The organism is Agromyces sp. NPDC055661 (assembly GCF_053618135.1).
The window spans coordinates 1,235,553-1,463,114 of the sequence record NZ_JBSHHC010000001.1 but is presented as its reverse complement, the minus strand read 5'-3'; the positions used below and the strand labels follow the sequence as shown (position 1 = coordinate 1,463,114).

At 70.8% G+C, this 227,562-nt stretch carries 206 protein-coding genes, 3 tRNA genes and 2 pseudogenes (2 of these 211 running past the window's edge); 114 read left to right on the top strand and 97 right to left on the bottom strand.

The genetic code is table 11. The features are described 5' to 3' along the window. Positions 1–236, top strand: partial view of an alpha/beta fold hydrolase gene (locus ACWGO8_RS06670; RefSeq protein WP_452042306.1) — the final stretch only. The gene continues 613 nt to the left of window position 1, outside the view; the window shows 236 of its 849 coding nt (coding positions 614–849); its start codon lies beyond the left edge, outside the window; the stop codon is at positions 234–236. A 12-nt stretch (positions 237–248) separates the two neighbouring features. Here ACWGO8_RS06670 and ACWGO8_RS06665 read toward each other — a convergent pair whose 3' ends face one another. After that, on the bottom strand, positions 249–890 hold the full coding sequence (locus ACWGO8_RS06665; RefSeq protein WP_452042305.1) for a histidine phosphatase family protein: 642 nt from the start codon (positions 888–890) through the stop codon (positions 249–251). Between the two features lie 100 nt (positions 891–990). Here ACWGO8_RS06665 and ACWGO8_RS06660 point away from each other — a divergent pair, with 100 nt between their 5' ends. Together ACWGO8_RS06660 and ACWGO8_RS06655 are read left to right on the top strand one after the other, a co-directional pair. After that, positions 991–2,040, top strand: coding sequence for a lipoate--protein ligase family protein (locus ACWGO8_RS06660; RefSeq protein ID WP_452042304.1), 1,050 nt, complete (start codon positions 991–993; stop codon positions 2,038–2,040). A gap of 158 nt (positions 2,041–2,198) precedes the next feature. Continuing rightward, the gene (locus ACWGO8_RS06655) at positions 2,199–2,522 is read left to right on the top strand and encodes a hypothetical protein (RefSeq protein WP_376952678.1); all 324 of its coding nucleotides are present in this window, start codon (positions 2,199–2,201) and stop codon (positions 2,520–2,522) included. Positions 2,523–2,655: 133 nt separating this feature from the next. Here ACWGO8_RS06655 and ACWGO8_RS06650 read toward each other — a convergent pair whose 3' ends face one another. From ACWGO8_RS06650 to ACWGO8_RS06635, 4 genes are read right to left on the bottom strand one after another with little or no spacing between them, the layout of a single operon-like run. Continuing rightward, positions 2,656–3,153, bottom strand: a complete 498-nt coding sequence (locus ACWGO8_RS06650; protein ID WP_452042303.1) for a flavodoxin family protein — start codon at positions 3,151–3,153, stop codon at positions 2,656–2,658. 56 nt (positions 3,154–3,209) lie between these two features. Beyond that, positions 3,210–4,619 (bottom strand): amidohydrolase family protein, encoded by a 1,410-nt coding sequence (locus ACWGO8_RS06645; protein WP_452042302.1) that lies wholly within the window; start codon positions 4,617–4,619, stop codon positions 3,210–3,212. Next, complete coding sequence (locus tag ACWGO8_RS06640; protein WP_452042301.1) at positions 4,616–5,923, bottom strand: MFS transporter; 1,308 nt, start codon at positions 5,921–5,923, stop codon at positions 4,616–4,618. Before ACWGO8_RS06640 ends, ACWGO8_RS06645 begins: the two co-directional genes overlap by 4 nt. After that, positions 5,907–6,590: a FadR/GntR family transcriptional regulator gene (locus tag ACWGO8_RS06635; RefSeq protein WP_452042300.1), complete on the bottom strand. Its 684-nt coding sequence runs from the start codon at positions 6,588–6,590 to the stop codon at positions 5,907–5,909. The genes ACWGO8_RS06640 and ACWGO8_RS06635 overlap by 17 nt, the downstream gene beginning before the upstream one ends. Before the next feature lie 101 nt (positions 6,591–6,691). Between ACWGO8_RS06635 and ACWGO8_RS06630 the strand changes: the two genes are divergently transcribed. From ACWGO8_RS06630 to ACWGO8_RS06605, 6 genes are read left to right on the top strand one after another with little or no spacing between them, the layout of a single operon-like run. Further along, a complete protein-coding gene (locus tag ACWGO8_RS06630) occupies positions 6,692–7,765 on the top strand; it encodes an amidohydrolase (protein ID WP_452042299.1) in 1,074 nt (357 codons plus the stop codon). A 45-nt stretch (positions 7,766–7,810) separates the two neighbouring features. Continuing rightward, positions 7,811–9,439: an ABC transporter substrate-binding protein gene (locus tag ACWGO8_RS06625; protein ID WP_452042298.1), complete on the top strand. Its 1,629-nt coding sequence runs from the start codon at positions 7,811–7,813 to the stop codon at positions 9,437–9,439. Then, a complete protein-coding gene (locus tag ACWGO8_RS06620) occupies positions 9,436–10,386 on the top strand; it encodes an ABC transporter permease (RefSeq protein WP_452042297.1) in 951 nt (316 codons plus the stop codon). Before ACWGO8_RS06625 ends, ACWGO8_RS06620 begins: the two co-directional genes overlap by 4 nt. Beyond that, a complete protein-coding gene (locus tag ACWGO8_RS06615; protein ID WP_452042296.1) occupies positions 10,383–11,264 on the top strand; it encodes an ABC transporter permease in 882 nt (293 codons plus the stop codon). The genes ACWGO8_RS06620 and ACWGO8_RS06615 overlap by 4 nt, the downstream gene beginning before the upstream one ends. Continuing rightward, entirely contained in the window at positions 11,261–12,118 is an 858-nt protein-coding gene (locus ACWGO8_RS06610) for an ABC transporter ATP-binding protein (RefSeq protein WP_452042295.1), read from the top strand. Before ACWGO8_RS06615 ends, ACWGO8_RS06610 begins: the two co-directional genes overlap by 4 nt. Continuing rightward, a complete protein-coding gene (locus ACWGO8_RS06605; protein WP_452042294.1) occupies positions 12,115–12,954 on the top strand; it encodes an ABC transporter ATP-binding protein in 840 nt (279 codons plus the stop codon). The genes ACWGO8_RS06610 and ACWGO8_RS06605 overlap by 4 nt, the downstream gene beginning before the upstream one ends. A gap of 19 nt (positions 12,955–12,973) precedes the next feature. Here ACWGO8_RS06605 and ACWGO8_RS06600 read toward each other — a convergent pair whose 3' ends face one another. Next, complete coding sequence (locus ACWGO8_RS06600) at positions 12,974–13,576, bottom strand: TetR/AcrR family transcriptional regulator (protein WP_452042293.1); 603 nt, start codon at positions 13,574–13,576, stop codon at positions 12,974–12,976. 106 nt (positions 13,577–13,682) lie between these two features. Here ACWGO8_RS06600 and ACWGO8_RS06595 point away from each other — a divergent pair, with 106 nt between their 5' ends. The 3 genes from ACWGO8_RS06595 to ACWGO8_RS06585 all read left to right on the top strand — a co-directional run bounded on the left by ACWGO8_RS06595 (position 13,683) and on the right by ACWGO8_RS06585 (position 17,889). Beyond that, positions 13,683–15,164, top strand: coding sequence for an APC family permease (locus tag ACWGO8_RS06595; RefSeq protein WP_452042292.1), 1,482 nt, complete (start codon positions 13,683–13,685; stop codon positions 15,162–15,164). Then, entirely contained in the window at positions 15,161–16,879 is a 1,719-nt protein-coding gene (locus ACWGO8_RS06590; protein WP_452042291.1) for an amidohydrolase, read from the top strand. The genes ACWGO8_RS06595 and ACWGO8_RS06590 overlap by 4 nt, the downstream gene beginning before the upstream one ends. Positions 16,880–16,965: 86 nt before the next feature. Beyond that, positions 16,966–17,889, top strand: a complete 924-nt coding sequence (locus tag ACWGO8_RS06585) for a DNA-methyltransferase (protein WP_452042290.1) — start codon at positions 16,966–16,968, stop codon at positions 17,887–17,889. A 66-nt stretch (positions 17,890–17,955) separates the two neighbouring features. On the opposite strand, the pseudogene ACWGO8_RS06580 reads toward ACWGO8_RS06585, so the two are convergent. The 6 genes and pseudogenes from ACWGO8_RS06580 to ACWGO8_RS06555 form a co-directional block, all read right to left on the bottom strand. Further along, positions 17,956–18,834 (bottom strand): annotated as a pseudogene (locus ACWGO8_RS06580) (acyltransferase family protein); the annotation flags it as partial. A gap of 101 nt (positions 18,835–18,935) precedes the next feature. Continuing rightward, positions 18,936–19,961 carry a LacI family DNA-binding transcriptional regulator gene (locus ACWGO8_RS06575; protein ID WP_452042289.1) on the bottom strand — a complete coding sequence of 342 codons (1,026 nt, stop codon included), beginning with the start codon at positions 19,959–19,961 and terminating at the stop codon, positions 18,936–18,938. Between the two features lie 116 nt (positions 19,962–20,077). Continuing rightward, positions 20,078–21,550 (bottom strand): GH1 family beta-glucosidase, encoded by a 1,473-nt coding sequence (locus ACWGO8_RS06570; RefSeq protein WP_452042288.1) that lies wholly within the window; start codon positions 21,548–21,550, stop codon positions 20,078–20,080. Next, entirely contained in the window at positions 21,547–22,458 is a 912-nt protein-coding gene (locus tag ACWGO8_RS06565) for a carbohydrate ABC transporter permease (RefSeq protein ID WP_376952660.1), read from the bottom strand. Before ACWGO8_RS06565 ends, ACWGO8_RS06570 begins: the two co-directional genes overlap by 4 nt. Beyond that, positions 22,455–23,588 (bottom strand): carbohydrate ABC transporter permease, encoded by a 1,134-nt coding sequence (locus ACWGO8_RS06560; protein WP_376952659.1) that lies wholly within the window; start codon positions 23,586–23,588, stop codon positions 22,455–22,457. Before ACWGO8_RS06560 ends, ACWGO8_RS06565 begins: the two co-directional genes overlap by 4 nt. Positions 23,589–23,672: 84 nt before the next feature. Then, positions 23,673–24,947 (bottom strand): ABC transporter substrate-binding protein, encoded by a 1,275-nt coding sequence (locus tag ACWGO8_RS06555; protein WP_452042287.1) that lies wholly within the window; start codon positions 24,945–24,947, stop codon positions 23,673–23,675. Positions 24,948–25,250: 303 nt separating this feature from the next. On the opposite strand from ACWGO8_RS06555, the gene ACWGO8_RS06550 reads away from it, so the two are divergent. The 3 genes from ACWGO8_RS06550 to ACWGO8_RS06540 all read left to right on the top strand — a co-directional run bounded on the left by ACWGO8_RS06550 (position 25,251) and on the right by ACWGO8_RS06540 (position 29,408). After that, positions 25,251–26,063: a M15 family metallopeptidase gene (locus ACWGO8_RS06550; protein ID WP_452042286.1), complete on the top strand. Its 813-nt coding sequence runs from the start codon at positions 25,251–25,253 to the stop codon at positions 26,061–26,063. Positions 26,064–26,067: 4 nt separating this feature from the next. Continuing rightward, positions 26,068–27,507, top strand: a complete 1,440-nt coding sequence (locus ACWGO8_RS06545; RefSeq protein ID WP_452042285.1) for an MFS transporter — start codon at positions 26,068–26,070, stop codon at positions 27,505–27,507. A gap of 404 nt (positions 27,508–27,911) precedes the next feature. Then, complete coding sequence (locus tag ACWGO8_RS06540; protein ID WP_452042284.1) at positions 27,912–29,408, top strand: amidase domain-containing protein; 1,497 nt, start codon at positions 27,912–27,914, stop codon at positions 29,406–29,408. 184 nt (positions 29,409–29,592) lie between these two features. On the opposite strand, the gene treZ is transcribed toward ACWGO8_RS06540, so the two are convergent. From treZ to ACWGO8_RS06515, 5 genes are all read right to left on the bottom strand, one after another. Next, entirely contained in the window at positions 29,593–31,377 is a 1,785-nt protein-coding gene (gene treZ / locus ACWGO8_RS06535) for a malto-oligosyltrehalose trehalohydrolase (protein ID WP_452042283.1), read from the bottom strand. Beyond that, positions 31,374–33,761, bottom strand: coding sequence for a malto-oligosyltrehalose synthase (treY, locus tag ACWGO8_RS06530; protein WP_452042282.1), 2,388 nt, complete (start codon positions 33,759–33,761; stop codon positions 31,374–31,376). Before treY ends, treZ begins: the two co-directional genes overlap by 4 nt. Positions 33,762–33,789: 28 nt before the next feature. After that, a complete protein-coding gene (glgX, locus tag ACWGO8_RS06525) occupies positions 33,790–36,045 on the bottom strand; it encodes a glycogen debranching protein GlgX (protein WP_452042281.1) in 2,256 nt (751 codons plus the stop codon). Between the two features lie 78 nt (positions 36,046–36,123). After that, positions 36,124–37,749, bottom strand: coding sequence for a phosphoglucomutase (alpha-D-glucose-1,6-bisphosphate-dependent) (pgm, locus tag ACWGO8_RS06520; protein ID WP_452042280.1), 1,626 nt, complete (start codon positions 37,747–37,749; stop codon positions 36,124–36,126). Positions 37,750–37,841: 92 nt separating this feature from the next. After that, positions 37,842–39,143 carry a DUF445 domain-containing protein gene (locus tag ACWGO8_RS06515; RefSeq protein WP_452042279.1) on the bottom strand — a complete coding sequence of 434 codons (1,302 nt, stop codon included), beginning with the start codon at positions 39,141–39,143 and terminating at the stop codon, positions 37,842–37,844. A 191-nt stretch (positions 39,144–39,334) separates the two neighbouring features. On the opposite strand from ACWGO8_RS06515, the gene pheA reads away from it, so the two are divergent. From pheA to ACWGO8_RS06500, 3 genes are all read left to right on the top strand, one after another. Then, positions 39,335–40,288 (top strand): prephenate dehydratase, encoded by a 954-nt coding sequence (gene pheA / locus ACWGO8_RS06510; protein ID WP_452042278.1) that lies wholly within the window; start codon positions 39,335–39,337, stop codon positions 40,286–40,288. Between the two features lie 104 nt (positions 40,289–40,392). Beyond that, complete coding sequence (locus tag ACWGO8_RS06505) at positions 40,393–40,968, top strand: hypothetical protein (protein ID WP_452042277.1); 576 nt, start codon at positions 40,393–40,395, stop codon at positions 40,966–40,968. Further along, complete coding sequence (locus ACWGO8_RS06500; protein ID WP_452042276.1) at positions 40,965–41,276, top strand: hypothetical protein; 312 nt, start codon at positions 40,965–40,967, stop codon at positions 41,274–41,276. The genes ACWGO8_RS06505 and ACWGO8_RS06500 overlap by 4 nt, the downstream gene beginning before the upstream one ends. 7 nt (positions 41,277–41,283) lie before the next feature. Here the strand turns inward: ACWGO8_RS06500 and ACWGO8_RS06495 are convergent, their stop codons facing one another. Then, positions 41,284–42,303: a diacylglycerol/lipid kinase family protein gene (locus tag ACWGO8_RS06495; RefSeq protein WP_452042275.1), complete on the bottom strand. Its 1,020-nt coding sequence runs from the start codon at positions 42,301–42,303 to the stop codon at positions 41,284–41,286. Between the two features lie 148 nt (positions 42,304–42,451). Here ACWGO8_RS06495 and serS point away from each other — a divergent pair, with 148 nt between their 5' ends. The 6 genes from serS to ACWGO8_RS06465 all read left to right on the top strand — a co-directional run bounded on the left by serS (position 42,452) and on the right by ACWGO8_RS06465 (position 47,772). Then, entirely contained in the window at positions 42,452–43,720 is a 1,269-nt protein-coding gene (gene serS / locus ACWGO8_RS06490) for a serine--tRNA ligase (protein ID WP_452042274.1), read from the top strand. Beyond that, the gene (locus ACWGO8_RS06485) at positions 43,717–44,547 is read left to right on the top strand and encodes an HAD family hydrolase (protein ID WP_452042273.1); all 831 of its coding nucleotides are present in this window, start codon (positions 43,717–43,719) and stop codon (positions 44,545–44,547) included. The genes serS and ACWGO8_RS06485 overlap by 4 nt, the downstream gene beginning before the upstream one ends. 118 nt (positions 44,548–44,665) lie before the next feature. Further along, a complete protein-coding gene (locus tag ACWGO8_RS06480; RefSeq protein WP_452042272.1) occupies positions 44,666–45,886 on the top strand; it encodes an LCP family protein in 1,221 nt (406 codons plus the stop codon). Positions 45,887–46,069: 183 nt separating this feature from the next. Then, a tRNA-Ser gene (locus tag ACWGO8_RS06475) sits at positions 46,070–46,154 on the top strand. Positions 46,155–46,191: 37 nt separating this feature from the next. Further along, complete coding sequence (locus tag ACWGO8_RS06470) at positions 46,192–47,484, top strand: LCP family protein (protein ID WP_452042271.1); 1,293 nt, start codon at positions 46,192–46,194, stop codon at positions 47,482–47,484. Positions 47,485–47,683: 199 nt separating this feature from the next. Then, positions 47,684–47,772: transfer RNA gene (locus ACWGO8_RS06465), tRNA-Ser, on the top strand. A gap of 68 nt (positions 47,773–47,840) precedes the next feature. Here the strand turns inward: ACWGO8_RS06465 and ACWGO8_RS06460 are convergent. Continuing rightward, entirely contained in the window at positions 47,841–48,302 is a 462-nt protein-coding gene (locus ACWGO8_RS06460) for a methyltransferase family protein (protein ID WP_452042270.1), read from the bottom strand. Positions 48,303–48,518: 216 nt separating this feature from the next. On the opposite strand from ACWGO8_RS06460, the gene ACWGO8_RS06455 reads away from it, so the two are divergent. Continuing rightward, the gene (locus ACWGO8_RS06455; RefSeq protein WP_452042269.1) at positions 48,519–49,625 is read left to right on the top strand and encodes a ThuA domain-containing protein; all 1,107 of its coding nucleotides are present in this window, start codon (positions 48,519–48,521) and stop codon (positions 49,623–49,625) included. Between the two features lie 120 nt (positions 49,626–49,745). Here ACWGO8_RS06455 and ACWGO8_RS06450 read toward each other — a convergent pair whose 3' ends face one another. Then, positions 49,746–50,765 carry a zinc-dependent alcohol dehydrogenase gene (locus ACWGO8_RS06450; protein ID WP_452042268.1) on the bottom strand — a complete coding sequence of 340 codons (1,020 nt, stop codon included), beginning with the start codon at positions 50,763–50,765 and terminating at the stop codon, positions 49,746–49,748. Between the two features lie 98 nt (positions 50,766–50,863). Between ACWGO8_RS06450 and ACWGO8_RS06445 the strand changes: the two genes are divergently transcribed. Beyond that, complete coding sequence (locus ACWGO8_RS06445; RefSeq protein WP_452042267.1) at positions 50,864–51,907, top strand: LacI family DNA-binding transcriptional regulator; 1,044 nt, start codon at positions 50,864–50,866, stop codon at positions 51,905–51,907. Positions 51,908–52,007: 100 nt separating this feature from the next. On the opposite strand, the gene ACWGO8_RS06440 is transcribed toward ACWGO8_RS06445, so the two are convergent. Next, complete coding sequence (locus ACWGO8_RS06440) at positions 52,008–52,733, bottom strand: TetR/AcrR family transcriptional regulator (RefSeq protein ID WP_452042266.1); 726 nt, start codon at positions 52,731–52,733, stop codon at positions 52,008–52,010. A 191-nt stretch (positions 52,734–52,924) separates the two neighbouring features. Between ACWGO8_RS06440 and ACWGO8_RS06435 the strand changes: the two genes are divergently transcribed. The 5 genes from ACWGO8_RS06435 to ACWGO8_RS06415 are packed head-to-tail and all read left to right on the top strand — an operon-like array spanning position 52,925 to position 59,862. Beyond that, a complete protein-coding gene (locus ACWGO8_RS06435) occupies positions 52,925–54,580 on the top strand; it encodes an amidohydrolase (protein WP_452042265.1) in 1,656 nt (551 codons plus the stop codon). Between the two features lie 15 nt (positions 54,581–54,595). Next, a complete protein-coding gene (locus ACWGO8_RS06430; protein ID WP_452042264.1) occupies positions 54,596–56,248 on the top strand; it encodes an ABC transporter substrate-binding protein in 1,653 nt (550 codons plus the stop codon). Continuing rightward, positions 56,235–57,251, top strand: a complete 1,017-nt coding sequence (locus tag ACWGO8_RS06425) for an ABC transporter permease (protein WP_452042263.1) — start codon at positions 56,235–56,237, stop codon at positions 57,249–57,251. The genes ACWGO8_RS06430 and ACWGO8_RS06425 overlap by 14 nt, the downstream gene beginning before the upstream one ends. Beyond that, a complete protein-coding gene (locus ACWGO8_RS06420) occupies positions 57,248–58,108 on the top strand; it encodes an ABC transporter permease (RefSeq protein WP_452042262.1) in 861 nt (286 codons plus the stop codon). Before ACWGO8_RS06425 ends, ACWGO8_RS06420 begins: the two co-directional genes overlap by 4 nt. Beyond that, entirely contained in the window at positions 58,105–59,862 is a 1,758-nt protein-coding gene (locus ACWGO8_RS06415; RefSeq protein ID WP_452042261.1) for a dipeptide ABC transporter ATP-binding protein, read from the top strand. Before ACWGO8_RS06420 ends, ACWGO8_RS06415 begins: the two co-directional genes overlap by 4 nt. A gap of 3 nt (positions 59,863–59,865) precedes the next feature. Here ACWGO8_RS06415 and ACWGO8_RS06410 read toward each other — a convergent pair whose 3' ends face one another. Continuing rightward, entirely contained in the window at positions 59,866–60,060 is a 195-nt protein-coding gene (locus ACWGO8_RS06410; RefSeq protein WP_452042260.1) for a hypothetical protein, read from the bottom strand. Between the two features lie 143 nt (positions 60,061–60,203). Here ACWGO8_RS06410 and ACWGO8_RS06405 point away from each other — a divergent pair, with 143 nt between their 5' ends. Continuing rightward, on the top strand, positions 60,204–60,635 hold the full coding sequence (locus tag ACWGO8_RS06405; RefSeq protein ID WP_452042259.1) for a hypothetical protein: 432 nt from the start codon (positions 60,204–60,206) through the stop codon (positions 60,633–60,635). A gap of 91 nt (positions 60,636–60,726) precedes the next feature. Here the strand turns inward: ACWGO8_RS06405 and ku are convergent, their stop codons facing one another. Both ku and ACWGO8_RS06395 read right to left on the bottom strand, forming a co-directional pair. Further along, on the bottom strand, positions 60,727–61,674 hold the full coding sequence (gene ku, locus ACWGO8_RS06400; protein ID WP_452042258.1) for a non-homologous end joining protein Ku: 948 nt from the start codon (positions 61,672–61,674) through the stop codon (positions 60,727–60,729). Positions 61,675–61,793: 119 nt separating this feature from the next. Next, the gene (locus ACWGO8_RS06395) at positions 61,794–62,687 is read right to left on the bottom strand and encodes a helix-turn-helix domain-containing protein (protein WP_452042257.1); all 894 of its coding nucleotides are present in this window, start codon (positions 62,685–62,687) and stop codon (positions 61,794–61,796) included. Positions 62,688–62,813: 126 nt separating this feature from the next. On the opposite strand from ACWGO8_RS06395, the gene ACWGO8_RS06390 reads away from it, so the two are divergent. The 4 genes from ACWGO8_RS06390 (at position 62,814) to ACWGO8_RS06375 (ending at position 67,544) form a co-directional block, all read left to right on the top strand. After that, positions 62,814–63,665 carry an SDR family oxidoreductase gene (locus ACWGO8_RS06390; RefSeq protein WP_452042256.1) on the top strand — a complete coding sequence of 284 codons (852 nt, stop codon included), beginning with the start codon at positions 62,814–62,816 and terminating at the stop codon, positions 63,663–63,665. Positions 63,666–63,702: 37 nt separating this feature from the next. Next, positions 63,703–64,467 carry an SDR family NAD(P)-dependent oxidoreductase gene (locus ACWGO8_RS06385; protein WP_452042255.1) on the top strand — a complete coding sequence of 255 codons (765 nt, stop codon included), beginning with the start codon at positions 63,703–63,705 and terminating at the stop codon, positions 64,465–64,467. Positions 64,468–64,561: 94 nt separating this feature from the next. After that, on the top strand, positions 64,562–67,165 hold the full coding sequence (locus ACWGO8_RS06380; protein WP_452042254.1) for an ATP-dependent DNA ligase: 2,604 nt from the start codon (positions 64,562–64,564) through the stop codon (positions 67,163–67,165). Between the two features lie 34 nt (positions 67,166–67,199). Then, positions 67,200–67,544 (top strand): DUF7882 family protein, encoded by a 345-nt coding sequence (locus ACWGO8_RS06375; protein WP_452042253.1) that lies wholly within the window; start codon positions 67,200–67,202, stop codon positions 67,542–67,544. Positions 67,545–67,580: 36 nt separating this feature from the next. Here the strand turns inward: ACWGO8_RS06375 and ACWGO8_RS06370 are convergent, their stop codons facing one another. Genes ACWGO8_RS06370 through ACWGO8_RS06360 form a run of 3 tightly spaced genes read right to left on the bottom strand, consistent with a single transcriptional unit; the run spans position 67,581 to position 69,753 of the window. After that, positions 67,581–68,552, bottom strand: coding sequence for a DNA topoisomerase IB (locus ACWGO8_RS06370; RefSeq protein ID WP_452042252.1), 972 nt, complete (start codon positions 68,550–68,552; stop codon positions 67,581–67,583). Positions 68,553–68,559: 7 nt separating this feature from the next. Then, positions 68,560–68,826, bottom strand: coding sequence for a DUF7218 family protein (locus ACWGO8_RS06365; RefSeq protein WP_452042251.1), 267 nt, complete (start codon positions 68,824–68,826; stop codon positions 68,560–68,562). Between the two features lie 39 nt (positions 68,827–68,865). Next, a complete protein-coding gene (locus tag ACWGO8_RS06360) occupies positions 68,866–69,753 on the bottom strand; it encodes an SDR family oxidoreductase (RefSeq protein ID WP_452042250.1) in 888 nt (295 codons plus the stop codon). Between the two features lie 296 nt (positions 69,754–70,049). On the opposite strand from ACWGO8_RS06360, the gene ACWGO8_RS06355 reads away from it, so the two are divergent. The 3 genes from ACWGO8_RS06355 to ACWGO8_RS06345 all read left to right on the top strand — a co-directional run bounded on the left by ACWGO8_RS06355 (position 70,050) and on the right by ACWGO8_RS06345 (position 71,009). Beyond that, positions 70,050–70,214, top strand: coding sequence for a hypothetical protein (locus ACWGO8_RS06355; RefSeq protein ID WP_187432516.1), 165 nt, complete (start codon positions 70,050–70,052; stop codon positions 70,212–70,214). 146 nt (positions 70,215–70,360) lie between these two features. Beyond that, entirely contained in the window at positions 70,361–70,759 is a 399-nt protein-coding gene (locus ACWGO8_RS06350; protein WP_452042249.1) for a DUF7882 family protein, read from the top strand. A gap of 34 nt (positions 70,760–70,793) precedes the next feature. Beyond that, positions 70,794–71,009, top strand: coding sequence for a hypothetical protein (locus tag ACWGO8_RS06345; protein WP_452042248.1), 216 nt, complete (start codon positions 70,794–70,796; stop codon positions 71,007–71,009). Positions 71,010–71,053: 44 nt separating this feature from the next. Here ACWGO8_RS06345 and ACWGO8_RS06340 read toward each other — a convergent pair whose 3' ends face one another. The 6 genes from ACWGO8_RS06340 to ACWGO8_RS06315 all read right to left on the bottom strand — a co-directional run bounded on the left by ACWGO8_RS06340 (position 71,054) and on the right by ACWGO8_RS06315 (position 74,383). Next, positions 71,054–71,377 (bottom strand): DUF7882 family protein, encoded by a 324-nt coding sequence (locus ACWGO8_RS06340; RefSeq protein ID WP_376952617.1) that lies wholly within the window; start codon positions 71,375–71,377, stop codon positions 71,054–71,056. Positions 71,378–71,517: 140 nt separating this feature from the next. After that, complete coding sequence (locus tag ACWGO8_RS06335) at positions 71,518–71,790, bottom strand: hypothetical protein (protein ID WP_452042247.1); 273 nt, start codon at positions 71,788–71,790, stop codon at positions 71,518–71,520. A gap of 116 nt (positions 71,791–71,906) precedes the next feature. After that, positions 71,907–72,257 (bottom strand): PRC-barrel domain-containing protein, encoded by a 351-nt coding sequence (locus tag ACWGO8_RS06330; RefSeq protein WP_452042246.1) that lies wholly within the window; start codon positions 72,255–72,257, stop codon positions 71,907–71,909. Continuing rightward, positions 72,244–72,660 carry a hypothetical protein gene (locus ACWGO8_RS06325; RefSeq protein ID WP_452042245.1) on the bottom strand — a complete coding sequence of 139 codons (417 nt, stop codon included), beginning with the start codon at positions 72,658–72,660 and terminating at the stop codon, positions 72,244–72,246. Before ACWGO8_RS06325 ends, ACWGO8_RS06330 begins: the two co-directional genes overlap by 14 nt. Continuing rightward, on the bottom strand, positions 72,657–73,886 hold the full coding sequence (locus tag ACWGO8_RS06320) for an NRAMP family divalent metal transporter (protein ID WP_452042244.1): 1,230 nt from the start codon (positions 73,884–73,886) through the stop codon (positions 72,657–72,659). The genes ACWGO8_RS06325 and ACWGO8_RS06320 overlap by 4 nt, the downstream gene beginning before the upstream one ends. Next, on the bottom strand, positions 73,883–74,383 hold the full coding sequence (locus ACWGO8_RS06315) for a hypothetical protein (RefSeq protein ID WP_452042243.1): 501 nt from the start codon (positions 74,381–74,383) through the stop codon (positions 73,883–73,885). Before ACWGO8_RS06315 ends, ACWGO8_RS06320 begins: the two co-directional genes overlap by 4 nt. 101 nt (positions 74,384–74,484) lie before the next feature. Between ACWGO8_RS06315 and ACWGO8_RS06310 the strand changes: the two genes are divergently transcribed. The 9 genes from ACWGO8_RS06310 (at position 74,485) to ACWGO8_RS06270 (ending at position 83,791) form a co-directional block, all read left to right on the top strand. Further along, the gene (locus tag ACWGO8_RS06310) at positions 74,485–75,492 is read left to right on the top strand and encodes a LacI family DNA-binding transcriptional regulator (protein ID WP_452042242.1); all 1,008 of its coding nucleotides are present in this window, start codon (positions 74,485–74,487) and stop codon (positions 75,490–75,492) included. Between the two features lie 380 nt (positions 75,493–75,872). Beyond that, positions 75,873–77,537, top strand: coding sequence for a glycoside hydrolase family 13 protein (locus tag ACWGO8_RS06305; protein WP_452043527.1), 1,665 nt, complete (start codon positions 75,873–75,875; stop codon positions 77,535–77,537). Positions 77,538–77,616: 79 nt separating this feature from the next. Continuing rightward, positions 77,617–78,975, top strand: coding sequence for an ABC transporter substrate-binding protein (locus tag ACWGO8_RS06300; RefSeq protein WP_452042241.1), 1,359 nt, complete (start codon positions 77,617–77,619; stop codon positions 78,973–78,975). Between the two features lie 129 nt (positions 78,976–79,104). After that, positions 79,105–80,085 carry a carbohydrate ABC transporter permease gene (locus tag ACWGO8_RS06295; protein WP_452042240.1) on the top strand — a complete coding sequence of 327 codons (981 nt, stop codon included), beginning with the start codon at positions 79,105–79,107 and terminating at the stop codon, positions 80,083–80,085. Continuing rightward, complete coding sequence (locus tag ACWGO8_RS06290) at positions 80,082–81,095, top strand: carbohydrate ABC transporter permease (protein WP_452042239.1); 1,014 nt, start codon at positions 80,082–80,084, stop codon at positions 81,093–81,095. Before ACWGO8_RS06295 ends, ACWGO8_RS06290 begins: the two co-directional genes overlap by 4 nt. 100 nt (positions 81,096–81,195) lie before the next feature. Beyond that, a complete protein-coding gene (locus ACWGO8_RS06285) occupies positions 81,196–81,594 on the top strand; it encodes an MmcQ/YjbR family DNA-binding protein (protein ID WP_452042238.1) in 399 nt (132 codons plus the stop codon). Positions 81,595–81,707: 113 nt separating this feature from the next. Further along, positions 81,708–81,780: transfer RNA gene (locus ACWGO8_RS06280), tRNA-Arg, on the top strand. A gap of 238 nt (positions 81,781–82,018) precedes the next feature. After that, positions 82,019–83,482 (top strand): DUF998 domain-containing protein, encoded by a 1,464-nt coding sequence (locus ACWGO8_RS06275; RefSeq protein ID WP_452042237.1) that lies wholly within the window; start codon positions 82,019–82,021, stop codon positions 83,480–83,482. A 12-nt stretch (positions 83,483–83,494) separates the two neighbouring features. After that, positions 83,495–83,791 (top strand): GNAT family N-acetyltransferase, encoded by a 297-nt coding sequence (locus ACWGO8_RS06270; RefSeq protein ID WP_452042236.1) that lies wholly within the window; start codon positions 83,495–83,497, stop codon positions 83,789–83,791. Between the two features lie 393 nt (positions 83,792–84,184). Here the strand turns inward: ACWGO8_RS06270 and ACWGO8_RS06265 are convergent, their stop codons facing one another. The 6 genes from ACWGO8_RS06265 to ACWGO8_RS06240 form a co-directional block, all read right to left on the bottom strand. Then, entirely contained in the window at positions 84,185–84,583 is a 399-nt protein-coding gene (locus ACWGO8_RS06265) for a hypothetical protein (protein WP_452042235.1), read from the bottom strand. Between the two features lie 118 nt (positions 84,584–84,701). After that, positions 84,702–85,139: an Hsp20/alpha crystallin family protein gene (locus ACWGO8_RS06260; RefSeq protein WP_452042234.1), complete on the bottom strand. Its 438-nt coding sequence runs from the start codon at positions 85,137–85,139 to the stop codon at positions 84,702–84,704. An 84-nt stretch (positions 85,140–85,223) separates the two neighbouring features. Next, positions 85,224–85,472, bottom strand: a complete 249-nt coding sequence (locus ACWGO8_RS06255) for a hypothetical protein (protein ID WP_452042233.1) — start codon at positions 85,470–85,472, stop codon at positions 85,224–85,226. Positions 85,473–85,614: 142 nt separating this feature from the next. Next, on the bottom strand, positions 85,615–87,114 hold the full coding sequence (locus ACWGO8_RS06250) for an alpha/beta hydrolase (RefSeq protein WP_452042232.1): 1,500 nt from the start codon (positions 87,112–87,114) through the stop codon (positions 85,615–85,617). 311 nt (positions 87,115–87,425) lie between these two features. Further along, entirely contained in the window at positions 87,426–89,225 is a 1,800-nt protein-coding gene (locus tag ACWGO8_RS06245) for a putative Ig domain-containing protein (protein ID WP_452042231.1), read from the bottom strand. Positions 89,226–89,635: 410 nt separating this feature from the next. Further along, positions 89,636–90,700, bottom strand: coding sequence for a LacI family DNA-binding transcriptional regulator (locus tag ACWGO8_RS06240; RefSeq protein ID WP_452042230.1), 1,065 nt, complete (start codon positions 90,698–90,700; stop codon positions 89,636–89,638). Positions 90,701–90,982: 282 nt separating this feature from the next. On the opposite strand from ACWGO8_RS06240, the gene ACWGO8_RS06235 reads away from it, so the two are divergent. The 8 genes and pseudogenes from ACWGO8_RS06235 to ACWGO8_RS06200 all read left to right on the top strand — a co-directional run bounded on the left by ACWGO8_RS06235 (position 90,983) and on the right by ACWGO8_RS06200 (position 99,928). Then, a complete protein-coding gene (locus ACWGO8_RS06235) occupies positions 90,983–92,350 on the top strand; it encodes an ABC transporter substrate-binding protein (protein WP_452042229.1) in 1,368 nt (455 codons plus the stop codon). Between the two features lie 77 nt (positions 92,351–92,427). Next, positions 92,428–93,366, top strand: coding sequence for a carbohydrate ABC transporter permease (locus tag ACWGO8_RS06230; protein ID WP_376952599.1), 939 nt, complete (start codon positions 92,428–92,430; stop codon positions 93,364–93,366). A 5-nt stretch (positions 93,367–93,371) separates the two neighbouring features. Further along, entirely contained in the window at positions 93,372–94,247 is an 876-nt protein-coding gene (locus ACWGO8_RS06225) for a carbohydrate ABC transporter permease (RefSeq protein WP_376952598.1), read from the top strand. Between the two features lie 50 nt (positions 94,248–94,297). Next, positions 94,298–95,809, top strand: a complete 1,512-nt coding sequence (gene arfA, locus ACWGO8_RS06220) for an arabinosylfuranosidase ArfA (protein ID WP_452042228.1) — start codon at positions 94,298–94,300, stop codon at positions 95,807–95,809. Further along, positions 95,806–97,206, top strand: a complete 1,401-nt coding sequence (locus ACWGO8_RS06215) for a glycoside hydrolase family 5 protein (protein ID WP_452042227.1) — start codon at positions 95,806–95,808, stop codon at positions 97,204–97,206. The genes arfA and ACWGO8_RS06215 overlap by 4 nt, the downstream gene beginning before the upstream one ends. 148 nt (positions 97,207–97,354) lie before the next feature. Then, entirely contained in the window at positions 97,355–97,807 is a 453-nt protein-coding gene (panD, locus tag ACWGO8_RS06210; protein WP_452042226.1) for an aspartate 1-decarboxylase, read from the top strand. A gap of 29 nt (positions 97,808–97,836) precedes the next feature. Then, positions 97,837–98,274 (top strand): ArsR/SmtB family transcription factor, encoded by a 438-nt coding sequence (locus tag ACWGO8_RS06205; protein WP_452042225.1) that lies wholly within the window; start codon positions 97,837–97,839, stop codon positions 98,272–98,274. Further along, positions 98,271–99,928: pseudogene (locus ACWGO8_RS06200) on the top strand (SulP family inorganic anion transporter). The gene ACWGO8_RS06205 and the pseudogene ACWGO8_RS06200 overlap by 4 nt, the downstream one beginning before the upstream one ends. Before the next feature lie 35 nt (positions 99,929–99,963). Here the strand turns inward: ACWGO8_RS06200 and tal are convergent. Further along, complete coding sequence (gene tal / locus ACWGO8_RS06195; RefSeq protein WP_452042224.1) at positions 99,964–101,076, bottom strand: transaldolase; 1,113 nt, start codon at positions 101,074–101,076, stop codon at positions 99,964–99,966. A 137-nt stretch (positions 101,077–101,213) separates the two neighbouring features. Here tal and ACWGO8_RS06190 point away from each other — a divergent pair, with 137 nt between their 5' ends. Together ACWGO8_RS06190 and ACWGO8_RS06185 are read left to right on the top strand one after the other, a co-directional pair. Next, positions 101,214–101,588 carry a hypothetical protein gene (locus ACWGO8_RS06190; protein WP_376952591.1) on the top strand — a complete coding sequence of 125 codons (375 nt, stop codon included), beginning with the start codon at positions 101,214–101,216 and terminating at the stop codon, positions 101,586–101,588. A gap of 150 nt (positions 101,589–101,738) precedes the next feature. After that, positions 101,739–102,656, top strand: a complete 918-nt coding sequence (locus ACWGO8_RS06185; RefSeq protein WP_452042223.1) for a lytic transglycosylase domain-containing protein — start codon at positions 101,739–101,741, stop codon at positions 102,654–102,656. A 266-nt stretch (positions 102,657–102,922) separates the two neighbouring features. Here ACWGO8_RS06185 and ACWGO8_RS06180 read toward each other — a convergent pair whose 3' ends face one another. Then, positions 102,923–103,402 carry a MarR family winged helix-turn-helix transcriptional regulator gene (locus ACWGO8_RS06180; protein ID WP_452042222.1) on the bottom strand — a complete coding sequence of 160 codons (480 nt, stop codon included), beginning with the start codon at positions 103,400–103,402 and terminating at the stop codon, positions 102,923–102,925. Positions 103,403–103,724: 322 nt separating this feature from the next. On the opposite strand from ACWGO8_RS06180, the gene ACWGO8_RS06175 reads away from it, so the two are divergent. Continuing rightward, positions 103,725–105,839, top strand: coding sequence for a primary-amine oxidase (locus tag ACWGO8_RS06175; protein ID WP_452042221.1), 2,115 nt, complete (start codon positions 103,725–103,727; stop codon positions 105,837–105,839). 29 nt (positions 105,840–105,868) lie between these two features. Here the strand turns inward: ACWGO8_RS06175 and ACWGO8_RS06170 are convergent, their stop codons facing one another. From ACWGO8_RS06170 to upp, 3 genes are all read right to left on the bottom strand, one after another. Then, the gene (locus ACWGO8_RS06170; RefSeq protein WP_452042220.1) at positions 105,869–107,674 is read right to left on the bottom strand and encodes a phospholipase D-like domain-containing protein; all 1,806 of its coding nucleotides are present in this window, start codon (positions 107,672–107,674) and stop codon (positions 105,869–105,871) included. 129 nt (positions 107,675–107,803) lie between these two features. Next, positions 107,804–108,571 (bottom strand): winged helix-turn-helix domain-containing protein, encoded by a 768-nt coding sequence (locus ACWGO8_RS06165; protein WP_452042219.1) that lies wholly within the window; start codon positions 108,569–108,571, stop codon positions 107,804–107,806. Between the two features lie 536 nt (positions 108,572–109,107). Next, entirely contained in the window at positions 109,108–109,743 is a 636-nt protein-coding gene (upp, locus tag ACWGO8_RS06160; RefSeq protein ID WP_376952585.1) for a uracil phosphoribosyltransferase, read from the bottom strand. 71 nt (positions 109,744–109,814) lie between these two features. On the opposite strand from upp, the gene tadA reads away from it, so the two are divergent. Continuing rightward, entirely contained in the window at positions 109,815–110,261 is a 447-nt protein-coding gene (tadA, locus tag ACWGO8_RS06155; protein WP_452043526.1) for a tRNA adenosine(34) deaminase TadA, read from the top strand. Here tadA and ACWGO8_RS06150 read toward each other — a convergent pair. Both ACWGO8_RS06150 and ACWGO8_RS06145 read right to left on the bottom strand, forming a co-directional pair. After that, positions 110,258–111,127 (bottom strand): glutamine amidotransferase-related protein, encoded by an 870-nt coding sequence (locus ACWGO8_RS06150; protein ID WP_452042218.1) that lies wholly within the window; start codon positions 111,125–111,127, stop codon positions 110,258–110,260. The genes tadA and ACWGO8_RS06150 overlap by 4 nt on opposite strands. Beyond that, positions 111,124–112,086: a cation diffusion facilitator family transporter gene (locus ACWGO8_RS06145; RefSeq protein WP_452042217.1), complete on the bottom strand. Its 963-nt coding sequence runs from the start codon at positions 112,084–112,086 to the stop codon at positions 111,124–111,126. The genes ACWGO8_RS06150 and ACWGO8_RS06145 overlap by 4 nt, the downstream gene beginning before the upstream one ends. A 23-nt stretch (positions 112,087–112,109) precedes the next feature. Between ACWGO8_RS06145 and proC the strand changes: the two genes are divergently transcribed. Next, positions 112,110–112,961, top strand: a complete 852-nt coding sequence (gene proC / locus ACWGO8_RS06140; protein WP_452042216.1) for a pyrroline-5-carboxylate reductase — start codon at positions 112,110–112,112, stop codon at positions 112,959–112,961. Continuing rightward, positions 112,958–114,307, top strand: coding sequence for a beta-N-acetylhexosaminidase (locus ACWGO8_RS06135; protein WP_452042215.1), 1,350 nt, complete (start codon positions 112,958–112,960; stop codon positions 114,305–114,307). The genes proC and ACWGO8_RS06135 overlap by 4 nt, the downstream gene beginning before the upstream one ends. A 151-nt stretch (positions 114,308–114,458) precedes the next feature. Here ACWGO8_RS06135 and rlmC read toward each other — a convergent pair whose 3' ends face one another. From rlmC to ACWGO8_RS06095, 8 genes are all read right to left on the bottom strand, one after another. Beyond that, complete coding sequence (gene rlmC, locus ACWGO8_RS06130) at positions 114,459–115,589, bottom strand: 23S rRNA (uracil(747)-C(5))-methyltransferase RlmC (protein ID WP_452042214.1); 1,131 nt, start codon at positions 115,587–115,589, stop codon at positions 114,459–114,461. Between the two features lie 333 nt (positions 115,590–115,922). Next, a complete protein-coding gene (locus tag ACWGO8_RS06125) occupies positions 115,923–116,660 on the bottom strand; it encodes a response regulator (RefSeq protein ID WP_452042213.1) in 738 nt (245 codons plus the stop codon). After that, entirely contained in the window at positions 116,657–119,140 is a 2,484-nt protein-coding gene (locus ACWGO8_RS06120; RefSeq protein ID WP_452042212.1) for an ATP-binding protein, read from the bottom strand. The genes ACWGO8_RS06125 and ACWGO8_RS06120 overlap by 4 nt, the downstream gene beginning before the upstream one ends. 5 nt (positions 119,141–119,145) lie before the next feature. Then, on the bottom strand, positions 119,146–119,757 hold the full coding sequence (kdpC, locus tag ACWGO8_RS06115; protein WP_452042211.1) for a potassium-transporting ATPase subunit KdpC: 612 nt from the start codon (positions 119,755–119,757) through the stop codon (positions 119,146–119,148). A gap of 128 nt (positions 119,758–119,885) precedes the next feature. Next, complete coding sequence (gene kdpB, locus ACWGO8_RS06110; RefSeq protein WP_452043525.1) at positions 119,886–122,003, bottom strand: potassium-transporting ATPase subunit KdpB; 2,118 nt, start codon at positions 122,001–122,003, stop codon at positions 119,886–119,888. A gap of 51 nt (positions 122,004–122,054) precedes the next feature. Next, positions 122,055–123,728, bottom strand: a complete 1,674-nt coding sequence (gene kdpA, locus ACWGO8_RS06105; RefSeq protein WP_452042210.1) for a potassium-transporting ATPase subunit KdpA — start codon at positions 123,726–123,728, stop codon at positions 122,055–122,057. Then, on the bottom strand, positions 123,728–123,817 hold the full coding sequence (locus ACWGO8_RS06100) for a potassium-transporting ATPase subunit F (RefSeq protein ID WP_376952574.1): 90 nt from the start codon (positions 123,815–123,817) through the stop codon (positions 123,728–123,730). Before ACWGO8_RS06100 ends, kdpA begins: the two co-directional genes overlap by 1 nt. Next, positions 123,814–123,963 (bottom strand): hypothetical protein, encoded by a 150-nt coding sequence (locus ACWGO8_RS06095; RefSeq protein ID WP_452042209.1) that lies wholly within the window; start codon positions 123,961–123,963, stop codon positions 123,814–123,816. Before ACWGO8_RS06095 ends, ACWGO8_RS06100 begins: the two co-directional genes overlap by 4 nt. Positions 123,964–124,122: 159 nt before the next feature. On the opposite strand from ACWGO8_RS06095, the gene ACWGO8_RS06090 reads away from it, so the two are divergent. Then, entirely contained in the window at positions 124,123–124,518 is a 396-nt protein-coding gene (locus ACWGO8_RS06090) for a hypothetical protein (protein ID WP_452042208.1), read from the top strand. Here ACWGO8_RS06090 and ACWGO8_RS06085 read toward each other — a convergent pair whose 3' ends face one another. The 5 genes from ACWGO8_RS06085 to ACWGO8_RS06065 form a co-directional block, all read right to left on the bottom strand. Continuing rightward, complete coding sequence (locus ACWGO8_RS06085; RefSeq protein WP_376955653.1) at positions 124,519–124,986, bottom strand: GbsR/MarR family transcriptional regulator; 468 nt, start codon at positions 124,984–124,986, stop codon at positions 124,519–124,521. It abuts the gene before it with no gap. Positions 124,987–125,013: 27 nt separating this feature from the next. Beyond that, complete coding sequence (locus tag ACWGO8_RS06080) at positions 125,014–126,636, bottom strand: ABC transporter permease (protein WP_452042207.1); 1,623 nt, start codon at positions 126,634–126,636, stop codon at positions 125,014–125,016. After that, a complete protein-coding gene (locus tag ACWGO8_RS06075) occupies positions 126,633–127,565 on the bottom strand; it encodes an ATP-binding cassette domain-containing protein (protein WP_452042206.1) in 933 nt (310 codons plus the stop codon). Before ACWGO8_RS06075 ends, ACWGO8_RS06080 begins: the two co-directional genes overlap by 4 nt. Positions 127,566–127,653: 88 nt before the next feature. Then, positions 127,654–128,322, bottom strand: a complete 669-nt coding sequence (locus tag ACWGO8_RS06070) for a potassium channel family protein (protein ID WP_452042205.1) — start codon at positions 128,320–128,322, stop codon at positions 127,654–127,656. Beyond that, on the bottom strand, positions 128,315–129,760 hold the full coding sequence (locus ACWGO8_RS06065) for a TrkH family potassium uptake protein (RefSeq protein WP_452042204.1): 1,446 nt from the start codon (positions 129,758–129,760) through the stop codon (positions 128,315–128,317). Before ACWGO8_RS06065 ends, ACWGO8_RS06070 begins: the two co-directional genes overlap by 8 nt. 73 nt (positions 129,761–129,833) lie before the next feature. Between ACWGO8_RS06065 and ACWGO8_RS06060 the strand changes: the two genes are divergently transcribed. After that, positions 129,834–130,262, top strand: coding sequence for an ArsR/SmtB family transcription factor (locus tag ACWGO8_RS06060; RefSeq protein WP_452042203.1), 429 nt, complete (start codon positions 129,834–129,836; stop codon positions 130,260–130,262). A 39-nt stretch (positions 130,263–130,301) separates the two neighbouring features. Here ACWGO8_RS06060 and ACWGO8_RS06055 read toward each other — a convergent pair whose 3' ends face one another. Both ACWGO8_RS06055 and ACWGO8_RS06050 read right to left on the bottom strand, forming a co-directional pair. Further along, positions 130,302–130,790 carry an anthrone oxygenase family protein gene (locus ACWGO8_RS06055; RefSeq protein ID WP_452042202.1) on the bottom strand — a complete coding sequence of 163 codons (489 nt, stop codon included), beginning with the start codon at positions 130,788–130,790 and terminating at the stop codon, positions 130,302–130,304. A 46-nt stretch (positions 130,791–130,836) separates the two neighbouring features. Next, positions 130,837–131,346 (bottom strand): GNAT family N-acetyltransferase, encoded by a 510-nt coding sequence (locus tag ACWGO8_RS06050; protein WP_452042201.1) that lies wholly within the window; start codon positions 131,344–131,346, stop codon positions 130,837–130,839. Between the two features lie 116 nt (positions 131,347–131,462). Between ACWGO8_RS06050 and ACWGO8_RS06045 the strand changes: the two genes are divergently transcribed. The 3 genes from ACWGO8_RS06045 (at position 131,463) to ACWGO8_RS06035 (ending at position 133,627) form a co-directional block, all read left to right on the top strand. Further along, positions 131,463–131,561 (top strand): 30S ribosomal protein bS22, encoded by a 99-nt coding sequence (locus tag ACWGO8_RS06045; protein ID WP_003792170.1) that lies wholly within the window; start codon positions 131,463–131,465, stop codon positions 131,559–131,561. Between the two features lie 137 nt (positions 131,562–131,698). Beyond that, positions 131,699–131,968 carry a glutaredoxin family protein gene (locus ACWGO8_RS06040; protein WP_452042200.1) on the top strand — a complete coding sequence of 90 codons (270 nt, stop codon included), beginning with the start codon at positions 131,699–131,701 and terminating at the stop codon, positions 131,966–131,968. An 87-nt stretch (positions 131,969–132,055) separates the two neighbouring features. Then, complete coding sequence (locus tag ACWGO8_RS06035) at positions 132,056–133,627, top strand: FAD-dependent oxidoreductase (protein WP_452042199.1); 1,572 nt, start codon at positions 132,056–132,058, stop codon at positions 133,625–133,627. A gap of 51 nt (positions 133,628–133,678) precedes the next feature. Here ACWGO8_RS06035 and ACWGO8_RS06030 read toward each other — a convergent pair whose 3' ends face one another. Continuing rightward, positions 133,679–134,608: a formylglycine-generating enzyme family protein gene (locus ACWGO8_RS06030; protein WP_452042198.1), complete on the bottom strand. Its 930-nt coding sequence runs from the start codon at positions 134,606–134,608 to the stop codon at positions 133,679–133,681. On the opposite strand from ACWGO8_RS06030, the gene ACWGO8_RS06025 reads away from it, so the two are divergent. Further along, positions 134,595–135,779 (top strand): endonuclease domain-containing protein, encoded by a 1,185-nt coding sequence (locus ACWGO8_RS06025; RefSeq protein WP_452042197.1) that lies wholly within the window; start codon positions 134,595–134,597, stop codon positions 135,777–135,779. The two genes, ACWGO8_RS06030 and ACWGO8_RS06025, sit on opposite strands and share 14 nt — an antisense overlap. Positions 135,780–135,847: 68 nt before the next feature. Here ACWGO8_RS06025 and aspS read toward each other — a convergent pair whose 3' ends face one another. After that, complete coding sequence (aspS, locus tag ACWGO8_RS06020; RefSeq protein WP_452042196.1) at positions 135,848–137,191, bottom strand: aspartate--tRNA(Asn) ligase; 1,344 nt, start codon at positions 137,189–137,191, stop codon at positions 135,848–135,850. A 186-nt stretch (positions 137,192–137,377) separates the two neighbouring features. On the opposite strand from aspS, the gene ACWGO8_RS06015 reads away from it, so the two are divergent. The 8 genes from ACWGO8_RS06015 (at position 137,378) to pulA (ending at position 151,597) form a co-directional block, all read left to right on the top strand. Next, positions 137,378–138,055 carry a histidine phosphatase family protein gene (locus tag ACWGO8_RS06015; RefSeq protein WP_452042195.1) on the top strand — a complete coding sequence of 226 codons (678 nt, stop codon included), beginning with the start codon at positions 137,378–137,380 and terminating at the stop codon, positions 138,053–138,055. Continuing rightward, positions 138,055–138,690, top strand: a complete 636-nt coding sequence (locus ACWGO8_RS06010; protein WP_452042194.1) for a TlpA family protein disulfide reductase — start codon at positions 138,055–138,057, stop codon at positions 138,688–138,690. The genes ACWGO8_RS06015 and ACWGO8_RS06010 overlap by 1 nt, the downstream gene beginning before the upstream one ends. Before the next feature lie 41 nt (positions 138,691–138,731). Next, positions 138,732–139,487, top strand: a complete 756-nt coding sequence (locus tag ACWGO8_RS06005) for a cytochrome c biogenesis CcdA family protein (protein WP_452042193.1) — start codon at positions 138,732–138,734, stop codon at positions 139,485–139,487. Between the two features lie 10 nt (positions 139,488–139,497). Next, a complete protein-coding gene (gene resB / locus ACWGO8_RS06000; RefSeq protein WP_452043524.1) occupies positions 139,498–141,267 on the top strand; it encodes a cytochrome c biogenesis protein ResB in 1,770 nt (589 codons plus the stop codon). A 51-nt stretch (positions 141,268–141,318) separates the two neighbouring features. Continuing rightward, entirely contained in the window at positions 141,319–142,275 is a 957-nt protein-coding gene (gene ccsB / locus ACWGO8_RS05995) for a c-type cytochrome biogenesis protein CcsB (protein ID WP_452043523.1), read from the top strand. A gap of 102 nt (positions 142,276–142,377) precedes the next feature. Then, the gene (locus ACWGO8_RS05990) at positions 142,378–144,945 is read left to right on the top strand and encodes an ATP-binding protein (protein WP_452042192.1); all 2,568 of its coding nucleotides are present in this window, start codon (positions 142,378–142,380) and stop codon (positions 144,943–144,945) included. A gap of 160 nt (positions 144,946–145,105) precedes the next feature. Continuing rightward, positions 145,106–145,336 (top strand): hypothetical protein, encoded by a 231-nt coding sequence (locus ACWGO8_RS05985; RefSeq protein ID WP_452042191.1) that lies wholly within the window; start codon positions 145,106–145,108, stop codon positions 145,334–145,336. 201 nt (positions 145,337–145,537) lie between these two features. Next, positions 145,538–151,597: a pullulanase-type alpha-1,6-glucosidase gene (pulA, locus tag ACWGO8_RS05980; RefSeq protein ID WP_452042190.1), complete on the top strand. Its 6,060-nt coding sequence runs from the start codon at positions 145,538–145,540 to the stop codon at positions 151,595–151,597. A gap of 82 nt (positions 151,598–151,679) precedes the next feature. On the opposite strand, the gene ACWGO8_RS05975 is transcribed toward pulA, so the two are convergent. Together ACWGO8_RS05975 and ACWGO8_RS05970 are read right to left on the bottom strand one after the other, a co-directional pair. Next, positions 151,680–152,096, bottom strand: a complete 417-nt coding sequence (locus ACWGO8_RS05975; protein ID WP_452042189.1) for a hypothetical protein — start codon at positions 152,094–152,096, stop codon at positions 151,680–151,682. A 170-nt stretch (positions 152,097–152,266) separates the two neighbouring features. Next, entirely contained in the window at positions 152,267–153,295 is a 1,029-nt protein-coding gene (locus tag ACWGO8_RS05970) for an o-succinylbenzoate synthase (RefSeq protein ID WP_452042188.1), read from the bottom strand. A 68-nt stretch (positions 153,296–153,363) separates the two neighbouring features. On the opposite strand from ACWGO8_RS05970, the gene ACWGO8_RS05965 reads away from it, so the two are divergent. Genes ACWGO8_RS05965 through ACWGO8_RS05955 form a run of 3 tightly spaced genes read left to right on the top strand, consistent with a single transcriptional unit; the run spans position 153,364 to position 155,879 of the window. Further along, positions 153,364–153,585: a hypothetical protein gene (locus ACWGO8_RS05965; protein WP_452042187.1), complete on the top strand. Its 222-nt coding sequence runs from the start codon at positions 153,364–153,366 to the stop codon at positions 153,583–153,585. 52 nt (positions 153,586–153,637) lie between these two features. Beyond that, the gene (locus ACWGO8_RS05960; protein ID WP_452042186.1) at positions 153,638–154,585 is read left to right on the top strand and encodes a 1,4-dihydroxy-2-naphthoyl-CoA synthase; all 948 of its coding nucleotides are present in this window, start codon (positions 153,638–153,640) and stop codon (positions 154,583–154,585) included. 7 nt (positions 154,586–154,592) lie between these two features. Further along, positions 154,593–155,879, top strand: a complete 1,287-nt coding sequence (locus tag ACWGO8_RS05955) for an AMP-binding protein (protein WP_452042185.1) — start codon at positions 154,593–154,595, stop codon at positions 155,877–155,879. A gap of 1 nt (position 155,880) precedes the next feature. Here ACWGO8_RS05955 and ACWGO8_RS05950 read toward each other — a convergent pair whose 3' ends face one another. Continuing rightward, entirely contained in the window at positions 155,881–157,362 is a 1,482-nt protein-coding gene (locus tag ACWGO8_RS05950; RefSeq protein WP_452042184.1) for an MFS transporter, read from the bottom strand. Between the two features lie 98 nt (positions 157,363–157,460). Between ACWGO8_RS05950 and ACWGO8_RS05945 the strand changes: the two genes are divergently transcribed. Then, entirely contained in the window at positions 157,461–157,907 is a 447-nt protein-coding gene (locus ACWGO8_RS05945) for a MarR family winged helix-turn-helix transcriptional regulator (protein ID WP_452042183.1), read from the top strand. A gap of 83 nt (positions 157,908–157,990) precedes the next feature. Continuing rightward, positions 157,991–158,980 carry a 1,4-dihydroxy-2-naphthoate polyprenyltransferase gene (locus ACWGO8_RS05940; RefSeq protein ID WP_452042182.1) on the top strand — a complete coding sequence of 330 codons (990 nt, stop codon included), beginning with the start codon at positions 157,991–157,993 and terminating at the stop codon, positions 158,978–158,980. A gap of 11 nt (positions 158,981–158,991) precedes the next feature. On the opposite strand, the gene ACWGO8_RS05935 is transcribed toward ACWGO8_RS05940, so the two are convergent. After that, a complete protein-coding gene (locus ACWGO8_RS05935; protein WP_452042181.1) occupies positions 158,992–159,300 on the bottom strand; it encodes a DUF4229 domain-containing protein in 309 nt (102 codons plus the stop codon). Between the two features lie 74 nt (positions 159,301–159,374). Here ACWGO8_RS05935 and ACWGO8_RS05930 point away from each other — a divergent pair, with 74 nt between their 5' ends. The 7 genes from ACWGO8_RS05930 (at position 159,375) to ACWGO8_RS05900 (ending at position 166,895) form a co-directional block, all read left to right on the top strand. Further along, positions 159,375–159,866, top strand: coding sequence for a PLD nuclease N-terminal domain-containing protein (locus ACWGO8_RS05930; RefSeq protein ID WP_452042180.1), 492 nt, complete (start codon positions 159,375–159,377; stop codon positions 159,864–159,866). Continuing rightward, positions 159,859–161,658 carry a 2-succinyl-5-enolpyruvyl-6-hydroxy-3-cyclohexene-1-carboxylic-acid synthase gene (gene menD / locus ACWGO8_RS05925; protein ID WP_452042179.1) on the top strand — a complete coding sequence of 600 codons (1,800 nt, stop codon included), beginning with the start codon at positions 159,859–159,861 and terminating at the stop codon, positions 161,656–161,658. Before ACWGO8_RS05930 ends, menD begins: the two co-directional genes overlap by 8 nt. Positions 161,659–161,818: 160 nt before the next feature. Next, positions 161,819–162,925 (top strand): ABC transporter substrate-binding protein, encoded by a 1,107-nt coding sequence (locus tag ACWGO8_RS05920; RefSeq protein WP_452042178.1) that lies wholly within the window; start codon positions 161,819–161,821, stop codon positions 162,923–162,925. A gap of 11 nt (positions 162,926–162,936) precedes the next feature. Then, positions 162,937–163,743, top strand: a complete 807-nt coding sequence (locus tag ACWGO8_RS05915; protein ID WP_452042177.1) for an ABC transporter ATP-binding protein — start codon at positions 162,937–162,939, stop codon at positions 163,741–163,743. Continuing rightward, positions 163,736–164,593: an ABC transporter permease gene (locus ACWGO8_RS05910; protein ID WP_452042176.1), complete on the top strand. Its 858-nt coding sequence runs from the start codon at positions 163,736–163,738 to the stop codon at positions 164,591–164,593. The genes ACWGO8_RS05915 and ACWGO8_RS05910 overlap by 8 nt, the downstream gene beginning before the upstream one ends. A 45-nt stretch (positions 164,594–164,638) precedes the next feature. Continuing rightward, complete coding sequence (locus ACWGO8_RS05905) at positions 164,639–166,009, top strand: NtaA/DmoA family FMN-dependent monooxygenase (protein ID WP_452042175.1); 1,371 nt, start codon at positions 164,639–164,641, stop codon at positions 166,007–166,009. A 13-nt stretch (positions 166,010–166,022) separates the two neighbouring features. Further along, positions 166,023–166,895: a ribokinase gene (locus tag ACWGO8_RS05900; protein ID WP_452042174.1), complete on the top strand. Its 873-nt coding sequence runs from the start codon at positions 166,023–166,025 to the stop codon at positions 166,893–166,895. A 50-nt stretch (positions 166,896–166,945) separates the two neighbouring features. Here the strand turns inward: ACWGO8_RS05900 and ACWGO8_RS05895 are convergent, their stop codons facing one another. Then, complete coding sequence (locus ACWGO8_RS05895; protein WP_452042173.1) at positions 166,946–167,548, bottom strand: PadR family transcriptional regulator; 603 nt, start codon at positions 167,546–167,548, stop codon at positions 166,946–166,948. A 109-nt stretch (positions 167,549–167,657) separates the two neighbouring features. On the opposite strand from ACWGO8_RS05895, the gene ACWGO8_RS05890 reads away from it, so the two are divergent. The 3 genes from ACWGO8_RS05890 to ACWGO8_RS05880 all read left to right on the top strand — a co-directional run bounded on the left by ACWGO8_RS05890 (position 167,658) and on the right by ACWGO8_RS05880 (position 169,552). After that, on the top strand, positions 167,658–168,164 hold the full coding sequence (locus ACWGO8_RS05890) for a flavin reductase family protein (protein WP_452042172.1): 507 nt from the start codon (positions 167,658–167,660) through the stop codon (positions 168,162–168,164). After that, entirely contained in the window at positions 168,154–168,606 is a 453-nt protein-coding gene (locus ACWGO8_RS05885) for a riboflavin kinase (protein ID WP_452042171.1), read from the top strand. Before ACWGO8_RS05890 ends, ACWGO8_RS05885 begins: the two co-directional genes overlap by 11 nt. A gap of 85 nt (positions 168,607–168,691) precedes the next feature. Beyond that, a complete protein-coding gene (locus tag ACWGO8_RS05880) occupies positions 168,692–169,552 on the top strand; it encodes a polyphosphate kinase 2 family protein (protein ID WP_452042170.1) in 861 nt (286 codons plus the stop codon). 12 nt (positions 169,553–169,564) lie between these two features. Here the strand turns inward: ACWGO8_RS05880 and ACWGO8_RS05875 are convergent, their stop codons facing one another. Further along, complete coding sequence (locus tag ACWGO8_RS05875; protein ID WP_452042169.1) at positions 169,565–170,857, bottom strand: isochorismate synthase; 1,293 nt, start codon at positions 170,855–170,857, stop codon at positions 169,565–169,567. Positions 170,858–170,877: 20 nt separating this feature from the next. Beyond that, positions 170,878–171,162, bottom strand: a complete 285-nt coding sequence (locus tag ACWGO8_RS05870) for a DUF427 domain-containing protein (RefSeq protein WP_376955688.1) — start codon at positions 171,160–171,162, stop codon at positions 170,878–170,880. A 153-nt stretch (positions 171,163–171,315) separates the two neighbouring features. Between ACWGO8_RS05870 and ACWGO8_RS05865 the strand changes: the two genes are divergently transcribed. From ACWGO8_RS05865 to ACWGO8_RS05855, 3 genes are all read left to right on the top strand, one after another. Then, on the top strand, positions 171,316–172,023 hold the full coding sequence (locus tag ACWGO8_RS05865) for a class I SAM-dependent methyltransferase (protein ID WP_452042168.1): 708 nt from the start codon (positions 171,316–171,318) through the stop codon (positions 172,021–172,023). A gap of 96 nt (positions 172,024–172,119) precedes the next feature. Continuing rightward, complete coding sequence (locus ACWGO8_RS05860; RefSeq protein WP_452042167.1) at positions 172,120–173,244, top strand: polyprenyl synthetase family protein; 1,125 nt, start codon at positions 172,120–172,122, stop codon at positions 173,242–173,244. Positions 173,245–173,277: 33 nt separating this feature from the next. After that, complete coding sequence (locus tag ACWGO8_RS05855; protein WP_452042166.1) at positions 173,278–174,663, top strand: FAD-dependent oxidoreductase; 1,386 nt, start codon at positions 173,278–173,280, stop codon at positions 174,661–174,663. Between the two features lie 100 nt (positions 174,664–174,763). On the opposite strand, the gene ACWGO8_RS05850 is transcribed toward ACWGO8_RS05855, so the two are convergent. Continuing rightward, a complete protein-coding gene (locus tag ACWGO8_RS05850; protein ID WP_452042165.1) occupies positions 174,764–175,087 on the bottom strand; it encodes a hypothetical protein in 324 nt (107 codons plus the stop codon). 80 nt (positions 175,088–175,167) lie between these two features. Here ACWGO8_RS05850 and ACWGO8_RS05845 point away from each other — a divergent pair, with 80 nt between their 5' ends. The 12 genes from ACWGO8_RS05845 (at position 175,168) to ACWGO8_RS05790 (ending at position 188,806) form a co-directional block, all read left to right on the top strand. After that, positions 175,168–175,818 (top strand): prepilin peptidase, encoded by a 651-nt coding sequence (locus ACWGO8_RS05845; RefSeq protein WP_452042164.1) that lies wholly within the window; start codon positions 175,168–175,170, stop codon positions 175,816–175,818. Positions 175,819–176,057: 239 nt separating this feature from the next. Beyond that, positions 176,058–176,258 (top strand): Flp family type IVb pilin, encoded by a 201-nt coding sequence (locus tag ACWGO8_RS05840; RefSeq protein ID WP_452042163.1) that lies wholly within the window; start codon positions 176,058–176,060, stop codon positions 176,256–176,258. A gap of 77 nt (positions 176,259–176,335) precedes the next feature. Next, a complete protein-coding gene (locus tag ACWGO8_RS05835; protein WP_452042162.1) occupies positions 176,336–176,731 on the top strand; it encodes a TadE/TadG family type IV pilus assembly protein in 396 nt (131 codons plus the stop codon). Next, entirely contained in the window at positions 176,662–177,756 is a 1,095-nt protein-coding gene (locus tag ACWGO8_RS05830; RefSeq protein ID WP_452042161.1) for a pilus assembly protein TadG-related protein, read from the top strand. The genes ACWGO8_RS05835 and ACWGO8_RS05830 overlap by 70 nt, the downstream gene beginning before the upstream one ends. Before the next feature lie 117 nt (positions 177,757–177,873). Beyond that, on the top strand, positions 177,874–178,581 hold the full coding sequence (gene cpaB, locus ACWGO8_RS05825) for a Flp pilus assembly protein CpaB (RefSeq protein WP_452042160.1): 708 nt from the start codon (positions 177,874–177,876) through the stop codon (positions 178,579–178,581). Next, entirely contained in the window at positions 178,578–179,963 is a 1,386-nt protein-coding gene (locus tag ACWGO8_RS05820; RefSeq protein ID WP_452042159.1) for an AAA family ATPase, read from the top strand. The genes cpaB and ACWGO8_RS05820 overlap by 4 nt, the downstream gene beginning before the upstream one ends. Continuing rightward, complete coding sequence (locus tag ACWGO8_RS05815) at positions 179,950–181,464, top strand: CpaF family protein (RefSeq protein ID WP_452042158.1); 1,515 nt, start codon at positions 179,950–179,952, stop codon at positions 181,462–181,464. The genes ACWGO8_RS05820 and ACWGO8_RS05815 overlap by 14 nt, the downstream gene beginning before the upstream one ends. After that, positions 181,461–182,417, top strand: coding sequence for a type II secretion system F family protein (locus tag ACWGO8_RS05810; RefSeq protein ID WP_452042157.1), 957 nt, complete (start codon positions 181,461–181,463; stop codon positions 182,415–182,417). The genes ACWGO8_RS05815 and ACWGO8_RS05810 overlap by 4 nt, the downstream gene beginning before the upstream one ends. Then, complete coding sequence (locus ACWGO8_RS05805; RefSeq protein WP_452042156.1) at positions 182,417–183,295, top strand: type II secretion system F family protein; 879 nt, start codon at positions 182,417–182,419, stop codon at positions 183,293–183,295. The genes ACWGO8_RS05810 and ACWGO8_RS05805 overlap by 1 nt, the downstream gene beginning before the upstream one ends. A gap of 115 nt (positions 183,296–183,410) precedes the next feature. Then, positions 183,411–184,439 (top strand): alpha/beta hydrolase, encoded by a 1,029-nt coding sequence (locus tag ACWGO8_RS05800; protein ID WP_452043522.1) that lies wholly within the window; start codon positions 183,411–183,413, stop codon positions 184,437–184,439. Between the two features lie 256 nt (positions 184,440–184,695). Beyond that, a complete protein-coding gene (locus tag ACWGO8_RS05795) occupies positions 184,696–185,259 on the top strand; it encodes a DUF4352 domain-containing protein (protein WP_376955704.1) in 564 nt (187 codons plus the stop codon). 64 nt (positions 185,260–185,323) lie between these two features. Further along, the gene (locus ACWGO8_RS05790; RefSeq protein ID WP_452042155.1) at positions 185,324–188,806 is read left to right on the top strand and encodes a PKD domain-containing protein; all 3,483 of its coding nucleotides are present in this window, start codon (positions 185,324–185,326) and stop codon (positions 188,804–188,806) included. Positions 188,807–188,828: 22 nt separating this feature from the next. Here ACWGO8_RS05790 and ACWGO8_RS05785 read toward each other — a convergent pair whose 3' ends face one another. Next, positions 188,829–189,920 (bottom strand): polysaccharide pyruvyl transferase family protein, encoded by a 1,092-nt coding sequence (locus ACWGO8_RS05785; RefSeq protein WP_452042154.1) that lies wholly within the window; start codon positions 189,918–189,920, stop codon positions 188,829–188,831. Between the two features lie 89 nt (positions 189,921–190,009). On the opposite strand from ACWGO8_RS05785, the gene ACWGO8_RS05780 reads away from it, so the two are divergent. From ACWGO8_RS05780 to ACWGO8_RS05770, 3 genes are read left to right on the top strand one after another with little or no spacing between them, the layout of a single operon-like run. Continuing rightward, positions 190,010–191,341, top strand: a complete 1,332-nt coding sequence (locus ACWGO8_RS05780; RefSeq protein ID WP_452042153.1) for a hypothetical protein — start codon at positions 190,010–190,012, stop codon at positions 191,339–191,341. A gap of 5 nt (positions 191,342–191,346) precedes the next feature. Beyond that, a complete protein-coding gene (locus ACWGO8_RS05775; RefSeq protein WP_452042152.1) occupies positions 191,347–192,807 on the top strand; it encodes a polysaccharide biosynthesis tyrosine autokinase in 1,461 nt (486 codons plus the stop codon). Then, the gene (locus ACWGO8_RS05770) at positions 192,794–193,651 is read left to right on the top strand and encodes a hypothetical protein (RefSeq protein WP_452042151.1); all 858 of its coding nucleotides are present in this window, start codon (positions 192,794–192,796) and stop codon (positions 193,649–193,651) included. Before ACWGO8_RS05775 ends, ACWGO8_RS05770 begins: the two co-directional genes overlap by 14 nt. A 33-nt stretch (positions 193,652–193,684) precedes the next feature. Here the strand turns inward: ACWGO8_RS05770 and ACWGO8_RS05765 are convergent, their stop codons facing one another. From ACWGO8_RS05765 to ACWGO8_RS05755, 3 genes are all read right to left on the bottom strand, one after another. Further along, positions 193,685–195,241 (bottom strand): hypothetical protein, encoded by a 1,557-nt coding sequence (locus ACWGO8_RS05765; protein ID WP_452042150.1) that lies wholly within the window; start codon positions 195,239–195,241, stop codon positions 193,685–193,687. A 175-nt stretch (positions 195,242–195,416) separates the two neighbouring features. Beyond that, a complete protein-coding gene (locus ACWGO8_RS05760; RefSeq protein WP_452042149.1) occupies positions 195,417–196,382 on the bottom strand; it encodes a glycosyltransferase family 2 protein in 966 nt (321 codons plus the stop codon). Beyond that, positions 196,379–197,707, bottom strand: a complete 1,329-nt coding sequence (locus tag ACWGO8_RS05755; RefSeq protein WP_452042148.1) for a Coenzyme F420 hydrogenase/dehydrogenase, beta subunit C-terminal domain — start codon at positions 197,705–197,707, stop codon at positions 196,379–196,381. Before ACWGO8_RS05755 ends, ACWGO8_RS05760 begins: the two co-directional genes overlap by 4 nt. Positions 197,708–197,883: 176 nt before the next feature. Here ACWGO8_RS05755 and ACWGO8_RS05750 point away from each other — a divergent pair, with 176 nt between their 5' ends. Next, the gene (locus ACWGO8_RS05750; RefSeq protein ID WP_452042147.1) at positions 197,884–199,374 is read left to right on the top strand and encodes a lipopolysaccharide biosynthesis protein; all 1,491 of its coding nucleotides are present in this window, start codon (positions 197,884–197,886) and stop codon (positions 199,372–199,374) included. 71 nt (positions 199,375–199,445) lie between these two features. On the opposite strand, the gene ACWGO8_RS05745 is transcribed toward ACWGO8_RS05750, so the two are convergent. The 12 genes from ACWGO8_RS05745 to ACWGO8_RS05690 all read right to left on the bottom strand — a co-directional run bounded on the left by ACWGO8_RS05745 (position 199,446) and on the right by ACWGO8_RS05690 (position 212,597). Beyond that, the gene (locus ACWGO8_RS05745) at positions 199,446–200,411 is read right to left on the bottom strand and encodes a DUF6492 family protein (protein ID WP_452042146.1); all 966 of its coding nucleotides are present in this window, start codon (positions 200,409–200,411) and stop codon (positions 199,446–199,448) included. Then, entirely contained in the window at positions 200,404–201,675 is a 1,272-nt protein-coding gene (locus tag ACWGO8_RS05740) for a glycosyltransferase family 4 protein (protein WP_452042145.1), read from the bottom strand. The genes ACWGO8_RS05745 and ACWGO8_RS05740 overlap by 8 nt, the downstream gene beginning before the upstream one ends. Beyond that, on the bottom strand, positions 201,672–202,415 hold the full coding sequence (locus ACWGO8_RS05735) for a CDP-alcohol phosphatidyltransferase family protein (protein WP_452042144.1): 744 nt from the start codon (positions 202,413–202,415) through the stop codon (positions 201,672–201,674). Before ACWGO8_RS05735 ends, ACWGO8_RS05740 begins: the two co-directional genes overlap by 4 nt. Further along, the gene (locus ACWGO8_RS05730) at positions 202,412–202,867 is read right to left on the bottom strand and encodes an adenylyltransferase/cytidyltransferase family protein (protein ID WP_452042143.1); all 456 of its coding nucleotides are present in this window, start codon (positions 202,865–202,867) and stop codon (positions 202,412–202,414) included. The genes ACWGO8_RS05735 and ACWGO8_RS05730 overlap by 4 nt, the downstream gene beginning before the upstream one ends. After that, positions 202,864–204,093 carry a DUF1972 domain-containing protein gene (locus ACWGO8_RS05725; protein ID WP_452042142.1) on the bottom strand — a complete coding sequence of 410 codons (1,230 nt, stop codon included), beginning with the start codon at positions 204,091–204,093 and terminating at the stop codon, positions 202,864–202,866. Before ACWGO8_RS05725 ends, ACWGO8_RS05730 begins: the two co-directional genes overlap by 4 nt. Beyond that, positions 204,093–205,484: a sugar transferase gene (locus ACWGO8_RS05720; RefSeq protein ID WP_452042141.1), complete on the bottom strand. Its 1,392-nt coding sequence runs from the start codon at positions 205,482–205,484 to the stop codon at positions 204,093–204,095. Before ACWGO8_RS05720 ends, ACWGO8_RS05725 begins: the two co-directional genes overlap by 1 nt. A gap of 392 nt (positions 205,485–205,876) precedes the next feature. Continuing rightward, positions 205,877–206,623: an NUDIX domain-containing protein gene (locus tag ACWGO8_RS05715; RefSeq protein ID WP_452042140.1), complete on the bottom strand. Its 747-nt coding sequence runs from the start codon at positions 206,621–206,623 to the stop codon at positions 205,877–205,879. A gap of 11 nt (positions 206,624–206,634) precedes the next feature. Further along, complete coding sequence (locus ACWGO8_RS05710; RefSeq protein ID WP_452042139.1) at positions 206,635–207,123, bottom strand: YajQ family cyclic di-GMP-binding protein; 489 nt, start codon at positions 207,121–207,123, stop codon at positions 206,635–206,637. A 184-nt stretch (positions 207,124–207,307) separates the two neighbouring features. After that, complete coding sequence (locus tag ACWGO8_RS05705) at positions 207,308–208,198, bottom strand: UTP--glucose-1-phosphate uridylyltransferase (protein ID WP_452042138.1); 891 nt, start codon at positions 208,196–208,198, stop codon at positions 207,308–207,310. 97 nt (positions 208,199–208,295) lie between these two features. Then, complete coding sequence (locus ACWGO8_RS05700; RefSeq protein ID WP_452042137.1) at positions 208,296–209,750, bottom strand: aminobutyraldehyde dehydrogenase; 1,455 nt, start codon at positions 209,748–209,750, stop codon at positions 208,296–208,298. Positions 209,751–209,862: 112 nt separating this feature from the next. Beyond that, entirely contained in the window at positions 209,863–211,281 is a 1,419-nt protein-coding gene (locus tag ACWGO8_RS05695) for an NAD(P)/FAD-dependent oxidoreductase (RefSeq protein WP_452042136.1), read from the bottom strand. After that, on the bottom strand, positions 211,278–212,597 hold the full coding sequence (locus ACWGO8_RS05690; protein WP_452042135.1) for a glycosyltransferase: 1,320 nt from the start codon (positions 212,595–212,597) through the stop codon (positions 211,278–211,280). The genes ACWGO8_RS05695 and ACWGO8_RS05690 overlap by 4 nt, the downstream gene beginning before the upstream one ends. Before the next feature lie 135 nt (positions 212,598–212,732). On the opposite strand from ACWGO8_RS05690, the gene ACWGO8_RS05685 reads away from it, so the two are divergent. Then, on the top strand, positions 212,733–213,344 hold the full coding sequence (locus tag ACWGO8_RS05685) for a TetR/AcrR family transcriptional regulator (RefSeq protein ID WP_376955730.1): 612 nt from the start codon (positions 212,733–212,735) through the stop codon (positions 213,342–213,344). Here the strand turns inward: ACWGO8_RS05685 and ACWGO8_RS05680 are convergent. Genes ACWGO8_RS05680 through ACWGO8_RS05665 form a run of 4 tightly spaced genes read right to left on the bottom strand, consistent with a single transcriptional unit; the run spans position 213,323 to position 217,341 of the window. Then, positions 213,323–214,489, bottom strand: coding sequence for an ABC transporter ATP-binding protein (locus tag ACWGO8_RS05680; RefSeq protein ID WP_452042134.1), 1,167 nt, complete (start codon positions 214,487–214,489; stop codon positions 213,323–213,325). The two genes, ACWGO8_RS05685 and ACWGO8_RS05680, sit on opposite strands and share 22 nt — an antisense overlap. Then, positions 214,486–215,331 (bottom strand): ABC transporter permease, encoded by an 846-nt coding sequence (locus ACWGO8_RS05675; protein WP_376955732.1) that lies wholly within the window; start codon positions 215,329–215,331, stop codon positions 214,486–214,488. The genes ACWGO8_RS05680 and ACWGO8_RS05675 overlap by 4 nt, the downstream gene beginning before the upstream one ends. After that, positions 215,324–216,226 (bottom strand): ABC transporter permease, encoded by a 903-nt coding sequence (locus ACWGO8_RS05670; RefSeq protein ID WP_452042133.1) that lies wholly within the window; start codon positions 216,224–216,226, stop codon positions 215,324–215,326. The genes ACWGO8_RS05675 and ACWGO8_RS05670 overlap by 8 nt, the downstream gene beginning before the upstream one ends. Positions 216,227–216,240: 14 nt before the next feature. Beyond that, positions 216,241–217,341, bottom strand: coding sequence for a polyamine ABC transporter substrate-binding protein (locus tag ACWGO8_RS05665; protein ID WP_452042132.1), 1,101 nt, complete (start codon positions 217,339–217,341; stop codon positions 216,241–216,243). Positions 217,342–217,460: 119 nt separating this feature from the next. Here ACWGO8_RS05665 and ACWGO8_RS05660 point away from each other — a divergent pair, with 119 nt between their 5' ends. Together ACWGO8_RS05660 and ACWGO8_RS05655 are read left to right on the top strand one after the other, a co-directional pair. Then, entirely contained in the window at positions 217,461–218,636 is a 1,176-nt protein-coding gene (locus tag ACWGO8_RS05660; protein WP_452042131.1) for a hypothetical protein, read from the top strand. Continuing rightward, positions 218,600–219,565: an SIS domain-containing protein gene (locus ACWGO8_RS05655; protein WP_452042130.1), complete on the top strand. Its 966-nt coding sequence runs from the start codon at positions 218,600–218,602 to the stop codon at positions 219,563–219,565. Before ACWGO8_RS05660 ends, ACWGO8_RS05655 begins: the two co-directional genes overlap by 37 nt. 24 nt (positions 219,566–219,589) lie before the next feature. Here ACWGO8_RS05655 and ACWGO8_RS05650 read toward each other — a convergent pair whose 3' ends face one another. After that, complete coding sequence (locus ACWGO8_RS05650; RefSeq protein WP_452042129.1) at positions 219,590–220,204, bottom strand: helix-turn-helix domain-containing protein; 615 nt, start codon at positions 220,202–220,204, stop codon at positions 219,590–219,592. Between the two features lie 136 nt (positions 220,205–220,340). Here ACWGO8_RS05650 and ACWGO8_RS05645 point away from each other — a divergent pair, with 136 nt between their 5' ends. Next, the gene (locus ACWGO8_RS05645) at positions 220,341–221,957 is read left to right on the top strand and encodes a flavin monoamine oxidase family protein (protein ID WP_452042128.1); all 1,617 of its coding nucleotides are present in this window, start codon (positions 220,341–220,343) and stop codon (positions 221,955–221,957) included. A 181-nt stretch (positions 221,958–222,138) separates the two neighbouring features. Here the strand turns inward: ACWGO8_RS05645 and ACWGO8_RS05640 are convergent, their stop codons facing one another. The 5 genes from ACWGO8_RS05640 to ACWGO8_RS05620 form a co-directional block, all read right to left on the bottom strand. Continuing rightward, a complete protein-coding gene (locus ACWGO8_RS05640) occupies positions 222,139–223,821 on the bottom strand; it encodes a glycoside hydrolase family 13 protein (protein ID WP_452042127.1) in 1,683 nt (560 codons plus the stop codon). A 148-nt stretch (positions 223,822–223,969) separates the two neighbouring features. Then, on the bottom strand, positions 223,970–224,878 hold the full coding sequence (locus ACWGO8_RS05635; protein WP_452042126.1) for a carbohydrate ABC transporter permease: 909 nt from the start codon (positions 224,876–224,878) through the stop codon (positions 223,970–223,972). Further along, positions 224,878–225,816, bottom strand: a complete 939-nt coding sequence (locus ACWGO8_RS05630; protein WP_452042125.1) for a carbohydrate ABC transporter permease — start codon at positions 225,814–225,816, stop codon at positions 224,878–224,880. The genes ACWGO8_RS05635 and ACWGO8_RS05630 overlap by 1 nt, the downstream gene beginning before the upstream one ends. Position 225,817: 1 nt before the next feature. Continuing rightward, positions 225,818–227,137: an ABC transporter substrate-binding protein gene (locus ACWGO8_RS05625; protein ID WP_452042124.1), complete on the bottom strand. Its 1,320-nt coding sequence runs from the start codon at positions 227,135–227,137 to the stop codon at positions 225,818–225,820. Between the two features lie 42 nt (positions 227,138–227,179). Beyond that, a protein-coding gene (locus ACWGO8_RS05620; protein WP_452042123.1) for an alpha-galactosidase crosses the window boundary here: on the bottom strand, positions 227,180–227,562 show its end. Its footprint extends 1,753 nt past the window's final position; the window shows 383 of its 2,136 coding nt (coding positions 1,754–2,136); the start codon falls outside the window, past its right edge; its stop codon occupies positions 227,180–227,182.

Genomic DNA, 227,562 nt, shown 5'->3' with positions numbered 1-227,562 from the left:
CGAAGCAGATCCCGAGCGAGCTGCCGCTGCTCGTCATGGTCGGCTCCGACGATCCGGTGGCCGGGGAGCGCAGCGCGAAGGCGCTCCTGAAGGACTTCGTGCGGCGCGCGCACCTCGTCGACGCGACGCTCATCGTGTACGAGGGCGCACGGCACGAGGTCTTCAACGAGATCAATCGCCAGGAGGTCCGCGAGGACCTCGTCCGCTGGCTCGACGAGCGCTTCGCGGTCGACTGAGGCGAAGGCCGGTCAGTGGGCCTGCGCGGGCGGCACGTCGAACCCGAGCAGCCGGATCCGCGGGTGGTGCATCGCCCGGGACTCGGTCGCCCACGGATAGACGATCGTCGTCAGGTGGCAGTTGCCGAGCACGGGCAGCAGGTCGCGGTAGCCGTCGGGGTCCATGCCCGCGAGCTGGCAGAACAGCAGCCGGATGAGGGTCGCGTGTCCGACGATGAGCACCCGGCCGTCGGGGAACTCGCGGTGGAGGTCGTCGAACACGGGCAGCGCACGCGCGATGCCCGCCAGCCCGCTCTCGCCGCCGGGCAGCGGATTGGTCGCCGGCGCCGTGCGGAACGCCGCCCACTCCTCGGGGTACTGCGCGGCGATCTCGTCGGGCGTGAGGCCCTCGGCGACGCCGAAGTCGATCTCGACGAGCCGCTCGTCGGTGCGCAGCTCGAGGCCGGTCGTCTCGACCGACGGCGCGGCGGATCGCTGCGCCCGGCTGAGCGGCGAGGCGACGATCGCGTCGAGTCGGGCGTCGACCGCCCAGGCGCCGAGCGCGGCGGCCTGCCCGAGCCCGTGCCGAGTCAGCGCGACGTCCGAGTTGCCGGCGTAGCGATGCTCGGCGTGCCACACGGTCTCGCCGTGGCGGGCGAGGAAGAACGTGGTCATGGCGGCACGCTAGCACCGTCGGTCGCGCGCGAGCAGGGCCTGCTCTCGCCGTGGGCGAAACGGGCTCGACGAGCCCCGCGGCATCCGTAGGCTGGAGCCCATGCACGGTGAGTACAAGGTGCCCGGTGGCAAGCTCGTGGTCGTCGACTTCGACGTCGTCGACGGGGTGATCCGCAATCCCCGCGTGGCGGGCGACTTCTTCCTCGAGCCCGACGAGGCGCTCGCCGACATCGACGCGGCGCTGGAGGGGCTGCCCGCGGCATCCGATGCCAAGCAGCTCTCGGCCGCGATCACCGCTGGCCTTCGACCGGGTGCGGTCATGCTCGGCTTCTCGGCCGACGCGATCGCCGTGGCCGTGCGCCGGGCGATGACGGATGCCACGAGCTGGGCGAACTACGAGTGGGAGATCGTGCACGAGCCCGCCGTGTCCCCGCGGCTGCACCTCGCGCTCGACGAGGTGCTCGCGACGCGCGTCGGCGAGGGCCGGCGCAAGCCCACGCTGCGCTTCTGGGAGTGGGACGAGTCGGCCGTGGTGATCGGCAGCTTCCAGTCGGTGAAGAACGAGGTCGATCCCGAGGGCGCCGAGAAGTACGGGTTCGACGTCGTGCGCCGCATCTCGGGCGGCGGCGCGATGATGATGGAGCGCGGCAACGTCGTGACGTACTCGCTCTACGTGCCGTCGGAGCTCGTGCAGGGCATGAGCTTCGCCGACTCGTACGCGTTCCTCGACGACTGGGTGCTGCAGGGCCTGCGCGCGATCGGCATCGAGGCGACGTACCAGCCGCTCAACGACATCGCGAGCCCGCTCGGCAAGATCGGCGGCGCCGCGCAGAAGCGCCTCGGCTCCGGCGGCGTGCTGCACCACGTGACCATGGCGTACGACCTCGACAACGAGAAGATGCTCGAGGTGCTGCGCATCGGGCGCGAGAAGATCAGCGACAAGGGCATCGCGTCGGCGGCCAAGCGCGTCGACCCGCTGCGCTCGCAGACCGGACTCAGCCGTGGCGCGATCATCGAGAGCCTGAAGCAGACGTTCACCGACCTCTACGGCGCGACGCGCGGGCAGATCGACGACGACGAGCGCGCCGAGGCAGAGGCCCTGGTCGAGTCGAAGTTCTCGACGCGGGAGTGGCTCTACCGCGTGCCGTGAGCCGCGGGCACCCCTGCGCCTGCGCCCTGCGCCACGCTCGTTTCTCAGGACCGCGCACGGCGATTCGCCCTCTTCTCAGGACGTTTCGGCACGTCGACGCATCCGTGCCCGAAGAACTCCTGAAAAGTGATGAGGGATCGTCGGGCTAGAATCGCCGGGTGGATTGGTGGATCTGGGTCGGCATCGCCGTGGTCGTCGTGGCCTTCGGCTGGCTCGCCGTGCGGCTCGGCTGGATCGACCTCTCCGACAAGACGCGGCGCGGTGGCGGCGGTGGCGGCGGCGTCATGATGATCGGCGACGAGGTCTTCGCGCCGCGCAAGCACGAGGCCGCGGTCGAGCTCGATCGGCAGAGCCGACTCCCAGCACCCGCGCCCTCGCCGGGCGACGGCGACAAGGGCATCGCATTCGCCGCGGATGCCGCGGACGACGACGATCCCGACCGGTTCCGCGGTCGCATCCGGCTCGACATCGACCACCGCTGACCCCGCCCGAGGGTGAGGAGCGCCCGGCGGAGCCGGACGACTCCGGGGGTTGAGGAGCGCCCGGCGGAGTCGGACGCGTCTCGAAACCCCTAGCGCGGCGAGCCGGTTTCGAGACGCCTGCTGCGCGGGCTCCTCAACCCGCGAACAAGCGTGCGAGCTCGCGCCCCCAGCGCTCGGCGCGCGCGGTCTCGCCGTCGGCGAGCGGACCCGAGTAGCCGTGCACCCCGAAGGTCTCGGGCTTCGCGATGGGCTGCATCCCGCGGCGCACGAGGTGCTTGATCGCCTTCTTCGCGGCCGAGCCGGGAAGCCGCGGCGACACCGTCCGGGTGTCGAACGTCGCGACGCGCGGCGGCTGCGTCGGCGTGGCGAGCCCGTCGAGCCACTCGCGGATGCCGCGAGTCGGGATGTGCTCCGCACCCTGTTCCCTGGCCGACTTGCGGGTCGCCGGAGTCGACATCGCGAACGCGTGGGTGGGGCCGCCGACCACGACCAGGTCGATGTCGTCGGGGATGCGGTCGGGCGCGGCATCCGTGCCGAGCACTTCGACGTCGCCGCCGATGCCGGTCGCGATCGCGCGGCCGATGGCCTCGGTGTTGCCCCAGATGGATTCCACGACGATGAGCGTGCGCATGTCGACCACCCCCGCTCCGCAACCTACGCTCAGCGCGGGCCGATGGGAAGGATCGCTCAGCGTCCGAGCTGGATCCGCTCGGACGCCCGCCGGTGCCGTTCGAGCGACCGCGGGACGTCGACCGTCCGCAGCTGCCCGTCGCGCACGACGAAGCGTCCGCCGACGACCGTGTGCCAGGCCCACGCCGGCCCGCACTGCATGAGCCCGGTGATCGGATCGGCGAGCACGCCCGCGTAGGGGAGCGTGTCGACGCGCCACACCGACACGTCGCCGTTCGCGCCGACGGACAGCTGCCCGATCTCGCCCTCGCGGCCCAGCGCACGGGCGCCGCCGCGCGTCGCCATCCGCAGTGCGTCGCGGGCGCTCATCGCCGTGGCACGACCCTCGCGCTGCCGGCTCAGCAGCATCGCGAGCTTCGTCTCGAGCCACAGCGACTGGTGGTCGGCGGCGGTCGCGCCGTCGCATCCGATGCCCACGTTCACGCCGGCGTCGAGCATCGGCCGGATGGGAGGCGGACCGCCGGGCAGTCCGCCGTCGATCATCGTCATGCTCGGGCAGTGCGCGACGGAGACGCCGGTCGCGGCGAGCATCGCGACCTCCCGCTCGTCGGGGTAGACGACGTGCGCGAGCCAGGTGCGGTCGCTGAGCCAGCCGAGGTCCTCGAAAACCTCGAGCGGTCGCCGGCCGTAGCGCTCTCGGACGAACGCCTCCTCGTCGGGATCGTCGGCGACGTGGCTGTGCAGCCGCACGTCGAGGGCCTCCGCCAGTCGGCGCGACTCGACCATGGCGTCGGCCGAGCTGCTCATCAGCGTGCTGGGCCCGACGCCGACCCGCACGAACGAGCCCGGCGACGGATCGTGGTGCTCGGCGACGAGCCGCGCGGTCTCGTCGAGCACCGCGTCGAGACGCTCGACGAGCCCGGGCGGACAGACGCCGTTCTCGTCGGGTCCGATCGTCATCGATCCGCGCACCGGGCTGAACCGCAGCCCGACCGCCCGGGCCGCCTCGACCTGCGCGTCGATCAAGCCGGGCTCGGGGTGCAGGTAGAGGTGGTCGGCGCTCGTCGTGCACCCGCTGAGGGCGAGTTCGGCGAGCCCGACGGTCGTCGAGATCGCCGCGGCGTCGGCGTCGAGCCGGGCCCACGCGGTGAAGTACGTCCAGAACCAGTCGGTGAGGCTCTCGACCTGCTCGGCGGGTGCGTAGGCGCGGGTGAGGTTCTGGTACAGGTGCTGGTGCGCGTTGACGAGGCCGGGGAGCACGACGCATCCGCGCGCGTCGACGACCTCCCGCGCCGCGGGCGGGGTCGTCGTTCGATCGCCCAGTCCGACGATCAGCCCGTCGTCGATCGCCACCCATCCGCCGGCGAGCTCGGTGCCGGCGTCGTCGAAGCACGCGAGCACGTCGGCGTCGCGGATGACGAGGTCGACGGGTGCGGTCGCCGTAGTGGGCGAGAGTTCGTGCGTCATCGCTCGGATGCCCCGACCGCGTCGGTGTCGGCCGCTGCAACGGATGCCGCGTCATTCGCGAGCTCCGCGTCGGCATCGGATGCCGCGTGGATGGCCGCCCCGTCGGCACGAGCGCCGCGCTCCACCACGTGCCGCCCGGCCGCCCATCCCGCGATCGCCTCGCCGACGACGACCGCCGCGAGCACGCCGACCGCCCCGACCCACGGCACCGCGGCCGCGTGCAGCAGCCCGAGCACCAGCGGACCGAGCGCGGCGAACGCGTAGCCGAACCCCTGCGCGAACGCCGAGAAGGCGGCGACGTCGCCCCGCGCCTTGAGCACGATGAGGGCGACGCCCAGGCCGAAGGCCGCGCCCTGCGCGAGTCCGAGCACCCCGGTGAAGACGGGGGCGAGTTCGACCGGCGCGAGCGCCACTCCGGCGAGGCCGACGAGCGTTCCCGCTGCGGCGATGGCGACGAGGACGTGCTGGCGCGGCATCCGCCCGGCGATCACCGGCACGACGAGCGAGGCGGGCAGTCCGGCGAGGCTGAGCCACGCCAGCAGTGCCGCGGCGTGCTCGGGCGTGGCGCCGCGGTCGACGTAGAGCGTCGGCAGCCAGGCCGCGGTCGCGAAGAACACGAGCGCCTGGCATCCGAAGAACGCCGTCACCTGCCAGAGCAGCCGGCCCGCGTGCACCGGATGCCGCGGCCGCCCCGCCGTGGCGAGCGTCGTCGCCCGTCGACCGGCGCGGCCGACCGCGATCGCCGCGACCGCGACCACGAGGAGCGCCGGCACCGCCCAGGCTGCGAGGGCGAGCGGGAGCGAGCCGAACGCGGCGAGGAGTGGGACCGTGAGGCCGGCGCCGAGTGCCGCGCTCACGCCGAAGCTCGTGGAGAACACGCCCGACCAGAGGCCCGCGCGCGAGCCGAGCCGGTCGTGGATCACGCGCGGCATCAGCACGCTGAGTCCCGAGATGGCCGCGCCCGCCACGATCGTGCCGGCGAAGAGCGCGACCGTGCCCATCGGGCGCAGCGCGACGGCGAGCACGAGCGCCGCGGCGATCACCAGGACCGACCGCTCGGGGCCGAATCGGCGGTCGAGCAGCGGACCGAGCGGCGCGCCGACCGCGAGCAGCAGCACCGGCAGGCTCGAGAGCACCGCGGCGCCGGCGGGGGAGAGTCCGTAGTGCGCGGACACGGCGTCGAGCGTGGCCGAGACGCTCGTGATCGGGTCGCGGAGGTTCAGGCCCGCGGCGACGACCAGTGCGGCCGACGCGACGACGGTGGAGCGGTGGCCGTGCTGGCGCGGGTCAGTCCTGCGACCCATGCCACTGCTGCTCGTGGTCGTCGAGCACGCTGAGCGCGGCGGCGGTCGCGGCCGGGCTGTCGCCCCCGTCGATCGCGGTGAACAGCGCCTCGTGGAACCCGCCCTCGGGGTCGTCGGACACGGCCATGCAGTTCGTGCGGGCCACGGAGTCGCGCAGCGACGGCTCGAAGCTCAGGTAGATGCCGGTGAGCAGCGCGTTCTTCGAGGCGCGGGCGATGCCGATGTGGAAGGCCACGTCGTGGTCGATGAACGCGGCGAGGTCGTCGGCGGCGACCGCGGCGGAGCGCCCGTCGAGGGCCTCGCGCAGCTGTCGCAGGTCGGCGTCGGTGCGCTTCGCCGCCGCCTCGCGCGCCGCGACGACGTCGAGGGCGCGGCGAACGGCGACGACCTCGGCGTCGTCGGCGCCGTCGATCGCGTGCTGCAGTGCGACGGTGGTCTCGTCGTCGGCCACCACGTAGGTGCCGTCGCCCTGGCGGGTCTCGAGGAGGCCGAGCTGCACGAGGGAGCGGACGGCCTCGCGGACGGAGGGCCGGCTCACGCCGAGCGTCTCGACGAGCCGGGCCTCGGTGGGGATCTTGCTGCCGATCGGCCACTCGCCGCTCTTGATCTCGGCACGGAGCCGTTCGACGACCGTGTCGACCAGTGAGACGCGTGCGATCTGCTGCATTGCGGGTTCCCTCTTCCGAAGATGTGTGATAACCATATCATCTGACGAATTCGAACGACAGTCTCGAGTTCGAGCAATCCCTCTCGAGGAAGCAGGTGACCGTGTTCGCGACATCCGACCCGACGACCGCCGTCGTCGCCGCGCCGCTCGTGGACGCGCACGTCCACCCCGACAAGTCGTCGTGGGGCGGGCCGTGGCTCTCCCGGCGGGCGGCGGCGACGCTGCGCGACTTCATCGAGCACGACGTGCGGACGCAGGCTGCGTACACCCGCTCGGTCGAGGAACGCGCGCTCGCGCTGTTCCGCACCGCCGTGGCGAACGGCACCAGAGCGGTGCGCGCGCAGGTGGACGTCGGGCCGGCCCAGGGACTCGCCAACGTGCACGGGGTGCGCGCGGCATCCGAACGCCTGGGCGGCCTGCTCGACGTGCAGGTCGTCGCCTTCCCGCAGCAGGGCCTGCTCATCGCGCCCGGCACGCTCGACCTGCTCGACCAGGCGCTGCGCGAGGGTGCCGACCTCGTCGGCGGCATCGACCCCGTCGGCCTCGATCGGGACCTCGACGGGCACCTCGACGCGGTGTTCGGACTCGCGGCAACGCACGGCGTCGACGTGGACATCCACCTGCACGACGGTGGCGAGCCGGGCCTCGACGAGACCCGTCGCATCGCCGCACGTGCGGTCGCCGAGGGCATGCAGGGTCGCGTCACGATCAGCCACGCCTTCGCGGTCGCCGAGGCATCCGGTGACGCGCTCTCGTCGATCGCCGACACGCTCGCCGACGCCGGGGTGTGGCTCACCACCTGCGCGCTCGGGGGCGACCCCGTGCTGCCCGTCGCGTTCCTGCGCGACCGCGGCGTGCGCGTGGCCATCGGCTCCGACGGCGTTCGCGACTCGTGGACGCCCTTCGGCACGGGCAGCATGGTCGACCGCGCCCACCTGCTCGCGTACCGCACCGACGCGATGACCGACGCCGACCTCGAGCTCGCCTACGACGCCTGCTCGCGCGCCGGCGCCGAGCTGCTCGGCCTGCCCGCCGGACCCGTCGATGCGGACTCGTCCGACCGCCTCGAGTTCGACGGCGAATGCCTCGCGCAGGTCGTCGTCGACCGCCCGGCGCCCGCCCGCGTCATCCGCAACGGCCGCGTGATCGCCCGCAACGGCGACCTCACCGGCTGACGCCGAACCCCCGACCACCCGCACCGAAGACGAAGGAGTCTCCAGATGCATGCCCCCCGAGCCGCCATCCCGTTCGTCGCCACGGCCGTCGCCGTCGCGCTGGCCGGATGCTCGCTGCCCGGCGCCGATCCGTACGGCACCGCCATCGACCGGTCCGACCTCGTGACCACCACCCCGCCGGGGCCCGGCGAGCTCGACGAGCTCCGCTGGAACCTGCCCTACGAGCCGTTCTCGATCGACGCGATGCGCTCGTTCAACTACGCCGAGAACACCGTCATCGCCAACCTCTGCGAGTCGATGCTGCGGCTCACGCCCGACCTCGAGACCGAGCCAGGCCTGGCCGTGCGGGTCGACAAGCCCGACGACCTGACCCAGGTCTACGAGCTGCGCGACGACGTCGAGTTCTGGGACGGCAACCCGATGACGGCCGACGACGTCGCGTACAGCCTGAACCGCCAGCTCGACCCCGACAACGGCTCGTACTTCGCGGGGTACTACGGCAAGGTCGCGTCGATCGAGGCCACCGGCCCGTTCGAGGTAACCGTGCGGTTCACCGAGCCCGACGCCCTGTTCGAGCAGGCGATGGCCACGGCCGCGGGCGCGATCTCGGAGCAGGCGTTCACCGAGGACGCCGGCGAGGGCTACGGCACGCCGCAGACCGGCGTGATGTGCACCGGGCCGTTCCGCTTCGCGTCGTGGGAGCCCGGCCGCGACCTCGTGATCGAGCGAAACGACGCGTACTGGGACGACGCGCTCCGCCCGAAGGCGGAGCGCGTGGAGTTCAGTTTCATCGCCGACGAGTCGACGGCCGTGAACGCGCTGCGCAGCGGCGAGATCGACGGACAGTACTTCTACCTGCCGCCCGCCGGCCTCATCCAGCTGCAGAACGACGACGCGCTCACGCTCGACTCCGGCGAGTCGCTCGTGTTCTTCGCGCTCATCGGCGCGAACGACACCGGTCCGATGGCCGACGTGCGCGTGCGCCAGGCACTCTCCGCGATCATCGACCGCACGGCGATCGCCAACGTGGTGCTCCAGGGCGCCGCGCTCCCGACGCCGTCGCTCGCCGGCCCCGACTACTGGGGCTACGAGGAGGAGGCGTTCGCCGCCGCGAACGACGAGTTCGACGTCGACACCGACGTCGAGCGCGCGAAGGCCCTGCTCGAGGAGGCCGGCCCGCAGGACCCGATCGTGATCGGCATCCAGGGCAGCTCGGCCGTGCACGAGCAGACCGCGAACGTGATCCAGGCCGCCGGACGCAAGCTCGGCCTCGACATCCGCACCAAGGTGATCCCGGTCGAGCAGTTCGGCAACCTGTACAACGACCCGACCGCACGCGAGGGCCTCGACGGGTTCTTCACCACCTGGTACGGCAACTTCCCCGACCCGCTCGAGGCGTACACGATGTTCGTCGCCGGCGGCTACAACAACTACGGCGCCTACGACGAGGTGAGCGACCAGGTCGGCGAGGCGATCGCCACGCTCGACCCGGCCGAGCGGGCGCGCAAGGTCATCGACATCCAGGCGGCCGTCACGCGCGACGTGCCGTGGACGCCGCTCGTCTCGCTGCCGACGATCCTCGTGCAGAACGCCCGCGTCTCGGGCGCCACGGCCTCCATGGCCTACCTCTACCAGCCGTGGGCCGCGACCATCGGCGGAACGGAGTCGAAGTGAACATCGCCATCTACGCGCTGAAGCGCCTCGGCAGCCTGCTGCTGGTGCTGCTCGTCACGTCGTTCCTCGTGTTCGGGCTGCTCTACCTCGCGCCCGGCACGCCGCTGTCGTTCCTGCTCGGCCCGCGCGGCGGGACGCCGGAGCAGATCGCTGCGGTGACCGAGAAGTACCACCTCGACGAGCCGTTCCTCGCCCGGTACGTCGCCTGGCTGGGCGACGTGCTCCACGGCGACTTCGGCCAGTCGATCGTCTACCGGCAGGACGTCTCCGACATGATCGACGGGCGCATCGGCACCACCGCGGCGCTCGTGGCGATCGCCGCCGTCGTGATCGCGATCGTCGGCATCGTGCTCGGCACGACCGCCGCACTGCGCGGCGGCGCGACCGGCAGCACGATCTCATCGCTCGCCTCCGTCGCGCTCTCGACGCCCGTGTTCGTCATCGGCGTCGCCCTGATCAGCGTCTTCGCGGTCGCGCTCGGCTGGTTCCCCGTGTTCGGGAGCGGCTCGGGCGGGCTCGACACGGTGTACCACCTGACGCTGCCCGCCATCGCGCTCAGCGTCGGCGGCGCCGCGTACCTGGTCCGGATCACCCGCGCCTCGGTCGACGAGGAGCGCGGCCGCGAGCACGTGCAGACGGCGGTCGCCCGGGCGCTCCCGCGCCAGGTCGTGATCCGCCGGCACATCCTGCGCAACGCGCTCATCCCGATCACCACCGTGCTCGGCCTGACCATCGCGTCGCTCATCGCCGGCGCAGTCGTCGTCGAGAACGTGTTCGCGATCGACGGGCTCGGGTCGCTCCTCGTGAAGGCCATCCTGCAGCGGGACTTCGCGGTCGTTCAGGCCGTCGTGCTCGTCATGGTCTTCGGCTTCGTCATCATCAACGCCGTGGTCGACGTGCTCTACAGCGTCATCGACCCGCGCATCGCCCTCGGGAGGACCGCATGAGCCAGTCCGTGCTCACCACCACCGCCCTGCCCGCGTTCCGCGCGTCGACGCGCCGGCGCTCGGGCCTCGTCGACCGCCTCGGCGCCGTCGGCGTCACCGCCGCCGTCGTGCTCGGCGTCATCATCCTCGTCGCGGCGCTCGCACCGTGGATCGCCCCGTACGACCCCGACGAGCCCGACCTGCTGAACGTGCTCGCCTCGCCCAGCGCCGCGCACTGGCTCGGCACCGACGCGCTCGGCCGCGACATCCTCTCGCGGCTGATGTGGGGCGCACGCCTCACGATCGTCGGTCCCGGCATCGTCATCGTGCTGTCGACGCTCGTCGGCACCGCACTCGCCCTGACGGCGGCCTGGTTCCGAGGCAGGACGGATGCCGGGATCTCATGGGTCCTCGACGTGATGTTCGCGGTGCCCGGCATCGTGTTCGCCCTCATCGCGGTCGCCTTGTTCGGTCCGAGCTTCGGCACCGTCGTGGCGGGCCTCACGATCGCGTACATCCCGTACGTGGCCCGCGTCGTGCGCGGCGCAGCCCTGCGCGAACGGAGCCTGCCGTACGTCTCGGCCGCGTGGCTGCAGGGCCAGCGCGGGGGCGCGATCACCACCCGGCAGCTGCTGCCGAACCTGACGCCGCTCATCGTGGCCCAGGCGGTCTCGGCGCTCGGATTCGCGGTGATCGACCTCGCCGCGGTCTCGTTCCTCGGCCTCGGGGTGCAGCCGCCGACGGCCGACCTCGGCCTCATGGTGAAGAGCGGCTTCGACAGCGTGCTGCGCGGGTTCTTCATGGAGTCCGCCGCGGCGGGCACGCTCATCGTCCTCATCGTCCTCTGCGTCACCGTCATCGGCGACCGACTCACCGCCTCGGCAAGGAGCCCGAAATGACCGAGCCGCTGCTCTCCATCCGCGACCTCACGGTCGAGACCCCCGCGCGAGCCGGATCCAAGCGCCTGCTGAATGGCGTGAGCCTCGGCGTCGGTGCCGGCGAAGCGGTCGCGCTCGTCGGCGAGTCGGGCTCGGGCAAGTCGCTGACCACCCGGACGGTGATGCGGCTGCTGCCCACGTCGTTCCGCGTCGGCGGATCGATCTCGTACGACGGCCGCGACGTGCTCGGCATGGGCCGCGACGAACTGCGGCGGTTCCGCGGCCGCGAGGTGGGGATGATCTTCCAGGACCCGCGGGCGCACATCAATCCGGTGCACCGGGTCGACGACTTCCTCACCGAGGCGCTCCGGACGACGCGCGGCGTCTCCCGCGCGGAGGCCGAGGAGCGAGCGGTCGCCCTGCTCGCCGACGTCGGCGTTCGAAATCCGGGCCAGCGACTGCGGCAGTACCCGCACCAGCTCTCGGGCGGCCTGCTGCAGCGCGTGCTCATCGCGTCGGTGCTGCTCGCCGAACCGCGACTGCTGCTCGCCGACGAGCCGACCACCGCGCTCGACGTGACCGCGCAGTCCGACGTGATGGCGATCCTCGAGGAGCAGCGCGCCCAGCGCGGGCTCGCCCTCCTGTTCATCACGCACGACCTCGAGCTCGCGGCCGCATGCTGCGACCGGATCGCCGTGATGTACGCGGGCGAGATCGTCGAGGAGGGGCCGCACGTGGCCGAGGATCCGCGGCATCCGTACACCAGGGAGCTCCTGGCCGCTCGGCCCGGCATCGACGTGCGGGCCGAGCGCCTGCCCGTGCTCCGCTACAACCGCACGACCCACGAGCAGCTGAAGGCGAGGAGCATCGCATGAACGCCACCCCGGTCCTGTCCGTCCGGCAGCTCCGCAAGGAGTACCCGTCGCCCGTGCGCGGCGGCGATCCCGTCGTCGCCGTCGATGGGATCGACCTCGACGTCCATCCCGGCGAGTGCCTCGCGATCGTGGGGGAGTCGGGCTCGGGCAAGACGACGGTCGCCAAGGCGGTCGTCGGCCTCGAGCGGCCGACGTCGGGCACCGTCGCGATCGACGGCGTGGAGCGCGGCCGCCCGCCGACCCGGCATCGCGACCGGGCGCGGTGGGCGAGCGAGGTGCAGTACGTGTTCCAGGACCCGTACTCGTCGCTCAACCCTCGCCAGCGCGTCGGCGCCGTCGTCGACACGTCCGTCGGGATCCACCGCCCCGAGCTCTCGCGCGCCGATCGCCGGCTCGTCGTCGAGGCCCTCCTCGACGACGTGGGCCTCGGCGACGGGTTCGCCGACCGGCTGCCGCACGAGCTGTCGGGCGGCCAGCGCCAACGCGTGGCCATCGCACGCGCGCTCGCGGCGAACCCGCGGCTCGTCATCCTCGATGAGGCGGTCGCCGCGCTCGACGTGTCGATCCAGGCGCAGATCCTCAACCTGCTCGCCGACCTGCGGGCGCAGCGCCCGGTGAGCTACCTGTTCATCACGCACGACCTCGCGGTCGTCAACCAGATCGCCGACCGGGTGATCGTCATGGAGCAGGGCGTCGTCGTCGAGGAGGGCGACACGCGCCAGGTGCTCGACCGCCCGGCGCACGTGTACACGCGCACGCTGGTCGCCGCGGTGCCGCGTCCGGGCTGGACGCCCCGCCGACGGTCGCAGCTCGCGGGGGCGGTGCCGGTGCAGTAGGCGGTCGGATGCCGCGGCCTCAGCTGCTCGTCGGGCAGCCGAGGTCGCGCGCGACCGCGCGCATCGCGGCGCCGGCGACCTCGACCGTCATGAGGGCGTTGCCGCCCACGATGTGCAGCCCGTACGCGTCCTCGAGGGCGACGAAGGTCATCGCGAGCTCGTCGTCCTCGAGGCGCGGCGCGAAGACGCCCGCCTCGCGGCCGGCGGCGAGGATGCCGCGGTACGTCGCGAGCTGCCGGAGGTACATGGTCTGCACCAGCTCGTCGTGCAGCTCGGAGTTGCCAGCGAGCACGTCGAACTCGTAGAGCAGGCTCATGAGCGCGTCGTCGGGGCCGGCGGGGAGCCCGGCCTCGATGGCCGCGCCGAGCCGATCGCGCGGGTCGTCGAGCTCGCCGACGAGCTGGTCGCGCTCGTCGCAGAAGCGCTCGACGCCCGCGGCATGCGCCTCGACGAGCAGGGCGTCGAGGTCCTCGTAGTAGTAGAGCACCGCGCCCCGGCTGAGCCCGGCCTGCTCCGCGACATCCGTGAGCGAGAGCGACCGCAGCCCGTGCATGCGCCCCGCGGCATACGTCGCCTCGATGAGCGCGGCACGACGCGCTTCCTGCCGCTTCGGTCGTGCCATGTGTTGACACTACCCGACCGGTCGTGTCAGACTCCTCGGCATTCTTCGACACTGATGTCGAAGAATTCAAGCGGGACTTCGGACCCCCGACCGAGGAAGACCTCCCATGGCCCTGAACCGACCAGCACCGACGCTCGACACGGCGTCGACCACCACGCACGGCGCGCACCTCTCGCGATCGCTCGGCGTCGGCGGCAACGTCCTCATCACGCTCTCGGGCATCTCGCCCGCGTCGAGCGTGTTCATCCTCGGCGGCGCCGCGCTCGCCGGCTACGGCACCGGTGTCTTCTGGGGCTTCCTGCTCGCCGGCGTCATCAGCATCCTGATCGCGTTCTGCTACGCGGAGCTCGCGTCGCGGCATCCGATCGCCGGCGGCGACTACTCGCTCGTCAGCCGCGTGCTCGGCCCGGCGGCCGGCGCGGCCGTGTTCTTCATCGGCCTCGTGAGCCTGCCGCTCATCGTCGCGATCTTCGCCCTCGGCGTCGCGGACTACCTCGGCGTCGCGATCGCGGGGCTCGACCCGCTGGCGACTGCGCTCATCGTCATCGCGCTCGCCGTCGTGACCGCGTGCTTCAACATCCGCACGAACGCCTGGGTCACCGGCGCGTTCCTGTTCGTGGAGATGGCGGCGCTCGCCCTGCTCGCCCTGCTCGGGTTCGTGCACGTCGAGCGCCCGATCACCGACCTGCTCGACCCGCTGGCGCTCGACGCCGCGACGGGCGGACTCGCGCCGCTCGGCATCGCCGGGCTCGTGCTCGCCGTGACGCAGGGCATCTTCTCCTACAACGGCTACGGCGGCGCCGTGTACTTCGCCGAGGAGACGAAGGACGCGCGCCGGGCGATCGCGAAGGCCGTGCTCTGGAGCGCCGGCATCACGGTGCTCGCCGAGCTCGTGCCGCTGACGGCGATCCTGATGGGCGCCGACTCGCTCGAGGACCTCTTCGGCGCGGCGCTGCCCGTCGAGTCGTTCCTCTCGGCGAACGCGGGCGAGGCGGTCTCCGTCGTGGTGCTCGTGGCCATCGCGCTCGCGATCGTCAACGCGATCATCGCCATCGCGCTGCAGTCGGGCCGGCTCCTGTTCGCCGCGGCGCGCGACCGGGCGCTGCCCGACGCGATCGCACGGCCGCTCGCGGTGGTGTCGGCGCGGACGAAGATGCCGGTCGCCGCGACGATCGTCATGGGCGTGCTCGCGCTCGCCGCGTGCTTCATCCCGTTCGACGTGCTGCTGAACGCCACCGGCTCGACGCTCGCGTTCAGCTACGGGTTCATCGCGCTGGCCGCGTTCGTGGTGCGGCGTCGGGGTGCGACGGATGCCGCGGCATCCGCCGACCGGGACGGGACCGCCGCGGCATCCGCACGCACCGGTGGCTATCGGATGCCGTTGTGGCCGCTGCCGCCGGCGATCGCGCTGCTGTCGATCGGGGCGATCTTCGTCATCGGCATCCTCGACCCCGCCCAGTGGCTCAGCCTGGGGATCGCGTTCTGCATCGTCGGCGCCGGATTCGCCTACTACGGCGTCTACCTGCGACGCAGCCCTGCCGCGCTCCACCTACTGCACGGCGACGACGACGAGGAGTTCTCGGCATGATGCTCGACACGCTGATCACCGGCGCCCGCGTGCGCACGTTCGATCCCGAGGCGCCGTGGGCCGGGGCCGTCGGCATCGTCGACGACCGCATCGCCTACGTGGGACCGGCGGCGGATGCCCCGAACCCGCGCCGACGCATCGAGGCCGACGGCCGGCTCGTGACGCCCGGCATCATCGACAGCCACAACCACCTGCTGCTGGGCTTCGACGAGGACGCCGTCTCGCTCGAGGGCGCGCACGACCTCGCCGAGGTGCGACGCCGCATCTCGGGGTTCGCCGCCCGCCGGCCCGACCTCGACTGGATCTGCGCCGAGAACGCCGTCTACTCGATCGTCGAGGGCAGGCGTCCGAACGCGGCGGACCTCGACGGGCTCACCGACCGACCGGTGTTCGTCACGACGTACGACCAGCACTCCGTCTGGCTCAACCGTGCGGCGCTGCGTGCACTCGGCGTCGCCGACGGCGGCGAGCTCGCCTGGGGCCGGCCCGAGCGCGATCCGGCGACGGGCGAGCCGACCGGGTGGGTGACCGACTTCTACACGAGCGCGATGACCGTCGCGGGGCTCGCGGCGCTGCAGCGCGACATCCCGATGTACTCGCCAGAACGCCGCTACCGCAAGCTGGGCTCGAGCATGCGCATGGCGACCGCGCTCGGCATCACGACCGTCGTCGAGCCGCAGGTGCCGCTGGCCGAGCTGCCGCTCTTCGAACGTGCGCTCGCCGAGGGCGTGCTCACGTCGCGCGTGATCACCGCGCTCTTCCACCCCGTGGGGGCGGATGCCGCTTTCCGCCGCCGGCTGCGCGAGGCGGTCGACCGGGCGGCCGCCGCTCCGGATGCCGCGGGGCTGCTGCGGCTCGGCCCGCTGAAGCTCTACGCCGACGACGTCATCGAGCCGCACACCGCCCTCATGCTCGAGGACTACGCCAACCGGCCGGGCGTCCGGGGCCGGCCGAGCTATCCCGACCGCGAGCTCGTCGGCGTCATCGGCGAGCTCGACCGGATGGGCTTCCAGACCCACACCCACGCGACCGGGGACGGCGGCATCCGCCTCGCCCTCGACGCGATCGAGCACGCCGCCCGCGTCAACGGAACGCGCGACCGCCGCCACGGCGTCGTACACGTCGAGTGCCTCCACCCCGACGACCTGCCGCGATTCCGGGCGCTCGGGGTGACCGCGGCGATGCAGCCGCGCCACTGCTCGCCCGACCTCGTGGCGGGCACCTGGATGGACAACGTGGGCGAGGAGCGCTGGAACCGCGCGTGGCGGTTCGACAGCCTGCTGCGCTCCGGCGCGACCGTCGCGTTCTCGAGCGACTGGCAGGTGGGGGAGATGGATCCGCTCGTCGGGCTGTACTCTGCCGCGACTCGCGCGGGGCTCGACGGTCGCGACGTGTGGACAGCCGATGAGCGCGTCGGACTCGATCGCGCGCTCGAGGCGTACACCGTCCACGGCGCGCGGGCGTGGCACCTCGAGGCGTCGCGCGGGCGACTCGCACCGGGCATGGACGCCGACCTCGTCGTCTGGTCGGACGACCTCTACCGCCACGAGCACGACCCCGCGGGGCTGCTCGGGGAGCACGCCGAGGTCACCATCGTGGGCGGGCGGGTCGTGCACTCGGCGGGTGCGGTCGCGGAGGCGGTGGGGGCTCCGGTCGCCGAGGATCCGGTGGCGGTCGGGGGCGGCGCGGCCGACACGCACGTGCACGTGCACTGAGTGGTGGGTCGGGTCTCGAGACGCGTCCGACTCCGTCGGGCGCTCCTCGACCACCGGGGGCAGGCGTCGCTGGCAGACTGGTGCCCGTGGCATCCGACGACCAAGACCGCATCATCCACGCGGACAACCTCGCGGTGCTGCCGTCGCTGCCCGACGGCGCCTTCACCCTCGTCTACCTCGATCCGCCGTTCAACACCGGCCGACCGCAGGCGCGGCAGTCCACCCGCCACGTGCGGGTGACCGGGTCGGATGGCGCGCGCGATGCGGCGGACGCGCCCCCTTCGACGAGCTCAGGGGGCGTCCCGACCATCACGGGCTTCCAGGGCCGGCAGTACGAGCGGATCCGCGGCGACCTGCTCCGGTACGACGACCGCTTCGAGGACTACTGGGGGTTCCTCGAGCCCCGGCTCGCCGAGGCGTGGCGGGTGCTCGCCGACGATGGCACGCTCTACCTGCACCTCGACTACCGCGAGGCGCACTACGCGAAGGTGCTGCTCGACGCGCTGTTCGGCCGGGAGTGCTTCCTCAACGAGATCGTGTGGGCCTACGACTACGGCGCGAAGGCGAAGCGGCGCTGGCCGACGAAGCACGACACGATCCTCGTGTACGTGAAGGACCCCGACCGGTACTGGTTCGACTCGACCGCGGTCGACCGCGAGCCGTACATGGCGCCCGGGCTGGTGACGCCCGAGAAGGCCGAGCTCGGCAAGCTGCCCACCGACGTGTGGTGGCACACGATCGTGTCGCCGACCGGCCGCGAGAAGACGGGCTACCCGACGCAGAAGCCCGAAGGGATCCTGCGGCGCATCGTGCAGGCGTCGACGCGCGAGGGCGACTGGGTGCTCGATTTCTTCGCCGGGTCAGGCACGACGGGCGCGGTCGCCGCGACGCTCGGCCGGCGCTTCGTGCTCGTCGACGAGAACCCCGAGGCGATCGAGGTCATGCGGGCGCGCTTCGCCGGCATCGCGGGCGTGCGCTTCGAGGTGGGCGTCCCCGCCTCCGCCGGCTGAGCGGGGAACCCCGCGGGGAACCCCGCACAGCACCGGCGCCAGCGGCGTACGCAGGAGCACCATCGCCAACGCCCACGGCACCACGATCGCGACGGCGAACGCGATCCAGGATGCCGCGCCGAGCTTGTGCATCCCGTAGAGGACCGCGGCGTGGGTCAGCACGACCGCGAAGCCGCACAGGGCCAGCCGCGACACCACGGAGCCGGCGCGCTCGCCGAGGTTCGCGAACGCGCGCCGGGCGACGAGGATGAGCCCGCACGAGATGAGGAGCGCCGTCACGACGCTGACGACGGGCGTACCGAAGTCGCCCTGCTTGAGGTCGAGCGGCGCCGAGGCGCCCGACAGAACCAGCCCGACGGCCACGACGAGCATGACCACCCCGGTGAGGGCCGGCCGCGGAAGGAGGTCGCGCACGCGGCGCAGCGTGCGCCCTGCTACGACGAACACGACGCAGGTCGATCCGATCCCCGCCGAGAGCGGCACGAGCGCGATCGCGGGTCCGGCCAGCCAGCCCGCGCCGACCAGGGCGATGGCGATGGCCCACTGGGCGGCCAGCGGCATCCGCTCGACCACGGCAGCCGCGACGAGCGCGACGAAGAACGCGGTCACGAACCAGAACGCGGTGAATCCGTGCGGCATCCCGGACCCGCCCTCGAGCAGGCGCAGCGGCTGGCGGATCGTGCCGAGCAGGAGCCCGATGATGAGGAGCCATGCCGCGTACGGCAGGAGCAGCGAACGGGCGCGCCGTCGCACGAAGGCGCCGAGGGGACCGGGCGACATGGTGCCGAGGTAGCCGCTCAGCACGAAGAAGACCGGCACCTGCCAGGTGTAGGTGGCCAGCCGCGCGGCAGGATCGAACCAGACGTGACCGGCGACGACGGCCACGATCGCGAGGATCCGGATCACGTCGACCGACGCGTCCCGGCGCGCGATCTGCTGCACCATCATCCCCACGCTACGGAGGCGGCCTCCGAGGCACATGGGCGCCGCCTGTGATCTCGGTGTGCGCGCGTGTCGCACTCATCGGGCGATGTACCGCTCGGGCGCTAGGCCGACTCGCGCTTCACGAGGTGCGTCGGCATGATGTTGCGGTGCGGCACGTCGGTGTCGCCGCCGAGGTGGCGCAGCAGCAGGTCGGCCATCTCGAACCCCATCTGCTCCGACGGCTGGTGCACGGTCGTGAGCGGGGTCGGGCCGGAGAGCGCCGCCGGGCTGTCGTCGAAGCCGACCACCGCGACGTCGTCGGGCACCGAGCGCCCGCGCTCGGCGAGTGCCGCGAACGCGCCGACCGCCATGAGGTCGCTGGCGACGAAGAGGCCGTCGAGATCGGGGAACCGATCGAGCAGGCGGCGGGTCGCCTCCATCGCGCCGGCCGCGGTGAAGTCGGCGACCTCGTATGCGTCCGACGGCATGCCCGCGGCATCCATCGCCCGACGATAGCCCTCGAGGCGGTCGACGCCGGCGGGCATGTCGAGCGGACCCGAGACCGTGCCGATGCGTCGCCGGCCGATGTCGACGAGGTGCGACGTGCCCGTCGCCCCGCCTTCGACGTTGTCGACGTCGACGAAGATGTGGTCGCCCGCCTGCGACGGGCGTCCGCCGAACACGAGCGGCAGCGCCAGCCCGGCTTCCCGCTGCAGGTCGTCCCCCTCGTGGTGCGAGATGACGAGCGCGCCGTCGACGACGCCCGAGCGCAGGTAGCGCAGCGTCTTGTGGCTCGGATCGGTCGACGCGACGAGCAGGTTGAGCAGGAACTCGCTCTCGTCGAGCCGCCGGGTGATGCCCTGCACGATCGCCGCGAAGTACGGGTCGCCGAAGAACATCGTGGTGTCCTCGGGGACGATGAGCGCGATCGCCCCCGACGTGCGGCTCGCGAGCGAGCGAGCGGCGCGGTTCGGCACGTAGTTGAGCTTCGCGATCGCCGCGTTGACGGCGGTCACGACGTCGGGGCTGACCTTGGGGGAGCCGTTCACGACCCGACTGACGGTCGCACGCGAGACGTTGGCCTCGCGCGCGACCTCTTCGAGGGTCGGCGCGGTGGGTCGTGTCTTGATGCCACCACCCCCCTGCATGTCAGTCAGTCTATTTCCGCGCCGTCGTTTCCTGCGCCGGGTTGCGTCGCGGGTCTCGCGCGGTCTTCCGCGGAATCACGGGCCCCCGCACGTGTCGCGGAGGCCCGGATGCCGCGTCAGCGACCCGGCAGCGCCCGGTCGCGGATGATCGCCGAGTACGCGAGCCCGCTGTCCTTCACGGTGCGCACCTGGGTGTCGTAGTCGACCCGCACGAGGCCGAAGCGCTTGTCGTACCCCCAGGCCCACTCGAAGTTGTCGAGCAGCGACCAGTAGAAGTAGCCGTGCACGGGCGCGCCCTCGTCGATCGCGTCGAGGATCGCCCCGAGGTGGCCGCCCAGGAACTCCGCGCGCTCCGTGTCGTGCACCGCGCCGTCGGCGGCGACGGCGTCGTCGTAGGCGGCGCCGTTCTCGGTGACGTAGAGCTTCACGCCGGCGGCATCCGCGTACTCGCGATGCACGCGCACGAGCAGCTCGCGCAGGCCGTCGGGCTCGACCTCCCAGTCCATCGCCGTCGTCGGCAGGCCCTGCGGGTGCCAGTGCACGCCCTCCGCGGCGGGGAACGGCGACCGCGTCGGCCGATCGGTCGGCGCACTGCCCTGGAGCGCGACCGGCGCGGGCCGGGCGCTGACGTGCTCGCCGTGGTAGTAGTTCACGCCCAGCGTGTCGATCGGCGTCGAGATGACCTCGAGGTCGCCCGGCCGCACGACCGCGTCGAGCCCGAGCGGGCCGACGTCGGCGAGCAGGTCGTCGGCGTACGCCCCGCGGAAGATCGGGTCCAGGAAGAAGCGGTTGAACTGCCCGTCGATGCGGCGGGCGGCGTCGACGTCGCCCGCATCCGAGGGGTCGACCGGATGCACCGGGGCGAGGTTCAGCGTGATGCCGAGCTCGAGTCCGGGGTCGCGCTCGCGCAGCGCCTGCACGGCGAGTCCGTGGGCGAGCAGCAGGTGGTGGCCCGCCGCGAGGCCGGCCGCGACGTCCTGCCGGCCCGGTGCATGCGCACCGCCCGTGTAGCTGAGGAACGACGAGCACCACGGCTCGTTGAGCGTCGTCCAGACGTCCACCCGGTCGCCGAGCGCGTCGTGCACCGAGAGCGCGTAGTCGCGGAACAGCTCCGCGGTGTCGCGGTTCGCCCAGCCGCCGCGCTCCTCGAGCGCCTGCGGCAGGTCCCAGTGGTAGAGCGTGAGCCACGGCTTGATGCCGGCGCCGAGCAGCTCGTCGACGAGCCGCAAGTAGAAGTCGATGCCGGTCTGGTTCACCGGCCCGCCGTCGGGCCGCACACGCGACCAGGAGGTGGAGAACCGGTAGGTCTGCAGGCCGAGGTCCTTCATGAGGGCGACGTCCTGCGGCATCCGGTGGTAGTGGTCGCACGCGACGTCGCCCGTGTCGCCGTTGATCACGGCACCGGGCACGCGGCAGAACGCGTCCCAGATCGACGCGGTCCGGCCGTCCTCGAACGCGGCGCCCTCGATCTGGAAGGCCGCGGTCGCGGTGCCGAACAGGAAGTCGGCGGGGAAGTCGCGTGCGGGGGCGATGGTGGATGTGGCCAGATCGGTCACGGCGGTGCGGTCCTCTCGGAGTTCGATGGTCATCCCTTCACGGCTCCCGCCATGATGCCGCTCACGAGCTGCTTGCCCGCGAACACGAACAGGATGAGGAGGGGGATGGTCGACAGCAGCACGCCGGCGAGCACGATCGAGTAGTCGACGAAGTAGTTCGACTGCAGGAGCGAGAGCGCGACGGGCAGGGTCGGGTCGTTGCGGTCGAGCACGATGAACGGCCAGAAGAAGTTGTTCCACGCCGACACGAACGTGAACAGGCCGAGCATCGCGGCGGCGGGCCGCGCGGCGGGCAGGCCCACCGTCAGGAACGTGCGGAACGAGCTCGCGCCGTCGACGCGGGCCGCCTCGATGAGCTCGTCGGGCACCGCCTGCTGCAGGTATTGGGTCATCCAGAACACGCCGAAGGCGCTGGTCAGCGCGGGGATGATGATCGCCCCGATGTTCCCCGTCCAGCCGAGGTCGCTGAACAGGATGTACAGCGGCACGACGCCGAGCTGCGTCGGCACGGCCATCGTGGCGACCACGAAGACGAGCAGCCACTTCGAGCCGCGGAAGCGGAGCTTCGCGAACGCCCAGCCGGCGAGCGTCGAGAAGAAGACGACGGATGCCGCGATGAGCGCCGAGCTGTAGATGGAGTTCCACAGCGCGCGCCAGAAGTTCACGGCCGGATCGTTGATGACGGATGCCGCGTTCTCGAGGAAGTTGCCCCCGGGCAGCCACGACATGTTCGGGTCGCGGATCGTCGAGGCATCCCCGGAGCCGATCAGGAACGACCAGTAGAAGGGGAAGATCGCCGCGCCGAGGACGATGGCGAGGCTCGTGTAGACGAACCAGCCGGGACGCGAGCCCTGCACGCGGCGGGGACGCCGGCGCTGGGTGGACGCGTTCGGGATGCCCTCCTCGACGACGGCGAGGGGTGCGGGGTTCAGGACGCTCATCGCGCGGCCTCCTGGGTGTCGATGGTGGGAGCCGGGGCATCTGCGAGCGTGCCCGACGAGGTCGCACGACGCAGGTCGCGCCGGGCCGCACGGGCGGCGGCGCGCTGCTCGCGGCGGCCGAGGCTGCCGCGCGAGCCCTCGTCGCGCACCACCCGTCTGGTGACGAGCAGGTTGATGATGCCGATGGCCAGGATGATGAGGAAGAGGATCCACGCGAGCGCGGCGGCACGGCCGAAGTTCCACTGGCCCCAGCCGATGTCGTAGAGGTACAGCGTGATGGTCAGCCACTGCGAGTCGGCGCCACCCGTGCCGTACTGGTCGTACATGCGCGGCTCGTCGAAGATCTGCAGGCCGCCGATGGTCGACGTGATGATGACGAAGATGAGCGTCGGGCGCAGGCTCGGCACGGTGATCGCGAAGAACTGTCGCAGCTTCGAGGCGCCGTCGATCGCCGCAGCCTCGTAGTAATCGCGCGGGATCGCCTGCATGGCCGCGAGCAGGATCAGCGTGTTGTAGCCGGTCCAGCGGAAGTTCACCATCGTGGCGATGGCGATGTGGCTGGCGAAGGCGTCGCTGTGCCACATGATCGGCGGGATGCCGAGATCGGCGAGCGTCGTGTTCACGAGGCCGTACTTGTCGCCGAACATGTTGCTGAAGATGAGGGCCACGGCGACGGGCGCCATGACGTAGGGGAGCAGGACGCCCATGCGCCAGAAGGTCTTCGCGCGGATGTTCTGGTCGAGCATCGCGGCGATGAAGATCGCGAGGATCAGCTGCGGGATGCTCGAGAGCAGGAAGATGCTGAACGTGTTGCGCAGGGCGATCCAGAACTTCGGCTGCGTGAGCACGTAGACGTACTGGTCGAAGCCGATGAACTCGCCGGAGTTCCGTACCAGGTCCCAGTCCATGAAGGAGATGACCGCGGTGTACGCGATGGGGAACAGGCCGACGACGATGAAGAGGATGAAGAACGGCGAGACGTAGAGGTACGGCGACAGCTTCAGGTCCCACCGGCTGAGCCGGTGCCCGAACGCGATGCGTCGCGGTTCGCGTCGGGGCCGATCGGGCCGAGCCGGGTCGGGGCTCGGGGAGGACGGCGGGGCCGTCTCGGTCGTTGCAGTCGTGGTCACGGTCGTTCCTTGCGTTCCGGTCGGGTGCGAGGGGCGTGGCGGGCCGGGACGTGCCCGACCCGCCACGCGAGGCGTCGCCTCAGGTCAGCCGATGGCCTCGACCTCGGAGACCCACTGGTCCCACGAGGCCTGCTTGTCCTGCGTGCCGTCCTCGACACGGGTCAGGGCCTTCTGCATCGCGTCGTTGATCTGGAAGTAGAACGCACCCTTGAACGGCGCGACCGAGACGGCCTTCGCACGGTCGGTGAAGATCTGGCCCACCGGCGCGTTGTTGAAGTACTCGTTCACGAAGCCGGTGAGGGCCTCGTCGCTGTACGCCTCGTTCTGGCTCGGGAAGGTGCCCGCGTTGACGAACGCCTTGATCTGCTGCTCGGGAGCGGTCAGCCAGTCGGCCAGCTTCTGGGCCTCCTCGACGTGCGCGCCGTTGGCGGGGACGGTCAGGTACGAGCCGCCCCAGTTGCCGCCGCCGTTCGGGAACACGTTCGCGACGTCCCAGCCGGTGACGCCCTCGGCGTTGCCCGAGATGACTCCGAGCATCCAGCCCGGGCAGAGCATGGTCGCGTAGGCGCCGTTCGAGAGGCCGGCGAACCAGTCGTCGCTCCACTGGCCGAGGTGGGCCGACTGCGTGGCGCTCGCGTCGAGCACCTGGTTGTAGATGTCCTCGACCTCGGCGTTGTCGGTCGCGGTGATGTCACCCGAGTCGGGGTCCTCGTAGGCCGCCTCGACCTGGTTGACCATGCCCTGGTAGGTGCCGCCGGCCGAGTCGAACCAGGCCTTGCCCGTGGCGGCGGTGTACTGCGCGCCGACCTCGAAGTACTTGGCCCAGTCGCCCTCGAGCAGGGCGGCGACCGACTCGCGGTCGGTGGGGAGGCCGGCCGCGGCGAACAGGTCGGAGCGGTAGCAGACGCCCTCGGGGCCGATGTCCGTGCCGTAGCCGATGAGGCGGCCGTCGGCGTCCGTGGCGGCGTCGACCTTCCAGTCGAGCCAGCGGTCGGCGGTGCCGGAGGGGACCTCGGCCAGCAGGTCGGAGTACTGCATGACCTCGGGCAGCCAGTCGACCTCGATGGCCTCGACGTCGGCGAGGCCCTTCTTGCCGAGCTTCTGGAAGTAGTTCGCGCGAGCGTCGTTCGACGTCGCCGCCTTGTTCTGCACGACGGTGACGTTCGGGTTCTCGTCCATGTACTCCTGGAGGAGCTCGTCGGTGTACCCGAAGTCGTTGAACGTCGCGACGGTCAGTTCGACCTTGCCGCCGTCGTCCGAGCCGGAGTCGGACGCCGGCGCGCAGCCGGCGGCGATGATGGCGATCGAGGCGGCGCCTGCGGCGGCTGCGATCACCGTGGTGCGTCGTGAAAGCTTCACGGTCACTCCCTTGTGTGCGTGTGGATGGTGGGTTCGGAATGGTCACGTGAAGGCACGCTCCACCGAAGGGTGAGAGCGCTCTCACGATGCAAGACGAGATGCTACGAGAGCGCTCTCACGAATGTCAAGAGAGCGCTCTCACGAAAGCGTTTCGTTATCGAGCCGTGATGTATTCCGGGGTGGGGATGCGCCGCTCGGGGCCGGTCGCGGAGTGGACGACCAGTCGGGAAACGGGACGTTCGGCGCGGCCGGCCCTCCGGCGCACGCTCAGGCTGCGCGGCATCCACGGCGTAGACTCGTCGGGTGTCTTCGAGCCAGCGGCAAGGACCGTCCGACCAGGTGCGACAGCGCCGTCGGCTCGTCATCGCGGGGTCGCTGAGCCTCGTCCTGCTGGCGATCGCGGTGATGGTCATCGGCTACGTGACCGGACTCCCGTCGTCGGGCGACGACTCGTCGACGGCCGCCGAGGAGACGGAGACGCCCACGCCGCGTCCGTCGCCCGGCGAGGCGCCCGCGCCGGCGAGCGTCGACACGTTCAACCGCGCGGCGAACTCGATCGACGACCCGAACAGCATCTGGGTCGTGGTCAACAAGCTCCGGCCCATCAATCCGCAGGACTTCGAGCCGCCCGACCTCGTCGAGGTCCCGGTCGACTACACGAACGAGCCCGAGCTGCGCCAGGTCGCGTCCGACGCCGTGGTCGCGATGTTCGACGCGGCGTACGCCGAGGCCGGCCTCGAGCTCGCGTCGAACAGCGCCTACCGCTCGTACTCCTCGCAGGAGAACGTCTACGACGGCGACGACACCACGACCGCCCGGCCCGGGTACAGCGAGCACCAGACCGGGCTGACGATGGACATCGGCCCGCTGTCGGGGGAGTGCTCGCTCGATGTCTGCTTCGCCGACACGCCCGAGGGCGCCTGGCTGCGCGACAACGCGTACCGGTTCGGGTTCATCCTGCGGTACCCCGCCGACAAGACCCCCGTCACGGGCTACAGCTTCGAGCCGTGGCACTTCCGCTACGTCGGCGTCGAGCTCGCGACCGAGATGCGCGACACCGGCGTGACCACGCTCGAGGAGTTCTTCGGCCTCCCGGCAGCTCCCGACTACGGCTGATCCGATGACCGCTCGCACCGATGCGACGACGGCCGAGGGCACGCGGATGCCGCGGCGCGGCCTCGGGCTCGCGGTGCTCATCGTCAACCAGCTGCTCGCCGGCGTGGGCGTGGCGACGGGCATGGCGCTCGCCGCGATCCTCACCACCGACCTCACGGGCGCCCTCGCGATGGGCGGGCTGGCGCAGTCGTCGAGCGTGTTGGGCGCCGCCATCGTCGCGGTGCCGTTGGCCAAGCTCGCCGTGCGATTGGGTCGTCACGTCGCGCTCGCGACGGGCTATGCGCTCGCGTTCGTCGGCGCCGTGATCGTGATCGTCGCGGCCGCGAGCGCCATCGCCCCGCTGGTCTTCCTCGGCCTCGCCGCGTTCGGTGCGGCCGCGGCCGCGAGCCTGCAGGCCCGCTTCGCCGCGACCGAGGTGGCGGTGCCGGGCTTCGAGGCGCGATCCATGTCGCTCGTGCTGTGGGCCACCACGATCGGCTCGGTCGCCGGCCCGCTGCTCTCGCAGACCGGCGACACCGTGGGGCAGGCCATCGGGCTGCCGCCGCTCGTGGGCCCGTTCGTGTTCTCGGCGGTCGCGTTCGCGACGTCCACGGTGCTCGTCGCCACGCTGCTGCGCATCCCGAAGGCGGGTCACCTCGCGATCGACCCCTCTGCGACGCCGGATGCCGCGAGCGAGCCGGGTCCGGTCGCCGCGAGCGAGCCGCGTCCGGTCGCGCCGGCGAGACCGGCGTCGGCGGATGCCGCGACCGAGGCCGCCGCGGTCGACCCCGCCGCGCCGCCCGCGGCCGCTGCGGCATCCGTCGGCAGAGAGGCATCCGTCACGACCGCTCCACCGGCCCGGCGCGTCGGCTCGTGGCAGGCGCTGCGGATCGCGGTGCGCGAACCGCGGGCGCTCGTGGCGATCCTCGCGATCGTCTGCTCGCAGACCGTGATGATCTGCGTGATGGTCATGACGCCCGTGCACATGTCCGAGCATGGCCTGTCGCTGTCGCTCGTCGGCGTGGTGATCAGCATCCACATCCTCGGCATGTACGGAGCGAGCCCGATCATGGGGTGGCTGTCCGACCGCATCGGATCGATCCGGGTCATCGGCATCGGCGCCGCGATCCTCGTGACCGCCACGGTCATCGGCATCCTCGCCCCGCCCGACGACGTGCTCCTGCTCCCGCTCGCGCTGGGCCTGCTCGGCCTCGGCTGGTCGGCGAGCCTGATCGGCGGGTCCACCCTGCTCACGACCACGGTCGACGAGCGCATCCGGGTGCCGCTGCAGGGCGCGACGGATGCCGCGATGAACGTCGCCGCCGCGTGCGCAGCCGCGATCTCGGGCGTCGTGCTCGGCGTCGGCGGGTTCGCGGCCGTCAACGTCGTGGCGATATTCGTGCTCGTGCCGCTCGCGATCGCGGCGCTGCGCCTGCGGATGATCGGCCGCCAGGCCACCGCCTGACGTCCTCGGCCCGGACATCTCTTCCCTGAATCCGCCTGCTTCCCTGAATCCGCTTGCTTCCTGAATCCACCTGCGCGACGGAATCCCACGCGTGCGCTGGAATCCCGGCGGATCGGGATTCCACCAGCCGAACGGGATTCCGGGGGGCCGACCAGCAGTCCATCCGATGCGCACGCATGGAATCCCAGCGACCGTTCAGGGAGCCCGGCGTAAGGTCGGTGGGTCCCTTGCGAGGATTCCTCGTGGTTGTGGACGCGGCGCCGTGGCCGCATGCGGCGCCCAATGCCGAGTCATGGTCGTGATCGCGCTCTCATGCTTCTCCCAGTAAGCGAGAGGGTTCCTCACAATCACGCGTGGTGGGCTGTCGTGTCCCCCTTAATGCCGACACCCCCGGATCCCTCGCTGTGCCAAAGACCCCTGATACCCCTGAGCTTCCCCTGCGCTTCCGCACCACCTTCCGCGCCCCCTCGTCCCCTGACGACGTCGCGGCTGCGATCGGCGCCATCGACCCGACCGAGTCCGTGACGGTCGAACTCGGCGCCGACTGGCAGCCGGGTGCGGCTTCCGAGTTCGAGGCGATCCCCGCTCCCGAGGAGCCGGCGATCGAGGCCGAGCAGGACGCGACCCGCAACGTCCGCTTCGATGAGGCCGATGAGCAGGACGCGACCCTCGCCGTCCTCGCGGCCGATGCCGACGCAACCGCCGAAACGACCGAGCCGACGACCGCGCTCGAGCCCGACGCCGCCGACGAGCCCGAGCCGACGACCGCGCTCGAGCCCGACGCCGCCGACGAGCCCGAGCCGACGACCGAGCCCCGTCTGCGCACGAAGGGCCCGCGCCACCGCGCCGAGCGCGTGCGCAACCGCCGCACGCCGGGCGCCGCGTTCCGCCGCACGGTCGCCCTCAGCTGCGCGTCGGCGATCATGGGCGTGACCGCGTTCGGTGCCGTCGCCGCGGCCGCGAACGACGACGCGTCGCCCGGCACCGTGGTCTCGGCGACCGCGGCAGACCACGCGACCCCGACCGACACGATCGCCGCCGAGCCCGCGCCGCAGGTCGACGAGGGCCCGTCCGTCACGGGTGAGCTCTCCGTCACTTCGGCGCCGTTCACCGGCGGTACGCAGGTGACCGTCACGGGCGAGCAGCTCGACCAGGTCGCCGCCGTCAGCGTGGGCGACACCGCTGCGAGCATCGTGTCGGCCGACGACGGCCAGGTCACCTTCGCGGTGCCGGCCGTCGCCGACACCGCGACCGGCTCGACGGCGGAGGTGCACTTCGCGGATGCCGCGGGCCAGCCCATCGACGTCGAGATGCCGACGGCCGTGGTCGCCGCCGGCACCTCCGTGGTGCAGCCGCTCGAGGGCGCCCTCACCGGCCAGCCCGTCACCGCGGCGCCGACCACGCCCAGGACGCTCACCCTCACCTACACGAGCGATCCCGGCATCGATGCGCAGGTCGCTTACGTGCTGGCCTACTGGAGCAGTTACAACACCGCCCAGTACCCGGTCATCGACGGTTACGACTGCGCGAACTTCGCGAGCCAGTCGCTCGTCGCACGCGGCTGGACGATGGACGGGGGCTGGTACCTCGACGGCAGCGGCGCGATGTCGCCGAGCTGGGCGAGCTCCACGGCCCTGCGCGACTACCTGCGGACCCGCACCGACCGGGCGACCGAGCTCGACGACTCGCAGCGCTCGCAGGTCAAGGTGGGCGACATCGCCCAGTTCGACTGGGACGACTCGGGCGACCGCGACCACACCGCCGTCGTCACGCGCGTCGAGCACACCGATGCGGGGACGAAGGTCTGGGTCGGGGGCCACACGAAGGACGCCGACTACTGGGACGTCGACACCGCCCTCGCCAACGGCGGCGGCTCGGTGAGCTACTTCTCGATCCGGTAACCGGACTCGCGGGTCCCGTACCCTCCGAGCCGAATGCAGGAAGTTCCGGCCGACACGCCGCGCGCTGACGTGCGACCCGCCGCCGAACGCCGAGAAGTTCCTGCATTCGAACCCCGGGGTGGGTGTGCTTGAACCGGTAACCGTCGTGGCAGGTTTCGAGACGCGTCGGCTCCGCCGGCGCTCCTCAACCCGCGAGGTCGGCGGTGTCGACCACGACGATCGACCGCGCCGGCAGCACGAGCGCGTCGGCCGTGTCGGGGACGTGGTCGCCCGCGAGCTCGCCCGAGTGCAGCAGCACGCGTCCGGCGAGCGTCGTCGCCGCGCCGGCCGGTCCGAGGTTCACCGCGATGACGAGCGCGCCGCGGTGGACGAGCACGGTGCGCGCCTCCCCGTCGACCTCGACGCGGGTCAGCGGCATCCGCGGGTCGGTGAGCTCGGGTCGCGAGCGACGCAGCGCGATGAGCGACCGGTACCACCGCAGCATCCGCGTGTGACGGCTCGCGGCACGGTCGCCGTCGGGATACGGCTCGCCCCAGTCGAGCTTCGAGCGGCGGAACGTCTCGGGGTCCTGCGGGTCGGGCACGACGGCGGGGTCCCAGCCCATGCGCTCGAACTCCGCGATGCGGCCCTCGGCGGTCGCGCGGCCGAGGTCGGGCTCGGGATGCGACGTGAAGAACTGCCACGGCGTGCTCGCCGCCCACTCCTCGCCCATGAACAGCATGGGCGTGAACGGCGAGAGCAGCGTGAGCGCGGCCGCGATCGCGAGGCCGCCGTCGTCGACCCATGCCGCCAGCCGATCACCCGCCGCTCGGTTGCCGACCTGGTCGTGGTCCTGGTCGAACACGACGAGCCGCCACGCCGGCGTGACTTCGTCGAGCGCCCGCCCGTGGACCCGGCCGCGAAAGGTCGAGGGAGTCCGCGCGTGGAAGAACCCGCGCTCGAACACCTCACGCAGCGCGTGCAGCGGTGCGAAGTCCTCGTAGTAGCCGACCGTCTCGCCCGAGACCGCCACGTGCACCGCGTGGTGGAAGTCGTCGCTCCACTGCGCCGTGATCCCGTACCCGTGCGCCTCGCGCGGTCGGACCATCCGTGGGTCGTTCAGGTCGCTCTCGGCGATGAGCGTCAGGGGTCGGCGCACGTGCGCCGACAGCGCGTCGACCCGCTCGGCGAGCTCCTCGAGCAGGTGCACGGCGCGGTGGTCGTCCAGTGCGTGCACCGCGTCGAGCCGTAACCCGTCGACGTGGTACTCGTCGAGCCACATCAGCGCGTTCCCGAAGATGTGCTCGCGCACGTGATCGGAGTCCCACCCGTCGAGGTTGAGCGACGCGCCCCACGTGTTCGCGCGCCCCTCGTGCAGGTACGGGCCGAACTCGGGCAGGTAGTTGCCGCTCGGACCGAGGTGGTTGTAGACCACGTCCTGGATCACCGCGAGACCATGGGCGTGGCAGGCGTCGACGAAGCGCTGGTAGGCCGCCGGCCCGCCGTAGGCCGCCTGCACCGCGTACCAGAGCACGCCGTCGTAGCCCCAGTTCCACTCGCCGTTGAACGCGTTGACTGGTAGCAGCTCGACGAAGTCGACGCCGAGCTCGACGAGGTGGTCGAGCCGCCCGATCGCCGCGTCGAGCGTGCCCTCGGGCGTGAACGTGCCGAGGTGCAGCTCGTAGATCACGCCGCCCGCGAGCTGGCGGCCGGTCCACGCCGTGTCCTGCCACTCGTGGGCGGCCGGGTCGAACACGCGCGAGAGGCCGTGCACCCCGTCGGGCTGCCAGCGCGAGCGCGGGTCGGCGCGCGGGGTCTCCACGTCGTCGACGAGGTAGCCGTAGTCGCGCCCCGAGGCCGTGGCGTGCCACCAGCCGCCGGGTTCGGCGGTCATCGGATGCCGCGCCCCGTCGACCTGCAGCGTCATCCGCTCGGCGCGGGGCGCCCACACGCGGAACTCGGTCGGGGCGTTCGCATCGGCCGCGCTCATGCGGTGCCTCCCTCCTCGGCGAGCAGTGCCACCGGATAGCGGTCGAGCAGCTCGGCGACCCGCGACTCACCGCCGGCGTGCCGTCGCCCGGTGATCACGTCGACCACGGGCGCGCTGCCGATGTCGATCACGGTGTCGCCCCAGCCGCCGCGGGCGGCGAGCCCGACGGGCAGCCGGGTCGCGAACGCGATGGCGCCGCCGCGAGCGAACGCGATCAGGTGATCGGCAGCGGCACCGGATGCCGCGAGCGGGACGTAGTCGCCGAACAGGTCGGGCCGGTCGCGGCGCAGGCGCAGGGCTCGGCTCGTGACGAGGAGCTTCGCGGCGCCGCCCGCTCCGACATGGGGAAGTGCGCCCGCGTCGAGCATCGTGAGGATGCGCCGGCGCAGGTCGAAGTCCACCGGACGCCGGTTGTCGGGGTCGACGAGCGACTGCTCCCAGAGCTCGCTGCCCTGGTAGACGTCGGGCACGCCGGGCGCCGTGAGCTGGATGAGCTTCGCCGACAGCGAGTTCGACCAGCCCGGCGCCTCGAGCAGGGCCACGGCCCGGCCGACGATCGCGGCGACGCGCTCGTCGTCGAACACGGCGTCGACGAGCGCGTGCATCCGTGCCTCGAACGCGGCGTCGGGCTCGGACCACGTGGTCGAGTTCCCGGCCTCGCGTGCAGCCTTGTCCGCGTAGGCGTGCAGGCGCTCCCGGCTCGCCGGCCACGCGCCGACGATCGCCTGCCAGAGCAGGTGCTCGAGGGGACCGTCGCCGAGCGGCCCCAGCTCGCGCAGCTCGTCGAGGATCGCCGTCCACTCGCCGGGCACCTCGGCGATCACGTCGAGCCGGGCCCGCACGTCCTCGCCGCGCTTCGTGTCGTGCGTCGACAGGGTGGTCATCGACCGCGGCATCCGCTCGTGCCGGTCGCGCGACCGCGCGTGGAACTCGTCGACCCCGATCGCGAACTCGGCTGGATCGCCGCCCACCTCGGTGAGGCTCGTGAGCCGGGTGTACCGGTAGAACGCGGTGTCCTCGACGCCCTTCGCCATGACCATGCCGCTCGTCTGCTGGAACCGCTGCGCCGCCGGATGCCCCGGATCCGACAGGATCGGCAGCAGGCGCGCGACGATCGGGCCGAGCTCGGGCCGGTGCCGTACGGTGCGCTCCGCGGCTGCATGCAGGTGCTCGACGCCGAACGGCAGGTACGACCGGTACACGGGGAACCACGCGAGCAGTTCGGCGACCGCGTCGGCGACGGTCCCTGAGCTCGTCGAAGGGACGGACGCGGGGCTCGCTTCGACGGGCTCAGCGACCGAAGGGACGGGCTCGGCGACCGCATCCAGGAGTGTGCGGTCGAGCCGCAGCACCTCCGAGCGCAGGATCCCGTCGGCGATCGCGCGCTTGGTGCCGTGGATCATCTCCGCCCAGTCGACGGGTTCCCCGCCGCGCAGCCTGGTGTCGAGCGCCGTGAGCGGTGCCTCGCCTGCCGGATCGACGAGCACGCGGTCGATGTCGGACAGCGCGTCGTACCCGGTGGTGCCGTCGGTGGGCCAGCCAGGCGGCATCCGCTCGGGCCCTTCGAGGATCTTCTCGACGAGCACGTACGCGCCCGACGTGCGCTCCGCGAGCCGTTCCAGGTACGCGCCCGGATCGAGCAGTCCGTCGGGGTGGTCGACCCGGAGTCCGTCGACGAGCCCGTCGCGCAGCCAGCGCAGCACCTCGACGTGGCTCTCGTCGAAGACCCACGGCACCTCGACGCGAATCGCGGCGAGCGTGTTCACCGCGAAGAAGCGCCGGTAGTTCAGGTCGTGGTCGGCACGCCGCCAGTCGACGAGCTCGTAGTGCTGTCGGTCGTGCACGGCCACGGGGTCGTCGCCGGGCTCCGCGGTGCCGGATGCCACGGGGAACCGGTGATCCCAGTAGCGCAGTTCCAAGCCGTCGCCGTCCGCCGCCGTGACGAGCCGCAGCGCGGCGACGTCGTCGGCGCTGCCCAGCACCGGGATCCGCAGGCGTCCGCCGCCGAAGTCCCAGTCGATGTCGAACGCCTCGGCGTACCGGGACCCGCGGCCGTTCGCGAGCACGTCCCACCACCACGCCATCGCCGCGGGCGTCGCGACGCCGACGTGGTTCGGGACGAGGTCGGCGAGCACGCCCATGCCGTGCGCGTGCGCGGCGGCGGCCGCACGCTCGAGCGCCTCGGGGCCGCCGCGCGCGGCGTCGACGCGCGAATGGTCGACCACGTCGTAGCCGTGGTCGGAGCCCGCCTCGGACTCGAGCAGCGGCGACAGGTAGACCCAGTCCGCGCCGAGGTCGTGCAGGTAGTCGACGATGCCGGCGACGGCGTCGAGGTCGAACGACGGCCGCACCTGGAGTCGGTACGTCGAGACGGGCGTCTTCACCGATGTTCCCCCCATGGCGTCGTGACGGCTATTCGACTGGCTTCGCGGTCGGGGACTGCCGGCGACCCGACACCGTCGGTCCGCGTGTGGCGCCCGGAAGCTGCTCGGACTGCGAGGTCCGCACGGCGAGCGACGCCGCCACGGAGTGGTCGGGTTCCGTCACGGGCTCGGAGTGCGCCCGGAGCACGAGCATCGAGCGTCCCTCGAGCTCGAACGTCTCCCCGGCGCCCTTCGGCGGCGAGTCGGCCGTGCGCCCGGCGGTGTCGATCACGACGTCCCACTGCTGCTGCGTGCGCGGCGGGATCGTGAACCGCGTCGGCTCGGGCTCGGCGTTGTAGAAGAGCAGGAAGTCGACGTCGGTGATCGGCTCGCCGCGGGCATCGCGCTGCCGGATGCCGCCGCCGTTCAGGTAGACGCCGACGGCTCGTCCGAGCGGAGCATCCCAGTCCTCCGGCCGCATCTGCGTTCCGTTGGGGCGCAGCCACACGATGTCGGGCAGCGGACCCTCTGGCCCCTCGGGGACCTCCTCGCTCTCGACCGGCCGGCCGTCGAAGAAGCGGCTGCGCCGGAAGGTGGGGTGGTCCTTGCGCAGCTGCGAGATCGCCGCGGTGAACTCGACGAGCGGGCGGTCGGCCTCGTCCCAGTGCACCCAGCTCAGCTCGTTGTCCTGCGCGTAGGTGTTGTTGTTGCCCCGCTGCGTGCGGCCGAGCTCGTCGCCGTGCAGGAGCATCGGCACGCCCTGCGAGAGCAGGAGCGTCGCCAGGAAGTTGCGCTGCTGCCGGGCGCGGAGCGTCAGCACGTCGGGGTCGTCGGTGTCGCCCTCGATCCCGGAGTTCCACGACCGGTTGTGCGACTCCCCGTCGTTGCCCCCCTCGCCGTTGCCCTCGTTGTGCTTCTCGTTGTACGAGACCAGGTCGCGCAGCGTGAAGCCGTCGTGCGCGGTCACGAAGTTGATCGAGGCCACCGGCCGCCGCCCGCTGTTCTCGTACAGGTCGGACGACCCCGTGATGCGCGACGCGAACTCGCCGAGGCTGGACGGCTCGCCCCGCCAGAAGTCCCGGACCTCGTCGCGGTACTTGCCGTTCCACTCGGTCCACTGGGGTGGGAAGTTGCCCACCTGGTAGCCACCTGGACCGACGTCCCACGGCTCGGCGATGAGCTTCACCTGCGAGACCACCGGGTCCTGCTGCACGAGCTCGAAGAAGCTCGACAAGCGGTCGACATCGTAGAACTCACGGGCGAGCGTGGCCGCGAGGTCGAACCGGAAGCCGTCGACGCGCATCTCGAGCACCCAGTACCGCAGGCTGTCCATGATGAGCTGCAGCGCGTGGGGGTTCCGCACGTTGAGCGAGTTGCCCGTGCCGGTGTAGTCGGTGTAGTAGCGCTTGTCGTCCTCCTCGAGGCGGTAGTACGCCGCGTTGTCGATGCCGCGGAAGCCGATGGTCGGGCCGAGGTGGTTGCCCTCCGCGGTGTGGTTGTACACGACGTCGAGGATCACCTCGATGCCGGCCTCGTGCAGGGCGCGCACCATGCTCTTGAACTCCTGCGCCTGCTGGCCGAGCTCGCCGGTCGACGAGTACTCGTTGTGCGGCGCGAAGAACCCGATGGTGTTGTAGCCCCAGTAGTTGCGCAGGCCCTTCTCCTCGAGCGTCGAGTCCTGCACGAACTGGTGCACTGGCATGAGCTCGATGGCCGTTACGCCGAGCTTCAGCAGGTGCTCGATGACGGCTGGATGCGCCACGCCCGCATAGGTGCCGCGCTGCTCCTCGGGGACGTCGGGATGCAGCGCCGTCAGGCCCTTCACGTGCGCCTCGTAGATCATCGACTCCGAGTAGGGCGTGTTGGGATGCCGATCGCCCGCCCAGTCGAAGAAGGGGTTGATCACGACCGAATGCATCACGTGGGCGTCGGAGTCGTCGTCGTTGCGCGAGTCGGGGTCGCCGAAGTCGTAGCCGAACAGGGACTGGTCCCAGTCGAACCATCCGACCATCGCCTTCGCATACGGATCGAGCAGCACCTTGTTGGGGTTGTGCCGGTGCCCGTGCTCGGGATCGTACGGTCCGTGCACGCGGTAGCCGTAGCGCTGGCCGGGCTGCGCCTGCGGCAGGTAGGCGTGCCAGACGAACGCGTCGACGTCCTGCAGCTCGACTCGGGTCTCGTTGCCGTCCTCGTCGAAGAGGCACAGCTCGACGCGCTCGGCGGACTCGCTGAAGATCGCGAAGTTCGTGCCGCTGCCATCGAACGTCGCTCCGAGCGGGTAGGCGGTGCCAGGCCAGGCTTCCATGGGACTCCTCTGGAGGTCGGTCGCGTGCATCGTCGCACCCGGGGGTCGGGGTGGGGAATCGTCGCGCGTCGAGGCGCGTCAGCCGAGGGCTGCGTCGACCACGCGCTTGGCCTCCTCCTGCACGACCGCGAGGTGCTCGGGCCCCTTGAACGACTCGGCGTAGATCTTGTACACGTCCTCGGTGCCGCTCGGGCGCGCCGCGAACCAGGCGTCGGCGGTCTGCACCTTGACGCCGCCGATCGCCGCGTCGTTGCCGGGCGCGTGCGAGAGCTTCGCCGTGATGGGCTCGCCGGCCAGCTCGGTCGCCGCGATCGCGTCGCCGTCGAGCTTGCCCAGCGCGGCCTTCTGCGCGGGGGTGGCCGCGGCATCCGTGCGCTGGTAGGCGGGGTCGCCGAACCGCTCGACGAGCTCGGCGTAGAGCTGCGACGGCGACTTGCCCGTGACCGCACGGATCTCGGACGCGAGCAGGCACAGCAGGATGCCGTCCTTGTCGGTCGTCCAGACGGTGCCGTCCTTGCGCAGGAACGAGGCGCCCGCGCTCTCCTCGCCGCCGAACGCGACCGATCCGTCGATCAGGCCCGGGACGAACCACTTGAAGCCGACCGGCACCTCCCAGAGGCGGCGGCCGAGCGACTCGGCGACGCGGTCGATCATCGAGCTCGAGACGAGCGTCTTGCCGATCGCGGCATCCGACCGCCATTCGGGGCGGTGGGTGTAGAGGTACTCGATCGCGACCGCGAGGTAGTGGTTGGGGTTCATCAGGCCGCCGTCGGGCGTGACGATGCCGTGCCGGTCGGCGTCGGCGTCGTTGCCCGTGAGGATGTCGTAGCCCTCGGCGTTCGCGAGCACCGAGGCCATGGCCGAGGGGCTCGACGGGTCCATGCGGATCTTGCCGTCCCAGTCGAGCGTCATGAACGACCAGGCCGGGTCGACGCGCTCGTTCACCACCGTGAGGTCGATGCCGTACTTGTCGCGGATCGCGGCCCAGTAGTGCACGGATGCCCCGCCCAGCGGGTCGGCGCCGATGCGGATGCCCGACTCGCGGATCGCGTCGAAGTCGATGATGCTGCCGAGGTCGTCGACGTAGTTCGAGCGGAAGTCGAACATCTCGACGCCGCTCGGCTCGGCCTGGTTCACCTCTCGGCAGTCGTCGGCGAGGAGGTCGTTCGCCCGGTTCGCGATCCAGGTCGTGGCGTCGGAGTCGGCCGGGCCGCCGTGCGGCGGGTTGTACTTGAAGCCGCCGTCCTGCGGCGGGTTGTGGGACGGAGTGATGACGATGCCGTCGGCCTCGCCCTCGGCGCGCTTCGCGGGGTCGTTGTTCCACGTCAGGATCGCGTGGGACAGCGCCGGCGTGGGCACGTAGTCGTCGTACTGGTCGGTGAGCACGCGCACGTTGTTGGCCACGAGCACGTCGAGCGCCGTGGTCTGCGCCGGGGCGCTCAGCGCGTGCGTGTCGGCGCCGATGAACAGCGGACCGGTGACGCCCTGCGCGGTGCGGTACTCGACGATCGCCTGCGTGATCGCGAGGATGTGCCGCTCGTTGAAGCTGCGGTTGAACGAGGAGCCGCGGTGGCCCGAGGTGCCGAACGCGACGCGTTGCTCGGGGATCGAGACGTCGGGTTCGAGGTCGTAGTAGGCCCTGACGAGAGCCTCGACGTCGATGAGATCGGATTCGGTCGCCGGGGTTCCCGCTCGCTCGTGCATCCTCACAGTCTGCCGCGCATGCCCGGCGGGCGACACCCCCTCGGGACGGGCTGTCGGTCGATCGCGACCCCGTGGCAGTGGGTGCCGAATCCCTAGACCAGCGCCTGCACCGCCGTCGCGATCGAGTAGATCGTCACGCCCGCGAGCGCCCCCACGACCGTGCCGTTGATGCGGATGTACTGCAGGTCGCGGCCGACCTGCAGCTCCAGCTTCTCGGTGGTCTCGCGCGGGTCCCAGCGCTCGACGGTCTCGGTGATGACGCCCGCGATCTCGTGCCGGTAGTTGCGCACGACGTAGGCCGCGGCATCCGTCACCCACTCGTCGACCTTGGCGGCGAGCTCCTCGTCGGTCGCGAGGCGCGCACCCACTTCGAGGACGGCCGAGCGGAAGCCTTTGCGCAGCTCGCTGTCGGGGTCGGCCAGCGCCTGGTCGAGCGTCGCCTTCACGCTCGCCCACGCCTCGCCCGCGAACTCGCGCACGCGCGGGCTGTCGAGCAGGTCGGCCTTGAGCCGCTCGACCCGGTCGATCATGGCGGGGTCGTGCTGCAGGTCGTCGGTGAGCTCGGCCAGCCAGCGGTCGATGGCGCCGCGCAGCGGATGCTGCGGGTCGGAGCGCACCGTGCGCACGAACGCGAGCACCTCCCGATGCGCCCGGTCGTCGACGAGCCTGTCGACGAAGCCCGGCAGCCACTTCGGCAGCCGGTCGGACACCATGGAGCCGAACGCCTCGGGGTGCGCGAAGAGCCACACCTCGGCCTTCTCGAGCACGGCGTCGATCGCGGCGCGCTGCTGGTCGGCGGCGACGAGCCGCGCGCCGAGCCGGCCCATGGCGGGACCCCACTCGGGCTCGAACAGGTGCTTCCGGGCGAGTTGCTCGATGACGTCCTCGACGTCGTCGTCGCCGAGCAGCGTGAGCACGCCGCGCGCCGCGACCGACGCCTCGGAGGTGAGGAGGTCCGCGTTCTCGGGCACGGCGAGCCACTCGCCGAGACGCCGCGCGATGCCGACCGAGCGGAGCTTGCCGACGACGACCTCCTCGGAGAGGAACTCCTGCTCGACGAACGCGCCGAGCGTCGCGCCGATCTCGTCCTTGCGGGTCGGGATGATCGCCGTGTGCGGGATCTTGATCCCGAGCGGATACCGGAACAGGGCGGTGACCGCGAACCAGTCCGCGATCGCGCCGACCATGGCCCCCTCGGCCGCCGCGCGCACGTAGCCGAGCCACGGGATCTCGTCCTGCAGTGCGAAGGACACCGCGAACACGACGGCGGCGACGAGCAGGAGGCTCGTCGCGACGCGCTTCATGCGCTTGAGCGCCGCGAGCCGCTCGGCATCCGTCGGCAGCGGGCGCGGCGTACGTGCCGGTGCGGCCTCGCGTTCCCCGATGGTCGTCATGCGCCGTCCCCTCCCGCTCTCGCTAGCCTTTCTCAGGACGCGCTGGGACACAACGCCCGCTTCTCAGGAGAACACGCCGCGGCCGGCCGCGATTCGCGCCCGGGATTCCTGAGAAACGGTGGCTGGCAGCGCGGGCCGGCGGCGGCGGGGGCGCGCCGGCGCGGCATCCGCCGCTGGATAGGCTTGCGTCCATGACGGATGCCGCCCCCACGCCACCCGAGGAGACGTACTCCTATCTCGGGCCGGCCGGCACGTTCACCGAGGCCGCGCTGAAGCAGGTGCCCGAGGCCGCCGGCAAGCACTGGCGCTCGGTCAACAACGTCGGGGAGGCGCTCGCCGACGTGACGAGCGGGCGCTCGGTGGCCGCGATGATCGCGATCGAGAACTCCGTCGAGGGCGGCGTCTCCGCCACGCAGGACGCGCTCGCGACCGTGCCCGGCCTCCGCATCGTCGGCGAGTACGTCGTCCCCGTGAACTTCGTGCTCGTGGCCCGGCCCGGCACCGCGCTCGGCGACGTCCGCATCGTGAACGCCCACCCCGTGGCCTACGCGCAGTCGCGCGGCTGGCTCGAGCGCGAGCTGCCCGAGCACGGGCACATCCCGGCGACGAGCAACGTGCAGGCCGCGGCATCCCTGTTCGAGGGCAGCCAGGCGGACGCCGCGGTGGCTCCGCCCGGCATCACCGAGCACCTCGACCTCGAAGTGCTCGCCCGCGACATCGGCGACAACCCCAACGCGGTGACCCGGTTCGTGCTCGTCTCGCGCTCGCGGATCCTCGCCGAGCCGACGGGGGCCGACAAGACGAGCCTCATCGTCGAACTGCCCGACGACGAGCCCGGATCGCTGCTCGCGATGCTCGAGCAGTTCTCGACGCGCGGCGTGAACCTCTCGCTGCTGCAGTCCCGTCCCATCGGCGACGCCCTCGGCCGCTACCGGTTCGTTGTCGACCTCGACGGGCACATCGCCGATGAGCGCGTCGCCGACGCCCTGCTCGGCCTCCGCCGCACGAGCCCCAACGTCATCTTCCTCGGCTCGTACCCGCGTGCCGACCGCCAGGAGGTGTCGTACCACTCGAAGTACGACGACGAGATCTTCATCGAGGCGCGCGACTGGCTGCGGGGACTGCTCAGCGGCGAGCCCGACTGACGCTCGACGCCGCTGCCCGCCCGCGCGAGCCACTCGACCGGCCGACCGGCCGCGAGGACGCCGAGGCGCGGTACTGTGACGATGATCGTCTTCGGAGGGAGCCCATGACCGAGACGCGGCCGCCCCAGGGGATCGACCCCCGGTTCGACCCCCGGTTCCAGCGCGGCTACGACGGCGAGGTGGACGCTCCGGTCGCCCCGTTCGCCGATGAGCGGCCGGCAGCGGATGCCGCGGCATCCGTCGCCGAGCGGTCGACGGACGTCGGCCAACGTGCCGTCGCACCCGTCGCCGACGCACCCGCCGCGGCCGAGCCCGTCCGGAGGTCGGCTCCGGCGACGGCGCCCGGGCCGCGTGCCGCCGCCTCGACGGAGCCCGACGAGGCGGACGACCTCTTCCCGCCCGAGTTCGCGGAGGCCGACGACGAGCCGTCGCCGGCCGACCCGTGGTTCCTCGCCGCCTGGGGCGTCGCGATCATCGCGATCGTCGTGGGCGGCGCGTTCTGGTGGGCGGGCCTCATGGCCGACAACCCGTTCTCCGGCGTCAACCAGTCCGACCGGTGGCTCCAGTACGTCGGCTGGGTCGTCGCGCCGTCGCTCATCCAGGGCGGCCTGCTCGGGCTCGTCGCCATGTTCGTGTGGACGGGCATCCGCTGGGCCCGTCGCCATTCGGAGCGCTCGTGATCGCCCGGCTGCTGCGGAACCCCGCCGCGATCGCGCTGGTGGTGATCGTGCTCGCCGCGGCCGCGCTCACCATCTGGGCGGTGGGTGTCGTGGTCGAGGACACCGGCGAGATCTTCCTCAATCCCGATCCCAGCGAGGCGGCCATCGCGCAGTACCGCATCATCCAGGTCGCCAACGCGATCCCGCAGCCCGCGACGCTCGTGGGCGTGGTCGCACTGCTCGGCTTCATCATCGTCGGCGCCGTGACGAACCGCGTCGTCGACGCCGACCTCGAGCGTCGTCGCGCCGAGAGGTTTGACGAGCGCTGATCTGCGGTCAGTCCTCGACGCGCACGAGCAGGGCGGCGGGGTCCACGCGGAAGCGGGCGGACACCACGGTGCCGAACTCGTCGCCGTCGATCTCGAACTCCTCGGCATCCGCCTCGATCTCGATGTCGACCGACCGGCCGCGCGAGTAGACGACCTCGCGACGGCGGCTGCCGCCCGTGAGGTCGAGGAACTGGCGTCCGAGCGCGCTCTTGCGCAGCACGCGGTTCTCCCAGGTGACGCGGCGCCAGACGAGCAGCCAGCCCATGAGGTTGCGTGGTTGCAGCACCACCACGTCGAGCTTGCCGTCGTCGAGTTCCGCGTCGGGGATGAGCTCGATGTTGCCCGGCAGGTAGCCGAGGTTGGCCACCAGGATGCTCGACACCCGCGAGCGGTGCAGGCGCCCGGCATCCGTTCGGTACACCACCCGGTACGGCTTCGACGCGGGGATCGCCCGCAGCCCCGCGTCCACGTAGGCGAGCCAGCCGACCCGCTTCTTCAGGTCGGGGTTGGTGTTCGCGATCATGGCGGCGTCGATGCCGATGCCCGACATCACGAGCGAGGCGTGCGTCTCGTTGGTGCCGTCGGCGCGGGTGATGTCGGCCACGAGCACGTCGATCGCCCGGTCGACGCCCGCGAAGGCGAGCACGACCGCGTCGTCGTGGTCGTTCACCGGGATGCCGAGGTTGCGGGCGAAGAGGTTGCCCGTGCCGAGCGGGACGAGGCCGATCGGCACGCCGGTGCCGCGCGCGGCGGCCGCCACCGACCGCACGGTGCCGTCGCCGCCCGCCGCGATGATGAGGTCGACGCCCGCGGCGATCGCCTCGCGCGCCATGCCCTTGCCCGGGTCGTCGACCGTGGTCTCGAGCCACAGCGAGGGGGCGTAGTGCTGCCGATCCTCCGCGGACTTCACGGCGGCGCGCAGCAGGTCGATCCCGCTCTTCGTCGGGTTGTAGATCACGGCCGCGCGCAGCTGTCCGCCGGCCCCGTCCACGCCTGTGGCCGCCTTGTGATGCGCATCCCCGGTCACGCTGCAACCGTATCGCCTCGAGCCGAGCGGATGCCCCGCGCCGCCGCCGTCGGTCCGTCGCCCGACCGGCGCCCGTCCGGGCTCCCGCCCCCGCCCCGGGCGGTCGGCGGCCCCGGGCGGTCGGCGGGCCCGGGCTAGACTGGCTCGCGTGATCGACCCCGTGCTGCTCCGCGAGAACCCCGAGCTGATCAAGCAATCGCAGGAGCTGCGCGGCGAGTCATCCGGCTTCGTCGACGACGCGCTCGCCGCGGATGCCGCGCGCCGCACGGCCATCTCCGAGTTCGAGTCCCTCCGCGCCGAGCAGAACGCGTTCGGCAAGCAGGTCGCCAAGGCGCCCAAGGAGGAGAAGGCCGCGCTCGTCGCGCAGGCGCAGGAGCTCGCCGCGAAGGTGAAGGAAGCGAACCAGCGCGCCGGCGAGGCCGAGTCCGCATTCACGACGGCCATGCAGCGCATCGGCAACGTCGTCATCGATGGCGTCCCGGCCGGCGGTGAAGACGACTTCATCGTGCTCCGCGAGGTCGGCGAGATCCCGGCGTTCGAGTTCGAGCCGCGCGATCACCTCGAGCTCGGCGAACTGCTCGACGCCATCGACATGTCGCGCGGCGCCAAGGTCTCGGGTGCGCGCTTCCACTTCCTCAAGGGCGTCGGCGCCCGGCTCGAGCTCGCGCTCATGAACATGGGCCTCGACCGGGCCATCGCCAACGGCTTCACCCCGCTCATCACGCCGACGCTCGTGCGTCCCGAGATCATGCAGGGCACCGGCTTCCTCGGCGCGCACGCCGAGGAGGTCTACCACCTCCCCGCCGACGACCTCTACCTCGTGGGCACCAGCGAGGTGGCGCTCGCCGGGTACCACTCCGACGAGATCATCGACCTCTCCGACGGCCCGCTCCGCTACGCGGGCTGGTCGACCTGCTACCGCCGCGAGGCGGGCAGCCACGGCAAGGACACCCGCGGCATCATCCGCGTGCACCAGTTCGACAAGCTCGAGATGTTCAGCTACGTCGACCCGGCCGATGCCGAGGCCGAGCACGAGCGCCTGCTCGGCTGGCAGGAGGACATGCTGCAGTCCCTCGGCCTCGCCTACCGCGTCATCGACGTGGCGGCCGGCGATCTCGGCTCGAGCGCCGCGCGCAAGTTCGACGTCGAGGCGTGGGTGCCGACGCAGCAGGCCTACCGCGAGCTCACCTCCACCTCGAACTGCACGACGTTCCAGGCGCGCCGCCTCGACATCCGCCACCGCACCGAGAGCGGGAAGACGGCGCCGGTCGCGACGCTCAACGGCACGCTCGCCACGACGCGCTGGATCGTCGCCATCCTCGAGACCCACCAGCAGGCCGACGGCTCGGTCGTGGTGCCAGAGGCGCTCCGCGGCTACCTCGGCGGCCTCGAGGTGCTGGAGCCCAAGCGCGCATGAGCATGCCGGCCCCCCGACCCGCCGAAGCCGCGGAGCCGTGGCTCGTCGCGCTCGACGTCGACGGCACGATCCTGCATGAAGACGAGTCGATCGACGAGCGCGTCGCCGACGCGATCCTCGCGGCGCGTGAGCGCGGCCACGAGGTGACGCTCGCCACCGGGCGGTCGTGGGCCACGACGTTGCCCGTGCTCGAGCGCCTCGGCCTCAGCCCCGAGTACGTGGTGTGCGCGAACGGCGCCATCACGATGCGACGCGACGACGGGGCATCCGGCGGCTACTCGCGTGCGCATGTGGAGACCTTCGACCCGACTGCGGTGCTCGAGCGCATCCGGTCCTTCCTCCCGAGCGGGCGGTTCATGGTCGAGCTGCCCGACGGGTACCGCCTCTTCACGCAGGGCATGACCGACTGGAACCTCGAGAACGCCCACGAGGTGCGGTTCGACGAGCTGCTCGACCAGCGCGCGACGCGCGTGGTCGTGGTGTCGCCCGACCACGAGCTCGAGGAGTTCCTGCGCATCGTCGAGGAGATGGGCCTGCACCAGGTGAGCTACGCGATCGGCTGGACCGCGTGGCTCGACATCGCCCCCGACGGCGTGAGCAAGGCCACCGCGCTCGAGCGTGTCCGCGGCTGGCTCGATCTCCCGTCCGACCGGGTCATCGCCGTCGGCGACGGCCGCAACGACATCGAGATGTTCTCGTGGGCCGGCGCGGCAGGCCGCTCGGTGGCCATGGGCCAGGCCCCCGCCGAGGTGCGCGCGGCCGCGGGGGAGACCGCCGACGACGTGGACCACGCCGGCCTCGCGGCAGTGCTCGACTCGCTTCCCTGACGACATCCCGCCCGCTCGCGGCCTCGCCGGTTATCATCAGCGAGTCGGGAGGGGCGCGATGAGCGGTCGGTCTGCACCGGAGGAGCCCGTCGAGCCTGCCGTCCCGAGACACGGGCGGATGCCACGGCACGGCGCCTGGGCGACCTACGGCAAGATCGCGGCGGCCGTCGTCGCCGTGCTCGCCATCAGTGCGACCGCGGTCGTCGGCTACGCCGCGGTCGACCTGCTCGCGACGGCCGCGGTGAAGCCGCCCGTGAAGCTCGAGAGCGAGAAGATGCTCGAGAACGTGCCCGACATCGGGGCGATGGAGGGCGGGCTCAACTTCCTGCTCGTCGGCAGCGACAAGCGGCCCGACGACGGCGCCTTCGGCGACCCCGAGGAGGAGTCGGCCGTGCTCAACGACGTGACGATGCTGCTGCACATCTCGCAGGACCACAGCCACGTCGAGGTCGTCAGCTTCCCGCGCGACATGCTCGTGGACGTGCCCGAGTGCGTCGATCCGAACAACCCCGAGGGCGAGCGGCTCTCCGCGTTGTCGGAGACGAGGATGAACGAGGTGCTCTCGTGGGGCGGCTTCGGCTGCGTCGCCGCCACCATCGAGCAACTCACGGGGGTGCAGATCCCCGTCGGCGGCATCGTCGAGTTCTACGGGGTGGCGGCGCTGTCCTCTGCGATCGGCGGCGTCGACGTCTGCGTCGTCGACCGCATCGAAGATCCCTATACCGGGCTCTTCCTCGATCCCGGGACGCATTCCCTGCAGGGCATGGACGCCCTCGCGTTCCTCCGCACCCGGCACGGCGTCGGCGACGGCAGCGACCTCGGGCGCATCTCGAACCAGCAGACGTTCCTCGCGTCGCTCATGCGCACGATGCAGAGCTCGGGCACCCTCGGCGACCCGGTGAAGCTGTACTCGATCGCCAAGGCCGTGCTCTCGAACATGACGCTCTCGACCGCGCTGCAGAACCCGGCGCAGCTCATGGCGATCGCGCGCACGCTGCAGGACATCGACCTCTCGAAGATCGTCTTCGTGCAGTATCCGACCGTGTACACCGATGGGTTCTCGGCGGTCGTGCCGGCCGAGTCGGCCCAGGCGCTCAATGCGGCGCTCGTCGCCGACCACCCCATCGCGATCGACCCCAACGCGACGAACAGCTCCGACTTCGGCACCGTGACCGACCCGAACGCACCGGCCCAGCCCGAGGCGCCCGCCACCGAGGCGCCGGCGACGGATGCCCCGCCCACCGCGGCGCCCACCACGCCGCCGGCCGACGCCCTGCCGTCGGACGTGACCGGCCAGACCGCAGCCGACGTGCGCTGCTCGAGCGCGAACGAGGGCTGACGAGCGATCGCGGCATCCGCCATGCCCGGGATGCTGCGGATGTGTGCGGCCCGCGGCATCCGTCGACCGACCCGAATCAGCGCCTTCTCAGGGTCGAATGAGAGGCTCGTGGGAATGCGCTTCGGCTAGAATCGGGGCCTGCCTGTGCGACGTGGCCCCTCACGGGGCTTCGGCGCGCCGGTTGGAGGGCTGTCCGAGCGGCCGATGGAGCTGGTCTTGAAAACCAGTGGGCAGCAATGCCTCGTGGGTTCGAATCCCACGCCCTCCGCGCGCACGACCCTTGACCACGACACGAGAGGCATCGGGTGAATCAGGACCTGCGTCACAGCTCACGTCGCGCCGCGAAGACCTCGTCCATCGCACGTCACGGGCGACTCAAGGCCCACAGCGCGTGGAGGACGGTGGCGAAGGTCGCGGCATCCGTCGTCGCGATCACCCTGATCTCCGGTTCCGCCGTCGCCGCCTACGCGGCCTGGGACCTCGCCAGCACCGTGCAGCCCACGGTCAAGCTCGAGAGCGAGAAGGCGCTCGAGGGCGTGCCCGACGTCGGTGCGATGGAGGGCGGCGTGAACCTGCTGCTCATCGGCAGCGACAGCCGCGCCGGCCAGGGCGACGGCTTCGGCGACCCCGACGAGGAGACCGCCGTCCTCAACGACGTGACGATCCTGATGCACATCTCGCAGGACCACACGAACGCCTCCGTCGTGAGCTTCCCCCGCGACATGCTCGTCGACGTCCCCGCGTGCCAGGACCCGAACGATCCCTCGAGCACGCTCGACGAGCTCTACGGCGTGAAGATCAACTCCGTGCTCTCGTACGGCGGCATGAACTGCGTCGTCGAGACCGTGCAGTCGCTCACGGGCGTGACGATCCCGTTCGCGGGCATCGTGCAGTTCATGGGCGTCGCGGGCCTCTCCGAGGCCGTCGGCGGCGTCGAGGTCTGCGTCGCCGACCCGATCGAAGACGAGTACACCGGCACGTTCCTCGACGCCGGCAACCACACGCTGAGCGGCGTCGCCGCCCTGCAGTTCCTCCGCACGCGCCACGGCGTGGGCGACGGCAGCGACCTCGGCCGCATCTCGAACCAGCAGGTCTTCATGTCGGCGCTCGCCCGCAAGCTGCAGGGCGAGGGCACGCTGAGCGACCCGGTCAAGCTGTACTCGATCGCCAAGGCCGCGCTCGCCAACATGCAGCTCTCCTCGAGCCTCGCGGACCCCACGCGCATGATCTCGATCGCGAAGGCGCTGAAGGACACCGACCTCGGGTCGATCGCGTTCATCCAGTACCCGACCGCATACTCCGACGACGCTGTCGTGCCGACGGACTCGGCCCAGCTCGTCAACCTGGCGCTCCAGGAGGACCGTCCGGTTTCGTTCAACTACGACAGCTCCTCGTCGGCCTTCGCGTCGGCCGGCGACCCGAACGCCGCACCGCCCGCCGAGGCCCCGGCCGAGGAGGCGCCGCCCGCCGAGGAGGCCCCCGCGTCGGATGCCGCGGCACCGCCGGTCGCGTCCGCGGAGGCGCTGCCCACCGACGTGTCGGGCCAGACCGCGGCCGAGACCCGCTGCTCGGCCGGGCGTTCGCTCGACGACCAGTAGGTGTTCGCTCGGCGTCTGCCCGGCTGCCCGGCTGTGGTTCGGTCGCCCTCGAGATGACGCGAATCGCCCTTCCCGCGGTTCGGGGAGGGCGTTTCGCGTTCTCTCGACGGCCGCCGGTGGGAGCTGATTCGCCCGAATCGTCGTTCGCGGCATCCGCGGGTTATGATGGCTGTCGCGTCTGCGCGCAAGCGCGTCGCGAGGAGACGTCGCATAGTCCGGTCGAGTGCACCACCCTGCTAAGGTGGAGTCCCCGTAAGGGGACCGCGGGTTCAAATCCCGCCGTCTCCGCTCGATGAAAGCCCCGATCGTCCATGAGTTCACGGACAGCGGGGCTTTCTGCGGTGGCGGCCGGGTGGCTACAACCACCGCCGCACCCGCGCGCGATACGCGTTGTACTCTGCACCGAACTTCGCGCTGAGATATCGCTCCTCGGGTGCGATGGCCCCCCACCACAGCGCCGCGACCCCGACCGGCGTGAGCACGAGCGCCCAGAACGACGGCCAGAGCAGCGCCAGCGCCACGTCGAGCGCGATCAATCCGAGGTAGAGCGGGTTGCGGCTCACCGCGAACGGTCCGGTGTCGAGGATCGTGCTCGTCGAGTCGCCGGGGAGCAGCGCCGTCCGATGTCGACCCATGAGCCAGAGCGCCCAGCCGTTCCAGATGGCGAACGCGATGAGGAGGACGATCGACACCGTCCGCGAGAGCGTGACCGGCATCGGGATCGGGTCTCCGACGATGGCCGTGACGCCCCACCCGATCACGAGTGGCACACCGAGTGCGATCGGCGGCCAGATCCGGTAGGCGGGCGCGTCGGCCATGCCCGCAGTGTAGCCCGGCGCCCGCCCCCCGAGTCCGAGGAAGCATTCCTCTCTTTCGAGGATCCTCGGCGAAAGGTGACGGGAAAGCGGTTGACATCCGTCACCGCGCGGCAATAGGGTCAGGTCTGTAAATATGTCGTCTGCGGCAACATATTCACCGTGCACATCCGTGCAGGCGGCGTTCGGCAGGGTCCACTCGAAGAGGAGAAACGACCAATGAAGCAACACGTCCAACGGGCGATCACCGGGCTCTGCGCCGTCGGGGTCACGCTCAGCCTCGGCATCGCGGCGGCGCCCGCGAACGCCGCCGATGAGGACTACCAGGTGCTCGTCGTGGGGGAAACCCTCGGCTTCCGCCACTCGCACATCGACGACACGACGCGCGCCATCATCGCCCTCGGGGAGGAGAACGGCTTCGGCGTCGACGTCTGGGACCCGCCGCAGGGCAGCTCGCCCGGCCAGCCGACCCTCACCCTCCCGAGCTCGCCGTTCACGACGGCCGCCGACCTGTCGAAGTACGCGACCATCATCTTCGCGTCGCCCGTCGACGCGACGAACAACCTCGACCCGAACCGTCCGCGCCTGCTCAACGACACCGAGCTCGCGGCGTTCCAGGGCTACATCCGCGGAGGCGGCGGCTACGTCGGCCTCCACGCGGCGACCGACTCGATGCACACCGTGCCGTGGTACAGCGAGCTGACCGGCGGCAGCGCGCGCTTCCGCAACCACCCCGCCCAGCAGACGGCGACGATGCGCGTCGAGAGCCCGGGGCATCCGTCGACCACCATGCTGCCCGCCGAGTGGGTGCGCTTCGACGAGTGGTACAACTTCACGGCGAACCCGCGCGAGTCGGTGCACGTGCTCATCACGCTCGACGAGTCGACCTACAACCCGGGCAACGGCGCGATGGGTGCCGACCACCCGCTCGCCTGGTGCCAGAACTTCGAGGGCGGCCGCTCGTGGTACGAGGGCGCGGGGCACACGGATGCCTCGTGGAGCGACCCGCTCTTCCTCGCGCACGTGCTCGGCGGCATCGAGTGGACCGCCGGCAAGGTCACCGGTGGCGGCGACTGCGTGACGTTCAACGAGGTGGACGGCATCATCGCCGGCCTCGCCGACGGCTCGAACCGGGTCGAGAAGCTCTCGGCCGGCGTCACCGCCTACCTCGAGACCGCTGAGGCCGCGGCCGACGCGGGCGACCACGAGGGCGCGATCGAGGTGCTCAAGCAGGCCAAGGGCAAGGCGCACGGTCTCCAGGACGACACGCTCGTCGCGAAGATCGCCGACCTCATCGAGTGGCAGGAGGCGCTCGCGGCCGCCTAGTCGCGATCCAGGCCCGGAGGGCCCTCGGCGCATTGCCGGGGGCCCTCCGTCATGCCCGGCGCATCCGACACGGCGAGGTCCCCGGCAGGCGCCGGGGACCTCGCCCGTTCCCGAAGGCGGTCAGTCCAGCGTGACCATCACCTTGTCGGCCGCACCGGGGGTCGCGGCCACCTCGAGGGCCGTGAGCACGTCCTCCACCGGGAACCGGTCGCTGATGATGAGCCGGTACTTCTCCCAGTTGGCGACGAGGTCGTCGGTGACCTCGAAGATCTCGGTCGGGTAGCCCATCGACATGATGATCGAGATCTCACTGGTGAGGATCGCGCCGAAGTCGACCTCGACCGGCTTCTTGTGCACGGCCGGGATGGTGAGGCGCGCTCCCTGCTTGGCGTTCGCGAGCACGGTCTGCACGACGACGCCGGCGCCCGCGGCGTCGATGAAGACGTCGGTGTCGGGTCGGGCGCCACGCTGGCCGATGACGGCCGGCGCCTCGCCCTGCAGTTCGATGAGGCGGGCGGCGACGTCCTCCTCGGCCGAGTTCACGACGGCGTCGGCCCCGACGAGGAGGGCCTTCTCGAGTCGGTTCGGCAGGATGTCCACGACGACCACGTTCGCGACCCCCTTCGCCTTCAGCGACAGCAGCGCGCCGAGGCCGATCGGGCCCGCGCCGAACACGACGGCGTTCTCGCCCGCTGCGGCGCCCGAGCGGTTGACCGCATGCCGGGCGACGGCCATGGGCTCGTTGAGCGCGGCGACCTCGAATGGGATGTGCGCCGGGATGACCCGGAAGTGCACCCCGGCCTCGGCGCCCCTGAGGACGACGAGCGGGGAGAACGCGCCCTGCGCGCCGCCCGAGCCGATGATGCCGTCGGACGCGGCCATCGGGTTGATGACGACGTGGTCGCCGACCTCCGCGCCCCGCACGTTCGCACCGACCTCGACGATCTCACCCGCGGGCTCGTGGCCGAGCGGCGTCGCGCCCTGTCGTGGCGGGATGCCGCCGTACGTCGTGTACATGTGGTCGGACCCGCAGATGCCGCACGCCCGGATGCGCACCAGCACGTCGTCAGGGCCGGCGACCGGCTCGGGTGTCTCCACGATGCCGGTCGTCCCGGGACCGGTGACCATGACCGTCTTCATCGACTGCTCCAGTTCTCGCCGGTTGTGGTCCGGCGTCTCCGGGACATCTTAACTAAATCGAATTAGTAATCCCCCCGACGCCGGGTACGCTGAGGGCCATGCCCGGCGCCAGAGTGACGATGAAGGACGTCGCGCGCGCCAGCGGCGTCTCGCCGGCGACGGTGAGCTTCGTGCTCAACGACCGGCCGGGGCAGACGATCCCGCCGGCCACGCGCGATCGCGTGCACGCCGCCGCCGCCGAGCTCGGCTATGTCCCGCACGGCGTCGCCCGGGCCCTGCGGGAGGGCTCATCGCGCATCGTCGTGCTCAAGGTGGCCCGGCTCCCGCACGGCGGCGCCGCCCTCACGAGCTTCATCGACGGGCTGGATGCGGAGCTCGCCCGGCTCGGGCACACCCTCCTGGTCCGCTACGGCAGCGATCCCGACGGCGACGCGCGCCTCGTCGCCGCGATCTCACCGCGGGCCGTGCTCGACCTCGACGCGCTCTACTTCGGCGACGAGCGGGCGGATGCCGCGGACGCGCCCTTCTCCGAACCCGGATCGCAGCCTCGCCCCGTCGTGCCCGAGGGCGGGTGGACCGACGGCATGGCCGCCCACACCGCGACCCAGGTGCGGTACCTCGCGGAGCGCGGGCATCGCTCGATCGCCATGGCCGTCGCGATCGATCCGGCCGTCGCCCGGCTGGTCGACCTCCGCCTCGAGTACGCGCGGCACGTCGCCCGCGAGCTGGGGCTGGGCACGGTCCCCGTCCTGGAGTTCGGCGGGGCATCCGCGCCCGACGGCCCGCTTCGGGACGCGTCTGCGCCCGACGGACCGCTTCGCGATGCATCCGCCGCCGACGCGGTCGCGTTGCAGCAGCTGCTCGGCGCCCACCCCGAGGTCACCGCGGTGGCCGCATCCGACGACGCGTCGGCGATCCGCGTGCTCGCCGCGGCGGCGGCGATCGGTCTCGACGTGCCGGGTCGGCTCGCGGTCATCGGGTTCGACGACGCCGGCGTCGGCGCCCATTGGTCGCCCCGGCTCACGACCGTGCGGATCGACGCGGCCGCCTACGGGCGCCGAGCCGCACGCGCGCTCCTCGGCGTGCCGGCCGTCGACGTGGCGCCGCAGCCGGCCGTCGTCGTGCGCCGCGAGTCCGCGTGATCGCGAAGACCGTCGCGAGCACGGCCACGAGGTACCAGGACTCAGGATCGTGCCGTAGGCGCTGCACCGGCGGTCATGACGCCGCCGCGCCATCCGTCGCTCAGCCGGCGGATGCCGCGGCCGTGCGCTCGGCCGACTGGATGACCGCCTCGACACCGAGCCGGAAGAGGTCGCGGTCCTGCAGGTCGGTGAGCTGCGCATTCATCGCGGTGATGAGCGGGTACTTGCGCGGATCCGCGAGGATCGGCCCCTCGATCCACGGGCTGGCATCGACGTCGGACTCGCCCCGCTCGCCGCGGGCCCGGGCGATGCCGGCCGCGCTCGAGAGCGTGTGCGAGGCGAGCAGGGCGTAGTGGCGCACGAGGTCCTCGCCGTCGAGGCCGGCGCGTGAGAACGCGTCGAGCATGAGCTCCACCGCGTCGAGCTCGCCGGGGCCGTGCGTGGTGAGCACGACGGCCTCGACGCCGATCGCGGGGTAGCGCGCGAACTCCTCGAGCGTGACGTCGGAGAGCTGGCGGATGCGCGCCCGCCAGTCCGCGGGGTCGGCGGTGACTGCGGCCACGCAGCGGCCGATGAGCTCGTCGAGGAGCGCCTCCATCAGGTGCTGCTTGTTGCGGAAGTGGCGGTAGATCGCCGTGGGGTCCGCGCCGAGCCGGGATCCGAGCTCGCGGACCGAGATCGACGAGGTGCCGGGCACTGCGGCCAGGTCGAGGCCCGCCGTGATGATCGTGTCGCGATCGAGCCGTGTCTTGCCGTTCGCGCCGGCCTGCGAGCCGGTCGAGCCGGCGCGCGACGGCCTCGAGCGGTCGGGGCTCGTCGTCGTCATGGTGCTCCTGCCCGTTCGCCGGTCCTTCATGGTGCCACGCCCGCGACCCCCGTGTCAGCACACGTGCGGGCGTGGCAGGGCTCCAGCATAACGAATTGGCCAACGGTGCTGTCAACAGTGTTGACATCGGTGTTGGGGCGCGACTACGCTCGCCGAATCCCACCCGTTCGACGAGGAAGCGAGGGGCGCTGTTGCCTGCAGACGTACTGTTCACCGGCGGAGCCGTGTTCACCGGAACCGGGGAGCCCCTGCATGGGCATGCCGTGGTCGTGACGGGAGACCGGATCACCGCCGTGGTGCCCGAGTCCGAGGCATCCGCGCACATCGGCGAGGCCACGCGCGTGGTCGACCTCGGCGGCGCCCTGCTCAGCCCGGGCTTCCAGGACGCGCACGTGCACCCGCTGAGCGCGGGCGTCGAGCTCCTCATGTGCAACCTCACCGAGGCGACGGATGCCGCGGACGCCGTCGCACGGGTCGAGGCCTACGCCGACGCGAACCCCGACGAGGCCTGGATCCAGGGCGGCGGCTGGTCGATGGACCACTTCCCGGGGGGAGCGCCCGTGCGCACGCTGCTCGACGCGGTCGTGCCCGACCGCCCGATCGTGCTCATGAGCCGCGACCACCACTCGACGTGGGCGAACACCGCGGCGATCACCGCGGCCGGCATCGACGCCGCGACGCCCGACCCGGCCGACGGACGCATCGAGCGCGAGGCCGACGGCACGCCGGCTGGCACGTTCCACGAGGGCGCGAGCGACCTGTTCGACCACGTGCGTCCGAAGATCGGCGCCGACCTCGCGTACGCCGGCCTGCTCCGCGCGCAGGACGAGCTCATCGCGCTCGGCATCACCGGATGGCAGGACGCGTGGGTCGGCACCGGCCTCGGCGGCGTGCAGGACGTGGCATCCGTCTACCGTCGTGCCCTGCTCGACGGCACGCTGCGCGCCCATGTCGTGGGCGCCCAGTGGTGGGAGCGGGCCGGCGGCCTCGAGCAGGTCGAGGAGATGACGGTGCGGCGGGCCGAGTTCGCGGCGCTCGACGGCGGCCGCTTCACGCTCGGCACCACGAAGATCATGGTCGACGGCGTCGCCGAGAACCAGACCGCCGCGATGCTCACCCCGTACCGCGACGTGCACGGGCACGACACCGCGAACAGCGGCCTCTCGTTCATCGACCCCGAGCAGCTGCGCGAGATCGTGACCCTGCTCGACGGCGCCGGCTTCCAGGTGCACTTCCACGCACTCGGCGACCGGGCCGTGCGCGAGGCGCTCGACGCGGTCGAGGCCGCCCGTGCCACGAACGGCCCGACCGACGGGCGGCACCACCTCGCGCACCTGCAGGTCGTCGAGGAGACCGAGACCGCCCGCTTCGCCGAGCTCGACGCGGTCGCCAACATCCAGGCGCTCTGGGCCACCCACGAAGACCAGATCGACGAACTCACGCTGCCGTTCCTGCAGGACGGCGCCGAGGCGCGCCAGTACCCCTTCGGCGACCTCGTGCGGCACGGCGCCCGACTCGCCGCGGGCAGCGACTGGCCGGTCTCGAGCGCCGACCCGATGGACGCGATCCACATCGCGGTCACCCGCGTGGCCCCCGGCCGCGACGACGAGCCGCTCGGCGGCGCTCACCAGCGCCTCGACCTCGCCACCGCGATGGCCGCCTACACCTCGGGCACCGCCTGGGTGAACCACCGCGACCACGACACCGGTCACGTGCGCGAGGGCTACCTCGCCAACCTCGTCGTGCTCGACCCCGACCCGTTCTCCCTCCCCGCCGACGAGATCCACCGATCCACCGTGGAGTCCACGTGGATCGAGGGCGAGCTCGTCTACTCCCGCACCACCTGACCCCTGAGGAGCATCATGACCACGCCACGCCTCCCCGCACGGCGCCGGTTCCGGCGCACCACCGCGATCGTCGCCGGCGGCCTCGGCGCCGTGCTCGCGCTCGCGGGCTGCACGCCCGAGCCCTCGCCCGACACCGACGTCGAGTGGGAGCTCACCGCGACGACCGACGCCCCCTCGGGCGACATCGACTCGTACACCTGGGTGAGCTACGCCGAGCCGTTCTCGCTCGACTACGCCTACGCGTTCGACTACTCCGACAACCAGGTGCTCGCCAATGTCTGCGAGTCCCTGCTCCGGCTGAACCCCGACTACACGCTGTCGCCCGGGCTCGCGGAGTCGTACGAGCACCCGACGCCGACGACGTGGGTCTACACGATCCGCGACGGCGTGACCTTCCACGACGGCACGCCGCTGACGGCGGCCGACGTGGTCGCGTCGATGAGCCGCCACCTCGACCCCGCGGTGGGCTCGTCGTGGTACTCCGTCTACCAGAACGTGGTCTCGATCGAGCAGACCGGCGACCGCGAGGTCACCGTCACCGAGGCGATCCCCGACTCGCAGTTCAACCTGGCGATGGGCGGCTCGGCCGGCGTGGTCGAGTCCGCTGCCACGCTCGAAGCCGCGGGCGCCGACTACGGCAACTCCAGCGGCGGCGTGAACTGCACCGGCCCGTTCTCGCTCGAGGAGTGGAAGTCGGGCGAGTCCATCACCCTCGCCCGCTACGACGACTACTGGGACGACTCGCTGCGCGCGAAGTCGGGCGAGGTCGAGTTCCTCTTCATGAACGACGCCACCGCCCGCGTCAACGCGCTGAAGTCGGGTGAGGTCGACGGCGGCTGGATGATCCCCTTCGACGCGATCGGCCAGCTCGAGGCATCCGGGGTCGGCGACGTGTACTTCGGCCTGAGCACCGCGGTCTCGAGCCTGATCGTCTCGAACCTCGACGGCCCGCTCGGCGACCTGCGGGTGCGGCAGGCGCTGCTCATGGCCCTCGATCGCCAGGGCATCGTGGATGCCGCGGCGAAGGGCTACGGCGACGTGACGAACGCGCTCACCACCGAGTCCGTCTGGGTCGGCGCGAGCGACGCCGCACTCGACTCGGCCTTCGCGGGCCTCGAGGAGTACCCGTACGACCTCGAGGAGGCCAAGCGCCTCGTCGAGGAGGCCGGCGCGACGGGCGAGGAGATCACCTTCGCGACCGCGCCGATCGGGAGCGACTTCAACATCATCGCCCAGGCCACCGCGGCCGCGGCCGAGTCCATCGGCCTGAAGGCGACGATCGAGACGGTGACGCCCAACGCGTACACGGCGCTGTTCTCCGACCCGAGCGCCCGCGAGGGCATCGACCTCTTCTACACGGTCTGGTACCTGTCGAGCCCCGACCCGCTCGAGATGTACAGCGTGCTTCGCACCGGCGAGTTCAGCAACTACGGCGAGTGGAGCGGCCTCGAGTTCGACCAGGTCGTCAACGAGGCGATCGCCATCGACGACCCGGCCGCCCGCTCCGAGAAGACCGCGGAGGCGCAGCGCATCGCGAACGAGCAGCTGCCGTGGCTGCCGCTCTTCACCGGCCCCATGCCGGTGTTCATGGGCGAGCGGATCACGGGTGTCTCGCCGTCGATCGCGTTCCTCTACTACCCGTGGGCGGCGACCATTGGCGCTCGCTGATCCGGCCGAGCGCACCGCCGCCCGATCCGGTGGGGCGTGGGTCGGCACGGCCACGCTCCGCCGGGTCGGCGGCAAGCTCGGAGCCCTCGCCCTCACGCTGTTCCTGGCGTCGCTGCTGGTGTTCTTCTCGCGATTCCTCGTTCCCGGCGACCCCGTGAGCTTCCTCCTCCGAGGACGCAAGCCGAGCCCTGAGGCGGTGGCCCAGGTCACCGAGCAGTACGGCCTCGACCTGCCCCCGTGGCAGCAGTACCTGAACTGGATCGCGGGCGTGCTGCACGGCGACTTCGGCCGGTCGCTCCAGTTCCGGCAGGATGTCTCGACCGTCATCGGCGAGCGGCTCCCCGTGACGCTGGGGCTCGTGCTCATGGCCGGGCTCATGATCGCGATCGTCGGGATCGCCGCCGGGATCGTCGCGGCGCTCAACCGTGGGCGCGTGCTCGACCGGGCGGTGCTCATCGGGCTCACCGTGCTCGGCGCGATCCCGTCGTTCGTGGGTGCGATCGTGCTCATCGCGATCTTCGCGGTGCAGCTCGGGTGGTTCCCGTCGTTCGGCTCGGGGGAGGGCGGCCTCGACACCGCCTACCACCTCGTGCTGCCGTCGATCGCCCTGGCGATCGTGTTCGTCGTGCTCGTCGGCAAGGTCACCCGCTCGTCGATGGTGGACCAGCTCGACCGCGAGCACGTCGAGGTCGCGACGAGCCGCGGCCTGAAGCGCGCGACCGTCGTGCGCCGCCACGTGTTCCGCAACGCGATCGGCCCGATCCTCACGGTGAGCGGCCTGCTCGTCGCGGGCCTGCTCGTGGCGAGCTCGATCGTCGAGGCGGCCTTCGGGCTCGCGGGCGTCGGCTCGCTGCTCGTGCAGTCGGTCGACCGCCTCGACTTCCCGGTCGTGCAGGCGATCGTCCTCCTCGTGGTCGCGGCGTTCGTCGTCGTGAACGCGATCGTCGACCTCCTCGAACCCTGGATCGACCCGCGATCCGCAGCAGGAGCTGGTGCCCGATGACCACCCCCACCCTCGCCGTCGAGGTGCTGCGCGCGCCGCGCGCCCGACGCGCGAACACCACCTTCCTCGTCAGCGTCGGCATCGTCGCCGTGATGACGCTCGCCGCGATCCTCGCCCCGCTCATCGCGCCGTACCCGCCCGACCAGGTCGACCTGGGCGCCGTGCACGCCGGTCCCAGCGCCGCGCACTGGCTCGGCACCGACGCCCTCGGCCGCGACCTGCTGAGCCGCCTGATCTACGGCGCCCGCACTGCGCTGCTCGGCCCGCTCCTCGTCGTGCTGTCGTCGACCGTGCTCGGCATCCTGCTGGGCCTGCTCGCCGGATGGCGCGGCGGCTGGCTCGACGCCGTGCTCGGCCGCATCTTCGACGTCGTGTTCGCCTTCCCGTCGCTGCTCATCGCGATCATGGCGGTCGCCCTGTTCGGCAAGGGGCTCGTCGCTCCGGTCATCGCCATGAGCATCGCGTACATGCCGTTCGTGGCCCGGCTCACCCGGTCGCTCGTGACCGCCGAGCGCAGTCGTCCGTATGTCGCGGCCTACCGCGTGCAGGGGTTCGGCGGCGGCTGGATCGCGTTCCGACGCGTGCTCCCGAACGTGACCCCGATCGTCGGCGCGCAGTCCACGCTCAACTTCGGCTACGTGCTCGCCGAGCTCGCCGCCCTCTCGTTCCTCGGCCTCGGCGTGCAGGCGCCGACCGCCGACTGGGGCGCCATGATCAACGAGGCCCAGGCGGGCCTCATCGGCGGCTACTTCCTGCCCGCTCTCGTGCCGGCCGTCGCCGTGGTGGTGGTCGTCGTCGCCGTGAACGTGATCGGCGAGGAACTGTCCGACCGCATCGGAGGCGAGATCCCCGCATGACCCTCCTCGACATCGATCGACTCACGCTCGACCTGCCCGACGGCACGCGCCTGCTCGACGGCATCTCGCTCAGCGTCGCCCCCGGCGAGACCGTCGGCCTCGTCGGCGAATCGGGCTCGGGCAAGTCCCTCACCGCGCGCTCGGTGCTCGGCCTGTTCCCCGATCGGGCGACGACCGGCGGCTCCGTGCGGCTCGAGGGCCGCGAGGTGCTCGGCGCGTCCACGCGCGAGCTGCTCGCCCTGCGCCGTCGCAGCGCCGCGATGGTGTTCCAGGACCCGCGCGCGGGCATCAACCCCATGCGCACGATCGGCGACCACCTCACCGAGGCCACGAGGATCGCCGACCGGCGTCCCGCCGCCGAGGCCCGTGCCCGCGCGGTCGAGCTGCTCGGCGCCGTGCGGATGCCGCGCCCCGACGAGCACCTGTCCCAGCATCCGCACGAGCTGTCGGGCGGCATGCTCCAGCGCGTCATGATCGCCGGAGCACTCATGAGCTCGCCGCCCCTGCTCATCTGCGACGAGCCGACGACGGCGCTCGACGTGACGACGCAGGCCGAGATCATCTCGGTGCTCGCGGAGCAGCAGGCGAGTCGTGGAATGGGCATGCTCTTCATCACGCACGACCTCACCCTGGCCGCCTCGCTCTGCGACCGCATCGTGGTCATGAGCACGGGCCGCGTCGAGGAGCGCGGCGACGCTCGGCAGGTGCTGCGCGATCCGCAGGCCGAGTACACCAAGCGGCTCGTCGCGGCCACGCCGACCATCGCGATCCGCGGTTCGGCCGACGGTGAGGCCGCGTCCTCCTCCCGCGGGTCGAGGAGCGGCGAAGCCGCGTCTCGAGACCGGCACGCGACGACGGATGCCGCGACCCCGACGGATGCCGCGCGCACCGCGTCACCCGCCGCCGACGTCGCCCCCGCGGCATCCGCCGCCCCCGAGCCGATGCTCGTCGTGACGGCGCTCGCGAAGACCTACCACCCGCGCGGGCGGACCCCGGTGCGCGCCGTGGCCGGCGCCTCGATCGCGATCGCCCACGGCGGTGCGCTCGGCGTGGTGGGCGAGTCGGGCTCGGGCAAGTCGACGCTCGCGCGGATGATCGTCGGGCTCGAGCAGGCCGACTCCGGCGACATCCGGATCGACGGACGCGAGCGCACCGCCGCGCCGCGCACCCGCGCCGACCGGCTCGCGCACGCCCGGTCGGTCCAGATGGTGTTCCAGGACCCGTACCTCTCGCTCGACCCGCGCGTGACCGCGGGCCGTGCCGTCGAGGACGCCCTGCGCCTGCACGCGAAGTTGTCGACCGCCGACGCTCGCGCCCGCGTGCTCGACCTGCTCGAGCAGGTCGGCCTCGACGCCCGCCACGCGAACGCCCGGCCGAAAACCCTGTCGGGGGGCCAGCGCCAGCGGGTCGCTATCGCCCGTGCGCTCGCCGTGGAGCCCGACCTGCTCGTGATGGACGAGGCGACGAGCGCGCTCGACGTCTCGGTGCAGGCACAGGTGCTCGACCTCGTCGCGCGCATCCGCCGCGAGCGCGGCCTCACCGTGCTCTTCATCAGCCACGACCTCGCGGTCGTACGGCGGGTCTGCGACGAGACCGTCGTGATGCAGCACGGCGAGATCGTCGAGCGCGGCCGCACGGCCGAGCTGCTCGATGCGCCGCGGCATCCGTACACCCGGCTGCTGCTCGACTCGGTGCCGCGACCCGCGTGGGACGAGGCGCCCGTCGTCGAGGCGGGCGATCGCGTGCTCGCCTGACGGCTACTCGAGGTTGTCCACCGGGGTCGTCTCGTCGAGGGGGTCGCCCTCGCTCGCGCTCGTCACCTCGGAGCCGTCGCGGGCATCGGGGGAGGCGCCGGGCGACGTGCCCTCCTCGAGGTCGAAGTCCAGCGCTCCGCGGTCGCCGGGTCCGGCGTCGGGGTTGCGACCGGAACCCGTCTCGTCTGCCGTGCTCATGGGCCGAGCGTAGGTCGACGGATGCTGCGCCGACAGGCCCTTGACACGTGCTCGGTGCCGCCTCCATGCCGACGCATGCAACCGTCCCCTGTCGGGGGGTCATGGCTAGGCTGGTTCACACCACGATCAGGGGGATTGCAACCATGCAACGAATCATGACGTCCGCTGCGCTGGTATTCGCCGGCGCCCTGCTGCTGGCCGGCTGCACCGCCGCTGGAGGCGGCTCCACGAGCGCCGCCGCCGCCGACCCGTGCCAGGCGGTCAACTCGGAGGTCCGCGACATCTCGAACGGCGCGCAGAACGTGCTCGCCGCCGGCGGCGATCCGAGCGAGATGCAGGATTCGCTCGACGGCTACAGCGAGCGGGTGACCGCGCTCGACGAGCAGTACGGCTCCGACACCGGCACGTCGGAGGCGCTCGGCGTGCTCAACGAGCAGATCGACGCGGCATCCTCGTTCGCGGCGACGCTGCCCACCGATCCCGACGCGGAGGTCGACTCCGAAGCCGTGGCCGAGCAGCAGGGTGCGATCGCCGAGGCGGCGACCGAGGTCACCAACTCCTGCGACGCGGGCTGACACCCGCCCCACGCGAACGGCGCGCGGCATCCGCTCATCGGATGCCGCGCGCCGTCGTCATGCGGCCGCTCGCGCGTTCAGGCCACCGCGATCAGGACGCCGCCTTCTTGGCCGGCGCCTTCTTCGCGGGGGCCTTCTTCTTCGCTGCGTCGCCCGACGACTTCGCGCCGCCCTCGGCCGACTTCGACGTGGACTTGGCGCCCGAGCCGCTCTTCGACGAGCCCGATGAGCTCGACTTCGCGGCATCCGACCCGCCCCGCTTCGATGCGATGGACTGGCGCAGCGCCTCCATGAGGTCGATGACCTCGCCGCCGGCCTCCTCCTCGGGCTGCTCGCCGAACGTCGCGGCCGTGTCGATCGCGTCGCCCTGCTCGAGCTTGGCCGTGATGAGGGTGCGCAGCTCCTGCTGGTACTCGTCGACGAACTGCGCCGGCTCGAATTCGGAGACCAGGCTCTCGACGAGCTGCTTCGACAGCTCGAGCTCCTGCGACGAGATCTTCACGGGCTCATCGAGCGACGGGAAGGCGGCCTCGCGCACCTCATCGCTCCAGAGCAGCGTCTGCACCATGAGCACGTCGCCGTAGACGCGCAGCGCAGCCAGCCGCGTCTTCTGGCGTAGCGCCATGCGCACGATCGCGGTGCGCTCGGTCGACTCGAGCGTCCGGCGCAGCAGCACGTACGCCTTGTTCGAGGCCGAGTCGGGCTCGAGGTAGTAGCTCTTGTCGAACATGATCGGGTCGATCTGCTCGGTCGGCACGAACTCGACGACCTCGATCTCGCGGCTGCGCTCGGCGGGCAGCGACTTCAGGTCCTCGTCGGTGATGATCACCGTGCGCTCGCCGTCGTCGTAGGCCTTGTCGATGTTCTTGTAGTCGACGGGCTTGCCGTCGATCTCGCAGATGCGTTGGTAGCGGATGCGCCCACCGTCCGCGTCGTGCACCTGGTGCAGTGACACGTCGTGGTCCTCGGTGGCGCTGTACAACTTGACGGGCACATTGACCAGGCCGAATGTGACCGCCCCCTTCCAGACGGCTCGCATCACACCAGTACACACCCGCGGACGCGGAGAACGGTACCCCCTGCGGCATCCGTACCGTTCGCCGCTCCCGTCGTCGTGTGTGTCGATCTCGCAGTCGCGGGACGCGCTGGCGGCCGAGGTCAGTCCGGTTCGGCGGCGGCCGACGTGCGGACGACGTCGTCGTCGGTCGCGGCCCAGGTGGCGAGCAGCTGCAGCCCGTCGTGCGAGGCCGTGCCGGGTTCGGCGGTATAGGCGAGGAACAGCAGCCCGCGCTCCGACGACAGTTCCATGGCCTCGTAGTTCAGCTGGAGATCGCCCACGACGGGGTGGTGGATGCGCTTGAGGCCGGTGCGGTGCTCGCGCACGTCGTGCGATGCCCACAAGGTGCGGAACGCCTCGCTGCGAGTGGAGAGTTCGCCCACGAGATCGCTCAGGGCGCGGTCGTACGGAGCGCGTCCCGCCTCGGCACGCAGGAGCGCCACGGTCTGCTGGGCGGCGTCCTCCCAGTCGAGGTAGAACGCGCGTGCACGCCGGTCGAGGAACAGGAAGCGGCCGAAGTTCGCGGGACGCTGCGGCTGGCGATACATCTCCGAGAAGAGCGCCAGACCGAGCCGGTTCGAGGCGACGATGTCGAGGCGTCCGTTCTGCACGACGGCGGGCACGTTGGTCATCGCATCGAGCAACTGTTGCACGCCGGGCCGCATCTGCTGCTTCCGCGCTGACCGCCGCCGCTGCTGGGGACGGATGCCCGCGTTGGCGGCGCGCACGAGGTCGTGGAGGTGCGTGCGCTCGGCATCGTCGAGTTGCAGCGCGCGGCTGATGCCCTCGAGCACGGCCTCGGAGACACCGACGGCGTTGCCGCGTTCGAAGCGCACGTAGTACTCGACGCTCATGCCGGCGAGGAGCGCGACCTCCTCGCGGCGGAGTCCCGGGACACGGCGGCGTCCACCGAAGTCGGGCAGCCCGGCCTGGGCGGGGGTGAGCCTGGCTCGCCGAGTGGTCAGGAACTCACGGATGTCGTCCCGAGTGTCCATGCCTCGACCCTACGACCGCACAAGCCGAGTGTGGGGGGCCCTGCCATTAACCGGATAGGGCGGGTCTGCCTCGCCGCGAGGTGCCGAGTTCAACTGGGATCACCTCAACGAAAGGCACACAGGAACATGAATGACCAGAAGGTGTGGTTCGTCACCGGCGCCGGCCGTGGCATGGGCATCGACATCGCCAAGGCGGCGCTCGCCGCCGGACACGCGGTCGTCGCGACCGGCCGTGACGCCGACCGCGTCCGCAACGTGATCGGCAAGCACGACGGCCTCCTCGCCGTGGCGCTCGACATCACCGATCCGGACGCCGCGGGCGCCGCCGCGCAGGCGGCCGTCGAGCGATTCGGTCGCATCGACGTGCTCGTCAACAACGCGGGCAACTTCTACGCGGGCTTCTTCGAGGAGATCAGTCCCGAGCAGTACCGCCGGCAGATGGAGACGAACTTCTTCGGCCCACTCAACGTGACGCGCGCGATCCTGCCGATCATGCGGAAGCAGCGGAGCGGCCACGTCATCACCATCAGCTCCACCGCCGGCCTCGTCGGCGTCGACTTCTGCTCGGCGTACTCTGCATCGAAGTTCGCCGTCGAGGGCTGGATGGAATCGCTCCGCTCCGACGTCGAGCCGTTCGGAATCACGACGACCGTCGTCGAGCCCGGGTTCTTCCGCACCGAGCTCCTCGTCGAAGGTTCGTCCACGATCTGGCCCGAGCTCTCCATCGACGACTACGCCGACCGCACGAAGGCGACCATCGAGGCGTGGACGGGCATGAACGGCCTGCAGACGGGCGACCCGGCGAAGCTCGCCGCCGCCCTCGTCGTCCTCGCCGACTCCGGCCAGCCGCCGCTGCGCTTCCTCGCCGGCGCCGATGCCATCGAGACCGCGGAGCAGAAGGCCAGGACGTTGCTCGAGCAGGCCGACGCCCACCGCGAGCTCTCCAGCTCGCTCCTCCACGACAACGCCACCGTCTGACCGACGCACCGTCTTCGAGCGGACAGGACACCATTCCGTGGATTCATCACTGAGCAACACCGTCGCCCTCGTCACCGGAGCGAGCAGCGGGATCGGCGCGGCAACAGCGCGCAGATTGGCCGAGCACGGGGCATCCGTCGCTCTCGTGGCCAGGCGAGCCGACCGTCTCGACGCACTCGCAGCCGAGATCCGGGAAGCGGGCGGAACCGCGCTCGCCGTGCAAGCCGACATCACCGACCGCGGCGAGGCCGAGGCGGCCGTCCAACAGGTCGTCGACCGGTTCGGACGACTCGACATCCTCGTCAACAACGCCGGCCTGATGCTCCTCGGCCCGGTCGTCGGCGCCGACGTCGAGGAGTGGGAGCGCATGCTCGCTGTCAACGTGCGCGGCCTGCTCTCCACGACCCGCGCGGCACTGCCGCACCTGCTCGAAACCGCGGAGGCGGGGCCGCGGCGGGTGGCCGACATCGTCAATGTCAGCTCGATCGCCGGCCGAGTCGCCTGGAGCGGCTACGGCGTCTACAACCTCACCAAGTTCGGCGTGAACGGGTTCACCGAGTCATTGCGTCAGGAGGTGACCCGACGCCACGTGCGCGTGGGCGTTCTCGAACCGGGCGGCGTGGCGACCGAGCTCGCCTCCCACAACCGACCCGAGATCCAGAGCGAGATGACCACTCCCTTCTACGAGCAGACAGAGGTCCTCGCGCCCGAGGACGTCGCCGACGGCGTCGCCTACATGGTCACCCGCCCCCGGCACTCGTCCGTCGGCGAGCTGTGGATCATGCCCACCGACCAAGCCTGACGATCTGCACGGCCTCGCCCTTGGTCGAGGCGCAGCGAGGTGCGGATGCTGCGAATGCTGGCATTGCGGCATCCGCACCCGCGAGGATGGACGCGTGGCCGAGGGCACGCGCCAGCTCGTGGAGGTCGACGGTCGGAGGCTCCGGCTGACGAACCTCGACAAGGTCATGTATCCCGAGACGGGCATGACCAAGGGCGAGGTGATCTCCTACTACGCGGAGGTCGCCCCCGTCATGGTGCCCCTCACCGCCGGGCGACCGGTCACGCGCAAGCGGTGGGTGCAGGGCGTGGGCACCCCGGATGCCCCGGGCCAGGTGTTCTTCGAGAAGAACCTCGCCGAGCACGCGCCCGACTGGGTGCGCCGGGGGGTCATCCAGCACTCCGACGGGCCGAAGACCTACCCGATCGCCGACAACCGGGCGACGCTCGTCTGGCTCGCGCAGCAGGCGTCGCTCGAGGTGCACGTGCCGCAGTGGCGCTTCCGCCCCGACGGCGGGCGGGGCAACCCCGACCGCATGGTGTTCGACCTGGACCCCGGCCCGGGCATGGGGCTCGCGGAATGCGCCGAGGTGGCCCGGCTCGTGCGGGCGATCCTCGACGGGATGTCGCTCGAGGCGTTCCCCGTGACGAGCGGCAGCAAGGGCATCCACCTGTACGCCCCGCTCGACGGCGCACAGACGTCCGAGCAGATCTCGGCCGTCGCGCACGAGCTCGCGCGCGCCCTCGAGGCCGACCACCCCGAGCTCATCGTGTCGAGCATGCGGAAGACGCTCCGCGAGGGGCGGGTGCTCATCGATTGGAGCCAGAACAACCAGAACAAGACGACGATCGCGCCGTACTCGTTGCGCGGCCGCTTCCGTCCGACGGTGGCGGCGCCACGCACGTGGGAGGAGCTCGACGACCCCGGCCTGCGGCACCTCGAGGCGCACGAGGTGCTCGAGCGTGTGGCCGCCGGCATCGACCCGACCGCTCCGCTCGCGGCATCCGGCGGCTCAGGGGCTGGACCGCTCGCCACCTACCTCTCGATGCGCGAAGCCGGCGCGACGCCCGAGCCGATGCCCTCATCGGCGTGGGGAGCGTCGAGCGACGGCCTGCCGCGGTTCGTGATCCAGGAGCACCACGCCCGTCGGCTGCACTACGACCTGCGGCTCGAGCGCGACGGCGTGCTGAAGAGCTGGGCGGTGCCGAGGGGCGTCCCCGAGGGGACCGACCGGAACAACCTCGCAGTGCAGACCGAGGACCACCCCATGGAGTACCTCGCCTTCGAGGGCACGATCCCGGCCGGGCAGTACGGTGCGGGCGGCATGACGGTGTGGGACACCGGCACCTACGAGACCGAGAAGTGGCGCGACGAGGAGGTGATCTTCACGCTCACCGGGCGTCCGGGCGGCCCGCTCGGCGAGGTGCGCCTCGCGCTCATCCGCACGGAGGGCGAGGGTGAGAAGTCGCAGTGGCTCCTGCACCGCATGAAGGACCAGCGTGCGGGGCACTGGAGCCCGTCGTCGAAGGCGCGGCACGAACGGAACGAGTCTTCGCGGGTCGAGGAGCGCCCGGCGGAGAGTCCGGAGGTTGAGGAGCGCCCGGCGGAGCCGGACGCGTCTCGAAACCCCCTCGCGCAAGCGGGTTTCGAGACGCCGGCGGAGCCGGCTCCTCGACCCGCGGGGTCCGCGCACGCAGGTTTCGAGACGCCGGCGGAGCCGGCTCCTCGACCCCAGGAGGCCGAGGACGACGGCGTCGAACCCATCCTCGTCCGCCCCATGCTCGCGACCTCGGGCACGCTCGGCCGCCTGACGGGGGAGGAGTGGGCGCTCGAGTGGAAGTGGGACGGCATTCGCGTGCTCGCCCGGGCCGACGGCGGCGGCATCCGCCTGCTGAGCCGGCGGGGGAACGACGTGACGGCCACCTACCCCGAGCTCTCGGCGCTTCCGAGGGTCCTGCGCGGCGACGCCCTCGTCGACGGAGAGATCGTCGCGCTCGACGACGAGGGGCGTCCCAGCTTCGAGCTGATGCAGCAGCGGATGAACCTGACCCGTCCGCGCGAGATCGAGCGGGTCGCGGCATCCGTGCCGGTACGGCTGCTGCTCTTCGACGTGCTCGAGATCGCCGGGTCGCCGGTCATGCAGCTGCCGTACCGCCGGCGACGCGAGCTGCTCGAACGACTGCTGCGCCCGCGCGCCGGCGTCCCGGTGGAGGTGCCGGCTGGGGCGACGGGCGAACCCGCCGAGGCGTTCGAGGAGAGCCGCCGCCTCGGCCTCGAAGGGCTCGTGGCCAAGCGCCCCGACTCGCCCTACCGGCCGGGCGTGCGCTCGGAGGACTGGCTGAAGCTGAAGCTCACGCGCACGCAGGAGGTCGTGATCGGCGGCTATCGCAAGGGCATCGGCACGCGAACGGGCCACATCCGCTCACTGCTCGTCGGCATCCCGGGCGAGCACGGGCTCGAGTACGCGGGCCGCGTCGGCAGCGGCTTCAAGGAGGTCGAGCTCGACCGGCTCCTGAAACAGCTCGGCGGGCTCGAACAGCCGACGCGGCCCTTCGTGGAGGTGCCGGCGATCGATGCGAAGGACGCGGTCTGGGTGCGGCCCGAGCTCGTCGGCGAGATCGAGTTCGGCGAATGGACCCGCACGGGCGTCGCCCGGCACCCGAGGTGGCGAGGGCTCCGTTCCGACAAATCCCCAGATGAGGTCGTGCGGGAAACGTGATCCCGGTGGCCCCCGCACAAGGTACGCTCTGTCGGTGGGCACACTCTATTACGGCGATTCCGGCACCCCGATCGGAATCGAAGACCGCGCGCTGGCGCACCTCAAGTTCGCGATCACGACCAAGCTCCGCCGCGGCGAGAGCTTCACGCTGTCGTGGAAGCATCCCGACGACCAGCCGCGTGGACGGAGCACCCTCTGGGTGCACCCGACCATCCCGCTGCGCTTCGTGTTCGACGAGCCCGAGACGCCCGACCTGAGCCGGGAGTGGGTCGAGGACCTGATGCGCTCGGCCAACAGCACGGGCGGCATCATGCTCGTCGAGGAGCACGTCGACGTCCCCGAGCCCGAGCCCGAGGCCGCCCCGGTCATCGCGGCCTGACGGGTCGTCGCGGCCCGACCGCGGCGCAGCCCGTCCTCACGCGTCGTCGACGAGCAGCGCCAGCAGCGCCTGCTCGCGCCCACCGCGACGCTCGATCGTGCGCCCGTGCTCGTACGCGATCACCACGCGCGGGTCGACGTAGCTCGCCTTCGCGATCGCCGGGGTGTTGCCCAGCACCGTGCTGGCGAACTCGATCGCGTCGCGGACCGCCTTCCCCCGTGCCCTGGTCGTCTCCATGACCCCGATCTCGGCCAGCCGATCGGCCGCGGCGATCGTGCCGCGCAGCGTGCGGAAGTCCTTCGCAGTGAAGTCGCCGCCGGTGCGCGCGCGGATGTCCTCGTTCACGTCGGACGCGATCGCGGAGCGCATGCGCCGGCCGTCGAGCCACGCGTAGAGCCGTGCGGCGGGCGAGCGCTCGCCCGAGCGCTCCACGAACGTCGCGAGCGCGGCATCCGTCACCCGGACGTCCTGCGCGATGCCGCCCTTCGCCCGGAACCGGAACCGCACGGTGTCGGCGTCGTCGAGCCGCGCGTTGCGCACGAGCAGCGTGGTGAGCCCGCGGCTGCGGTAGTCGGCGAGCGACTCCTCCGACCCGATGCGGATCGCGCCGAGGTCGAGCGTGCGGAACGCCGCGGCGAGCACGCGCTCGCGCGGCAGCTCGTCGAGCGCGAGATCCCGCCGCACGGTGCGCCGCGCGGCGGGCAGCACCTCGGCCAGGGCGGTCATGCGCAGGAACTTCTCCGCGTCTTGCCGTTCGCGCCAGACCGGGTGGTAGAGGTACTGGCGACGGCCCGCCGCGTCGACGCCGACGGCGAGGATGTGCGCATTCGGGGCATCCGAGATCCACACCTGCTCCCACGCGGGCGGCACGGCCAGCTCCGCGATGCGGGCGCGTTCGGCGCGTCCGGCCACGCCGCCGTCGGCGTGCACGTAGGCGAACCCGCGGCCGCGCCGCAGCCGGGTGAACCCGGGTGACACGTACGGTTCGACCCGCCTGAGGCGTGGCATCCGCGGCTCAGTGGTTGCGCAGTGCCGAGATCAGCTCGGCCTTGCGCTTGCCGCTGTACCCGGTGAGGCCGAGCTCCTTCGCGCGCTTGCGCAGCTGCTCGACGGTCCAGTCCTCGTAGTCGCCGCTCGTGCCACCCTTGCGGCCGACCGCGCTGCGACCCCGTGCGGCCGCCGCGTTCGAGATGCGTGCGGCCTTCTCCTTCGACGCGCCGTCCTCGCGGAGCTCCTCGTAGAGCTCAGGATCCTTCAGCGACGCGTTCCTGCGACCCGGCATGGGTCCTCCTCTCCATCCTCGGCGACCGCTCGCGCCCGGTCAGAGCGCCCGGCCGCCCGTGACCGGCAGCACGGCGCCCGACACGTACGACGCGTCGTCCGACGCGAGGTACACGTAGGCGCCCGCGAGCTCCGCCGGCTGACCCGCTCGCCCGAGCGGGGTGTTGTGCCCGAACTCGGGCAGCTTGTCCGGCCACCCGGTCGCGGGGATGAGCGGCGTCCAGATCGGCCCGGGGGCGACGGCGTTCACGCGGATGCCGCGGGGCCCGAGCTCCTCGGCCAGCGCCGTCGTGAACGCGACGAGCGCCGCCTTCGTCATGGCGTAGTCCACGAGCGCGCTCGACGGGTCGAACCCCTGGATCGACGTCGTCGTGATGATGCTCGATCCCGCCTCCATGATCGGCACGGCCGCGCGCGCGAGGAACACGGGCGCGAACAGGTTGACCTGCACGACGGCCTCGAAGTCGGCCGTCGGGATCTCGTCGATCCCGCCGCGATTGCGCTGGTGCGCTGCGTTGAGCACGAGGAGGTCGAGCCCGCCGAAGGCCTGCTCGGTCTGCGCGATGAGGTCCTTGCAGTGCTGTTCGCTGCGCAGGTCGCCAGGCAGCAGCAGCGGGTCGCTCCCCGCATCGAGGATCCAGTTCGCCGTCTCCATCGCGTCGTCGCGCTCGCTGGGCAGGAAGGAGATCGCGACCCGGGCGCCCTCGCGTGCGAATGCGATCGCGACGGCGCGGCCGATGCCCGAGTCGCCCCCGGTGATGAGCGCGCGCCGGCCGACGAGGCGGCCGGCGCCGCGGTAGCTCTGCTCGCCGTGGTCGGGCTGCGGCGTCATGCGTTCGGTCATGCCGGGCGGTGCCTGTTCCTGCTTCGGGAACGGGTCGGTGGTGTGCTTGGTCGTCGGATCGACGAGCTGCTCGTTCATGACCATTGGTGCCCCCTTCGGTCAGGACAGCCACGGTACGCGGGCACGGAGCGGACCCGCACGGGGTTGACATCCCGAGAGGCCGGCGACGCACCTGCCTGCACGGCGCGAGTGCCGCGGGACCACGGGGGTCGCGCTCGCGGGTAGCACTCCCCGCGAATGGGGGTCAACCCCTAGGCCCGTGCCGTCCGACGCCCCTACCGTCGAAGACACGGACGTACCCACGTCCGGATGCCCCGCCCGCACCGTCGGGCGATGTCCGCACCGTCGAACACGGTTGCGGATCACCTGAAGGAGAGATCATGAACATCCTCGTCGCTGTCATCGCCATCGCGGCCATCATCCTGCTCATCACGGGCGGCGTGGTCCCCACGCTGAACTTCCTGCTGTGGGTCGGGATCGCGCTGCTGATCATCGCGGCCATCGTGTTCCTCGTGCGCTTCATCGGCGGGAACCGGACGGTCTGACACCCCAGAGACCCCCCTCGGGAGCGGACGACCCCGTCGTCCGCTCCCACTCTCGAACGGCCCTTCGGCATCCTCGTGCCGGGGGGCCGTTCCCGATGTCGGAAACACATGCGCCGTGCCGACGGCGTGCGACGTATGCTGATGCCGTGGGAACGCTCTACTACGGGGATTCAGGCACCCCCATCGGCATCGAGGACCGGGCGCTGGCGCACCTGAAGATCGCCATCACCACCAAGCTCCGCCGTGGCGAGAGCTTCACCCTGTCGTGGCGTCACACCGACGACCAGCCACGCGGTCGCAGCACGCTGTGGCTGCATCCGTCGATCCCTTTGCGGTTCGTGTTCGACGAGCCTGAAGCGCCCGAGCTGAGCCGGGGATGGATCGAGGACCTCATGCGCTCGGCCAACAGCACGGGCGGCATCCAACTCGTGCCCGAGCACCTCGACACCGACCCCATCCCGACGAGCGCCGGCCAGCCCGTGCAGGTGGGCGTCGACGTGCAGGAGGTCGAGACCGGCAGCGAGAGCGAGACGCAGCCCGTCTAGCAACGACCAGGATGGGATTCACGGAGGAGGACCCATGGACGTGACGCATGACACGGACCGCGGAGCCATCGAGCGCTGGTGGCCGCACCTCTCCATCGAGGGCAAGCATCGCCTGCTCGCCGAGCTCACCGGACCGGTCGACGCCGAGACGGGCGCCGAGATCGAGTCGATCACGGGCGAGCCGGCGCCCGATCGGCTCACGCCGGCCGAGCAGCGCTTCGTGCTCACCCAGATCGAACCGGTCGACTGAGCTTCGCGGCATCCGCCCCGTTCGTCGACGGGGCGCGGATGCCGCTACTCGGCCTCCATCGGGTCGTCGTCTGCGGGCTCGGGCACGAACTGCAGCCCGGCGGTGCTGTTGGCCGAGAGGAGCATCTGCTCGATCCAGAGCCGGTTGAGCTTCGGTGCACGGTTGCCGCTGAAGATGAACTGCAGCGGGATCGACTCGTGCAGCCACATCGTGGTGCGTCCGCTGCCGTTCTCGACCCCGTGCTCCCAGGTCATGGCGAAGCTCTCCGACCGGCGCAGCTTGTTGAGGATCGCGACGCGCAGATGGGCGAGGGTGCGATCGTCGATCTCGATCTCGCGTGTCGAGGAGTTGTAGATGAGCTTGCCCATGCCGGAACTCTAGTCGCGGCAGACGGCGGCGGATACATCGGGCTCGAGGGGCCGCGGAGGTTCCGTCGTTCGTGGTATGCGGCCGCGTCGGAACCCGGCATGCCGGGCGCTCGTCCGACACGTGATGACGGGGTCGATCGTCAGATGACGTGGCCGTCGGGATCGAGCGGATCGCCGTTCTCGCGACTCGGCTTACGCGGATCCAGGGGATCCATCGCGCGCTGCAGTTCGTCGAGATCGGTCAAGCCGGTGTCGTCGTAGCGACCGGACGGCGGGAGGTCGCGGACGCGTTCGAGGACGTCGGGCGAGAGGGTCGACGCGTCGGGCGCGTCGGGGCTGGATGCTGCTTCGGGGGCGTCGGGTCCGCCTGCCTCCGTCGTCGGTTCGGTGACCCGACCGAGCGACTGGTCCATGGTGTTGCTCCTTCCAGTGCACGCGGATGCCTCGGGGCATCCGTGTCGTCTTCACGCTACGCCGCGGGGTGGGCCCCGGCGAGCCCTTGACGACACCAGTCTGCCCGGTTACGGCGTCAGCGCTCACGGGGCGCGCGCGGCAGTGCCGCATCACGTGCCGTGTAGCCGCGCCGGAAGACCACGCGACCCGCGTCGACCCGTTCGACGTCGTCCCACGCGACGAGGAAGGTGCCGCGGTGCAGCCAGCGCTGGAATCTGGCGATGAGGAGAGGTCCGTCTTCATCGCGTCGCTCGTACCCCCACGTCGAGAACCGGCTGTGCGGGCTCACCAGCAGCCCGGTCACGACGGTGTCCGCGAGCAGCTGCCTGGGCGCGCCCGACACCTCGAGGCGCACGTCGATCACGGCGCCGACGCGTCGACCGTCGGCGTCGACGGCGTCGGAGTCGAGCAGGTCACTCAGGAGCATGGCGTCCTCCGGGAATGCGCCCGATGAGGTGGCGGCTCACCCAGCGCTCGGCCCAGGTGGCGTCGAGCGCATCCCCGGCCACCCCGAGATGGATCACGGTGCCCACCTCGGAGACGAGACGCCATGGGATGCGGATCGTGCGGGCGGCCGGCGCGTGGCCGCCGAACAGGCGCATCACGAGCTGCGGGCCGGTGAGGATCGCCGACACGGTGGGGCGCGGCGACCCGGGTTCGATGGGCGCGCCGACCTCGATCCCGTCCAACTCGAGGTCGTCGGCGGTGGTCACGGGCACGTCGTCGCGATCGAGCACCTGCCGATCGAGGACGTGCAGGTGGGCATCGAGCACCTGTCCTGCCGGAGGCGGCGCGGCATCCGTCTGGAAGGCGTCGGGGTTCTCGGTCATGCGCCGGCTCCCGTCACGATGAGCAGGGGGATGGCCGCGATCGCCGCGGCCAGGATGATGACCAGGTAGACCTGGCCCACGAAGTTCATGGCGCGACCGTTGACCTCGTCGCCCATGTACTCGCGGTCGTTCGCGATGATGAGGATCGGCAGGTACGTGAGCGGCAGCGCGACCGCCGAGAACACGACCGAGTACTCGGTGACGAGGATCGGGTCGACGCCGGTCGCCAGGATCGCGACCGCGATGAGCAGGGCGATGATCATCGAGAGGTGGAAGCGCGCGGCCTTGGCGGGCTTGCGGAACTTGCCCCACGACCAGCCGAAGTACTGCGCCAGCGTGTACCCGCTCGACAGCGTCGTCTCGAGGGCGGCGCCGAACGTCGCGGCGAGGATGCCCACGATCACGAACGCCAGCGCGACCTTGCCGCCGGCCTCGGCGACGGGCAGCACGACCTGGCTGAGGCTCGTCACGTCGATGGCCTGGGGGAGCAGCACCACGGCAGCGCAGCCGGCGATCGCGAGGGAGAGCAGGCCGCCGAGCGGGAAGCCGACGAGCACGTTGAGCCTCGACTTCGCGAGGTCCTGCTTCGTCCACTGCTCCTCGATCGCGCCGGACGAGAAGAAGAAGACCTCGTAGGGGGTCATCGCCGCGCCGAACAGCGCGACCGCATAGAACCAGTACGTCGCGACCGGCTCATCCGACGGCGGCCCGGGCTGAAGTGCCTGCCCGGCGAGCTGCCCCCAGTCGGGCGAGAGCATGAACAGCGCGACCGCGAACACGATCAGCGTGAGGCCGAGCAGGCCCGTCACGTTCTCGAGCAGCTTGAACCGCGCCCGCCAGATCACGATCCACACGCCGAAGGCGGCGACGGGGATCCACCAGCCGGGGGCCACGCTCGTCGCGAGTTGCAGCGCGAGCGCGACGCCGCCGATCTCCGCGGTCACCGTCAGGAGGTTGATGAGGAAGGAGGCCGCGAGGTTGGCGAGCCCCGCCCGGGGTCCGAGTCGCTCGCGGATGATCTCGAAGGTCGCCCGTCCGCTCACCGCGGCGACCCGCCCCGACATCTGCGCGTAGATGCAGATGCCGACGACGCCGATGAGCACGACCCAGGCGAGGCTCATGCCGAATCGCGATCCGACGACCGCGTTCGTCACGAGGTCCCCGATGTCGACGAAGCCGCCGATCGCCGTGAGGATGCCGAGCGCGACGGCGAAGAGCTTGCTCATCCGTCGCTCCCGGCGGGGCCGGCGGGCGAGTCGGCGGGCGAGTCGGCATCGGCGTCGACGGTCTGCTCGAGTGCGGTGAGCCCGTCGGCGGCGGCGTCGAGCTGCGGCACGACGGCCTCGAGCGATCCGACGCCGGAGGCCAGGGCGTCTCGGGCCGCATTCACCGCGTCGAGCGCGGCGTCGAGTGCGTCGAGCACCTCGGTGCGGGTCTCGGACTCGGCCTCCGACGCGGCATCCGTGCCGGCGACCTCGCCGCTCGCGGCGACGAGCTCGCGCCGCGCGTCGCCGAGCGTCGCGAGCGCCGTCGTGGTGAACGTGCGTTCGTCGAGCTGCTGGTCGACCACCAGGCGAGCGGTCTCGGTCGCCGCCACGCCCTGGCCGACTGCGGCCTCGAAGGTCGCCTCGGGGCTCGCGCACCCGGCCAGCAGCGGCACGGCCAGCACGAGCGCAGCGGATGCCGCGGCGCTCGCCGCGCGTGATCGGCGGGATGCCTGCATGCTCCGATGCTCGCGCCGGCATCCTGTACCGGCAAGGGCTTGACGCGGGCGCTCGCAACGGATCGTCGAGTTCTTGCGTTCGCTGCCGTAGCATGTCGCTCATGTCGAGGAGGCTGGCGGACGTCGCGCGCAAGGTGGGCGTGAGCGAGGCGACCGTGAGTCGCGTGCTCAACGGCAAGCCCGGGGTGTCGGCCTCGACGCGCGAGGCCGTGCTCACTGCCCTCGACGTGCTCGGCTACGAGCGGCCGACGAAGCTCCGGGGCGAGCGCGCCCGGCTCGTGGGGCTCGTGATGCCCGAGCTGCAGAACCCGATCTTCCCCGCGCTCGCCGAGGCGATCGGCGGCGGGCTCGCCCAGAACGGGTACACGCCCGTGCTCTGCATCCAGACCGCGGGCGGCATCTCCGAGTCGGACTACGTCGAGCTCCTGCTGCACCAGCAGGTGTCGGGCGTGATCTTCGCCGGCGGCGCGTACTCGCAGGCCGACGTGAACCACGACCACTACGCGCGCCTGACCGAGCTGAAGCTCCCCACGGTGCTCGTCAACGCGCCGATCGACGACCTCGGCTTCGCGACCGTGTCGTGCGACGACGCCACCTCGATGGAGCAGGCGTTCGGGCACCTGGTGCAGCTCGGCCACGAGCGCATCGGCATCCTGCTCGGACCGAGCGACCACATCCCGTCGCGCCGCAAGCACGCCGCGGCCCTGCGCATGGCCGAGCGGCACGGTGTCGAGCTCGGCGAGGACCGGGTCGTGCACTCGCTGTACTCCCTGGAGTCGGGGCAGACCGCCGCGACCAAGCTGCTCGCCGCCGGTGTCACGGGCATCATCTGCGCGAGCGACCCCATGGCGCTGGGCGCGATCCGTGCGGTGCGCCGGGCCGGGTTGCGCGTTCCCCAGGACGTGTCCGTGATCGGCTACGACGACTCCGCGCTCATGAACTGCACCGAGCCGCCGCTCACGACGGTGCGCCAGCCGATCGAGGCGATGGGCCGCATGGTCATCGAGCTGCTCATGCGGCAGATGTCGAGCGAGGCCGCGATCGGCGACGAAGTGTTCTTCGCGCCCGAGCTCGTGGTGCGCGCCTCGACGGCGCCGGCGCCGCGCTGACCCGCCGCCGCAGCATCCGTTCTCAGGAACCGCCCGCGCCCTCGCTTCGCACGGCGCTCCGCCGCAGCATCCGTTTCTCAGGAACCGCCCAAGCCCACGGTGCGCTTCTCAGGACGACACGCAGCCCGCGCCCGCCCTGCCGCGCAGATCTCCTGAGAAAGGGAAAGGGAGGGAACGCGAAACGCAGCGAGCAGGGGTCGTGCCGGAAATACGCAAGGCGCTCTCGCAACTTCATGAAATCACTCGCAAGCTGATGCTTGATTGTTGAAAAGTTGCATCAATCTGTTGCTCTCATTACGTTTTCCCGGTATCGACGCCGTCGTCCCCCGGGATCCGGCGCGCCGCCCGCCCGCCGCACCGAGGAGAACGACAGCGTGACCATGCCACTCACGGAACCCGGCACGGTGCCTCCCGCACTCGTGGAGGACCCGCTGTGGTGGCGTGACGCCGTGATCTACCAGGTCTACGTGCGCAGCTTCGCCGATTCCGACGGCGACGGTACGGGCGACCTGCGCGGCGTGCGCAGCCGGCTCGGCTACCTCAAGGAGCTCGGCGTCGACGCGCTCTGGTTCAACCCGTGGTATCCGTCGCCGCTGGCCGACGGCGGCTACGACGTGTCGGACTACCGCGACATCCACCCGACATTCGGCACCCTCGAGGACGCCGAGCTGCTCATCAGCGAGGCGCTCGAGCTCGGCATCCGCACGATCATCGACGTCGTCCCGAACCACATCTCGAGCGAGCACCCGTGGTTCCGGCAGGCGCTCGCGGCCGGCCCCGGCAGCCCCGAGCGCGCCCGGTTCTGGTTCCACCCCGGCAAGGGCGACGGCGGCGACGAGATGCCGACGAAGTGGATCTCGAACTTCCAGGGCGACACGTGGACCCGCACCACGAACCCCGACGGCACGCCGGGGGAGTGGTACCTGCACCTCTTCACGCCCGAGCAGCCCGACCTCAACTGGAACCACCCCGACGTGCGCGCAGAGCACGAGGACATCCTGCGGTTCTGGTTCGACCGCGGCGTCGCCGGCGTGCGGATCGACTCGGCGGGCCTGCTCATCAAGGACCCCGCGCTGCCCGAGGTGCCCGAGGTCGTCGCGCCGGGGCAGCATCCCACCGAGGACCGCGACGAGGTGCACGACGTGTACCGCGCCTGGCGCCGCATCGCCGACGAGTACGACGGCACGCGCGTCCTGGTCGGCGAGGTGTGGGTGCCCGATGCCGCCCGCTTCGCGGCCTACCTGCGCCCCGACGAGATGCACACGGCGTTCAACTTCGACTTCATGGCGCGTCCGTGGGATGCCGCGGAGCTCCGCGCCTCGATCGACCTCATGCTCGACGCACATGCCCCGGTCGGCGCGCCCAGCACCTGGGTGCTCTCGAACCACGACGTGACGCGGCCGGTCACCCGATACGGACGCGAGGACTCGGGCTTCGCCTTCGCGCGGAAGCGGTTCGGCACGCCGACCGACCTCGAGCTCGGCCGCCGCCGCGCCCGCGCCGCCGCGCTGCTCACCGCCGCCCTGCCGGGCTCGCTCTACCTCTACCAGGGCGACGAGCTCGGCCTGCCCGAGGTCGAGCTGCCGCGCGAGGTGCTCGAGGACCCGATGCACTTCCGCTCGGGCGGGGTCGACCCGGGCCGCGACGGATGCCGCGTGCCGCTGCCCTGGCGGGGCACCGCGTCGCCCTTCGGGTTCAGCACCGCGGCAGCATCCGCCGCACCATGGCTGCCGCAGCCGGCCGAGTGGGCCGCCCTCACCGTGCAGGCGCAGGAGGCCGACCCGGGCTCCATGCTGTGGCTCTACCGGCAGGCGCTGCGCATCCGCAAGCGCGAGGCCGCGCTCGGTGACGGCACTCTGACCTGGCTGCCGAGCGAGCCGACGGCGCTCGTGTTCCGGCGCGGCGACGACGTGGTCAACGTCACGAACCTCGGCAGCGAGCCGATGGCCCTGCCCGACCACGACCGCATCCTCCTCTCCAGCACCCCGCTCGTCGGCGGGATGCTGCCATCCGACTCCACGGCCTGGCTCCACCGGATCGCCTGACCGTCGAGGCCGCGGCCCGCACCACGCCGCGGCAGCCCCTCACCACAACCCTCAAACACAGCACCGAAAGGACTGGACAATGAAGTCACCACGCAGCATCGCGATCGCGGGCATCGCCGCCGTCGCGATGGTGGGCGCGCTCTCCGCGTGCAGCCAGGGCGCCGCCGACGACGGGAAGCTCGAGCTCCGCGTCGCCACCTTCCCGCCCGGGGCCGACCAGGCCGCATACGACGCCTTCGCCGAGCAGGAGCAGCAGTTCGAGGAGCTCCACCCCGACATCGACATCGTCGGCCTCGAGTACGAGTGGACCGCCCCGACCTTCGCCGCGCAGCTCGCCGGCGGCAGCCTGCCCGACGTCTTCACGGTGCCGTTCACCGATTCGAAGACCCTCCTCGAGAACGGCCAGCTCATGGACGTGACCGACGAGGTGAAGGAGCTCGGCTACGCCGACAAGTTCAACCCGATCATCATCTCGGAGGTCACCGACTCCGACGGTCGCATCTACGGGTTCCCGCGCCAGGCCTACGCGAACGGCCTGCACTACAACCGGGACCTGTTCGAGCAGGCCGGCCTCGACCCCGACCAGCCGCCGGCGACGTGGGACGAGGTCCGTGAGGCGGCGAAGACCATCGCCGAGAAGACCGGCAAGGCCGGGTACGCGACCATGGCCACCGGCAACACGGGCGGCTGGCAGCTCTCGGTGCAGGCGGACTCGCGCGGCGCCGAGCTGCAGCAGGACAACGGCGACGGCACCTACACGTCGAGCATCGACAACGACGCGACGAAGTCCACGCTCGAGTTCCTGCACGACCTCCGCTGGGAGGACGACTCGATGGGCGCGAACTTCGACCTCGACTGGGGCAGCATCAACCAGGAGTTCGCGGCCGGCAACATCGGCATGTACACCTCGGGATCCGACGTCTACACCGCCCTCGTGCGCGACTTCGGCATGGACCCCGACCAGTACGGCCTCACCGTCATCCCGACGGAGAACGAGGGCGGCGTGCTGGGAGGCGGCGACATCGCCGTCATGCCGCCGACGCTCGACGACGACACCAAGGCCGCCGCGGTCGAGTGGATCGACTGGTACTACATGCAGAAGCTCCTGAACGAGGATGCCGCGGTCGCTGACGCCAAGGCGCTCGCCGCGTCCGACCAGGCCGTCGGCACGCCCGTGCTGCCGGTGCTCGACCGTGAGACCTACGACCAGCAGCAGGAGTGGATCGCCCCTTACGTCAACGTGCCGCAGGACCAGATGACCGGATTCATCGACGGCATCTTCGACCAGACGCCGGTCGGCGAGTTCAAGGGCCAGACGCAGCCGATCTACGCGCTCATGGACAACCTGGTGCAGGCCGTGCTGACCGACCAGAACGCCGACATCGACGCGCTCCTGAAGCAGATCGACGTCGACGCGCAGGCGCTGCTCGACGAGTAGCCCGTGACCGCGGGTTGAGGTGCCGGCTCCGCCGGCGTCTCGAAACCCCTCCTCCCCGGGCGGGCTTCGAGACGGGCTCCGCCCTCCTCAACCCGCGGCACACGTTCCCCGGACCACCGAAGGACACCGATGACCCTCACCGCCAAGCCCGCGGCCGCGCGTCCCGCTCCCGACGCGGAGGCGCCGCCCGCGGCATCCGCTCGCCCGAATCGGCGGCGCACCCCGAAGACCTGGATCCGCGGCGGCGGCCTCTGGAACCTCGCGTTCCTGACTCCGATGCTCATCGTGTTCGGGGTGTTCAGTTGGTCGCCCATCGTGCAGTCGGTGGTCATGAGCTTCCAGCGCACGAACCTCGTGTCGACGCCCGAGTGGGTCGGCATCGACAACTTCGTGAACGTGCTCAGCGACCCGAACCTCGGCGTCGCGATCGCGAACACGCTGTACTTCGCCGTGCTGGCGCTCATCCTCGGGTTCCCGCTGCCGCTCATCCTCGCGGTCATGATGAGCGAGGTGCGCCGCGGCAAGGGCCTGTACAGCGCGCTCGCGTACCTGCCGGTCGTCATCCCGCCGGTGGTCGCGGTGCTCCTGTGGAAGGTGTTCTACAACGCGAGCCCCGACGGTGTCTTCAACACGATCCTCGGCTGGTTCGGCATCCCGCCGCAGCCGTGGCTGCAGTCCGCCGCGACCGCGATGCCCTCGCTCGTCATCGAGGCGACGTGGGCGGCGGCCGGCGGATCGATCATCATCTACCTCGCGGCGCTCATCTCCGTGCCGCCGGAGCTCTACGACGCCGCCGAGGTCGACGGCGCCGGGATCTGGCGCAAGCTCTGGCACGTGACGCTGCCGCAGCTGCGCGGCGTGCTCTTCATCATGCTGATCCTCCAGATCATCGCGACGTCGCAGGTGTTCCTCGAGCCCTTCCTCTTCACCGGGGGCGGACCGAACAACGCGACCCTGACGATCCTCCTCCTCATCTATCGCTACGCCTTCCAGAACAGCCTCGGCGGCGACTACGGCGAGGCCACCGCGCTCAGCCTGATGCTCGCGATCTTCCTCGGCCTCCTCAGCTGGCTGTACTTCAAGCTGACCGAACGTTGGAGCACGAATTGACCAGCGCACCCGTCCAGCCCCTGCTCGAGCGCCCCGACGGCGCCGAGGCCGACGCCGCCGACGACGCAGGCCGGCCCGGACCGACGGCCTGGCTCCGCCGGCGCCGCGTCGCCAAGGGCGCCTCCGACGAGTTCGGCGATCGCGGCGTCCTCTCGGCGTTCGATCGTCGCCGGGGGAGCGTGCGCGGCTCGCTGAGCCTCGTGCACACCTTCCTGTTCATCGGGCTCGTCGTGGCCGGCCTCGGTCCGCTGCTCTGGCTCGCGAAGGCCGCGGTCACGCCCACCCAGGACACGCTGAGCCAGCCGTTCGCGCTCTGGCCCAACGGCATCGACTGGGCGAACCTCGAGACGGCGTGGAACGACATCCACATCGACCAGTACTTCCTCAACACGATCTGGGTCGCGGCGGGCTCCTGGTTCTTCCAGCTGCTGATCGCCACCACGGCCGGGTACGCGCTGTCGGTGCTGAGACCGAAGTACGCGCCGATCCTCAATGCGCTCGTGCTCGCGACGCTGTTCATCCCCGCGGTCGTGCTGCTCGTGCCGCTCTACCTCACGGTGCTGCATCCGCCGCTCATCGACGTGTCGCTGCTCAACACGTACTGGGCGGTGTGGCTGCCGGCCGCCGCGAACGCGTTCAACATCCTCCTCGTGAAGCGCTTCTTCGACAGCCTCCCGCGTGAGGTGTTCGAGGCGGCGAAGACCGATGGCGCTGGCCCGTTCCGGGTGTTCTGGTCGATCGTGCTCCCGATGTCGAAGCCCGTGCTCGGGGTCGTCTCGGTGTTCGCGGTGATCTCGGCGTGGAAGGACTTCCTCTGGCCGCTGCTCGTGCTGCCCGACCCGGCGGTTCAGCCGCTGTCGGTGCGCCTCCCGGCCGTGCAGTCGCAGACCGAGCTCGACGTGTTCCTCGCCGCCCTCGCGATCTCGACGCTCATCCCCGTGCTGCTGTTCCTCATGTTCCAGCGGCTGTTCCTGCGCAGCGCCGGGCTCGGGGGTGCGGTCAAGGGCTGAGCGCGTCGGCCTGCGGGATGCCGCGGGCCCGCGACGCGGCATCCGTGCCCTGAGCCGTCGACGGATGCCGCAGCGCCGACGTCGCCCGTAGGCTGGTGCCGTGGAGCATCCGCGCGTGGTCGATCCGGAGCATCCGCTCGTCGAACGGGTGCGGCGGATCTGCCTCGCCCTGCCCGAGGCCGTCGAGGTGGAGGCGTGGGGACGGCCGACGTTCCGCGCCGCGAAGCCGATCTTCGTGCACGTCGCCGCGACGGCGGAGCGGCCGCTGTCGATCGTCGTGAAGACCGACCCCGAGGAGCACTTCGCGCTGCTCCAGGACGGCCGCTTCTCCGGCGTGCCGTACTACAGCCGCGATCACTGGGTGGGCGCCGACCTGGACGCGCCCGACACCGACTGGGAGCTCCTCGCCGAGCTCATCGAGACGTCGTACCGGCAGGTGGCGAACCGACGCCAGGTGGCGGCGCTCGACGCGCTGCGGCCCGATCACGCCGACCAGTGAGCGATGACGGATGCCGCGGGGCCGCACGGGCCGGCTCGATTGGCGCGAACGGAGCACGTGGGTTAGAGTTACGTGGTTGCCTGATCGCCGATGAAGCGCGGGCGACATCCCATGCGCCCGTAGCTCAATGGATAGAGCATCTGACTACGGATCAGAAGGTTGGGGGTTCGAGTCCCTCCGGGCGCGCGGTGAGAAAGCGGTTCGCGAAAGCGAGCCGCTTTCGTCGTTTCCGGGGGCGCTGTGTCGGATTCGGGCCGCCGACGGCGGGCGATGCCCCGAACGGGGGGTGCACGCCGTCGGACACGCCGTGCAGGCTGGGAATCAGCCGATGATCGGTGTGTTCCCTGCGTAACGCCGATGGCCGGTGTCGTCGGCCGCCGTTATGCTCGGCACACATCTGATTCCCGTGATCGAGAGTTCGGATATGAGGGGTGCGCGTGCCGGGGACTTCCCGGCGTCGTCGAACCGGGGGGATCGGCGACGGCGACGCGAGGTCCGCTCCGGCAGCGCCGACCGTGAGGGGCACGGTCGGCCGCTTCGTGGACCCACGACCAGCGCGCTCCGCCGGCCCGGCTCGCAGCGCTTCGACCCGCTGCGCGGTGCCGCGGTCATGCGACGCGCCTACGCCACGCTCATCGCGCTCGCCGTGGCCATCATCGCGTTCCACGAGTTCTCGTCGAGCTTCACGAGCGTCCAGTCCGGCGACGCCCGGCCGGGAGGACTCGACGCGATCGGGTTCATGTGGGCGCTGCCGTCGCTCGCCGCGGGTGTCGTGGTGGGTGCCGCCCTCGTCGTGGCATCCGCGTCGAAGGGCGGCGTGGCGGCCCTGCGACGACTGGGACTGCCCGGCCTCGGTCGCGACGCCCGAGCCCGCGCCAACGGCATGACCTGGGGGGCCATCGCGGTGCTCGGCGTGCACTTCACCCGCCAGGCGTTCGAGGTGTTCCCGGGGGGCCACGTCGTGGCGGCGGTCGCGCTCGGCTCGGTGCTCGGCTATGGCACGTTCCGACTGCATCGCCACGCGATCGACCACGAGGCCTACCGCACCTTCAACCTCGTCGCGATGCTGCTCGCGGCGGGCAGCCTCGCGAGCATGAGCCTCACGCCGACCGGCGAGTGGTGGACGCACAACTTCAGCACCCTCGGCACGTCCGACGACTTCGCGGCGGCCTGCTTCAACGTCGCGATCGTCGTGTCGGGCGCCGGCATGGCCGCGATGTCGGCCGGCCTCACGCGCGCCGTCCGCGACCCGCGGTACGGCGTGCGGCGTGGCGGGCTCGCCGCGATGCGGGTACTCATCGTCCTGATCGGCATGAGCCTCATGGGCGTCGGCCTCGTGCCGATCGACGGCGCGACCGACCTCCACAACCTCGCCGCGTGCGGGGCGGCCGCCTCGTTCGCGGTGCTGTGCCTCGGCGTGCAGGTCTGGGCTCGGCGGCTCCCGCGCCCCCTCGTGGTGGCCTCCTACGGGTCGATCGCGATCGAGGTCGTCGCGATGTTCGCGTACGACGGCATCGGCGTCTTCAACCTCACCGTCTTCGAGATCGTCGCGTTCACCCTCGTGTTCGCCTGGCTCATCGCCCTCGTGGCCATCACGCACGCAGCGCCCGACCCCGCCGTCGACGATCGGCGACACGTCCGACGCATCCGTGCCGCTGCCGCCCTGCGCGCCCATGCCGTCACCGCCGATCGTCCCCGCACGCGCGCCGCCCAGGACCACGCGTTCCCGAGGATGCGGGGGCGGACTCCGCGTGCACCGGCCAGGGCCGCCGCATCGCACGACGTGCACCGCGCACTGCGCCGCCACGCGAATCGAGCCGACGAGCCGCCAGACGCCGGAAACGGTCGCCCGCAGGAATTCCGCACGGCCCGAACCGCGTTGTCCTGAGCAGGAGGACGCATGAACGACACCATCACCATCGAACGCAACGACGCCACTCGCCGCTACGAGCTCACCGTCGGTGACGAGCTGGCCGGCTTCGCGGAGTTCCGCACCACCCCAGACGGCATCGTGTTCACGCACACCGTCGTGCGCCCCGACTTCGGCGGGCAGGGACTCGGCACGCGCCTCGCGAAGTACGTTCTCGACGACGCCGTCGCGCGCGGCGAGCGCATCGTGCCCCGCTGCCCCTTCATCGCCGCGTACCTCCGCGAGCACCCCGGTTACGAGGCATCCGTCGACTGGCCGACCGCCTAGCGTTCCGGCTTCTTCCGCATCATCCCGCGCCTCGGGGCAGATCGGCCAAAAACCGAATGTCCCTCATTCGGGGCGGTGCGGGCGCTCGATGCCGCGATTACGATTCGAGCAAACCCGAGTCGGTCCCGAACCCGACTGGATCGTCGTGCGTCGACGACCTTGGCCCGTCCTCCCAAGGATGAACCCTCGGGTCCTGCTCGCCGAGCTCAGTTCGGGTCGCTCGGCGGGAGAGGCCTCCCCTGGAGGCCGCGGCGGGGTGGGAGGTAGGGTTCCCACCCCGCCGTCCAATCACGTCGGCTGCTTTCGTTGCCCGTGAAGCAGGACGCTGCGCTGCGCGGCCAGGCGTCACGGTCTGAGCCGGACGCTGGCGAGCACAGGCCACGCGGCCAACGCTCACCGTCTCCCGTAGACGAACTCTTCTGCGTGTGCGACTGCCTTCTGGAACGAGTCGTTACGGAGGGCGATCGCACGGTCGCCAGCCGGAGGGCCGATGGTTGCCGATTCGATGTAGCTGGCCAACCCGGGCGGTCGCAACACCCAGATGCCCCCGTGGGGTGGGAGGTAGAACACTGCGAACGAGCGCGCCGAGGGATCGTCCTCCCAGACGGGCACGACGGCGACGGCGGCACCGGTATCGACGTTGATCCACTGGGCACGCGGACGCGGCTGGTCCGCGTCATACACGCTCGGATCAAGGAACGGGGCAGTGCCTGCACCCCACTTCTCCTCGAATCGCTCATGAAAGACCGGGAAGATCGTGTGATCGTACCGGCGCCAACCCTTTTGCTTCACGTCTCATCTCCCTTGGCGCGAGCGCCCGTGGGCAGCGGGCGACTTCGTCATTCGAAACGCCGCGCGCAGGAGCCCGCTCCGCGGGATGGCCGAGCGGACTCCTCGCGTCGTGCGGTCGTCAGCTCGACGTGTTCGCGGAAATCTCGCGCTCGGAGTTCGGCGCGCTCTGCACCTCGACCTTGCGCGGCTTCGCGCGCTCGCTCACCGGGATCACGACGCTCAGCACGCCGTTGTCGTAGTGGGCGCTGATCGCGGCGGTGTCGAGCCCGTCGCCGAGCGTGAGCTGGCGAAGGAACGATCCGCTGGGTCGCTCGTGCGCGAGCCACTGCACGTCGCCGTCGGAGCGCAGCGTGCGCTCCGCGCGGATCGTGAGCAGCTGGCCGTCGACGTCGACGTCGATCGAGCCAGGGTCAACGCCCGGCAGGTCGGCTGAGAGTACGTAGTGGTCGCCGTCTCGGTGCAGGTCGATCGGCATCACGCGAGGCCCCTGCCTCGAGTCGAGCATGCCCGCAGCGAGGCGGTCGAGCTCACGGAACGGGTCCCAATACATGGCCATGGCTTCTCCTCCCTGATGTCGGCCGTTCGGCCGGTGCTTCAAGAGTTGAGTCGAAGTCGCTCAACTACGGCCAGATTAGCACTCTCATAAGGAGAGTGCCAAGAACAGTCCGTCCACTCTCAGCCACTGCTGGTGCTGGCCTCCGAGCACGACCGTGCCTTCGCCCGACAGGCCGCCGAGATACGTGCGGTCCACCCGGACGCGACATTCCACACCCTGGTCGGTGCCGTGTTCACGCAGAGCGACGCGTACATCGCACAGATCCGGGGCTTCTTGGAACAGCCGTAGATCGCTGGCATCCGAAGTGCCGGTGACAGTGGATGCGTGGGCCATCGGGCGGGTTCGAACGGACGTCACCCGCAGCACCCACTTCGTGTCCGCCGTCCTCCTTCCGCGGCACGACTGCGGGGCGCGCAGGCGCAGAGGAACGGGTCGCCGACAGCCACGCTGCCGACGACCCGCTCTCAACCGCTGGCTACTGCCAGTAGCCGACGTTGGAGGTGAGCTGTCCCGCCGTCGCGAGGAGGCTCGCCGCCTGCTCGTCAGTCAGCTTGCCGGCCGTCGTGAACTCTCCGACCTGGGTGACGAAGCCGTTGAGGACCTCGAGGGCGCCCGCATTGTCGCCCTTCGCGACCAACTTGAGCGCCTGGTCGAGCTTCACGGTCAGGGCGTTCTTGTTCCCCTTGTTGAGGCTCGTGGCCGCCACGCCGTCCTTGATCTGCGTGATCTCGTCGATGACGAACGCCTCCGGGTGCCACAGGTAGTCCCTGGCCCACGTGGTGAACATCTGGTTCCACGTGTTGAAGTCGTGCGCACCGGCGACCACCACGTTCTCGACGAACGCAACCTGGTCCAGTGCGGCGACGGTGTTCGCGTTGGGGAGACCGAAGTCCCACCGACCGCCGCCGAACAGGATGTACGGCTTGTCGATGTTCGCCGTCGTGACGGGCACCGAGGCGCCTCCACTCCAGGGGCCGTAGTACCCGAACTTCGTGGCGTCGAAGCGGATGAGGCCCTGGGTGACGGAAGAACCCGCCGAAAGACCCGCGAATGCGCGGTCGATCGCGGCCGTCGAGACATGGTAGTTGCTCTCGACGAACGGGATGACGATGTTCCGCAGGTTGGGGTACCCCTGCGCGGAGCTACCGAGGTAGTTCGTGTTCGTGGTGATGACGACCGCGGGCTCGGTGGAACCGTCCTGGATCAGGTTGTCCATGATCACCGGCACGTCGCCCATGTTCATCCAGTCGGACTGGTCCTGGCCACCGCCGTGCTGCATGTAGATCGTCTTGTACGGCTCGGCGCGGTTGGCGTCGTATCCCGGCGGGAGGTACACGCCCAGGGTGCGCGTGGCGGTGCCGATCTGGATCGGCACGTAGCTCCACGTCCCCTTCGGCGAGTCGGGCCGCTCGTTCTCGATCTGGCGCGCCGCGAGGGGTGCGTAGTTCTGCTTCTCCGCGTCGTACGGGACGAACACCTTGTTGAAGGCGCGGCGGGCGGTGCCCGTCAGGCCGTCGGGGGCGAAGATCGGCGAGTTCGCCGGGTCCGCGACCCACAGGTTGGTGTTGTTGTTCACGTAGAACCAGTACTGGTTGGCACCGGCGGCCAGCGGGACGTCCGTGACCCAGTAGCCGTTGCCGGCGTTCGTCATCTCCACGTCGTACCCGCCGCCGCCGCGCATGAGCCCGGGCCGGTATTGCGAGGGCTGGTAGATGGTCGGACTTGCCGGGTTGTCCCAGTCGCGCAGCAGGATGTCGGCGGCGAACCGCACGCTGGTCGCGGTGGGGTTGTAGTACACGAAGTGCCCCGTGTAGCCGGTCGGCGACGCGGGATCCTTCACGATCGTCGGTCCCGGGGTCAGGTCGACGTCGTCAGCCTGGGCGCCCAGCGGTGCCGCGCTGAATGCCATCGCGAACGCGAGCGCGACTGCCGCGATGAGCTTCGGCGTCGCGCGTCGTCTTGTCTCAATCTCCATTGATCTCTTCCCTCTTCCCGTGGTCGGCACGCGTGCCGCCACGATGCGGTACGCCCGAGGAACCTCGAGCGTTCGGGTCACGGGCGTACTGCCCGGCGAGAGGCGAATGTGATGGAGGCGACATTACAACGTCGTAAACGCGTCTCGATGACTATCGTCGTGTGTCTTCTCCAACGTTGTCAAGCCCCCAGATCGAACGATTCGGCCACCGGAGAACCGGCAGCCGAATCGGCGTCATCGAGGTTCGCGCACCCTCGAGGGGCCGCTGCCGATGGTGCCCCGGCGGCGACCCCTGTCGGGTCCAGCGGATGCTACGAGCTGATGTTCTGCACCGCCTCCTGTGCCGCGACGATCAGCCCGTCGGCCTGTGCAGGGGTCATCTTGCCCTCGCTGAGCAGGCTGTTCACCTGGCCGATGAAGTCGTTCGTCAGCAGGCCCACCGCTTCGGCGGTCTTGCCCTTGTCGAGCAGCTTGGCGGCCTGGTCGAGCTTCACCGTCAGTGCGTTCTTGAGGCCGCCGTTGACGCTCAGTCCGGCGACGGCCGCCTTGAGGCCGGAGACCTGCTCGGCGACGGTCACGTCGCGGACGGTGATGGTGACCTGCTTCGTCCCCGACAGGCTGTACGAACGGGTTCCGTCACTGGCGGTGAAGGTGACCGCGTACGCGCCCGCCTGGGTGTAGTCGGGCGTCCACGAGAACTGCCGAGTCGCAGGGTCGAAGGTCGCACCGGCGGGCAGGTTGCTCGCGCTGTACGTCAGGGCATCGCCGTCGGGATCGGTGGCTTCGACGGCGAACGTCAGGTTCCGGTTCTCGTCGACCGACTGGGTCTCGCCGCCCGTGCTGAACGCCGGGGCGCCGTTGACGAACGCGCCGCGCTGCCAGACGTAGTCCCTGGCGAAGATCGCGAACAGCTGGGGCCACGCGTTGAAGTCGTGGCCGCCGGCGAGCACGGTGTTCTTGAAGTTCACCTTGCCGACCAGGCCATTGAGCTGTGCGGGCGTCGCGCACAGGTTCAGGTTGTCCCAGATGCCGCATCCGATGTGGACATAGGCCTTGTCGAGGTTCGCCGTGTTCACGTTGATCCCCGCCCGGAAGCTGTAGACGCCGTAGTACCCGAAGCGCAGCGGATTGTTGTTGATGATGTTCGTCGTCATCGAGGCGCCCATCGAGAGACCGGCGAAGGCGCGGTCCATGCGGTCGGTCGAGACGTTGTACGTGTTCTCGACGAACGGGACGATGGTGTTCGTCAGGACGTTGTACGGCGACGCCCCCATGTACGCGGAGTTCGTCGTGACGACCACAGCGGGCTCGGTCGCGCCGTCCTGGAGCAGGTTGTCCATGATGATCGGGACGCTGCCGATGTTCATCCAGTCGGACTGGTCCTGGCCGCTCCCGTGCTGCATGTAGATGGTCTTGTACGGCTCGGCGCGGTTCGGGTCGTATCCCGGCGGGAGGTACACGCCCAGGGTGCGCGTGGCGGTGCCGATCTGGATCGGCACGTAGCTCCAGGTCCCCTTGGGCGAGTCGGGTCGCGGGTTCGCGATCACGCGCTCGGCCAGGGGGGCGTAGTTCTGCTTCTCCGCGTCGTACGGCACGTAGACGGCGTTGAACGCGCGGCGGGCGGTGCCCGTCAGGCCATCAGGAGCGAAGATCGGCGAGTTCGCCGGGTCCGCGACCCACAGGTTCGTGTTGTTGTTCACGTAGAACCAGTACTGGTTGGGACCTGCGGCCAGCGGGACATCCGTGACCCAGTAGCCGTCGCCGACCTTCGTCATCTGGACGTCGTATGCCCCGGCCCCGCGCATCAGTCCGGGACGGTACTGCTGCGGCTGGTAGACGGTCGTGCTCGTGGGGTTCTCCCAGTCGCGCAGCAGGATGTCGGCGACGAACCGCACGCTGGTCGCGGTCGGGTTGTAGTACACGAAGTGCCCGGTGTAGCCGGTCGGCGACGCAGGGTCCTTGATCACCGTGGGGCCGGGCGTCAGGTCGACGTCATCGGCCACCGCCCCCAGCGGCGCTGCACCGAACGCCATCGCGAACGCGAGCACCGTCGCCGCGATGAGCTTCGGAAGTCGCGAAGCCCTCGTGGCGGCCCCGTCCGGGACCACCACGGAATCCGCCTGCTGCGGCGTCCAGAGGCGAGCCGTGCGCTTCCGCGAGGCCCGCCCTCTCGTTTCAATCTCCATTGATCTCATTCCCTCTTCCCGTGATCGGCCTGCGGCCGCCACGACATGGCTGGCGCGCTCGAGGAACCCCGAGCGCAGGGGATGCGGGCACGAGTCCCGCCGAGAGGCGACGTGATGGAGGCGTTATTACAACGTCGTAATCGCGTCTCAACGGATATGGTCGCTGCTGTTCTCCAACGTTGTCAAGAGAATCTTCCAACGTTGTGTATCTGGCCGACGAGCGACGGCGGATGCGGCGCGGCCGACCGGGCTCGCCTTCGGAGCGTCCGCGGGCACCACGCGATGGCCCGCGGCACGAAGCCGGCCGTCGCGGGCAACGCGGTGAGGGGGGTCGTCTAGTCGTCCTCGACCATCGTCACCGCAGAGGCCGCTTCGGGCGGCTGCGCGAAGCCGGTGGACTCGCGACCGACGACGTGGAAATCGGCCAGCACCTGTCGCGGCGGCTGACGGTCGCCCTTCTCGTTGATGCGCTCGATGAGCAGGTCCACCGCGAGCTGTGCGATCTGGTCGCGACCGGGGTCCACGCTCGACATGGACGGTACGGAGAACCGGGTCTCGTCGATGTTGTCGAACCCGACGAGCGCGACGTCCTCGGGTACGCGGACCCCCGCCTCGCCGAGGGCGCGAAGTGCGCCGAGGCCGAGCGTGTCGTTGAAGGTGAACACGGCGTCGAACTCGACTCCGTCATCCAGGAGCGAGCGCATGGCTGCTGCGCCGTTCTCCCGATGCCACGGGGCCGCGACTCTGACGAGCGATTCGTCGTAGTCGATACCCGCTGCCGCGAGCGCTTCTCGATACCCTCGCATGCGCAGGTTCGCCGACCGGATGTCGTCCTGGTGCGTGGGGTGAGCTCCGATCACCGCGATGCGCCTGCGACCGATGCCGATCAGGTGCTCGGTCGCGACACGGGCGCACTCCACGTTGTTCATCGTGACGTGATCGGTCGGGCCGTCGAACATCCGCTCGCCGAGGAGGACGACCGGGAAGTCGACGTCGAGCAGCTCGATGTCCTCCTGTCCGAGGCGCTCCGGGCTGAACAGGATCCCGTCGGTGAGGCGCAGTCGCTTGCCCGACAGCACGGCCACCTCGCCCTCACGGGTCGCACCCGTCTGATCGATCACGACCGCGACGTTGTGGCGCTCGGCCGCGCGGATGATCGCATCCGCCAGTTCGGCGAAGTAGTTCTGGCGGAGTTCGGGGACTGCGAGGCCGATCACGCCGGTCTTCCCGGAGCGGAGCCCGCGTGCGGACAGGTTCGGCTGGTAGTCCACCTCGGCGATCGCGGAGAGCACTCGCGCTCGCGTCGCCTCCCGCACGTGCGGGTAGTCGTTGACGACGTTGGAGACCGTCTTGATGGAAACGCCCGCGATGCGCGCAACGTCGTGCAGGGTCGCGACCATCTCGCTCCTCTCGACAAGGGGGTATCACGGGCTGCGGTCAGTGTAGCGAGCAACCGACACGGAGACCCGACGCCCGAACGGGTGGGTCGACCAGCCTGTCGTTTGATGCTTGACACTGTTGCATCCCTGGTTCATTATCATCCTACAACGTTGCACTTCCAACGTTGCAGACGCGATTCGGACCCCCTCGCACGAACCGTCGAAGCCGACGGCCGCGTGCGGGCCACCAGCGGATCGCGCCGCACCGACAATGGTGTCCACGCATCCGAAAGGAATATCCCAGTGAAGACAAAGCAGGTCATCACTGCCGTCTCGGCGCTCGCGGTCGCGAGCACCCTCCTGCTCACCGGTTGCACCGCCGGCGGAGACGACGGCAGCACCGACAACGGCGGCAACGACGCATCCAACTGCACCAACACGATCAAGAAGACCGACGCTCCGGTCGTCACCCTGTGGGCCTGGTACCCGAACACGGAGACCGTCGTCGACAACTTCAACGAGCAGAACGACGACGTCCAGGTCTGCTGGACGAACGCGGGTGCGGGCGGCGACGAGTACGACAAGTTCCAGACGGCGATCTCGGCCGGGAGCGGGGCGCCCGACGTCGTGATGCTCGAGGCGGATCGGATCCCGACCTTCCAGGTCCAGGATGCGCTCGTCGACCTCAGCGACCTCGGCTACGACGACGTCAAGGGGAACTTCAGCGACGGCGCCTGGAAGGACGTGTCGGTCGGCGACGGCGTCTACGGCGCCCCGATCGACGGCGGCCCGATGGGCATGATCTACCGCAAGGACATCTTCGACCAGTACGGCATCACGCCTCCCACGACGTGGACCGAGTACGAGGCCGCGGCGCAGAAGGTCAAGGATGCCGGTGGCCCGTTCTTCGGCGACTTCCCGGCGAACCAGCCGGCCTACGTCACCGCCCTGCTCTACCAGAACGGCGCGGAGCCGTTCACCTACGACCCGGCGAACGAGGGTGAGATCGGCATCAACCTGAACGACGACGCCACCAAGGAGGTGCTCGAGTACTGGGCCGGCCTCGTTTCGAAGGGCCTCGTCAGCACCCAGGACCAGTTCACCCCCGAGTACATCTCCGGCGTGATCGGCGGCGAGTACGCGACCTACCTCTCGGCCGCATGGGCGCCCGGTTACCTCCAGGGTGCGGGCGTCGGCGAAGGCGAGGACGCCGGAGTGTGGGCGACCGCGCCGCTGCCGCAGTGGGATCCGAACAACCCCGTCTCGGTGAACTGGGGCGGCTCGGCCTTCTCGGTCACCAGCCAGGCGAAGAACCCCGAGCTCGCGGCGAAGGTCGCGTTCGGCGTCTACGCCGACGACGCGTCGCTGAAGGACGGCTGGGAGAACCAGATCATCTTCCCGCTCAACCTCAGCGTGCTCGAGGACCCGGCCTTCGTCGACGCCGAGGTCGCCTTCTTCGACGGCCAGCAGGCGAACAAGGAGGTCTACGTCCCGGCGGCCAACGCCTACACCGGCATGACCTACACGCCCATCGGGCAGTACTTCTACACCGCGTTCACCAAGCAGATCGCCGCCATCAACGACGGCTCCGCCACCGGAGCCGAGGCGGCGGACGCGCTGCAGGCGGATGTCGTGCAGTACGCCGAGGAGCAGGGATTCACGGTCAACTGACCTGAATGAGGTGGGCCGGCCCGCCCACGCGGGCCGGCCCCCTTCGCGTCGCATACCATCACACCCCGGAGACCCCCATGACCCTGACCAAGGCCACTCGGAACGTGGCCACCAGCCCTCCGCGCCAGCGCCGATCCGGCGCCCGTCGCGGCAACGCCACCGGATGGATGTTCGTCGGACCCTTCGCGATCGTCTTCCTGGCGTTCCTGATCCTGCCGCTCGCCTTCGCGCTCTATCTGAGCCTCTTCCAGAAGTCCATGATCGGCGGCACGCGCTTCGTCCTGTTCGACAACTACCTCAAGGCCTTCACCGATCCGTCGTTCCTCGACGGCGTCTGGTTCGTGATCAGCTTCTCACTCGTGCTGATCCCGCTGCAGATGGCCATCTCACTCGCGATCGCCCTCATCCTCGACCTCGTGACGACCTCGTTCGCCCGATTCTCGAGGCTGATGATCTTCCTGCCCTACGCCATTCCGGCGGTGATCGGTGCCCTGATGTGGGGCTTCCTCTACAGCAAGAACTTCGGTCCCATCGCCGACTTCTTCCAGGCGTTCGGCGCGACCGGGCCGGACTTCCTGAGCAAGGGCCTGATCTTCTGGGGCCTCCTCAACATCGTGACGTGGCAGTGGGCCGGGTACTACATGATCATCATCTACGCCGCGTTGCAGGGCATCGACCCGACCCTCTACGAGGCGGCGCGCATCGACGGCGCATCGCAATGGCAGATCATGCTGCGCATCAAGATCCCGCTGGTCGCACCCGCGCTCGTGCTGATCCTCGTCTTCGCCTTGATCGGTACCCTGCAGTTCTTCAACGAACCGAAGATCCTGCAGCAGCTCGCCGCCGGCGCCATCCCCGAGGACTTCACACCCAACATGTACGCCTACCAACAGGCGTTCACGCTGGCGAACTACAACTACGGCTCAGCCATCTCCTTCGCGCTCGGCGCTGTCGTCTTCATCTGCGTCTACATCTTCCTGTTCAGCACCCGCAAGCGAGGGAGCTTCTTCTCATGAGCAGCATGAGCACCACTCGCGGGTCGCGCCGCCAATCGCGCTACATCTCGCTCCAAGTCGTCCTCGGCATCCTGATGGTGTACTTCCTCGTCCCGTTCTGGTGGGTCGTGGTGAACAGCTCGAAGACGTCCGGCGGACTGTTCGGGGGCGGGAACGCGCTCTGGTTCGCGGACGACATCAACTACCTCGGCAACCTCTCGCAGCTGTTCTCGTACGGTGGCGGCATCTACGCACGCTGGTTGCTCAACTCGGCGATCTACGCGTTCGTCGGCGGGATCGGCGCGACGGCGCTGGCGGTGCTGGCGGGGTACGGCTTCGCCAAATACCAGTTCCGGGGTCGGCGCCTCAGCTTCGCCGTCCTCCTCGGTGCGGTCATGGTACCGGCGACCGCGCTCGTGATCCCGACCTTCATCCTCTTCTCCCAGGCAGGCCTCACGAACACCATCTGGGCCGTCATCCTGCCGACGCTCCTCAACCCGTTCGGCGTCTACCTGATGTTCGTCTACGCCCGCGACGCGGTGCCCGACGAGCTCCTCGACGCCGCACGAGTCGATGGTGCCGGGGAGTTCCGCACGTTCTTCCAGGTCGCGCTTCCGATGCTCCGGCCGGCGGTCGTGACCGTGCTGCTGCTCTCGGTCGTGTCGTCGTGGAACAACTACTTCCTGCCGCTCGCGATGCTGTCGGACAACCGCCTCTTCCCCGTGACCGTCGGCATCGGGCTCTGGCAGTCGACCGCGTCGACGTATGGAGCGGCGGGCGGACAGAGCCTGTGGAGCATCATCATCCTCGGCTCGCTGGTCTCGGTGATCCCGCTGGTCATCGCCTTCCTCGCGCTGCAGCGCTACTGGCAGGGAGGGCTGGCCATCGGCAGCCTCAAGTAGCCCCGTCACCAGCCACCACGACCTTCGTCATTTCTCCCGATCGAGGACCCATGATCTCTGCACACCTCACCGTCGACCCGCACTTCGTCGTCGGGCCCATCAACCGCCGGCTCTTCGGATCCTTCGTGGAACACCTCGGCCGGTGCGTCTACGACGGCATCTACGAACCGGGCCATCCTCAGGCCGACGCCAACGGATTCCGGCGGGACGTCATCGAGCTCGTCAGGGAGCTCGGCGTCTCGACCATCCGCTACCCCGGGGGCAACTTCGTCTCCGGCTATCGCTGGGAGGACGGGGTCGGGCCGCGACAGTCCCGTCCGCGACGCCTCGACCTCGCGTGGCACTCCACCGAGACGAACGAGATCGGGCTCGACGAGTTCGCCACCTGGCTGCGCGAGGTCGACAGCGAGCTCATGTACGCCGTCAACCTCGGAACCCGGGGAGTCCTCGACGCACTGGACGTCCTGGAGTACGCCAACACCCGCTCGGGAACCGAACTGTCCGACCGGCGCATCGCGAACGGTGCGGTCGAGCCGTACGGCATCCGGATGTGGTGTCTCGGCAACGAGATGGACGGCCAGTGGCAACTGGGTCACGGGACCCCACGCGAGTACGGCCGTCTGGCGGTGAAGACGGCGCGCGCGATGCGGCAGGTCGATCCGACACTCGAGCTCGTCGCGTGCGGAAGCTCCAGCGCCCAGATGCCGACCTTCGCCGAATGGGAACGCATCGTGCTCGAGGAGACCTACGACGAGGTCGACTTCATCTCCTGCCATGCGTACTACGAACCCGTCGACGGCGACTACGCGAGCTTCCTCGCATCCGCCGTGAACATGGACCGGTTCATCGACTCCGTCGTCGCGACCGCCGACCATGTGAAGGCGCTGCGCGGGAGCAGCAAGACGATCAACATCTCGTTCGACGAGTGGAACGTCTGGTACCAGTCACGCTATGCCGATGTGGATCGCATCACGGACGTCGATCAGTGGCCGGTCGCGCCGCGGCTCCTGGAGGACGTCTACTCCGTGGTCGATGCCGTCGTCTTCGGCAACCTCCTCATCTCCCTGCTGCGGCACGCCGACCGTGTGACGGCGGCGAGCCTCGCCCAGCTCGTGAACGTGATTGCGCCGATCATGACCGAACCGGGCGGCGCCGCATGGCGGCAGACGACCTACTTCCCCTTCGCCGTCACGTCACGACTCGCGCGCGGCGTCACGTTGGAGCTGAAGCTCGACAGCCCGAGCTACGAGACCGATCGGCACGGGGTCGCCACGGTCGTCGACGCGGTCGCGACGCACGACGAGTCGACCGGAAGCACCGCGATCTTCCTCGTGAACCGCAGCCTCGACCAGGAGGTCGAGATCGTCGTCGACACCAGCATCCTCGGCGACGTCGGGATCGTGAGCGTCGAGAGCCTCTGGGACGACGACATCCACGCCGCGAACACGATGCAGGACCCCGAGCGGGTGGCCCTGCGCCCGAACGACAGCGCGCGGATCGCCGACGGCGCCCTCCGCATGACGCTGCCCCCCGTCTCCTGGACGGCGGTGAGCGTCCGGTGATCACGCGCGGCGACGTGCTGCAGGTCGAGGGCACGCGGATCGTCGACGCGGATGGGCCGTTGCTGTTGCGCGGGTTCGGGCTCGGCGGCTGGATGAACATGGAGAACTTCATCACGGGGTATCCCGGGACCGAGTCGCAGCACCGTCGCGCCATGCGCCGTGCGATGGGCGACGCGGCCTACGAGGCCTTCTTCGAGCGGTTCCTCGAGGTGTTCTTCACGGACGAGGACGCCGCGTTCCTGGCGGGTCTCGGGCTCAACTCCCTGCGCATCTCCTTCAACTACCGCCACTTCGAGGACGATGACGCGCCCTTCGTGGTGAAGGAGGAGGGGTTCCGGCTGCTCGACCGCGTCGTCGAGGCTTGCGCCGAGCACGGGATCTACACGATCCTCGACCTGCATGCGGTGCCGGGTGCGCAGAACCAGCACTGGCACAGCGACAACCCCACGCAGTGGGCGCAGTTCTGGACGCACCCGCACTTCCAGGATCGCGTGGTGCACCTCTGGGAGGCGATCGCCGAGCACTACCGCCACAACCACTGGGTCGCGGGGTACAACCCGCTGAACGAGCCGGCGGATGCGCACGGCGAGGCCATCGGTCCGTTCTACCGTCGGCTCGAGACCGCGATCCGTGCGGTGGACCCCGACCACATCCTCTTCCTCGACGGCAACCGGTACTCGACCCAGTTCGACCAGCTCGGGGATCCGTTGCCGAACACGGTGTACACGGCGCACGACTACGCCCTGCCGGGGTTCGTCGACGGCGGGCCGTATCCGGGCGTCAGCCGCGGGGAATACGTCGACCGTGCGCGGATCGAGGAGACCTTCCTCGCGCGCACGGCGTACATGCGCGAGACGGGGACCCCCATCTGGGTCGGCGAGTTCGGCCCCGTGTACACAGGTGACCCGCTGCGCGACGAGGAGCGGTATCGGCTCCTCGAAGACCAGCTCGAGATCTTCTCCGAGCACGACGCGAGCTGGGCGCTCTGGACGTACAAGGACATCGGCCTCCAAGGAGTGGTCTCGGCCGACCCGGGCTCCGACTACCTGCGACGCATCCGACCGGTGCTCGAGAAGAAGGCGCGACTCGGCGTCGACTCGTGGGGATCCACCGACGCGCAGATCCGTCACCTCATCGAGCCCGTCGAAGCCCTCTTCGCGGAGGAGTTCCCGCACTTCGCCCCCTACCCGTGGGGCGCTCCGCGCTGGATCGCCGGCCACATGCGGCACGTCATGCTCGCGGAGGCGATGGTCGACGACTTCGCCGAGCTGTTCTCCGGGATCTCCGAGGACGAGGCGACTCGGCTCGCCGACGCATTCCGCTTCGATCGCTGCGTCGTCCGCGAGCCGCTTGCGCGCATCCTCACGACGGCGACCTCCTCGAGCTTCCCGGTGTGATGGTCGGGAGGGCGGGGCCGCCCGGGCTCGGATCTCCGGGTCCGGGTGGACCTCGTATACGAACGTGCTCGGTTCGGGCATCCGGTCCTCCCCTTCATCCGCCGACACGTTCGGACCGCATTCGCCGCCTCGAGCTAGGCTCTGGCCCGTGCTGCGCACCATGCTGAAGTCCAAGATCCATCGCGCCACCGTGACGCACGCCGACCTGCACTACGTGGGCTCGATCACGATCGACCGCGACCTCATGGATGCGGCGGAGCTCCTACCGGGCGAACAGGTGGCCGTCGTCGACGTGACGAACGGCGCCCGACTCGAGACGTACGTCATCGAGGGGGAGCGCGGCAGCGGCGTGCTCGGGATCAACGGCGCGGCCGCGCACCTCGTCCACGAGGGCGACCTCGTCATCGTCATCTCCTATGCGCAGCTCGACGACGCGGCGGCGCGGGCCTGGCGTCCGCGCATCGTCCACGTCGATCGTCGCAACCGCATCGACGACGTCGGGCCGGATGCCGCGGCGGTGCCCGTCGACGTCATCGAACTGCGCCGGCCGCCGCTCGCCGTTCCAACGGCAACGGGTCGAATGGGTGGCATAATGACTTGATGGATTCATCAATCCATTGAGGAGTCGTCGTGTTCACGGATGCCAGCCGCCCGCTGTACGAGGTCAAGGCCAACCTGTTCAAGGGCCTCGCGCACCCCCTGCGCGTGCGGGTGCTCGAGGTGCTCGCCGCGGCGAACGGCGAGGACACGCCGGTCGCCGAGCTCCTCGAGGCGACCGGTCTCGAGGCGTCGCACCTGTCGCAGCACCTCGCCGTGCTGCGCACGCATCGGCTCGTGACGGCCGAGCGCCGGGGCAACCAGGTGCTCTACCGACTCGCGTACCCGCAGGTCGCCGACCTGCTGCGCGTCGCTCGCGTCCTCCTCGGCGAGATCCTCCAGACGACCGAGCAGCAGCTCGTCGCACAGGCCGAGCTGCCCGAGCTCCCCGAGCCGGGGGAGCAACCCGAGCGCGGAGAGCGCACGACCGGCTCGGCGACCACGACGACCCGGGCGGTCGCCCGAGCATGACCCGCCCGACCGTGCGGCGCGTGGCCGGCGGCATCCGCTCGCTGCTGCCCGGCGCCGCGGACTATCGCGAGCTGCCTCGCACCTGGAAGGGCGACCTCATCGCGGGCATCACGGTGGGCATCGTCGCGCTGCCGCTCGCCCTCGCGTTCGGGGTCAGCTCGGGCGCGGGCGCCGAGAGCGGACTCGTGACCGCGATCGTGGCCGGCGTCGTGGCCGCCGTGTTCGGCGGATCGAACGTGCAGGTGTCGGGGCCGACCGGCGCGATGGTCGTGGTTCTCGCGCCCATCATCGCGACGCACGGACCCGGCGCCCTCGCGATCGTCGGACTCCTCGCGGGCGCGATCGTGCTCGTCGCGGGCGCGCTGCGGCTCGGCCGGGCGGTCACGTTCATCCCGTGGCCGGTCATCGAGGGGTTCACGCTCGGCATCGCGGTCATCATCTTCCTGCAGCAGGTGCCGGCCGCCCTCGGCGTGCCGGCGACCCAGGGCGCGAACGCGGTGGTCGGCGCGATCGACGCGGTGCTGCAGGCGTCCTGGCCGGATGCCGCGTGGTCCCTCACGATCGTCGCGGTCGTCGCCGCGGTCATGCTCGTCGCCACGCGCGTCCATCCGCTCGTGCCGGGATCCATCGTGGCGATCGTCGTCGTGACGGCGGTCACGGCATTCACCGCGCTGCCGGTGGCGACGATCGGCGCGCTGCCGAGCGGGCTGCCCGCACCGGCGATCCCCGCGCTCGATCCGGCCGCCCTCGCGGGACTGCTCCTGCCCGCCGCGACCGTGGCCGCGCTCGCCGCGATCGAGTCGCTGCTCTCGGCGCGCGTCGCGGCATCCATGGCCGACACCGGACCCTACGACGCGGACCGCGAGCTCGTGGGCCAGGGGCTCGCGTCGATCGTCTCGGCGCTGTTCGGCGGCATGCCCGCGACGGGCGCGATCGCGCGGACTGCGGTGAACGTCCGGACCGGCGGGCGCACTCGGCTCGCGGCGATCGTGCACGCGCTGCTGCTCGCCGGGATCGTCGCGGTCGGCGCGGCCGTCGTGGCCTCCATCCCGCTCGCGGCGCTCGCAGGCGTGCTCATGGTCACGGCCACGCGCATGATCTCGTTCGCGACCATGCGCACCGTCGTCCGGTCGTGCGGGCGGATGCCGCGGTGTTCGTCGCCACCGCGATCATCACGGTCAGCGTCGACCTCATCACGGCCGTGCTCGTCGGCATGGCGGTCGCCGCATTCCTCGCCCTGCGCGCGGTCGCGCGGTCGAGCGGCGTGCATCGCGAGGAGCTGCCGGGGCCGGCCGAACCGGCCGACGAGCGCATCGCACTCTTCCGGCTCGACGGCGCGCTCTTCTTCGGTGCGGCGGAGCGCATGCTCGATCGGGTCGCGACGCTCCGCGACGTCGACGTCGTCATCATCCGGATGTCGCAGCTCCAGCTCCTCGACGCGACCGGTGCACAGGTGGTCACCGAGCTGATCCGCGCGCTCGAACGCCGTGGCGTCACGGTGCTCGTGAAGGGTGTCCAGCCACGCCACCTCGAGCTCGCGCGTCGCGTCGGCGTGATCGACTCGCTGCGGCACCGGAACCATCTCTTCGACGAGCTCGGTGCGGCGGTCGAGCACGCACGCAGTCACACGCGCCGCGCGGCCGCCGCGACGTGAGGTCGGCTACGGATCGATCGGGGCCAGCGAGTCGGCTACCGCGCCGCCTCCAGTGCCGTGCGGACCGTATCGACCAACTCGTTCCACGAGGCGTCGAACTTCTCCACGCCCTCGCGCTCGAGGGTGGCGGTGACGTCGTCGTAGTCGACGCCCACCTTCGCGAGCGCGTCGAGCACGGCACCGGCCTGCGCGTACGACCCGGTGACGGTGTCGCCGCGGACCTCGCCGTGGTCGAACGTGGCCTCGAGGGTCTTCTCGGGCATGGTGTTCACCACGCCCGGGGCGACCAGTTCGACGACGTACAGCGTGTCGGGCAGCGCCGGATCCTTCACCCCGGTCGACGCCCAGAGCGGGCGCTGCCGCTTCGCGCCCGCCGCCAACAGGGCCGCGGCACGGTCGGACGCGAACGCCTCCTGGTACAGCTGGTACGCGAGCTGGGCGTTCGCGACGCCGGCCTTGCTCTTCAGGGCGAGGGCCTCGTCGGTGCCGATGGCGGTGAGGCGCTTGTCGATCTCGGTGTCCACGCGGGACACGAAGAACGACGCGACCGAGTGGATCGTCGACAGGTCGATCCCAGCCGCCTGCGCCCGTTCCAGCCCGGCGAGGTACGCGTCGATGACCTCGCGGTACCGGTCGAGGCTGAAGATCAGGGTGACGTTGATGCTGATCCCGGCGCCGATGGCCGCGGTGATCGCGTCGAGGCCCTCGATGGTCGCCGGGATCTTGACCATGGCATTCGGACGGGCGACCTTGTCCCAGAGCGCGTGCGCCTCGGCGATGGTGCCCTCGGTGTCGTGCGCGACGCCGGGCTGGACCTCGATCGACACGCGACCGTCGTAGCCGTCGGTGCGGTCGTAGACGTCGCGGAGGTGGTCGGCGGCATCCCGCACGTCGTGCGTGGTGATCTCGAAGATGGCGTGCTCGGCGTCCGTGCCCTGTGCCGCGAGATCATGGAGCGCCGACGTGTACGACTCGCCGTCGGCGAAGGCGTTCGCGAAGATCGTCGGATTCGTGGTGACGCCCACCACGTCGCGCTCGGCGATCAGTCGTTCGAGCTCGCCGGTGGTGATGCGCTTCCGCGAGAGGTCGTCGAGCCAGATGCTGACGCCGGCCTGCGACAGGGCGGCGGTCGGGGTGTTGGTGCTCATGGCTCCAGTCTCCGCCGGTTTCCCGCGGGCGTCGAGCGGATGCCGCGCCGTCCGCCCGAGGGATCGTCGCCGACCGCCGACCGGACGTGCCGCGATCGCCGGTAGCCGTGCGCGGCAGACCCGCGTACCGTCGAGCCATGGCGAAGGTACTCGAGGGACTGGCGGAATCGCTGCCGACGTGGGGCGCGAAGATGGCGTACGGCGAGAAGACCACACTGAACGGGCAGGACTTCGTGCCGGCCGCGCTCGTGGTCTTCGGGTTCGGCGGGGGCGAGGGCTCAGGGGAGTCCGAGGGGCAGGGCGAGTTCCCGGCCGGCCACGGCGAGGGCAGCGGCGGCGGAGGCGGCGGCTACGCGATCCCGGTGGGCGCGTACATCGGCGGCCCGAACGGCCTGAAGTTCCACCCGAACCCGGTGGCGATGATCGCCCTCGCCGTGCCGCTCGTCACGGCCGTCGGATGGGCGGCGTCCGCGATGGTCCGGCTCACGAGGGTGCGCCGGCGCTTCCGCTGATCGGTTCATCCGCGCCTACGGTTCTGATCGCGGTAGTGACGCCGCGTACCCCGCTGGGTAGTCTGGATCGTGCGGTTCGACGCCGCGATGGCAGGGACGTGCGACGATGGCGGGCGACCGCCCGACGAGCGGCCCGAATGGAGCACCACGATGAGCTGGGATCCGTTCTCCGACGAGGACGACGACGACGATCGACGCCGTCGAGCCCCCGGCGAGGCGCGCGGTGCACGAGTGTGGCGCGGCACCCGGAGCACGCTCGGCTGGACCGGCGTGGTCGCGGGCATCGTCGCGCTGGCCGTCGGCGCCGTCTACGCCGTGAACGTCGCGGGCCTCGGGGCCAAGCCCGGCGGATTCGAGTCGCAGCTCGACAACGGGCAGAAGGTGGCCCGGCCGCTCCTCACCGGCCCGATCACCACCACCACGACGACCACCCCGCCCCTCGCGCCGGTCGAGGGCGCTGAGGAGCCGGCATCGCTGTCGAGCTCGGGAGGATTCCCGATGCCCTGGGTCGATTCGGAGTGGATCGCGCAGGTCGCCGCGGCGACCGGCATCCCCGGGCGCGCGATGGAGGCCTACGTCAGCGCGCACCTCGCCGTCGCAGCCGACCAGCCCGAGTGCGGCCTCGACTGGACCACGGTCGCGGCCATCGGCTCGATCGAGTCGAACCACGGCCGCCACGGCGGCGCGACGCTCGGCGACGACGGCTACCCGTCCAAGCGCATCGTCGGCCCGCCGCTCGACGGCAACGGCGTCGCGGCCATCGCCGACACCGACGCCGGCGAGTTCGACGGCGACACCGTCTGGGACCGCGCGGTCGGACCCATGCAGTTCATCCCGTCGACGTGGGCGCGCTGGGCGAGCGACGGCAACGACGACGGCCTCGCCGACCCCAACCAGATCGACGACGCGGCCCAGGCGACCGCCCGCTACCTGTGCGCCTCGGGTCCGATGACGAGCGTCGAGGGCTGGCGCGCGGCCGTGTTCTCGTACAACCACCTCGAGTCCTACGTCGACAAGGTCGCGTCGATCGCGAACGAGTACGCCGCGGCATCCGCCATCGGAGGCTGAGCCGGCGGCAGGCGCCGAGCGGGCAACGGGCGGATGCCGCGTGGCCGACCTCGTCGGGTCGTGCTGCACCCGACGTGCTCGAGCTCCCCGCAACGAGGGCCTCCCTCGGGAGGGATTGTCGTTGCGGGGAGCCCGGTACGGTGGCGACCCGAAACGCCACCGTTCGGCCGACGCAGGAGCGGGCCTCCCGGTGAACGTAGCAGACGCGTGTCCCCCGAATCCACGGGTTGCGTGTACCCCGAACGGGGCGATTCCCGCGGAGGGGCTCAGGCCTCCGGCGACTCGTCGGACCGCTGCGCCCGCTGCTCCTCGCTCACGCCCAGGCGCAGGCGGTCGCACAGCTCGGTGAGGGTGCGCAGCTCGTGCTCGTCGAGCGAGCTGCCGACGTGCCGCGTGATCGCGTCGACGTGCGTGAACGCGACGCTGCGGAAGAGCGTGAACCCCTCCTCGGTGATCGCGACGATGGTGCCGCGTCCGTCCTCGGGGTCGTGCTCCTTCGTGACGAGCCCACGCGACGTGAGGCGGTCGACGAGGCGGCTCACGCTCGGCTGCGTGATGAGCACCGAGCGGTTGAGGTCCTTCAGCCGCAGGCGGCGCCCGGGCGCGCGCGTGATGTTGAAGAGCACGTCGTACTCGTTGAGCGAGATGACCCCGCTCGGGAACTCAGCAGCCAGGGCCCGCATGATCGTGACCTGGGCTCGGAAGAGCGACTCCCATGCGGCGACCGTGATCGCGCGTTCCGCCACCCTCGGCTCCCCTCGACGTCTTCGACCGTCGTGCCTGTCGACCCGACTGATCCAAGAATAGGGAACCGGCGCCCGGAAACGGGTGAGGGCCGGTCGTAGAGGCTGACGACCGACCCTCTCCCTTGCACCAAGAGTGTCCTGCAATCACATTCCGCACCGACCGCCACAGCAAACAGTCGGTGCTCTAGAAATATATAACGGATCGGTAACGGGCGCTAGTTATCGTTCCGTGATTTTTCAAGATTTCGTCCCCCGGGTGGGGGAGGCCCTCCACACCCGCGGTCCTCGATCGGTTGTACCATCGAACTCGAAGGTACGACGCATGACCGTCCTCGACCCCGTCGCTCCGATCGACGAGACCCCGAGCATCGCCCACCCGCTTTCGAGCCTCACCGCCGGCGAGATCGTTCGCGTGCGCGACCTCGTCACGGCGAAGCCCGACTTCACGCCGACCACGCGCTTCGCGTACGTCGGGCTCGACGAGCCCCACAAGCACGACGTGCTCGCGTGGCAGCACGGTGAGGGCGCGCTGCCCGAACGCCGCGTGCGCGTGCTGCTGCTGGACCTGGCAACCGGTCGTTCGACCGACGACATCGTGTCGTTGTCCGCAGGCGAGGTCGTCTCCACCGTCGTACTCGACGGTTCGCACGGTCAACTCCCGGTGCTGATCGAGGAGTTCGAGGCGGTCGCGGAGATCACCGCCGCCGATCCGCGTTGGGTCGACGCGCTGGCACTGCGCGGCTGCACGCCCGAGAACGTGATCTGCGCGCCGCTCTCGTCGGGCTCCTACGGCTACCCTGACGAAGAGGGCCGTCGCATCCTGCGCGTGCTCGCGTTCCGGCAGGATCACCCGAAGGACCACCCGTGGGCGCATCCGGTCGATGGCCTCTCGGCCTACGTCGACGTGCCCAACCGCGAGGTCATCCGCATCGTCGACGCGGGTGTCATGGACATCCCGGCAGAAAGCGGGAACTTCGACGACCCGACCGTGCAGGGCGAACCGCTCTCGACACTGCAGCCCATCGTGATCACCCAGCCCGAGGGCCCGAGCTTCTCCGTCGACGGCGAGTCGGTGTCGTGGGCGAACTGGCGGTTCCGGGTCGCGTTCGACACGCGAGAGGGCCTGGTGCTCCACCAGCTGTCGTTCGTGGATTCGGGCGAGGAGCGCCCGATCGTCTACCGCGCCTCGATCGACGAGATGCTCGTGCCCTACGGCGACCCCTCGCCTGCGCGGTTCTGGCAGAACTACTTCGACACGGGGGAGTACCTCTTCGGACGGTTCACGAACTCGCTCGCCCTGGGCTGCGACTGCGTCGGCGAGATCCGGTACTTCGACGCGGTGCTCGCCGACGAACTGTGCAACCCGTTCACGATCGAGAACGCCGTGTGCATGCACGAGGAGGACTTCGGCACGCTCTGGAAGCACTCCGACATCTTCACGGGGTCCCACGAGGTGCGTCGATCCCGTCGCCTCGTGATCAGCTTCTTCACGACCGTCGGCAACTACGACTACGGCTTCTTCTGGTACCTCTACCTCGACGGCACGATCGAGTGCGAGGCGAAGCTCACCGGCGTCCTGTTCACGTCGGCCTATCCGGGGCTCGATGGCGACGGGAACGACTACCCGTACGCGAGCGAGGTGGCGCCCGGGCTCGGTGGCCCCTATCACCAGCACTTCTTCAGCGCGCGCCTCGACATGATGGTCGACGGCCTGGCCAACGCGGTCGACGAGATCGACGTCGCCCGGGTGCCCGTCGGCCCCGGCAACGAGCACGGCAATGCGTTCACCAGGAAGGTGACGCGTCTCGCCACCGAGCAGGGCGCGCGCCGCGTGGCGGATGCCTCGGTGTCCCGCGTCTGGTCGATCTCGAACACCGAGCACACCAACCGCGTGGGCCGGCCCACGTCGTACGTGCTGTACCCGACCGAGTCGCCGACCCTCCTCGCGGATGCGTCGTCGTCGATCGCGAAGCGTGCCGAGTTCGCGACGAAGCACCTGTTCGTGACGCAGTACGATCCGGCCGAACGGTACGCGGCCGGCGACTTCGTGCACCAGAACCCCGGCGGCGACGGCATCACCGCGTACACCGACGGCGACCGTCCGATCGACGGCGAGGACATCGTCGTCTGGTACACCTTCGGCCCGACCCACTTCCCACGCCCCGAGGACTGGCCGGTCATGCCGGTGGACTCCGCGAAGTTCGCGTTGAAGCCGAACGGCTTCTTCGATGCGAACCCGGCGCTGAACGTGCCGGCCTCGGCCGACGCGGCCCACTGCTCGGTGCATGCCGAGCACGAGCACGAGCACGCTGGCCATGGGGAGCATTCGAACGCCGGCGATGCGGAACACGCCGGCCGTGTGGAGCATGCGCAGGTCGGCCATGCGGAGCACGCGCACGACCATCACACGAACCCCGGTCACGGTGCCCCGGCCTGAGCGCGGTCAGGCCGGATCGGCTCTCCCGCTCAGATCGCCATGTTCACGTACTGGTCGACGCGCTTCGTGCGCAGCGTGCCCGGTGCGTACTTCTGCAGCCAGCCGTCGTCCTCCTCGAGCGCGAGCGATCCTGCCGTGTTCGGGGATGCTGCGGCGGGCGTGCCGTGACTCGTGCGATCGACGACGGCGCGGAAGTAGTAGTGGTTGAAGAGCCGGTTGAACTCGGTGAAGTAGATGTCGGCGACACGCCGGTCGCCGCGGATGATCACCATGTTCTCGTCGTTGGCGTTCGTCGACGGCTCGCTGAAGTTCGCCGATCCGGTGACCACGATCGGGTCGGCGCCGAGCGGATCGTGCAGCAGGAACTTGCAGTGCATGAACGCGACGTGCGAGTTGAGGCCGAGCTTGCGGTTGTCGGTCTCGACGACCCACTGGCCGAGCGGTGTCGAGATCTCCGAGCCCGAGGCCTGGTAGACGTTGTTGCGCGAGTTCAGGCGGATGAACGGCTTCGTCGATCGCGAGTTCGGCCGGTCCTCCTTCTCGAGCAGGAGGAAGCAGAGCGGACCGGCCGGCGTGTTCTGCGCGAGGGCTTCCTTGAACGGCGCCGGAACGGTGAAGGCGAACGTCATGCACGCCAGCGACGATGCCTGCGAGGCGAGTTCGACGTAGAGGTCGAGGGGTGCGAGGCTCGAGCGCGGGCTGAACACCGGGGTCGTACCGGGAAGGATCGCGCCAAGCGCCGGAGCCGGGGAGAGGCCCGAGATGTCGGCGTAGAACGCGGCGTTCCGGGTGCGCACGGTCGACGCCGAGTCGCCGACGCGTCCGCCGGGGTCCTGCTCGAGCAGGTGCCAGTAGTCGAGGTACGCCTGCGCCACCGCGCCGTCGCGGATCCAGTGGCCGACGTTCGCCTGGCCGTGCACGCCGCCGTCGGTGAGGTTCGTGGACCCCGTCCACACCTGCGTGGGCTTCCCCGCGGCCGTCAGCAGCACCATGAACTTGTTGTGGGCGATCGACGAGCGCCGCGCCTCGCGCTTCACGATGGCCGAGTCGGGCATGCCGGCGTCGCTGATCGCCTGGAGGTTCCGCAGTCGCGGGTCGCTCGGGTGGAACAGGGTCTTGGTGGTGCCGTCGGGCTGCTTCTCGTTCGTCGTGTGCTCGTTGACCTTGAGGTCGATGACGAGCTTCACGTCGACGCCCTGGTCGATGGCCTTCTTGAGCTCGGCGAGCACCGGGGCGTAGGTGAACTCGTAGAAGCATCCGCGGATCGACTGGCCCGGCCGAGCCGCACGGATGAACCGGATCAACGCCTCGTCGAGGTCTCGGCTGAGCCACGCGAGCGCCTCCCTGCGCTTGCGCTCGGTGGGCTGCTGGTCGGGCGGGAGGTTGCCGAACCGCAGCGCGTAACGCTGGCTCGACGCGACGCCGCGGTTGAAGAAGACGTCGTGCGTGCTCCCGTAGAGCGGTTCGGTCTCGACGTCGAGCTCGACGACGGGCCGAGTGCGGTCGAGGTTCTTGGGGAGGCCTGCCAGCGGGTGGAACCGATACGTGTAGGGCCGGCCGGGCTTCGCGGTGAAGTCGTCCCAGACGAGGCTCTGGATCGGATGCTCGAACGTCGAGACGGTGATCGAGGCGTCGGGCGTCGGGATGACGCTCGGGAACACCTTGAAGCCGCTCATGAAGTACTGCTGGTGCTCGGTCGGGTCGATGCGCTCGACCGCGAATCCGAGCAAGCCGGTTCGCGCCGCGGCATCCGCTTCGATGCCGAACGAGACCGTGTTCGTGCCCGTGACGGCGAAGACCCGGATGCCGCCTGCCACCGGTGACCTGAAGCGCATCCCGACGCACCCCCCTCGGGGGATCCGACGACCCGCACCCCATGGACCCGCACGCGTGCGGTCCCCCCGGTTGGAGGCTACTCCCGCCCGGGTTCGCGCGCGAGCGTGGAACCCGGGCTCCTCACGCGATCAGTACAGGTCGGGCGACGGCGTCGAGGCCTGGCGGATCGAGACGTCGGCGTGGCGGTCGAACCGGTAGCCGACGCCGCGCACCGTGCGCACGATGTCCTGGTAGTGGGCGAGCTTCGAGCGCAGGCGGCGCACGTGCACGTCGATCGTGCGCTCGCTCGGAGCCTCGTCGTCGGCGTCCCAAAGGCTGTCGATGAGCTCGTGGCGGTCGATGGTGCGGCCCTCGCGGAGCACGAGGTACTGCAGGAGCTCGAACTCCTTGTAGGTGAGCCCGGCGGGCTCGCCGTCGAGCAGGACGCGCTTGCGCGAGATGTCGATGATCACGCCGTTGGGGTGGCGGTCCGCGTCGTCGCGGACGCCCTGGCTCTCGCGCTGCTTCGCGAGGGCGGCCGGGTCCTGGAGGGCGAGGCGCACGACCTCGACGTCGCGACCGCCGGCGCCCTCGGGGGCGAGTGCGACGGCGGCATAGGTCTCGGCCGACGGCGCGACGTCGGCCGTGAGGGTCCGGAGCGCCTCGACGATGCGGTGCAGCGTGGTGCCGTCGGCGACGGCCTTGGCCTCGTCGATGCCGACGTAGAGCACGAAGCCGCGGGCCTCGGTGCCCTCGGGCACGGCGCGGACGCGGGGTGCGGCGGGTGCGGCGGGAGCAGCCGGAGCGGCGAGCTCGACCGGACGAGGCGCGATCGAGACGGGGCGAGCGGCCACGGCCGGGAGCGACGGGGCGGTGCGGACGGCGGTGGAGCGGACGGGAGCGAGTGCGAGAGACATGACGTTGGTCCTTGTGGAGTCGGTGCAGCGAATGGACCCCAAGACGGTGGCGGGGTCGATGCGAAAGGCCGTTCGGCCGGGAAACCCTGTGGAGCGGGTTCGATGGAGTCCGAGCCGATCAGGATGACGATCGGAGACGGGAACTCGGCGGTCGGGTCGCGGTCAGCGGCACATTCGACAACACATGGGGGCACGCGCCGACATCATGATGTCGGCATTCCTGGTCACCTCGCGGGCGGTCAGGTTGCGTGCGGTGTCAGTCATGGGTGCCAGTGAAACGGATACGCGAGCGTGTGTCAATTCGTGACGCCGGCATGACGGGGTGTGACGGCGCAGACGGTGCGCGCAGCGGCGCGGCATCCGGGAGGATCGGGTGAGCGGATGACTCGACCGCAAGAATCTGCGAAAAGGGGGGGCTTCAGAAAAATCTTCCGCAGTCGCATCCGCGCCAGCGTGTCAGGGCGCGAAGATCCTGCGGCGAACGATGCGGGCAGTCGCGGAGTGTACGGCAGCGCCGGTGGGTGACGCGCCGAGGGCTACTCGACCGTGCCGTAGAGCCGGTCGCCTGCGTCGCCGAGGCCGGGCACGATGTAGCCGTGCTCGTTGAGGCGCTCGTCGACGGCGCCGAGCACGACGGTCACCTCGCGGCCGTGCAGCGCGTCCTCGACGGCCTTGAGGCCCTCGGGCGCTGCGAGGATGCAGATCGCCGTGACATCCGTCGCCCCGCGCTTGAGGAGGAACTCGATCGCCGCGGTGAGGGAGCCGCCGGTGGCGAGCATCGGGTCGAGCACGAAGCACTGGCGGTCGGAGAGGTCGTCGGGCAGGCGTTCGGCGTAGGTGGTGGGCTCGAGGGTCTCCTCGTTGCGCGCCATGCCGAGGAAGCCGACCTCGGCGCTCGGCAGCAGCTTCACCATGCCCTCGAGCATGCCGAGGCCCGCGCGAAGGATCGGCACGATCAGCGGCTTCGGGTCGGCGATGCGAACGCCCGTGGTGGGAGCCACGGGCGTCACGATCTCGACGGGTTCGACGCGGACCCCGCGCGTGCCCTCGTACGCGAGCAGTGTCATGAGCTCCTCGACCAGGGACCGGAAGACCGGCGACGGCGTGTTCACGTCGCGGAGCACCGTCAGCTTGTGGGTGATGAGCGGGTGGTCGGCAACGTGGACTCGCATAGGCTCGAGTCTAGTTGCGGGGGTTCTCGCGGAGGGAGGGGCTCGTGGACGTGCCGATCCACCGCGAGTGGATGCGCCAGGCCCTCGCCGAGGCCGAGCAGGCGCCTGCGACCCGCGACGTCCCCGTCGGCGCCGTCGTGGTGCGCGACGGGGTCGTGATCGCTGCTCGCCGCAACGAGCGCGAGCTGACGAACGACCCGACCGCGCACGCCGAGGTGCTCGCCCTGCGCGACGCCGCCGAGGCGATCGGCGACTGGCGGCTCACCGACTGCACGCTCGTGGTCACGCTCGAGCCCTGCGTCATGTGCGCCGGCGCGATCGTGAGCGCGCGCGTCGGCACGCTCGTCTTCGGCGCGTGGGACGAGAAAGCCGGCGCGGCCGGCTCGCTCTACGACGTCGTGCGCGACCGGCGGCTCAACCACCGCGTCGAGGTGTACCCGGGGGTCGACGCCGAGGCATCCGCTCGCCTGCTGCTCGAGTTCTTCGAGGACCCGCTGCGCCGGCCCGAGCGGCTCTAGGCGACCTTCCGGTCGCGGCGGGCCTCGAGGCCGTCGAGGTACTCCGAGAGCAGGGCAGCGGATGCCGCCTGCGCCCGCGGCCCGTTCAGGGCGCGCTCCGCGCGCAGCTGCTCGCGGCTGAGCCCGTACTCGGGCAACTCGTCGCCCCAGGCGGCGAGCCAGTCCTCGTGGATCTCGTCGGTGATCTCGGGATGGAACTGCACCGCGAGCAGCCAGTCGCCCCTCGCGAAGGCCTGGTTCTCGTACTGGGGTGACGTGGCGAGCCGCTCGACGCCCTCGGGCAGGTCGAACGTGTCGCCGTGCCACTGCACGGTCGGCACACCGTCGAAGTGCCGCACGGGCGACGCGGCGCCCGCCTCGGTCGGCTCGACGGTCAGCCAGCCGACCTCCTTGCGCGGACCCTTGCGCACGTCGGCGCCGAGCGTCTTGGCGAGCATCTGGGCGCCGAGGCACACGCCGAAGATCGGCGCCTCCGCATCGATGCGCGTGCGCAGCAGTTCGATCTCGTCGGCGAGGTAGGGGTAGCGGTCGGTCTCGTACGCGCCCTCGTCGCCGCCGAGCACCACGACCAGGTCGGGGGCGAGCGCGTCGAGCGCGGTGACGTCCTCGTGGGGGGCGTCGACGGTCACGATGCGGTAGCCGTGCGCCTCGAGCGTCGGCCCGAGGTTGCCGAGTCCGATCGCGGAGTCGTGCCGGAGCACGAGGGCGGTGCGGGTGCTCGCCGAGCCGTTCGCTGAGCTCGTCGAAGCGAACGTCCCTTCGACGAGCTCAGGGACCGATGCGGCGGGCTCGGGGACCGATGCCGAGTTCCCTTCGACGGGCTCAGGGAACGAGGCCGCGGGCTCAGGGACCGAAGCGGCACTCATTCGAGGCCCTTGATGACGATGGCATCGGTGGCCGGAGCAGCGGCTGCCGGGTCGACGTAGACGTCGGCTTCCACGTAGATCACCCGCGCGGTCGGCACGGCCTGGCGGACGCGCGCCTCGATGACGTTGGTCGCCGTCGCCACTTCGAGCAGGCGCTGGTCGGCCGCGAAGCCCACCTTCGCGGCGACGAGCAGCTCGTCGGGACCGAGGTAGAGGGTCTTCATGTGGATGATGCGCTCGGCCTCCGGGCCGTCGAGGATCGCCTGCTCGATCTTCTGCAGGTCGTCGTCGTTCGCGCCCTCGCCGACGAGCAGGCTCTTCGTCTCCATGCCGAGCACGATGGCGACGATGATCAACAGCGTGCCGATCATGAGGGTGCCGATGGCGTCGAACAGCGAGTTGCCGGTGATGATCGTGAGGCCCACGCCGAAGAGCGCGAAGACGAGGCCGAGGAGCGCGGCGACGTCCTCGAGGAGGACGACGGGGAGCTCGGGCGCCTTCGCGCGTCGCACGAACTGCACCCAGGTCTGGCGGCCGCGCACGTGGTTCGACTCCTTGATCGCCGTGCGCAGCGAGAACGACTCGAGCACGATCGCGATCGAGAGCACGAGGATCGGCAGCCAGGGCACCTCGAGCTCGTGCGGGTGCTGGATCTTGTCGATGCCCTCGTAGATCGAGAACACACCGCCGACCGAGAACAGGATGATCGAGACGACGAACGCGTAGACGTAACGCTCGCGGCCGTAGCCGAACGGATGCTCCTTGTCGGCGGCCTTCTGGGCCTTGCGACCGCCGAGGATGAGCAGCAGCTGGTTGCCGGCGTCGGCCACCGAGTGCACGCCCTCGGCGAGCATCGACGTCGACCCCGAGAAGAACCACGCGATGAACTTCGTGATCGCGATGCCCAGGTTGGCCAGGAAGGCCGCGATGATGGCTCGGGTGCCGCCGGATGCGCTCATGGCGTCAATCCTAGGATGGTCGCATGAGCGCCGACGCCCCCGTGAAGCTGCCCTCCATCGCCTTCCTCGGAGCCGGGTCCATGGCCCGCGCGATCCTCGCCGGACTGCTCCAGCCCGGCATCGAGATCGAGGGCGGCATCCGCGCCACCAACCGCTCGCGCGAGCGCGCCGACGAGCTCGACGGCCTCCCCGGCGTCACCTCCTATGCGACCGAAGCGGATGCCACGGCGAACCGCTCGGCGGTCGCGGGCGCGAAGGTCGTGGTCGTCGCCGTCAAGCCCGCGATGGTGCCCGACCTGCTGCGCGAGATCGCCGACGCGCTCGACCCCGGCACCGTGGTGGTGTCGGTCGCTGCAGGCGTCACGGTCGAGACCTTCGAGTCGCTGCTGCCCGAGTCGGTCGCGGTGATCCGCTCGATGCCGAACACCCCGGCCGTGGTCGGCCGCGCGGTGACGGGGGTCGCGGCGGGCACCCGGTCGACGGACGCGGACCTGGCGCTCGCGGTCGCGCTGTTCGAGACCGTCGGCGACGTGATCGTCGTGCCCGAGGAGCAGATCGACGCGCTCTCCACCATCTCGGGGTCGGGTCCCGCGTACGTGTTCTTCCTCATCGAGCAGCTCACGGCGACGGCGATCGACAAGGGCTTCACGCCCGAGCAGGCGGCGCTCATGGTGGAGGGCACGTTCCGGGGCGCGAGCGAGCTGCTCGCGGCATCCGAGGACGACCCGGCCGAGCTGCGCCGACGCGTGACGAGCCCAAAGGGCACCACCGAGCGCGCCATCGCGGTGCTCGAGGAGGCGCGGCTGAAGGAGGTCTTCGACCGGGCGACGGATGCCGCGCTGGCTCGCGCCCGCGAGCTGGCGGCCGGGGCGTGACCTTCCGGTCGTCGAGTAGCGCCGGCCGCAGGCCGACGCGTATCGAGACGGAGACGCGAGCCCCCCTCCGCCTCGCCGGCGAGCCCCGCTTCGCCTGGCGTGGCGTGATGCTGGACGTCGCGCGTCGGTTCCGGCCGCTGCCCGAGCTCTACCGGTTCGTCGACCTCGTCGCGTCGCACGGGCTCAACGTGCTGCAGCTGCACCTCACCGACGATCAGGGCTGGCGGTTCGAGGTGCGGCGGCATCCGCTGCTCGCCGAGGTCGGCGGACATCGATCGGAGTCGCAGCTCGGGCACGGACCCGAGGCGCGGGGCGACGGCGTTCCCCATGGCGGGTGGTACACGCAGGACGAGCTGCGCGGGCTCGTGCGATACGCGGCGGAGCGGGGCATCCGCATCGTGCCCGAGGTCGACGTGCCCGGGCATGCGCGGGCGATCCTCGCGGCGTATCCCGAGTACGGCGTCGGCGGTGCGGAGGCCGTACGCGAGCGGGTGACCGAGCCGTGGACGCGGTTCGGCATCTCCGACGAGGTGCTGAACGCCGAGGACGCGACGGTCGCCTTCGTGTGCGACGTGCTCGACGAGGTGTGCGACGTGTTCGAGTCCGACGTGGTCGGCATCGGCGGCGACGAGGCGCAGAAGACGAGGTGGCGCGAGGACGCCCGCACGCAGGAGCTCCTGGCCGAGCGCGGACTCGCCGACGAGTCGGAGCTCCAGGCGTGGTTCCTCGGCCGGGTCGCGTCGTACCTCGCATCGCGGGGTCGGCGCGTGATCGGCTGGGACGAGATGCTCGAGGGCGGTGGGGCGCCCGCAGCGGACGCGATCGTCGCCGCGTGGCGCGGGCCGGTCGGCGCCGAGCTCGGGGCGCGGCTCGGACACGAGGTCGTGCTCTGCCCCGACCTCTGGACGTACCTCGACTACCGCCAGTCGGACGACCCGCGCGAGCCGATCCCCGTCGGCACCGTGCTGTCGCTCGAGGACGTCGCGTCGTTCGAGCCGCTCTCGTCCGCGTCGTCGCCGGCGTTGCGGCAGCACATGATCGGGGTGCAGGCGAACGTGTGGACCGAGCACCTCGACACGCGCGAGCGACTCGACTACGCGGTGTTCCCGCGGCTCGGGGCCTTCGCCGAGATCGCCTGGAACGGCGGGCCGCTCGACTGGGACGACTTCGCGTTCCGCCTGCCCGGCTACCTCGCATGGCTCGAGCAGCAGGGCGTGGCCTTCCGTCCGCTCGACGGGCCGCGGGCCGACCAGCAGCGGCCGGGCGTTCCGGGGATGCCGCGCGAGCGCGCCGCCCGCCTCGCCGAGCTCGAGCGCCTCACGGCGAACCTCGACGCTCCGGCCTGAACCCCCCCGTGCTGCCGTTTTCAGGACCGCGAACCCCGCCCGACCCACCTCGTGCTCCCGTTTCTCAGGACCGCGTGCCCCGAACCGGCCGCTTCTCAGGAGGATCAGCCTGCTTCGCGCCGGATCGCGGGGAAATCTCCTGAGAAAGGCGTCAGGCGGGGGCGCGGGAGAGCAGCACCATGACCTCGAAGTGCGTGGTCTGCGGGAACATGTCGAATACGCGGGCCTTCACGGGCTTCAGCGACGGCATCGCCGCGAGGTCGCGGGCGAGCGAGGCGACGTTGCAGCTCGAGTAGAGGACGTGCGCGGCATCCGATCGCTCGAGCCAGTCGGCGAGCTCGCGCCCGATGCCGCGGCGGGGCGGATTCACCACCACGAGGTCGGGGGCGCGCTCCGCGCCGAGGGCGTACGTGGTGGCGTCGCCGGCGGCGAAGCGGACGCGGGTGAGCGCGGCATCCGTGCGGCTGAGCTCGGCGCTGGCCACGGCCTCGACGCTCGTCTCGATGCCGGTGACGTCGGTCGCGGCATCCGCGAGGTGCAGGGCGAAGCCGCCGACGCCGGAGTAGAGGTCCCAGGCGTCTTCGGGGGCGAGGTCGCTGATCCAGGCGCGCGCCTCCGCGTAGAGCGCGGCCGCGATCGCGGTGTTCGTCTGGAAGAAGCTCTGCGGGCGCAGGTGCATCGTCACGTCATTGAGGCGCATCGGCAGGGTCTGCTGTTCGGTGAGCACGACCTCGTCGGAGCCCTCGAGCACGGCCTTGTGCTCGGGCAGCAGGTTGGCCGTGACGACCCGGGCCTGGGGCAGCTCGGCGAGCAGCGTCGGCAGGTGCTTGCGGATGCGACCGAGCGGCTCGGTCGATCGCAGCACGAAGCGGACCATGAGCTCGCCGTCGGGCGACTCGGTGACGATCAGGTGCTTGAGCTCGCCGGTGCGCGTGCCGACGTCGTACGGCGCGATGCGAGCGAGCGTGATGAATCGCGCGAGCACCGGGAACGCGGCACGGTGCCCCGGCGAGCAGATGCCGCAGGCCTGCAGGTCGACGCCGTGACCGTCGGCGTCGAGGATGCCGATCGTCGGGGCATCCGTCGTGCCGCCGACCACCATCTTCGCCTTGTTGCGGTAGTCGCGCTCGGCGCTCGCCACGGGCGGTAGCCACGCGGGCAGGTCGAACGGCGCGAGGAGCTCCTCGGCGTGTGCTTGCTTCCCGGCGAGCTGGTCGTCGTACGGCCGCCCCATGAGCGAGCACGACCGGCACGCCCAGGCGTCGAAGTAGGGGCACTGCACCCGTCAAGGCTACGCGGGCGTCGCCGGTGGTCGATGAGCGCCCCGGGGGGCCGGACGGCGAGGTGCTCGGCGCAGTGGGATGCGGTCCGTGCAGGGCTGCGCCGTTCGCTCGTCTTCGAGCGCGCGTCGCCGGCGGTGTTCCCCTCCGCGATTTCGGTCGATTCGTCGACAAATCTACAAATCTACAAATCGACATGTGGACGAATCGGCACGTCGACAAGTCGACGGGTTTACCGGTTCTGCGCGGAGATACTCCCGCCCCAGCGCGAAGGGGCGGCTGACACCGCAGGAACGCTGCGCGCTCGCCGTCGGGACTGCAGCACACCGGTCGCGCTACGGCTCGAAGCGGTAGCCCAGACCCGGCTCGTTGAGGAAGTGCCGCGGCTCGGAAGGCACCGGCTCGAGCTTGCGGCGCAGCTGCGCGACGTAGAGCCGCAGGTAGCCAGCGTCGTTCCGGTGGTACGGACCCCACACGTCCGAGAGCAGCATCTCCCGCGTGAGCAGCCTGCCCGGGTTGCGCAGGAAGAGCTCCAGCAGGCGCCACTCCGTGGGGGTCAGGCGCACGGATGCCGCGGGGCCGTCGCCGCCGGGGCCGCCGGCTCCTGCCCCGTCGCCGCCGGGGCCGCCGGGCCCGCCCGCCCTCCGGATCGTCTTCGCCGCCAGGTCGACGACCAGGTCGCCGATCGCGATCGTCGCGGCATCCGATTCGGCGCTGTTCGTCGCCCGGGCCCTCGCCCGGATGCGGGCGAGCAGCTCGTCCATCGCGAACGGCTTCGTCACGTAGTCGTCGGCGCCGGCGTCGAGCGCCTCGACCTTCTCGGCCGAGTCGGTGCGTCCCGAGAGCACGAGGATCGGCACGTTCGACCACGCGCGCACCGCCCGGATCACGTCCATGCCGTCGACGTTCGGCATGCCGAGGTCGAGCAGCAGGAGGTCGGGATGCGCGCTCGCTGCGAGCTCGATCGCCTCGGCGCCGTCGCGCGCCGCCACCACGTCGTAGCCGCGCGAGGCGAGCGTGATGCGCAGGGCGCGCTGCAGCTGGGCGTCGTCGTCGGCGACGAGGATCTTCATGCGGCCTCCTCGGCGGTCGGGAGCGTGACGACCATGGTCAGGCCGCCGCCCGGGGTGTCCTCGACCTCGAGCGATCCGTCCATGCCCTCGACGAAGCCCTTCGAGAGGGCGAGGCCGAGGCCGAGGCCGGTCTCGTTGTCGGTGTCGCCGAGGCGCTGGAACGGGGTGAAGACCTCGTCGCGGCGCTCGGGCGGGATGCCCGGGCCGCGGTCGACGACGCGCAGCTCGGTGCGGCCGCGGAAGGTGCTCGCGGCGACCCGCACGCGCTCGCCGTCGGGGGAGTGCCGCACGGCGTTCGCGAGGAGGTTCACGACGACGCGCTGCAGCAGTCCGGCGTCGGCGAGCATCGGACGCAGGTCATCGGCGAGGTCGAGCTCCACCTCGGCGGGCCCGAGCTCGAGCTCGTCCAGCGCGGGGAACACGACGTCCGCGACATCCGTCGGACCGAGCGTGACGGCGAGCGCGCCCGCCTGCAGGCGGCTCACGTCGAGGAGGTTCGTCACCAGGTCGGCCAGCGCGTCGAGGCTCTCGGCGGCGGTGTCGAGCAGCTCGGCGCGCTGCTCGGGCGGCAGCGTCACGTCGGGCGAGCGGAGGGCGCTCACGGCGGCCGACGCCGAGGTGAGGGGTCGGCGCAGGTCGTGCCCGACCGCGGCGAGCAGCGCGGAGCGCACCCGGTCGGTCTCGGCGAGCTCGTCGGCGGCCTCGGCGGCCGAGGCGAGCGCGCCGTGCTCGATGGCCGCGTCGAGCTGCGTCGCGATGACCTGCAGCAGTCGGCGCTCGGATGCCTCGAGGTCGCCGCCGTGCAGCTCGAGCACGCCGTGCGTGCCGATCGGGATCGTGCTCACCCGGTCGTGGTCCGCGGGCTCGCCGTCGGTCACCCGTGGCTCGCCGTCGACGAGGAGGCGCACGCCGCTCAGGCCGAACGCTTCGCGGGTCTGCGTGACCATGGCCTGCAGTGCGTCCTCGCCGCGCAGCACGCTGCCCGAGATGGTGGCGAGCAGCTGCGACTCGGCCGCTGCTCGCCTCGCCTCGCGGGTGCGCCGTGCGGCCTGGTCGACCACGAGGCTCACGAGCAGGGCGTTCGCGACGTAGAAGACGAGCGCGAGCAGCTGCCGCGGCTCGGCGATCGTCAGCGTGTAGAGCGGCTGGATGAAGAGGTAGTTCAGCGTGAGGCCCGAGAGCACGGCCGCGAAGAGCGCGGGCCAGAGCCCGCCCACGAGGGCGACCACGATGACCAGCAGCTGGTAGGCGAGCACGTCGCTCGTGATGGACGACTCCGTGTGGAACAGCGTGAGCACCCAGCTGACCAGCGGCCCGAAGACGAGGGCGATCGCGAAGCCGGCGACGAGCCGCGTGCGGCTGAGCGCGCCGCCGAGGCGCGGCAGCGAGAAGCCCGACCCCGCCGCGGCGTGCGTCACGATGTGCACGTCGATGTCGCCCGACTCGCGGATCACCGTCGCGCCGATGCCCGGCCCGGTGAAGGCGGCGGCGAGTCGCGATCGGCGGCTCACGCCGAGGACGAGCTGCGTGGCATCCGATGCCCTGGCGAAGTCGACGAGCGCGCGGGGGACGTCTTCGCCGACCACCTGGTGGAACGTGCCGCCGAGCTGCTCGACGAGCGCACGCTGCCGGTCGAGCGCTTCGGGGTGCCGCGTGCGGAGCCCGTCGGGGGCGGTCACGTGCACCGCCAGGAGCTGGCCGCCCGAGCTGCGCGCGGCGATGCGTGCGCCGCGGCGCAGCAGCGTCTCGCCCTCGGGGCCGCCGGTGAGGGCGACGACGACCCGCTCGCGGGCCTCCCACTTGCCCGTGATGCCGTGCTGGGCGCGATACGCCTTGAGCGCCTGGTCCACCTCGTCGGCGAGCCAGAGCAGCGCGAGCTCGCGCAGCGCGGTGAGGTTGCCGAGCCGGAAGTAGTTCGACAGCGCCGCGTCGATGCGCTCGGCCGGGTAGACGAGCCCGCCGGCGAGGCGGTCGCGCAGGGCCTGCGGGGCGAGGTCGACGACCTCGACCTGGTCGGCGGCGCGCAGCACCGCGTCGGGGATCGTCTCGCGCTGCTGCGCGCCCGTGATCTCGAGCACGACGTCGCCGAGCGACTCGATGTGCTGCGTGTTCACGGTCGAGATCACGTCGATGCCGGCCGCGAGCAGGTCCTCGACGTCCTGCCAGCGCTTCGGATGCCGCGAGCCGGGCGCATTGGTGTGGGCGAGCTCGTCGACCAGGGCGATCTCGGGCTCGCGCGCCAGCACGGCGTCCACGTCCATCTCCTCGAGCGCGAGGCCGCGGTGCTCCTCGTGACGGCGCGGGACGACCTCGAGTCCGTCGACCATGGCCGCCGTGGCCGCGCGCCCGTGCGTCTCGACGAAGGCCACGACGACGTCGCGGCCCTCGTCGCGCAGGCGCCGACCCTCCTCGAGCATGGTGTAGGTCTTGCCGACGCCGGGCGCGGCGCCGAGGAGCACCCGCAGCCGCCCCCTCTTCATGTGCGTCAGTCTCCCACCTGCGAGAGCGCGAGGTTGAGCCCGAGCACGTTCACCGTCGGCTCGCCGAGGTACCCGAGGTCGCGCGGTTGGATGCGCGACTCGACCAGCGCGCGCACGTCCGCTTCGTCGAGCCCGCGTGCGGCCGCGACCCGCGCGACCTGCTGCAGCGCGTACTCGGGGCTGATGTGCGGGTCCAGGCCCGAGCCCGACGCGGTCACCGCGTCGACGGGGACGTCGGACTCGGCGACGCCGTCGAACCCGGCGACCTGGGCCCTGCGATCCTCGATCGCGGCGACGAGGTCGGGGTTCTCGGGTCCGAGGTTGCTGCCGCTCGACGCGCCGGCGTCGTACCCGTCGCCGGCGGCCGACGGGCGGGGCTGGAACCACTCGGGGAGCGGGTCGCCCGCGGCATCCGTGAACGACTGGCCGATGAGCGCGGAGCCGACGACGTCGCCGTCGGCGTTCCGCACGACGGAGCCGTTGGCCTGTGCGGGGATCGCGAACTGGCCGATCGCGGTCACGACGAGCGTGTACGCGACGCCCAGCACGAGCGTGAAGAGGAGCATGGCGCGGATCGCGACCCAGTGGGTCCGCATCGTGGTGCGCGTGGTGCTCATGTGCATTGGTCCTTTCGAGATGGATCGGTTGGTGGGCCGCTCTTCGAGGCGCCGACTTGTTCGGTGCCGGGCTTTCCCGGCTGGGGGCCGACTGCGGCGCGCCGGGCGGGGACCGGCGCGCAATCAACTCAGAAGCCGGGAATGAGGCGGACGACCAGGTCGATGAGCCAGATGCCGATGAACGGGGCGACGATCCCGCCGAGGCCGTAGACGAGCAGGTTGCGGTTCAGCACGGCGGATGCCCCGAGCGGTCGGTACTTCACGCCGCGGAGTGCGAGCGGGATCAGGAGCACGATGATGATCGCGTTGAAGATGATCGCCGACAGCACCGCCGAGGCGGGGGAGTGCAGCTGCATGAGGTTCAGCGCCTGCAGGCCCGGGAACACGCCGGCGAACATCGCCGGGATGATCGCGAAGTACTTCGCGACGTCGTTCGCGATCGAGAACGTGGTGAGCGCCCCCCGCGTGATCAGCAGCTGCTTGCCGATGGCGACGATCTCGATGAGCTTCGTCGGGTCGGAGTCGAGGTCGACCATGTTGCCGGCCTCCTTCGCGGCCGACGTGCCCGAGTTCATCGCCACGCCGACGTCGGCCTGCGCGAGCGCCGGCGCGTCGTTCGTGCCGTCGCCGGTCATCGCGACCAGGTCACCACCCTCCTGCGCTCGCCTGATCAGGGCGAGCTTGTCCTCGGGCGTCGCCTCGGCGAGGTAGTCGTCGACGCCGGCCTCCGCGGCGATGGCCTTCGCCGTGAGCGGGTTGTCGCCCGTGATCATCACGGTGCGGATGCCCATCTGCCGGAGCTCGCGGAACCGATCGACGAGCCCATCCTTGACGATGTCCTTCAGGTGGACGACGCCGAGGATGCGGGTCGACCCGCCGGCCGACCGCTGCGCGACGACCAGCGGGGTGCCGCCGTCGGTCGAGATCGCGTCCACTCGGCGGTCGAGCTCCTCGTGCTCGCTGGAGGGGATCCGACCGCGCTCCTCGACCCACGCGACGACCGCCGAGCCGGCGCCCTTGCGGACGATCGACCCGTCGGCGAGGTCGAGGCCCGACATGCGGGTCTGCGCAGTGAACGGCACGACCTCGCCGGCTGGCGCCTCCGTGAAGCGGATGCCGCGAGCCGCCGCCAGGTCGACGATCGAGCTGCCCTCGGGGGTCGGGTCGGCCAGCGACGCGAGTGCCGCCGCCCGCACCAGCTCGTGGTCGGCCACCCCCGGCATCGGGACGAACTCGCTCGCGCGGCGGTTGCCGTGCGTGATGGTGCCCGTCTTGTCGAGGAGCAGGGTCGTGACGTCACCGGCGGCCTCGACCGCACGGCCCGACATCGCGAGCACGTTGCGCTGCACGAGCCGGTCCATGCCGGCGATGCCGATCGCCGAGAGCAGCGCGCCGATCGTCGTCGGGATGAGGCAGACGAGCAGGGCGATGAGCACCGGGATGCTCGCCGGCGCCGCCGCGTAGGACGCGATCGGGTTCAGCGTGAGCACGACGACCACGAAGACGATCGAGAGGCTCGCGAGCAGGATGTTCAGCGCGATCTCGTTCGGCGTCTTCTGGCGCGACGCGCCCTCGACGAGCGCGATCATCCGGTCGACGAACGTCTCGCCGGGCTTCGAGGTAATGCGCACCACGATCCGGTCGGAGAGCACGCGGGTGCCGCCCGTGACGGCGGAGCGATCGCCGCCGGACTCGCGGACGACCGGGGCGGACTCGCCGGTGATCGCCGACTCGTCCACCGACGCGATGCCCTGGACGATGTCGCCGTCGCCCGGGATCGGTTCGCCCGCCGAGACGACGACGATGTCACCGAGCCGGAGGTCGGCCGATGAGACGTCGCTGAGCGGCGTGCGCTCGGCCGCGGCATCCGACACCTCGTCGTACCCCGTCACGAGGTACGCGACCGTCGAGGTGCGCGTCCGGCGCAACGTGTCGGCCTGCGCCTTGCCGCGGCCCTCCGCCACCGCCTCCGCGAGGTTCGCGAAGACCACGGTGATCCAGAGCCAGGCGGCGATCGCCCACGTGAACGAGCCCGGCACCTCGGTGCCGCCGGAGGCCCCCGGCCCACCGAGGAACGGCTCGGCGATCGCGAGCGCCGTGGTGAGCGCGGCGCCGACCTCGACGATGAACATGACGGGGTTGTGCCACATCTCGCGCGGATCGAGCTTGCGGAGTGCGCCGGGAACGGCCCGGACGAGCTGCCCGGGGCCGAATCCGCCCACCGGGCGCTTCGACGGCGAGCCCATCGGCCGCGGGGTGTGGCCGGTCATCTCGGAAATGGTCTGCGAGGACATGGATCAGTTCAGCCCTTCCGCCAGGGGACCCAGCGTGAGAACGGGGAAATAGGTGAGTGCGGTGACGAGGATCGTCACGCCGGCCAGCAGCCCGACGAACTGGGGGCGATACGTCGGGAGGGTGCCGGCGGTCGCCGGGACCTTGTCCTGGGCCGCGAGGCTGCCGGCCAGCGCGAGCACCAGCACGATCGGCACGAACCGGCCGAGCAGCATCGCGACGCCGAGCGCGGTGTTGAACCACGGCGTGTTCGCGGTGAGGCCCGCGAAGGCCGAGCCGTTGTTGTTCGACGCGGAGGTGAAGGCGTACAGCACCTCGGACATGCCGTGCACTCCGGGGTTCCAGATCGACGTCGACTCGACGTCCTCGCGCACGCCGGGGATCGCGAACGACAGCGCGGTGCCGGCGAGCACGAGGAACGGCGTGACGAGGATGGAGAGGCTCGCGAGCTTGATCTCGCGCGGGCCGATCTTCTTGCCCAGGTACTCGGGCGTCCGTCCCACGAGCAGCCCCGCGATGAACACCGCGATGACGGCGAGCACGAGCAGGCCGTAGAGACCGGATCCGACGCCGCCCGGGGCGACCTCGCCGAGCATCATGTTGAGCATCGGCATCATGCCGCCGAGCGCCGTGTACGAGTCGAACATGCCGTTCACCGCGCCGGTCGAGGTCAGCGTCGAGGTCGAGCCGAACAGCGCGGTGCCGAAGATTCCGAAGCGCTGCTCCTTGCCCTCCATCGCGCCGCCCGCGAGCTGCGGGGCGGTGCCGTTCCCGGCCGCCTCGAGCGCGCTCACCACGACGAGCGAGATCACGAACAGCGAGGCCATGACCGCGAGGATCGCGTAGCCCTGCCGGTTCGAACCGACCATACGGCCGAACGTGCGCGGCAGCGCGAACGGGATCGCGAGCATGAGCACGTTCTGGAACAGGCTCGTCCACGCGGTCGGGTTCTCGAACGGGTGCGCGGAGTTCACGTTGAAGAAGCCGCCGCCGTTCGTGCCGAGCTCCTTGATCGCCTCCTGCGACGCGACGCTGCCGCCCGGCAGGTGCTGCGTGTTCCCGGCGAGTGTCGTCACCTCGGTGAACCCGTTGAAGTTCTGGATCACGCCGCCGACGAGCAGCACGATCGCGCCGACGAGCGCGAGCGGGAGGAGCAGCCGGAACGACCCGCGGAACAGGTCGACCCAGAAGTTGCCGATCGTGCCCGAGCGGCGCCGTGCGAAGCCGCGCACGAGCGCGACCGCGACGGCGATGCCGACCGCGGCGGACACGAAGTTCTGCACCGCGAGCCCGGCGAGCTGCACCGTGTAGCCCATCGTGAGCTCGGGGGAGTACGACTGCCAGTTCGTGTTCGTGACGAACGACGCCGCGGTGTTGAACGAGAGCCCCTCGGGCACGGCCGGGAGGCCGAGCGAGTACGGGAGCCACTGCTGGGTGCGCTGCAGCACGTAGACGAAGAGCACGCCGATCACGCTGAACGCGAGGACGCCGCGCAGGTACGCCGGCCACGACTGCTCCGATCGCGGATCGACGCCCACGAGGCGATACAGCCCGCGCTCGATCCTCCAGTCGCGGTCGGACGTGTAGATGCGCGCCATCCAGTCGCCGAGCGGGCGGTACAGCACGGCGAGGATCAGGACGAGGGTGGCCGCCTGGAGGACGGCGAAGAGCACGCCCATCAGAACCGCTCGGGCTTGATGAGGGCGTACACGAGGTACGCGACGGCGGCGGCGCCCAGCGCGGCGGCGAGGAGCTCGAAGACGATCACAGCTTCTCGACCCCCTTCGCGATGAGGCCGATGAGCGCGAACGTCGCGATGATGACGACGACGTAGACGAGGTCCAGCACGGGGACTCCAGGATCGGGGATGACGCGGGCCGCGAGCGCGGCGGCGGGCAGCGGCTTCGGCTGCACGCTCGATGCAACACCGCGGATGCCGCGTGGGCGCCGATCCTCACGGAGCCCTAACGGCTCCCGACCGCATCCTGACGGCGTGCGAATGCGTCCGTCGGTCGAGCAGCGCCGGGCGCTACTCGACCACCGGGGAGGGCCGCGTCCGCTACCGTGTGCTCCATGGATGCGTCGGAGGTCGTCTCGGTCGTCGCCGAGGTGATCGGGTGGATCGCCCTCGGCGGCGGTCTCGTCTGCCTCCTGCTCGCGCTGCTCATCCGCCTCGCCGACGGCCGATGGCTTCCCACGGAGGCGGTCGTGATCGACCAGGAGCACGGCGCGACCATCCGCTGGTTCGCCGAGGGCGCGTTCCACCAGCGCCGACTCAGCGACGAGGAACGCGCGCACGTGCGGCATCCCGAGGAGGAGCCCGCCTACTTCAAGGAGCGCGAGCCCGACCGCCTGCGCCTGCACGAGTCGCCGCCCGGCCGTCGCATCATCCGGAACGTGGGGCTCATCCTGATCGGCATCGCCGTGGTCGCCGGCGTCGTCGGCCTCGTGCTGATGTTCACCGCCTGATCAGCGCTCGCGCAGTTCCTCCCACTCGCGCATGAGATCGGGCATCCGTGCATCGATGAAGCGGTAGAATCGCGCCATCTCCCGGGCGCGTGCCGCGCCGGCATCCGTCTCGTCGCCGATCGCGTCGGCGGCACGATCGCCGAGGTCGGCGATCACTCCGTAGACCGGGCTCTTCGCCATGAGCGCCGTGTACCAGGCGTCGTCGAGGAACTCCCAGCGGTCACGGCGACTGCCCGCCTGCGGCACTCGGTGGAGGATGCCGATCTGCGAGAGGTAGCGCACCGCACCCGAGATCGCGGCGGCGCTCACGCCGAGCCGTTCGCCGAGCTCCGACGCGGTGAGGCCGCCCGCCTCCGCGACGAGCAGGGCCATGAGCACGCGCGCGGGCATCCTCGGGAAGCCGGCCGCGGTGAGGACCGCGGCCGACTGCTCGACCGCGGCCTTCAGGCCCTGTTCGTCGCGTGGCATCCGCTCAGTCTCCCATCCGCCCGGTGCTCACCCGCCCGACGCCAGCTCACGCCGCCGCATCGACCACACCGCGACGGCACCCGCCGCGAGGCCGATGGCGAGCATCCAGAAGCCTCCCGTCCAGTCCGTCTCCCCACCCGCCGGGACGGGGGAATGATGGAACGGCGAGAGGTCGATGACCCAGTCGGGGGCCTGCAGGATCGGTCCCCAGACGCCCAGGATCGCCGCGACGCCGACGACGGTCCAGCCGACGGGGATGGTCGCGCGCGGCACGAAGGCGAAGACGAGCAGCGTGAGCCCGAGGAACACGAGGCACGCCGGCAGCTGGGCGAGGGCGGCCTCGAGCACGGCCGGGATGAGCGACTCCGGATCGGCCGCGCTGCCCGCGCCCGCGATGCCCGCGAGTGCCGACGCCGCGAGCACGATGGCGATCACGATCACGCCGACGATCCAGTACTCGAGCAGCCAGCGCAGCCGCGGCACGGGCGTGCCCAGCACGAGCTCTGCGGTGCCGTGCACCTCCTCCTGCCGGGCGCGGATGCCCACCTGCACCGCGCAGCACGCGGCGAGGATCCCCACGATGGAGTAGAACAGGGCGACGAAGGTCTCCTCGATGGATGCCTCCGAGCCGATCGCGCGGCGCAGGATCTCGAGGACCTGCGGCGCGTCGGTCGCGGCCTGGTTCACGACGGGCGAGAGCGAGGTCGCGAGGAGGCCCGTGGCGATGCCGCCCGCCGTCCATGACAGCAGGATCGGGATGTTGAGGCGCCACGCGAGCCCGAACGAGCTCGACAGCACCGGCCCGGCGTTCGCCCGGCCGGCCCGCCCGGCCAGCAGGCTCGCACCTTGGTCGCGGACCGACTGCAGCGCGAAGACGACCCCGACGAGCGCCGCGGCGAAGGCCAGTGGGATGAGCAGCGGCGTGAGGTCGTTCTCGACGTAGGCGCCGGTGAACTGCCCGTAGCCGATCGGCGACAGCCAGCTCGGCCACGCCGGCGTGACGTGCAGCAGGTCCTCCGACGGGGTTCCCGCCGCATCGCCGATGCCGCGCAGCAGGTATGCCGCGAGCACGAAGGTCACCGACAGGCTGTTCGCCGCGCGAGAGGTGCGGAAGAGCTGGGCGGCGAACAGCCCGAACGCCAGGAACGCGAAGCCCGAGACCATGATCGCGACGCCCCAGACGAACGAGCCGCCCGGCTCGAGGCCGCTCGCGATGAGGGCGAGCGCCAGGAGCAGCCCGAGCACCACGTTGGCGAGCACGCCGTGCACGACCGTCGCGGTCGTCGGCAGGATGCGCCCGGCCGGCGTGGCGGCGACGGCCTCCGCGCGTCCCTCCTCCTCTTCCTTCCGGGTGTGCCGCACCGCGAGGAAGGTGCTCATCAGGCCGCCCATCAGGGCGAGCCACGCGAAGAGCAGGAAGAAGGCGAACGCGCCGTCGTCGACGCCGTTCGGCGTGCCGCGGAAGACGAGGATGGTGCGGGTCGCGATCGCGACGCCGAGGATCTCCTTGCGGTCCTGCTCCTCGCCGTAGGTGTCGAACACCGCGGTCATGGACGCGTACGCGAGCACGGCGATGCCGACGATCCAGAGCGCGAGCTGCAGGCGGTCGCGACGGATGCGCTGCCGAAGCAGCACCATGAGCCTGGTCACGCCCGTGCCTCCTCCTCGACCGGGGCGAGCTCGTCGCCGTAGTGGCGCAGGAAGAGGTCCTCGAGCGAGGGCGGCGCGACCGTGAGGCCCTGCACCCCGAGCCGGCCGAGGTCGGGGAGCACGTCGGCCACCCGGTCGCTGTCGACCGTGAAGCGCACGCGCCCCTCGTCGATGACGAGGTCGTGCGTGTCGGGCAGCGCCGTGACGCCGGCCTCCTTGGCCGGATCGTGGACGAACGCGATCTCGGTGCGGGTCAGGTGGCGGAGCTCGGCGAGTGTGCCGCTTTCGACGACCTTGCCGGCGCGGATGATCGTCACCCGGTCGCAGAGCGCCTCGACCTCGGAGAGGATGTGGCTCGACAGCAGCACGGTGGCGCCTTCGCGGGCGACGTGGTCGATCTCGCGGTTGAACACCTGCTCCATCAGCGGGTCGAGGCCGCTCGTCGGCTCGTCGAGCACGTAGAGGTCGGCGGGCGTGGCGAACGCGGCCACGAGGGCGACCTTCTGGCGGTTGCCCTTCGAGTAGGCGCGGCCCTTCTTGCGCGGGTCGAGCTGGAACACGTCGAGCAGGCGCTGTTTGCGCTCGCGATAGGCGGCCTTGTCGGTCATGCCGCCGCGCAGCCGTGTGAGCAGGTCGATCGCCTCGCCGCCGGTGAAGTTCGGCCAGATCGCGACGTCGCCGGGCACATATGCGACGCGCTTGTGCAGGTCTGCGGCATCCGCCCAAGGGTCGCGCCCGAAGAGGGTCGCCTCGCCGCTGGACGCCCGGGCGAGCCCGAGCAGGATGCGGATGGTGGTGGACTTCCCGGCTCCGTTCGGGCCGAGGAAGCCGTGGATCTCGCCGGCGTCGACGGAGAAGTCGAGGCCGTCGAGGGCGATGGTGCGCCCGAAGCGCTTCTCGAGGCCTCGGGTGCTGATCACGGTGGTCATGAGCGCGATGCTACGCGCGATTCACAAATTTGTGAATCTCCTTAACGGATCCCTAACGGGCACGGCGCGCCGCGGCATCCGTGCGCCGTTATTCGAGTGCCGCGAACTTCTCGATGTCGCCCTCGGTGCCCGACACGATGATGAGGTCGTGGTTCGATACGACGGTCTTCTCGGTGGCGTACGTGAACGGCTTGCCGGGGCTCTTCACGCCGACCACGGTGACGTTGTGGCGCGAGCGCACGCCCGACTCGGTGAGGTTCTTGCCGCGGATCGGCTTCGGCGGGTACATCTTCACGAGCGCGAAGTCGTCGTCGAACTCGATGAAGTCGAGCATGCGGCCGCTGACGAGGTGCGCGGTGCGCTCGCCCGCCTCGCGCTCGGGGTAGATCACGTGGTTCGCGCCGATGCGCTCGAGGATCTTGCCGTGCGAGGCCGAGATCGCCTTCGACCAGATCTGCGGGATCTTGAGGTCGACGAGGTTCGCGGTGATGAGCACGGATGCCTCGATCGACGATCCCACGGCGCAGACGGCGATCGAGAAGTCCTGAGCGCCGATCTGGCGCAGCGCGTCGATCGAGCGCGCGTCCGCAACGACGGCGTGCGTGACGCGCTCGGCCCACTTCTGCACGAGCGACTCGTCGTCGTCGACCGCGAGCACCTCGCGGCCGAGCCGGTCGAGCTGTCCGGCGGTCGCCGCTCCGAAGCGGCCGAGGCCGATCACGAGGACCGGCGCGTCGTGCTTGATCCGATCAACCAACGATGGGCCTCTCTTCCGGACGACGGTACAACTGCCGGCGCTGGCTGGCGGCCAGGGCCGCGGCGAATGTCACTGTACCAACCCGCCCCAAGAACATCGTGACGCCCATGACGTAGACCCCGGCGGGTGGGAGCTCGCCCGTGAGGCCGGTCGACAGGCCGCAGGTGGCGAAGGCGGAGATGACGTCGAAGAGCACGTAGTCGAACGGCTCCTTGGTGATCTGCAGGATGGCGATCGACGACACCGCGACGATGGTCGCGCCCCACAGGACGACGCTCACCGAGAGGCGGAGCATGTCGCGCGGGATGCGGCGGCCGAACGCCTCCATCGCCGGCGCGCCACGCGCCTCGGCGAACGCGGCGAGGAACAGCACGGCGAGCGTCGTGACCTTGATGCCACCCGCGGTCGACGCCGAGCCGCCGCCGATGAACATGAGCATGTCGGAGACGAGCAGGCTCGACCCGTTCAGGTCGTGCATGTTGATGGTCGCGAAGCCGCCGGACCTCGTCATGGCCGACATGAACAGCGACTGGAAGACGGTGGGCGCGGCATCCAGCTGCCCGTAGGTGCGTGGGTTGTTGTACTCGAGCAGCAGGAACATGCCGGCGCCCAGCACGAAGAGGATCACGGTGGTCGTGATCGTGAGCTTGACGTGCAGGCTCCAACGGCGGGGCGTGCGCCACGACCGCGCGAGGGCGAAGATCACGGGGAAGCCGAGGCTGCCGACGAAGACGCCGATCATGAGCAGCGTCTGCATCCAGTAGTCGTGCTCGAACGGCTCCATTCCCCCGGGATTCGGACTGAAGCCCGTGTTCGTGAACGCCATCGCCGAGTAGTAGAAGCTGTACCAGATCGAGTGGAACCAGTCGTATCCCTCGCGCAGCATGCTCGGGATCATCGCCACCGCCAGCGTCAGCTCGATGACGAGGGCGGTGATCACGACGGTGACCAGCAGCCCGCCGACCTCGCCGAGTCGCACCGCCTGTCGCTCGGAGACGGGGCCGACGTGGATGCGCGAGGGGTTGGTGTCGCTCGCCGCGATGAGCTTCGCGCGCAGGCCGAGCCGCCGTGAGATGACGAAGCCGAGGATCGATGCCAGCGTGAGCACGCCGACGCCGCCGATGTTGACGCCGATGAAGACGAGGGCGTTGCCGAACGGCGACCAGTAGGTCGCCATGTCGACCGTCGCGAGACCCGTGACGCAGATGACCGAGACGGCCGTGAAGAACGCGTCGTGCAGCGGTGCGCCGGAGCCGGCTCCGGCCCGCGCGATCGGCAGCGAGAACAGCAGGGTGAAGACCAGGATGAGCGCCGCGAACACGAGGATCGCGAACCGCGACGGCGAACTCTTGACGAGCGCGTCGACGGCGTCGCGCAGCCTGCCGAGCCATGACCGCCGATCCGTTCGACCGAGGCGGTCCATCGCCCCTGCGCGCATCGAGCCCCCTCAGCCGCCGTCACCGAATGCGTGAGTCATGGTACTCCTCGGCGGGAATGACTACCCTTGACGCATGGCGGACATCTTCGACGTGGTGGCGGACACGACACGGCGCGACATCCTCGGGGTGCTCCTCGACCGCGAGACGTCCGCGCCCGATTCCGGCGGCGAGATCAGCGTCTCCGAGATCGTCTCGACGCTCGGCCTCAGCCAGCCCACCGTCTCGAAGCACCTGAAGGTGCTGCGCGAGGCCGGCCTCGTGGGCGTGCGCGAGGAGGGCCAGCACCGCTACTATCACCTCGACCGGCGTCCGCTCGAGACCCTCGAGGACTGGCTCATTCCGTTCGTGTCATCCGATGCGGCAGCGGATGCCGCGACCCTCGCCGGGGCCGAGGCGCAAGACGCGGGGCTCAACGACGACCAGCTCGCCTGGGCGTCCGCGATCGGCCAGCGCTTCGCCGAGGCCGCCCACGCGGTCGTCGGCCAGAAGAAGCGTCGCTGAGGCTTCCGGTCGTCGAGGAGCGCCGACGACCGGGGCGGGTCAGCCCGCGACGAGCAGGGCGAGCGTGAAGCCGAGGCAGGCGAGGGTCGCGGCGAGCGTGCGGACGTGGTTCCACGCCTGCCAGCCCGGGCGGAACGCCGTCCATGCGGCGGCCAGCGCCGCGGCATCCGTCGTCGATGCCGCGGCGAGCCGGTTGTTGCGGGGCACGTTGGCGGCGCCCGTGACCCCGATGACGCCGACGAGGTAGAGCACGGATGCCGCGATCGCCCACCAGGCGCCGTCCTCGAGCGATCCGAGCAGCGCGAGCACGAACACCACGCCCGCGATGAGCGCCGTGCCGAAGAGCTCGACCATGAGCGGTGCGCGCACGGCGGTGACGTTGACCTCCTGCATGGCCCGCGCGGCATCCGCCGGCTGCAGCCGGTCGAGCCCCTGGGTCACGAACCCGGAGAACGCGTAGAAGACCCCCGCGGCGATGCCGGTGCCGAGGATGGCGGCGATGAGCAGCACGTGGATGAACACGGTCATCACGCCAGTCTGCCGTGACCCGCCGTCAGCCCGGCGAGGCCCGCCGTCAGCGCAGCGGCTTGACCATCTCGAGCTCGAGTCCGCCCGGCGGGAGCTCGTATTCGCGGCTGCGACCGGTCAGCACGAAGCCGAGCTTCTCGTAGAACCGGCGGGCGCGCGGGTTGTCCTCGTGCACTTCGAGGCGCAACGTGTCGCCGTGCTCGCGCGCCCAGTCCTCGACCGCCTCGAGCAGCCGACGGGTCACGCCGAGTGCGTCGCCGCGGTAGGCGGGCGACACGTACACGCCGACGAGCAGCGGGCCGGTGCGTGCGTCGGGGATGTACCCGCCCATGTGCCCGACCCAGCGGTCGCCGTCGATCGCGACGATCGACGTCTGTCCGGGCGTCGTGCCGCGCGCGCCGCGGAGCCGCCAGCCGGACTCGTCGACGTGCTCGGCGTGCTCGAGGGTCTCGCCGTAGGCGAGCGGGTAGTCGCGCAGCATCTCGAGCCGCAGCGTGCGCACCGAGGTCCAGTCGTCCTCGGTCGTGGTGCGGATCACGAGGTCGTCGGCGCGCATTCCTCGACGGTAACGCATCCGAACGGCACTCCCGCGCGGATCCGCTAGACTATCCCGAGGCTCTCCGCCCCGGGCTGCGGCACGCGCGCCCGACTGATCTTTTCTGTGAGGTTTCGATGGGTTCCGTCATCAAGAAGCGCCGCAAGCGCATGGCGAAGAAGAAGCACCGCAAGCTGCTTCGCAAGACGCGTCACCAGCGTCGCAACAAGAAGTAGTCGTCTTCGCACGATCGGCTGAGCGTCAGGCCCCTCGGACCTGGCGCTTTTCGCTGTTTCCCATGAAGCGTGTCGGGTCTCGAGACGCGTCCGGCTCCGCCGGGCGCTCCTCGACCACCGGGATCTACGCTGGAGGCGTGACCCGAGACCACCGCCTCACCCTCATCGGCAAGCCCGGCTGCCACCTCTGCGACGATGCGCGCGACGTCGTGCGGGCCGTCATGGCCGAGGTCGAGGCGTCGGATGCCCCGCCGCGCATCACCCTCGAGGAGCAGTCGATCCTCGACGACGCGGCACTGGCCGAGCGCTACGCCGAGGAGATTCCCGTGCTGCTCATCGACGGCGAGGTGCACAACTACTGGCGGATCGACCCGGTGCGGCTGAAGACGGCGCTGCTGGCGGGCTGACGCCGCGGGCGCCCGAGTCGGCATAGTCGCGGCATCCGTCGGGGTCAAACCCTTGCCGGTGCCTCGCGCCGGGCGTTGACTGTGCGCATGGCCTCGCTCTGGAGGGACTTCGCAGCGGCCGCCGTGAACGGCGATGCCGCACCCACCGCCCGGTACGAGGGCGCCGTGTCGCCGGGGGAGCGGTTCGATGTCGCCGTCGTCGGCGCCGGCATCACCGGGCTGTCGACGGCGCTCATGCTCGTCGACGCCGGCGTGCGCGTCGTCGTGCTCGAGGCGCGCGACGTCGGCGCGCTCGCGTCGGGCCTCAACACCGGCAAGGCGAGCGTGCTGCAGGGCGCGATGCTGCAGCGGCTCCGCGAGGCGCACCCGGCCAAGCTGGCGCGCGCGTACGTCGAGGCGAACCTCGAGGGGCAGCAGTTCATCGCCGACTTCGCCCGGCACCACGGCGTGCCGTTCAGCGAGGAGACCGCGTACAGCTTCGCGTCGACCGACGAAGGCCTCCCCACGATCGACCGCGAGTTCGCGGCCGCGACGGAGGCCGGCCTGCCGGTCGAGCGGGTCGAGCGGATGCCGCTTCCCTTCCCGTTCGCGGGCGGCGTCGCGCTGCCCGGGCAGCTCGGGCTCGATCCCTACCGGCTGCTCGTGGCGATGGCGCGCGCCTTCGTCGCGGCGGGCGGCGTGCTCCTGGAGGACATGCGCGTGCAGGGCGTGCACGCCGGGCGACCGGTCGAGCTGCACACGCCGAACGGCGTGGTGCGAGCGGATGCCGCGGTGATCGCCACGGGGCATCCGGTGCTCAATCGCGGGCTGTACTTCACCAAGCTGCGCCCGTCGCGCTCGTACCTCACGACCTACCGGGCCGACGGACCGCTGCCCGAGGGGCTCTTCATCTCGGTCGACGGCGAGACCCGGTCGCTGCGCATGGTGCCCGACCTCGACGCCGACGCGCCGCCGCTGCTCATGGTCGGCGGCAACCACCACGCCCCGGGTCGCGTGCCCTCCACCGAGGCGAAGGTGCAGGACCTCGTCGACTGGACGGGCGAGCACTTCCCGGGCGCCGAGCTCACGCACCGGTGGGCCGCGCAGGACTACCACTCGGCGAACCTCATCCCGTTCGTCGGGCGGATGCCGCGCGGCTTCGGGCGGGTCTGGCTCGCGACCGGCTACGCGAAGTGGGGCCTCACGAACGGCGCCGCGGCCGGCATCCGCATCAGCGAGGAGATCCTCGGCGTGCCGTGGGGGGAGCGCCGACCGTGGATCCGCGTGATCGCCACGCGCACCACGATGCCGTCCGACCTCGGACGCGGGATGGCGGAGGGCTCGCAGGTCGGGAAGTGGATCGCCGTGGGCTGGGGCGGTGCCGAGACGCGACGGGCGCCCGCCGACCGTCCGGCCGAGGGGAAGGGCGTCGTCGTCACGCGGGGCGGCGTGCCGCACGGGATCTCCACGGTCGACGGGCGCACGGTCGCCATCCGCGCGGTCTGCACGCACCTCGGCGGGGTGCTGCAGTGGAACGACGCGGAGTGCACGTGGGACTGCCCGCTGCACGGCTCGCGGTTCGAGGCATCCGGGGTTCGCATCGAAGGGCCCGCCGTGCACGACCTGCCCGAGGAGCCGCGGAAGCCGAAGGCCAGGGAGCGGTCGATGCCCGACGCGTGAACGCGCGGGCAGATGTCTCGATGCGCGTCTGCGTCGCTCGTCGCGGGCAGCTCAGTCGACGTCGCCGGCGCAGCGGAAGCCGATGTGCGTCGTCGCCGTGTCGTCGGCCTGCGGCGAGCGGGCCGCGGGGCGGTAGCGCAGGCAGTAGTCGGGCGAGCAGAGGTGCGAGCCGCCCTTCAGCACGCGGCGTGGGATGCGCGAGCCCGGTTCGGCGGATGCTGCGGCGAGCAGGTTCTCGCGGTGGCCGGCGTCGACGGGCTCCTGACCGGGTACCTCGTGCCGCGAGGTGTAGTAGTCGGTCGTCCACTCCCACACGTTGCCGGTGACGTCGTAGAGGCCGTAGCCGTTCGCCGGAAACGTCATGACCGGCGACGTGCCGGCCCAGCCGGCGGCGCCCGTGTTGCGCCACGGGAACGACCCCTGCCACCGGTTCACCATGAGCTTCCCGTCGGGGAACTCGTCGTCGCCCCACGCGAAGCGGGCGCCGTCGAGGCCGCCGCGGGCCGCGAACTCGAACTCGGCCTCGGTGGGCAGGCGCCGGCCGGCCCAGGCCGCGTAGGCCGAGGCATCCTCGAAGCTGACCTGCACGACCGGATGCCGCGGCCTCGCCTCGAGCACGTCGAGACCGGCGCCGGGCCCGAACGGATGCCGCCACGTCGCGCCCTCGCCCCAGCGCCACCACTGCCGCCAGTCGCGCAGGTCGACCGGACCGGGCGTCGGCGTGAACACGAGCGCGCCGGGCACGAGCCCGTCGGGGTCGTACCCGGGGAAGTCGGCCGGATCGAGCGGCCGCTCCGCGACCGTCACGTAGCCCGTCGCCCCGACGAACGCGGCGAACTGCTCGTTCGTCACCGGGTGCAGGTCGAGCTCGAACGCGGCGACGGAGCGTTCGTGCACGGGCGTCTCGTCGGGGTAGAACTCCGCGGAGCCCATGCGGAAGGTCCCGCCCTCGATGCGCACCGTCGGGGTGAGCTCGACCATCCTCCGAGCCTACGCGGGTGGTATCGCCGTCGGCCCCCCAGGATCCGCACCGCCCCCACCCCCTCCCGCCCCCCGGCGCCCCGACTCCATCGAGATGACGCAAATGCACCTTCGTGGGGCGATGAAGGTGCATTCGCGTCATCTGGGTGCGGGGGAGGTCGGCCGACTCGTCCTCGACCGCGTCCGCGATGACTGGGTGTCCCGCCCAGGACGGCAGTCGCGGCGCGGACGCGGAACCGCACGGCACGATGAACGGATGCATCCGCGCATCCCCCTGCCCGCCGAGGTCGCCGCCGCGCCGTTCGGGGTCGCCGAGGGGCGCGCCGCGGGCCTGGGTCGGTCGCGGATGTCCGGCGGAGACCTCGTCCGGCCGTTCCACGGCGTTCGCGTCCCCACCTCGCACCCGTTGGATCTCGAGACCCGATGCCGCGCGTACCAACAGCGCATGCGCTCCTGCGAGATCTTCACGCGTTCCACGGCGGCCGCCATCCACGGGCTCCCCGTCACGCTCCGGGACGACGCGTCACTCGACGTCGGCGCGTTCGTGCCGAACGGAGTGCCACGGTCCGCTGGAGTCGCAGGTCACCTCCTCCACCTGGAAGAAGTCTCGGTCGGCGTCGTACGCGGCCTTCCCGTGGTCTCGGCCATCGACGCATGGTGTCAGCTCGCCACGAGACTCAGCGAGCGCGAACTCATCGTCATCGGAGATGCGCTGGTTCGCCGAACCCGCCCGATCGCGACGATGGAGGAGCTCACCGCGGCGGTGTCCCATCAGGCAGGGCGACGCGGGTGCCGACTGCTCTCCCGCGCGCTCAAGCGAGTCCGGCCGAGGACGGATTCACCGGCAGAGACGTTGCTTCGACTCGACCTCGTCGAATTCGGACTCCCGGAGCCCGCGGTCAATGTACCGGTGTCCGACCGGCACGGGCGGCTCATCGGCATCGCGGATCTCGCCTACCGCGAATATCGGGTGATCGTCGAGTACGACGGCGACCACCATCGAACGGATCGAGTCCAGAACGCACGAGACGTGGATCGCGTCGACGACCTGGTCCGAGTGGGATGGCGCGTCATCCGCTTCACCGCCGCGCATGTCGGGGCGAGGCGGGTCGAGCGGCTCCTCCGCGTCCGTCAGGCGTTGATCGCGGCCGGATGGCGCCCGTCGACATGACGCGAATGCACCTCCGAGCGCGCTCGAAGGTGCGTTCGCGTCATCTCGGCGCAAGAGGGGGTGACGGGCTACGGGAGCAGGCGGGTCGGGCCGCGGAAGAGGTAGGTCGTCTCGCGGATCGAGCCCTCGCCGAGCATCAGCATCAGCACGCGGGCCAGGCCCATGCCGAAGCCGCCGTGCGGGGGCACGCCGTACTTGAAGAACTCGAGGTAGGTGCCGAGTTCCTCGGGGTCGAGGCCCATCGACTCGGCCTGCGCGACGAGCACGTCGACGCGGTGCTCGCGCTGCGCGCCCGTGGAGATCTCGGTGCCGTTGTAGATGAGGTCGTACGACTTGGTGAGCGACGGGTCGTCCTCGTGGCGCATGTGGTAGAACGGCCGGATCGTCGACGCGTAGTCCGTGAGGAACACGAAGTCGTGCCCGTACGTCTCCTTGACGTACTGCGAGATGCGGCGCTCGCCCTCGGGGTCCATGTCGGCGTCGGCGCGCGGCACGACGTAGCCGTGGTCGGCCACGATCTGCTTCGCCTCGGCGAGCGGGATGCGCGGGAACGGCGTGGTCGGCACCGTGAGCTCGATGCCGAACAGCTCGGCGACCTCGGCGCCGTGCTTTTCGACGACCGCGGTGAAGCCCGCCACCATGAGCTCCTCGTGGAGCTGCATGACGTCCTCGTGCGAGTCGATCCAGCTGACCTCGGAGTCGATCGACGTGAACTCGGTCGCGTGGCGCGACGTGAACGACGGGTCGGCGCGGAACGCGGGGCCGACCTCGAAGATCTTGCCGAAGCCGGCGGACTGCGCCATCTGCTTGAAGTGCTGGGGGCTCTGCGCGAGGTACGCGGTCGTGTCGAAGTACTCGAGCTGGAACAGCTCGGCGCGCGACTCGGACGGGGAGGCCATGAGCTTCGGCGTCTGGACCTCGACGAACTCGTGCTCGACCCAGTACGTGCGCAGCGCATGCAGGAACGTGGTCTGGATGCGGAAGATGAGGTTCTGCTTCGGGTGGCGCAGGTCGAGGAAGCGCCAGTCCATGCGCTTGTCGAGGCCCGAGTCCGCCGCGATGGGGATCTCGAGGGCCGCCGTGACGACCTCGAGGTCGCCGATCTTCACCTCGAGCCCGCCGAGCTTGACGCGCTCGTCGTGCTTGAGCTCGCCCGTGACGCGCACGAACGTGCCGTGCGAGAGGCCCGAGATGCTCTCGGTGAGGGCGAGCGCCTCGGCCGCGCCGACGCTGACGCCCTCGGGGTCGAGCTCGCGCACGGCGGGGTTCACGAGCTGCACCGCGCCGGTCTCGTCGCGCAGGATGACGAACTGCACCTTCTTCTGATCGCGCACGGTGTCGACCCATCCGGCGACGGAGACGGGGCCGTCGGGAAGCGCGGCGAGGTTCTTGATGAGGGTGCGGGAAGTCACGGGCACCCATCCTACCGGCGCGCCCTCCTGCCCTCGACAGGCCCGAATGGGCGATCTTGGCGCGTTCTGCGAGCAGAAAGCGCCAAGATCGCCCACACGCGAGCCGAGCGGATGCCGCGGGGTCACGATGCGCGGCCGCCCCGCCCTCGGCGGATTCAAAGGGAACCGCTCTCTAGACTGGAGACCGTGCCGGCCGAGCAGATCCATCTCGTGCGCCATGGCGAGGTGTTCAACCCCCAGGGCGTGCTCTACGGCCGACTCCCGGGATACGGCCTCTCGAGCCTCGGTCAGGAGATGGCGCAGTTCGCCGCCGACGACCTGCTGGCTCGCTCCCGGCCCGTGACCGCACTCGTCGCGTCGCCCCTCCAGCGGACGCAGCAGTCCGCCGAGCCGATCGGCCGGGCGTTCGACCTCGAGGCCGCCCTCGACGATCGCGTCATCGAGCCCCAGAACCGCTTCGAGGGCAAGCGCATGAGCGGACCCGACAGTGCGCTGCGCGACGTGCGCAACTGGGCGTTCCTCATCAACCCGTGGGAGCCGAGCTGGGGCGAGCCGTTCGGCTCGATCGCACGACGGATGCTGCTCGCGATGGATGACGCGTGGAACGCCGCGGACGGCGGCGATGTCGTGATCGTGAGCCATCAGCTGCCGATCTGGATGGTGCACCGCAGGGTCGCCGGAAAGTCGCTCGCGCACGACCCGCGACGCCGCCGCTGCGCGCTGTCGAGCATCACGACGTTCGAGCGGCGCCGTGCGACGGGCGCAGGGTCCAACAGCAGTTCCGACACCGACTGGGTCGAGGTGGGCTATCGCGACCCGGCCGCCGGACTCTCCGTCAACGCGACCGACGTGGGGGCGGTGTGATGAGGCGCTCCGCGATCGTCGCGCTCGCCGCGGCATCCGCCCTGCTGCTCGCCGGCTGCTCGAGCGACCCGCTCGCCGACCAGTACCGCGAGGGCAGCGGCAAGAACTACATCGCCGGCGACGGCACGATCTCGGAGTTCGACGCGTCGCAGCGCGGCGAGCCCATCGAGTTCTCGGGCGAGACGGTCGAGGGCGGCACGTTCGACTCCGCCGACACGCTCGGCGGCGTCACGGTCGTCAACTTCTGGTACGCGGGCTGCGCCCCGTGCCGCGTCGAGGCGCCGATCCTCGAGGAGGTCTCGCAGTCGTTCGGCGTCGGCGAGCCGACCGGGTCGACCGACGCCGAGGCGACCACCGAGAACCCGGGCGTCGCCTTCGTGGGCGTGAACGTGCGCGACCAGGCCGGCACCGCGGCATCCTTCGAGCAGACCTACGGCGTCAGCTACCCGTCGATCCTCGACGTGAACGACGGCACCGCGCAGCTCGCCTTCGCGGGCGACGTGCCGCCGGCCGCCGTGCCGACGACGATCGTGCTCGACCGCCAGGGACGCGTCGCGGCGCGCGTGCTCGGCCAGCTCACGGACGCGTCGATCCTCGAGTCGATCATCGACGACCTCCTCGCCGAGCAGGCGTAGCAGGCGTAGCAGGCGTAGCAGGCAGAGGAGGCATCGGGAGCGTGGGAGGCGTCGGCGACATCGTTCTGAACGGGCAGCTGCTCGCGGCCGTGCCGATCGCGCTCGCCGCCGGGCTCGTCTCGTTCCTGTCGCCGTGCGTGCTGCCGCTCGTGCCGGGCTACCTCGGCTACCTGGGCGGGTTCACGGATGCCTCGGCCGAGCCCTCGGAGGAACGGCGCTACCGCCGCCGGCTCGTGTTCGGCGTGCTGCTGTTCATCGCCGGCTTCACGCTCGTGTTCGTCACGTTCAACCTGCTGGCGGGCGTCGCGGGCGCATGGTTCAACGCGTACGGCGAGCTCATCACGCGCGTGCTCGGCGTCGTGCTCATCGTCATGGGGCTCGTGTTCATCGGGCAGTTCACCTTCCTGCAGCGCACGATCAAGCCGTCGTGGCGTCCGGCGACCGGGCTCGCCGGCGCGCCGCTGCTCGGCATCGTGTTCGGGCTCGGCTGGACGCCCTGCATCGGCCCGACTCTCGCCGTCGTGCTCACGCTCAGCGCCGACTCGGCGTCGGCCGGCCGGGCGCTGCTGCTCGGCCTCGCCTACTGCCTCGGCCTCGGGATCCCGTTCCTGCTCGTGGCGCTCGGCTTCGGCTGGGTCACCGGCTCGCTCGCGTTCCTCCGCCGGCACATCCGCACGATCAACATCATCGGCGGCTCGCTGCTCATCGCGATCGGCCTGCTCATGGTGTCCGGCCTCTGGAGCATCTGGATGTACGAACTGCAGGCGGTGATCACCGGCTTTGTCCCCGCGATCTGACCCCGACGCGCTGTCGCGCCCCGACGACCACATCGACGCCCCCGTGCGCGATGACGGGTCGACGGATGCCGCGAGCTCCCTTCGACGAGCTCAGGGACCGGACGGAGAAGCCGGCGACACGGTCGCGCAGCCGAAGCTCGGGTTCGTCGGCTGGCTGCGCTTCGCCTGGCGGCAGCTCACGAGCATGCGCACGGCGCTGCTCCTGCTGCTCCTGCTCGCGATCGCCGCGGTGCCCGGATCGCTCGTGCCGCAGCGCTCGAGCGACCCGAACGGCGTCACCCAGTACTTCGCCGACAACCCCGACCTCGCGCCCGTGCTCGACGGGTTCCAGATGTTCGACGTCTACACGTCGGCGTGGTTCTCGGCCGTCTACCTGCTGCTGTTCGTGTCGCTCATCGGCTGCGTCATCCCGCGCACGAAGCACCACTTCGACGCGCTCCGGGCGCGGCCGCCGCGCACGCCGGTGCGGCTGCAGCGGTTGGCGGGGTACACGGAGCGGCCGCTTCCGGTCCCTGCACCCGTCGAAGGGACCGCTTCGACAGGCTCAGCGAGCGCGACGGCAGCGGATGCCGCCATCGCCGCCGCGGCAACGCAGCTCAAGCAGGCGGGCTACCGGGTCGAGCGCTACGAGCTGCGCGGCGAGGCATCCGTGTCAGCCGAACGCGGCTACCTGCGCGAGACCGGGAACCTCATCTTCCACACGGCGCTGCTCGGCGTGCTCGTGGCGGTCGGCATCGGCGGCGGATTCGGGTTCTCGGGCCAGCGCGTCGTGGTCGAGGGCCAGTCCTTCGTGAACACGCTCGCCGCCTACGACTCGTTCAACCCGGGCCGGTTCTTCGACGACACGCGGCTCGACCCCTACCGGCTGTCGCTCGAGGAGCTCGACGCGGTCTACGAGACGCAGAACCAGGAGGCGATCGGGCAGCCGATCGACTTCACCGCGCGCGTGACCGTGCAGGCGCAGGGCGGTGAGCCGTCGGAGGGCGTGGTCAAGGTCAACGAGCCGCTGCGCGTGCACGGCACCGACGTGTACCTGCTCGGCAACGGCTACGCGCCGACCATCACGGTGCGCGATCCCGACGGGAACGTCGTGTTCACCGACTCGGTGCCGTTCCTGCCGCAGGACGCGAACCTCACCTCGATCGGCGTCGTGAAGGTGCCCGACGGCCTCGCCGACCAGCTCGGCATGGTCGGGTTCCTCTACCCGACGCAGACCACGCTCCCGTCGGGCGCGTACACGTCGAGCTACCCCGACCTCGTCTACCCGGTGCTGACGCTCAACGTGTACCAGGGCGACCTCGGCATCGACGGCGGAACGCCGACCTCCGTCTTCACGCTCGACCCGTCGACCATGGAGCAGCTCACGGGCGGCAGCACCGGCGTCGACTCGCTCGAGCTCATGCCCGGCGACACCGTCGACCTGCCGAACGGGCTCGGCACGATCACCTTCGAGAACGCTGATCCGGATGCCGCGGACGACGACTTCTCGCACAGCGTCTCGCGGTTCGCCAGCTTCGACATCCACAACGACCCCTCGCAGGGCTGGGTGCTCGTCTTCGCGATCCTCATCGTCGGCGGCCTGCTGCTCTCGCTGTTCGTGCCGCGCCGCCGCATGTGGGTGAAGGCGGCGCGCCGGCCCGACGGCACGATCGTGCTCGAGTACGCCGGCCTCGCCCGCGGCGAGGATCCAGGCCTCGAGGACGCCGTGGCGGCGTTCGCCGACAAGCACGCGGGCACGGCCGAGGAATCGGCCGATGACCCGGCGAATCCACCGACGTAAGGTAGTCACGTGACGCTCGACGAGATCTCCATCATCCTCGTGTACTCGGCCATGGCCGTGTACGCACTGGCGTTCATCGCGTACGCGATCGACCTGGCGCGTCGCTCGGCCGTTGCGGCGAAGGCCGCCGACGACGCGAAGGCCGCCTCCGTCGAGGCATCCGGAGCCGAGGCCGCCGACGCGGCCGGCGGGGGCACGATCGTGGCCGCACCGCCGAAGCGCGCGGCAACCGTCGCCTACGGCCGCTCGCCCTCGCTGCGCGTCGCCGTCGCCCTCACCGTCGTCGCGTGGCTGCTGCACCTCGCGGCCGACGTCACGCGCGGGCTCGCCGCGGGCCGCGTGCCGTGGGCCAACATGTACGAGTTCGCGCTCACGGGCACGCTCATCATCACGAGCGTCTACCTGCTCGTCCTCGTGGTCTCGAAGCACGACCTGCGCTTCCTCGGCACGTTCGTGACGGGCCTCGTGCTCGTCCTGCTCGGCATCGCCACGGTGAACTTCTACGTCAGTGTCGTGCCGCTGCCGCCCGCACTGCAGTCCGCGTGGCTCGTGATCCACGTGTTCGTGGCGACCTCGGCGGTGGGATTCCTCGCCCTCGGGTTCGCGCTCTCGGTCGTGCAGCTCATGCAGGCGCGCCGCGAGTCGATCGCGGCATCCGGCAGGGCAGCGAAGCAGTCGTTCCTCGCGACGCTGCCCGACTCGGCGACGCTCGAGAACCTCGCCTACCGCGTCATCATCATCGGGTTCATCCTCTGGACGTTCACGCTCATGGCCGGCGCGATCTGGGCCGAGGCCGCCTGGGGCCGGTACTGGGGCTGGGACACCAAGGAGGTGTGGACCTTCATCATCTGGGTGGTCTACGCCGGGTACATCCACGCGCGCGCGACGCGCGGCTGGCGCGGCTCGCGGTCGGCCTGGCTCGCGATCATCGGCTTCTCGACCGTGCTGTTCAACTTCACGATCGTCAACCTGTTCTTCAAGGGCCTGCACGCGTACTCGGGTCTCTGATCGCCGGATGCTCCTTCGGCTCTGGCCTGACCGCGCCTGACCGCGCCTGGCCGCGCGCGATGCCTCGTTGCGCTCCGTCGGCGGAGCGGGCACGATCGCAGGATGAGGCTGCTCGAGCGCGAGCGTGATCTCGCGGAGCTCGGCGACGCGGTGCGGGCCGCGACCGAGGGGCGCGGAGGCGTGGTGCTGGTGCACGGCGAGGCCGGGATCGGCAAGTCGAGCCTCGTGGGCGCCCTGCGCGAGCAGCCGCCCGACGGCAGCCGTGTGCTGGTCGGCGCGTGCGACGCGCTCTCGACGCCACGCACCCTGGGGCCGCTTCGCGACCTCGCCCCGTTCGTGGGACCCCGGCTTCGCGACGCGCTCCGGGCGGGCGACCGCGAGGAGGTGTTCGGCGCGCTCCACGAGGAGCTCGCCTCCCCTCCCGCGACGGTGCTCGTCGTCGAGGACGCGCACTGGTCGGATGAGGCGACGCTCGACGCCCTGCGATTCATCGCCCGTCGCATCGACCGGCTCCCCGCCGTGCTCGTGCTCACCTACCGCGACGACGAGCTCGATCGGGACCATCCGCTCGGCCGGCTCTTGGGCGACCTGCACACCAACGTGCACCACATCGCGCTGCGGCGACTGTCGCAGGCAGCGGTCGCGACGCTGGCCGCCGGACGTGAGGACGCCGGTCGCGTGTTCGCGTTGACCCGCGGCAATCCGTACTTCGTCTCGGAGCTCGTCGCGTCGACGGACGCCGCACAGGTGCCGCGAACGGTCGTCGATTCGGTCACCGCACGCCTGCGGCGCCTCGACCCGGTGACGCAGGGCTACGTCGAGCAGCTCGCCGTGGTTCCCTCGGTCGTGGTCGCCCCCGAGCTCGCTCGGCTCGTTCCCGGCGGCGCCGGTGCCCTCGGCGCCGCCGAGGAGGGCGGCCTGTTGACCGTGCGGCCCGACGGCGTGCAGTTCCGGCACGAGCTCACGCGTCGCGCAATCGTCGACGCGCTCCCGGCCTCGCGGCGCATCGAGCTCAACGCCCGCGTCGTCGCCATGCTGATCGAAGTCGGCGCCGATCCGAGCCGGATCGTCTCGCACGCGGCCGAGGCCGGCGACATCGACGCGATCGTGGAGTGGGCGCCGCGGGCCGCACGCGACGCCTCCGTCAGCGGTGCCCATCGACAGGCCGCCGCCCACTACCGGGCGGCGCTCGACCATGCGGACCGGTTCGACGTCGAGGCGCGTGCCGAGCTGCTCCAGGACTATGCGATCGAGGCGTACGTGCTCGGCCGTGAGCCGGAGGCCGTCGAGGCGGAGACGGAGGCGGTACGCCTCCGTCGAGGGCTCGGCGACCGCGACGCGCTCGGCGCGAGCCTACGCTGGCTGTCCCGGTTCGAGTGGATCGCCGCGAATCGACCCGCCGCCGAGGCGGCGGCGGCGGAGGCGTCGGCCGTGCTCGCCGAGTCCGAGGATCGTGGGCTGCTGGCCCTCGCGCTGAGCAACGAGGCGCAGCTCGCGATGCTCGCGCACGACCTGCCCCGCACGATCGAGCTGGCGACCCGGGCCGTCGAGCTCGCCCGGGAGTCCGGCGAGCAGCGTGCCCTCTCGCACGCGCTCAACAACCTCGGCACCGCGCGCATGCTGCAGGGCGACGATGCGGGCATGCAGGACCTGGTCACGGCAGCCGAGATCGCGGCAGCCGCCGGCTTCGTGGACGACGCCGCGCGCGCTCACGTCAACCTCGTCTGGAGCCTGCTCGACCAGTACCGCCTCGACCTCGCCGAGCAGTACCTGCAGCCGGCGATGGAGTTCTCGGAGCGCACCGAGGTGCTCGGGCTCTGGACGTACCAGCAGGTGGAACGTGGGCGTCTCCACCTGGCGCGGGCGCAGTGGGACGAGGCCCTCGCCGCTGCCGCCTACTCCTCGGAGGCCCTGCCGCAGGCGGAATGCGTCGCCCTCGCGATCGTCGGGACGGTGCGCACCCGCCGCGGCGAACCCGGCGCCGACCTGGCGCTCGACGAGGCGAGGCAGCTCGCCGAGCGGGTCGGCGAGCTGCAGCGCACCGGACCCGTCGCCGCGGCACGGGCCGAGGCCGCACTGCTCCGCGGCGACCCCGACGAGGTGCGTGCGATCGCCGGACCCGCCTACGCCGAGGCCGCGCGACTGCACGATCGGAACCTCCAGGCGGAGCTCGCGTGGCTGCTCCGGCGAGCCGGTGACGACGTGGCTCCTCCCGAGGGCGACCACCCGTTCGCGGTGCAGGCGCGTGGCGACTGGCAGCGCGCGGCCGAGCTCTGGCGAGCGAGCGGATGCCCCTACCACGAGGCATCCGCGCTCGCGGAGAGTCCGCACGAGGCGGATCTGCTGGCCGCCGTTGCGATCCTCGACCGCATCGGCGCGGAGCCGCTCGCCCGCCGGGTCCGCGCGGACCTGCGGGAGCGCGGCGTTCGGAGCATCCCCCGCGGCCCGTCGACACTGACGCGCCGCAACCCCATGGGGCTCACGGACCGTCAGGTCGATGTGCTCCGGCTGGTCGCGGACGGCCTCACGAACGTCCAGATCGCCGACCGGCTCGTCGTCTCGGTCCGCACGGTCGACAGTCACGTCGCCGCGATCCTCGCCAAGCTCGGCGTCCCGACCCGACAGGATGCGGCGCGGCTCGCACCCGAGGTGCTCGAGCAGCTCGGCTGACGCGTAGCGCGTCGCACCGGGCTCGGCACCGGATGCGTCGAGATCTCGGTAGCCCGATCGGGTGATCTCGGTAGCCGTCGCCGATGAGGCGATGCCCGCCTCGGCGCTGTACTGGGTTCACGGCTCGCAACCGGCGGGCTCCGAAGCATCGAGGATCGTCATGAACACCGCACTCACCATCAGCTCCTCCGCCCCGGCGACCGAGGTCGGCGCGGTCCACGGTCTCGCACGGATGGCGCAGGCGACCCGCGCTCGCGTGCTCGCCCTGTTCGCCACGCCGCGACAGCCGCTCAGCCGTGACGAGCTCGCGGCACTCCACGAGCGTCGTCTCGAGGGCGCTCGCCTGCGCGACGAGATGCGCCGCTCGGTCTACCTCACGCACACGTTCTGATCGCCGCCAGACCAGGGGACTCGACGGAGAAGAAGCCGACACCTCCGTGAGAACGCTTGCAATTCGGATGCCGCCACGACGCGGCATCCGCATTGTTATGCGTCAGTTGTGTTGCAAGCGCTTGCATTAACGCGAGCCCCGCTGCTAGCGTCACCCCCAGCCGGGTGGCACGTCGACGTGCCCTGAGAACTGGAGTCGAGGATGACGCGGAGCGCGAAGCAGCGCAGGTGGTTGGCGGCGATCGTGACGGGAGCGCTCGCGGCATCCGCAGCGGTGGTGCTGCCGGTGCTTCCCGCGCAGGCGGAGGACCGGTCGTTCGCACTGGTCGGCAGCCTGCAGTCGGAGCTGGGCTGCTCGGGCGACTGGCAGCCCGAGTGCGCGCAGACCGAGCTCGCGCCCACGGCCACGCCCGGCGTCTACGCCGCGGACTTCACCATCCCGGCCGGCACCTGGGAGTACAAGGTCGCCGTGAACGACGGCTGGGCCGAGTCGTACGGCCTGAACGGCGGCGGCGACAACATCCCGCTGACGGTCGACGGCGACACCCCCGTGCGCATCGTGTTCGACGACACGCTCAAGCGCGTCGGCCTCGAGGCCACCGGCCTGCGCGGCGCGTACGACGAGGCATCCGACGCGGCCCTCGTGGCCGACCCCGTGCGCCAGCCCGGCAGCGACGAGGTGTTCTACTTCGTCATGACCGACCGGTTCGCGAACGGCGACGCGTCGAACGACCAGGGCGGGCTCACGGGCGACGCCCTCACGACCGGCTTCGACCCGACCCACAAGGGCTTCTACCAGGGCGGCGACCTCGCCGGCCTGCGCTCGCAGCTCGACTACATCGACGGCCTCGGCACCACGGCGATCTGGCTCACTCCGAGCTTCAAGAACCGTCCGGTGCAGGGCGAGGGCGCGAACGCGAGCGCCGGCTACCACGGCTACTGGGTGACCGACTTCACGCAGATCGACCCGCACCTCGGCACCAACGCGGAGCTCGAGGCGCTCATCGCCGACGCCCACGCGCGCGGCATCAAGGTGTACTTCGACATCATCACGAACCACACGGCCGACGTCATCGACTACGAGGAACAGCAGTACTCGTACATCGACCAGCAGGCGGCGCCGTACACGGACGCCGACGGCAACCCGATCGACCTCGCCGAGTACGCCGACGGCTCGAAGCCGTTCCCCGCGCTCGACGCGGCGACGAGCTTCCCGTACACGCCGAAGGTCGCCGCCGGTGACGCCGACCTCAAGGTCCCGGCGTGGCTCAACGACCCGACGCTGTACCACAACCGCGGCGACTCGACGTGGGAGGGCGAGTCGGTCACGTACGGCGACTTCGTCGGCCTCGACGACCTCATGACCGAGCACCCGACCGTCGTGAACGGCTTCGTCGACGTCTACGAGGACTGGATCGACCTCGGCATCGACGGCTTCCGCATCGACACCGCCAAGCACGTGAACTTCGAGTTCTGGGAGCAGTGGGCCACCGACGTGCTCGACTACGCGCACGCCCACGACAAGCCCGACTTCTTCATGTTCGGCGAGGTCTACGACGCCGACCCGCAGAAGCTCTCGCCCTACGTGCGCAAGACCGACATGAACTCGGTGCTCGACTTCACCTTCCAGTCGCAGGCCGTGAGCTTCGCGGCCGGCAACTCGGCGAAGAACCTGCAGTCCCTGTTCGCGGGCGACGACTACTACACGACGCCGGACTCGTCGGCCACGGCGCTGCCGACCTTCCTCGGCAACCACGACATGGGTCGCGTCGGCTACTTCCTGCAGTCGACGGATGCCCCGCTGCAGCGCGACGAGCTCGCGCACGACCTGCTCTTCCTCACGCGCGGCCAGCCCGTGGTCTACTACGGCGACGAACAGGGCTTCGCAGGCATCGGCGGCGACCAGAGCGCGCGCCAGACCCTCTTCCCGACCCAGGTCGCGGAGTACCAGGGCCAGTCGCTCGTGACCGGCGAAGCGTTCGGAACGGGGGCCCACACCGGCACCGACGTGCCGCTCTACGGCCGCATCAGCGAGCTGTCGGCGCTCCGCCAGGCGCACCCGGCGCTCGCGACCGGCGCCCAGGTCGAGCGCTACGTCGACAACGGCGCGGGCGTCTACGCGTTCTCGCGCATCGACCGCACCGAGAAGGTCGAATACCTGGTCGCGGCGAACAACTCGAACGTCGCGAAGACCGTCGACATCCCGACGCTCACGAAGGGCGGCGCGTTCGCGCCCCTCTACGGCGCCGTCGCCGGCGTCACGGCGAACGCCGACGGCGTGGCCTCCGTCACGGTGCCGGCGCTCGGCGCTGTCGTGCTGAAGTCGGACCGCACGGTGAGCGCGCCCGACGCGGCATCCGCCATCTCGGTCGCCACCCCCGCCGCCGGCGCAGGTGTCACCGGAATCACGCCGGTCGTCGCCGACGTCGACGACGCCAGCTGGGCCGAGACGAGCTTCTCGTGGCGCGTCGCGGGCGGCGACGAGTGGCACGCCCTCGGCACCGCCGAGGACACCACGCCCCGCGTGTTCCACGACACCGCGGGCCTCGCGAAGGGCACGCTCGTCGAGTACCGCGCGGTCTCGACGGATGCCGCGGGCCACCGCTCGGCCGCCTCGACCTATGCCTCGGTCGACAACGCCGTGAACCTCGTCGAGGAGGAGGAGCCGGAGCAGCCGATCGACCTCGTGACGGTGCCCGGCAGCCACAACTCCGAGATGGGCTGCGCCGGCGACTGGGCGCCCGGCTGCGAGGCTGCGAAGCTCACGAAGCGCGCCGACGGCATCTGGGAGGGCACCTTCACGGTTCCCGCCGGCAACTACGAGTACAAGGTCGCGATCAACGGCAGCTGGGACGTCAACTACGGCGCGAACGGCGAGCCGAACGGCCCGAACGTCGCCTACACGACCGACGGCACGAAGCCGGTGACCTTCTTCTGGAACCCGGTCACGAAGGTCGTCTCGTCGACGGCCGAGGGTCCCGTCGTGACGCTGCCGGGCAGCTTCCAGTCCGAGGTCGGATGCCCCGGCGACTGGCAACCCGAGTGCCTCGCGTCGCTCATGCAGGACGGCGACAAGGACGGCGTGTACACGTGGTCGAGCTCGTCGATCCCGAGCGGCAACTACGAGGTCAAGGTCGCGCACGACCGCAGCTGGGCCGAGAACTACGGCGTCGGCGGCGCGCGCGACGGGGGGAACTACTCCTTCACCGCGACCGACGGCAAGCTCGTCGAGTTCCGCTACACCCTGGCCACGCACGTGCTCGAGATCGTCGTGACGGACCCGCCGCTGGCGGGCACCGGGCAGTCGCGAGCGCACTGGGTGAGCGAGGACACACTCGCCTGGCCGGCCGACCTGCTCGGCGGGGCATCCGCGGCCTCGGCGACGTGGGCGCTCGAGCACGCGGCCGACGCCGGACTCGCGGTCGCCGACGGCGCCGTCACCGGCGGCGGCGAGCCGATCGAGCTCCGGCGCGACCCCGCGGGACTCACCGACGCGCAGCTCGCGAAGTTCCCGGCGCTCGAGGGCTTCGTCGCCCTGCACCCGGTCGGGATCGACCGGACCGACGTCCAGCGACTCCTCACCGAGCAGCTCGCGGTGTCGCAATCGGTCCCTGAGCTCGTCGAAGGGTCCGCTTCGACGAGCTCAGCGACCCTCACGGCCTTCACCGGCGTGCAGGTGCCGGGCGTGCTCGACGACCTCTACGCCGACGCCGTGGCATCCGTGCCGCTCGGCGCGACGGTGAGCGGCCAGGGCGCGACCCTGCGCCTCTGGGCGCCCACAGCGCAGTCGGTCTCGCTCGAGGTGTGGCCGTCGAGTGGCACGGGCGACCCGACGGTCGTCCCGGCCGAGTTCGATCCGGCGAACGGCACGTGGAGCGTCGACGGCCGCGCCGTCGGCGACGAGTACCGCTGGTCGGTGCGGGTGTTCGCACCCACCACGGGTGAGGTCGAGGTCAACTCGGTCACCGATCCGTATTCCGTGGCGCTCACCACGAACTCGGCGCGCACGGTGGTCGTCAACCTCGACGACGACTCGCTCGCCCCCGCACAGTGGGCGAAGACGGCCGCGCCGAAGGTGGAGCGAGCCGTCGACCGGGCGATCTACGAGCTGCACGTGCGCGACTTCTCGATCACCGACGAGACGGTGCCCGAGGCGGAGCGCGGCACGTACGCGGCGTTCACCCGCGACTCGGCCGGAACGGCGCAGCTGCGCCAGCTCGCCGACGCGGGCATCAACACCGTGCACCTGCTGCCGACGTTCGACATCGCCACCATCGAGGAGCGACGCGACCAGCAGGCGACACCAGCGTGCGACCTCGCGTCGTACGGTCCGGCGTCGACCGAGCAGCAGGCGTGCATCGACGGGATCCGCGACCTCGACGGCTTCAACTGGGGCTACGACCCGTTCCACTACCAGGCGCCCGAGGGCTCCTACGCGGTGGACCCGGACGGCGGCGCCCGAGTCGCGGAGTTCCGCGGCATGGTGGGCGCGCTGCACGGCATGGGCCTGCAGGTCGTGCTCGACGAGGTGTACAACCACACCGCGGCATCCGGCCAGGGGGAGAAGTCGGTGCTCGACAGGATCGTGCCCGGCTACTACCAGCGCCTGAACGGCGTCGGCAGCGTCGAGACCTCGACCTGCTGCCAGAACATCGCCACCGAGCACGAGGTCGCCGGCAAGCTCATGGTCGACTCCGTGGTGCTGTGGGCCAGGGAGTACAAGGTCGACGGCTTCCGCTTCGACCTCATGGGCCACCACTCGAAGCAGAACATGCTGGCGATCCGGGCGGCGCTCGACGAGCTCACGCTCGCGAAGGACGGCGTCGACGGGTCGGCCGTGTACCTCTACGGCGAGGGCTGGAACTTCGGCGAGGTGGCCGACAACGCGCTGTTCGAGCAGGCCACGCAGGGCCAGCTCGGCGGCACGGGCATCGGCACGTTCAACGACCGGCTCCGGGACGGCGTGCACGGCGGCAGCCCCGTCGACGCGGGCTCGAAGTTCGACCAGGGCTTCGGGACCGGCCTTGCGGGCGACCCGAACGGGCACCCCGTTCGCGAGGGCACGCGCACGCTCGGCCAGCAGACCGACCTCGTGAAGCTCGGACTGGCGGGCAACCTGCGCGCGTTCGAGTTCACCGGCTCCGACGGCACGGTGAAGCGCGGCGACGCGTTCGACTACAACGGCTCGCCTGCCGGCTACGCCGACCAGCCCGACGAGGTCATCAACTACGTCGACGCGCACGACAACGAGACGCTCTTCGACCTCGGGATCCTGAAGCTCCCGACGGACACGTCGATGGCCGACCGCGTGCGCATGAACACGCTTTCGCTCGCGACCGTGACGTACGCGCAGACGCCCTCGTTCTGGCACGCCGGCACGGAGCTGCTGCGCTCGAAGTCGCTCGACCGCAACAGCTACAACTCGGGCGACTGGTTCAACCGCATCGACTGGACCGGCCAGGAGTCGACCTTCGGCTCGGGCCTGCCGAACGAGGCGGACAACGGCGACCACTGGAACGACATGGCGCCGCTGCTCGCGAACCCCGCGCTGAAGCCGACCGCGGCGGACATGGCGGCGGCCGAGGCATCCGCCCTCGACCTGCTGCGCGTGCGCGACGAGGTCGACCTGCTGCAGCTGGGCTCGGGCGAGCTGATCGACCAGAAGGTGAGCTTCCCGAACAGCGGGCCGGATGCCACGCCGGGCCTCATCGTGATGCAGATCGACGACCTCGTGGGCGACGACGTCGACCCCGAGCTCGACGGCGCCCTGGTGGTGTTCAACTCGTCGCCCGACGCGATCACCGAGCAGGTCGACGGCCTCGCCGGCCGGGAGTTCGCGCTCGCCGACGCGCTCGCGAAGGGCTCCGACCCGGTCGTGAAGACGACCGCGTGGAACACCGCCTCGGGCACGCTCACGCTCCCGGCACGCACCGCAGCGGTGCTCGTCGACGAGCAGGAGCCGCCCGCCGTCGCGACGAGCGTCATCGCGGTGCCGAGCAAGGTGCTCGCGAAGGCCGGCTCGGCCGTGAAGGTCGCCGGGCAGGTCACGGCGACCGACGGGACGAAGCCGGTCGGCACGGTCACGATCTCCGACAACGGGACCGCGATCGCGACCACGCAGGTCGCGGTCGACGCCCGCGGGCGGTTCGACGTGAAGCTGCCGAAGCTGGGCGCCGGGGTGCACGCGTTCACGGTCGAGTTCGACGGCGGCGAGGGCTATGCCGACTCGAGTTCGGTGCCCATGGTCGTGGTGCTCTGGTAACGCGAAAGGCCGGGAGCGTCCCGGCATGAGACAGGTCCGAGTGGAGCGGGTGTGCGCCGCTCCACTCGGACCTGTGGGTCGCTCAGAACGGGGCCGGGATGTCGCAGGCCTCGAAGCTGCCGACGATCTCCGCGCCGTACGCGGCGAAGATCTCGTCGATGCCCTTGCCGTCGCCGGCCTTCTCAGGGTGCGGGTTGTTCGAGGCGATGGTGCCGCCCTGGCCGTTCGCGCCCTTCACGTGGATCGTGAACGACGACGGCGCGCCGGTGTCCGCGTACGCGTCGAGGAAGCAGGACGCGTCCTCCGGGGACATGCCCTCCGTGATCTCCTCGATGTAGACCGTGAACCAGGCCTGCGAGTTCGAGGCGCCGGCGTTGCCCTTGTCGGAGCGGTTGGGGTTGAAGCACTCGTGCGCGTAGGCGGCGGCACCGGTGGCGAGCACGCCGGCGGCGGCGAGCGCGACACCCGCGCCGATGTTGGTCAGGGTTCGCTTGAACATCTGGACTCCTCTGTCGGGTTTACAGGTCGTGCGCGCCGTGTGCGACGCGCACATCCCTCCACGGTCGCGTCATCGTCGACGCGAGGCATCCGTGCGATCCCTGACTATCGGAGACTGGTCTCCGCCATGAGTGCCCAATCCGGGGGGTTACGCCTTCGGCGCGCTTCGCCCTACTCGGCCGCCGGGCCGGCGGTGAGCACCGCGTAGGCACGGCCGAGGCGCTCCAGCCACCAGTCGGTGTGCGCCTCGTCGGCGGCGTAGCGGTCGAGCAGCTCGGGGTCGGGAACGACGCGGCGTACGCCGATCGACCCGTCCTCCGGCAGGAGCGGCGCCCGCGTGACATCCGCCGCCAGCAGCGACGCCGTGCCGAGGCCGCAGTCGTAATCGAGGTTCGGCACGGATGCCGCGAGGTGCGCGCCCATCGCGAGCCCGATGCTCGTGTCGAGGGCGCTCGAGACGACCACCGGCAGCCCGGCGCGCTCGATGATCCCCAGCGCCCGATGGATGCCGCCGAGCGGCTGCGCCTTGATCACGAGCAGGTCGGCCGCCCCCGCCTCGGCGACCGCGAGCGGGTCGGACACCCGTCGCACGCTCTCGTCGGCGGCGATCGGGATGCCCATGTACTTCGTGCGGAGGCGGATCTCGGCGAGCTCGTCGATCGACGGGCACGGCTGCTCCACGTACTCGAGGTCGAACGGCGCGAGCGCGTGGATCGCGTGCTCGGCCTCGTCGACGTTCCAACCGCCGTTCGCGTCGACGCGGATGCGGCCCTCGGGGCCGAGCGCCTCGCGCACGGCGCGCACGCGCGCGACATCCGTCGACAGGGTCTCGTCGCCGCCAGCGACCTTCACCTTCGCGGTGCGGCAGCCGGGGAAGCGCTCGAGCACGACGCGCACACTGTCGGGGTCGACGGCCGGCACGGTCGCGTTGACCGGGATGCGCTCGCGCAGCGCGGGCGGCGGCGCGCTCCAGCCGAAGTCGATGGCCGCGGCGAGCCAGGCGGATGCCTCCTCGTCGTCGTACTCGGCGAAGGGCGAGAACTCCGTCCAGCCCTCGGGGCCCTCGAGCAGCATCGCGTCGCGCACCTCGATGCCGCGGAATCGCGTCACCATCGGGAGGGCCACGACGCGCGCCGTGGCGAGCAGCTCGTCGAGGGTCGGGAGCGCGCCGGAGGTCGGCAGTGCGGCGTCATCGGTCACCCTCCCATCGTGGCACCTGTGAACCGGAGAACACTCGTCTGTTAGCGTGAGGTTCCTTGGGGGTGCCTATGTCCGACGAACTCGACCAGCTCGGCGTCGAGGAGACCGAGGTGCGCCGCGACTCCGCCGGCCGCAACGTGGTCATCGCCGTCATCGGACTCGTGCTGCTCGTCGCGGCGCTCATCCCGCTCACCTACGGCGCGATCTGGGTCGGTTCGGTCGTGTACGCGGGCGTCGTCGCCTTCTTCACGGGCGGTCCTGCGCCCGAGCCGCCGCTCCCCGTCACCTAGGCCGCGGAGGTCCCCGACCGCTCCGTCGGAACGGCGGGAATAGGCTGGACGCATGGCGCGCGAGGTCTCCGAACTGTTCGATGCGAGCGAGTGGACGGATGCCGCACCCGGCGTCCCCGGCGGGCGACCCGAGGGCTTCACCGACATCACGTACCACCACTCGAACGACGGGCGCATCGCCCGCGTCGCGTTCGACCGGCCCGAGGTGCGCAACGCGTTCCGGCCGCACACCGTCGACGAGCTGTTCCGCGCGCTCGAGGACGCCCGCACGAATCCCCGCATCGGCGTGGTGCTGCTCACGGGCAACGGCCCGAGCCCGAAGGACGGCGGCTGGGCGTTCTGCTCGGGCGGCGACCAGCGCATCCGCGGACGCGACGGGTACAAGTACGAGGAACCCGACGCCGACGCACAGCCGCACACCACTCGCGACCCATCCGCCTCGGCGCTCGGCCGACTGCACATCCTCGAGGTGCAGCGGCTCATCCGCTTCATGCCGAAGGTCGTCATCGCGGTGGTGCCCGGTTGGGCGGCCGGCGGCGGGCATTCGCTGCACGTCGTCTGCGACCTCACGATCGCGAGCCGCGAGCACGGCCGGTTCAAGCAGACGGATGCCGACGTCGGCTCGTTCGACGCCGGGTACGGCTCCGCGTACTTCGCCCGCCAGATCGGGCAGAAGTTCGCCCGCGAGGTGTTCTTCCTGGCCGAGGAGTACTCGGCACAGCGGGCCTACGAGATGGGCGCCGTGAACCGGGTCGTGCCGCACGCCGACCTCGAGCGCGAGGCGCTTGCGATGGCGCGCACGATCCTCACGAAGTCGCCGACGGCGATCCGCATGCTGAAGTTCGCGTTCAACGCCGTCGACGACGGCATGGTCGGACAACAGGTGTTCGCCGGAGAGGCCACGCGGCTCGCATACGGCACCGACGAGGCGGTCGAGGGCCGCGATGCGTTCCTGCAGAAGCGCGATCCCGACTGGGGTCCGTACCCCTGGCACTACTGAGGCAGCGATGAAGCCCCTGATCCGGGTTCCGGCGTCCGATGTGACTGCGGTCGCGGACGCGCTCCGCGCCGCGCTCGTGGGCGGCCCGGCGGTCTGGCCGGTCGCCACTCCGCTGGTCGAGACGCGGCCTTCGGTCGCTCCTCAACCCGCCGACCCCACCTGGCTCGTCGACGACCACATCGCCCTCGTGGTCGAGACGAGCGGCTCTACGGATGCCCCGAAGCGCGTGCTGCTCTCGGCCGACGCCCTCCGCGCGAGCGCCACGGCGACGGAGGCCGCGCTCCACGGTCCGGGGCAGTGGCTGCTTGCGCTCCCGCTGCACTACATCGCGGGCGCGCAGGTGCTCGTCCGCTCGATCGTGGCCGGCACCGAGCCCGTGCTGCTCGACGGCGAGCACTTCGACCCGGCTGAGTTCGTCGCGGCATCCGCTCGCCTCGACCAGCGGTACCCGCGGTACACGTCGCTCGTGCCCGTGCAGCTGCAGCGGCTCGTCGATGCGGCGCACAGCGACCCGAAGGTGGCCGACGCGCTGCACGTGTTCGACCGCATCCTGCTCGGCGGACAGGCCGCGTCGCCGAGCCTGACCCTCGCCGCCGACACGCTCGGCGTGCGCATCACGCGCACCTACGGCTCGAGCGAGACCGCGGGCGGATGCGTCTACGACGGCCGTGCACTCGACGGGGTCGCCATCCGGATCGTCGGCGACCCTTCGACGGGCTCAGGGCACCGCCCTTCGACGGGCTCAGGGCGCGGCCCTTCGACGGGCTCAGGGCGCGGCCCTTCGACGGGCTCAGGGACCGGCGCCGTGGAGCTGTCGGGCGCGATGCTCGCCGACGGCTACCTCGGCGACCCCGAGCGCACGGCAGCGGCCTTCGCGACCGACGCCGACGGCATGCGCTGGTACCGCACGGGCGACCTCGGGGAGCTCACGCACGACGGCACGCTCCGCATCCGCGGCCGCGCCGACGACGTGATCATATCGGGCGGCGTCAAGGTCTCCCTCGGCGACGTCGAGCGCGCGGTGCGCGCGGTCCCGGGGTTCGCCGACGCGGTCGCGCTGCGCGTGCCCGATCGCGAGTGGGGCGAGCGCGCGGCGGTGGTGGCGACGCGCACGGATGCCGCCGCGGCATCCGCCGGGCTCGAGACCCTTGCGGCGGCGACCGATGCCGCCCGCCTGCCGCCGGCCGCCCGGCCCGTGCGCCTCGAGCTCGTGGACGCGCTGCCGCTGCTCGCGTCGGGCAAGCCCGACCGCCGCGCCCTCGAGGCGAGGATGCGCGGCGGCGCGGCCGAGTAGCTCACGCGACGGGCGCGGGCTCCACGGACTCGGGATCGACGTCGGCCTCGGCGAGGCGGCGGGCCTCCTCGAGGTGCGCCTGCACGCGACGGCGACTCGGCAGCAGCAGGCTTGCCAGCGCCGCGATCGCGAACCCCGCGACGGACACCCAGACCGACGCCTGCAGCGCGGTGAGCACGTGCTCGCGGCTCAAGTCGTCGCCGATCACGGTGAAGAACACGGTGGTCGAGATCGCGACCCCCGCTGCCGCGCCGAGTTGCTGGAACGTGCTGTAGGCGCCGGATGCCGCGCCGGCGTCGGCCACCGGCACCGTCGCGAGCGCGACGTCGACGAGCGGGATGATGAGGAGTGCCAGCCCCAGGCCCGACAGGAGCATGGGCCAGACGGCCGCCCAGCCGGTGAAGTCGGCGCCGGTCTCGGCGACCACCGCGAAGACCCACAGCACGCCGATGGCGAGGATGACGGAGCCCGCGGTGACGAGGTACTTGCCCACTCGTCCGACGATCGGGATCACGACGCCGGTGCCCACGAGCGCGCCGAGGCTGAACGCCAGGAGGTTGAGGCCCGCGGTGAGGGCGTCGAAGCCGAGTCCGACCTGCAGGTAGATGATGAATGGCAGCGTGAACGCGTTGAGCGACCCCTGGAACGCGGCCTGCGTCACGATGCCCGCCGAGAAGCCGCGGTCGGCGAACAGGGGCATGGGCAGCAGCGCGGAGCCGTCGCGGCGCATGCGGCGGCGCTCGTAGAGCACGAACACGCCGAGCAGCACCAGGCCCGCGGCGACGGGCCACCACAGCCAGGCCGGCCAGCCGAGCGACTGGCCCTCGACGAGCGGCACCATGAACGCGAGCACGACGGCGCTCAGCAGCCCGACGCCGACGAGGTCGAGGCGCATCGGGCGCGGCGAGCGCGTCTCGGGCACGAACCGGCCGGCGAGCACGAAGATCACGATGCCCACGGGGATGTTGATGAGGAACACCGTGCGCCAGCCGAGGCCCCACAGATCGGCGTCGACGAGCCAGCCGCCGAGCACCGGACCGAGGACCGCGGCGAGGCCGCTGACGCCGCCGATGAGGCCGTACATGGGCGCACGCTCCTTCGGCGAGAACAGCGCCTGCACCGAGGCGAGCAGCTGCGGCACCATGAGCGCGGCGAAGAGTCCCTGCGCGATGCGGGTGACGACGAGCGCGTCGCCCGACCAGGCGAAGGCCGCGGCCGCCGAGGCGAGCGTGAAGCCGGCCACGCCGACGAGGAAGATGCGGCGACGGCCGAACAGGTCGCCCAGGCGGCCGCCGGTGATGAGCGCGACGGCGAAGGCGAGCATGTAGCCGCTCACGATCCATTCGAGCTGCGCCTCGGATGCCCCGAGGTCGGCGCCGATCGAGGGCAGCGCCACCTGCACGATCGTGACGTCGAGGAGGTCCATGAACGAGGCGAAGAGGAGGATGCCGATGGCGAGGCCTCGGCGTGGGGTGGTGGCCATGCTCGTCGTCCTTTCGTATGCTGAAGTTGCTTCCATTGCGGGATAGTCCCGATATGGGATAATCCCATAACGGGAACGATAAGGGAGTCGGAGCGCAGATGTCAAGCAAGGCGGAGGTCACCGGGCGTATCGCGGGACTCATGCAGCTCGTGATCGCCTCGTCCGTGATGACGAACGAGCGCATCGCGCGCTCGCTGGGGCTCAACGTGGTCGACTTCCAGGCGTTCGGCTACATCGCCCGCAACGGCGCGCCGATGACCGCCGGCGAGGTGAGCCAGCAGACCGAGCTGCCGACGAGCACGACGACCCGGGTGCTCGACCGGCTCGAGCAGCGGGGGTTCATCGAGCGCACGACCGATCCGAACGACCGGCGGCGCGTCGTGGTGCGCGCCCGGCCCGAGGCGATGGCCGGCGCCGGCGAGGGCGGCGAGGACGACCCGTACCGGGGCATCCTCGACGGGATGAACCGCGTGCACGAGCAATTCACGGTCGCGGAGCTCGAGGTGGTGGCGCGCTACCTCGAGGCCGTGAAGGACGTGCGCTGACCGACGACCGGGATGGATCCGCCTTCCGGCGGGCGCTCCGCGACGAGCGGCGAAGACAGAGCGTCGCGAACTAGCATGGCGGTGTGGCACGCCCGAAACCCCAGCGAGTGAACCCCGACGACGTCCGCGCCCGCAGCTACGGGAAGTCGGGCAATCCGGCGAGAGCGGGCTCCGGCCCGCGCGCCCCGCGCGGCCCCGCGACCGCCGCCGACTGGGCGGCCGGCGCACGCCTGCGCACGCTGCCGCTCGCGATCGCGCCGGTCGCGCTTGGCACCGGAGCCGGTGTCGTGGCCATCGCCGACGGCCCGTGGCATCCGGCCCGCGCCCTGCTCGCGCTCGTCGTCGCTCTGGCCCTGCAGATCGCGGTGAACTTCGCCAACGACTACTCCGACGGCATCCGCGGCACCGACGACCACCGCGTCGGACCCGCGCGACTCACGGGCTCGGGCGCGGCGAAGCCCAAGCAGGTGCTCGCCGTGTCGCTGAGCTTCTTCGCGCTCGCGGCGCTGGCGGGCCTCGCGCTCGTGATCGTGACGCAGCAGTGGTGGCTGCTCGCGGTCGGTGCCGTCGCGATCGTCGCCGCGTGGTTCTACACGGGTGGGAAGCATCCGTACGGCTACTACGGCCTCGGCGAGCTGTTCGTCTTCGTGTTCTTCGGCCTCGTCGCCACCGCCGGGTCGGCCTACGTGCAGGCGCTCACGGTCAACCTCGAGGCATGGCTCGGCGGCGTCGGCGCGGGGCTGCTCGCCTGCGCGGTGCTCATGGCCAACAACCTCCGCGACGTGGCGCAGGACAAGGCCGCCCGCAAGCGCACGCTCGCGGTCCTCGTGGGGCCGAGCGCCGGCCGGATCCTGTTCGCCGTGTTCATGCTCGTGCCGTTCGCGTTCGTCGTGTTCTTCGCGCTGCTCTACCCGACGGCGTGGCTCGTGATGTTCGCGCTGCTGCTCGCGATCCCCGCGTGCATCATCGTGCTCTGGTCGAAGACGACCCGCGAGCTGCTGCTGGCGCTGCAGCTCGCGAGCTTCACCGCGCTCGCGTACGGCGTGGGGCTGGGGCTGGCGTTCGCGTTCTGAGCGGGCGCTCCTCAACCCGCGGAGGCGGCCGGACGCTCCTCGTCGCTGGGGGTTGACTCGGCGGCGTCGACCGCTGCGTCCTCCTCCTCGTCGTCGACGCGCACCGCGGGCTTCTCGCGATGGCGGGCGGCGTAGAGGTCGCCCGCGATCTCCTCGCGCTGGCGGCGCAGGAAGAGGAGCGAGGCGCTGAGCCCGAACAGGGCGGCGACGGCCGCGGACACCCACGGATTCACGCCGGCGATGAGCAGCACGGCGAGCGGGACCGCGAAGAGCAGGACGCGCAGCGCGGTGTACCAGATCCAGGTGGGCACGGATTTCACCATGACAGTGTAGGTCGACGCTCCCTGAGCGCTCTCACAGCCCTAACGGGCCGCGACGCGCCTAGACTGTGAGAATGGCCCGGCTGCTCTTCGGACTCGGCGTCGCCGCCGTGATCTTCACGATCTACGCCGTCGCCGACTGCGCGTTCTTCGACCGGACGCGCATCCGCGGACTGCGCCGCGGATGGTGGATCGTCGTGATCCTCTTCGTGCCCATCATCGGGCCGCTGCTGTGGTTCATCATCGGCCGCGGGCGGGCCAACCGCGTCGGCTCCGCACGGGGTCGCACGCTGGCGCCCGACGACGACGCCGAGTTCCTCCGTCAGCTCCGCGCCGACGCCGCGCAGGACGAGCGCATCCGCCGCCTCGAGCAGGAGCTCGCCGACCTCGACGACGACGACCCCGCGAAACCGTCCAAGCCCGGCCGCTCGCAGGGTCGTGCCGCCGGCGAGGTCTCGTCCGACGGGTTCGACACGGGTGGCGACACCCTCGGCACCGAGCGCAAGCGACCCGACGCCCCTGACGCGCCCGGCGAGGCAGGCCCCTCCGGGCGCCCGAATGGGTGATGCGGAGCCCCGACCGGTCGTGACCCGGCGGAGCCCCGCGAGCGATGCCGCGACGGCGCTCCTCGGCGCGCTCGTGCGCGAGGGCGTTCGCGACGTGGTCGTGGCGCCGGGCTCCCGCTCGCAGGCGCTCGCCCTCGCGGCGGCGGAGCTCGAACGCGTCGGCGCGATCCGCCTGCACGTGCGCATCGACGAGCGGGGCGCGGGCTTCCTGGCGCTCGGCACGGCCGTCGAGTCCGGCCGTCCGGCGGTGGTCGTGACCACGTCGGGCACCGCCGTCGCGAACCTGCACCCCGCCGTGCTCGAGGCGCACCACGCCGGCGTGCCCCTCATCGTGTGCTCCGCCGACCGCCCGGTGGAGCTCCGCGGCATCCGCTCGAACCAGACGACCGTGCAGCCGGGCATCTTCGCCGGCGCCGTGCGGCTCGAGCGCGACGTCGCCGCGCCCGACGGCGGTGCCGGCGAAGCGGATGCCGCGTCGCGCCTCGCCCGCGAGGCCGTCGACGCGGCGCTCGGTCGCGACGCCTCTGGCGATCCCGTGCCGCACCCCGGCCCGGGTCCGGTGCACCTCAACCTCCAGTACCGGGAGCCGCTGTCGGCCGTGGTCGGCCTCGACGAACCGCCGCGGGCGAGTGCGCGGGGCGAGCGGGCGGTGCTCGACGCCGAGGGCGCGAGCGGGGCGGCATCCGCCGACGCGACCGTCATCGAGGCCGGACCGCGCACGCTCGTCGTCGCCGGCGCGGACGCCGGCCCGATCGCCGAGGAGTTCGCGCGCGCGGGCGGCTGGCCGCTCGTCGCCGAGGTCACGAGCGGTGCGCACTTCGGTCCGAACCTCGTCGTCGCCTACCGCGAGCTGCTGCACGAGCCCGGATTCGGCGACGCCGTCGAGCGCGTCGTGGTGTTCGGGCATCCGACGCTCTCCCGCGAGGTGCCGGCGCTCGTGCAGCGCGACGGCGTCGAGGCGATCGTCGTGGCGCCGTGGGGGAGCGAGTGGTACAACCCCGGGCACAAGGTGCGCCGCTTCGAGCGCGCGGTGCGCGCGGCCGATCACGCCCAGACGCCCGAGGAGCGCGCGTGGACCGGCCGCTGGGTGCGGGCGAGCCGCATGCTCGTCGACGAGGGGATGCCGGCCGTGGCATCCGTGCGCGACGGCATCGACGAGACCGGGCACGTGTCGGACTTCGCCGCGCAGCGCGAGTACATGCGCGCGCAGCTCGCGGTCGTGCGTGCCCCGGTGACCCGGCGGATGCTCGTCGATGCGCTGTGGGCTGCGACGTGGCCCCACGACCGGCTCGTGTTCGGGGCGTCCAGGCTCATCCGCGACGCCGACCGAGCTGTGCCCGGCCGGCGCATCACGGTGCATGCGAACCGCGGCCTCGCGGGCATCGACGGCACGGTGGCCACGGCGCTCGGCATCGCGATCGCGAGCCAGACGCCGAACCCGGGCTCCTCAACGAGCGGAACAGGGGTCACGCGCGCCCTCATCGGCGACCTCACGCTGCTGCACGATGTCGGGTCGCTGCTGCTCGGGCAGGGCGAGCAGCGTCCGCGCATCCAGGTGATCGTGGGCAACGACGGCGGCGGCACGATCTTCGACGCGCTCGAGGTCGCCGGTTCGGCCCCGCCCGAGGCGTTCGACCGGGTGCAGTTCACGCCGCAGCAGGTCGACTTCTCCGCGCTCGCCGCGGCCTACGGCTGGGGCTACGTCCGCGTCACGACGCGCGGTGAGCTCGACGAGGCGCTCACGGGTCGGATCGACGGGCCGCAGCTCGTCGAGGTGCCGCTCGAGCGCTGACGTTGCGCGCGATCGACCCGTGCCGCCGCAGCACCTGCGCGCGTCATCGGACCCCGAAACGGACGCGGTCCTACGTTTAGACAAGTTTGCGCAGTCAAGTTTGATCATGCTAATTTGCACTAGCCATCAACGACGAACGGCACGAAGGGACCAGATCGACATGGCAGTCATCCTTGGAATCACGTCGCGGCGGTTCGCCGGCGCGGCCGCTGCACTCGCCGCGATCGTGGCGCTGGGCGGTTGTGCGGCTTCGGCCGACGCATCCGACGTCGCCGCCGACGCGGACGTCCTGGTCGACGACGCGACCTGCGAGCGCAACCGCGACGTCGGAACCATCACGTACATCTCCGGCTACGGCTACTCGGCGAGCGCCGGGCAGCTCGATGTCTTCCTCGCCGATGAGCTCGGCTACTTCGACGCGCTGTGCCTCGACGTCGAGATCAACGCCTCCGGTGCCAACGGCCAGCAGCTCGTCGCCTCGGGCCAGGCGCAGTTCACCGCGCTCGGCTCCGCCTCCGACGTGATGCTCGCCGCGGCGAACAGCAAGAACCTCACGGCCATCGCGACGTACGGCACGACCTCGCCGTTCTCGATCTTCGCGAACGAGAGCATCTCGAGCCTCAAGGACCTCGAAGGCAAGAAGCTCGGGTACTTCATCAACCTCACGCCGGTGGCCTCGGCGATGCTCGATGCGGCAGGGGTCGATGTCTCGAAGGTCGAGCTCGTCAAGATGACGAACTACGACCCCACCGTCGTCACGCGGGGCCAAGTCGACGCGATCGTCGGATACGCCTCGAACCAGCCCGAGAAGCTGAAGTCGCTCGGCCTGCCGTTCAACGAGTTCCTCCCGGCCGAGTACGACGTCGGCGGCACCTACAACGTCATGGAGGTCAACTCCGCGTTCCTCGAAGAGCACCGCGAGGTCGCGTCCGACTTCATGCGCGCGAGCCTGAAGGCGCTCGAGTACTGCCTCGCCGAGGAAGCCGAGTGCGTCGACCTGATCAGCGAACTCGCCGAGCGGAACAACCAGGGCTCCGCGTTCCCGAAGGACCAGCAGGCCCGAACCTGGGCCGTCGAGTCGAACTGGGTCCGCGACAGCGCCACCGGGAGCCCCGGCGTGCAATCGGTCGACGCCTGGCAGTCCGAGTACGACCTCGTGAAGGAGTATGGCGGCATCGACGACCTGCCCGAGCTCGCGAGCATGATGGACACCGAACTCGTCCTGGCACTGTACGACGGCGACGCCCTGATCTGGCCCGGCGAATGAGCACTGCAGCCATGATCACGCGGGACGCGCCTGCGCACGCGGGCGTGCGGGTCGCGAACGTGTCGAAGTCCTTCGGTACCGACGCCGGTCGAGTGAAGGTGCTCGACGACGTGAGCCTCACGATCGGCATGGGCGAGTTCGTCTCGGTCATCGGTCCGAGCGGCTGCGGCAAGTCCACGCTGCTCAAGGTCGTCGCCGGGCTCGTCGAGGCGGACGCAGGCAGGGTGACGGTCGACGGCGCGACGGTGCAGTCCGCCGCGAGCGACAAGCTCATCGGCCTCGTACCGCAATCGCCGGCGCTCCTGCCCTGGCGCACCGTGCTCGACAACGTTCGGCTGCCGCTCACCGTGAACCGCGGCGCGAACCGCGGGCGATCGATTCGCGACGCGAAGGAACTGCTCACGTCGTTCGGCCTCGGGCACGCGCTCGACAAGTACCCCGGCCAGCTTTCGGGCGGCATGCAGCAGCGAGCGGCCATCGCACGTGCGTTCGTGTTCGACCCGAGCATCATGCTCATGGACGAGCCGTTCTCGGCGCTCGACGAGATGAATCGCGACCAGCAGCGCCTGGGCCTGCTCGAGTTCTGGCAGTCGAATCGCAAGGCCGTGCTGTTCGTCACGCACTCGGTGCCCGAAGCGATCATGCTGTCCGACCGGATCGTCGTCATGGCGGCGCATCCGGGTCGGATCGCGCGAGTGATCGACGTGAACCTCCCGAGGCCGCGGACCGAGGAGGCATATGCGACCGACGAGTTCCGCGATCTCGAAGGCGTCGTGCGATCGGCGCTGCACGCAGTGATGGAGCAGGCGAATGGCTGAGGCGAACCTGATGGGCGCGACCGCGACGGTCGCAGCGGTCGAACTGGCGGAGTCGGGCAGCAGGCATGCCGGCCGACGGCTGCCGAAGTGGGCGGACTGGCGCGTCTGGCTGCCGACCGCCGTGACCTTCGCGATCGCCGCCCTCCTCTGGCAGTTCGTCGCGATCACGAACCCGTACGTGATCCCGACGCTCGACGCGATCTGGGGGAGCCTCGCGTCCGACCCCGAGATGTACTGGACGAACTTCCTCGTGACCCTGCAGGAGGTGGTGATCGGGGCGGCGAGCGGCATCCTGGCTGGATTCCTGCTCGCGGTGGTCATGGCCGAGTTCCGCCTGATCGAGCGGGCGCTGATGCCGCTCGTCGTGGTCGTGATGGTGACGCCCATCGTCGCGATCGCGCCGGCGCTCGTGGTGGCCTTCGGCTTCGGCATGCTGCCGAAGTACATCGTCACGGCACTCGTCGTCTTCTTCCCGATGCTCGTGAACTCCCTCGCAGGCCTGCGAGACGTCGACGTCAAGGCGCTCGACGTGCTGCGGACGCTGCACGCGAGCAAGTGGGAGATCTTCCGTGACCTCCGGTTCCCGGGTTGCATGCCGTACGTGTTCGCCGGTCTTCGGATCGCGCTCCCGCTCGCCGTCGTCGGCGCGGCGGTCGCCGAGTTCGTCGCCGCGGGCCAGCAGGCAGGACTCGGGTCGCTCGTCACGACGTCGGCCGCACAGGCGAACCTCCCGGTGACGTGGGCGAGCATCTCGCTCCTCTGCGTGCTCGGCGTCCTGCTCGTCGCGCTCCTCGCGGTCGTGCGCAAGCGCGTCCTCTGGTGGAGCGACGGCGAGGTCGTGGCGCGCTGAGCATCCGGGTACGAAGCAGTGACTGCAGCTGAAAGGCATGAAGAAATGAAGCAACTCCGGTTCGGCCTGTTCGAGAACGCACAGGCGAACGACTCCGGAACGGCGACCTGGCGCCACCCCGACAACTCCCGCCACCTGTTCGACACGCTCGGGTACTGGCGTGACATCGCGGCGATCTGCGAGGAGGCGAAGCTCGACTTCCTCTTCCTCGCCGACGCGTGGGGCTGGGCCGACGTGAACGGCAGCCGGCCCGAGATCTGCTCGCTCGAAGGACTCGACCTCCCTCGACTCGACCCGGCGGTCGTGGCTGCCTCGCTGCTGCCGCAGACCGAGCACCTCGGCCTCGTGATGACGGGCTCGATCCTCACCGAGCAGCCGTACGCCTTCGCTCGCCGGATGGCGAGCCTGGATCAGCTCTCGGGAGGCCGGATCGGCTGGAACGTCGTCACGACCGGCACAGCCGAGACCGCCGTCGCGGCCTTCGGCATCCCCATGGTGGCCCACGACGAGCGGTACCGCATGGCCGACGACTTCATGGACGTCGTCTACAAGCTCTGGGAGGGCGCCTGGGAGCCCGACGCGCTCCAGAAGGACAAGGCCGGCGCATTCGCCGACCCGTCGAAGGTGCACCGCATCGCCCACGAGGGCCCCTACTTCCGTTCGCACGGCTACGGCAACACGGCGTACTCGCCGCAGGGCACGCCCGTACTGTTCCAAGCAGGCGCGTCGCCCGCCGGGCGCAGGTTCGGCGGCCGCCACGGCGAGGCGATCTTCATCGGCAGCGGTCCCGTCGAGCAGCTCGCCGAGCACACCAGGGCGATCCGAGCGGAGGCGGTGGCATCGGGTCGTCGCCCCGACGCGGTCAAGGTCATGTCGGCGTTCGCCTGCGTGATCGGAAGCACGCAGGAAGATGCTCGGCGCAAGTACGAGCGGGTGCTCGACTCGCAGGACCCCGAGGTCGCCGTGGCGTCCTACGCCTGGTTCACCGGGCTCGACCTGTCGTCGTACGCACCGGACACGCCGATGACCGAGCTCCACACCGAGCTCTCGCAGACCCAGGTCGCGCGCTTCGCCGGGAAGACCGTCGGCGATGTGCTGAAGGACTGGCACGCGCACGGCGTCGGCGCACGGCCGGTCGTGGGCACCCCCGAGGAGATCGCCGACCGGATCTGCGATCTGGCCGAGGGCGCCGACCTCGACGGGTTCCTGCTGTCACCCGTGATCCAGCCCGGCTCGACGATCGACTTCGTCGAGCGCGTCCTGCCGATCCTGCGGGAGCGCGGCGTCGCCACCGATCGGTACGACGCACCGACGCTGCGCCAGCGACTCCTCGGATCCGAGGACGCGACGCTTCCCGAGGACCATCCGGCTGCGGCTCACCGGGCCGGCGCGGGCGCCGACGAGCGCGCGGCGTGAACAGGTACCCAGCGTGACCGTCTGCGTGGTCGGAAGCGTCAACCTCGACGTGATGGTGCGCGTCGAGCGGCTCCCCGAGCCGGGGGAGACCCTGCTCGGGGAGCCGCTCGGCCGGTTCCCCGGCGGCAAGGGCTTCAATCAGGCGATCGCCGCTCGCCGGGCCGGCGCCCGGACGCGGTTCTGCGGCGCCGTCGGCGATGACGCGGACGGTCGGTGGCTGCGGGACGTCGCCCTGGCCGCGGGGATCGACGTGCACCACCTCGCCGTCGCCCCCGAGGCGCCCTCGGGCCTCGCCCAGGTGTTCGCGCTGCCGCTCGGCGGCAACAGCATCGTCGTGTCCCCGGGGGCCAACGGGCTCCTGGGCCATCATGATGCGGCCTCCGCGGCCGAAGGCGCGGACGTGGTGCTGGTGCAACTCGAGATCCCCTCCGACGTCGCGGCAGCGGCGCTCGCCGCCGGGCGACGGTCGGGGGCCGTCACGATCCTGAACGCGGCTCCTGCGTCTCGGGAGGTGGGGGCGCTGCTCGACGACGTGGACATCCTCGTCGTCAACGAGACCGAGGAGCGCAGCCTCGGCGGCGCCGCGGACCTGCTGTCGCAGGGCGTGAGGGCGGTCGTGGTCACGCTCGGCGAAGCGGGATCGGTCATCCATCGGGCCGGTGACGAGCCACGCGAGGTCTCGGCATTCGCCGTTCGGGCGGTGGACACCACGGGTGCAGGCGATGCATTCTGCGGTGCGCTCGCCGCGAGCCTCGACGCGGGGCTCGATCTCGTCGACGCCGTGCGACGTGCCTCGGCGGCCGGCGCCATCGTCGCGACGGCGGTCGGTGCCCAGACCGAGCGGCTCTCGCCCCGGGAGATCGACCGGATGATCGGGGTCGCCTGACTCGGTCCCGGCGTGCGGGCGAACGGTGGCGGAAGGCTACGCCGGGTGCATCAAGCCGGCGCCGCTTCCGCCGAGTCGGCCGGGGCGGGCTCGCCCGTGAATCGGTACTCGCCGGCTCGGAGCCGTTCGACGAGCCCTCGAGCCCAGGCCTGCTCGCCGCGCAGGTGCGCCGTCGAGAGCTCGAAGATCTCTCGGACGTACTTCGGAGTCGTCTCGGATCGGGCGGTGTCCTCGATGTGGAAGCCGTTCGTCACGATGATCGCATCCGCCTTGTTGATGCGGTGCTCGAGGCCGGCGATGACCTCCTGACGGCTCAGGATGAACATGAACGAGGCGATCACCATGACCGCCGTCGTGTCGAATGCCTCGACGTCCCAGAGGGTGTCGCGCAGCATCCGCACGAGCTCGACCTCGCCCTCGGGCGTCATGCGGTAGGTCGTGCGCGCGGGCCGCTTGCCGGTCGCCTCGGTGCCGCTCTCGGCGACGTAGCCGTCCTGCTCCAGCGAACGCAACGCGTTGTAGATCGACCCGGGCTGGATGTTCGCCCACTCGTCCACGTGCCAGGTGAGCAGCTCGCGACGGAGGAAGTATCCGTGCACCGGCTGGAACTGGTGCACGGCGCCGAGCACGACCAATCGGGTGAGTGACGCCATGCCATTCATCGTAGGGCCCAACCGGCGGTTGAGGATCTTGTTTGCATGATCAAAGCCGCATAGACTAAACACAAATAGCCAAATTTGACTATAACGGAAGGAAGCGGAGATGAGCAGCCAACAGAGCGTGAACGTCGCACCCCCGCACTTCGAACTGCGCCGCGCATTCTCGGCGTTCCCGACGGGCGTCGTCGCCGTCTGCGCCCTTTCCGATGGGCGTCCGGTCGGAATGGCCGTGAACTCCTTCACGTCGATCTCCCTCGAGCCGCCGCTGGTCGCGGTCAGCGTGGCTCGTTCCTCGACGACGTGGCCGACCCTCGCAACCACTCGACGACTCGGCATGAGCGTCCTCGGTGCGGGCCACGAGGTGCTGTCCCGACGACTCTCGGCGCGGGACGTCGATCGCTTCGAAGGCACCCAGTGGCGAGCGGGCTCGGAAGGCGCGATCCTCATCGAGGGCGCGGCGCTGTGGCTCGAATGCTCGGTGCACTCCGTGTACGACGGGGGCGATCACGAGATCGTGCTCCTGGAGGTGCACGAGTCGGAGTTCTTCGCCGACGTGCCGCCGCTCGTCTTCCACCAGAGCCGATACCACGAGCTGAGCGGTGGTCGCTGACGGCGACGACGCTCGGTCCGCGGCAGCGCCCGGCCCCCGGCGTCGTGCGCCCGACCTGGTCGGCCGCATCGTCAGCGGGCACGGGCGGGGGAGGAGCCTGGGGTTCCCGACGGCGAACATCGCCGAGGACGGGGTCGGCCGAGAGGTCGCCGACGGCGTCTACTCCTGCTGGATCCGGCTCCTGCCCGACACCACCGTCTATGGAGCGACCATCAGCATCGGCGACAATCCGACGTTCGACGATGTCGTCGATCGCCGGGTTGAGGCCTTCGTGCACGACCTGGAGGCCGACCTCTACGGCCGGCGGGTCGATGTCTGGATCGTCCGGAGACTCCGTTCGATGACCCGGTACGGCTCCCTCGCCGAGCTCATCGAGCAGACCGCACGAGACGTCGCGCATTCGCGCGGCGTGCTCGCCGGGGAGGTGCCGCTCGACCGCTGACGTTCCGCGCACCCCCTTGCCGCGGCATCCGCCCGCTCGACAGGATGGACCTGCGCGTCGCCGCGTCGCGCGAAGGGAGCGTGACATGAGCCGCGAGTCGTTCTGGACCGAGGACCCGAAGCTGCTCCTGCGCGTGGAGCCGGGGTTCCAGCTGATCACCGCCCCGACGGACACGCATCCGGGCTTCGAGGGCAGGAAGGCGGGCGGCGTCACCGCCCTCGCCGAGGGCGCGCTCGTGCTCGCCGACCTCCAGGAGCGCCTCTACGCGAACCACCAGGCCACCGATGACGGTCGCCGGGTGCTGCTCGTGCTGCAGGCGATGGACACCGCCGGCAAGGGCGGCATCATCAAGCACGTGATGGGCTCGGTCGACCCGCAGGGCGTGCAGCTCGCGGCGTTCAAGAAGCCGACCGAGGAGGAGCTCGCGCACGACTTCCTCTGGCGCATCCGCAAGGAGGCGCCGCAGGCGGGCAAGATCGGCGTCTTCGACCGTTCGCACTACGAGGACGTGCTCATCGGGCGGGTGCGCGAGCTCGCGCCGCCCGAGGAGATCGAGCGGCGCTACGGCGCGATCAACGAGTTCGAAGCCGAGCTCGTCGACGAGGGCACGACGATCGTTAAGGTCATGCTGCACATCTCGGCGGCCGAGCAGAAGGTGCGCCTGCTCGATCGGCTCGACCGCCCCGAGAAGCAGTGGAAGTTCAACCCGGGCGACATCGAGGAGCGCATGCTCTGGCCGAAGTACCAGGATGCATACCAGGTGCTGTTCGACCGCACGTCGACGCCGATCGCGCCGTGGTACGTCGTGCCCGCCGACCGCAAGTGGTACGCGCGGCTCGCGGTGCAGCACCTGATCATCGACGCGCTGGAGGCGATGGACCTGCAGTGGCCGGGCGTCGAGTACGACGTCGAGGCGGAGAAGGCGCGGCTGCTGGCGGCGACGTGACGCCCGGGATCGTCAGCCGCCGAACGCCTCCACGATCGGGCGGAACTTCATGACCGTCTCGGCGAGCTCGTCGGCCGGCACGGAGTCGTGCACGATGCCGCAGCCCGCGTAGGCGGCCACGGTGCCGTCGGGCGCGACCTGGGCGCAGCGCAGCGCGATCGCCCACTCGCCGTCGCCGCCGCCGTCGATCCAGCCGACCGGGCCGGCGTAGCGGCCCCGGTCGAACCCCTCGAGCTCCGCGAGCACCTGCAGCGCGACGCGTCGCGGCGTTCCGGCGACCGCAGCGGTCGGATGCACCGCCTGCACGAGGTCGAGCGAGCTCGATCCGTCGCCCAGCGTGCCCTTGAGGTCGGTGGCGAGGTGCCAGAGGTTCGGCAGCTGGAGCGTGAACGGCTCGGGGCTGGTGTCGAGGCGGGCGGTGTGCGGCTCGAGGCGCTTCACGGCGCTCGCGACGGCGAGGGCGTGCTCGGCGAGGTCTTTGGCCGACGAGGCGAGCGCAGCGGCGCGTTCGCGATCGGATGCCTCGCCTGCGCCGCGCGCGGTCGTGCCGGCCAGTACGCGCGCCGAGACCGTGCCGTGGTCGACGCGCACGAGCGTCTCGGGGCTCGCGCCGATGAGGCCGTCGACCGCGTACACCCACGTGTCGGGGTAGTCCTCGGCGAGGCGGTTGATGGTCGCGCGCAGGCCGTCCTCCTCCTGCAGCTCGCCGAGGAGTTGGCGGGCGAGCACGACCTTCTCGAGGTCGCCCGCGTCGATGCGGCGCACGGCCTCGGCCACGGCGGCCTGGTACTGCTCGGGCGGCACCGCGCCCGGTGAGAACGTCACCCGGGGAACGCGACGCCTCGGCGCCGGCTCGGGGATCTGGAGCACGTCGGACGCCGCGGCATCCGCGGCCTCGTCATCGCCCGTCGCGAGCGCGATGCGGGTGACCCACGCGCGCCCCTCGCGGATGCCGAGCACGAGCTCGGGCACGACGAGCACGCTCGTCGACTCGGACTCGTCGGCGAACGCGAACGCGCCGAACGCGACGAGTCCCGTGCCGGGCAGGCCGACGCGGTCGTCGATGTCGGCGTCGGCGGCGAGCGACGTCCACGCGGCCGCGGCGTCGACCACCCGGTCGCTCCCGCTCGTCTCGATCCGCAGGGTCTCGCCGAGGCCGACGATGCCCTCACCGCGTCGCATCCAGAGCAGCGGATGCCGCGGGTCGGCCCGCTGGATCAGGGGGGCGAGCTCGTCGACGGGCTCGGTGCGGACGACGAGACGCGGTCGCGCGGCGTGCGACGCCGAGGCATCCGGGTGAGTCACCGCACCAGCCTACGTCGGAGCTAGGCGGCGACGACCTCCACGCCGTGCCAGAAGGCGACGTGGCCGGCGATCTCGGTAGCCGCCTCGGAGGGCGTCGGGTAGAACCAGGCTGCGTTCGGGTTGCGCTGGCCATCGACCTCGACGTGGTAGTAGCTGGCGGTGCCCTTCCAGTGGCAGACGCTCCGGTTGCCGCTCGACGAGAAGTGCTGGTCGACGAGCGACTCGCGCGGGAAGTAGTGGTTGCCCTCGACCACGATCGTGTCGTCGGACTCCGCGATCACCGCGCCGTTCCAGATGGCCTTCATGGATTCCTCCCCGCGGGCGTCCGCCCGCATAGCTTCCGGGTGTTGGAACGCCGCGGCATCCGATTGCATTCCGATGCATGCAGCGCACTCAGGACCTTCGCAGGCGGGCCGACCGCGCCTGAACGGCGGGCGTGCGCGCCGTAGACTCGAGGGATGACACGCGCGGACCTCGGCAAGGATCCCGACCAGGTCTCGGCCATGTTCGACCGGGTCGCGGCCCGCTACGACCGCACGAACAACGTGCTCTCGGTGGGCAATGCGCCGCTGTGGCGCGTCGCCACGACGAAGGCCGTCGCGCCGAAGGCGGGGGAGCGCATCCTCGACGTCGCGGCGGGCACCGGCACGTCGAGCGCCAGCCTCGCGAAGTCCGGGGCATCCGTCGTGGCCGCCGACTTCTCGCCCGGCATGATCGAGGTCGGGCGCCGTCGTCAGGCGGGCATGCCGAACATCGTCTTCGTCGAGGCGGATGCCACGAAGCTCCCCTTCGGCGACGAGGAGTTCGACGCCGTCACGATCTCGTTCGGCCTGCGCAACGTGAACGAGCCGAAGCAGGCGCTCGCGGAGTTCTTCCGCGTCGCGAAGCCCGGCGGACGCCTGGTCATCTGCGAGTTCTCGCACCCGCCCGCAGGGGTCGTGAAGACCGGGTACCACGCGTACCAGCGCTACGTGATGCCGTCGCTCGTGAAGCTGTCGAGCTCGAACGACACCGCCTACGAGTACCTCAACGAGTCGATCAACGCGTGGCCCGACCAGCGCACGCTCGCCGGCTGGATCCGCGACGCGGGATGGGTCGACGTCGAGTGGCGCAACCTCTCGATGGGCATCGTCGCGCTGCACCGGGCACGCAAGCCGTTCGCTTGAGTAGCGCCGGCGCCATCGCCCGAACGGCGAGTCGCGGGGCATCCGCTCGCCGTCATCGACACGGCTCACAGGAACCGCACCGGTAGGCTGGGGAACGTGAAACCGAGCAGTCCGGTCGCCCGACGCGGCTCCGCGCTCGCCGCGAATCTCGGCTTGAGCGAGCGGGTCTTCGCGTCATCCGCCGACCGGGCCATGGCGCGTGCGATCGACGACGGCATCGAGCGCGTCGAGGCCGGCCTCCTGCGCGAGGTGAGCTTCGCCGACTCGATCGCGGACGTCTCGACGCGCTACCTGCTCGAGGCGGGCGGCAAGCGCGTACGTCCGATGCTGACGCTGCTCACGGCGCAGCTCGGGGCGGGCGTCACCGACGACGTCGTCACCGCGGCCGAGGCCATCGAGATCACGCACCTCGGCTCGCTGTACCACGACGACGTCATGGACGACTCGGAGCGCCGCCGCGGCGTGCCGAGCGCGCAGACGGTGTGGGGCAACTCGGTCGCGATCCTCACGGGCGACCTGCTGTTCGCCCGCGCGAGCCAGCTCATGGCGAGCCTCGGCGAGCGGGCGATCCGCATGCAGGCCGACACGTTCGAGCGGCTCGTGCTCGGCCAGCTGCACGAGACGGTCGGGCCCACCAACGGCGACGACCCGATCGCGCACTACATCCAGGTGCTCGCCGACAAGACCGGCTCCCTCATCGCGGCGGCTGCGCAGTCGGGGGTCGTGTTCTCCGGCGCCGACCCCGCCTTCGAGAAGCCGATCGTCGAGTTCGGCGAGAAGATCGGCGTGGCGTTCCAGCTCATCGACGATGTCATCGACCTCTCGCCGCAGCCCGAGGAGACCGGCAAGGTTCCGGGCACCGACCTGCGCGCCGGGGTGGTCACGCTGCCGCTGCTGCGTCTCGATGAGCTCGCACGCACGGATGCCGCATCCGCCGACCTGCTGCGCCGCATCAAGCGCGACGTGGTGACCGTCGCCGAGCCCGCCACCGCGTTCGACCCGCACGACACGAACACGCAGGCCGCGCGCATCGTGCCGTCCCGTCGATCCGTGGACGCGATCGTGGCCGAGCTGCGCGAGCACGAGGCCACGCGCGCTACGCTCGCTGAGGCCCACCGGTGGGCGCGCGAGGCCGTGGATGCGCTCGCGCCGCTGCCCGAGGGCAGCGTGAAGAAGGCGCTCACGCGATTCGCCGAGACGATCGTGGAGCGACAGAGCTGATCGACAGCCAGACCTGATGGAGAGACCACGCCCGTGACGAGGAACAAGCTGCGACTCGCGATCGTCGGAGCCGGCCCCGCCGGCATCTACGCCGCCGACATCCTGCTGAAGGCCGAGCGGAACTTCGACGTCTCGATCGACCTCTTCGACCATCTGCCCGCGCCCTACGGACTCGTGCGCTACGGGGTCGCGCCCGACCACCCCCGCATCAAGGGCATCATCACCGCCCTGCGGGAGGTGCTCGACCGCGGCGACATCCGCATCTTCGGCAACGTGCGGTTCGGCACCGACATCACGCTCGACGACCTCAAGCACCACTACAACGCGGTGATCTTCGCGACCGGCGCCGTGCGCGACGCGTCGCTGAACGTGCCGGGCCACGAGCTCGACGGATCGTACGGCGCCGCGGACTTCGTCGCCTGGTACGACGGGCACCCCGACTTCCCGCGCACGTGGCCGCTCGAGGCGAAGGAGGTCGCGGTCATCGGGAACGGCAACGTCGCGCTCGACGTCGCCCGCGTGCTCGCCAAGCACGTCGAGGACCTCATGCCCACCGAGATCCCCGCGAACGTCGCGGCCGGCCTCGCCGCGTCGCCCGTGACCGACGTGCACATCTTCGGCCGCCGCGGCCCGACGTCGGTGAAGTTCACCCCGCTCGAACTTCGCGAGCTCGGTGAGCTGCGCGACGTCGACATGATCCTCTACGACGAGGACTTCGACTACGACGACGCGGCCCGTGCCGCCGTCTCGGGCAACAAGCAGGTCTTCGTCATCGACAAGGTGCTCAACCAGTGGCGCCAGCGCGAGGTCGGCCAGGCGTCGCGCCGGCTGCACCTGCACTTCTTCGCGAAGCCGCTCGAGATCCTCGGCAACGGCGACGGTGGCGTCGGCGGCATCCGCTGGGAGCGCACCGCTCCCGACGGCGCGGGCGGCGTCGTCGGAACCGGTGAGGTCCGCGAGCTGCCCGTGCAGGCGGTGTACCGCGCGGTCGGCTACTTCGGCTCGCCGCTGCCCGGCATCCCCTTCGACAAGCGGTTCGGGGTCATCCCGAACCACGAGGGCCAAGTGCTGATGCGCGACAAGGAGACGGGCGAGGCCCGCCAGATGTACGGCGTCTACGCCACCGGGTGGATCAAGCGCGGACCGGTCGGCCTCATCGGGCACACGAAGTCCGACGCGATGGAGACCATCAAGCACGTCATCAATGACCTCGGCAACTGGTGGCGGCCCGAGTCGCCCTCGGAGGAGTCGGTGATCGAGCTCCTCGAGTCGCGCGGCATCGAGTGGACCGACCTCGACGGCTGGCACCGCCTCGACGAGCACGAGCTCGCGCTCGGCGCAGCAGAGGGTCGGGCGCGCGTGAAGGTCGTGCCCCGCGACGAGATGGTCACGATCTCGCGCGACGAGCTCGCGAGCTAGCCGCGTTCGCGGGTTGAGGAGCGCCCGGCGCAGCCGGACCCCCGCTGGTTGAGGAGCGCCCGGCGCAGCCGGACGCGTCTCGAAACCGCGCCCCCGGGACCTACGACTGATGCCCGACCGGCGGCTCGCCGACGAACTGGTGCGCCTCCCGGGCCAGCTCCGACCAGAGCTGCAGGTCGGCGACCCGCACCCAGTTGCGGCTGTCGCCACCCTTCGTCGAATGGAACGCCATGGCGATCCCGCGCTTCTGCAGGTCGGTCGAGCGTGACTCGGGCAGCTCGACCACGAGGTCCTCGCCGTCGAGGAACGCGAACAGCCGGCCCTTCACGAGCAGCCCGTCGGGCGTCAGGTCGACGTCGTAGTCCTCGTCCATGAGCAGCTCGCGCGTGACCGCTTCGTACGTGAGCTCAACCTCGCTGGCCATCTCGCCCCCTTCGCGTCGTCACCCCACTGTGTCAGCCCACGCGCCCGCTGTCGATGCGTCGAGCCGCTACGCTGCACATCATGCCGCTCGAGACCGTGACCATCGCCGTGGTCGCGGCCATCGTGGGGGCCGCCCTCGGATGGTGGCCGCTCGCTGCCTGGACCCAGCGTTCGACCCAGGGCGAGCCGATGCCGCTGCGCACCGTCCGCATCGCCGGCGCCGTGATCACCGCCGTCACGTTCGGTGCGCTCGCGCTGCGGTTCGGGCTCGCGTGGATCCTGCCTGCTCTGCTCGTGTTCGCCGCCGCATCCACGGTGCTCGCCCTCGTCGACCTCGCCGAGAAGCGGCTCCCGAATGCGGTCATCTTCCCGACGCTCGGGGTCGTCGGGGTCATGCTCGTGCCGCCTACTTGGGTGTCGGGGGAGTGGATCCCGCTGCTCTGGGCGGTTGCCGGGTCGGCTGGGATGTTCGTCGTCTACTTCGTGCTCGCGCTCATCTCGCCCTCGTCGATGGGCATGGGGGACGTGAAGCTCGCCCTCGTGATCGGGCTGCTGCTCGGGTGGTTCGGGCTGAACGCGTGGTTGATCGGATTGCTCGCCGCATTCGTGGTCGGCGGGCTGGTAGCCATCGTCGCGCTGATCTTGCGGCGTGTGACGCTGCGTGGATCGATCCCGTTCGGGCCCTCGATGCTCGCCGGCGCCCTGATCGCGCTGTTGTTCGTCGGCCCTTGAACCCGCTTGCAGATTCGTCGTGTCAACCCCCTTGGGGTACACGAACGTACCCCCAGAGCGGGGGACCGACAAACGATGAACCCCTGATTTTCCGGGCTTCCTGATAGGTCCGTGTGCTGCAAACGCTCTCACACCCCCAAACGGGGGCATGGCTCACCATGCATACGCACGGTTACCTTCAATCAGCCTTCAGTACCCGCTGAGGCACAGCACCACCCTTAAACCCGAAGGATCCTGCAATGCTCAAGGCATACTCGCGCCTGCAGGCGCGCATCAACTCCCTCCGCAGCGAAGACGAGGGCGCGACCGCGACCGAGTACGCCCTCGTGCTCGGCCTCGTCGCCATCGCGCTCGTCGTCGCCGCCGTCGCCCTCACCCCGATCCTCGACACCTTCGTCGCGAAGATCGGTACGTGGATGAACGGCCGGACGGTCGGCTGAGTCATCGCATAACTGCGGTTCGCGGGGTTCGGGAAGCATTGGCATCCCGAACCCCCATCGGCCGTAAGGGGTGAATCTTGCTTAGACGAGAACGCGAGCGGGGTGCCGCCGCGGTCGAGTTCGCCCTGGTCTTCCCGCTCGTGATCATGCTGTTGATCACGGTGATCGAGTTCTCTCGACTGTGGAACATTCAGGCGACGTTGGCCGACGGAGCACGGATTTCGGCGCGCTACGCGGCTGTGCATCACAAGGATGCCGACGTGGTGACGCAGGCGAAGGCGCAGGCAACGGCGATCCCCGGCATGGTCGACTGGTCGGCGGCGAGCATCGACGTGGTGGTGAACTGCGGCACCGGAGGCTACGTGACCTCGGACATCAGCGTCTCGCCTGGGTCCATCACGGAATGGTTCGGGTCGGTCCTGAACAGCCCCATCGAATTGAGCGCCACAGGGAAGATGCCATGCGAGGGATAGCTGAACGGTTGCGGGCACTCGCCCGGGATGAGCGTGGCGCGAACGCCGTGCTCATCGTGTTCTTGCTCGTTCCGATGATGGGGTTCGGGGCGTTGGCGCTCGATATCTCCGCCCAGCACGCAGAGCGGACGCAGCTGCAGAACGCAGCCGACGCCGCAGCGCTTGCGGTTGCGCAGTCGTGTGGCACCAACGAGAGCACCTGCAATGCCTCCGCACCCGCGACCGCGTCCTCGTTCGTCTCGGGCAATGCCGGAATCCCGGTCTCGGGTGCTGCGGCTATCGACAACCTCGATCTTGCGAACAACCGGGTGACGGTCTCTGCGACCGCCGAGTTCCCACACTTCCTCCAGTCCATCATCAACGGCGACGATTCGACGACGGTGCGGGCGGGCGCGACGGCCGAATGGGAGATGGGAACCGCTGCCACCGTCGTTCCGTTCGCGATCGGCGAGTGCGCAGTGCCGACGGGCACCGGCCCGATCAAGTGGATCCCGATCGACAACGAGCCGTGTCCAGGGTCGGTTCCCGGAGGATTCGGCTGGCTCGACGATGGGAAGCCGTCCTGCATCAAGGACGTGACGCTCCTGGAGTTCACGACCATCACGACCGGCAACACCGGCAAGTGCACGATCACGAACGAAGAGTTGGCGGCTGCGGCCACCCAGATCGGGTGCAACCTCTCGACGATCCCGAACAAGTACAAGACGAACTTCGAGAAGCTCTTCTATTGCTTCGTCGGTCGCACGCTCCTCGTCCCGGTGTACTCGCTCGCGAGTGTCTGCCCGGGCCCAGCGCCGGCCGGCAAGGCGTACTGCATCTCGAAGTTCGCCGCGTTCGAGATCATGGGCGTGCACGTCAAGAACACCGGCGGCAACCAGATCGACGAATGCAAGTCGGGCTACAAATGCACGATGCCGAAGGACTGGGGCTCCCTCGGGTTCGAGGGTCGCTTCATCAAGTACATCACCGCGGATGACTCGTGGGTGCTCGCGCCTCCGAAACCCACCATCCGCCTGATCGGCTGACGTCCGCCAGTCCCTACCCCACGCGAGTCATCGCGTCGCACCACCCAAGGACCTGAAATGAAGACCCGAATCATCGGGGCGATCGTCGCCCTCATCCTCGCCGCGGTCGGCGCATTCGTGCTCGTCACGTACGTTCGAGGTTCCGATGCGCGTGCCGCCGAAGGCGTCGAGCTGACGGACGTGTACATCGTCCAGGACGTCATTCCCAAGGGCACTGCCGGGGACGCCGTCCAGGACTACGTTCGCCTCGACAGCGTCCAGGCTCGGAACCTCGTCGATGGCGCGATCACGGATCCCGCTGGCCTCGAGGAACTCACCGGCCTCGTCGCCGATGCCGACGTCCTTCCCGGAGAACAGCTGCTCTCGGCGCGTTTCGTCGACCCCGCTGAACTGGCGGCCCGCGGCGACGTGACCATCCCGCCGGGAATGCAACTCGTCTCGTTCACCCTTCCGGCCGACCGCGTCGTCGGGGGTCAGGTACGGGCAGGCGACTACATCGGGCTGGTCGGCACGGTGGACCCCGATGAGATCGGCGATGCCGAGGACGTGATCAACCCGGTGACGAGCTTCGCATTCCATGGCGTGCTCGTCACGAAGGTGCAGGGCGTCGTCGTTGCCGATCCGGATTCGGGTGAGACCGAGGAACAGAGTTCCCAGGACGCCATCATGGTCACGATCGCGTTGTCTGCCCCGGACATCGAGCGTTGGGTGTGGTTCGCCGAGGGCGAGTCGGCCGACTACGCGCAGATGTGGCTCACGCTCGAGAACGACCAGACCGACAACAGCGGGACCCGACCCGTCGACGGAAACAACGCCTGGCAGTGACCCCCTTCCTGCTCGTCAGCCGATCGGCCGAGTACGAGTCCCGGATGCGGGGCCTGCTCGGCGATCGGCTTGCCGTCGTCGCGGGCGAGTTCCTCACCTTCGGCGTGGGGGCGGTCATCGACCGCATCGACGATTCACCTCGCATCGCCCTGCTCGGCCCCGTCCTGAACTTCGAGGAGACCCGCGGGCTCGCGCGTGAGCTCACGCACCGTCATCCCGACATCGGGCTCGTCGTCGTCCGTGAACAGCGCTCTGATCTCGAGGACTGGGTCGACGAGCTGGCGCTCCACGCCGTGCTGAGCCCACTCGCGACCGACGAGACGACTATTGAGCTCATCGATCGGCTGTCGACCTGGTTGGTCGCCAACGGCCGCGCGGACGAGCAGGACTTCGAGGTCGCTGACGACGAATCCGTCGAGACCCCCGACGAAGTCCTGGCAGCGCTGGTGTCGGCGCCGTTCGTGCCGACTGGCGATGATGTCGTCGAAGATGCGCCGGCCGACACGGAATCGGCCGAACTCCTCGAGCGGGAGGTTCCATTCGACCAGCTCACGCAGGCGCCGCCCGCTCAGGAGTGGGAGTTCCCGCCGCTCGAATCAGGCGTGCCGAGCGAGGCCATCGCCGTGGTCGCTCCCAAAGGTGGCCAGGGCAAGACCACCATTGCGATCAACCTGGCGACGGGACTCGCCGAGGTGGCGCCGAACTCAGTCGTGCTGGTCGATGCGGACCTGCAGTTCGGCGACATCACGGCGGCGCTCGGCCTCACTCCCGAGAGCACTATCGTCGAGGCGGCGAGCGACGCCGCCGCCGACGAGCTCGTCCTGAAGACCGCGCTCACCCATCACGAGGACGGCTTCTTCGTGGTGGCGAGCGCGCCGTCCCCCGAGATGGGGGATGCCATCGCGGCTTCAGCGCTGGGGGTACTCGTCGAGCGCCTGCGCACGACCTTCCGGTACGTCATCGTCGACACCACGCCCGGTCTTCCCGAGCACACACTCGCTCTGCTCGAGCACGTCACCGATGCGATCTTCGTGACGAACATGGGCGTGCCGGCTTTGCGGGCGATGCGCACCGAGTTCGAGCTGCTGCGAACCCTCCAGCTCATGCCCGCCAATCGCCACGTCGTGCTCAACCAGACCGACCGGCAGAGCGGGCTCACCGTGCGCGACGCGGAGAACATCATCGGTTCGCCGGTCGACGTAGAGGTGCCGAAGTCGTCGGCAGTACTGCTGGCGAGCAACCGGGGTGTCCCGCTGATTCACGACGATGTCCGCGACCCTGCAGCCAAAGCCATCCGAACGATCGTCATGCGCATCGCGCCGGACGCCTACCCCAAGCGCACCAAGATCCACAGAAGGAAGCGCTCGAATGAACCTGAATGACCGATTGAATGCGCTCCGCAACCCGCAGGCTGCACCGACCGCGGTCGAACCGCCCGTCGCGACGCTCGCGGACATCGCTCCGGTCGAGCCGGAGACCGTCGACGTGGAAATGTCCGCCGAAGCGCTCTTCCACGCTCCGCCCACGGTGCCCGTGGTCGCTCCCATCGCGCCGGTGGCTCAGCCGTTGGTCAGGCATTCCGCCGCCGTGGACCCGCTCGCCTCAGTCAAGGAGAAGGCCGCCCAGGAACTCTTCGTGCGCATCGGTACGAGGCTGAACGATGCGACACTGACCGAGGAGCAGCTCCACCTGCTCGCCCGGGCGGAGCTCGCCGAGATCGTGGCTGCCGAGCAGCTCGCCCTCTCCACCGCCGAACGCAACCGGCTCATCGACGACATCGGCGCCGATGTGCTCGGATACGGTCCCTTGGAGCCACTGCTCGAGGACGACTCGGTCAGCGAGATCATGGTGAACCGGTACGACCAGATCTACGTGGAGCGATACGGCCGCCTGGTCGAGACGCCGCACCGATTCACCGGAGAGGCCCAGTTGCGTCGGGTCATCGAGCGAATCGTCTCGCGCGTGGGCCGGCGCATCGACGAGTCGTCGCCGCTCGTCGACGCGCGCCTCGAAGACGGATCGCGTGTGAACGCGATCATCCCCCCGCTCGCGGTCAACGGCTCATCTCTCACCATCCGGAAGTTCGCCGGCACCCCGTACACGGTCGAAGACCTCATCGGGTTCGGAACGCTCACGCGCGAGGTCGCCACGGTGCTCGACGCCGCTGTTCGGGCGAAGATGAACATCCTGGTCTCCGGCGGTACCGGCACCGGTAAGACCACGCTCCTCAATGTGCTCTCCGCCTTCATCCCGAGCGACGAGCGCATCATCACGATCGAGGACGCGGTCGAACTGCAGCTGCAGCAGGAGCACGTCGTGCGCCTCGAGTCGCGCCCGGCGAACATCGAAGGCCGAGGCGAGATCACGATCCGCGACCTGGTCCGCAACTCGCTGCGCATGCGACCCGACCGCATCGTCGTCGGCGAGGTCCGTGGTGCGGAGAGCCTCGACATGCTCCAGGCGATGAACACCGGCCATGAGGGATCGATCTCGACGCTGCACGCGAACTCGCCGCGCGACGCGGTGAGCCGCATGGAGACGCTCGTGCTCATGGCCGGGATGGACCTGCCGCTGCGCGCGATCCGAGAGCAGATCTCGTCGGCCATCGACATCATCGTGCAGATCACCCGCCACAAGGACGGCGTCCGCCGCGTCACGCACATCACCGAGGTGCACGGCATGGAGGGTGAGATCATCACCCTGCAGGACGCGTTCACGTTCGACTACTCGCCCGGATACGACGAGGACGGCCGCCTGCGCGGCACGATCCAGCCGACCGGCGTGCGTCCGCGATTCGCCGAACGGATCGCGGATCACGGCATCCCGCTGCCGGTCGCGCTGTTCCAGCCCGATCTCAACGGACTGCTCGGGGAGATCCGATGAATCCCGTCATCCTGATCAGTGGGCTCATGGTCTGCCTGCTCGCGGGCCTGGTGATCGTCTTCTTCATCGTCGCGCCGCCCGGCCCGCGGGTCGCGGCAGATCGTCGACGTGCGCCCGGAGTAGAGCACGTCTCTGCGCTCTCCAAGGTGACCCAACGGACCACCGCCGCCGTCGACAGTGCCGTCTCGAAGCGGTCGGGGCGCATGTTCGGACCCGAGGCGCTCGAGATGGCCGGGATCAAGTCCGAGCCGGGCGGCTTCGTCGTCATGGTCGCCTCCGCGGCGAGCGTCCTCGCGCTCATCGGCGTGCTGCTGGGTTTCGCGAACGGAACCTCGCTGCTCTGGGGCGTGCTCTTCGCAGTGCTCACGCCCATCGGCGCAAAGGTGATCCTCAACATGCGAACCTCGCGGCGACGCGCGAGGTTCGCCGACCAGGTCGATGACACCGTGCAGCTGATGGCCGGTGGGCTTCGTGCAGGCCACGGGCTCTCACGTACTGTCGGCGCCGTCGCGAACGACGCCGAGAGCCCGACCAGTGAGGAGCTCGCCCGCGTCGTCAACGAGACCCGCCTGGGCCGCAATCTCGCCGAGTCACTTGCGGTGACAGCGCAGCGCATGCAGAGTGACGACTTCGAATGGGTCGCGCAGGCCGTCGCGATCAATCAGGAGACTGGCGGCAACCTCGCGGAGGTGCTCGACCAGGTCGGCAAGACGATTCGCGAACGCAACGAGATCCGCCGGCAGGTGAAGGCGCTCAGCGCGGAGGGTCGGCTCTCGGCCATCGTGCTCGTGGCTCTCCCGATCGTGGTCTTCCTGTTCCTCCTGATCGTGCAGCCGACGTACTTCAGCGTCTTCTTCACGCATCCGCTCGGAATCGTCGCTCTGGTGGTCGCGGTCATCCTCCTCATCATCGGCACGATCTGGGTGTCGTTCACGGTGCGGGTGAAGTTCTGATGGATCTCGCCTGGGTCATCTACGTCGCCATCGGCCTGACTGCGCTCGGGATCGGCGTGTTCGTCTTCCTGCTGTTCCCCGGCCCCCGCGCCGCCTCGGAGCCCGAGGTGGCCGGCGAGGTGCATCCGACGCTCGGCCGCGTGCAGAGCGCCAGCTTCGGGACTTCGATCCTCGCCGCGGCACCACGCGGCTACATCGGCTGGCTCGAGAAGCAGGTGATCTTCGCCGGCCGGCCGGTCGGGTGGACGGTCTCGAAGATCGTCACGTGGAAGGTCGTCCTCGTCGTCTTCGGAACGATCGTCGGGCTGCTGTTCGTCTTCGCCGGCGGACCTCAGCCTCTGAAGATCCTGCTGGCCATCGGCGGGACGACGCTCCTCTTCTTCCTGCCCGACGTGCTCATCAACAGCCGCGCGCACGATCGCCAGCAGGCGATCAAGTTGGCGTTGCCCGACACGCTCGACCAGATGACGATCGCCGTCGAAGCTGGTCTGGGGTTCGACGCAGCAATGGCGAAGGCCGCGCGGAATGGGAAGGGCCCCCTCGCGGAGGAGCTCATCCGCGTGTTGCAGGACATGAGCATCGGACGAACGCGACGCGACTCATTCACCGAGCTCGAGCATCGCACGAACGTCGAGGACCTCCGCCGCTTCATCCGCGCGGTGATCCAGGCCGACCAGTACGGTGTCGCCATCGGTGACGTGCTGCGCGTGCAGGCCGGCGAGATGCGGCTCAAGCGGCGCCAGCGCGCTGAGGAGCAGGCGATGAAGGTCGCAGTGAAGATCATCTTCCCGCTGGTCTTCTGCCTCCTGCCCGTGCTGTTCATCGTGCTGCTGACGCCCGCGGCGATCAACATGATCAACACCTTCAGCGGGTTCTGACCCTCCACCGGCGCCGCGGCATCCGCGTTCTCTAGGCTGGAAGCACGACCTTGGGGGAGGTGCCGTGGCCGAGCAGGAGCACGCCGGTCTGAACGCGCCAGCGCCGAGCGCAGCCGTGCCGAGCGCGTCCCAAGAGCGCGCGGACCCCGAGCTCTGGCGCCCCGACATCCTGGGCGACGGGTTCGAGCAGCTCACGCTGCCGCTCGGCAGCGACGACGAGGGCGAGGTCGTCGCGACGCTCGTGCGGCATCGGCCGGCCCGGCGGTTCGCGTGGCCGTGGGAGCGGCGGGGCGCGGCATCCGGCTGCGACGTGCTCTACGTGCACGGCTGGAGCGACTACTTCTTCAACCGCGAGCTCGCCGCGTTCTGGTCGTCGGCGGGTGCGCGGTTCTTCGCGCTCGACCTGCGCAAGTACGGGCGCAGCCTCCGGCCCGGGCAGACGCCGGGCTTCATCACCGACCTGGCCGCGTACGACGACGACCTCGAGGCGGCGCTCACGGCGATGGGCCACGGCACGGATGCCGCGGCATCCGCTCGCCGTCTGATTCTGCTGGGCCACTCGACCGGCGGGCTCACCCTGAGCCTGTGGGCGTCCCGGCGTCCCGGGCGGGCGGCGGCCCTGGTGCTGAACAGCCCGTGGCTCGAGTTCCAGCTGAGCCGTGCCGGGCGCGAGGCGATCACGCCGATGATCGCGTGGGGTGCACGCCTGAACCCGATGGGTCCGATGCCGAACGTCGACCTCGGGTTCTACACGCGGACGGTGGCGAAGGAGCTCGACGGCGAGTGGGAGTACGACCACGCCTGGCGGCCCGACCGCGGGTTCACGACGCATCCGGCCTGGCTCACCGCGATCCTCGCGGGGCATGCGACCGTCGCGGCGGGCATCGACGTCGGAGCGCCCGTGCTGACGCTGCTGTCGGCCCGGTCGACGATCCAGGCGAAGTGGGATGAAGCGATGCTCACGACCGACATCGTGCTCGTGGTCGACGACATCGCCGATCGCACGCTGAGGCTCGGCCCCGAGGTGACCGTCGCGCGGATCGACGGGGCCATGCACGACGTGTTCCTGTCGCGCGAGCCGGCTCGCGCGGCCGCCTACGCCGCGATCACCCGCTGGCTCGAGGGGTATGCGCCGCGCAACTGACGAGCCCCGGAGTCACGGGCGAGACGAGGCATATCTGAGGAATCCTCACCCGAACTGGGGACTACTCGGGGCGAGTACGCAGGCGTAGCTTCGCTCAAAAGGACCGGACCGGGCGACCCGACGTCGATCATCGACGACCCGGTCAGCGGTTGCGGTCGCGAGTGCAAATCATCGGGTCGATCGAGTAGTGCGCGAGGAACTCGTGAAGAGGAACCCGATCCATCGCGGATCAACCGATGTGCGATCGTCGCTGAGCATGGCGATCGCTGCGGTGGCGTCCTCCTTCCTCCTCGTCGCGACGCTCGCAGGATGCACGGTGTCGGGTTCACCGTCCGTCCCGCTCGCGACCGAGCCGCCCCGCACCACAGCCGTTCCCGCGCCTGACGACACCACGATCGACGATGTCATCGAGGAGGCGCCCCCGGCACCGGTAGAAGAGGCAGAGCTGGACGACACCGTCACGCTCGACACCGGAGTCCGGGTCTCGGTCACCGAGATCTCGGGCATCACGGTCGAGGCCGAGACGCCCGGCGAGATCGCCGGGCCCGCGGTCGCTGCGACCATCCGGTTCGAGAACGCGTCGGGCAAGCCGCTCGACCTCGGCGGGGCGATGATCTCGCTCGTCGATGCCGCAGGAAACGTCGCGACCCCCACGACGTCTTCCCCCGCGGCACCGACGAGCGGGACGCTCGACGACGGCGGCACCGCCGAAGGCGTCTACGTGTTCCGGATGCCGCAGGGCACCCGGGACACGATCACATTGACGGTCGACTACGCGGCGGGTGCGCCGATCGTGGTCTTCCACGGTTCGGTGTCGTAACGCGCCGAGGGATACGAGGAGAGGCACCATGCAAGGGGCGTCCTGGCACCGGAGCGTACTGGCCATGTTCACGACGGCGGTCGTCGTGACGGGAGGGGTGCTGCTCGGCTTCGCGAGTTCCGCCACCGCCATTCCGGGCGGACCCGCACCCATCGAGCAGCGCAACGCCAACACGGTCACGGCCGACCCGCTGCCCACGGTGCAGATCGACTCGGGCGTCGTCTGGACGCAGGAGGTCGTCGGCAACACGGTGTACGCGGGCGGAAGCTTCACGAACGCGCGCCCGGCCGGCGCCGCGCAGGGGACCAACCTCATCCCGCGCAGCAACATCCTCGCGTACAACCTCACCACCGGCGTGATCACCTCGTTCGCGCCGCAGATCAACGGCGAGGTGAAGACCATCAAGGCCTCGCCCGACGGCAGTCGCATCTACGTGGGCGGCAGCTTCAACAACGTGAACGGGCAGACTCGGTTCAACATCGCCGCGTTCGACGTCGCGACCGGCAACCTGAGCACCACGTTCAAGCCGGCCGTCGGCGGCTCGTACGTCAACTCCATCGAGGTCACGAGCACCGCCGTGTACGCAGGCGGGCTCATCGGCGCCGGCGCCGGCGTCACCCGAAAGAACCTCGTGGCGTTCAACACCGCCGGAGCCCTGCTCGGATGGGCTCCCACGACCGACCTGCAGGTCGACACGATGGTGCTCACCCCGAACGACGACAAGCTGATCGTCGCGGGGCGGTTCGGGACGGTCAACAACGTCGCGCAGCGCGGACTCGCCGCACTCGACCTCAGCTCGGGCGCGATCCTGCCCTGGATCGCCCCCTCGGTCGTGCAGAACGGCGTCGCCGTCGGCGTCTCGGGCGCCGGCAAGGCCGGGATCTGGGAGCTCGAGGCAGACGCGAACGCGATCTACGGCACCGGCTGGGTCTACTCGAACAAGACCGTCGGCAACCTCGAGGGCCTGTTCTCGGCAGCGCCCGGCGACGGCGCGATCCGCTGGATCGCCGATTGCCACGGCGACCACTACGGCGTGTACTCCGACGGAACCAACGTCTACTCGACCGGGCACGAGCATGCCTGCGAGACGGCGAACGGCATGATCCAGGGGCAGCCCGCCCCGGGCAACATGCGCAACGCCTCCGTCATGACGGCGGCTCCGAAGGGCACGCTCCTGCGCACCTTCAACGTGAGCAGCATCTACGCCGACTGGAGCGGGTACCCCGCCCCGGCGTTCGTGAACTGGTACCCCGACTGGATCACCGGCGGAACCGACGGCGGGCAGGCCGGTTGGACGGCCACCGGAGCCGGCGACTACCTCCTCATCGGCGGCGAGCAGGCCTACGTGAACGGCCAGCGGTCGCAGGGCATCTCGCGGTTCTCGCGCAACCCGTCGACCGGCAAGAACTCCGGGCCGATGCTCTCGGGCACGGACTGGGTGCCGGCCGTGTCGTCGACGACGAGCGGCAAGGTGCGCGTGTCGATCCCGGCGAACTGGGATCGTGACGACCTGAACATCACGTACCAGCTGATCCGCAACGGCGGTGGACAGCCGGTGGCGACCACCACCGTGCAGTCGACCTACTGGAGCCAGCCGCAGGTCGTGCTGACGGACACCCAACCCGCCGGGACGAACCCGAGCTACCAGGTCGTGGCCGTCGACGGCGACGGGAACACCGCGACCAGCGACACCGCCTCGACGGCCGTGTCCGGCACGGCCGGGTCGGACTACGCCGAGACCGTGATGGACGACGGCGCCCTGCTGTACTGGCGCCTCGGTGGCACCGCGGCGCAGGGCGGGAACGACCTCGTCGGGAACAACGACGCCGTCGTGCGGTCGGGCGTGACCTCGAACTCCGCGGGCGCGCTGTCCTCGGAGCCGGGTCCGTCGTACAACTTCAACGGCACCTCGTCCAGCTTCCTCAACTCCACGAACAACATGAAGATGGGGCAGCAGTACTCGACCGAGCTCTGGTTCCGCACCAACACCACGACGGGCGGCAAGCTGATCGGATTCGGCAACTCGTCCTCCGGCAACTCGAGCTCGTACGACCGGCACGTCTACATGCGGAACGACGGACGACTGGTGTACGGCACGTACCCGGGCATCACCAAGACGATCACCAGCGCCAACGCGTACCGCGACAACGCCTGGCACCACGTCGTGGCGTCGCAGGGCTGGGACGGCATGAAGCTCTTCGTCGACGGCCAGCTCGTGGGCACCGCTCCCGAGAACACCTCGCAGGACTACATCGGGTTCTGGCGGGTCGGCGGCGACAACCTCGCGAGCTGGCCGAACCGGCCGTCGCGGGACTACTTCACCGGCCAGATCGACGAGGTCGCGGTGTACAACCGCGTGCTCACCTCGGCGGAGGTCTCGGAGCACTACCTGAAGGGCACGGGCGTCGCCGCGCCGACGGCGGCGTTCACGTTCCTCACCGATGACCTGAACGTCTCGGTGAACGGCTCCACCTCGTCGGCGCCGCCCGGACGCACCATCACCGGCTACAGCTGGAACTGGGGCGACAACACCCCGGCCGACACCGGTGTCACGGCGTCGCATCCGTACGCGAACGGCGGCACGTACACCGTGACCCTCACGGTGACCGACAGCCTCGGCCTGACGAACTCCACGTCGAAGCAGGTCACGGTGGCGCCTCCGCACGCCGATCCGACGGCCGCGTTCGGCACGCTGATCAACGGGCTGTCCGTCGACTTCGACGGCATGCAGTCGACGGCGGCGGATGGCGCGACCATCACGTCGTGGGCCTGGGACTTCGGTGACACCGGCACGTCCACCGCGTCGCAGCCGAACCACGTCTACGGCGCCGCAGGCACGTACAACGTGACGCTGACCGTGGTCGACAGCCTCGGGGCATCCGGCACCGTGACGCAGCCCGTCACCGTCTCGGTCGCGACGGTGCTCGCCGGCGACGAGTTCGAGCGCACCTCGGCCAGCGGCTGGGGAACGGCCGACGTCGGCGGCACCTGGAGCAACGTGGCCGGCTCCTCGGTGAGCGGCGGCATGGGGCTGATGAGCCTCATGAACAGCCAGACGAGGGCCACGATCCTCTCGGGCAGCCTGCCGTCGGGCACGGACGTACGGGTGAGCGTCTCGACCGACAAGGTCGCCAACGGCGGCGGCGCGCACGTGAACGTCGCACCCCGTAAGACCGCAGGTGGCGAGTACCGGGCGAAGCTGCGGATCTCGTCGACGGGCGTCGTGAACGTCGGCGTCGCGAAGCTGGTCGGCACGACCGAGACCCTGGTCGCCAACCGGGTGCTGACGGGCTACACGCACACCGCGGGCGCCACGCTCGAGGTGCGGGTGCGCACCGTGAGCACGGGGCCCTCGACGACGGTGCAGGTGAAGGTCTGGCCCCAAGGCCAGCCGGAGCCGGTCGACTGGTACGTGAGCGCGACCGACAGCGAGGCGGGCCTGCAGGGCACGGGCCAGCTGGCGATCACGTCGTACGTCTCGGGCACCGCGACGAACGGGCCCATCGGGATCGCGTTCGACCACCTCAGCGTGGTGGCACCGAACTGAGGTGAGACCACCAGGTGGCCGATCAGCGCGGGAAGGAGAGCCAAGCCAGCGCGGGGCGGACCGGGGACATGGATGCCCGCCCCAGCGCCTGGGAGCGACGAGCCGACTCGGGGAGTGAAGGGTCGGCCAGCAGCTCGATCACCCGCGCCGCCGTCTCGGTGCCGGTGTCCTCCGCCGGCACCGAGAACGGCCAGCCGATCGCGTCGAGGAGCGGCGCGAACTTGCGCGAGTACGACATCGCGATCGCGGGCACGCCCGTCGACAGGGCGTTGAGGCAGGCGTGCATGCGCGCGCCGATGAGGACGCTCGAACCGGCGATGATCGACCGGGCGTCGTCGAGGTCGGCCGGCACGAGGAGCTCGAGGTCGCTGCCGAACTCCGCGGCGAGGGCGTCGACGGCGGGAGCGTCGTTGTCGCGATCATGCGAGTCGAGCACGTGCGGCAGCACCGCGACCGAGCGCGATCGGGACAGCAGCATCCGCACGATCGCCTGCACCGCCTCGCGGTACGCCCCCGCGTCGACGTGCGGGTTCTCCTGCCAGAGGAGCCCCGAGACGTTGAGGATCACGTCGCGCGGCGGCCCGATGCGCTCGGGCGGCGCGATGGCGAAGGCCAGGTCGCTCGTCGTCGCATCCACGGGCCGCCCGAGGGTCGCGGCCGCAGCGGCGCTGACCGGGTCGCGGGCGAACACGAGCGCCGATCGTCGCAGCGAGCGCCGGGCGAGCGCCCGGCCCCGCGTCGTCGAGAACGGGCCGATCGTCTGCGGCGCCATGACGACGGGACGCCGCGCCTGCACCGCGAACTCGTGCACCGCCGACATCACCGAGTGGCGATGGGCGCCGTAGAGGTCCGAGAAGCTGTCGCCCGAGCGGGTGTCCCAGACCAGGTCGAACCCCTCGAGCCAACACTTCATGCCCAGGCGCCCGGTGACGCGCTCGCGCACGAGCGAGCGGACCTGGCCCCACGGAACCTGGGGCGGGCGCGACGTGAAGTCGGCGAACTCGAACTTCGCCCCGGGCCAGACGGTGCGGATGAGGTCGCGGCTGCCGCGTGCCAGGGCCCGGACCCCGAGGTTCGGGGACCGCTCGTCGGCCCACAACACGAGTACACGCATCGATCTCCCGTCGGCACGGCGCCGGCGCTGCCTCCGATCCTAGGCCCCGCGTCGACGTCCGCGGCCGGGCCGCGTCGAGGGGCGGTGGCGTGGTGAACCTCGCCGACGGAATCGACCTGCGCACGGTGCTCCTGGGATTCGCGGCCCTCGGCGCACTCGCAACGGCGTGGTACGTCGCGCGCTCGGCGCCGCGGCTCGTCGTCGCCGCGTGGGCCGCCGTGTGCTTCCTCGTGCCGATCTGGGTCGGCGTGCAGGCCGGGGTGTACTGGTCGGCCGTCACCGCGGGCACCATCATCGCGCTCGCCGCGTGGACGACCGCCACGCTCAGGTTCTCCTACATGGACGTGCTCGTGGTCGGGTTCGTGGTGCTCGTGATCGCGGCGTACGTCGTCGGCGGGTCCACCTGGGGACACGTGCTGATCGTGCTCTTCGGCTGGCTCGTGCCCTACGCCTGGGGTCGCGTCGTGCTCGCACGGGTCGACGCCTCGTGGCTGTACGGATGCCTCGCGGCCGCCGCCATCGTCGCCGCCGTGCTCGGCATCGTCGAGTTCGCCACGGGCTTCAACCCGTTCGTCGGCATCTCCATGCCGAACGGCGCATGGCGCACCTGGCACGAGCTGCAGCCCAGGGGCGGGTTCATCCGCGCTGAGGGCGCGTTCGGACACTCGATCGCGTTCTCGAGCGCACTGGCGATGAGCTCGGTCTTCGTGCTCGTGGCCAGGTGGCCGGTCTGGGCGCGGATCGCCGGACTCGCGGCGATCATCACCGCCGTCGGCATGAGCTTCAGCCGCATCGGGCTCATCACCCTCACGATCACCCTCGTGCTCGCGGTGCTGCTGCTCGGGCGCTGGGTCGGTCGCACCCTGCGGCTCAGCGTCGTCGCGCTCCTCGTCGCCGCGGCGGCCATCATCGGACCCCTCATCGGCGACGTCTTCACGGCGGCGGGGGAGGAGGCCGGCGGCAGTGCGGAGTACCGCTCGGACCTCGCGAGCCTCATCGGCGACATGCGGCCGCTGGGCATCACCGACGGCTGGACGGTGCTCCCGTCGGGCGAGACCTATTACGGCTCGTTCCAGTCGATCGACAGCGAGCTGGTGCTGACGGGCCTGCGCTTCGGCCTGCTTCCGCTGCTCGTGCTCGTCGCCGCGATCCTCGTGTGCGTCGTCAGCCTGCTCCGCGGCCGGGCCACGCCCGCGTCGGTGGCCGTCGCCGCACAGGTTCCGGCGTTCGCCACCGTCGCGCTCATCACGCAGTACGGCTTCCTCGTGTGGTTCGTCGCCGGCCTGGCGGTGGCCGCCTACGAAGCCGAGGAACCCTCGGATAATGAGGATGCCTCGGATACACTCGAGGCAGCCGACAGCATCTCTCAGCCGGGCAACGTGAGCTCCGCCCCCAGCGGAGTCCGAAGAGAGCGAGTGTGAAGGCCGTGAGCAGCACGACGAGCACCACGAGCACCATGACCGTGGCGCGCGCGATCGGCGTGCTGCGCAAGCGGTGGTACCTCGTGCTCGCCGCGACGCTCGTCGGCGGGGCCGCGGCCTTCGCGGCATCCAGCACCGTGACGCCCATCTTCCACTCGACCGCGTCGCTGTACTTCTCGCTGACGACGGCCTCGAGCGGCTCGGACATCAACCAGGGGTCGGCGTACACGCAGGCGCAGATGCTCTCGTTCGCGCGGCTCGCGACCTCGGCCGAAGTCCTCCAGCCGGTCGCCCGGGAACTCGACGGCGACCTCACGACGGCGCAGCTGCGCCGCATGATGACCGTGACGATCCCGCAGAACACGGTGATCCTCGACGTGCGGGTCGGCTCCACCGATCCCGAACGCGCCGCGCGCATCGCGAACGCGGTTTCGGACTCGCTCATCGACGCCGTCGACGAGGTCGCACCCGAGGCATCCGACGGCGCGACGACCGTGACGGCGACGGCCATCGACCCCGCGACGCCCGCCGCGTTCCAGAGCTCGCCGAACAAGCAGCAGGACGCGGTGCTCGGCGCGATCGTCGGGTTCCTCCTCTCGTCGGTCGCCATCGTGCTCATGAGCGCGCTCGACACGCGCGTGCGCTCGGAGGCGACGCTGAAGGACATCACCGACCTGCCCGTCCTCGGCTCGATCGAGCAGACGCCGGCGTCGTCCGACCCGAGGCCGATCTCCATCCGGCAGCCGAACGGGAGCGCCGCCGAGGCGTTCCGGCAGGTGCGCTCGGGCCTGCGGTTCGCGTCGGCGAGCCACGAGACGCGCAGCCTCGCGATCACCTCGTCGGTGCCCGGAGAGGGCAAGACCTGGCTCTCGGCGAACCTCGCCTACGTGCTCGCCGAGACCGGGCGGCGCGTGCTGCTCATCGACGCCGATCTCCGCAAGCCCCGCGTCGCCGACTCCTTCGGGATCGTCGGGTCGGTCGGGCTCACGACGGTGCTCATCGACGCGATCCCGCTGCGGAGCGCCGTGCAGCAGTGGCCGCGGTCGTCGCTCGAGATCCTGCCGTCGGGCGCCGTGCCGCCGAACCCCGCCGAGCTGCTCGCGTCGGATCGCATGAAGGAGCTCATCGGGGAGCTCGTCGACGAGTACGAGCTCGTCGTCATCGACACGGCCCCGGTGCAGGTGGTCGCCGACGCCACGATGATCTCGCAGCAGGTGGACGCCGTGCTCATCGTCGCCGACACCACGAAGGTGCGGCGCGCTCAGCTCGCCGCGACGATCGCCGTGCTCGAGCGCACCGACGCGCACATCTCGGGCGTCGTGCTGAACCGGGTCAAGCCGCGGCCGCGCCACGACTACTACTACGTCAGCGACGACGAGGAGCCGAAGGCGCCCACGATCGTGCGGCACCGGAGCCGGGCGACGAGCCCGCCGGCCCACGAGGCGGAGCCCGTTGAGCCGAAGTGATCCCGTGCTGGTCGCCGTCACGGGCCGCTACCACGGGCTCGGGAACCGCATGCGGGTGGTGCTCGGCGCGCGGTCGCTCGCCGAGTACGAGGGGCGGTCGTTCGCGTACGTCTGGCCGACGGGGCACGAGTTCGGCGCGCGGCTCGACGAGCTGTGGGAGTTCGACGCCCCGCGGTGGTCGGAGGCACGCTCCCGTGCGCTCGCGGCCGTCTCCCCGTACCGCGACGGGAGCCTGGTCTGGCTCGACGACGAGGCGCTGCGCGAAGGGGTCTGGCAGATCCGCACGCCCCACGCGCTGGCGCTGCCGGCGGGGGCGGCCGACTGGACCGCGGCACTGCGCGAGCTCGCGCCGGTGCCGGAGGTCCGGGAGCGGATCGCGGCGCTCGCCGCGGCATCCGACAGCCGGCCCTACCTCGGCGTCATGATCCGCGCGCACACGATCGCGCACGATGCGACGCTGCGCGAGTCGCCCGTCGAGTGGTACCTCGATCGCATCGCCGAGATCCGCGCCGCGCGGCCCGACCTCGGGCTCTACGTGGCCGCCGACACGGATGCCGCGTTCGAGCGCGTCGCCGAGCGGTTCCCCGACTGCGCGGGGCAGACGGGCAAGGGCCCCTACAACAGTCGGTCGGCCTTGCAGGCCGCGGTGGCCGACCTCTACCTGCTCGCCGGTTCGTGCCACATCCTCGGGCCGCACTACTCGAGCTTCCCCGAGCTCGCCCGGCACCTCTCCGACGACGCGATCGCGCTCGAGACGTCGACCTCGGCGCCCGAGACGCGGTTCGAGGCGCAGGGGCTCAGCTCCGGGCCGGCGCCGGGAGACGACACTGCGGCCCGGGCTTGAGCGCCCGGGCCGCAGTGTCGGAGGGGAGAACCCCTACTTCAGGAGCGTCTGCACGACGGCCTTGCCGGTCGCCTCCCAGACGTTGCCCGACTGCTGGGGCGTGTTCATGTCGGGTGCGAGGATGCCGCAGCCGCCGAACACCCGGTCGGGGCCGAACGTGTTGTCCGTCACCGAGAAGCCGCCGATCGGAGCGGGCGTCCGGGCGATGTTCACGGTGCAGCCACCGTTGTTGAAGTAGTTCCCGGAGATGCGCACGTTGCCGAGCGCGGCCTTGCTCGTGTTCTGCGTGATCTGGATGGCGGCGTTGTGCGCGCCCTCCATTCGGTTTCCGACGACCGTGATGTCGTTGCCCGCCTCGATCTGCAGCGAGTCGCTGTGGCTCGGCGTGCCGTTCCACAGCGGGTCCTGCTCGTAGTGGTCGTTGTCGTGCAGCCACGAGTCGCGGATCTCGACGTCGCCGCCGGTCACGTGGATCGGGTCGATGACGTTCGAGATGTCGACGCGCAGCGCCGTGAACGCGCTGCCGAAGATGCCGTTGAGGTACGGCGACTTCACGGCCGCGTCGATCTCCGAGTCCTGGATCGTGAACGGCAGGCCCGAGCGGATGTTCGAGACGAGGCCGGTGCTGCCGGTGACCGCCCGGCCGACGATGCGCGAGTTCTTGATCACGACGTCGGGCGCGCTGATGATGAGCAGGCCGCGGATCTCGAGGCCGTCGATGACCGCGCCGGGCGTGGTCACGTTGAGGTCGCCCTCGTGCACCGTGAGCTTGGTGCCCGCGGGGACACCCGTCGTCTCGGCGCTCGGGAACTCGCCGGGTGCCGGTGCCGGGTTGGACGGCGCGGGCGCCGGAGTCGGCTCCGGGGTCGGCGCGGGCGTCGGGGTCGGGGTGGGCGTGGGAGTCGGCGTCGGGGTGGGCGTGGGGGTCGGCGTCGGCGTGGGAGTCGGCGTCGGGTTCGTCGTCGCGGCGGCGACCGACTCGACCTTCGCGGGTGCGATGGCGAGCTCCTTGGACGACGTCGAGAGGTAGCCCCATCCGGCCGCGGTGCCGGCGCGCTTGACGGCCGACGAGGTCGAGTCGGTGGCCGTGAGCACGAGCGGGGTGCCGATGCCGACCGAGACCGTCGCGCGCAGGTTCACGCTCGTGGTGCCGGTGGCCTGGAGCTTGATCGAGAACGCCGCGCCCTTCGTGGCCTTCGTCGAGACGGTCTTGCGCGAGGTCAGGACGGTCTCGGTCGACTTGCCGTTGGCCGTGACGACCTTGCGGATCGTCGCCTGAACGCTGCCGTCCGCGTAGGTGTGGGTGTGGGCGAGGTAGTACGTGCCTTCGGCCTCGCGCACGCGGACGCCGGTGTACAGGCCGCCGTTCGAAGGCAGCGCGGCGAACTTCGTCGTGAGGGTCGCGGTGCCGTCGGTCCACGAGCCGCCGGCGCGCGTGAGGTACGACGAACCGGGCTTGAGCGACGTGGAGACGGAGGAGATGGTCGACGCCGTCGCGGGGGCGACGGCGGTCAGGGCGGCGATCGGGGCGATCGCGAGTGAGGCGGTGATGACGGTTGCGAGTAGGAGCTTCTTCTTCGTGATCTTCATTCCGTGGTTTCTGCGATCGTGTCGGCGAGCGACGGCTGGGGATGGCCGTCGCTCGTCGCCGACTGCTGGCCCCCGAGCGGGGGGAGGTCCCGAGGGATAGTACACGGGGAATCTGAAGATAACGAACTTGGCTCAGCTTTTCGGGAGGTCTGGCACTCCGCACTTGTGAAACGGTTCAGGGTGCGGTATCGGCGACCGCCGGCGCCCGGTCGCCGGTCGCGATCCGAGGCCGGCCGCGCTTCGGCGCGAGGGGTCCGAAGGCCCCCGCGAGCGTTCCGCGCAGTGCGGACCAGAGCAGCAGCGGATGCCGTGCCAGCATGCGCCGGCTGCCACGCGTCGCGACGCCCCAGGCGTACGCGAGGCTCCCACGCCACCATCGCCGGCCGTTCCTGGACCCGAGCCGCTTGCGCGCGAACAGTAGCCGGTTCCGGCAGTTGAAGTACACGTAGAGCGGCGACTTGCCCCCGCCCGCCTGCGTGCCGCCCGCGTCGTGCACCGCGGTCGCGGCCTCGACGAGCGCGACCTGTCCGCCGGCCTCGTGCCAGCGCCACGAGAGGTCGATGTCCTCCCAGTACATGAAGTAGTCGTCGTCGAACCCGCCGACGGCGTCCCACTCCGCGATCGTCGCGACGAAGCACGCGCCGGTCTGCCACGTTCGCGCGCCCCCGAGCTCCTCGGGTCGCGCCCGTCGCGTCGTGCCGGTCTCGGGGTCGAGCACGGCGCCCGCGAACCACGTGGTGCCGTCGCTCCGGAGGATGCGCGGGCCGACGAGCGCCGCGGCATCCGCTCGGCTCGCGGCGAGGAGCGCGGCGAGCGAGTCGGCGTCGATGGTCGCGTCGGGATTGAGGGCGAGGACCCGCGCGCAGCCGAGGTCGCGGGCACGTCCGATGCCCGCGTTCATGCCGGCGCCGAAGCCCGCGTTCCACGGAAGCGCCACGAGCTCCCAGCCGTTCACCGAGCAGAGGTCGCGGATGCTGCGGCGCTCGTCGTCCGTGCTCGGGTTGTCGACCACGACGACGTCGTCGACCGCGGCGGCGGCATCGGCGCCCGCGAGGTGCTCCGCGAGCAGCGACGACGAGGCGTAGTTCACGACGACGAGCGCGACCCGGTCGGCCCCATCGTCGTCGGGAGCGGAGTTCACGGTGCGGACCCCGTCGTGGGTGCGGTGGCGCGTCGCAGCCGGGCTCGTGTGCCGCGCGCCGCCCGGAGGTTCTGCCGCGGATGCCGCAGCGCCAGCGCCCAGAGCCGGAAGCCGCGGTACCGCGGGCCCGGTACGCCTGCCAGCCGGCTGCCCATGAGCCGTCCGAAGAGCGTGGTCCGACGGTTCCGCTGCAGCGGCTGCACGTTCGCCAGCGCCGACATCGTGATCGGGCGCAGCACGATGGCGCCGGCCGCCTGCGCCGCCAGCACGGCCTCGAGGCCGCGGCGCGTACGGGCGATGAGCGCGCTGGATCCGGGACCCTCGGTGAACACCGGGTAGCCGCGGTCGTCGATGCGCCAGAAGTCCGCGGCGACGACGTCGGCCGACTCGCCCACGCCGTCGGCGCACACCTTGCACCGCCAGTTGGTGGCCCGGCCGAGGACCTCGCCCCACGACTCCTCGTAGCTGAGCGACCCGTCGCGCCCGTCGGCGCGCACCGTGAACCGGCCGGGCCAGCCGTGGCCGCGGTACCAGAGGTCGTCGACGGCCTCGTCGGCGCCGAAGCCCAGGCGGGCGAGGAGCTCGTCGGTCGCCCGCTGCGACGGCGTCCCGGCGCAGAAGAACGAGAGCAGGAGCGGGCCTCCGGCGTCGCCGGAGTGCGCAGCGCCGTCGGACCGCGGGGTCGAGCCGAGCAAGCGGATCGCCGAGATCTCGCACGGCTTGCCGGTGATCGCGTCGCACGACGCGAGTGCCGGGTCGGCGAGCACCCCGACAGGCGCATAGCGGGAGCCCGCTGCCGCGAGGGCATCCTCCTTCGAGAGGATCGTCACGGGCACCGTGCGTCGCGGCTCACGGCCGACGGATGCCCCGGCGATCGCGCTCGCGCGACCCTGCTCCAGCAGCCAGCCGTGCAGCGCGGTGAGGGCTCCGCCGCTGCTGCCGCGCCGGCGAACGACCTCGTCCGAGGCCCACGCCTCCCACACCCCGAAGGAGGATCCCATGGTGGCGTGGCGGCGGCTCCCGGGCGGACGGGCGGCGTCCACGCGGCATCCGGGGCACGACCGCTCGAACTGCCGACGGGCGTCGGGCGCGACGACGCCCGGCGCGTCCGAGCGATGCGGCCGGAGGAATCCGTCGGCGTCCAGCTCGAGCCGCAGCGAGGTGTCGAGCTGGGTGCAGAGCCCGCAGCCGATGCACGCGTTCCGCTGCACCACGCGGCGGATCGCGGCGTCGAGCTCCCGGCGCTCGCGCTCGGGTGTCACCGGCACCACCTCCGGGCCGGGCGTTCGACCGCGGATCGCGCCGTGCCCCGTGTCGCCCGGCATCCACCCTCATCGTAGGACGCCCCCCGGCGGCGGTGCATGCCCCCGCTTCGGGGCCGATCGGCGACGCGACAGCCGCAATAGACTGCGGCTGTCACCTGTTTCACCGGCGGAGGGGGCATGCGCGGCGACCACTCCTCGACGTCCGGTCCGTGGTCGCTCGCACCTCGCACGGGACCATGAGCGTGCCGTCCGCGGGAAGCGAGGGGCTCGGCCGGCGAGCGGTCCGCGGAGCCGCCGTCACGAGCGCCGGGCAGGGCCTGCGCATCGCCATCCAGCTGGCGTCGGTCGTCATCATGGCCCGGCTGCTCTCGCCCGCCGACTTCGGCCTCTTCGCGATGGTCATGTCGATCGCCGGCATCGCCGAGGTGTTCCGCGACTTCGGGCTCTCGCAGGCGGCCGTGCAGGCGCCCGTGCTCACGAAGGAGCAGCGCGACAACCTGTTCTGGATCAACACGGCCACCGGCGCCGCCCTGGCCGTGCTGGTCTTCCTCTCGTCGTGGGGGATCGCCGCCCTCTACGACCGTGCGGAGCTCGCACCGCTCGCGCAGCTCGCCTCGGTCGCGTTCCTGCTCAACGGCCTGGCCACGCAGTTCCGTGCGAGCCTCAACCGGATGCTGCGCTTCGGCGCCCTCGCCGAGACCGACGTGATCGCGGCGATCGCCGGCCTGGGGCTCGGCATCGTCGTCGCGCTGACCGGCGTCGGACCGTGGGCGCTGATCTGGCAGTTCGTGGGCACCAGCTTCGCCACGCTCGTGCTCGTCGTCGCGTTCGCGCGGTGGCTGCCGGGCCTGCCCAAGCGCGACGCGCCGGTCGGCGGGTTCATCCGCTTCGGCTGGAACATGGTGTCGATGCAGATGGTCACCTACGTCGGCAACAACGTCGACTCGGTCATCATCGGCACGCGCTTCGGCGCCTCCCAGCTCGGCATCTACAACCGGGCGTACCAGCTCGTCATGAACACGGCGAACCAGCTGCGTGCGCCGATCACGAGCGTCGCGGTGCCGGTGCTCTCGCGACTGCAGGGGGAGGGTGCGCGGTACTGGGACTTCGTGCGCGTCGGGCAGGTTGGGCTGGGCTACACGATCGTCGTCGTGCTGGGCTTCGCGATCGGCGCCGCCGTGCCGCTCACGGCGCTGCTGCTCGGCTCGCGCTGGGCCGAGGCCGCGCCCGTGCTGAGCCTGCTCGCCACCGCGGCGGTATTCCAGACCCTCAACTCGGCGAGCTACTGGGTGTACGTGTCGAAGGGCATCACCGGCCCGCTGTTCCGCTACAACCTCGTGAGCGTGTCGATCAAGGTCGCCTGCCTCCTCATCGGCTCGCTGTGGGGCATGATCGGCGTCGCGATCGGCTACGCGATCGCCCCGATGCTCTCGTGGCCGATCTCGCTGTTCTGGATCTCGCGGGTCGTGCACGACATCCCCGTGCGCACGCTCGCGTGGGGGATCGTGCGGATGGCGCTGCTCGCCGGGTGGGGCGCTCTGTGGGCGTTCACCGCCTCGATCCTCACGGCCGAGTGGGGCCCGTGGGTGCAGGTGCCGACCGCGGCCGCCGCCACGGTCGCGGCGTACGCGGTGGCGGCGCTCCTCCCCGTCGTGCGGCGCGACCTCTCGGAGCTGCGCACCATGCTCCGGCTGCTGCGGCGCGAGCGCCGGCAGCGGGAGGCGTGAGCCGGATCGCGACGACCGGTCGGCCGTGGCCGGCCCGCGGCATCCGCTCACCAGATGCCCGCGGCATCCGCTCACCGCGCGAGCCGTTCGCGGAGGCGCCGCGCGCCCATCGCCCGCAGGTACACGACCCGGAAGCGACGGATGAACCGCTCGGCGTCGGCGCTCGACGGGAAGAGGCCGTGCGCCGCCCAGAACGCCGTGAGCTCGTCGACGGCCTCGTGATCGAGCTTCGCGAGCGCACGCCGGTGGATCGCGAGCGTGGTGGTGGGACCGGCGTCGGCGCGTTCGAGCACCTCGCGCACGTCGCTCGCGCTGCACGCGCCCGCCCACACCGTCGGACTCACGAGCGACTGCCCCGACACCAGCTCGTCGAGGGTGGACCCGCGCGCGACCTGCCACGCCGAGTAGAGGAAGAACTCGGTGTAGCCCGACCGCTCGAACTCGCCGGGGAACCGGTCGGCGTCCCCCCGGCCGACGTCGGTGACGAGGTCGTCGACCACGCGACGGTCGAGGACGATGGGTGGCACGGTCGCGGTGAAGCGCTCGACGGTGGCCGCGGGGTCGAGTCCCAGGCCGTAGGCCACGAGCTCGAGCTGCGGCCGAAGGGGATGCTCGACGAAGGAGTGGAGGCCGCCGTGGGGGAGCCCGGTCACCGGGTCGAGGAAGTCCGTGCGCGTCGTGGACCGGATGAAGTGGTTCTTCGCGTCGAGCACGACGTAGTGGTCGGCGGCGAGGCGCCGTGCGGCCATGAGCTTCAGGCTCTGCTGGGTGCGCCAGCCTGACGCGTCGGCGGCGGTCGGTCCGAGGTCGGCGCGCGAGGCGAAGGCGAGGCGATCGGCATGGTCGCCGAGCTCGTCGCGGATGCGGCGTCGGGCGTGCTCCGGGAGGCCGCGCCGCGAGTTGTCGATGACGAGGATCTCGTCGAACACGCCGTCGGGCACGTGCCGCGCGATCGAGCAGGCCTGCAGCTCGAGGAGCGGCACCTCGGCCTCGAAGACCACGGTGACAACGGACAGCGAGCCGCTCCGTTCAGGCATGCGCCGCGCCATCCGAGCCGGTCCGGTCGGGTCGCGGCGCCGAACGGTGGACGAGCGCCGCGACGAGGTCGACGATCGCGCCGCGGTACCGCTCGGGGTCGAACCGCATCGCAGCGACCCGGGCCGACGCCTCCGCCCTGGCGCGGTGATCGGGCCAGTGCGCGATGATGTCGCGCACCGCGTCCGCGATCGCCGAGGCGTCGCCCGGCGGCACGCGGTGCACGCCGGGCAGCCCGTCGGTGGCCTCGAGCAGGCCGCTCGACTCGCTCACGACGAGCGGGCGCGCGGCGAGCGCCGCTTCGACCGCGGTGTTGCCGAACGGCTCGCCGACGGGCGAGGGGATCACCACGATGTCCGCGAGCTGGAGCGCGATCCACACGTCGTCGCGGAAGCCGAGGAACCGCACGCGCGAGCCCAGTCCGCGCTCGGCGACGGTGTTCCGCAGCGCCTCGGCGTACCACTCGTATCCCTCGAACACCTCGCCGAGGATGTCCACTTCCACGTCGACGCCGTCGTCGACGAGCTCGGCGGCCGCGGTGATGACGAGATCGGTCCCCTTCCGCGGCGACAGCCGCCCGATGTAGGTGAGGCGCACGGGCCGGCCCTCGAGCGATGCGCGGGCGGGCGCCGCCGTCACGGGACCGGCGACGCCGTTGTAGATCACGCGCGTGCGTCGCGCGAGCGAGACCGATGCCCGCGCCACGATCGAGCGGCTGAACTCGCTGTTCGCGATGATCGCCGTCGCCGGCAGGTGGGGCGCGTAGAGCACCCGCAGCATGGAGGGCGACGCGCCGGCCTCCGCCTCGTGGATGTGGGTGAGCACGGGGATCCCGCGCGTGCGCGCGAGCAGCGGCCAGAGCGGGAGGGTGATGGTGTTCACGTACACGAGGTCGGGTCGCCGGCGGAGGAGGCGTTGCGAGGCACCGATGGTGCGGAACGCGTCGGCAGTCGTGGATGGCCAGTTGCGCGGGCGCAGCACCCGCTTGCGGAGCACCAGGTCGGGCTCGAGCAGCACGGTTGCGCCGGTGCGCTCGAGCCGCGCGACCAGGGGGCCGCGCTCGGGAAGGGTGACATCGACCGTCGCTCCCGCCACCGTCATCGCGACGACGCTCTCGAGCACCACGCGGTCCGAGCCGTAGAGCTCGGCGCCGGGATGCGCCACGAGTACCCGCACGCCCGAGAGGCCGCCGCCGATCGCCCGGGTCGGCTCCGACGGTTCGGGCGACGGCTCGTGGACGGAACGTTGGCGCGACGGACCGGTCACGGGGCGATCCGACTCATCTCCCGGAACCACTTGGGCAGTGCGAGCGCTGCGAATGCGGCGTTCGCCGCGAACAGCAGCCCGTAGAGCGGCACGAACACGATCGGCACGCCGAACGCGAGGAAGGCGATGCAGAGCACGCCGTAGTCGGTCGGCAGCGCGAGCAGCGAGCGGATGCCGCCGCCCTCCGTCCTGGCGCGGGTGCCGCCGTCGCGACGGCGCAGGAAGTCGTTGAGGATCATCGCGAAGAACAGCACGGCCGCGACGATCGCGAATCCGAGCGGCACCAGCAGGAGCGCCGGGCTCGGGAGGTCGACGAACCGGAACCACCCGACCAGCACGGCCAGGTGCAGGGTCGAGAGCTTGGCCGCGTCGACGACGTGGTCGAGCCACTCGCCGGCGGGGGAGCCGCCCCCGCGGAGGCGTGCGAGCTGGCCGTCGGCCGCGTCGAGCGCGTAGCCGGTCATGAGGAGGAGCCCGATGCCGATGCCGACGAGCGGCGTCGGCGGCGCCAGGGCGATCACGGCGATCGCGGCGAACGTGAACGCAGCGCTGATCGCCGTGACCGCGTTCGGGGTGAGTCCAGCGAGGTAGGCGGCGGCCGCGAAGCGCCGTCCCACCGGTCGGTTGACGTAGATGGAGTACGCCGGCGACCCGGGGGCCCGGCGCTTCTGCGCGGCGGCGAGCCGCGCGACGACGCCGGCGAAGTCCTCCTTCGCCGGCACGGACGCGTTTCGGCTCATTGCGCCTCCGCCCGCTCGGGTGCGACGGCTCCGTGACTCAGCGACTCCAACGCGAGGCGCAGCACCGTGCTGGAGGTGTGCACCGTGTACGGGAAGTACACGACCTCCACCCCGACCTCCGCGAACGCCGCCTCGAGCCGTCGGCCGCGCTCGGTGGTGCGCCAGTCGTCGCCCTTGAAGTACCGGTCGAACCCGACCTCGCGCCAGGTGTCGAGCTTGTCGGGCACCGACTCGGCGTGCACGTCGTCGACGTAGGAGATGTGGCGCACGATCTCGAAGCGCTCGGCGAACGGCACGATCGGCGGCTTGCCCTTCGTGAGCTCGAGCATCTCGTCCGTCAGGACGCCGGCGATCAGGAAGTCGCAGTTCGCCCTGGCGTGCCGCAGGAGGTTGAGGTGTCCGATGTGGAAGAGGTCGAACGCCCCGCCGGCGTAGCCCATCAACGCCGTCATCGCAGGCTTCCCTCGATGCCCGTGTGCGACGCGGCATCCGTTGCGCCGGGCGCATGCTCGCCCGCGCGCCGACGCTTGCGTGCACGGGTGCTCGAGCCGGCCACCAGCTCCATCGCGAGCGCCTCGTAGGCGGCCGCGACGTCGTCCCAGCGGTACCTGCGGCGCACGACGTCGCGCAGCGCGTCGCCGTCGAGCACGGCGCGGTCGGGCTCGCGCTCGGCGGCCTCGAAGAGCTCCGCGAGCGCTCCGGCGTCGCCGAAGTAGCGGCCGCGCTCGCCCGCGACCTCGCGGTTGAACGGCACGTCCCAGGCGAGCACGGCCGTGCCGGCGCCCATGGCGCGCAGCAGCGACGGATTGGTGCCGCCGACCGAGTGCCCGTGCTCGTAGCTCAGCGCGCCCGCGTAGAGCTGGTCGAGCAGGTCCTGGTCGTACACCGCGCCGAGCAGGCGGACGCGCGGGTCGTCGTGCGCCTCGGTCCGCACCCGCTCGGTGTACTCGGCCGCGTACGGCGCGGCGCCGACGACGACGAGCGGATGCCGCGCCGCGGAGCGCTCGTACCCGGCGACGATGAGGTCGACGTGGTTCTCGGGCTCGAAGCGCGCGACCACGAGGTGGTAGCCCTTCCAGACCAGCCCGAGTTCGTCGAGGCGGTCGGAGACCGGGCGCAGCTGCACGGGAGCCCCGTAGGCGATCTGCCGCGTCGGCGCGCCGAACTCCGACGCGTAGTAGTCGGAGATGCCCTTCGCGTCGGCGATGAGCGCGTCGGCGTTCCGCACCGCTGACTGCTCGGCCCACCGGTAGTACGCGCGTCCGGCGCCGTGCCACTTGTCGCGCTGCCACTCGAGCCCGTCGACGTGCACCGCGACCGGCACGCCGCAGGCGTGCAGCACGGGCACGAACGGCGCGTTCGCGGCATTGAACACGAACGCGGCATCCGGCCGGTGGCGGTGCAGCGTGACGTGCGCGACCGAGAGGGCGGTGTGCGACAGCGTCTCGGCGGCCTTCAGGTGCAGCGAGGGCAGGTGCACCAGGTGCATGCCGGCGTAGTCGTGCTCGGGAGCGTCCTCGGCATGTCGGCAGTACACGGTGACGTCATGACCGCGGCCGGCGAGGCGGGAGCCGATCTCCTCGACCGCCGTCTCGAACCCGCCGTACGCGGCGGGCACGCCGCGCGTGCCGATCATGGCGAGGTGCATCGGCGCCATCGCCGGTTCGTACTCGACCATCAGTACGCCCCCTTCGGGTTCACGACCGCCTTCGCGGTCCGCCACATGATCATGAGGTCGCCGGTGAGCGACCAGTTCTCGACGTAGTAGAGGTCGAGCCGCACGCTCTCCTCCCAGCTGAGGTCGGAGCGGCCGCTGATCTGCCAGAGTCCGGTCATGCCGGGCTTGATGAAGAGCCGGCGGTGCACGCTGCCCTCGTACTCCGCGACCTCGGTGACGAGGGGCGGGCGCGGGCCGACGATGCTCATGTCGCCGACGAGCACGTTCCACAGCTGGGGCAGCTCGTCGAGCGAGTACTTGCGCAGCCAGCGTCCGAAGCGGGTCACGCGGGGGTCGTTCCGCAGCTTGAACAGCGCGCCGTGCCCCTCGTTCCGGTCGAGGAGGCCCGCGAGGTCGTCCTCGGCGGTCTCGACCATCGAGCGGAACTTCAGCATCTCGAACGTGTCGCCGTTGCGTCCGCAGCGGCGCTGGCGGAAGAGCGCCGGACCCGGGCTGTCGAACCGGATCATGAGGCCGATGACGAGCATGAACGGCAGGAGCACCACGAGCGCGAGCACGGAGAGCGCGATGTCGACCGACCGCTTGAGGATGTGCTTGCCGCCCTCGAACGTCGGCGTCTCGACGTGGATGAGGGGGAGTCCGTCGACCGGCCGGAAGTGGATGCGCGGCCCGGCGACGTCGGTGAGCCGCGACGAGAGCACGAGCTCGGCCGGGGTGCCCTCGAGGTCCCACCCGAGCTGGCGCACGAACTCGCCGCCCTCATCGGGCTGCCCCGCCACGATGACGGCGTCGGCGCTCACGGAGGCCGCCGCCGCGGCGACGCCGTCGCGCTTCGCGACGACCGGGATCCGCTGCTCCCCGACGGTGAGTTGAGCGCCCGGCGCAGTGTCGACCGCGGCACCGACCACGCGATATGCCGCGCCCGAGTTCGCCGCGATCTGCGCGATGACGTACTCGACGTCCTCGCGGCGGCCCACGACGATGGCGCGGGCGAGGTAGTGGCCGAAGGCGCGCTGGCGCAGCAGCCACTTGCGCCAGAGCCAGCGGTCGAGCACGAGCGCGCCGAGTCCGACCGGGAGCGCGAGGAGGAAGTACTCGGCGGCGAAGTCCACCCGGAGCACGAGGAAGAGGATGGCGAGCATCCCGAACGCCAGGGCGCTCGCGTGCACCACGAGCTTGTACTCGCCGACCCCGAGCCCCAGCACCCGCGCGTCGCGGGTATGGTACGCGGCGAGCGCGACGAGCCACCCCGCCCCGACGAGCGCCGGCACGACGGCGGCGTCGAACGGGGTGGCACGGGCCAGCTCGGGGGAGTTCCACGGCATGCCGACCGCGAGCGACGCGAGCACGACAAGCGCGACGATCAGCGTGTCCGACAGTTGCAGTCGCACGCGGACCTTGCGGGCCCAGCGCGCGCCGCACGCGCTCGGATCACTGGCGGCCGCGCTCTGGGCGGCCGCTGACGGCACCAATCGAAGCCCGCGCGGGCTCGCCGCGGGCAGATGCCGGCTCGGCATCTCGGACACTTCCGGGCTCGCGCGTCTACGGATGCGCACGGTCGAGCATGATGCTCGGACCGGGTGTCCCTCTGGTCGAGGGTCTCGGATAGGGGATGTTCGAAAGCTCGCTCACGTTACTCCACCGCTCTCGGGTCGCGGGTGCAGCGCTTTCTGTTGCACAGGAATCTTCGATTTCACAGGGGTCGGCATCGAGACGTTCCCACCGTGCGTGGATAAGGGGTCCACAAGGGTAAGTGAGAATTACTCAATACTTAGCGAGAATACTACGCCCGCTCGCGCCCGCCCTCAGCGCCCCATTCCGGGGGTGGAGGGTGGCGCTCGCCGGCGGCGCGACCCGTCGAGAACGGCCCGCGCAGCGCCGCCCACTGCAGCAGCATCACCGTCTTCGCATCCACGATGTCGCGACCGATGCGGTCGAGCGCATCCTCGAACGGGAGCTCGAGCACCTCGATGTCCTCGCCCTCGTCGGCGAGGCCGGTGCGCGCGCCGGGGACCACGTCGCCGCGTCGATAGGGCGCGGCGAAGAAGTGCAGCCGCTCGGTCACCGAGCCGGGGCTCATGAACACGTCGAACACGTGCTCGACGTCGCCGACCACGTGGCCGGTCTCCTCCTCGGCCTCGCGGCGGATCGCCGTCTCGGGGTCGTCCTCGTCGAGCAGGCCCGCCGCGGTCTCGACGAGCATGCCGTCGGGATGCCCGTTCACGTACACGGGGAAGCGGAACTGCCGGGTGAGCAGCACGGTGCGGGCATCGGGCTCGTAGAGCAGGATGGTCGCGCCGTCGCCCCGGTCGTACGTCTCGCGCTCCTCGACGGTCCACGTGCCGTCGGCGTGCTGGAAGTCGAACGCCGTCGTGCGGGTGACGTACCAGTTGGACGCGAGCACGCGCACGTCGCGCACCCGGACGCGCGGGTTGCGAGCGAGGTCGCGCCCGGTGCGGTCGAGGCCCGTGCGCCCACGGCGGTCGGGCACGTCGACGCCCGGCTGCGGCATCCGCTCGCCGTCGCCCAAGCGAGCCTCGGTCAGCGGAAGTTGACGAACTGGAGGTCGACCTCGAGGTCGGCAGCCTTCAGCAGGCGGATGACCTCCTGCAGGTCGTCGCGGCTCTTCGAGGAGACGCGCAGCTCGTCGCCCTGGATCTGCGACTTCACCGACTTGGGGCCCTCTTCGCGGATGATCTTGCCGATCTCCTTGGCGGCCTTCTGGTCGATGCCCTGCTTGAGCGCGATCTCGATGCGGAACTCCTTGCCGGAGGCGTACGGCTCGCCGGCGTCGAGGCTCTTCAGGGTGATGCCGCGCTTGATGAACTTCGACTGCACGACGTCGAGGACCGCCTTCACGCGCTCCTCCGACGAGGCCTTCAGCAGGATCTTCTCGCCCGACCACTCGACCGACGCGCCCACGCCCTTGAAGTCGTAGCGCTGCTCGATCTCCTTGCGGGCCTGGTTGACCGCGTTGTCGGCCTCCATCTTGTCGACCTTGCTCACGATGTCGAACGTCGAATCTGCCATGCGGGCCAGTCTATCGAGGGGCGGGCGGCCCTCCCATGTCACCGGATTCGGTGTTCCGAGTCGACACGCCGGGTGACTCCGCGCGGCGCCCGGAGTGTCGTGGCGAGACACCGAATCCGGAAACCGCGCTGGCCGCGAATGCGCGGATGCCGCGGGCTCGTGTCGCCCCGTGGCATCCGTGCGCTCAGAGGCCGACGGCGTACTCGACGAGCCAGCTGCGCAGGTCGGGACCGAGGTCGTCGCGGTCCGCGGCGAGCTGCACGACGGCCTTGATGTACTCGAGCTTGTCGCCGGTGTCGTAGCGGCGGCCGCGGAAGACGACGCCGTAGACGCCGCCCGTGCCCGACACGTCCTCGGCCATCGTCATGAGCGCGTCGGTGAGCTGGATCTCGCCGCCGCGGCCGGGCGCGGTGCGCTCGAGCACGTCGAAGACCTCGGGCTTGAGGACGTAGCGGCCGATGACCGCGTAGTTCGAGGGCGCCGCCTCCCGGGCGGGCTTCTCGACGAGCCCCGTGACGCGCACGACGTCGGGGTCGCCGGTCGGCTCGACCGCGGCCGCACCGTAGAGGTGGATCTGGTCGGGGTCGACCTCGAGCAGCGCGACGATCGAGGCGTCGCGTGCGACCTGCTCGTCGAGCATGCGCTGGAGGAGGGGGTCCCGCTCGTCGATGAGGTCGTCGCCGAGCAGGACCGCGAACGGCTCGTTCCCGACGTGCATCCGCGCCCGGTGCACGGCGTGGCCGAGTCCCATCGGGTCGCCCTGCCGCACGTAGTGCATCGCGGCGAGGCCCGTCGACGCGTTCACCTGCATGAGCTTCGCGTCGTCGCCCTTGGCCTTCAGGGTCGCCTCGAGCTCGGCCACCCGGTCGAAGTGGTTCTCGAGGGCGTTCTTGTTGCGGCCGGTCACCATGAGCACGTCGACGAGCCCGGCCGAGACCGCCTCCTCGACGACGTACTGGATCGCCGGCTTGTCGACGACGGGCAGCATCTCCTTGGGCATGGCCTTGGTCGCGGGCAGGAAGCGCGTACCAAGGCCGGCGGCGGGGATGACCGCCTTCGTGATCCGCTCGTGCATGGCCGTTCGCTCGCTCTCGTTCGCGTGGTCGTGGTGGTCGTGATCGTCGCCCGGGCCGGGCGTCGGGGGCCGGCGCCTGGCGCTGGGGCCGGCCGGCTCAGGCCGGCCGGAAGCCCGTCGTCTCCGGCGGCGCCGCGTGGCGGATCATGAGGTGTCGCGTCACCGAGTAGTCGAGCAGCGGCTCGATCGACATGTCCTTGCCGAAGCCCGAGCCCTTCACGCCGCCGTGCGGCGCCTCGGAGGCGATCGGCAGGTGGTCGTTGACCCACGTCACGCCGACGTCGAGCGACTGGCTCACGCGCAGGGCGCGCGCGACATCCGACGTCCAGACCGACGACGCGAGCCCGTAGGCGCTGTCGTTCGCGAGCGCGATGCCCTCGGCCTCGCCGTCGAACGGCAGCACCACGAGCACGGGACCGAACACCTCGCCCTGCACGATCTCCGACGACTGGGATGCGCCGACGAGGAGGGTCGGCGCGAAGTACGAGCCGGTGCGGTCGATGGCGTGGCCGCCGACGAGCGCCTCGGCGCCCTCGGCCACCGCCCGCGAGACGAATCCCTCGACGCGCGACCGGTGCGCCTTCGACACGAGCGGGCCGATGTGCGTCTCGGGGTCCATCGGGTCCCCGGCCACGATATGCGCGAGTGCGTCGCGCAGCGCATCGACGCCCGCGTCGTACACCGAGCGCTCGAGGTAGACGCGGGTCGCGGCCGTGCAGTCCTGGCCCGTGTTGTAGGTCGCGCCGAGCGCGACAGCGTGCGCCATGGCGCCCAGGTCGGCGTCGCGGAACACGATGACCGGCGCCTTGCCGCCGAGCTCGAGGTGCACGCGCTTCACGCCCTCGACGGCGCCGCGCATGACCGCCTTGCCGGTCTGCGTCGATCCCGTGACACTCACCATGTCGACCTCGCGGTGGGTCACGAGCGCCTGTCCCACCTCGGCGTCGCCCGTCACGACGTTGAAGAGCCCGGCGGGCAGGCCGGCCGCGACGGCGAGCTCGGCGAACCGCAGGGTCGTGCGCGGCGTGGCGGGCGCCGGCTTCACGATGACGGCGTTGCCCGCGGCCAGCGCGGGACCGGCCTTCCAGATCGCCATGATGAGCGGGAAGTTCCACGGCGTGATGCCCGCGACCACGCCGACCGGTCGGCGGGTGAGGATCGACGTGTAGCCGTTCGAGAACGACCCCGCACCGGTGCCGTCGAGCGACCGCGCGGCGCCGGCGAAGAAGCGGAGGTTGTCGATGCCGAACGGAAGCTCGCCGTCGAACGCGGTGGTCCACGGCTTGCCCGAGTCCTCGACCTCGAGCTTCGCGAGGTGCTCGGCGTCGGCCTCGAGCGCGTCGGCGAGGCGCAGCAGCGCGAGCGACCGCTCGCCCGGCGTCTTCGCCGCCCACTCGGGCTGCGCGGCGCGCGCCGCCGCGGCCGCCTCGTCGACGTCGGCGACGCCCGACGACGTGAACGCGGCGACGTCCTCCTCCGTCGCCGGGTTGGTGATGACGGCGTCGCCGCCCGTGCCGGCGCGATACTCGCCGATGAAGGTTCCGGTGGTCATGATGTGGTCCTCTCGTCGCGTTCGCTGGGCCTGCGGTGCCCTGAGCCTGTCGAAGGGTCGAAGCGAACTGTCGGTCGTGCGGCTCGCTTCGACGTGCTCAGCGAGCGGGTGGTCAGGAGTTGAAGCCGAGGCCGAAGCGGTCGAGGGTGCGCAGCCAGAGGTTGCGCCGGCCCTCGTGCGCGTCGGCGGCGAGGATCGAGCGTCGGGTGAACTGGACGATGGGGTTGCGGAAGGGCTCGGGCGGGATGGGGAACGGCCGGCGCCGCACGATGTCGTAGCGGAGCCGCGACGTCGGCTCGCCCGCGAGCAGGTCGAGCGCGACATCCGCCGAGAACCTCGACGCGCCGACGCCGAGACCGGTGTGGCCGACGGCGTACGCCACGCGACCGCCCAGCGCCGTGCCGTAGGCGGCCGTGAAACGCGTCGTCGAGTCGATCGGTCCCGCCCAGCGGTGCGTGAAGCGCACGCCCTCGAGCTTCGGGAACGTCTCGAGGAAGTGCCGGGCGAGCAGTTCGTGCGAGCTGTCGCGCTGCTCGAGGCTGGCATCGACGCGGCCGCCGAAGTAGTAGACGGCATCCCACCCGCCGAAGAGGATCCGTCCGTCGGTCGTGGGCCGGTAGTAGTGGAACTGGTTGCCCGCGTCGGTCAGCCCCTGGCCCTCGGCCCAGCCGATCGCCGCCTGCTGCGCCTCGCTGAGCGGCTCGGTCATGAGCACGTGGTCGTAGAGCGGCATGATCCAGTTGCCGAGCCGCTTGAGCGGCGAGGGGTAGGCGGCCGTGGCGATCACGACCTCGCGAGCGTCGACGTGGCCGTGCTCCGTCGAGACGCGAACGCCGGCGCCTTCTCGTGAAAGGCCGGTGGCGGCGGATGCCTCGAGGATGCGCACCCCGCGCCGCTCGAGCTCCGCGGCCATGCCCCAGGCGAGCCGCGCCGGGTCGACGAGCACGGTGCCCGTGCGATCGCGGAGGCCGCCGAGGTACGTGGGGGAGTGCACGTCGGCCCGCACCTCGTCGCGGGTCTGCAGCTCGAGCGCGACGCCGTGCCGCTCGCCGAGCTCCTGGGCCTCTCGGAGGCCGGCGACCTGCCACTCCTCGACCGCGACCGTGGTCTTGCCGGAGCGGCGCAGGTCGCAGTCGATGCCCGCCGCCTCGATCGTGGCGACGAGGTCGGCGAGGTTGCGCTCGCCCTCCTCGTGCAGCGCCCCGACCTGGTCGGGCCAGATCGCCGTGCCGTGGGTCAGGCCGTGCGTGAGCGAGCTCGCGACGAACCCGCCGTTGCGGCCCGTCGCCCCGTGCGCCACGCGCTCGGCCTCGAGCACGACCACCGAGCGACCGGGGTCGCGCTCCACGGCTCGCCACGCGGTCCACAACCCCGTGAAGCCCGCGCCCACGACGACGAGGTCGGCCTCGAGGGCGCCCTCGGCACGCGGACGAGGACCCGGCGCGTCGGCGCGGTCCATCCAGTACGGCGTCGGGGCCGCGTCGCGGAGCGCGTCGACCGCGGCATCCGTCATCGAAGTGCCCGCGCTCACACGCGCTCCCGCGCACCGACGCGTTCGATCACGTCGGCCGCGGCCGAGACGCCGGCGCGCGAGCGGATGTCGGCGCCGACGGCGGCCACGCGCTCGCGGAGTGCCGCGTCCTCGATCAGCGAGCGCACCGCGTCCTGCAGCTCGTCCGGCGTGAAGCCGTAGGTGTCGAGGCGGATGCCGAAGCCCCGCTCGTGCACGCGCTGCGCGTTGTCGTACTGGTCCCAGAACAGGGGCAGCAGCACCATCGGCTTGCCGAAGTGCAGCGCCTCGGTCGTCGTGTTGTTGCCGCCGTGCGTGATCACGAGATCGACGAGCGGCAGGATCCTCGTCTGCGGCAGGAACTCGGCGCCCCACATGTTGTCGGCGAGCTCGAACTCGTCGTGCAGGGGACCCTTCGACACGATGACGTTCACCGGCTGGTCGGCGAGGGCGGCGATGACGCGCTGCATGAGCTCGACGTCGGCCGAGCCGAGCGAGCCGAGGCTGAAGTAGACGAGCGGGCGGCTGCCGTCGGTGAACGACGCGGGCAGGTCGGCGGGCGCCTGTTCGGTCTCGCGCACCGAGGAGTCGAGGCGGTGCCAGGTCTCGTCGAGGGGGCGCGCGTCGGTGTAGTCGAGCACCTCGGGGTAGACGTAGAGGTTCTCGTGGCCGCGGTGGATGAACTCGAGGTCGGGCAGCGGCGGGGCGCCCTGCTCCTGCACCCACGCGTCGTACGACGTCCAGAGCGGCCGGTGGGTGCGCTCGTACTCCGCGCGGAAGGCGGCCCAGCCCTCGCGGTCGTCCTCCGCGAGCCCCGAGAACACCGGCGCGATGTCGTCACCCGGCACCTCGAGCGGGTTGCAGCTCATGATCCGCACGAAGGGCACGCCCGCGGTGACGAGCGCGGGGAACGCGATGACGTTGTCCTCGATGATCACGTCGGGCCGGACGCGATCGATGATGGCCTGGAGCTGCGGCTCGCAGAACTTGGCGCCGTTGGCGAGCTCCTCCCAGATCGGCAGGGTCACGGTCTCGAGCTGCTCGGCGGTCGTCTTGCGGAACTCCGGCGCGACCGCCTTGATGTAGTCCTTCCAGAACTGACCGGCGTCCTGCTCCTCGTCGCCCTCCTCGTCGTCGTCGCCCTCGGGCGCCGGCGCGAGGTCGACGAGGTCCTCCTCGAAGCCGAGCGCGGCGAGCTTGCCCTGCCAGGAGCGCTCCGCCGCGAACACGACGCGGTGCCCGCGCTTGAGCAGCTCGTTTCCGATGCCGATGCAGTTGTTCGTGGGGCCGTAGGCGCTCTCGGGCATGAACAGGAAGGTGCGGCGCTCGTCGGACATGTGGGCTCCGTTCGTCTGTGTTCTTTGAATGTTGCTGGAGAGAATTGATTGGGTCAAGACCTCTGTAGAATCAGGTCAGTTCGGCCTACGATTGACCGACGATGCAGACAATCTGTCTGATCCAGGGGAGGTGGCATGGCCAGGCCGAAGCGGCAGGAGGAGCGTCGCAGCCAGCTCGTGGCGGCGGCCCAGCGGGCGATCGCGGCGCACGGGCCCGACGGCGCACGGCTGAACCGGGTGGCCGAAGAAGCCGGACTCACGTCGGGCGCGGTGCTCTACTACTACCCCGACATCGACGAGCTCATGTTCGAGGCCAACCGCGCCGGCATGGAGCGCTTCTACGAGGGCCGCGTGCGGATGCTCGAGCAGCTCCCCGACGACCCCGTGATGCGCCTGCTCGCACTCGCGAAGTCGGGCCTGCCGAGCGGCTCGGGCGACACCGAGGTGCGCCTGCTCTGCGAGCTCGGCGGGTCGGCCGGACGCAACCCGCTCATGGCGTCGCTGCTCACGACCCTCTACGACCGCCAGGTCGGCATGTACCAGGTCGTGCTCGAGCAGGGAGCCGCCCGCGGCATCTTCGCGCTCGCCCAGCCATCGGTCGTGATCGCGCGCAATCTCGTCGCCCTCGAAGACGCCTACGGCTACCGCATCATCGCGCAGCATCCGACGATCGACCACGACGCCGCCCTCGAGCTCATCGTGGCCTATGCGCGGCTGGCGACGGGTCACGCGCTGACCTCCTCCTGAGGCGCGGGCGCGTCGCCGGCGGGCGACCGGTCGCCCGATTCGACATCGGATGCCGCGGCAGGCGCATCCGCGTCGGCGTCATCGTGGACGGATGCCGCCGCCGCCTCCCGCGCCACGACCGACGCCCGCCCGAACCGCACGCCCACCGCATCGCCGCGGGCGATCCGGGTCGCGCCGTGCACGGTCGCGAGGACCGGCGCCGCGAGCCCAGGCACCTCGATCGAGATCGTGGAGGCGCCGCCGAGGAAGTAGGTGTCGACGACCGTGCCGCGCAGGCTCGACGTCGCGGCATCCGCCAGCTCGATGTCTTCGGGTCGCACGACCGCGGTGGCCGGTACGCCCGCCGCGAGCGCGTGCGTCGCCGCGACCCCGCCGATCCCGGGCACGTCGACCCCCGTCGTGGTCGCCGTGCCGTCGAACAGGTTCGCCGTGCCGATGAACGAGGCCACGAACCGCGACGCCGGGTCGGCGTAGAGCTCCTGCGGGCTCGCGAGCTGCTCGAGGCGACCGTCGCGCAGCACCGCGATGCGGTCGGCCATCGACATGGCCTCCTCCTGGTCGTGCGTCACGACGACGAACGTGAGGCCGACCTCGTGCTGCAGGCGCTTGAGCTCGAGCTGCATCGAGGCGCGCACCTGGCGGTCGAGCGCCGAGAGCGGCTCGTCGAGCAGCAGCAGCCGCGGGCGCTTGACGATCGCGCGGGCCAGGGCGACGCGCTGGCGCTGGCCGCCCGAGAGCTGCGACGGACGCCGCTTCGCGAGGTGCTCGAGCCCGACGACCGCCATGACCTCCTGCACGCGGCTCCGGAGCTCGGACCTGCCGACGCCCTCCGCCTCGAGGCCGTAGCCGACGTTGCGCTCGACGCTCATGTGCGGGAAGAGCGCGTAGCTCTGGAACATCATGTTCACGGGTCGCTTGTGCGGCGGCATCCGGAGCAGGTCTCGGCCATCGACCTCGATGCGACCCGACTCGGGCGTCTCGAAGCCCGCGATGGAGCGCAGCAGCGTGGTCTTGCCGCAGCCCGACGGGCCGAGCAGCGCGAAGAACTCGTTGTCGGCGATGTCGAGTGAGATGTCGTGCAGCGCGACGGTGTCGCCGTAGACGGCGCGGACGCCCTCGACGCGGAGGAGGGGAGCGGTGGTCACTTCGGGGTTCCTGTCAGTCGGGTCAGTCGTTGCGCCGCGATCACCGTGACGATGCTCACGAGCAGGAGGAGGCTGGCGAGGGCGTTGACCTCGGGCGTCACCCCGAAGCGCACCATCGAGTAGATGACGATGGGCAGCGTGGGCTGCGTCGGCGCGGTCGTGAAGAACGCGATCACGAACTCGTCGAGCGACAGCGTGAAGGCGAGGAGCGCGCCCGCCACGATGCCCGGTGCGAGCTGCGGCAGCGTCACGCGCATGAACGTGCGGACGGGACCGGCGCCGAGGTCGCGCGACGCCTCCTCGAGGCTCGGATCGAGGGTCGCCATGCGCGCGAGCACGATCGCGGTGACGAACGCGGTCGCGAACACGGCGTGCGCGAGGATCACCGAGTGCAGGCCCAGCGAGATCGACAGCAGCGAGAACAGCGTGAGCAGGCCGATGCCCAGCAGCAGGTCGGGCAGGATCGCCGGGGCGATCGCGAACGCCCGCACGAAGCCGCCGCGCGTGTAGTGCTGGATGCCGTATGCGAGCAGCGTGCCGAGCACGGTGGCGATCGCGGTCGCGCCGGTCGCAACGATGAGCGTGTTCACGAGTCCCTGCATCATCTGCTCGTTCTGGAACAGCTCGGGATACCAGCGAAGCGAGAAGCCGCGCCACACGAACAGGTTCTCGGAGTCGTTGAAGCTCATGATGACGACCACGAGGATCGGCAGGTAGAGGAACGCGTAGCCGAGCCAGAGGGGCACGAGGATGCCGCGGGGCTTGCGCACCGCGCGCGGCCGGGCCGCGGGCTCGAGCTCGCGCATCGCCGTGGTCGAGGGGTTCACGGTCGCGTCAGCCACGGCGTGGTCCTTCCGTGAGCCGGCGGGAGACGGCGGTCTGCACGAGGATCACGAGCACCAGCAGGATCGTGAGCAGCAGCGCGAGCGTCGCGCCGAACGGCCAGTCGCGCGCCTCGAAGAACTGGTCGCGCACCAGGTTGCCGACCATGATCGTCTTGCCGCCGCCGATGAGCTCGGGGATCACGAAGTTCGACATCGCGGGCACGAACACGAAGATGCATCCGGTGAGCGCGCCCGGAATCGAGAGCGGCAGGGTCACGGTGCGGAACGCCCGCCACGGGCTCGCGCCGAGGTTGGTGGCCGCCTCCCGCAGCGACGGGTCGAGCTGCTGCAGCGACGCGTAGAGCGGCAGCACCATGAGCGGCAGGTACATGTAGAGGAGTCCGACCACGATCGCCTGCGGCGTGTAGAGCATGCTGATGGGCTCGTCGGTCAGGCCGAGTCCCTGCAGCCACTGGTTGACCCAGCCGGCGTTGTTGAGCAGCAGGATCCACGCATAGGTGCGGATGAGGAAGTTCGTCCAGAACGGCAGCACGATCGCGATGAGGGCGACCGTGCGCCAGGTCGGCGACAGGCCGGCGATCGCGTACGCCATCGGGTACCCGATGAGGAGCGCGAGCACCGTGACGATGAGCGCGAGCACGATCGACTGCAGGATCACGCCGAGGTAGAGCGGCTCGGCGAGCTTGATCCAGTTGTCGAGCGTGAACTCGAACACGAGCCCGCCGAAGCGGCCGCGCTTGAAGAACGTGTAGAAGAAGAGGAGCCCGACCGGGATCGCCATGAAGACGATGAGGAAGATCGTGCCCGGGGCGAGGAACGGCAGCGAGGCGATCCCCCGCCGCGCGCGGGGAGCACGCGCGGCGGGGGTCGTCCCTTGGAGCGTCGAGGTCACTGCGGCGGGACGGTTCAGTTCGTCGCGAGGACTTCGGCGTTGAGGTCGACGTACTTCAGCGCATCCTCGCCGAGGTCGACGATGACCTCCTGCTCGAAGAGCTCGTCGACCGTGATGCCGAGCGTCGGGTAGCTCTCGATGAGCGCCGGGTCGAGGGCCTCCATCGCGGCCTGGTTCGGCACCTTGTAGAGGATGTTCTCGGCGACCCAGCTCTGCACCTCGGGGTCGAGGATGTAGTCGATGAAGGCCATCGCGGCCTCCTTGTTCTTCGACGACTCGAGCACGGTCATGGTGTCGACCCAGAGGTCGGCGCCCTCCTCGGGGATGACGAACGCGATGTCGGGGTTGTCGGCGATGCCGTAGTTGCACCAGCCGTCCCACGCCTCGACCATGGCGGCCTCGCCCGACACGAGCTTCGTGTAGAAGGTCGTGTCGTCGTAGGCGAGCAGCGTCGGCTTCGTCTCGATGAGCTGCGCCTTCGCGGCGTCGAGCTCGGCGTCGTCGGTCGTGTTGAGCGAGTTGCCCGCGGCCTTCAGGGCGGGCATCGCGAGCCAGCGGTCGGTCGACAGCATCGTGGTCTTGCCCACGAGCTCGGGCTTGGGGGTCAGCAGGTCGTTCCACGACGTCGGGTCGTACCCCGTGAGGTCGGGCCGGTAGCAGAGTCCGGTGGTGCCCCACGCGTACGGCTCGGAGTAGACGTTGCCCTCGTCGTAGGGCAGCTCGAGGGCCTCGGGGTAGAGGTTCTCCTCGTTCGGGATGAGCGACTTGTCGAGCTTCGCGAGGAGTCCCTGCTCCGCCAGCGCCTGCGCGTACTGGCCCGAGACGAAGGCGACGTCGATGCCGGGGTCGGCGCTCGCGGTGAGCTTCGCGACGATGTCCTCGTTGGTCGTGTGGTTGACGATGGTCGTCTTGACGCCGGTGGCCTCCTCGAACTGCTCCGCGAGGTCCTCCGGGTAGTAGTCCGCCCAGATCGAGACGGTGAGCGTCTGCTCGCTGAGGTCGGCGGCGGGGTCGAGCGTCTCGCTGCCTCCGCCGCCGCTGGAGCACGACGTGACGGCGAACGCGAGGGCGATGGTGCCGGCCGCTGCGGCGGCGATGCGTCGCGTGGTGGGCATGTGGTACCTCCTGGGACGTCGGAAAGGTTGAGCGATTGTTGCACCGCGAGTGAAGGAACCGCAATGGATCGAGGGACATGCTGGCGGCTGGTTTTCGTAATTGTTACAATCCGGATTCAATGAACTCGCTCGATGGCGCAGCGCCCGTCGTCGGCGGCAGGGTGCTGTCCGTCGCCGACGACGGCCGTGTGCTCGTCGAGGGCCGGCGCCCCGAGGCCGGTGACGGGGTCGCCCGCGCGATCGCCCGGCTCGTGGTCGGCGACGTCGCCGCCGACGCGCCCGAGCGCGGCATCGCCGTCGACCAGACCAACACCTCGGTCATCGTCGACGGCCGTCTCGTGGTCAAGCTCGTCGGTCGCTGGGCCGCCGCCGATCGCGCCGGGGACCTGCTCGAGCGGCTCGAGGCCGCGGGGTCCGGCGACGTGGCCCGCCTGCACGGGCGAGTCGGGTGGCGGCATCCGCTGCTCGGCGACGGCACGCTCGCCATCGTCACCGAGTACCTCCCCGGCGCCGAGGACGGCTGGACCTGGGCGGTCGACGATGTCGTGAGCGCGTTGCGGGGCGCACCCGATCCCGGTTGGCCGGCGCTGCTCGGAGCCCGGGTCGCCCGCATCCACGACGTGCTCGGCGCCGACGCCGTGCCGTCGGGTCCGGATGCCCCGGCTGCGCGCCGCGCGCGTGCGGACGCCGCCCTGGCCGGCGCCGTCGCCGCGACCGAGGGGTCGACGGGCGTCCGGCTGCGGAATCGGCGCGCGGCGCTCGAGCGCGGCATCCGTTCGCTCGACGACACCGCGTCCGGGCTCGAGTTCCCGATCCACGGCGACCTGCACGTGGGGCAGGTGCTCGCCTCGCCCGACGCCACGGCGCCGGGCGGTCGCCGGTACACGGTCATCGACTTCGACGGCGACCCGCAGCTCGACGCGGCCGATCGCGAACGTGCGGATGCCGCGGCGCGCGACGTCGCGCACCTGCTCGTGTCGCTCGACCTCGTCGCCGCCGTCGCGCAGAAGCGCCTGCGGCGGGCCGAGCCTGCGGCGTGGGCGTGGGCCGACCGCGCCCGACGCGGCCTGCTCGACGCCTACCGTGCCGAGCTCGTGCGGTCGGAGCTCTTCGACCCGACGCTGCTGCCCGGCTTCGAGGCGGAGCAGCTCGCCGCCGAGCTGCACTACGCCGACCGCTTCCTGCCCGCCTGGCGCTACGCCCCCGACGCCGCGATCACGCACCGCTACCCCTCGACGAACGACCACCCGGAGGACCCGTGGACACCGCCGCCTTTCGAGCCGACCTCGGCCTGATCCCCGAGACGCTCGACGCGCTCGCCGTCGCCGTCGACGCCGGCCTGCCCGGGCTCGAGGGCCTGCCGTGGCTCGAGGCCAGGCGCGTGCTCGTGCTCGGCATGGGCTCGAGCCGATACGCCGCCGAGGTGGTCGGCCGCCGCTACCGGGCCGCCGGCGCCGACGTCGTCGTGGAGCTCGCCAGCTCGGAGCTGCTGCCGCCGGTCACGCCCGACCTCGCGGTCGTGGCGGTGTCGGCGACGGGCGGGAGTGCCGAGGTGCTGCACGCGGTCGAGCGGTTCCGCGGCACCGGGCGGCTCGTCGCGGTCACGAACCGGCCCGAATCGGCGCTCGGACGCATGGCGGACGCGGTCGTGCCGCTGCTCGCGGGCGTCGAGGCATCCGGGGTCGCGTGCCGCACGTTCCGGGCGACGTTCCCCGTGCTCGACGAGGTGCTCGGTGCGCTCACGGGCATCGTGCCCGTCGACCGCTTCGATGGGCCGACGCTCCGCCGGGCCGCGAACGCCAACGCGCAGCTGCTCGACGGCGCCGGCGAATGGCTCGAGCCCATGACGGGCCTGCTCGCCGGGCCGACGGGCACGTGGATCCTGGCGCCGGCCGAGCGACTGTCGAGCGCGCAGCAGTCCGCGCTCATGCTGCGCGAGGTGCCGCGCCGCATCGCGTTCGCCTCGGAGAGCGGCGACTGGTCGCACGTCGACGTCTACCTCACGAAGACCACCGACTATCGAGCGCTGGTGTGCGCCGGCTCGCGCTGGGATGCGCCGGCGCTCGAGTGGATGCGGTCGCGCGGCTCGCGCTACGCGGCGCTCGGGGGCGAGCTGCCCGGTGCGGAGCTGGTGCTGCGGTACGACGGCGACGACGACGAGCGCGTGGCGGTGCTCAGCGAGACGCTCGTGGGCGAGCTCGTCGCCGAGCGGCTGCTGCACTGAGGCCGCGGATGCCGCGGCATCCGCTCAGCCGTCGGGGGTCGGCGGGCTGTTGAGCCAGACGAGCTCGGCCGCCTCGCGACCGGGGTTCGCGACGCGGTGCGGGGTGCTGCTCGAGTACACGATCGTGTCGCCCGCCGCGAGGTCGTAGCGCTCGTCGCCGAGTTCGACGACCACCTCGCCGCGCTGCACGAGCAGCACCTCCTCGGCCTCGCCGTGGTGGTACCGCTCGGGCCCGGTCGAGCCGCCGGGCTCGATGCGCACGGCGTACATCTCGACGTGGCCGAACGGCGGCTCGGTGAGGAACCACTTCGTCATGCCGTGCGTCGCCGAGAACGTGCGCCGGGCGTCCGCGCGCACGACGCGCGCCGCCGGGACCGGGCCCGGTTCGACGAGGTCGGCGAGCCCGACGCCGAGCGCGTCGGCGATCCGGCGCAGCGTCGCGATGCTCGCCCCGGCCCGTCCGTTCTCGAGCTGGCTCACGAACCCCGGGCTCACGCCGGCGACCTGGGCGAGCGCGCGCTGCGACATCCGCCGTGCGGAGCGGTAGCGGCGCACCTGCTCGCCGAGGTCGTCACCGGGCGTCCGGCCGTCGGCGGTCGCGTGGCCCGCGCCCGGGATCGGGGCGCCCTCATCGGTCATCGCGTCTCCGTCCGCAGCAAGGTTCGTACAGGCTGTCCGTGGCCGAAGAGTTGACCCCCGACCTCACTTCGTGCTTGCGTTCACTAAGCAACATGTTAAGCACCGCTTCACGACACCGACAGCGAGGTTCTTCATGATGTCAGCTTCACGAGGCACGACGGCGCTCTCCACGCGCATCGGTCGGATCATCCGTGCGCACGCCGCGGCCGAGCGCACCGGCATCCCGGTCGACGAGGTGCTCGATGGCGCCGCCGACGCGCCACTGTCAGGCGGCCTCACGCGCCGCGACGCGATCCGGGTCGTCGGCGCCGCGGGGGCGAGCGCGGCGTTCGCCATGGCCGCACCGTTGTCCGCCGCGGCGGCGAAGCCCGCCCCGAGCGTGGCCGTCGTCGGCGCGGGGCTCGCCGGGACGCGGGCCGCGCACTGGCTCTGGCGCACCAAGGGCATCGCGAGCACGGTGTTCGAGGGCAGCGACCGCGCCGGTGGGCGCTGCTACAGCCTGCGGGGCTACTTCGACGACGGGATCGTCGTCGAGCACGGCGGCGCCCTGATCAACACGGACCACAACGCGATCCGCAGCCTCGCCTCGAACCTCGGGCTGAGCCTCGACGTCGCGCACGGCGGCAGCTACTCGCGCTGGGTCGACCGGTACTGGATCGACGGGCGCGACTACCCGTACGACGACGCCAACGACGACTGGGGCGCGGTCTATGCCGCCATGAAGGCCGACCTCGCCGCCGCCCCGTACTGCCAGACGTACGACAGCCACACGACCGCGGGGATCGCGCTCGACGAGATGACCGTCGACGACTGGCTCGCGACGAAGGTGCCCGGCGGGCTCTCGAGCCGGTTCGCGAAGCTGATGCAGTCGAACGCCATGGCCGAGTACGGGCTCGAGACGAGCCGGCAGTCGGCGCTCAACCTCGTCTACCTGCTGGGCTGGAACGCCCAGAACAGCCTCGCGCCCCTCAACGGCGCCGACGAGAAGTACGTGGTGCGCGGCGGCAACGACCAGCTCGTCACGCGCATGATCGAGCAGCTCCCGGCCGGCACCGTGCGCTACGGCCACGAGCTCGTCGCGGTGAAGCGCAACGCCGACGGCACGGTGCGGCTGAGCTTCCGCACGGGCGGCTCGACGATCGACCGCACGTTCGATCGCGTCATCCTCGCGCTGCCCTTCACGACGCTGCGGGAGTGCGATCTCGGGCAGTCGGGGTTCTCGGCGCTCACCCGGCGCGCGATCGGCGAGCTCGGCCTGGGCGCGAACGCGAAGGTGCACGTGCAGCTCGACCGCCGACCTTGGGTCGAGCAAGGCTACGGCGGGGCCGCGTACACGAACCGGACCGGCTTCCAGTGCGGCTGGGACGACACCGCGGCGCATCCGCTGCCGACGGGCGTCTACAACTTCTTCCCCTCGGGCGACCAGGTCATGGGGTGGTCGGGCGCGCCGTTCGGTCCGGCACCTGCGGCCCAGGTGTCGGGACTGCTCGCACAGCTCGAGCCGATCTTCCCCGGCGTGACCGCGGCCTACTCGGGCAAGGCGTACCGCGATTTCTGGTGGGCGAACCGCTGGTCGCGCGGCGCGTACACGTGCCAGCGCCCGGGCCAGTACACGCAGCTCTTCGGCGTGGGCACGACGTCAGAGGGCAACGTGCACTTCGCGGGCGAGCACACGAGCGTCGAGTACTTCGGCTTCCTCAACGGGGCCGTCGCCTCGGGCGAGCGCGCGGCCAAGGCGGTCGCGCTCTCCTGAGCCCGCACCGGATGCCGCGCCTCGGTCGAGCGGAGGCCGGCCGCGGCATCCGTGCCGCTTCATGTTCATGTTGCCGGATTCGGTGTTCTGCCCCGACACGCCGCACCAGCGCGCGCCGCGCGCGGCGTGTCGGGCCGAGACACCGAATCCGGCAACACACCGAACGGCGAAGCGCGACGCGTCAGCGCAGCCAGGCGGTCGTCGCGCCCGGCAGACGGCCGTCGACGAGCGACGCGCTCGTGACGAGGACCTCGCCCTCGGGCAGGTCGACCGGCTCCGAGCCGAAGTTCGTGACCGACTGCCAGCCGCCGGGGCGTGCGAACCAGAGCACCTCCGCACCGGCGGGGTGGTCCCGCCAGAGCAGCCCCTCGGCGTCCTGCAGCTCGTGCCGCAGGGCGAGGGCGCGCCGGTACATGCTCAGCGTCGAGTCGGGGTCGGCGCTCTCGGCCTCCACCGAGAACTCGCCCCACCAACCGGGCTGCGGCAAGTGCGCGCCGTCGTCGCCGAACCCGAACGACGAGCCCGTCGACGCCCAGGGGAGCGGCACGCGGCATCCGTCCCGGCCGACCTCGATGCCCGGGCTGCGGAAGAACGTCGGGTCCTGCCGGTCGGCGTCGGGGATGTCGGCGACCTCGGGGAGGCCGAGCTCCTCGCCCTGGTAGAGGTAGGCGCTGCCGGGCAGGGCGAGCATGAGCAGCGTCGCGGCACGCGCGCGGCGCAGGCCGCGGGCGGCGTCGAGCTCCGATGCGGGTCCGCCGTGCAGCAGCCACTCCTTGCCGACCACGCCCTCGTCGCCGGGATCGTCGGCCAGGCCGTAGCGGGTGGCGTGGCGCACCACGTCGTGGTTCGAGAACACCCACGTGTTCGACGAGCCGGTCACGGTGACGGACTCGAGGTTGTGGTCGATGATCGCCCGGAACTCGGCGGCCTCGAAGTTCGCGCGCAGCAGGTCGAAGTTGAACGCCTGGCCGAGGCTCGTCGGGAGGGCGTAGCGGTAGCGCCGCTCGGGCTCCACCCACGCCTCGGCGACCGCGATCCGCGGCGGGTCGTACTCGTCGAACACGGCGCGCCACTCGGCGTAGATCTCGTCGAGCTCCTCGCGGTCCCACAGCGGGTGCGAGCCGTCGGTCACGAGCCGCAGCTCCTCGAGCTCGGCGTGCGAGCGGAGCGGATACGTGAGGTCCTTCGCGAGCGCGTGCGCGACGTCGACCCGGAAGCCGTCGACCCCTCGGTCGGCCCAGAACCGCAGGGTCGTGAGGAAGTCGTCGCGCACCTCGCGGTTCGCCCAGTTGAAGTCGGGCTGCTCCGGTGCGAACAGGTGCAGGTAGAACTGCCCGTCGCCGACCGGCTCCCACGCCGACCCGCCGAACATCGCCTGCCAGTCGCTCGGCGGCTCGGTGCCGTCGGGACCCTCGCCATCGCGGAAGATGTAGCGCTCGCGCGCCGCCGAGCCCTTCGGCGAGGCGAGCGCCTCCTGGAACCACCTGTGGCGGTTCGACGAGTGGTTCGGCACGATGTCGACGATCAGGCGGATGCCGGCGGCATGCAGCGACGCGACCATCTCGTCGAAGTCGGCGAGCGTGCCGAGCTTCGGGTCGACGTCGCGGTAGTCGTCGACGTCGTACCCGCCGTCGGCGAGTGCCGAGGGGTAGAACGGCGACAGCCACACCGCGTCGACGCCGAGCTCGGCGAGGTACGGGATGCGGCTCGTGATGCCGCGCACGTCGCCGATGCCGTCGCCGTTCGCGTCGGCGAAGCTGCGCGGGTAGATCTGGTAGACGGCGGCCTGGCGCCACCACGTGGGGTCGTTCGCGATGACGGCCGTCGTGTCCTGCGCGAGGGTCGTGGGGGTCGTGTCGGTCATCGGTCGGGCCTTCCTTTCCGAGCGGATGCCTCGGGCCGCACGATACGCCGATCGCGGGCTCGAGGCATCCGTCGCCTGTTTCGAGGGTTACATGGAACCGGCCATGGAGGTCACCCCTCGCGGGCCCCCACCACGGCCGGTCGGGCGGTCACTTGATCGAGCCCCGCGTCACGCCGGAGATGACCCAGCGCTGCGAGAACACGTAGACGATGAGCAGCGGCGCCATCGCCATGAGGTAGGACGCGAACGCCACCGTGTAGTCGGTATTGAACTGCCCCTGGAACACGTACTGCGCGAGCGGCAGCGTGCGTGCAGCGGGATCGCTCAGCACGACGAGCGGCATGATGAAGTCGTTCCACGCCCACACGCAGGTGAGGATGCCCACCGTGGCGTTCATCGGCGCGAGCAGCGGGAAGATCACCTGCCAGAACACCCGCCACGTCGACGCGCCGTCGACGCGCGCCGCCTCCTCGAGCTCGATCGGGATCGAGCGGATGTACGCCGTGTAGATGAAGACGTTCAGCGAGAGGCCGTAGATCGTGTAGAGCACGATCATGCCCGCCTGGTTGTCGAGCCCGAGGATCGCGGTCTGCTTCACGAGCGGCAGCATGATGATCGGGAACGGGATGAACAGCGCCGCCAGCAGGTAGAAGAACACGCCCTTGAAGAACGGTCGGTGGATGTTGCGGGCGAGGGCGTACGCGACGATCGAGCTCGTCAGGAGCGTGAACACCACCGACCCGACGGTGATGAGGGCGGTGTTCATGAGCGCCTGCGGGAAGTTGGTGCGCTCCCAGGCCTCGGGGAAGTTCGCCCAGTTCACGGGGTCGGGCCACTCGAAGCCCGTGCCCGAAACCAGCTGGTCGGGTGTCTTCAGCGCGACGACCACCGCGAGGTAGAGCGGGATCAGGATCGTGAGCGAGCAGACCGCGATGAGGGCGGTGGCCCACCAGTTGACCCGACGGGTGTCGTCGTCGTCGCTGCGGGCGCGGCGTCGCCGCGGGACGTCGGGCAGGGCCTCCTCGGCCTGCGCCAGTGTGGTGGTTGCGGTCGTCATCAGAAATCGGCCTCTCTGCGCTGAAGGACCCGGAATTGGAAGAGCGAGACGACCGTGATCACGATGAAGAAGATCACCGCGTTGGCCGTCTGGTAGGCGAACTCGCCGCCCGAGAACCCGCCGCGGAAGATGAGCAGGGTCACCGATTCGGTCGAGGTGCCGGGTCCGCCGTTCGTCAGGGCGACGATCTGGTCGAAGACCTGCAGGTAGCTCTTCAGGCTCAGCACCACGTTGATGGTGAAGAACGCGCCGATCAGCGGGAACGTGATCGACCGGAACTGGCGCCAGGCGGAGGCCCCGTCGAGGGACGCCGCCTCGTAGAGCTCGCCCGGGATGGTCTGCAGGCCCGACAGGTAGATGATGATCGCGAACGCGCACGACTGCCAGACGCCCAGCACGACGATCGCGGTCCATGCCCAGTCGGGGTTGGTGAGGATGTTGTCGGCGAAGAGCGGGATGCCCGACAGGATCTTCGGCAGCGAGTTCGAGAAGAAGAACTGGAACACGTAGCCGATCACCAGGATCGAGAGCACGTACGGCACGAAGTAGACGCCGCGCCAGAAGTTGCGGGCCTTGATCTTCGCGTGCAGGCCGAGCGCGATCGCGAGCGAGATCACGTTCGTGAGGATCGTCGCGACGATCGCGAACAGGAACGAGAACCCGTAGGCCGCGAGGACTCGGTCGTCCCGGAACAGGTTGAGGTAGTTCGACAGCCCGACGAAGTTCCACTCGCCGTAGCCGGCGTAGTTCGTGAAGCTGAAGAAGATGCCCACGAGCACCGGCAGGGTGTGGAACAGCGCGAACGCGATGACCGCGGGCCACACCATCCAGTAGAAGGCGGGCAGGGCCCGGCGGCTCTCGAGCTTGACGCGCTTGGCACGGGCGGGCGTCTCGCCGGCCGTGGACGAGCTGCGCACCGCTTGGGTCAGCGTGGTCATGTCAGTCTCCCGTCACGGGGATCGTGCGAGCGGCGACCTTGCTCCACTCGCGGTCGAGGGTGGCGAGCGCGGCATCCGCGTCGCCGGTGAAGAGGAACTCCTGGTCGATCGCGGCGAGCGGGATGCTCGGCGGGACCTGGTGGTCGATGAAGCCCGTGATGCGGCCCTCGTCGAACCAGGGCGCGACCGACTGGATGGCGGGGTCGTCGCTGAGCTGCGCGCCCTCGACGGAGGGCACCATGTTCTGCGACGCGGCGAACTCCTCGATGACGTCCTGCTCGAAGAGGTAGTCGATGAAGCGCATCGCCTCCTCGCGATGCGGCGTGTCCTTGCCCATCGTCACCACGACGTCGACGCCGGAGACGAGCAGCCGGTCGGCGGGGTCGTCGGTCGCCGGGTACGGGAAGATGCCGGCCCGGATGTCGGGGTTCACGTCCTTGATCGGGCTGACCGCCCAGATGCCCTGCATGAGCATCGCGACGTCCCCATTGGCGAACGCGGCGTTGCCGTCGTCGTACGTCTTGCCGCGGTAGCCGTCCTGCGTGTACGAGAACAGCTCGTACTGCTGGTCGAGCGCCTCGGCGAAGTCCTTCTGGAACGACACCTCGGAGTCGGGACCGACGTCCTCGCCCTCCTCGCGCATCTGCTCGAAGAAGTCGTCCTGCGCCGGGTAGGCGCCGAGCGCGTTGAACGAGGGCAGCCCGGTCCACGAGTCGCCGAGCGTCCCGTAGAACGGCGTGATGCCGGCGGCCTGCAGCTGGTCGCACACGTCGATCAGCTCGTCCCACGTCTCGGGCACCTCGAGTCCCTGCTCCTCGAAGATGTCCTCGTTGTAGATGATGCCGTTGGCGTTGTTGACGTAGCCGAGGCCGTTGACCTCGCCCTCGGCGTTGCCCAGGTCGGCGAGGATGTCCTGCACCGCCGGGTTGATGGTCTGCAGCACCGGCTCGTCGGAGAAGTCGTAGAAGACGCCGGCCTGCGCGAGGCGGCCGAAGTTGCCGTTGGCGTTGAGCGTGATGACGTCGGGCGCCTTGTCCTTCACGAGCAGCGTGCGGATGATCGTGTCGGCGTCGGCGACCTGGTTCTGCACCACGTCGATGTCGGGGTTCTCGGCCTCGAAGTCGGCGATGATCTGCTCGAAGTCCTCGAGCGCCTCGCCCTTGAACTGGAAGAAATCGAGCTGCACGCGTCCGTCGCCGGGCGACGAGCAGCCCGCGAGCAGCAGGGCGCCGAGCGCTGCGGATGCCGCGACGGCGAGCGTGCGGCGGCGCCGTGCTCGTCGCCGGTGCGCTCGCGCCGGGCGGATGGGCTGGTCGGTCATGGTGTGCGCCTCCTTGCGCTGTGGATTGCGGTGGTGCGGTGATCAGTCGGGAGGAGTCAGCTCGAGGAGCACGAGCTGCGCGGGGAAGAGCACGGGAGCCTGCAGGCCCGCCGTGCCGAGTAGCCGGCCGGTGAGCGTGATCGGCTGCTCGGCCCAGGGGAGGGGGGACTGGCCGGGTCCATCGGCCACGCTCCCCGCTGCGATCCGCACGGCGTACCGGCGGTCGGCGTCGAGGCCCGGCAGCGTGAAGCGTCCGGGCGGGTACGTCACGCTGGTCGCGACCTGCGTGAAGGTGAAGAGGGCGGATGCCCCGTCGCGTGCGACGACGCCGCGGACGTCGGTCGTGGCATCCGCCGTGTCGCCATGCACGAGCACGCCCGAATGGATGAGCGCACGGTACTGCTTATGCAGGTCGACCCAGCGGG

What these genes read in the sequence shown, in the direction of transcription:
- ACWGO8_RS06665 (WP_452042305.1), bottom strand. Translation starts at nt 890, where the DNA reads ATGACCACGTTCTTCCTCGCCCGCCACGGCGAGACCGTGTGGCACGCC.
- ACWGO8_RS06660 (WP_452042304.1), top strand. Translation starts at nt 991, where the DNA reads ATGCACGGTGAGTACAAGGTGCCCGGTGGCAAGCTCGTGGTCGTCGAC.
- ACWGO8_RS06650 (WP_452042303.1), bottom strand. Translation starts at nt 3,153, where the DNA reads ATGCGCACGCTCATCGTCGTGGAATCCATCTGGGGCAACACCGAGGCC.
- ACWGO8_RS06645 (WP_452042302.1), bottom strand. Translation starts at nt 4,619, where the DNA reads ATGACGCACGAACTCTCGCCCACTACGGCGACCGCACCCGTCGACCTC.
- ACWGO8_RS06640 (WP_452042301.1), bottom strand. Translation starts at nt 5,923, where the DNA reads ATGGGTCGCAGGACTGACCCGCGCCAGCACGGCCACCGCTCCACCGTC.
- ACWGO8_RS06635 (WP_452042300.1), bottom strand. Translation starts at nt 6,590, where the DNA reads ATGCAGCAGATCGCACGCGTCTCACTGGTCGACACGGTCGTCGAACGG.
- ACWGO8_RS06625 (WP_452042298.1), top strand. Translation starts at nt 7,811, where the DNA reads ATGCATGCCCCCCGAGCCGCCATCCCGTTCGTCGCCACGGCCGTCGCC.
- ACWGO8_RS06615 (WP_452042296.1), top strand. Translation starts at nt 10,383, where the DNA reads ATGAGCCAGTCCGTGCTCACCACCACCGCCCTGCCCGCGTTCCGCGCG.
- ACWGO8_RS06610 (WP_452042295.1), top strand. Translation starts at nt 11,261, where the DNA reads ATGACCGAGCCGCTGCTCTCCATCCGCGACCTCACGGTCGAGACCCCC.
- ACWGO8_RS06605 (WP_452042294.1), top strand. Translation starts at nt 12,115, where the DNA reads ATGAACGCCACCCCGGTCCTGTCCGTCCGGCAGCTCCGCAAGGAGTAC.
- ACWGO8_RS06600 (WP_452042293.1), bottom strand. Translation starts at nt 13,576, where the DNA reads ATGGCACGACCGAAGCGGCAGGAAGCGCGTCGTGCCGCGCTCATCGAG.
- ACWGO8_RS06595 (WP_452042292.1), top strand. Translation starts at nt 13,683, where the DNA reads ATGGCCCTGAACCGACCAGCACCGACGCTCGACACGGCGTCGACCACC.
- ACWGO8_RS06590 (WP_452042291.1), top strand. Translation starts at nt 15,161, where the DNA reads ATGATGCTCGACACGCTGATCACCGGCGCCCGCGTGCGCACGTTCGAT.
- ACWGO8_RS06575 (WP_452042289.1), bottom strand. Translation starts at nt 19,961, where the DNA reads ATGCAGGGGGGTGGTGGCATCAAGACACGACCCACCGCGCCGACCCTC.
- ACWGO8_RS06570 (WP_452042288.1), bottom strand. Translation starts at nt 21,550, where the DNA reads ATGACCATCGAACTCCGAGAGGACCGCACCGCCGTGACCGATCTGGCC.
- ACWGO8_RS06565 (WP_376952660.1), bottom strand. Translation starts at nt 22,458, where the DNA reads ATGAGCGTCCTGAACCCCGCACCCCTCGCCGTCGTCGAGGAGGGCATC.
- ACWGO8_RS06545 (WP_452042285.1), top strand. Translation starts at nt 26,068, where the DNA reads ATGACCGCTCGCACCGATGCGACGACGGCCGAGGGCACGCGGATGCCG.
- treZ (WP_452042283.1), bottom strand. Translation starts at nt 31,377, where the DNA reads ATGAGCGCGGCCGATGCGAACGCCCCGACCGAGTTCCGCGTGTGGGCG.
- glgX (WP_452042281.1), bottom strand. Translation starts at nt 36,045, where the DNA reads ATGGAAGCCTGGCCTGGCACCGCCTACCCGCTCGGAGCGACGTTCGAT.
- pgm (WP_452042280.1), bottom strand. Translation starts at nt 37,749, where the DNA reads ATGCACGAGCGAGCGGGAACCCCGGCGACCGAATCCGATCTCATCGAC.
- ACWGO8_RS06515 (WP_452042279.1), bottom strand. Translation starts at nt 39,143, where the DNA reads ATGACGACCATCGGGGAACGCGAGGCCGCACCGGCACGTACGCCGCGC.
- pheA (WP_452042278.1), top strand. Translation starts at nt 39,335, where the DNA reads ATGACGGATGCCGCCCCCACGCCACCCGAGGAGACGTACTCCTATCTC.
- ACWGO8_RS06505 (WP_452042277.1), top strand. Translation starts at nt 40,393, where the DNA reads ATGACCGAGACGCGGCCGCCCCAGGGGATCGACCCCCGGTTCGACCCC.
- ACWGO8_RS06485 (WP_452042273.1), top strand. Translation starts at nt 43,717, where the DNA reads ATGAGCATGCCGGCCCCCCGACCCGCCGAAGCCGCGGAGCCGTGGCTC.
- ACWGO8_RS06480 (WP_452042272.1), top strand. Translation starts at nt 44,666, where the DNA reads ATGCCACGGCACGGCGCCTGGGCGACCTACGGCAAGATCGCGGCGGCC.
- ACWGO8_RS06460 (WP_452042270.1), bottom strand. Translation starts at nt 48,302, where the DNA reads ATGGCCGACGCGCCCGCCTACCGGATCTGGCCGCCGATCGCACTCGGT.
- ACWGO8_RS06455 (WP_452042269.1), top strand. Translation starts at nt 48,519, where the DNA reads ATGAAGCAACACGTCCAACGGGCGATCACCGGGCTCTGCGCCGTCGGG.
- ACWGO8_RS06450 (WP_452042268.1), bottom strand. Translation starts at nt 50,765, where the DNA reads ATGAAGACGGTCATGGTCACCGGTCCCGGGACGACCGGCATCGTGGAG.
- ACWGO8_RS06445 (WP_452042267.1), top strand. Translation starts at nt 50,864, where the DNA reads ATGCCCGGCGCCAGAGTGACGATGAAGGACGTCGCGCGCGCCAGCGGC.
- ACWGO8_RS06440 (WP_452042266.1), bottom strand. Translation starts at nt 52,733, where the DNA reads ATGACGACGACGAGCCCCGACCGCTCGAGGCCGTCGCGCGCCGGCTCG.
- ACWGO8_RS06430 (WP_452042264.1), top strand. Translation starts at nt 54,596, where the DNA reads ATGACCACGCCACGCCTCCCCGCACGGCGCCGGTTCCGGCGCACCACC.
- ACWGO8_RS06420 (WP_452042262.1), top strand. Translation starts at nt 57,248, where the DNA reads ATGACCACCCCCACCCTCGCCGTCGAGGTGCTGCGCGCGCCGCGCGCC.
- ACWGO8_RS06415 (WP_452042261.1), top strand. Translation starts at nt 58,105, where the DNA reads ATGACCCTCCTCGACATCGATCGACTCACGCTCGACCTGCCCGACGGC.
- ACWGO8_RS06410 (WP_452042260.1), bottom strand. Translation starts at nt 60,060, where the DNA reads ATGAGCACGGCAGACGAGACGGGTTCCGGTCGCAACCCCGACGCCGGA.
- ACWGO8_RS06405 (WP_452042259.1), top strand. Translation starts at nt 60,204, where the DNA reads ATGCAACGAATCATGACGTCCGCTGCGCTGGTATTCGCCGGCGCCCTG.
- ku (WP_452042258.1), bottom strand. Translation starts at nt 61,674, where the DNA reads ATGCGAGCCGTCTGGAAGGGGGCGGTCACATTCGGCCTGGTCAATGTG.
- ACWGO8_RS06395 (WP_452042257.1), bottom strand. Translation starts at nt 62,687, where the DNA reads ATGGACACTCGGGACGACATCCGTGAGTTCCTGACCACTCGGCGAGCC.
- ACWGO8_RS06390 (WP_452042256.1), top strand. Translation starts at nt 62,814, where the DNA reads ATGAATGACCAGAAGGTGTGGTTCGTCACCGGCGCCGGCCGTGGCATG.
- ACWGO8_RS06370 (WP_452042252.1), bottom strand. Translation starts at nt 68,552, where the DNA reads ATGCCACGCCTCAGGCGGGTCGAACCGTACGTGTCACCCGGGTTCACC.
- ACWGO8_RS06365 (WP_452042251.1), bottom strand. Translation starts at nt 68,826, where the DNA reads ATGCCGGGTCGCAGGAACGCGTCGCTGAAGGATCCTGAGCTCTACGAG.
- ACWGO8_RS06360 (WP_452042250.1), bottom strand. Translation starts at nt 69,753, where the DNA reads ATGGTCATGAACGAGCAGCTCGTCGATCCGACGACCAAGCACACCACC.
- ACWGO8_RS06355 (WP_187432516.1), top strand. Translation starts at nt 70,050, where the DNA reads ATGAACATCCTCGTCGCTGTCATCGCCATCGCGGCCATCATCCTGCTC.
- ACWGO8_RS06345 (WP_452042248.1), top strand. Translation starts at nt 70,794, where the DNA reads ATGGACGTGACGCATGACACGGACCGCGGAGCCATCGAGCGCTGGTGG.
- ACWGO8_RS06340 (WP_376952617.1), bottom strand. Translation starts at nt 71,377, where the DNA reads ATGGGCAAGCTCATCTACAACTCCTCGACACGCGAGATCGAGATCGAC.
- ACWGO8_RS06335 (WP_452042247.1), bottom strand. Translation starts at nt 71,790, where the DNA reads ATGGACCAGTCGCTCGGTCGGGTCACCGAACCGACGACGGAGGCAGGC.
- ACWGO8_RS06330 (WP_452042246.1), bottom strand. Translation starts at nt 72,257, where the DNA reads ATGCTCCTGAGTGACCTGCTCGACTCCGACGCCGTCGACGCCGACGGT.
- ACWGO8_RS06325 (WP_452042245.1), bottom strand. Translation starts at nt 72,660, where the DNA reads ATGACCGAGAACCCCGACGCCTTCCAGACGGATGCCGCGCCGCCTCCG.
- ACWGO8_RS06320 (WP_452042244.1), bottom strand. Translation starts at nt 73,886, where the DNA reads ATGAGCAAGCTCTTCGCCGTCGCGCTCGGCATCCTCACGGCGATCGGC.
- ACWGO8_RS06315 (WP_452042243.1), bottom strand. Translation starts at nt 74,383, where the DNA reads ATGCAGGCATCCCGCCGATCACGCGCGGCGAGCGCCGCGGCATCCGCT.
- ACWGO8_RS06310 (WP_452042242.1), top strand. Translation starts at nt 74,485, where the DNA reads ATGTCGAGGAGGCTGGCGGACGTCGCGCGCAAGGTGGGCGTGAGCGAG.
- ACWGO8_RS06305 (WP_452043527.1), top strand. Translation starts at nt 75,873, where the DNA reads ATGCCACTCACGGAACCCGGCACGGTGCCTCCCGCACTCGTGGAGGAC.
- ACWGO8_RS06300 (WP_452042241.1), top strand. Translation starts at nt 77,617, where the DNA reads ATGAAGTCACCACGCAGCATCGCGATCGCGGGCATCGCCGCCGTCGCG.
- ACWGO8_RS06295 (WP_452042240.1), top strand. Translation starts at nt 79,105, where the DNA reads ATGACCCTCACCGCCAAGCCCGCGGCCGCGCGTCCCGCTCCCGACGCG.
- ACWGO8_RS06275 (WP_452042237.1), top strand. Translation starts at nt 82,019, where the DNA reads ATGAGGGGTGCGCGTGCCGGGGACTTCCCGGCGTCGTCGAACCGGGGG.
- ACWGO8_RS06270 (WP_452042236.1), top strand. Translation starts at nt 83,495, where the DNA reads ATGAACGACACCATCACCATCGAACGCAACGACGCCACTCGCCGCTAC.
- ACWGO8_RS06260 (WP_452042234.1), bottom strand. Translation starts at nt 85,139, where the DNA reads ATGGCCATGTATTGGGACCCGTTCCGTGAGCTCGACCGCCTCGCTGCG.
- ACWGO8_RS06255 (WP_452042233.1), bottom strand. Translation starts at nt 85,472, where the DNA reads ATGGCCCACGCATCCACTGTCACCGGCACTTCGGATGCCAGCGATCTA.
- ACWGO8_RS06250 (WP_452042232.1), bottom strand. Translation starts at nt 87,114, where the DNA reads ATGGAGATTGAGACAAGACGACGCGCGACGCCGAAGCTCATCGCGGCA.
- ACWGO8_RS06240 (WP_452042230.1), bottom strand. Translation starts at nt 90,700, where the DNA reads ATGGTCGCGACCCTGCACGACGTTGCGCGCATCGCGGGCGTTTCCATC.
- ACWGO8_RS06230 (WP_376952599.1), top strand. Translation starts at nt 92,428, where the DNA reads ATGACCCTGACCAAGGCCACTCGGAACGTGGCCACCAGCCCTCCGCGC.
- ACWGO8_RS06225 (WP_376952598.1), top strand. Translation starts at nt 93,372, where the DNA reads ATGAGCACCACTCGCGGGTCGCGCCGCCAATCGCGCTACATCTCGCTC.
- arfA (WP_452042228.1), top strand. Translation starts at nt 94,298, where the DNA reads ATGATCTCTGCACACCTCACCGTCGACCCGCACTTCGTCGTCGGGCCC.
- tal (WP_452042224.1), bottom strand. Translation starts at nt 101,076, where the DNA reads ATGAGCACCAACACCCCGACCGCCGCCCTGTCGCAGGCCGGCGTCAGC.
- ACWGO8_RS06190 (WP_376952591.1), top strand. Translation starts at nt 101,214, where the DNA reads ATGGCGAAGGTACTCGAGGGACTGGCGGAATCGCTGCCGACGTGGGGC.
- ACWGO8_RS06185 (WP_452042223.1), top strand. Translation starts at nt 101,739, where the DNA reads ATGAGCTGGGATCCGTTCTCCGACGAGGACGACGACGACGATCGACGC.
- ACWGO8_RS06175 (WP_452042221.1), top strand. Translation starts at nt 103,725, where the DNA reads ATGACCGTCCTCGACCCCGTCGCTCCGATCGACGAGACCCCGAGCATC.
- ACWGO8_RS06170 (WP_452042220.1), bottom strand. Translation starts at nt 107,674, where the DNA reads ATGCGCTTCAGGTCACCGGTGGCAGGCGGCATCCGGGTCTTCGCCGTC.
- ACWGO8_RS06165 (WP_452042219.1), bottom strand. Translation starts at nt 108,571, where the DNA reads ATGTCTCTCGCACTCGCTCCCGTCCGCTCCACCGCCGTCCGCACCGCC.
- upp (WP_376952585.1), bottom strand. Translation starts at nt 109,743, where the DNA reads ATGCGAGTCCACGTTGCCGACCACCCGCTCATCACCCACAAGCTGACG.
- tadA (WP_452043526.1), top strand. Translation starts at nt 109,815, where the DNA reads ATGCGCCAGGCCCTCGCCGAGGCCGAGCAGGCGCCTGCGACCCGCGAC.
- ACWGO8_RS06150 (WP_452042218.1), bottom strand. Translation starts at nt 111,127, where the DNA reads ATGAGTGCCGCTTCGGTCCCTGAGCCCGCGGCCTCGTTCCCTGAGCCC.
- ACWGO8_RS06145 (WP_452042217.1), bottom strand. Translation starts at nt 112,086, where the DNA reads ATGAGCGCATCCGGCGGCACCCGAGCCATCATCGCGGCCTTCCTGGCC.
- proC (WP_452042216.1), top strand. Translation starts at nt 112,110, where the DNA reads ATGAGCGCCGACGCCCCCGTGAAGCTGCCCTCCATCGCCTTCCTCGGA.
- ACWGO8_RS06125 (WP_452042213.1), bottom strand. Translation starts at nt 116,660, where the DNA reads ATGAAGATCCTCGTCGCCGACGACGACGCCCAGCTGCAGCGCGCCCTG.
- ACWGO8_RS06120 (WP_452042212.1), bottom strand. Translation starts at nt 119,140, where the DNA reads ATGAAGAGGGGGCGGCTGCGGGTGCTCCTCGGCGCCGCGCCCGGCGTC.
- kdpC (WP_452042211.1), bottom strand. Translation starts at nt 119,757, where the DNA reads ATGAGCACCACGCGCACCACGATGCGGACCCACTGGGTCGCGATCCGC.
- kdpB (WP_452043525.1), bottom strand. Translation starts at nt 122,003, where the DNA reads ATGGGCTCGCCGTCGAAGCGCCCGGTGGGCGGATTCGGCCCCGGGCAG.
- kdpA (WP_452042210.1), bottom strand. Translation starts at nt 123,728, where the DNA reads ATGGGCGTGCTCTTCGCCGTCCTCCAGGCGGCCACCCTCGTCCTGATC.
- ACWGO8_RS06090 (WP_452042208.1), top strand. Translation starts at nt 124,123, where the DNA reads ATGGATGCGTCGGAGGTCGTCTCGGTCGTCGCCGAGGTGATCGGGTGG.
- ACWGO8_RS06085 (WP_376955653.1), bottom strand. Translation starts at nt 124,986, where the DNA reads ATGCCACGCGACGAACAGGGCCTGAAGGCCGCGGTCGAGCAGTCGGCC.
- ACWGO8_RS06075 (WP_452042206.1), bottom strand. Translation starts at nt 127,565, where the DNA reads ATGACCACCGTGATCAGCACCCGAGGCCTCGAGAAGCGCTTCGGGCGC.
- ACWGO8_RS06065 (WP_452042204.1), bottom strand. Translation starts at nt 129,760, where the DNA reads ATGCGCGCAGGGGCGATGGACCGCCTCGGTCGAACGGATCGGCGGTCA.
- ACWGO8_RS06060 (WP_452042203.1), top strand. Translation starts at nt 129,834, where the DNA reads ATGGCGGACATCTTCGACGTGGTGGCGGACACGACACGGCGCGACATC.
- ACWGO8_RS06055 (WP_452042202.1), bottom strand. Translation starts at nt 130,790, where the DNA reads ATGACCGTGTTCATCCACGTGCTGCTCATCGCCGCCATCCTCGGCACC.
- ACWGO8_RS06050 (WP_452042201.1), bottom strand. Translation starts at nt 131,346, where the DNA reads ATGCGCGCCGACGACCTCGTGATCCGCACCACGACCGAGGACGACTGG.
- ACWGO8_RS06045 (WP_003792170.1), top strand. Translation starts at nt 131,463, where the DNA reads ATGGGTTCCGTCATCAAGAAGCGCCGCAAGCGCATGGCGAAGAAGAAG.
- ACWGO8_RS06035 (WP_452042199.1), top strand. Translation starts at nt 132,056, where the DNA reads ATGGCCTCGCTCTGGAGGGACTTCGCAGCGGCCGCCGTGAACGGCGAT.
- ACWGO8_RS06030 (WP_452042198.1), bottom strand. Translation starts at nt 134,608, where the DNA reads ATGGTCGAGCTCACCCCGACGGTGCGCATCGAGGGCGGGACCTTCCGC.
- ACWGO8_RS06010 (WP_452042194.1), top strand. Translation starts at nt 138,055, where the DNA reads ATGAGGCGCTCCGCGATCGTCGCGCTCGCCGCGGCATCCGCCCTGCTG.
- ccsB (WP_452043523.1), top strand. Translation starts at nt 141,319, where the DNA reads ATGGCCGTGTACGCACTGGCGTTCATCGCGTACGCGATCGACCTGGCG.
- ACWGO8_RS05990 (WP_452042192.1), top strand. Translation starts at nt 142,378, where the DNA reads ATGAGGCTGCTCGAGCGCGAGCGTGATCTCGCGGAGCTCGGCGACGCG.
- ACWGO8_RS05985 (WP_452042191.1), top strand. Translation starts at nt 145,106, where the DNA reads ATGAACACCGCACTCACCATCAGCTCCTCCGCCCCGGCGACCGAGGTC.
- pulA (WP_452042190.1), top strand. Translation starts at nt 145,538, where the DNA reads ATGACGCGGAGCGCGAAGCAGCGCAGGTGGTTGGCGGCGATCGTGACG.
- ACWGO8_RS05975 (WP_452042189.1), bottom strand. Translation starts at nt 152,096, where the DNA reads ATGTTCAAGCGAACCCTGACCAACATCGGCGCGGGTGTCGCGCTCGCC.
- ACWGO8_RS05965 (WP_452042187.1), top strand. Translation starts at nt 153,364, where the DNA reads ATGTCCGACGAACTCGACCAGCTCGGCGTCGAGGAGACCGAGGTGCGC.
- ACWGO8_RS05960 (WP_452042186.1), top strand. Translation starts at nt 153,638, where the DNA reads ATGGCGCGCGAGGTCTCCGAACTGTTCGATGCGAGCGAGTGGACGGAT.
- ACWGO8_RS05955 (WP_452042185.1), top strand. Translation starts at nt 154,593, where the DNA reads ATGAAGCCCCTGATCCGGGTTCCGGCGTCCGATGTGACTGCGGTCGCG.
- ACWGO8_RS05950 (WP_452042184.1), bottom strand. Translation starts at nt 157,362, where the DNA reads ATGGCCACCACCCCACGCCGAGGCCTCGCCATCGGCATCCTCCTCTTC.
- ACWGO8_RS05945 (WP_452042183.1), top strand. Translation starts at nt 157,461, where the DNA reads ATGTCAAGCAAGGCGGAGGTCACCGGGCGTATCGCGGGACTCATGCAG.
- ACWGO8_RS05930 (WP_452042180.1), top strand. Translation starts at nt 159,375, where the DNA reads ATGGCCCGGCTGCTCTTCGGACTCGGCGTCGCCGCCGTGATCTTCACG.
- menD (WP_452042179.1), top strand. Translation starts at nt 159,859, where the DNA reads ATGGGTGATGCGGAGCCCCGACCGGTCGTGACCCGGCGGAGCCCCGCG.
- ACWGO8_RS05920 (WP_452042178.1), top strand. Translation starts at nt 161,819, where the DNA reads ATGGCAGTCATCCTTGGAATCACGTCGCGGCGGTTCGCCGGCGCGGCC.
- ACWGO8_RS05915 (WP_452042177.1), top strand. Translation starts at nt 162,937, where the DNA reads ATGATCACGCGGGACGCGCCTGCGCACGCGGGCGTGCGGGTCGCGAAC.
- ACWGO8_RS05910 (WP_452042176.1), top strand. Translation starts at nt 163,736, where the DNA reads ATGGCTGAGGCGAACCTGATGGGCGCGACCGCGACGGTCGCAGCGGTC.
- ACWGO8_RS05905 (WP_452042175.1), top strand. Translation starts at nt 164,639, where the DNA reads ATGAAGCAACTCCGGTTCGGCCTGTTCGAGAACGCACAGGCGAACGAC.
- ACWGO8_RS05895 (WP_452042173.1), bottom strand. Translation starts at nt 167,548, where the DNA reads ATGGCGTCACTCACCCGATTGGTCGTGCTCGGCGCCGTGCACCAGTTC.
- ACWGO8_RS05890 (WP_452042172.1), top strand. Translation starts at nt 167,658, where the DNA reads ATGAGCAGCCAACAGAGCGTGAACGTCGCACCCCCGCACTTCGAACTG.
- ACWGO8_RS05880 (WP_452042170.1), top strand. Translation starts at nt 168,692, where the DNA reads ATGAGCCGCGAGTCGTTCTGGACCGAGGACCCGAAGCTGCTCCTGCGC.
- ACWGO8_RS05870 (WP_376955688.1), bottom strand. Translation starts at nt 171,162, where the DNA reads ATGAAGGCCATCTGGAACGGCGCGGTGATCGCGGAGTCCGACGACACG.
- ACWGO8_RS05865 (WP_452042168.1), top strand. Translation starts at nt 171,316, where the DNA reads ATGACACGCGCGGACCTCGGCAAGGATCCCGACCAGGTCTCGGCCATG.
- ACWGO8_RS05850 (WP_452042165.1), bottom strand. Translation starts at nt 175,087, where the DNA reads ATGGCCAGCGAGGTTGAGCTCACGTACGAAGCGGTCACGCGCGAGCTG.
- ACWGO8_RS05845 (WP_452042164.1), top strand. Translation starts at nt 175,168, where the DNA reads ATGCCGCTCGAGACCGTGACCATCGCCGTGGTCGCGGCCATCGTGGGG.
- ACWGO8_RS05840 (WP_452042163.1), top strand. Translation starts at nt 176,058, where the DNA reads ATGCTCAAGGCATACTCGCGCCTGCAGGCGCGCATCAACTCCCTCCGC.
- ACWGO8_RS05830 (WP_452042161.1), top strand. Translation starts at nt 176,662, where the DNA reads ATGGTTCGGGTCGGTCCTGAACAGCCCCATCGAATTGAGCGCCACAGG.
- ACWGO8_RS05815 (WP_452042158.1), top strand. Translation starts at nt 179,950, where the DNA reads ATGAACCTGAATGACCGATTGAATGCGCTCCGCAACCCGCAGGCTGCA.
- ACWGO8_RS05810 (WP_452042157.1), top strand. Translation starts at nt 181,461, where the DNA reads ATGAATCCCGTCATCCTGATCAGTGGGCTCATGGTCTGCCTGCTCGCG.
- ACWGO8_RS05805 (WP_452042156.1), top strand. Translation starts at nt 182,417, where the DNA reads ATGGATCTCGCCTGGGTCATCTACGTCGCCATCGGCCTGACTGCGCTC.
- ACWGO8_RS05795 (WP_376955704.1), top strand. Translation starts at nt 184,696, where the DNA reads ATGGCGATCGCTGCGGTGGCGTCCTCCTTCCTCCTCGTCGCGACGCTC.
- ACWGO8_RS05790 (WP_452042155.1), top strand. Translation starts at nt 185,324, where the DNA reads ATGTTCACGACGGCGGTCGTCGTGACGGGAGGGGTGCTGCTCGGCTTC.
- ACWGO8_RS05785 (WP_452042154.1), bottom strand. Translation starts at nt 189,920, where the DNA reads ATGCGTGTACTCGTGTTGTGGGCCGACGAGCGGTCCCCGAACCTCGGG.
- ACWGO8_RS05765 (WP_452042150.1), bottom strand. Translation starts at nt 195,241, where the DNA reads ATGAAGATCACGAAGAAGAAGCTCCTACTCGCAACCGTCATCACCGCC.
- ACWGO8_RS05755 (WP_452042148.1), bottom strand. Translation starts at nt 197,707, where the DNA reads ATGCCGGGCGACACGGGGCACGGCGCGATCCGCGGTCGAACGCCCGGC.
- ACWGO8_RS05750 (WP_452042147.1), top strand. Translation starts at nt 197,884, where the DNA reads ATGAGCGTGCCGTCCGCGGGAAGCGAGGGGCTCGGCCGGCGAGCGGTC.
- ACWGO8_RS05745 (WP_452042146.1), bottom strand. Translation starts at nt 200,411, where the DNA reads ATGCCTGAACGGAGCGGCTCGCTGTCCGTTGTCACCGTGGTCTTCGAG.
- ACWGO8_RS05735 (WP_452042144.1), bottom strand. Translation starts at nt 202,415, where the DNA reads ATGAGCCGAAACGCGTCCGTGCCGGCGAAGGAGGACTTCGCCGGCGTC.
- ACWGO8_RS05730 (WP_452042143.1), bottom strand. Translation starts at nt 202,867, where the DNA reads ATGACGGCGTTGATGGGCTACGCCGGCGGGGCGTTCGACCTCTTCCAC.
- ACWGO8_RS05725 (WP_452042142.1), bottom strand. Translation starts at nt 204,093, where the DNA reads ATGGTCGAGTACGAACCGGCGATGGCGCCGATGCACCTCGCCATGATC.
- ACWGO8_RS05710 (WP_452042139.1), bottom strand. Translation starts at nt 207,123, where the DNA reads ATGGCAGATTCGACGTTCGACATCGTGAGCAAGGTCGACAAGATGGAG.
- ACWGO8_RS05705 (WP_452042138.1), bottom strand. Translation starts at nt 208,198, where the DNA reads ATGCACGAGCGGATCACGAAGGCGGTCATCCCCGCCGCCGGCCTTGGT.
- ACWGO8_RS05700 (WP_452042137.1), bottom strand. Translation starts at nt 209,750, where the DNA reads ATGACCACCGGAACCTTCATCGGCGAGTATCGCGCCGGCACGGGCGGC.
- ACWGO8_RS05690 (WP_452042135.1), bottom strand. Translation starts at nt 212,597, where the DNA reads ATGTCCGACGAGCGCCGCACCTTCCTGTTCATGCCCGAGAGCGCCTAC.
- ACWGO8_RS05685 (WP_376955730.1), top strand. Translation starts at nt 212,733, where the DNA reads ATGGCCAGGCCGAAGCGGCAGGAGGAGCGTCGCAGCCAGCTCGTGGCG.
- ACWGO8_RS05665 (WP_452042132.1), bottom strand. Translation starts at nt 217,341, where the DNA reads ATGCCCACCACGCGACGCATCGCCGCCGCAGCGGCCGGCACCATCGCC.
- ACWGO8_RS05660 (WP_452042131.1), top strand. Translation starts at nt 217,461, where the DNA reads ATGAACTCGCTCGATGGCGCAGCGCCCGTCGTCGGCGGCAGGGTGCTG.
- ACWGO8_RS05650 (WP_452042129.1), bottom strand. Translation starts at nt 220,204, where the DNA reads ATGACCGATGAGGGCGCCCCGATCCCGGGCGCGGGCCACGCGACCGCC.
- ACWGO8_RS05645 (WP_452042128.1), top strand. Translation starts at nt 220,341, where the DNA reads ATGTCAGCTTCACGAGGCACGACGGCGCTCTCCACGCGCATCGGTCGG.
- ACWGO8_RS05640 (WP_452042127.1), bottom strand. Translation starts at nt 223,821, where the DNA reads ATGACCGACACGACCCCCACGACCCTCGCGCAGGACACGACGGCCGTC.
- ACWGO8_RS05635 (WP_452042126.1), bottom strand. Translation starts at nt 224,878, where the DNA reads ATGACGACCGCAACCACCACACTGGCGCAGGCCGAGGAGGCCCTGCCC.
- ACWGO8_RS05630 (WP_452042125.1), bottom strand. Translation starts at nt 225,816, where the DNA reads ATGACCACGCTGACCCAAGCGGTGCGCAGCTCGTCCACGGCCGGCGAG.
- ACWGO8_RS05625 (WP_452042124.1), bottom strand. Translation starts at nt 227,137, where the DNA reads ATGACCGACCAGCCCATCCGCCCGGCGCGAGCGCACCGGCGACGAGCA.